Source organism: Polaribacter tangerinus (genome assembly GCF_038024095.1).
Taxonomy (GTDB): domain Bacteria; phylum Bacteroidota; class Bacteroidia; order Flavobacteriales; family Flavobacteriaceae; genus Polaribacter; species Polaribacter tangerinus.
Window position 1 is genome coordinate 1,153,430 of sequence record NZ_CP150668.1, and the last position, 230,686, is coordinate 1,384,115.

Here is a 230,686-nt window from a genome sequence, read left to right on the forward strand (position 1 = left end):
ACCAACACCATATTTTTTTGTTATAAACTCTTGTGAATTCTTTAAAATTTTAGGAGTTAACTTTACATTTCCAGGCTTGTAAACACCGTGAACATTACCGAAAGCAGCTGCAATTGTAAATTGTGGAGATACTTTTAATAATTCTTCATATGCGTAGGCTACTTCTTCTGGCTGGGTATATAATTTAGAAACATCTACATCAGAATTATCTACTCCATCCTCTTCACCACCGGTAATACCTAATTCTATTTCTAAAGTCATTCCCATTTTACTCATTCTAGATAAATAAGTTTTACAAATTTCGATGTTTTCTTCTAGAGGCTCTTCAGATAAATCTATCATATGAGAACTATACAAAGGCTTTCCTGTTTCTTTAAAATGCTTTTCAGAGGCATCTAACAAACCATCTATCCAAGGCAATAATTTTTTTGCACAATGGTCTGTATGTAAAATTACAGGCACCCCGTAAGCAAGAGCTAATTCATGCACATGCTTTGCTCCTGCAATACCACCAGCTATGGCTGCTTTTTCATTTTCGTTAGACAATCCTTTACCAGCGTTAAACTGAGCACCGCCATTAGAAAACTGAATAATTACTGGTGCATTTAAATCTCTTGCTGTTTCTAAAACACCATTTATTGTACTAGAACCAACAACATTTACAGCTGGCAGTGCAAATCCTTTTTCTTTTGCAAGTTTAAAAATTTCTTGAACTTCTTTTCCTGTTGCAACTCCAGGCTTTATATTGTGACTCATGTATTGTTTTTTAAAATAATTAATTTAACTGTTCAAATGTACTAAAATTAGCTGTTTTTTGTGTTGATGAAGCTTTAAAATAACGAAAACGTTATAGGTTTATACAACTATTAAAAAGGGTAGTTAATACCTATATTGTACACAGCACTTCCAAAATTATAATTTTTAAACCACTTATTTCTTGCTAAATAAGGTTCATAAGTTTTAAAACCAACATCTAAACGCAATACAAAAAAGCTTAAATCATAACGTACCCCAACGCCCGAGCCAATTGCAATATTTTCTAGTGAAGATATGTTACTGAAACGAGCATCTTTGTCTACAAATTCAGAACCAGAAATGTCCCAAATATTACCAGCATCTATAAAAAGTGCTCCTTTTAAACTTCCTGTTAAATCGAAACGATACTCTGCACTTGTTAAAAACTTTAAACTTCCAACATTAAATTCGAGACCGCTATTTCTACTTCCTGGACCTAATTGATAGGTTTGCCAAGCTCTAATATCATTAGATCCTCCTGCAAAATAACTTCGAGTAAAAGGAATATCTGAGCCATCGTAAGTTAAAATTGCTCCCAAAAAAGACCGAATACCAAAAACTGAGTTGTAGCCAATATTCCAAAATTTCTTGTATTCTACATCAGCCTTAAAGTATTGAGCCAATGGTATTTTAAACAAAGTTTTCTTATTATTTGTATTGTACTCTTTTGATAAAAGTCCTAGAATATTACCAGAATTTGCAAGACGCAGTTTAAAAAAAGAGAAATTATTATCTTTAAAATCTATCTGATTATTGTAGGTGTAAGAATAGGCTAGAATTGGTATTAAGAAATCTGAAGTTACAATATTATACCTGTTCAATATATTTAAAGCCGTATTGTATTCTGTAGGATTTGAACTTCTAAAATTAGTGTCTGCTGCTACTAAATCCATAAAACTTACAGCCTCATTTGGTAAGCTCAACGTTTTATTAACGTTGTTGTAATAGGTTTGTGCCACATTATTTAAATTGGCATATTCTGATCTATAAATGTTAAAAAACCTATTTACGTTTAAATTCTGAATGTATTGCGTATTAAAAAGCTCTAATTGAATTGTTTTTGTGGAATTATACTGCCATTTATAATCGGATTGAATAGTAAATGTTTGTCGGTCTAAACCTATATTTTTCTGAAAACTTGAACCTACAGAAAATAAGGTTCTTGGATTCATTCTTTTTGGTACTAATTTGCTGAGTCCAAAAGGAGCAACAAATCTAGGAATTTCTATGGAAGCATCTGCTCCTATTTCCCAACCCGGACCATTCTGAGCATTAAAATAAGAACCCGAAAAAGACAATTTTAATAGTTCTGCTCCTCGAAAAGCATTTCTATTAATAATAGAATATTTTGCAGCAATATCGCTACTTCTTATGTTAGATTGAGAAAACTCTAATTCTAAACCTGTTGTATATTTTTCTATCGGAGACAAAAATAAATTCATTTCTAAAGCATCATCAAAACCGGTAGTTGGTGAAAAAGTAATATTTGTTGTTTTAAAATTTTTAAGTGATTTTAAATGATTTCTAGTAAGATTTGTTAAAGTATCTTTGTAGATATCTCCTGATTTAAAAAATATAGATTGTGCTAAATATTTCGGATTGTACTTTAATTTTCCATGAGATAAAAAACGAATCCCTTTGTATAGAACTGTATCTGTTGGCTTTTTATCTTTTAAAGTAAACGTATAATCTGTGTGCACATTTATATTTCTTATTTTGTGAACTTTGTAATCTTTTTTAATGTAACTACCTCTTTCTTCTTTAAAACGATCTTTTGCAATTAAAAAAGTTACGTTGGTTTTATTATCTGCCCTCGTAGAATCTACATAAAAACCTAATGCTGCCTCAGAAAAATGATAAACTCCGTTGTTTTTAAATAACTTTACTACATTGTTAGCCTCATTTCTAAATGTTTTATCGTTGTACTGGTCTCCAGATTTTAATAATGAAACTGCTCCAGAATTTTTATAAATACTATCTAAAACAGGAGATTCAATTTTTATTTTTATAGTATCTAAAAGAGTAGGCTTTCCTCTATTTACATAATAATGTACCTGCGCTTTTTTACGTAATGTATCTTTTACAATTTCAGAATTTACAGTGGTTTTAAAGTACCCTTGTGTTTTGTAGTAAGCCCACAAATTATCTTCTGTTCTTTTAATTTTAGAAGGGCTTAACAAAACTGGTTTGTCATAATTTAAAAACCAATTATTTAGTTTAATAAATGAATTTGCATATGCGATACTTTGCTTTTCTGAAAAAATATTTTTAATAAATTGATATTTCTTTGGATGTTCTTGTGCCCATTCAAAAGGTGTTTTTGGCTTTTCATGGTTCCCTAAATTATGAAAAAACAATCCTATTGGCATGCCTAACAAACTTGCATTTGGTTTTTGTAATAAGTACTTTTGCAGGGTTATATCTTTGGTTTTTACACTGTCTAAAAATACCGTATTTTCTGAAAGCATAAACTGTTTTTTAGCTACATGCTTTGTTGCATTACATGCTGCTAAAAATAGTAGTAGTAAAAAGTAAAAAGAAAGTTTTTTCATTACTTTAGCCATAGAAATCAATTTCAAAAATACTATTTTTCAACGGTTTATTTTCAATTACAATCAATTAATGAGTATCACTAAAAGTCAACTTAAACTAATAACTAGTTTATCACAAAAAAAGTATCGCCAAAAGCATCAATTATTTATTGCCGAAGGCACAAAAGTGGTTAATGAATTGCTAGAATCATCGCTAGAATTAGAAATACTTTTTGCTACTGAAAATTTTGAAACAACCGTAAGAAAAGATAAAATTACCTTTATTAGTGAAACAGACTTAAAAAAAATAAGCAGCCTAAAAACACCCAATAAGGTATTAGGAATTTTTAAAATTCCTGAACAAAATAAAATAATAGATACGGGTTTAATTATTGCTTTAGATGCTATTAACGACCCGGGAAATTTAGGCACAATTATTCGTTTATGCGACTGGTTTGGTGTAAAACAACTTGTGTGTTCTAATGATACTGTAGATTGTTACAACCAAAAAGTAGTACAAGCCTCGATGGGTTCATTAACAAGAATATCGATCACTTACCTCGACATAGAAACCTATGTAAAAAACACCTCTTTACCTTCTTTTATAGCTGATATGGATGGAGAAAATGTATATAAAATATCTTTACCAAAAGAAGGGGTTTTAATAATGGGGAACGAAGCAAATGGAGTTTCTTCAAAAATAAAGAAAGTAGTTTCCAACACACTATCTATTCCTAGATTTGGTGAAAACAAAGTTACAGAAAGTTTAAATGTAGCTACAGCAACAGCTATATTATTAAGTGAATTTAACAGATAAAAAATCTGATTATTCGAAAGCAAAGTTTAAAAAAATACCACGAGTTCCCATAAAATTAACAGGCGCCGTCCATTGACTATTAGCATCATCGTCGTATTTAATTTCATTATTCAAAGCAAAAACACCGCGTATTGATGGAGAAAACTTAAAAAAATACAAGTAAAAATCTACTCCTATACCAACTTCATACATAAAATTGTGTGTTTTCATTCTAAACTGACCCGCAGAATTATCATCTTGATTAGATTCGTTGCTAGAAAAATTATAGTCGTAAGAGATTCCTCCTAAGATATAAGGCCTTATATTTTTATATCTGTCGGTACTAAATTTAAGAACCAACGGCAAATGTAAATATGTAGAACCAATCTCTCTAATACTATCTTGTGGCTTTCCTGTTGTGGTTAAATGGTTGAATAAAATTCTTTTCGAATTACTTACTAAACCGGGCTCTAACCGTAAATTTAAATTTTTATGTAATCGTAAATCGGCAATTAAACCTACATTAAAACCAGCAGTTGGCGCTACAGTAATATTTGCATTTGTTACTACGCTTTCTTTTAAATTTAACTTGAAATCGTTCTGATTTAAACCTAAATAAAAACCGTAATGCATCAATTTATTGTCGAACGTTGGTAAATATTCTACACGTTCGGTTTGTGAAAAAAAGGAAAGGGCAGACAGTAGAAAAAACCCTAAAATTAGGAATCTTTTATTCATATATTATTTTCGGGCTGTGTAAATTGTGGCAACACCAAAAGTTACGGGTTTATCATTTGTATAAGTAAACCCATTTTTTTGTAAAATATTGTTAAATGCCTCTCCAAAAGGAAAAGAATTTGCCGATTCCGATAAATAAGAATACGCTACTTTATCTTTAGAAAACAACTTACCAATTAAAGGCAAAATGTAATTAGTGTACAATTTATACCCTTGTTTAAAGGGAAATTTGGTTGGGTTTGAAGTTTCTAAAATTACTAATACTCCTGTTGGTTTTAGCACTCTAGCAATCTCTTTTATCCCTTTAGCTAAATTAGCAAAATTACGCACACCAAAAGAAACAGTAATTGCATCGAAGGTATTGTCTTTAAATGGCATTTCTTCGGAGTCTGCTACCATCATTTCTATTTTATTGGAAAGATTGGCTTTCGCAATTTTTTGTTTCCCAACTTCTAACATTCCTGCAGATATGTCTAACCCTACAATTCTATCTGGGTTTAAACTTGCCATCATTAGGGCTAAATCTCCTGTTCCAGTAGCAATATCTAAAATTTGTTTCGGATTATTCTCCCCCACAATTTGCACCACTTTCTTTCGCCATTTAACATCAATTCCTAAAGAAATTACTCTGTTTAATCCATCGTAATTTTTAGAAATATTATCAAACATCTGTGCAACTTGCTCTTTCTTGCCTAAACTAGAATCTTTATAAGGATTTATTTTTTCTGCTGACATAAATAAGCCCACCTTTTTCTTCTTATAAGGAAGAGAGTACAGGGTGGAAACTGCTTTTTTTATTTAAATACTATAGTAAAAGAGTCAAATTTAGAAATTAATTTTATCAAAATATATACCTAAATTTACCCCTTAATAGCTACCACTTCATTAATTTGATTTGGTAGCATTTCTTTTAATAAATTTTCTATTCCGTTTTTTAAAGTAGCAGTAGAAGAAGGGCATCCACTACAAGCACCTTGCAATACCACACTTACAACTTTATTTTGCTCGTCGTAAGAACGAAAGGCTATATTACCACCGTCTCCTGCAACAGCTGGTTTTATATATTCATCTAAAATATCTACTATTTGCCCGGCAACTCCTTCTAATTGAACTTCTGGCACCACTGCTTTTTCTCCTTCTTCACTAGCAATTGTTACCTTTGGTAATTCTTTAATAATAGTTTTACCGTCTGCCAAATACTCTCTAATAAAAGAGCGAAGTTCTCCGTACACATCATTCCATTCTACCATATCGTACTTGGTTACAGAAATATAATTATCTGAGATAAATACCTCTTTTACAAATGAAAACTGAAAAATAGCCACTGCTAGTGGAGACGATTTACTTGCTTCATCTATATTCTTAAACTCTACATCTACCTGAGTTAATGCCTTATTAGTTCCAAATTTCATTACCGATGGATTTGGTGTTGCCTCGGCATAAACTTCTATTGGCTCTTTTTTTGTAGATGATTTTTGCTCATTTACTACAACATTCCCGTCATTTAAATAAGCTTCTATCTGTTCTTTTACCTCTTCTTGAACATCTTGCCATTCTACAATATCGAAACGTTGTATAGCAATAAAACTTGCCGTTACAAAAACCTTTTTTACAAAAGGTAAATAAAATAATTGTTGCACAAGAGGCGCGTTTTTTGCCTCATCAACATTATTAAATTCATAACTCCCTCCGTTAATTAAAACACTTGTACTGTTAAATTTAAGAATGGTATTATTCGTAGTTTCTTGTATGGTAATTTTAATTTCTGACATGTTCTAAATATTGAATTGCAAAATTAAGGGAAAAAAGGCAAATAGTTTAATTTTAAGGGTACAAAAGCGAAAGCCCTAAAAAGAAAAAATTGATGATTTCTTTTTAGGGCTCAAATAACTTTTAAGTTTTAAACATCTACTACAAGTTTATAGTTGCTGTTGCAGTAAACACGCTATTATCTATTTGAAGTTCTGCAGCATTTATATTTGAAAACTCTGCATAAGCATTGTAAAACGATGTTCGGTTATTGTTACCGTATGAAAAATCAATTTTAAAGTTACCGAAATCGTAACCACCACCAAAAGAATATCCTTGTAGGTTGTCGGTAGAAATTGCCTCTTTTAAAGGAGCTTCTTCGTACATATAACCACCTCTTACACTAAATCTATTCAAACGCCATTCGGTACCTATATTTATAGCATTTGTATTTCTTAATTCATTCTGAAAAAAAGCATTTTCTTGCATAAAATCGGTGCTAGATAATTTCATATTTTGATAATTCTTTCGAGTATAATCTATACTCAACAATCCTTTTTTACCAAAAACAATAGCACCACTTGTTGTTAATTTACTGGGAGTTCTAAATTGATATATAAAACTTTCTGATGGAAAAACACCGCCAGTTGTATTGTCATATATTACAGGGTCGTTGCTAACAGCTATTTCAGTATCGCCAAAGAAACCTTCGTTATCTACAATGTTTGTATTTTCAATTACTTCGGTATACCAAGTTGGTGTTTGATAAGACATACCGAATCTAAACACTTTGTTCAATTTATAAATAAACCCTAAATTTAAAGAAACACCTGTTCCTGTGGTAAAGTTTTCTTGATAAAAATTAGCTTCTAAGGTATTACCAGCTCCATCATTATTAAACTCTTCTAAAGTAGCCATTTGGCTAAAATTTAAGTTATAAAAATTTAAAGATGCTCCCAAATGCAACTTATTTAAATGTACTGATGAAAAAGCCAAGTTAATTTCATTGATCTCTCCTGTATAATTATTCTGAAAACGTTGTTCTTCAGAAAAATCATAAGCAATTGCAGGATTATTTTGATCTAAAGGAAATTCTCTAAAGGTTGGAATATTACTATTACCAACAAAGCCAAAATTAGAATTAAAATCTTTTTGCTTACGATAATTAAATCCGATGGCAAGTTTACTCCAATCAGAAGAATGAGAAGTGTTAAATACTAACACGGCACCTGCTTGTGATAGGTTAAAGAATTGGTCTTGTGTATTTCTATCACTACCATAATAATTGGCGTTTATGTCGGTACTTCTCACATTAAAAGAACCTGCAAAAGCACTACTATTATATACCGAAATACCTGCCGGATTTATATTCATTGCAGAAACATCACCTCCTAATGCTCCGAAAGCTCCTGCCATTGCAGTAAAACGTGCTGTTCCGTTTTTATCGTTTTCAGAAAACAACAAGGCTAAATCTTGATACCCCAAAGACTGTGCACGCGCGGTAAAGCTTACTGCAAAAATTACTGCTACTATTATATATTTTTTCATGTGTGTTTTTTAACTTAATATCTCTCTTAATTTCCTCTTCTAGAAGATGAAGATCTACCAGAAGATCTACTAGAACCTGAACTTCTACTGCTACTTGCTCGAGAACTGCTACTACTGCTACTTCTTCTCATTGTAGATGACGACCCCGTACTTCTTGTACTAGAAGAACGTCTAACTGCACTATTAGAAGAACTTCTTCTTGCATTTGATGTACCAGAACTTCTATTAACAGTGCTGGTGTTTCTTCGAACACTAGAACGTCTACCTACACTTCTAGATGAATTATTATTTACAACACCTCTTCTAACAGTTGCAGCACTTCTTCTTGTTGATGTAGCACTTCTAGTTGTGGAATTTCTTCTTGTAGAATATGCTACAGAACTTCTATTGCTACCTCTTCTAGAGTTTACAGAAGTACCTCTAGAAGTTACAACTCCTCTTCTGCTTCTATCTGCAATTCTTCCATTATAACGAGAATTTCTGTAATACCTATTATTTGTAAACCTATTATTAAATCGGTTAGAAAAATATGGATTATGAAATGGGCCTAGATAATACGGGTGTCCCATAAAGCCGAATCTATTGAAACGATTGAAACCCCAACCCCAATTATTAAATCCGTTATTCCAACCCCAACGATTAAATCCGTTGTTCCAGCCCCAACGATTCCAGCCCCAGTTATTAAAACCCCAATTGTTGAAACCCCAGTTATTCCAGCCCCAATTATGAAAGCCATTATTCCAAAAAGGATCATTCATTAAATTTACATTCACAACAACATCGTTGTTTGGATTTCGGCCCCAAGAAGGATTGGTATTATAATTTAAGTCATCTTCTGCATACACATCATCACCAGAAACATAAGTATCTACATCAGTAAAAATTTCATTATCCCCTAAATTTTCTAAACGTTCTAACTCTTTAGTAAAATAGTTATTGTTGTAATCTTTATACTGAGTATCATCTGCAATAATAACTTTATTTTCAGGTTGCTTTATTTCATATTCATCGCCATAAATACCATCTGCAGTTCTATATACACTCTGATACGTACCACAAGAAATCAATAAAAAATTAACTGCAGCTACTATGAAGATGTTATTAAATACTTTATTTGAGAAGGACTGTTTCATAATACTTGTTTTAAGGATGAGTATTCTTTTGAATGAAAAATTGTTCGGCAAAAAGTAGAAAACTTTACTTGGTCTCTTAGCTTTTTATAGTAGTTTTGTATTGTTCTATAAAAAAACAAAATAACTTTAGAACTTATTTCACTTTAAAGGTAACAATTTTTGTGCCAAACTTTTGATTATGAGTAAACATTTAACAAAACGATCCGACGATTATTCTAAGTGGTATAACGAATTAGTTGTAAAAGCCGACTTGGCAGAAAACTCTGCCGTAAGAGGTTGTATGGTTATAAAACCCTACGGATATGCTATTTGGGAAAAAATGCAAGCAGAGTTAGATAGAATGTTTAAAGAAACCGGTCATGAAAATGCCTATTTTCCACTATTTGTGCCAAAAAGTTTATTTGAAGCTGAAGAAAAGAATGCAGAAGGTTTTGCAAAAGAATGTGCTGTGGTTACTCACTACAGACTTCAAAACGACCCTGATAAACCTGGTAAATTAAGAGTAGATCCTGCAGCGAAATTAGAAGAAGAATTAGTTGTAAGACCAACTTCTGAGGCCATTATATGGAACACTTACAAAGGATGGATACAGTCTTACAGAGACTTACCATTACTAATAAATCAATGGGCAAATGTTGTAAGATGGGAAATGCGAACAAGGCTATTTTTACGAACTGCAGAATTTTTATGGCAAGAAGGGCATACGGCACATGCAACAAAAGCAGAAGCTATTGCTGAGGCAAAACAAATGCAAAATGTATATGCCACTTTTGCAGAAGATTTTATGGCAATGCCAGTTGTAAAAGGTATAAAATCTGATAGTGAGCGTTTTGCTGGAGCAGAAGATACCTACACTATAGAGGCTTTGATGCAAGACGGAAAAGCACTTCAAGCAGGTACGAGCCACTTTCTTGGTCAGAATTTTGCTGAAGCTTTTGACGTAAAATTTACTTCAAAAGAAGGAAAACAAGAACATGTTTGGGCAACTTCTTGGGGAGTATCTACACGTTTAATTGGTGGATTAATAATGACTCACTCTGATGACAACGGACTTGTTCTACCTCCAAAGTTAGCTCCTATTCAGGTGGTAATTGTACCTATTTATAAAAACGAAGAACAACTTGCAGAGATATCTGAAAAAGTATCATCAATAGTAAAAGAATTAAGAGCTAAAAATATTTCTGTTAAATTTGATACTAGAGATACTTTTAGACCTGGAGCTAAATTTGCAGAATATGAGCTAAAGGGAGTTCCTTTAAGAATAGCAATGGGCAAAAGAGATTTAGAGAACGGAACTGTAGAAATTGCAAGAAGAGATAACTTCGAGAAACAAACAGTTTCTCAAGATGATGTTGTAGAGATGGTTACAAAACTTTTAAATGAAATACAGGAAAGTCTTTTTCAGAAAGCAAAAAATTATAGAGCAGCTCACACCACAGAAGTAGATAATTTTGAAGATTTTAAAAACACCATAAAAACCAAAGGAGGTTTTGTAGCTGCACATTGGGATGGAACCGAAGAAACAGAAAACAAAATTAAAGAAATTACCAAAGCAACAATAAGATGTATTCCCAATGATGCAATAGAAGAAAATGGAGTTTGTGTATTTAGTGGAAAACCATCAACCAAAAAAGTACTTTTTGCGAAAGCTTATTAAGTACTAATAATTGTGTAGTAAGGTTTTATATTGATAAAAAAACTAGTTAAGAATTCGTTATAAATAGTGACAAAACAACTCATTAATAGTGCTATTATTTTTTTTCGAAAAAAAAATAAACTTTTTTTAAAAAACTATTGCACAATTTAAAAAACGTTGTATATTTGCACCCGCAATTGAGATATAAATTGATTGTTATGGTCCGTTCGTCTAGGGGTTAGGACGCATGGTTTTCATCCATGTAACACGGGTTCGATTCCCGTACGGACTACAAAAGTTTTAATTAAAAAACGAATAAAGAAATTATGGCAAATCATAAGTCAGCATTAAAAAGAATTAGAAGCAACGAAGCTAAAAGATTGCGTAACAAATATCAGCACAAAACTACGCGTAATGCTGTTAGAGATTTACGTTCTATTGAAGACAAGAAAGACGCAGAAGCTAAATTAAATACTGTTATTTCTATGTTAGACAAGTTGGCAAAGAAAAATGTTATACACAAAAACAAAGCCGCTAACTTAAAATCTAAGTTAACTAAGCATGTAGCTTCTTTGTAAAAGTATTCTTTTAAAAAAAATTAAAAGCACTGAATTCTATTCAGTGCTTTTTTTGTTACACAATAAACTTTTCTTATTTACCAATCGTAATGTTTGTGTGCATCTAATCGTAAGAAAATAAATAGTAAAATAGTAAAACCCCACAAAGAAGAACCTCCATAACTAAAAAATGGAAGTGGGATTCCTACGGTTGGAAACAAACCAATTACCATCCCTATATTTACCGATACATGAAAAAATAAAATAGATGCCAATCCGTACCCATAAATTCTACCAAACTTATTGGTGTGAGTTTCCGATAAATAAATAATGCGAAACATCATTACAGAAAATAGTATAATTACGAGAGCGCTTCCTATAAAACCCCATTCTTCTCCAACAACACTAAAAATATAATCGGTATGCTGCTCTGGCACAAAATCGCCTTTCGTTAAATCGCCTTTTAAAAAACCTTTACCACTAAAACCACCAGATTTAATTGTTAGTTCAGATTGATGAGAATTATATCCAATTCCTTTATCATCTGTTTTTTTACCCAATAAAATCTCGAAACGATCTCTGTGATGTTGCTTAAAAACATTGTTGTAAGTATATCCAACGCCTAATATAAAAGCAGCAACTATAATGTAAACTCCTATTACTTTATACCAATTAAATCGTAAAAATCTTTTACCATCTCTGTAAGTAATGTATGCTGTAAAAAGGGTAATTAAAACAAAAAGACTACTTAAAACTACCGTTGCACCAAATAAAATGGTTAGTAAAAATAATGTTATAGCCAAGACTCCTAGTGTTATATAATGTAGGGTTAATCCTTCTCTATTTAATACAAAAAAGAAAGCGAGGTATATAAGAGCAGAACCGGCGTCTGGCTGAAAAAGAATTAAAAATGCAGGAATAAATATAATAATAAAGGCTTTTATTTGATTTTTTATCAACTTAAAATTATAGTGTCTATCACTTAACAACTTGGCTACTGCCAAAGCAGTAAAAGCCTTAACAAACTCGGAAGGCTGTAAGCCTAAAAAACCAAAATTAAACCAAGATTTAGCTCCATTAATTTCTTTTCCGAAAGGAAATAATAGTAGTAATGAGACTAATGAAATAAGATATAATATACTAGCAAAACGTTCATAGAATTTTGCATTAAAAAACAACACAACAATTATTAACGGAACAGAAAGCAAGATAAAAATAAGCTGTTTTCCGTATTTTGTAGAAAATGATAATAACTCTTGCGTATCGTCTGTTTTGGAAGCCGCATAAATATTTAACCAACCGAAAACTACCAAAATAGCGTACAAGAAGATTAGTAACCAATCTAAGTTTTCAAATATATTATTTCGTTCCTGACGCAACTTTTGGAATTTTTGGTATTAATTTATCATATTCTGATTGCAAACTTAAATTTAGCATTGCCTTTTCTCTATATTTTGTTTCTTTAGAAATGTGACCATTTAAATATTTTTCAATCAGCAAACTTGTAATTGGCGCTGCAATTGTAGAGCCGTAACCTCCATTTTCTACAAAAATTGCAATGGCTATTTTTGGGTTCTCTTTTGGCGCAAATGCAACCAAAATAGAGTGATCTTCTAGCTTTACTCTTTTACCATTTACAATTGCATAATTTTCTGATGTACCTGTTTTTCCACAAATATCTATACCTTTTACTTGACTGTATTTTCCTGTTCCAGTTTTAAAAACTTCGTGCATGGCTTCAATTACTGGAGTAAAATGTTTTGTGTCGATAGTGGTTTGCTTCTTTACAGTATAATTTACGTTTTTAATAGGACTTTTATCTACTTCTTTTAATATATGAGGTGTATAAAAAAAGCCTTTATTTGCAATAGCTGCAGTAAAATTAGCCAACTGAATTGGAGTGGTTAAAATTTCTCCCTGACCAATAGCGTTAGAAATATTTGTAGAAGCGTTCCAAGAATACGTATAGGCATTTTCGTAGTATGCACCAGTTGGTATTAAACCAGGACTTCCTTGTGGTAAATCATATCCTAAATAATTACCTAAACCGAAGCTTTTTACATGTGTACTCCAATTGTCTAAACCTTTAGAAGGGTTGTTATTTTTCTCGACAATTAACTTATAAGTATTTGAAAAATAACTGTTACAAGATTTAGCTATCGCTGTTTTTAAATGGATAGGTTTGCCATAAATGTTGCAATGGCAACCCATAAATTCGTTGGGTCTGTTTCCGTAACGATATCCACCATTACAATAAAAATAACTTTTTTCTGAAATAACACCTTCTTGTAACCCAATAAGTGCGTTCATCATTTTAAATGGAGAACCTGGCGGATAGGTGGCTTTTAACCCTCTGTCGTAAGTAGGTTTATCTGGATTATTCGGATTCATTAAAATTAATGAATTTTTAGATCTTTTTCTACCTACTAACATATTAGGGTCGTAGGAAGGAGCGGTAACTAGCGCTAAAATTTCTCCTGTAGACGGTTCTAAAGCCACAATACCACCTCTTTTTCCGGTCATTAGTTTTTGCGCATATTGCTGCAACTCAATATCTAAAGTTAACATTAAATCTTTACCATTTTCTGCTAAACTATCATTTGCTCCATTGTTATAAGAACCTGTAACTTTATTTAAACTATTTTTAGTTAAATATTTTACTCCTTTTCGACCTCTTAAGTACTCTTCGTACTGTTTTTCGATACCATCTTTCCCTATTAATTCTCCTGCTTGATAATAGTCACTCTCTCTTGCAAGAGATTCATTAACTTCACCAATGTATCCTAAAACATTGGCTGCAGCATTTATAGGATATTCTCTAATAACTCTCTTCTGAATAAAAAAACCTTGATATTTGTGTAACTTTTCTTGTAAAAAAGCAAAATCTTCTTTTGCCAACTGTTTTAAAAATACAGAAGGTAAATACGTTGCATATCTGGCGGCTCTGTTATAACGCTTTATAAAATCTTTTTTATCGATTTTTAATAGTTTACAAAATTCTAAGGTATCTAAGGGTTTTACTTTTTCAGGTTCAATCATTACGTCGTAAGATAGTTGGTTTGCCACAAGTAAAACGCCATTTCTATCATAAATATAGCCGCGCTCTGGGTAGTCAAACTCTACCTTAACAGCACCGTTGTTTGTTGGATTGTAGTTGTCTTCTTTTAAAACTTGAAGGTAAAACAAGCGCCCAATAAACAATGATCCAACAACAGTAATAAGAAAATACAGTAAAAAATTTCTTTGCATTATTGCTTTTTAGAAAATATATATGATCCTAAGAAATATAAAAGTAACGTAAAAGTACTTGAAAAAAGTGTATTCAAGAGTACTTTCCCTAAATTTTGAAAACTAAAGTTAATAAAAGAAAACAACATAAGATGATGCAAAAGTGTTAAAGTTACTGTGTAGTTAAAAATTTTACCAAATGGTTCTGAAGTAAGATTAAAAAAAGAATAATCTGCTTCATATTTTTTAAAAAACACTTTAACAAAAAACAACCTAAAATATGCTATAGTTAGGGTTGCAGAGGCATGTATTGCTCCTGAATCTGAGAAAAAATCTATTAATAAGCCAAGTATAAAACTTGATAATAAAAATAAAAAACGATCTTTTTTTAAAGGGTATAAAAAAACAAAAATGATGTACAAATAAGGATTTACATATCCTAAAAATAGCACATTATTAAGAACTAATACTTGTAAAAGCACTAAAAAAATAAACAATCCCAAAAAGTAAAGTGTCTTATTCATTTTCGGTATTTTCTAATGATTTAAGTTCTTGTTTGTGTAAATTTTTAATAACATAAACAGGTCCAATGTTACTCATATCATTAAATAATGCTATGTCTAAGGTATTTCCAACTGTGTTTTCTTTTCGTAAACGGATTACTTTCCCTATTAAAATTCCTTCTGGAAAAATAGTAGATTTTCCATCTGTTACAATTGTATCTCCAATTTTTACTGGTGCTTGTCTAGGAATATCTGTTAACTGAACTGTTTTATAACTATCTCCATTCCATATTAATGTACCAAAATATCTAGTATTTTTTAATCGTGCATTTATTTTACTATTTCTGTTTAAAACAGACTGAACTCTCGAGTACAAAGCTGTTGTATTGTCTGTAATTCCTACTATTCCTCGACCATTTATTACGGCCATTTCTTTTCTAATACCCTGGTTTTCCCCTTTATTGATTGTCAAAAAATTAAAAGGTTTTGTATAGTTATTATTTATAACTTTTGCATTGGTGTAGGTAAATTTTTGAAGATAATTAGTAGTATCTATCTGAACAGAATCTGTAGTAATATTGTTATATGTATTATTAGAAAGTAAATTTCTTAATCGGGTATTTTCTTCTACAAGTTGTTCGTTGTAAGTTTTTAGTTTAAAATAGGTTGATAAATTAGCCATTTTATCATAAAAACCTCCGGTAATCGTATTTGCAGAATTTACAAATTTACTTTTATGAAAGTTAAGATTATTAAATGTAATTACAAGCGCTATAAACTGCAACATCAGAAAGAAAAGTAAATATTTATTCTTTTGAAAAAAGTAAATAAGTTGTTGCATTATTTAAAAGCGTATCAAAAATTATTTCATTAATACATTCTTGTATTTATCTAACTCTTTTAAAGCAATTCCTGTTCCTCTCACTACTGCTCTTAAAGGGTCTTCTGCCACGTATACGGGCAAATCTGTTTTTCGAGACAATCTTTTGTCTAAGCCTCGTAACATAGAACCTCCACCGGCTAAATAAATACCAGTATTGTAAATGTCTGCGGCTAATTCTGGTGGTGTTTTAGATAACGTTTCCATTACAGCATCTTCAATTCTAAGAATAGATTTATCTAATGCTTTTGCTATTTCTCTGTATGAAACTTGCACTTGTTTAGGTTTTCCGCTTAGTAAATCTCTACCTTGTACCAACATATCATCTGGTGGTGTTTCTAAATCTTCGGTAGCAGCACCAATTTGAATTTTAATTTTTTCGGCTGTAGTTTCTCCAACGTGTAAATTATGCTGAGTTCTCATATAATACATAATATCATTGGTAAATAAATCTCCAGCAACTTTTACAGACTGGTCGCAAACAATACCTGCAAGTGCAATTACGGCAATTTCTGTTGTTCCACCACCAATATCTATAATCATGTTTCCTTTTGGTTCCATAATATCGATACCAACACCAATTGCAGCAGCCATTGGCTCATAAATTAAATAAATTTCTTTGGCATTCATGTGTTTTGCAGAATCTCTAACGGCTCGTTTTTCAACTTCTGTAATACCAGAAGGTATACAAATAACCATTCTTAATGCAGGTGGAAACAACTTTTTCTTGATAGAGGGAATCTGTTTTACAAACTCCTTAATCATTTCTTCGGATGCCTGAAAGTCTGCAATTACACCGTCTTTTAACGGTCGAATTGTTTTGATATTTTCATGGGTTTTTCCTTGCATTAAATTGGCTTCTTTACCAATAGCAATAATTTTACCCGAAATTCTATCTCTTGCAACAATAGAGGGACTGTCGATAACCACTTTTCCGTTGTGGATTATTAACGTATTTGCGGTTCCTAAATCAATCGCAATATCTTCGGTCATAAAATCAAAAAAACCCATAAAAAATCTTTTTATTATTAAATTCTTGTGCTTCTTACAAACTTACTAAATTTATAAGTGCAAATAACTATTATATTATTAATGTTTAAAATGCCTAGTTCCAGTCATAACCATTGCTAAATTATTTGCATTACAATAATCGATACTTAACTGATCTTTTATTGAACCTCCTGGTTGAATAACACTTTTTATACCTGCTTTACCCGCAATTTCTACACAGTCTGGAAATGGAAAAAAAGCATCACTCGCCATCACGCTTCCATGCAAATCAAAATTAAAAGACTTAGCTTTTTCAATTGCCTGATTTAAAGCATCTACTCTACTAGTTTGACCGGTTCCGCCAGCAAGAAGTTGCTTGTTTTTTACTAAAATAATTGTATTCGATTTGGTGTTTTTACACAACTTCGAAGCAAACAACAAGTCGTCTATCTCTGCTTGTGTAGGTTTAATGTTGGTTACATATTTTAAATCTTTTACAGTATCTGTAATATAGTCTTTATCTTGAACTAAGTTACCATTTAAACAGGTTCTAATAGTATTGGTTGGCAATGCAACTTCTTTTTTAACTAAAATAATTCTGTTTTTCTTTCCTTTTAAAATAGCTAAAGCTTCCTCAGAATAACTAGGAGCAATTACTACTTCGCAAAATAATGTATGAATTTCTGTAGCAGTAGCTTCATCTATTTTAGTATTTGCTATTAAAACACCACCAAATGCCGAAACTGGGTCTCCGGCTAAAGCATCTAAATATGCTTGCTTTAAAGTTTCCCTTTGCGCAAAACCACAAGCATTGTTATGCTTTAAAATTGCAAAAGTTGGGGCTTCTCCTTTAAATTCTTCCATTAAATTCACAGCAGCATCTACATCCAATAAATTGTTATAGCTTAATTCTTTACCATGTAATTTATCGAAAATAGCTTCTAAATCTCCATAAAAATAGCCTTTTTGATGTGGGTTTTCTCCATAACGCAAAACAGTAGCATTGGTTTCACTTATTTTTAAAGCTGGCTCTTGATCTGCATTAAAATAATTAAAAATTGCAGTATCGTAATGAGAAGATATATTAAAAGATTTTGCCGCAAAACTTTTACGTTGTGCAATGGTAGTTTCTCCATTATTTGTAGATAAAATATCTAAAAACTCATCGTATTGATCCATAGAGGAAACTATAAATGTGTCTTTAAAATTTTTTGCTGCTGCTCTTATTAGAGAAATACCACCAATATCAATTTTCTCGACAATGTCTTGCTCTGATGCACCAGAAGCTACCGTTTTTTCAAAAGGATATAAGTCTACAATAACCAAATCTATTTGTGGTATTTGAAACTCAGACATTTCGGCAACATCACTTTCATTGTCTTGTCTGTTTAAAATTCCACCGAAAATTTTGGGGTGTAATGTTTTTACTCTTCCTCCTAAAATAGAAGGATAAGATGTAACCTCATCTACAGGCACCACAGGAACACCAAGTTCTTTAATAAATTTTTCTGTTCCTCCTGTAGAATAGATAGTAACCTCTAACTCATGTAATTTTTTTACTATGGGACCTAAACCATCTTTGTGAAATACCGAAATTAATGCGGATTTAATTGTTTTTGAAGTGCTCATTTAGTTGTGTGTTGTTAAGCACACAAAATTAGTTAAATGAATTTTCTAAGACAATAAAAGATAGTAACAAAAAACAGAAGTAATTAACAAGCTATATTTAAAACAGTATGCTACCGTAAAAATATTATAAAATAGTAGCTACTTTTTTGCAAACATGCTCTAACAACAGCGTATCATTTTCTGTAAAAATATTTGCCGTGTGAGAATCGATGTCTATTTGTCCGATATTTTCTCCCTTCACAAAAATAGGAATTACAATTTCCGATTTTACCTTCCAACCACAAGAAATGTAATTATCTTGCTCAGAAACGTCTTGTACAACAAAATTCTGATTAGAAACTGCGACCTGACCACAAATACCTTTCCCGAAAGGAATAATAGTATGCTCCGTTTCTTCTCCAGTAAACTGTGCTAATTTCAATTCTTCTTTATCTCCGTTTTTAAAGTAAAACCCAACCCAATCGTAATAAGGAATTTCATTTTCTAAGAGGTCGCATATTGCTTGTAAAGTGAATTCTTTACTATTATTTTTATCTACCAAGGAGTCTATTTTACTTTTTAATAATTCTAATTCCATTTTTGTATCTTCGTTGGGTATTTAAAGTTGCAAAATTAAAGCAAATTCTACTGTGAAAAAAAATAAAAAAGTACTCATTTTCTTGGCAAAATTTTTTGTTAGTTATTTTGTCTTATTTTCTCTTTATTCCTGGTACTTACAGAATTCACAAAAAACCACACCTGCTTTTAAAACAGCTACTATTACTACAGAAGTTGCCAACCAAACGGTAAAAATTTTAGATTTTTTTGGTGTTACAGCAAAAGCAGAACAACACAACAAAGAATTGTCTGTAAAGTTACTAATCGACGGAAATTATACTGCCAGAGTTATAGAGGGGTGCAATGCAATTAGTTTAATTATTTTGTTTATTGCTTTTATTATTGCCTTTTCTGGCCCATTAAAAAAAACACTCTTGTACATCTTATTTGGCTCGTTGATAATTTATTTTATAAATTTACTTAGAATTGCTTTTTTATCGGTGATGATTTACAGATATCCCGAGCACCAAGAATTTTTACATAATTTAGTTTTTCCAGCCATTATTTACGGCACTATATTTTTGCTTTGGGTGCTATGGGTAAACAAGTTTTCGACTCTTAAAAAATGAAAAAAAACATAAGGATATTACTTATTATTGTTGCTTTTTGCCTCCTTTTTTTAATTAGAGCTTTTGCCAATAAGCTATTTTACGATCCTTTAATTACCTATTTTAAAAACGATTATTTGTATGCCAAGTTACCAACAATAGATTTTTGGCAACTTTTAAGAAATCTATTTTATAGATTTGTTTTAAACAGTTTTGTAACCCTACTTATTATTGGCTTACTTTTTCGAAAAAAAGAGCTTATAAAATTTACAGCATTATTTTTAGCAATAGCATTTGTAATACTTATAGTAGTTTTTGCCATTTTACTTAACAATAAATTTGAAAATGGTTATTTGTTACCTTTTTACATTAGAAGGTTTATTATACATCCTTTGTTTTTATTGATATTAATTCCTGCTTTTTATTTCCAACATAAAAATAACATAGAATTTAACAATTAATTTAAGAGAACAAATTGTAAATTTGCAATTGATAATGAAAAATGTAATTACCAAAATAACGTCTTTATTTTTAGCCCTATTAGTGCTAATTTCTACCTTTTCTTTTACGGTAGAAAGTCATTATTGTGGAGATTATTTAATTGATATTTCTTTTACTGGAGATGCAGAAGTTTGCAAAAATGATGTAAAAACTACGAGCTCTAAACAAATGAAAGATTGTTGTTCGGACGAAGTTTTAAAAATTGAAGGTCAGAAAGAATTACAAAAATTAAGTTTTTACGAATTAGATTTCTCGAAACAACAATTTGTTGTTGCTTTTACAATTAGTTACACATCTTTATTTGTTCCTAAAAGTGAAGGCGAAAAATTATATCAACATTTTTATCCACCCGATAATCAATCTGATTTTCAGGTATTATACCAATCTTTTTTAATTTGATTTTTTTAAGATAACTACAAGACTGTTTTTTACAAACAAGCAATCATCGTATTATTTTAAAATAAATCACAATTCATGAAAAAATATTTTTTTAGTAGTTTTTTACTACTATTTCCGCTTTTTGTTCTTGGTCAAACAAACCTAAAAGGTATGATTATGGACAAAGAAAATCCTAAAAATAATTTAGGGGTATCAGGTGCAACCGTAAATTGGTTGAACACAAATATTGGTGCTATAACCAATGAAAAGGGATGGTTTACAATTCCTTACAAAAAAGAGTATACTCAATTAGTAGTAAGTTATATTGGTTATAAAACAGATACTTTAACAATAACAAGTTTAAAACCAATTCATCATTTTATTACACCCGAAAAAGGTTTAGAAGAAATTACTATTACAAGTAAAAGAGATGCTGTACAAAAATCGTTATTTGCAACAGCAAATACTTTTACAGTAAATAATGACGAATTATTAAAGGCGGCTTGTTGTAACTTGGCAGAAAGTTTTGAAACAAACCCGTCTATAGACGTAAGTTTTTCAGACGCTTTAACAGGCACTAGACAAATACAAATGCTGGGCTTAAAGAGTCCGTACTTATTAATTACGCAAGAAAATGTTCCTTCTATAAGAGGTGCTGCTCAAGCTTTCGGGTTAACTTTTACGCCTGGTACTTGGGTAGAAAGTATACAAATTACCAAAGGTGCTGGTTCGGTAGTGAATGGTTTTGAAAGTATTTCTGGACAAATAAATGCAGAATTAGTAAAACCATTTTCCGACAATAAGTTCTTTTTTAATGCCTATAGTTCTTTAAATGGAAGGTTAGAGTTAAATACTCATTTTAATGAAAAAGTATCTGATAAATGGCAAACTGGTTTGTATATTCATGGAAACTATAGAGGTGAAAAATTTGATAATAATAACGATAACTTTTTAGACGCTCCGTTGGCAAATCAAATAAATGTTATGAACCGTTGGCAATATACCGATGCACAAAACGGGTGGATTGGTTTTTTAAATGCTCGCTTTTTAAATGACACCAAACAAACAGGAGAACTAAACTACAACCCAAAATTACACCAAGGAACTACGGCTTTTTGGGGAAGTGAAATAGACACCAAACGTTTTGAAACTTCTGGTAAACTAGGGTATGTTTTTCCAGAATTGCCATATCAAAGTTTCGGCCTTCAGATAGCCTATAGTAACCATCAACAAGATTCTTATTTCGGACTCAGAAACTATGCTATTACTCATAATAGTTTTTATTCTAATTTACTTTTTAATTCAATTATTGGCGATACTAGAAGCAAATTTAAAACCGGAATTAATTACAGTCACGATGCTTATAATGAACAAATAAACACTACAAATTATCAAAGAATAGAAAATTCTTTAGGTGCATTTTTTGAATATAGTTTCGATAATTTAGAAAACTTTAGTTTAACAGCTGGCATGCGATTAGATACGCATAATTTATTAGGTACTTTTTTAACTCCGAGATTACATGTAAGATATGCTCCGTGGGTAAAAAGTGCCTTTAGAGCATCAATTGGTCGTGGCAGGAGAAGTGCCAATATTTTTGCAGAAAATCAACAGTTATTTGCTAGTTCTAGACAAATTAATATTGATGATGTAGGAGGTAATATTTATGGTTTAAACCCAGAAATTGCATGGAATTATGGTGTTTCTTACTTACAAAAGTTTATGTTATTTAATAGAAAAGCAGATATTACTTTTGATTATTATAGAACCGATTTTACTAACCAAGTAGTAGTAGATTGGGAAAATCCTCAAGAAATTTCTTTCTATAATTTAAACGGTAAAAGTATAGCAGACAGTTTTCAGGTTGAAATAAATTATAATTTTGCCACGCATTTTAACCTAAGAACAGCTTACAAGTATTTTGATGTAAATACAGATTATAAAGTAGGTAATTTGCAAAAACCTATTCAGCCAAGAAATAGATTTTTTGCAAATGTTTCTTACGAAACGCTTGCTAAAGAAAATGGAAATCAATGGAAATTCGACCTCACTTTTAACAATATTGGCAAGCAGCGTTTGCCAAACACTAGCACAAATTCGGTTCAATACCAATTGCCAAAATATGCAAATCCTTTTCAACTTTTAAATAGTCAAATAACAAAAGTTTTCTCTAAAAAATTTGAGGTATATTTAGGTGGAGAAAATATTACAAATGTTCAGCAAGCAAATCCTATTTTAGCAAATGACAATCCGTTTGGTGCAAATTTTGATACTACAATAGTATATTCTCCTATTTTTGGACGCGCTTTTTATGCAGGATTACGATATAAAATAAAATAACTAATAATTTAAAAAACAATAAAAATGAAAAAAATAGTATTGGTAATGAGTATCCTTTTTTTAGGATTTTCTTTTCAAGCTCAAGAAGTTAAAAAAGATAAGAAGGAGCAAAAAGTTAAAAAGAATAAAAATGCCAAAGTTTCTTTTGAAGTAAATGGCATTTGCGGAATGTGTAAAAAACGTATAGAAACGGCAGCTCTTAAGACTAAAGGAGTAAAATTTGCTATTTGGGATGTAAAAACACACCAAATGAATCTTATAATGGATGAACGTAAAACAACATTAAACACTATAAAACAAAACATTGCAAATGTTGGACACGATATTGAGGGTTTTATTGCCAGTGATGAAGCCTACAATTCTGTACACGCTTGTTGTAAATATAGAGATAGTAAAATTGTGTTAGACCATGAAAGTGGTGCTATGAAAAAACAAAAAAACGAATAATATAATTGTTTTTTACAAGTTGGCTACTAATTCTAAACCTGCGTTAAGGATAGAAACGACATCCTTTTTTATTTTTTTTAAAAAAGATATAGTGTATAGCCTGTAAAAACACCCAAATTTAAATTAGGCGTATCATAAAAAAAATCCTTACAATTAAAATTGTAAGGATTTTTTGTGAGGTAGCATTTTAAAACACCCACAAATACACTATTTTAGTATCTGTAATACTCTGGTTTAAAAGGCCCTTGTTGTGCAACACCAATATATTCGGCTTGGTCTTGGCGTAATTCTGTTAGTTCTACACCGATTTTTTCTAGGTGTAATTTTGCTACTTTTTCATCTAAATGCTTTGGCAACATATACACTTCATTTTTATAAGCATCTTTGTTTGTCCAAAGTTCTATTTGTGCCAATGTTTGATTTGTAAATGAGTTAGACATTACAAAACTAGGGTGCCCTGTAGCACAACCTAAGTTTACCAAACGACCTTCTGCTAGTAAAATAATATCTTTTCCGTTAATATTGTATTTGTCTACTTGAGGCTTAATTTCTACTTTCTCGCTATTTTTATTAAGGTAAGGAACATCAATTTCATTGTCGAAATGACCTATGTTACAAACAATAACTTTGTCTTTCATTGCTTCGAAATGTTCTCCTCTAACAATATCTTTATTACCAGTAGTTGTAATTACAATATCGGCATTTGCTACTACTGTTTCTAAACGCTTTACCTCAAAACCGTCCATGGCAGCTTGCAAAGCACAAATTGGGTCTACCTCTGTTACTGTTACAATAGAACCGGCTCCTTTAAAAGAAGCTGCGGTACCTTTACCAACGTCTCCGTAACCACAAACAACCACTCTTTTACCTGCCAACATAATGTCGGTAGCTCTACGAACTGCATCTACTGCAGATTCTTTACAACCGTATTTATTGTCGAATTTCGATTTTGTTACCGAATCATTTACATTAATTGCTGGCATTGGTAAGGTACCATTTTTCATTCTTTCATACAATCTATGAACTCCTGTGGTTGTCTCTTCTGAAAGTCCGTTTATTCCAGCAGCTAATTCTGGGTAACGATCTAATACCATGTTCGTTAAATCTCCTCCATCATCTAAAATCATATTTAATGGCTTTTTATCTTCGCCAAAAAATAATGTTTGTTCTATACACCAATCAAATTCCTCTTCATTCATACCTTTCCAAGCGTATACAGGTATTCCTGCAGCAGCAATTGCAGCAGCAGCTTGATCTTGCGTAGAAAATATATTACAAGAGCTCCAAGTAACTTCGGCTCCTAAAGCCTTTAATGTTTCAATTAGAACAGCCGTTTGAATAGTCATGTGTAAACAACCTGCAATTCTTGCCCCTTTTAATGGCTGACTGTCTTTATACTCCTCTCTTAACGCCATTAAACCAGGCATTTCAGATTCTGCTAATTCTATTTCTTTTCTACCCCAATCTGCTAAAGAAATATCTTTAACTTTAAATGGAACGTATGCTGTGTTTGTGCTCATATTTTGTATATTTATATTCTATTTTTTTGCCTTTGCAAAGGTACAACATACATTTTAAAATACATGCCTCTTTATAAAACATTAACGGTAAACACAACGACTAAAGTACTGATTTGGAAGATTGAAGAATCGATAGAAATATTACAAAAAAATATACTTCTTTCTTACAATAGTAAAATGCGTTTAGAATCTATGAAGTCGGTTTTACATCAAAAAGGCTTCTTAAGTATACGACATTTACTAAAAGAAATTGGGTATACAGATGCAGATTTAATATACGATGAGTTTGGTAAACCTTACCTAAAAGACAACAAACAAATTTCTATTACACATTCTTTTAATTTTACCGCTATTATTATTTCTGATGATTTGGCTGTAGGAATAGATATTGAGAAACAACGAGATAAAATTTTAAAAATAGCTCATAAATTTACTCCAATACAAGAGTATAACACCATTGCAAATGATGCCGCATTAATAAGTAAACTTACTATTGTTTGGGGTGCAAAAGAAAGTTTGTATAAAATTTATGGAAAGAAAAAACTACTATTTTTACACCATATTTTTATTAATGATTTTAAGTTTTCTGATAAAAAAACTACTGGTGAAATTCGATATGATGGAAAAGTAAATAGATATACTATTAAATTTTTAGAGTTTGAAGGATTTACATGTGTATTTGCCTTTTAAAAAATATTGATTTTTTTTAGCGAAATTTTGTATAAATACATATATAAAATGTGCCTTTTAATGATGCATTTTCTAAAAAAGGACTAATTATTGACAATTAAATAAACTACTTGCTAGAAAACGAAAAAAGATTACTTTCGCAATTGTGAATATTTACAATAACATTTTAACAGCAAAAAAAGCAGGCAACAAACTGTTGGCCGTTTTAATAGATCCAGAAAAATTTGATCTCAAAAATAGTGCTCTTTTTTTCGAAAAAGTACATCTATCTATTGCTACACATATTTTTGTTGGTGGTAGCACAGATGCAAATAATCTAACAGAAAGTGTTGTAAACGCCATAAAAAGAGTAACTAAATTACCTATTATATTATTCCCAGGAGATGTTTCTCAGATTACAAATGGTGCAGATGGTATTTTGTTTTTAAGTTTATTATCTGGTAAAAACCCAGAGTATCTTATCAATCAGCAAATAAAAAGTGTTCCTTTATTAAAAAATAGCGGATTAGAAATTTTACCGACTGGTTACATTTTAGTTGATGGGCAAAAAGAAACAGCTACTCAAAAAGTAAGTAATACGAAACCTATTCCTCAAGAAAACACAAATTTAATTTTAGATACTGCTTTAGCAGGAGAATTTTTAGGTAAAAAGCTCATTTACCTAGAGGCTGGATCAGGTGCCAAAATACCTGTAAGCACAAAAATTATTAACCTTATTAAAAGCAATATTTCAGTTCCTTTGATTGTTGGAGGCGGAATTCGTTCAAAAAAAACAATAGAAAAAGTTTTTAATGCAGGTGCAGATATTGTCGTTATTGGTACTGCTTTCGAAAAAAATGATGATTTTTTTAACGATTTAAAAAAGTAAGACTCTTCATTTAGCTATTCCTAGATTCTAGATGACCTATAAAATTGGTAAATACACATCACTATCTAAGCAACAATTTAACTATTTTTACAACTTCAAATAAAGAAATGTCAGAAATTTTTAATTTTCTTTTCGAGCAATATAAAACCTATGAAACAATAGATATTACGCTAGAAATTACAGCTGTATTTTTTGGGTTTTTGTCTGTTTGGTACTCCAAGCAAAATAAAATTTGGGTATTTCCTACAGGAATGATAAGCACTGCCATATTTGTATATCTCCTTTTAAAATGGGAACTTTTGGGAGATATGATGATTAATGCCTATTATTTTATTATGAGTGTTTATGGCTGGTACTTGTGGTCTAGAACCAAAAATAATGAACCCATTGTAAAAATTTCTAAAATGACGTTTTTTGAAGTAAAAATGTCAATTGGCATTTTCTTATCAACCTTAATTGTTGTTTTTGTCATTTATAAAATATTTAATAAATGGACTTCTTGGATTGCTTATGCAGATACTTTTACTACCGCTGTTTTCTTTGTAGGAATGTGGCTAATGGCTAAAAGAAAAATAGAAAATTGGCTATTTTGGATTCTCGGTAATATCATTTCTGTACCTTTATACCTTTACAAAGGCTTTGCTTTTACAAGCTTTCAATACATAGGATTTACATTTATTGCCATTTTTGGCTATTTCGCATGGAAAAAGAACTTCAACAAAACTCAATTAACCTAGTAAAAGTAGTATTATTTGGGCCAGAGTCTACTGGTAAAACAACCCTATCTAGACAATTAGCTAGGCACTATAATACTGTTTGGGCACCAGAATTTGCTCGTGAATATTTACAAGATAAATGGAACAACGAACGTAAAACTTGCCAAAAAAAAGATTTACTACCCATTGCAATAGGACAAATGAAACTAGAAAATGAATTGTCTAAAAAAGCTGATAAACTTTTAATTTGCGACACCGATTTATTAGAAACCAAAGTCTATTCGGAAGAGTTTTACGGGGGTTTTGTAGATGAAAAACTAAACGAAGCTGCAAAAGTGAACACTTACGATTTATACTTATTAACCTACATAGATACCCCGTGGGAAGAGGACGACTTAAGAGACAGGCCCGAACAGCGTTTAGAAATGTTTATGGCTTTTGAGAAGGCACTAAAAAAATATCATAAAAATTATATTCTTTTAAAAGGAGATAAAGAAACTCGGCTTAAAATAGCCACTAATGCCATTGATAAAATTTTACAAGAAAAAGAAAATTTACATTCTTTTTCTGCTTCTCTTAAAAGTAAAAAAAATTACATGAAATAACCTTTCATAAAATGGATACCACACAACTTATAAAAGAATTGGAGTTTAAAGCTATTAGAAGTTCTGGTGCCGGAGGACAACATGTAAATAAAACATCATCTAAAATTGAACTGACTTTCGATTTAGAGAATTCTGAATCGCTTTCTGATAAAGAAAAAGAGCTTTTAAAAACAAAACTCTCTTCGAAATTAACGAAAGAAAATTTGCTTATTTTATTTTGTGAAGAAACCCGTTCTCAACATAAAAATAAAGAAATTGCTATTAAAAAACTTATTACAGTTCTCAAAAAGAATTTGATTATCCCTAAAAAAAGAAAAGCTACAAAACCGACAAAAGCATCTATTAAAAAAGGAATTGAAAAAAATAAAAGAACTTCTCTTAAAAAAGCCCTTAGAAAAAAACCGAGGTTAGATTAAAAACGCATGGTTGCACTTAACATTATATACCTTGGAATAATACGAGTTTTACTACTATAACTTTGAAAATCATTTATTTGTAAAATATCGAATGTACTTTGGTTGGCTAAATTTATAAATTGAAGTTTGTAATTGAACTTTCCTTTAACTGGGTTATAATTTAAACTTCCATTTATAAAGTTTTGAAAATTATTATTTAAATTAAAACTATTTGCTGTTGCAGACGCTAACCAATTTTCGTTGATTTTATATGTGGCGGTTATATTCGCAAAATAATTGTTTACAGAAGATTGTCTGTTTTGAAAAAATGTCCAATCTCGCTGGTATTTTAAATAAAATTGAAAATTAATTGGTTTTTTAAAATATGTTGTTCCAGAAATTCTAGAAACATAACTATAGCTTATCAATTTTTCTAATTTGCTATTATTAACAAGTAAAAAATTAGAAAAAGCTGTAAAGTTATTTTTTAGTTTTAAGCTTGTGTTAAGTTTTGTAAAATACTGTGTTGTTTCATTTTGTAAAAAAAATAAAGTTATTGATAGAGGAATTGGTATTAATTATAGAATTTGACCCTAAACTTTTATCAAATATTGAAAGAGAACTTATGGTAAATGTAAGAAAACCTTTATCTAATTTTTGAATGTTATGAGAAAAACCCAAAGTATTAATATTAGCAACTTCTAATTGCCTTATTTGCTCATTTAAAGTTCTATAATCTTTTAAAACGAAACCATTAAAAAAGTAATTTAGATTTAGTAAATCGTATTTATAATTATAACTAAAATTAAAGCTACCTAATTTACCTAATCTAAAATTATAATTTATTTTAACATTTGGAAACACATATCTATTAATTACAGTATCCGCATCATTAATAGTTTTATAAATAGTTGTAGCTTCTAACTTTATTTTTTTATAGTTGTTAAAATTATGCTCAAAATTAAGTTGTAATCCAATATTAAAAATATTCTGTTTTACATTATTTGTAATTAAGTTAGTATTATTTTGGGTGTTTTTAATATGGTTATTAAAAAAGTAATTTTCTTTTTCGATTAACGTATTTAAACTATATATTTGTTTACTTTTTTTAAAACTGACTTTACTTTTCCATCCTAAAAAGTTATTATTTTTATTTAAGGTTTGATGTATTGGCTGGCCATTATCAAAATTAAATCTAGATGCTGTTGTAAAGTATGTTTCATTTAAATTAGAAGTTGTTTGGTATAAATAGTTTTCTAAAATAAAATATTTTGATGGACGATATGTTGCTCTAAAATGATTGAAAACATATAGTTTTTCGTTGTTATTTTTATTTTTAAATAGTGTATTAAAATTATTATCTGTCGATAAATTTTCTAACCAATTATTTTTTTGTTTTTTAATTTCATTTTCAAAAGTTAGGTACCAATTTCCTTCATTATAAAACTTAACTTCCATATTAGTTGTAAAATCTTTTAATGTATTTGCACCTAATATATTTTCTTGAATTAAAACAGGGTTCTCTTTAATATTAAATAAACTACTACTATTTTTTTCAAAATCAATATCATCTTTATTATAAAATGTTAAAAACCTTAAAGTTGTTGATGGTGACAATTTTTTAGACAATGTTAAAGAGTTACTATTGGATTTGTTTAGTACAGCTTCCTCATCATTTAAAAAACCTTTTTTTGTAGAAAAATTTTTATTTGTTTCAATATTAATTAAAGGGCTTTTATTTTCATCTATATGCAATGAAATTTCATCACTAGTTACATTGGTGTTTGTTAAGTTACTTAAGTAACCATTGTTGTTTAACTTGCTCAGTTGTAAAAGTTTAATCTGCTTTTTTAAAAACCCAATATTTACAGTAGTGTTGTATCTTTTACTTGTTCCTGCACCAGCTTTTACAGTACCAAACAAGATGTTTTTTTTGTTGTCTTTTATGGATATATTTATTGCTATTTTTTCTGATTTAGTAAATTTTTTTTTAAGTGGATTATCATTATGATTTCTTAAAATCTGGACATTCTTAAGTAGATTTGCATCTAAATTTTTACTTAAAATCTTATAATTTTTAGAGACTAAATCTTCACCTTCAATTAGTATTTTTTCTATTGATTTACCATTAAAAGTTATAGTACCTTCATTAGAAACATCTAAACCTGGTAATTTTTTTATAACATCTTCTAATGATTCTTCGGTTTTATTAATAAAATTTGGTAAATTGTAAGTAATCGTATCTTTATCTACCTTAATTTTTCTTTTAGACTCAACTATTATTTCTTTTAATTTTTCTGTTTTTAAAGGCAATATAACATTTAGTTCAATTTCATTTTTTACAGCTATTTGTTTATAAAATTTTTGGTAACCTATACTTCTAATTTCAATGGAAATTGTATCATTTTTAGTTTTGAACTCAATGTTATACTTACCTAATTTATTGGTAATACCATAGCTATAATTACCATTATTATCTTTAATTAATATTGTAGCATTTAACAAAGGGTTTTGTAAACTATCTGTTACAAAACCCTCTATACTTTTTTTCTGACTAAACAAAGAAAAATTTATGAGTAGAAAAATGAAGAATACTCTTTTCATAAAACTTTAATCGACATATTCAATAAAACTCTTTTTTCTTAATTTTATAATAGCTGTTTCAGAACCTTTAGAATCTAAATGTTGCCCAATTGCTCTAGAATATTTTAAATTTCTTTGAATTTGATTTTCTTTCTCCTTTATAAACTCCTCATAATTATACCATTCTCTTTTTAAATTTGGGGTAATAAAAGTTTTTTTATAGGGATATTCAATTTTTTTAAATAAAAATAAGACTTCATTATTACTATCATAAGCTTCTATTATCAAACCTGGTAAACCGTTTAACTTCCATGGTCCTAAAGCTACCGGTATTTCTTTTGTAAACCAAGCTATATAATATCTTCCTCTAAAAAGTGCTTTGGCTTTTTGCACCTCAATACCCTCAATTTTTTTTATCTCATTTGTAATTTCCCAATCTATTTTGGGTACTACTTCTTTATACATAAACTTATTATTAAACCTAGCATTACTGTATAAAGTATCATTAGATCTATTAGTTATTTGATACAATCCATCTTTTGAACTAAAGTCTCTTATGCCAAATAATTTACCATTTTTATCTTTATAGGTTTTTGTAATTGTTTTTCCACCGTTTTCTAAAGAATCAATTTTAGTAACATATAAACCAAAATCATTACTAACAAAAAGTGAGGCATTGTATGTCTTTAAATTAACACTTGGTGCACCTAGACTTATAACTTCTGTATATTTTACTAATAAATTAGTTTGAGAGTTTATTATTGTAGAAAAAAATAAGATTTTTATTATAAATATCTTTTTTATCATTTTATTTTTTTTAAAACTTTCACTCAAATGTAGTTATTATTTATTTATTAAAATTCTATTGTGGGCAAGGAGCATTCATTATTGCAACTGCTATTTGTGGAGCATGTTCGGATCTAAAACATCTCTCACCAGTATAAGTAATACCATTAGGGCAAGTTACAGACCAATTTACTTCAGTGTAACCCTCTCCACAATTGAGAAGAATTGCTTTTTCTATTGTGGAATTATCTTTATATGTAAACGCACTTAAAGTGACTAAACTTATTGTTAAAACTGTTAAAATTTTTATTCTTTTAATCATAATTCTGTATTTTTAAATGTTAAAATGAGTGAAAGTTATTTAATTTATCAAAACTAAATTTAATTATTTATCACTACAATAGCTGTAAGCTATAATTTATAGCCAATCCCTAAAGAATAAAAAATGAAAGAAAAAATCAGAGAGAATCAGAGAGAATCAGAGAGAATCAGAGAGAAGAATATGCAAAATTAAAAATTACATAAGAGAATCTCGGTTAAAAAAAGGATATTCACAAGAAAACTTAGGAGAAATTTTAGGTATTTCTCAAAATTCTTATCAAAAATTAGAAACAGGCAAAACAAAATTAACTTTAGAACGTTTTTTCGAAATTAGTATTTGTTTAGACATTTCTATTTACCAATTACTAAGTACTGAGGAAAAAGAAAATTTATCAAAAAAAATAATGATGAAGATAATTAATTCTTAATATAACTGAAATATTTTTTTTCCAAATTCACTATAATAGTAAAACTTGTAATAAATTCTTCTAAATTAGAATTTAGCTTTTAACTCATTATTCTTACTGAACATGTTTCCTATACAAATATGTATTATTAATTTGTTTAAAAATAATGAGATAATTTTAAAAAAATATAGTTCAAATAGAAATAAAATCGAAAGCCTTATCAATCTTTTACTTTTATAAAATTGCTTTTTTCACAAATTATTAATAAATTGAGTTAAAAAAAGCCCTTAGAAAAAAACCGAAGTTAGATTAAAACTAAAAGTTAGCAAATACGTTTAGCCCTGATTGAAATGGTATCCTTTTTTTGTTTTTCTCAAAAAAAAGATTTAATGGAAAGCAGGAAATAGCTACTAAAAATAAATAAACTTTCTGTTTCACATTTAAATTTTACAACGTAAATTTGCATCGTTCTCATAAAGGGGTGCCTACATCGGCTGAGATCATACCCATTGAACCTAGAACAGGTAATGCTGTTTAGGAAAAAAGTATTTACAACAATAAAAAAAGATACAAATTGTGTAGCTTTTTAATTATTGATGTAACTACAAAAAATTATTATTCAATATTAATCACAAGAATAATTACCTCTTTTTATTCGTTTTAATTTTTATTTAAAATGAAAAAAATATCTATTTTTTTATTCTTGTTTGTAAGTACACTTGCAAACGCACAATCTTTTACAATTTCTGGAAAAATTGTAGATGAAAACAACAAACCTTTATCTGAAGCTACAATTTTAGTTAAAGAAATTAACAAAGGTGCCGTTTCCAATACGGCAGGAAACTATAGTATTTCACTAAAAAAAGGAAGCTATACACTAGCGTTTTCTTTTTTAGGATACAAAACGATTGTTCAAAAAGTAACGCTTTATAAAAATGAAATCCGTACTATTCAACTACAGCCAGATGCCAATGTTTTGGAAGAAGTTTTAGTAGCAGCCGTAAGGGCAAACACAAATATTCCGGTAACCTACTCTAACTTGTCAAAAAAAGAAATTGCTAAGCGTAATTTGGGTCAAGACATTCCAATTTTATTAAATTACATGCCTTCGGTGGTTTCTTCATCTGATGCAGGAGCAGGAATTGGGTACACATATATGAGTGTTCGAGGTTCTAACTCAGAGAGAATTAATGTTACCGTAAATGGAATTCCTTATAATGATGCAGAAAGTCATGGTACTTTTTGGGTAAATCTTGGTGACTTTGCCTCCTCTACAGAAAACCTTCAATTGCAGCGTGGTGTTGGTACTTCTACCAATGGTTCTGGGGCTTTTGGTGCAAGCATAAATATTTTAACAGACGCAATTTCTGAGGATGCCTTCGGAGAAATATCAAATTCTTTTGGTTCTTTTAACACCAAAAAACATACAGTTAAATTTAGTTCGGGTAAAATAAACAATCACATAGAAATTTCTGGTAGATTGTCTAATATTTCTTCCGACGGATATGTAGACAGAGCTTTTGCAGATTTAAAATCATATTTTTTACAAGGAAGTTACTCAGATGAAAATACCCTAATTAAAGCAATTACTTTTGGTGGTAAAGAAAAAACATACCAAGCTTGGTTTGGGTTAACTGCAGATGAATTGGCAGAGGATAGAAGGCAAAATCCGTATACCTACGATAATGAAATAGACAACTATCAACAAGATCATTATCAGTTGCATTGGAATGAAAAAATAAATGATAATTGGACAACAAACTTAGGACTAAACTACACCAAAGGTCGTGGATATTTTGAGCAGTTTAAAGAAGGTGAAAGCGCCACCGACTTTGCTAATCTTATTAAAGATGGTAGCGATTTAATAGTTAGACGCTGGTTAGATAACGATTTTTATGTAGTAAATTTTAACACAAATTACAAAACAGAAAAATTAAATTTTATTTCTGGAATTTCGTATTCAAATTATACCGGAGATCACTTTGGAGAGGTTATTTGGGGTTCTGATTTAGCTGATGACGTAAAAATTAGAGACCGTTATTATTTTTCTGATGCAAAAAAAACAGACTTTTCTGCATTTGCAAAAGCTACCTTTAAAATTGCCGACAAACTGTCTGGCTATATAGATTTGCAAGGTCGTTTTATTGGATACCAAACCGAGGGCATAACTAATGATATTGTGCCAATTGATGTACATAGAAATTTCAATTTTTTCAATCCGAAATTAGGTTTTACTTATAAAATTAATTCACAAAATAATTTGTATACCTCGTTTGCAGTTGCAAACAGAGAGCCAAATAGAAACGATTTTGAAAATGGTGTTTCTAGTCCAGAAAGTTTAAATGATTTCGAATTTGGTTGGAGATTAGATAAAGAATCAATTAAATTAAATACCAATATTTACTACATGGATTATAGAAATCAATTGGTGCTAACCGGTGCTTTAGATGATGTTGGTCAGCAAATTAGAGCAACCTCTGGCAGCAGTTACCGTTTGGGGTTAGAAATTGATGCAGATATCCGATTAAACAAACAGTTTTCTATACGACCAAATGCTGCATTTAGTAGCAATAAAAACAGAGATTTTTACATCACTAGAAACGGAAACACTACTCCTGAAGCTTTAGGAAACACCAATATTTCATTTTCTCCGAATATAATTTTAGGTAATTTATTTAGTTACATGCCTTCAGAAAATTTACAATTTACATTCTTATCTAAATATGTAGGAAAACAATTTATGAGTAATTTTAGTAGTGCAATTTCAACTAGTGATGTTTTAGACGACTTTTTTACAAGTGATATAAATATTGTTTACCACATAAAAACTACCAAAATTGCAGAATCCGTTACATTTACAGCTCTCATAAATAACGTATTTAACAAAGAATTTGTAGATAGAGGCTACTACTATACATTTGATGATACTTGGTCTACACCAGGGCAAACTACAACTTTAGATGGCGCTGGATATTATCCGCAAGCTACCAGAAACTTTTTACTAGGTGTAACTATTCGATTTTAGCTTTTTAAAATCATTTTGAAAAAAACTAAAAATTGTAAAAAACCGTATTTTTTAGTTAAAATTGTCTAAAAAACAAAAGAAATGCCTCATTTTTGATTAAAAATGAGGCATTTTTTCGTATATTGGAAAAACAATGAAATACGTTAAATTTTACATTCGGTTTGTTCAAATACACAACTATCGTATTTCAAATACCATTCGAAGTACTCTAAAAAGCAATAATTCTTTCGCTTTATAAAGTACTTTTTTATTGTGATTATCTCACATATCATTTTCAACTTATAACCTCCCATTAAATTTATATTTACACATGAGACAACTTAAAATTGTAAAACAAGTAACCAATCGTGATGCAAAATCACTAGAAAAATATTTTCAAGAAATTAGTAAAATAGGTCTTATTACAAGTGATGAAGAAGTCGAATTAGCCTTAAAAATTAAAAAAGGAGATAATAGGGCATTAGACCAATTGGTAAGTGCTAACTTAAGGTTTGTGGTTTCGGTTGCAAAACAATATCAAGGACAAGGTTTAAAACTATCCGACCTAATAAATGAAGGAAATTTAGGATTGGTTAAAGCAGCAAAACGTTTTGACGAAACGAGGGGTTTTAAATTTATTTCTTATGCCGTTTGGTGGATTCGCCAATCGATTATGCAAGCTTTGGCAGAACAGTCTCGAATTGTTAGACTTCCTTTAAACAAAATTGGAAGTATTAGTAAAATAAATAAAATATATGCTCGCTTAGAGCAAGACGGACAAAGAAGACCAACAAATAAAGAAATTTCAGAACAATTAGACATGTCTGAAAATGATGTAGAACAAGCCATGAAAAATTCAGGAAAACATGTTTCTATGGATGCTCCCTTTAGAGAAGGTGAGGATGCTAACTTGTATAATGTTCTTCGTTTTGATGAATCGCCAAAACCTGATAAAGAATTGATAGCCCAATCTTTAAAAATTGAAATAGACAGAGTACTAGACACACTTACGAGCAAAGAAGCAAAAGTTATTAAAATGTTTTATGGTATTGGTGATGAAACTCAAAGTAGCTTAACAGAAATTGGAGAAAAGTTCGACTTAACAAGAGAGCGTGTAAGGCAAGTAAAACAAAGAGCTCTTAAAAGGTTACAAACAAAATCTAAAACTCAAATGCTAAGAACATACTTAGGTTAAGTACAAAAAAAAACGAGCAAAAAGCTCGTTTTTTTTATTTAAGAATCAATTCTACCGACTGCACAACTTACAAAAGACTTTGCTTTGTGTACTATTGTATTTTTGTCTCCAACTTCTGGATATCCTAATGCAGAAAGTTTATCTTTTATTTGTTCTAAATTTGCATTTTCGTGAGAAACAATAACTGCAGAATTCTCTAAATCTACAGTTACATCAGTTATATTGTTTACACTTAAAACGCCTTTTTTTATAGTAGAAGCACATCCACCACATTTTAAATTTTCTATTTGTATCGTTGTTGTTTTCATATAATTAATTTTCTTTTTTCCATTGATTAAATCCGCCTACAACATTGTAGACATTATACCCTTTCTCTTTTAGAATTTTTGCAGATTTGCCACTTCTATTACCCGACCTACAAATTAAATAAACTGGGAACTCTTTTGATAGTTTTTTACTTGCTATTTCAGCAAAATTGTCATCAAAATAATTAGCAAAAATTGCAGTTTCTATATATCCTTCAGAAATTTCTTCGGGGGTTCTAACATCTAATAACTGAATTTTACCTTTTTCTAATAAAACCTTAAGCTCTTTAGTAGTTACTTGTTGTATTTCTTGTGAGTTGCTTTTATGGCAATTTACAAATAAAAATATACTACATAAAACTCCGAAAAAATATCTCATAAACTTATTTTAATGTTGATGGACAAACCGCTTCTGATAACGGTAAATTAGTGTTTTTTATAGCATCAAATCCGCCAGAAATATCAATAATTTTATGAAATCCTCTAGCTTTTAAAATTGATGCTGCTATCACAGAACGATAACCTCCGGCACAATGCACATAAAAAGGAGTATTTGTTGGAAACTCATCAATGTGATTGTTCAAAAAATCTAGGGGAGTATTTTTAGCAAAAACAATATGTTCGCTCAAAAACTCACCCGGTTTTCTAACATCAAAAATAAGTAAATTATCTTGATTGTTTTGCTCTAAAGTTTTAGGTAAAACGCTAACTATAGTATCAATTTCTTTAGAGGCTTCTCTCCAAGAATTAAAACCACCTTCTAAATACCCTAAAACATTATCAAAACCAACTCGAGACAAGCGAGTAATTGCAGTTTCTTCATCACCTATTTCTGTAACTAATAAAATGGGTTGTATAATGTCTTTTATCAATGCTCCAACCCAAGGAGCAAAAGTACCATTTAAACCAATAAAAATTGATTGCGGTATAAAACCTTTTATAAACTCATTCTGATGTCTAACGTCTAAAATTAAGGCTCCCGTTTTATTGGCTATATTTTCAAAATCATTAACAGACAAAGGTTTGGCACTTTTCTTAATAATATCGTCTACAGATTCATATCCTTCTTTATTCAATTTTACGTTTAAAGGAAAGTAAGCTGGTGGTGGCAATAAGCCATCGGTAACTTCGTGTATAAATTCTTCTTTGGTCATGTCTGGTCTTAAAGCATAATTAGTAGCTTTTTGCTGCCCTATAGTTCCTACCGTTTCTTTACTTAAATTTTTACCACAAGCAGAACCTGCACCGTGTGCAGGGTATACAATAACATCATCTGCAAGTGTCATTACTTTGTTTCTTAAACTATCAAACAAAAAACCTGCCAAATCTTTTTCTGTAATTGTTCCTTTTTGAGCTAAATCTGGTCTACCTACATCGCCTAAAAATAACGTATCTCCACTAAACAAAGCGTACTCTTTACCATTGGCATCTTTTAATAAATAACAAGTACTTTCCATGGTATGACCAGGTGTATGAAGTGCTGTAATGGTAATATCGCCAAGCGTAAATACTTGGTTATCTTTTGCTATTATTGCGTTAAAATTTGTCTCTGCCGAAGGGCCATACACAATTTTTGCTCCTGTTTTTTCTGCTAAAGTTACATGTCCGCTTACAAAATCTGCATGAAAATGGGTTTCAAAAATATACTTAATTTTTGCATTGTTTTTTTCTGCAGTATCTATATAATCTTGTACCTCTCTCAATGGGTCTATAATAGCTACTTCTCCATTACTCTCTATATAATAAGCTCCTTGAGCTAAACAACCTGTATAAATTTGATGTATAATCATAATAGTAACAATTTAATAATCTAACAATTAGTCATATGCCTGATGTATATATTTTGCATATTTTTTTTGTGCTGTTTTGTCTCCTGTTTTATAATATATTACCGCATCATTATCTCTCATAAAAAAGTGATTGATATCTATAATTTGTAATAAACCTCCTTTAAATAAAACATCTCTTACCGGACCTTTTACTCCTGCAAAATAAAAATTAATGTTTTTCTTTTTATAATAACTCACACGCTCCTTTAGCATTTCAACTCCTGTGCTGTCTATTCTGTTTATACTTTCTGCATCTAATACAATCAGTTTTAAATTGGCTCCTTTTTCTGTAACCATCTTCTCTAAACTGTCTCTAAAATAAGCTGCATTTGCATAAAATAATTGTGCATCAAATCTAAAAACCAATACATCTTCTTCTAACAAGACCTCTTTAAAACGGTCTTTATTTCTGTAAAAATCTGCATCCGGAACTTTCCCTAATTCTGCAGTGTAAGGTCTTGAAGTTCTATAAATTAAAACAACTATAGACAAGCCAACACCAACTGCAATTCCGTATTCAATTCCTAGTGATAACGTAGCTAAAAAAGTGGCAATCATTAACCAAAAATCTAAATTGTTAGCTTTCCATAAAAATTTTGCTTCTTTAATATTTATCAATCTAAAGACAGCTACTATAATAATTGCTGCTAAAACTGCTTTTGGCAAAAAATAAAATAAAGGCGTTAAAAACAAGAGTGTAATAACTACCATAATTACAGAAATTAGTGCCGACATACCCGTTTTTGCACCACTTTCTTGGTTTATTGCTGATCGTGAAAAACTAGATGTAGATGGATAGGCTTTGAACAAAGAACCAACCATATTGGCTATACCAAGCGCTATTAGTTCTTGATTTGGTCTTACTCTATACTCATTTTGTTTGGCTTCTAAAGATTTACCAATAGAAATTGTTTCTAAATAACCAACCATTACTAATGTAAAAGCAATTGGTAATAATTCTCTTAAGAGTTCAAAATCTAATGTTGGTAAACTAAAAGTAGGCAAACCAGATGGAATGTCTTTAACTATAGCTACTTCAGAAAAATACGGGCTCAAAAACTTCATAGTTACAATTCCTAAAACAACCACAATAAGTGCACTCGGAATTTTAGCATGAATTTTTCGTAAAAAAATAATAAGGGTTATTGCAGAGAGTCCAATAATTGTTGTTTGAATATCGAAACTTAAAAATTCTGTTATAATATCTTTTAATAAAATATGTATTTGATCACTCTGAACAAACGGAACACCTAATAAATTTCTAAACTGATTAAGACCAATAATAAGTGCTAATGCAGATGTAAACCCTGTGATAACAGGCTTTGATAAAAAATTTACTATAAAACCTAAGCTAAAAACTCCCATTAAAAATTGAATAGCGCCCACTAAGAGTGCTAGTAAAATAGCAATAGAAATATAACTTTCAGATCCTGCAAGTGCTAACATAGAAACTCCAGTAGCTACAATCAGTGAATCCATGGCAACAGGACCAATAGCTACTTGCCTCGAAGAACCAAAAATTGCATACATTACTTGTGGCATTAACGCACAATAGAGTCCGTAAATTGGTGGTAATCCTGCAATTAATGCATATGCTATTCCTTGAGGAATTAAAATAATACCAACAGTAATACCTGCAATTAAATCTCCTTTAAAATAAGAAGCATCATAATTTGGCAACCATTCTAAAATTGGTAGTAATTTTTTTAGCTTCATCTTGTTCTTATAAAAAGTAGTCTTTAAAAATCATATTTTTTAAAACAATTCTCCTTGAGTTGTACCTCTCTCTCTTCCTAAATGAGTATATGCTAATTCTGTAACTTCCCTACCACGAGGTGTTCGCATAATAAAACCTTGCTGTATTAAAAAAGGTTCATATACTTCTTCTATAGTTTCTGTATTTTCACTTACTGCAGTTGCAATTGTAGAGAGACCAACAGGCCCACCTTTAAACTTATCAATAATAGTTGCTAAAATTTTATTATCCATTTCATCCAATCCATGTGCATCTACATTTAAAGCAGATAAAGCATATTTAGCAATTTCTATAGTAATTGTTCCTGTTCCTTTTATTTGGGCAAAATCTCTAACACGCCTCAATAATGCATTTGCAATTCTAGGTGTTCCTCTACTTCTACCAGCTATTTCTATTGCCGCTTCCATAGCTATAGGAACTCCCAAAATATGTGCACTTCGCTGTATAATAGAAGTTAACAATTCTGTTTTGTAATAATGTAATCGACTGCTAATACCAAATCTTGCACGCATTGGTGCCGTTAATAAACCTGAACGTGTAGTTGCTCCTATTAGTGTAAAAGGTTCTAAATTAATCTGAACTGTTCTGGCATTTGGGCCAGATTCAATCATAATATCAATTTTATAATCTTCCATTGCAGAGTATAAATACTCTTCTACAATAGGACTAAGTCGATGTATTTCATCTATAAATAGTACATCTCGCTCATCTAAATTTGTAAGTAAGCCTGCCAAATCTCCTGGTTTATCTAGAACAGGCCCAGAAGTAACTTTAATTCCTACTTGCAATTCATTGGCTAATATATGCGCAAGTGTAGTTTTTCCCAAACCCGGAGGACCATGAAAAAGAGTATGGTCTAAAGCTTCGTTTCGTTGATTAGCAGCCTCAACAAAAACCTTTAAATTATCAATTGCTTGATCTTGACCCGTAAAATCATCAAAAGAAAGCGGACGAAGTTTTTTTTCTAAGTCTAGCTCTTCATTCGAAAAATTAGTGTTTTCTGGATTTAAGTTTTCGTTCATATAACAAAGATAATATTATTTAAAGTATCATTTTGTAAGTTTTGTTACAAAGCAAAAAACCTTTCCAAATTCGGAAAGGTTTTTATAATTGAAATATATAATATTTTATGATGGTTCTTCGCCTTCTAGTAATGGAGTTGTTTGTAAAACGAAATCTTCTCCATGTAAGTAATCACTGTCATCATCATTTGCATCTACACGTTTACTGTAATCATAAGCCCATCTGTGTACCTCTGGTAATTTACCTGGCCAATTACCATGAACATGCTCAACAGGGGTTGTCCATTCTAAAGTGTTAGACCTCCATGGGTTTTGTGTTGCTTTTTCCCCTCTATACATCGATATAAAGAAATTAGCAAAGAAAATTATTTGTGCGACTCCACCTACCAAAGCAAAAATTGTAATAACAACATTAATATCTGCTAAATCATCGAACATTGGAAAGTTTGTATTGGTATAATATCTTCTTGGTAAACCTGCTAATCCAATAAAATGCATTGGCCAAAATACACCGTATGCACAGATAATTGTAACCCAAAAATGCCAATATCCTAATGTTTTGTTCATCAACCTACCGTACATTTTTGGAAACCAGTGATAAACACCAGCATACATACCAAATATAGCCGAAACTCCCATTACTAAGTGAAAGTGTGCAACCACAAAATAAGTATCGTGAACATTAATGTCTAAGGCAGAATCTCCTAAAACCAATCCTGTTAAACCACCAGTAACAAAGGTAGATACTAAACCTATAGAAAATAACATAGCTGGGTTTAACTGTAAGTTCCCTTTCCATAAGGTAGTTACATAATTAAATGCTTTCACAGCAGAAGGAATTGCAATTAATAAGGTTGTAAAGGTAAATACAGAACCTAAAAAAGGATTCATCCCTGAAATGAACATATGGTGTCCCCAAACAATAGTTGATAAAAATGCAATTGCAATAATAGAACCGATCATGGCTCTGTAACCAAATATAGGTTTTCTAGAATTTGTAGATATAACTTCTGAGGTAATTCCTAGGGCAGGTAACAAAACAATATAAACCTCTGGGTGCCCTAAAAACCAAAATAAGTGTTCAAATAAAACCGGTGAACCACCTTGATAATGTAAAACTTCTCCAGAAATAAATATATCTGATAAAAAGAAAGAAGTTCCAAAACTTCTATCGAAAACCAATAATAGGGCAGCCGATAATAAAACAGGGAAAGATACTACCCCAATAATAGCTGTAATAAAGAAAGCCCAAATAGTTAGAGGCAATCTTGTCATTTTCATTCCTTTTGTTCTTAAATTTAAAACAGTAACTATATAATTTAGTGCACCGATTAAAGAAGAAGCAATAAAAATAGCCATAGAAACTAACCAAAGTGTCATACCTGCACCTGAACCTGGTATTGCTTGTGGCAATGCACTAAGTGGTGGATAAATTGTCCATCCTGCAGATGCTGGCCCCGCTTCTACGAAAAGAGAAATGACCATAATAATACTCGACAAGAAAAACAACCAATAAGATATCATGTTTAAAAATCCGGAAGCCATATCTCTGGCACCAATTTGCAATGGAATTAACAGGTTAGAAAAAGTTCCACTTAACCCTGCTGTTAGTACAAAAAACACCATTATTGTTCCGTGAATAGTAACTAGAGCCAAATATATATCCGGACTCATAATACCATCACTTTGGTGGTGACCTAAAAATGCTTCTATAATTGTAAACGATTTTTCTGGCCATGCCAATTGCAAACGAAACAACATAGACATCATAACTGCAATGATTCCCATAAACATCCCAGTTATTAAAAACTGCTTAGAAATCATTTTATGATCGTGTGAAAAAATGTATTTTGTTACAAATGTTTCTTTATGATGATGATCTGACATAATCTATTTATTTGTATAAAATTTATAATTACTTAATAACTTCTGTTAATGTTGGTTGTTCAGACAACCATTTTTCGTATTCATCTTGCTCTACAACAGTAATTTTCATTTGCATGTTGTAATGAGAAGCACCACAAATTTTGTTACATAATAGTAAATAATCGAACTGATAAGGTTCTTCTCCCTTAGCACGTCTAATCTTATTAATACCTATTACCTTTTCAATAACCTCTGGTTGTTGTCTCATTTCTTCGGTAGTGTACTTCGGTGTAAAGCCGAACTCTGTAACCATACCAGGTACACAATTCATTTGTGCTCTAAAATGAGGCATGTATGCCGAGTGTAAAACGTCTTGTGAGCGAAATTTAAAATGTACTTTCTTTCCTTTTGGTAAGTAAAGTTCTGTTACTTGTTTGTCATCAGCTGCATTTTTGTCAGACATATCAACACCCATTGTATTGATACCTTTAATGTAATTTACGTTTCCGTAACCTAATGTATTGTCTGCACCTGCATAACGAGCATCCCACCTAAACTGTTGAGAATATACCTCTATAACAATAGCATCTTCATCCGACAAATCCATTACATTGTTCCATTGCCATAAACCATAACCAATTAAACCTACCATTACAACGGCTGGAGTAATAGTCCATATAAACTCTAATTTGTGGCTATCCGCATAAAATTTAGCTTTTCTTGATTTATTCCCTTTGTATTTAAAAGTAAAATAAAAAATTAAAAACTGCATTATAAATTGAACAATACCAATTAGCCAAAATGTAATGTTAAAAAGATTATCGTCATGTTCTCCCTCTATTGATGCAGATTCTGGTAACAGAATTACATTCATAAATATTAAACAATAAATCATCATTGCATACAAAAAAGCTAAAAAAGCCATGGCGTATTTACCTTGTGCGGCATTATCATTATCATCAGCAATAGAACTTCTAAAGTTCATTATTCTTGTAATTTGCCAAAAACTTACACCGATTGCAACACCTATAAAAATATAAAATAGAGCTAGCATATTTATCTTGTCTTAATTTTTTAATTAATTATTTGTTAATGATGATCTGTTGATCCTTCTCCTGTATTTTCTACATTGAAATATTGGAAATGTTTACTTTCCTCTAAAAATGGATTTCCTTCAGGTATTGGGTTCGCTTTAGAAAAAGCATGTAAAGTTGTATATATTAACAATCCAATAAAGAAGAAAATTGCACTTAATTCCGGAATACCAAATGCCCACTGAGCACCTACTGTTCCTGGCATTATCATAATAAAAACATCTATATAATGACCCGCTAATATTACGAAACCACCAATAAAAACAAACCATGGCTTACTTTTAAAGTCGCTATTTATAAGAAGTAATACTGGAAAAACAAAGTTCATAACAATCATTGCTAAGAAAGGCGTTTTATAGTCTGTAAATCTAGCAACAAAATAAGTTGTTTCTTCTGGAATGTCTGCATACCAAATAAGCATAAACTGAGAAAACCATAAATATGACCAAAAAACAGAGAAACCAAACATAAATTTTGCTAAGTCATGAATATGACTCTCATTAACATTCGGTAAAACTCCCTTTCCTTTAAAATAAATAGTAAAAAAGGCGATAACAGTTAATGCAGTTACCAATAATGTAGACAATACATACCAACCAAATAATGTTGAAAACCAATGTGGGTCTAATCCCATAATCCAATCCCAAGACATCATTGTTTCGGTAATCATGAAAACAAATAAAAATATTACAGACGCATTATAATTTTTCTTGTAAGTTTTATTACCATCATTTGCTGTATCTTCTTTAATTGAGTTTTTCCTAATATAAAAACGATAAACATTCCATAAAAGTAAATACACTAAACTTCTAATTAAAAATCCAGTAGCATTAATCCACCAAGATTTTCCATCAACAATTGCATCATAATTCGGACTAGTAGGATCAAAAGTTCCTTCTTTCATCCAAGGAAATAAGTGATTTAAGTGCATTACTGAAGCTATAATTACCAATGCCATAATGATAGAAACAGGAAGTAAATTTGCTGTAATAGCCTCCATAACTCTTAAAATTACAACCGACCAACCAACTTGAGCAACTCTTTGAATTGCATAAAATGCCAATACTAATAGCGTTAATCCTAAAGAGAAAAATAAGGCTACATAAAATGCAGACCAAGGTCTGTTTTGCATTTGATGCAAAACATGTTCTTCATGAGCAGCATGTGTATCTAACTCATGTGCATCTGCAGAATGAGTTGTACTATTTTGATGTGTGCTTTCGGTTTGATGATGATTTTTTGTCTCATGAGAATCATCATGTGAACCTCCATGACCATCATTATTAGATGCTTCAATAGCATGTTTAGCGTCTGTTAAAGTCAGTTTAGAACCGCTGTAAAAACTGAATGCAGTTCCTATAACACCAAGAATAATTAGTGCTATTGAAAAAGTTTTTAATTTACCTGAGAATTGATACATATCTTTCCTATTCTATCTTTTAATAGTCTATTTTAACAAATCGTTACGCAATACTTCTACATATTGTACTATCTGCCAACGCTCTTTGTATGTTAATTGAGATGAGTGTGAACCCATTAAGCCTTTACCATGCATTAATACGTGGTATATAGAACCTTGAGTAATGTCTCTGTCTTTATAATTCGGGATTCCAGAAAATTTTTCAGTTTCTGATAAATATCCATTACCATCACCTTTTTTACCGTGACATGAAATACAATAAATGGTATACATTTTTTTTCCATTTTCTAAATTTTCCTCATCATTTTCTAATGGAGATACAAGATTAGCTTTTGCTAATTCATAACCTTCAATAGTATTTGGTATATCATAATTTGGTGTTCCTCCTCTAGCAATTGTTCCTGCAACAGGCTTACTATTTACAGGGTTTCCTTTAAGACCATTAGCTGCATCGGCATTATAAGGCACAGACTCATACATATCTGGCATATATTGCAGCTGTCTTTTTTTATTATCATTACAAGAAATAAAACTTGCAAAAACTACTAAGGCAATAATTAATTTAAAATTCTTCATTGTCTGATTATTAGTGCTTATCTACGATATTAATTTCTACAGCTCCTGTATTTGCAAGCAAAAAAGTAAGTTCTTCTTCATTGTTATTTACAGGTATTTCCATTAAAAAATGATCATCTGTAGTTCGTGGGTCAGGATTTTCTGCATCTTTAAATGGCCAAATTCTACTTCTCATATAAAAAGTGATAACCATTAAGTGAGCTGCAAAGAAAACTGTTAGTTCAAACATAATTGGAACAAAAGCTGGCATATTTTCCATCCAGGAAAAACTTGGTTTCCCTCCAATATCTTGTGGCCAATCTTCTATCATGATATAATTTGTTAGCCAGATAGCTACTGCTAAACCAGTAATACCGTACATAAATGCAGTAATTGCTAGTCTTGTTGGTGCTAAACCCATTGCTTTGTCTAATCCATGAACCGGAAAAGGACAAAAAACTTCTTCTACATGATGATGTGCTGCTTTAACAGTTTTAACTGCATCTAACAATACTTCGTCATCTGTGTAAAACGCGTGAATAACTTTTGATGCTTCCATAATTATTCGTTTATAGTGTTATCTGAATTTCCTTTTGCAGCTTTTGGCTTTGCAATAGCTGGCTTAGTAGGAATTCCTTGTTCGCTTCTTTTCTTATAAAATTCTCCAGAAGATTTTAATATCGTTTTAACCTCTGCTTGTGCTATTACAGGAAATGTTCTTGCGTATAATAAAAATAATACAAAGAAGAATCCGATAGTTCCAATAAAGATACCTACATCTACAAATGTTGGCTCAAAACGCCACCAAGTAGATGGTAAATGACCTTTACTTAATACAATTGCAATAATGTCGAAACGCTCGAACCACATACCAATATTGATAAAAATTGATATAATGAAAGTCCAAATAAAACTTCTTCTTATTTTTTTAAACCATAACAATTGTGGAGTTAAAATATTAAAGAATAATAACGAGTAAAATGCCCAAGCATAAGGACCTGTTGCAGCTCCTACAGATAAATAAGTGTAGTTTTCGTAAGGAGAACCAGTATACCATGCAATAAAAAATTCTGTTGCATAAGCTACTGCTACTATACCACCCGTTAAAATAATTACAATGTTCATATACTCGATGTGTAAACGTGTAATGTAATCTTCTAAATTGGTTACTTTTCTCATGATACCTAATAGTGTTTGTACCATGGCAAAACCAGAGAAAATTGCTCCTGCTACGAAATAAGGAGGAAAAATTGTAGAGTGCCAACCCGGATTTATAGAGGTAGCAAAGTCCATCGATACAATAGTATGTACAGAAAGTACTAATGGTGTTGCTAAACCAGCTAACACTAAAGACACTTCTTCAAAACGCTGCCAATCTTTTGCTCTACCAGACCATCCAAAAGATAGTAAAGCATATATTTTTTTCTGAAAAGGTTTTACTGCTCTGTCTCTAATCATGGCAAAATCTGGTAACAAACCGGTCCACCAAAAAACTAAAGATACCGATAAGTAGGTAGAAATTGCAAATACATCCCATAATAACGGAGAATTAAAGTTTACCCACAACGAACCAAATTGGTTAGGTATAGGTAATACCCAATATGCATTCCATGGACGTCCCATGTGAATAATTGGAAATAATCCTGCTTGGAAAACAGCAAAAATTGTCATGGCTTCTGCAGAACGGTTAATTGCCATTCTCCATTTTTGACGGAATAATAAAAGTACTGCAGAAATTAATGTTCCTGCATGACCAATACCAACCCACCAAACAAAGTTGGTAATATCCCAAGCCCAACCAATGTTCTTGTTTAATCCCCAAACTCCAATACCAGTTCCTACGGTATAAAAGATACATCCAAATCCCCATAACATTGCTGCTAAAGAAATATAAAATGCCATATACCAATTTTTATTTGCTTTACCTTCTATAGGTTTTGCAATATCTTCCGTAATATCATGATAACTTTTATCACCTAAAACTAGAGGTTCCCTTATGGGTGCTTCGTAATGAGACATATGCTAATATCTTAAATTTAATTACGCTTCGTTTGTATTTCTTACTTTTACTTGATATACTACATTTGGCTTCGTTTGAAGGTAATCTAGTACATTGTAAGCTCTTTTATCTTCGGCTAATGCAGCCACTTTGTCTTCTTTATTATTTACATCACCAAAAACTAGTGATCCGGTAGTACATGCAGATGAACAAGCTGTTTCGAACTCATCTACGGCAACTTTTCTACCTTCCTTTTTGGCTTTTAAAATTGTTGCTTGTGTCATTTGTATACACATAGAACATTTTTCCATAACTCCTCGAGAACGTACGGTAACATCTGGGTTTAATACCATTTTACCATATTCGTTGTTCATATTAAAATCAAACTCTTTATTGTTTGAATAATTGAACCAGTTAAACCTACGAACTCTGTAAGGACAGTTGTTTGCACAATATCTTGTTCCTACACATCGATTATATGCCATTTGATTTTGGCCTTGTCTACCGTGTGATGTTGCTGCAACAGGACAAACTGTTTCACATGGTGCGTGGTTACAGTGCTGACACATCATAGGTTGAAAAGTTACCTCTGGGTTTTCTGCTTCTTGCTCTAACCCTCTATATGTATTTCCTCTACTTAAACCTTGCGCCTTAGCATCTTCTCTTGTTTCAACTTCAGAAGAATAGTATCTATCTATACGCAACCAATGCATATCTCTACCAACTCTCACCTCGTTTTTACCTACCACAGGTACATTGTTTTCTGCATGACAAGCTACAACACAAGCCCCACAACCGGTACAAGAGGTTAAATCTATTGATAAATTAAAGTGATGACCAATTTCTCTATTGTGTTCATCCCATAAGTCGATAGTGTTAGCTTCTACTTCTTGGTGATCATAAGAAACATATGCTGGTTTATTCCAACCATTTTTATGATCTTTTGGGTCTACCGTTTTGTACTCTTTTAATGAAGCTACTTTTAAAATATCATGACGACCAGCAATCGTTTTTTGCACTTGTGTACAAGCAAATTTATGGGTGCCTGATACTTTTTCTATAGAAACATTGTACTGAATATTATTACCGTCTTTGTAAAACGGATACGCATTCACTCCAACTTTCATTTCTTCCTTAAAGCCAAATGTTCTACCATATCCTAAAGATAGTCCTAAAGAACCTTTTGCTTGTCCTGGCTGAATCATTACTGGAACAGTAACAGAAGTTCCATTTACAGTAACTTTTGCATAATCTCCATTAATGGCTCCATTGTCTTTTACTGGATTTGAAAAACCTAATTCTTTGGCATCTGCCATAGACATTGTTAGGTAGTTGTCCCATGAAGCTCTTGTTATAGGGTCTGGGAATTCTTGCAACCAAGGATTGTTTGCTTGTTTTCCGTCTCCTAAACCAGTTTTTGTATATAAATTAAGCTCTAAACTAGAAGCTTTAGTACTTTTCTTTAAAGCTGCGGCAACTTCATCTACAGCTATATCATTTGCAGATGTATTTACACTTGTGTTATTTGAACTGTAAAAACCATTATGCAACGCTTTGTTCCATGAACTTCCGTCTAAAATATTTTTTGACCAAAATTCTTTTAAAAAGTCATAATAAGAAACTGAACTACCCGACCATTTTAACAAATTATCTTGTAACTGACGGGTGTTAAATAATGGTTGAATGGTAGGTTGAATCAAACCAAAACTACCTTCTTTAAAATGAGTATCTCCCCAAGACTCTAAAAAGTGAGACGTTGGTAGGGCGAACTGCATGGCATTTACTGTTTCGTTATTCTCTACAGAAAAAGCAACTTTTAAATCAACCTTCTTTAAACCTTCAGAAAAATCATTTCCATTTGGCAAAGAATAAATAGGGTCTATATTATGAGTTAAAACACCGCCTATTTTACCAGCTTTCATGTCTGAGACTAATTGCTGTACTGCAGCAAAGTTACCTTGGCGAATATTTAAGGTGTTTTTTGTATCTAAAATTTCACTGTTTAAAGCCTTGTTAATTGCTAAAGAAATTAGTTGAGCGTTCACATCATTAACACCAGTCATCACCACACCCTTAGAACCAGATTTCTTTAAAACCTGTGCAATTTTCTTTATATCGGCATCTATCGGTGTTGCTTTTGAAGCAACATTTTTATTGGTAATTGCATTGTATAAATTTGTTAATGCAAAAACAACATCAGAAGGTTTAGCAACTACTCTTTTATCGGCATTAGCACCAGTTAAAGACATATTACTCTCTACCTGAATATGGTAAGACATTGCTCCTGTTTCTGGTTTTCTACCTGAAACGTATGCTTTTTCAAATCCTCCGTGAAAATCTCCTAAGAAATCTGCTCCGAAAGAAACTATGGTTTTCGCATTCTCTAATTGATAATTAGGTAAAGCTCTCTTACCATAAACTTTTTCAAAAGCATCTGCCGCAGCAGATTCTGAAACGGCATCATATACTACATGCGTAATATTTGGATATGCTTTTATAAATGAACCTATAATTTCTTCTGTTGATGGACTTGCTAGGGTACCTGTAACTAAAACAACTGGTTTATTAGCGTCCTTTAAGGCATTTAATTTTGCACCAATCTCGGCATCAGCAACAGACCATTCTATTGTTTCACCGTTTTTAGTTGGCTCTTTTAAACGTAATTTTTCGTCATATAAAGAAAGAACAGATGCCTGAACTCTTGCGCTTGTTGTTCCGTTTGCCTCTTTATTTGGCATTATCTGAATAGGTCTTCCTTCTCTTGTTTTTACTAAAACATTTGCAAAGTCAAAACCATCTGAAATAGACGTAGCATACCAATCTGCAACACCAGCAATAATATCGTCTGGTTTTACTACATATGGTATCGATTTAACAACCGGACCTTCACATGCAGCTAAAGAAGCTGCTGCAGTTGTAAAACCAACATATTTTAAGAAATCTCTACGAGATGTTGAAGAAGTTTCTAGTGTTTCTTTATCTCCTAAAAAATCATCTGTAGCAATATTTTCTACAAACTCATTTTTACTTAACGTTTCAACAACAGAACTTCCTTTAAGTTCTTCAACACTTTTCCAGTATTTTTTGTTTGAAGCCATTTATCTATAGTTATTAGTTTTTGATTCTCTACAAAGAATATCTTTCTCAAGAATCTATCTTTCTTCTTTGATTAATAATGACACTTACCACACTCTAAACCACCTAACTGAGAAATAGTAACTTTTTCTACTCCATACTTCTTAGCTAGTTGATCATGAATTTTATCGTAGTAATCATTTGACTTTAAGTCTACATTTGTCTCTCTATGACAATCGATACACCATCCCATGGTTAATGGAGAGTATTGATACATCTCATCCATTTCTTCTACCGGACCATGACATTTCTGACATTTAACACCCGCAACTGTTACGTGTTGCGCATGGTTGTAGTATGCAAAATCTGGTAAATTATGAATTCGAATCCACTCCACTGGTTTTTCTTCACCTGAATACACTAAGTTTTCAGGATCCCAACCTGCAGCATCGTAAATTTTCTGAATTTCTTTATCTAACTGCTCTTTTCCGTATGTCATACCATTCCATTGGATTTCTGTTTCTTCAGAAACTTCAGATATAGACATATGACAGTTCATACAAACATTTACAGATGGTATACCAGAATGTTTACTGTGTTTTGCTGAAGAGTGACAATACTGACAGTCTATTTTATTTTCTCCAGAGTGAACTTTATGTGAAAAAGCGATCGGCTGTATTGGTTGATACTTTTGATCTACTCCTACCTTAAACAAGGTTCCAAAAACAACATAAGCACCAATTAAAAGTAATAGTATAGTTGTTAAAGCCTTAAGAAAGGTATTGTTTTTAACACCGATCCACAACTCTTGTAAATCTCTTTTTAAATTAGACTCTACACCTTTTTTTGCACCGCCTTTTAATTCTGCTACTTGCTTTAACAAACTTGCTATCATTAAAAAAGCAACCACAATTGCAGCAGCCAATAAGTACACCAACCATTCTGGAGCTCCTTGAGGCGCGTAGGTTCTTTCTCCAGCAACCGCATTTGCTGGCGCAGCAGCAACCTTTTTTATTTCACCAACGGTGGTGTAATATAAAATATCATCTATATTTTTGTCAGTTAATTGAGGAAAAGCATTCATTGCTGTAGCACTGTACTGCGCAGCCTCTGCGGCTTCTGCATTTACTTTTTGAAACTCAGCATTGTTCTTAATCCAAGCTTTTAACCATGAATTTTCCCTTCTCTCCTCTACACCACCTAAAGCTGGCCCAACTAACTTCTTATCTAATTTATGACAAGAAGCACAAAGAGATTTATATAATTTTCTTCCTTCTTTGTGACGTGCCTCATCAATCTCTTGAGAGAAAGAGGATACACTGAAAGCAAAAAATAAAAATAATGTAAAACTTCTTAAGAATACCGAAGTTAGTCTACTGTGCGATGCTACACTTTTCATATTTATAAACTATAATTTTAGTACCGTGTCTAAATTCGTTCAAATATCATTTTTGAACAGTCATACAAAAGTACTACATATTGCTAAATTCTAAAAAAAGAATAGAAAGTTAAACAACAATTTATAACAGTTCTAAATAACCTATTTTGCCAATTTATTACTAAACAAGTTGTTATTTTTGTGGAAACTATTTTAAGAATGAAAAACACCTTAATTTTAACACTTTTTACACTTACTTTACTTGGTTCGTTTCAATCAATGAATGCCCAAAATGACACAGCCAGCGTAAAAAGTATAAAAAAACTAATAGCGAAGAAAAGAAGCTATAACAAGTTAAATGGATATGGATATACTGTTCAAATTTATAATGGTACGGAAACTGTTGCAAAAAACAAACTAGAAAACTTTAAATTACTATACCCAAATATACAATCTAAACTTGTTTACGACGATCCAGAATGGAAAGTTCAGGCAGGTAATTACAAAACAAAACTAGATGCAGACAGGGCCATTTTAATATTTAAAAAAGAATTTTCAAATATTATTGTTGTACCTCTAAAAAACTAAACAAATAGTTTATTCAAATGAAAAGCCGAAATTATTTCTAATTTCGGCTTTTTTTTATCAACTTAAAATAGCTTATTTCAATCTCTTTTTTACGGCTACTTCTTTGTATGCTTCTATTATATCTCCTTCAGCAATATCATTGTAATTTTTTATTTGTAAACCACAATCATATCCTTTTGCAACTTCTTTTACATCGTCTTTAAAACGTTTTAACGAAGTTAACAATCCATCATGAACCACAATTCCATCCCTAATTATTCTAACTTGAGAATCTCTAAATATTTTACCAGACATTACCATACATCCGGCAATATTACCAACTTTAGAAATTTTATAGACTTCTCTAATTTCTACGTTACCCGTAATTTCTTCCTTCATCTCTGGAGATAATAAACCTTCCATTGCATCTTTAAGATCGTTAATAGCGTCATAAATAATAGAATATGTTCTAATATCTACTTCTTCTCTATCTGCAACCATTCTGGCATTTCCTTGAGGTCTTACATTAAATCCAACAATAATTGCATCTGAAGCAGTGGCTAATAAAACATCACTCTCTGTAATGGCACCAACTCCTTTATGTAAAATATTTACTTGAATTTCTTCTGTTGATAATTTTTGGAACGAATCTGTCAAGGCTTCTACAGAACCATCTACATCTCCTTTTAGAATGATATTAAGCTCTTTAAAGTCTCCTAACGCAATTCTTCTTCCAATTTCATCTAAAGTTAAGGTTTTTTGAGTTCTAACAGATTGTTCTCTTTGTAGTTGAGATCGTTTAGAGGCTATTTGTTTTGCCTCTCTTTCATCATCAAAAACATTAAATTTATCTCCTGCCTGAGGTGCGCCATCTAAACCTAAAATGGATACTGGTGTAGAAGGACCTGCTTCTTTAAGATTATTTCCTTTATCATCGAACATTGCTCTTACTTTACCGCTATGTTTTCCGGCCAATAAATAATCTCCAATTTTTAATGTTCCTGCTTGTACTAAAATGGTAGAAACATAACCTCTTCCTTTATCTAATAAAGCTTCTACAACTGCTCCTACTGCATTTTTATTCGGATTTGATTTCAGTTCTAAAATCTCAGCTTCTAACAATACTTTTTCCAATAACTCTGGAATCCCTTCTCCTGTTTTGGCAGAAATATCTTGAGACTGAATAGTACCTCCCCATTCTTCAATTAGTAAATTCATTGAAGATAATTGGGTTTTTACATTATCTGGATTGGCATTTGGCTTGTCAATTTTATTAATGGCAAAAATAATTGGTACTCCTGCTGCTTGTGCGTGAGATATAGCTTCTTTAGTTTGCGGCATAACATCATCATCTGCAGCAACTACAATAATTACTAAATCTGTAACTTGGGCACCACGAGCTCTCATGGCAGTAAATGCTTCGTGACCTGGAGTATCTAAGAATGCTATTTTTTGATCTCCTACATTTACAGCATAAGCTCCGATGTGCTGGGTAATTCCACCACTTTCTCCTTCTATAACATTTGCTTTTCTTATATAATCCAGTAATGAAGTTTTACCATGATCTACATGTCCCATTACTGTAATAATTGGTGCACGTGTTATTAAGTCTTCTGGCTTATCTACAACTTCTTCAATAGATTCTTCTACTTCTGCACCAATAAACTCTACTTGATAATTAAATTCTTCTGCAACTATTACTAATGTTTCAGCATCTAAACGCTGGTTCATTGTAACCATCATTCCTAACATCATACATGAAGAAATAATATCTGTTACTGGAACATCCATCATTGTAGCTACCTCACTTACTGTAACAAATTCTGTTACTTTTAGAATTTTGTTATCTAATGCTTGTGCTTCTTGTTCTGCCTCAGATTGCTCTCTTCTGGCATCTCTCTTGTTTCTTCTATACTTAGCTCCTTTACCTTTCGATGATTTTCCTTGAAGTTTTTCTAAGGTTTCTCTTACTTGCTTCTGAATATCAGCTTCTGTAGGTTCCTCTTTCTTTACTGTAGACGGTCTTTGACCTCCTCTAGATTTAAAACCTCCTCTGTTTCCTGGACCTCTACTTCCTTGTCCTCTTCCACCACCTGGTATTGGTCTTCCTACACCAACAGAATTACTAGTAGGTTTAGAAATACGCTTACGTTTCTTCTTCGGATCTGAAGCTGCATCTTTTTTAACCTCTGGTTTTTTCTTTTTTGGCTTTTCAAATTGTTTTAAATCAATTTTCTTACCTGTAAAGTTCGGACCGTCTAGTTTTTTATATTGTGTTTTGATTGCTTCTGCATTTTCTGCAGTTACTTCTTCCGTTGATTTTTCTTGTACTGGAGTTTCTTTTTTTACCTCTACTTTCTTAGCTGTTTTAGAAGCTTCTTTTTCTACCTGAGAAACAGACTTGCTAACTGGAGGCACAACTTCTTTTACAGTGTTTTCTTCAGTTTTATTTTCCGTAGTGTCTTTTACCACTGCATCTGTAGTTGGCTTTTCTACTTTTGGCTCTTTAACAACTTCCTCTTCTTTTTTTTCTGAAGCAACTTCCTGAACAGCATCTTCCTTTTTTGAAGTAGGCTTTCCGGCATTATCAATATCAATCTTTCCTACAGTTTTAAAAGATAATTTCTCTGCTTTAGCTTTAAGAACTTCTTCTTTTTTGGCATCTTCTGCTCTTTTCTGTTCTTGTTTTGCTTCTAGTTCTGCTCGAATAGCTTCTTTTTCTTTTCGCTTTTCTTCTCCAACTTCCTTAGATGCTGCTTTTTTGCTTGCATCTGTTTGGAAACCATCTAGCAGTACTTGATAGACTTCACCAGATATTTTAGTGGTTGGTCTCGATTCTATTTCGTGACCTTTATCCGCTAAATATTCTACCGCTCTATCTAGAGAGATGTTTAATTCTCTTAAAACCTTGTTAAGTCTCGTTGTTTTGCCTTCAGACATATATTATTTTTTAGCCTTTAATTTTGTAAAAATATACATTTTTACGGTTACTCTTTCATTACAAACTATTTTCAATAGCCTATTCTTCGAATTCTTCTTTCAATATTCTATGAACATCTAAAATAGTTTCTTCTTCTAAATCGGTTCTTTTTACCAATTCTTCTACACTGCTTTCTAAGACACTTCTAGCGGTATCTAAACCAATGTTTTTAAATTCTTTTATTATCCAAGCTTCTATCTCGTCACTAAATTCTGTTAACTCTACGTCTTCTTCCTCTAAACCTTCTCTTTTAACATCTATTTCGTAACCGGTTAACTCACTTGCCAAACGGATATTTACACCACCTCTACCAATAGCTTTAGAAACTTCTTCTGGTCTTAAAAGAACATTTACACGTCCTTTTTTACCATTTTTCTCCTCTTCATACATTTCAATTTCCATTGAAGTTACTTTGGCAGGACTTAATGCTCTAGCTATAAATAGTTGCTCGTTTTTTGTGTAATTAATTACATCTATATTTTCGTTTCCTAACTCACGTACAATTCCGTGAATTCTAGATCCTTTTACACCAACACAAGCTCCTACAGGATCAATTCTATCATCATAAGAATCTACAGCTACTTTTGCTTTTTCTCCCGGAATTCTGGCAACTCCTTCTACAGTGATTAAACCATCGAATACTTCAGGAATTTCTTGCTCAAATAACTTATTTAAAAATGCAGGTGCTGTTCTAGAAAGAATAATAGCAGGCTTGTTTCCTCTTAACTCTACTGTTTTAATTACTCCTCTTACATTGTCTCCTTTTCTAAAAAAGTCTGATTTTATTTGTTCACTTTTTGGCAGTACAATTTCATTACCTTCATCATCTAATAAAATTATAGCATTATGTCGAATATGGTGAACCTCTGCACTATACAACTCGCCTTCTAATTCTTTAAATTGCTTAAATATATTTGTGCTATCGTGCTCATATATTTTAGAAATTAGATTTTGACGCAGTGCTAAAATTGCTCTTCTTCCTAAATCAATTAACTTCACCTCTTCAGATACATCTTCTCCAATTTCAAAATCTGGCTCAATTAACCTTGCTTCAGAAAGTTCAATCTCTTCATTATCATCTTCAGAAAACCCATCTGCTACTACCACTCTATTTCTCCAAATTTCTAAATCTCCTTTATCCGGATTTATAATAATATCAAAATTATCATCTGAACCAAACTTACGCTTCAATGCAGCTCTAAAAACCTCTTCTAAAATAGACATTAATGTTACTCTGTCTATACTTTTATTATCTTTAAATTCTGAAAACGAATCAATTAATGCTATATTTTCCATTACATTTTTGCTTAAAATACAATTTTAACTTTTGCTTCTTTAATATTATTATATGCTATTGTTGCTGTTTTTTCTACAGTAACTTTTCCTTTTCCAATAGGCTTTGGCTCTCGCGCTTTCCATTGTAAAATAATTTCATGATCATCTGCAGATGTTAAAGTACCTTCAAACTCATCTTCTGCAGTGGTCACTTTTAGTATTCTATTTAAATTTTTTCGATATTGACGCTTTACTTTTAATGGATGCGAAATATCTGGGGTGGTAACCTCAAGAGAAAAATCATACGTTTCTCTGTCTATATTACCATTAACATGCTTACTTATGCGTATACACTCGTTCAACGGAACGCCTTGATCTCCGTCTACAACAACTTGAATTTTCTCATTTGTAGAGACAGAAAAATCTATTAGAAACAGCGACTCATTCTCTGCTAAAGCTTCTTCTACTAAAGATTTTACCGTTGTGTGATTCATATAAACTTTTAAAATAAAGTATAAAAAGAGGGGACTTTTAAGTCCCCTTCTTTCTTCATTTACTATAAATTTCGATGCAAATATACAAATTGTTTATGATTTACCAAACCTACTGTAAATCAATATTTTTTCAAAATTATAAAAACTACCCTTTTTCATCTGTAAAAATGATTTTTAAAAGTGATTTTTCGAGGTAATAAGACTCAAAATAGTTCGCTATAAAGTAAAATCTGTACTCATAAAATTTGATGCTTTCGAAGTTGCCAGTTCTTGTAAAATAGTATAATTATGAGCTGTTTCTTTGGTTGCTACAAGGGTGGTAATAGAAAAAGAACGTAAAGCCTCAGTTACACTTAAAGTTGCAACTGCAGAATCTTTTCTACCTGTAAACGGAAAAAAGTCAGGACCACGTTGGGCAGCACTATTTATATTTACCCTGCATACTAAATTTACCAAACTATCTACTAAAGGAGCCAATGTGCTTACATCACTACCAAAAATACTTACCTGTTGCCCATAGTTTGATGCAGCCATATCGTTTAATGGTTCTTGAGAATCTTTAAATGATAAAATTGGGACTACAGGACCAAATTGCTCTTCCTTAAAAACCCTAGCATCTTTAGAAACAGGATATAATACTGCAGGAGTAATGTAATTTTCAGAAATAATACCTCCTTTTTTATTGATAATTTTAGCTCCTTTTATTATGGCATCATCTATAAGTTCTTTAATATAAATGGGTTTATTAGGCTCTGGTAGTGGTGTTAGAGACACATTACTTTCCCAAGGATTTCCAAACCTTAATTTAGCTACTTTTTCAGAAAAAAGCTTGTTAAATTGATGGATGATAGATTCATGAACATAAATAACTTTTAAAGCAGTACAACGCTGACCGTTAAAAGACAGTGCTCCAGATACACACTCTTTAACAGCTAACCCGATGTCTGCCTCTGGCAAAATAATTGCCGGATTTTTTGCCTCCAAACCAAGCACTAATCGCAACCGATTTTTGTAAGGATGATTTGCCGATATTGCATTTGCCGATTTACTGTTGCCTATAAACGCCAAAACTGTTACCAAACCCGTTTTCATAATAGGAGTTACTAAGGTTTTTCCGCTCCCATAAATAATATTTACAACTCCTGCTGGAAAACTTTTCTGAAAAGCTTCTAACAAAGGCGTAAATAACAGAACACCATGTTTTGCTGGTTTAAAAACAACGGTATTTCCCATAATTAATGCAGGTATTAATAGGGCAAATGTTTCATTTAGCGGAAAATTATATGGTCCTAAGCACAGCACAACTCCCAAAGGACCTCTTTTTATATGGGCGTATATGCCCTCTTCTTTTTTAAAATTTGATACCTCTTTATTTAATTGTTTACAAGATTCGATGGTGTCGTACACATACGCAATTGTTCTATCGAATTCTTTTTCAGACTCTTGTAGAGTTTTTCCTACTTCCCACATCAGTAACTTTACAACTTCTGCTCTCTTTATTTTAACCAAAGAAACAAATTTTTCTAGAGCTAAAATTCTATCTTCTAATGGTATTGTTGGCCACAAACCGCGACCGCTATCATAACTTTTTTCAGCTGATTTTAAAGCTTCTAAACCTTCAAAAGCAGTTAAATTAGGAATAGTTCCTAACAATGTAGGTTGGTATTTTTTTGTGGATGAGATAGAAGAATACACCGAGCTTACATCTCCTTTCCACTCTTTTAATTGACCGTTCACCAAATAAGTGTTCTGATGGATTAAAGAGGTTATCTGGTACTTTTTGGGCACTTCTTTAAAAGTGGTATTCATCTTACTAAATTGTTAGATTTTAATTGGATTTAAAAGCAATGTAATTTTTGTCAAAATTAATTAAAATTTCACTTACAAGTAAAGGTGAAAATTGTTAAAATAAAGTTGTCTTACTATCAAAAAAAAGAATACATAAAAAAGTAAATTTCTTATTGCAACTTCATTTTTAAACCAACTTAACTACTTTAACTTTATACCAAAAACTGAAACAAATCTGGTTTATCGTTTAAATATTCACCAAAAAAATTACGCGCTTTCATTCGTGAAATTAGAGGTTGTAGGTCTTCAGAATTTTTTAACTCTAACCCAACTACAGCGGCACCATTTTCTCTATTGGTTTTTTTAGTGTATTCAAAGTGAGTAATATCGTCATTCGGACCTAAAATATTTGCAACAAATTCTTTTAAAGCTCCGGCTCTTTGAGGAAACTTTACAATAAAATAATGCTTTAGATTCGCAAATAGCAATGCTCGTTCTTTAATTTCTGCTGTTCTTGTAATATCATTATTACTACCACTAACAATGCATACAATATTTTTACCAATTACATCTTCTTTAAAATAATCTAGCGCAGCAATACTTAGCGCACCTGCGGGTTCAACTACAATAGCATCTTTATTGTACAGGTCTAAAATAGTTTGGCAAACCTTGCCTTCTGGAACTGTAATTACTTGTGTTAAATTTTGTTGACAAATAGCAAAGTTTAAATCTCCAACTCTTTTAACAGCAGCACCATCTACAAAAGAATCAATGGTCTTTAAAGCGGTATTTTTTTTAAATTTAATAGATTTCTGCATAGACGGCGCACCGAGTGGTTCAACTCCTATAATTTTGGTTTTTGGAGATAAATATTTAAAAACACTCGATAATCCTGCAGATAAACCACCTCCACCAATTGCAACAAATACATAGTCAATGTCTTTTTTAGATTGATCTAAAATTTCTAGTCCTACCGTTGCTTGTCCTTCTATAACTTTCTCATCGTCGAATGGATGAATAAAGGTCTTGTTTTTTTGGTCACATTCTAATTTTGCCGCATTAGAGGCATCGTCAAAAGTATCGCCTTCAATAACAACATCAATATAATTTTCTCCAAACATTTTAACCTGACTTATTTTCTGATTTGGTGTAGGAGAAGGCATAAAAATAGTTCCTTTAATTTTTAATAATCTGCAAGACAACGCAACTCCTTGTGCATGATTTCCTGCAGACGCACAAACAATACCTCTTTGTTTCTCATCTATGGTTAAGGAAGACATTTTATTGTAAGCACCTCTAATTTTATAAGATCTCACTACTTGCAAGTCTTCTCTTTTAAAAAAAACATTTGCACTAAACTGCTTAGATAGAGTTTTATTTTGTTGCAATGGTGTTTTGTAAGCAACCGTTTCTAAATTTTTTGCAGCAACTTTTATGTCTTGTAATGTTGGGTAATATAGTTGATTATTTTGCATATGTAAACCTATAAAAAACCCTTCAGTTTTTTGTACTGAAGGGTTAAAAAAATGTATTAAACTCTATTTTTACGCCTCAGATTTTATCACTTTCATTGCAGTCATAGATGCCCTTAGTTTTGCACCTACTTTTTCTACTGGGTGATTTCTAATAATATTATTAATTCTAATCAACTCCTGATTATCAACTTCATTAGAATCTGAGAATTTTTTACCGATAACATTTGTAGAAACCGATTTCATAAAGTCTGCTAATAATGGTTTACAAGCGTGGTCAAACAAATAACATCCATATTCTGCAGTATCTGAAATTACACGGTTCATTTCAAATAGTTTTTTTCTTGCTATAGTATTGGCAATTAACGGCGTTTCATGCAAAGACTCATAATATGCAGATGCGTCTATTATACCCGACTCTGTCATTGCTTCGAAAGCCAGTTCTACACCAGCCCTAACAAAAGCAACTAGCAATGTACCATGGTCGAAATATTCTTGTTCTGAAATTTCTTTTTGTGTAATTTGTTGTTTCTCGAAGGCAGTTTCTCCTGTTTCGGCTCTCCATTTTAGTAAATTTACATCGTCATTTGCCCAATCTTCCATCATTGTTTTCGAGAAATGACCTGTCATAATATCATCCATATGTTTTTGAAACAACGGACGCATAATCTCTTTTAACTCCTCAGAAATTCTGAAAGCCTCTATTTTTGACGGATTAGAAAGTCGATCCATCATATTGGTAATTCCGCCATGTTTTAGAGCCTCTGTAACGGTTTCCCAACCATACTGAATTAATTTTGCAGCATAGCCAGCATCTATTCCCTCTGCTACCATTTTATCAAAAGATAAAATGGCCCCGGTTTGCAACAAACCACATAAAATAGTTTGCTCTCCCATTAAATCTGACTTTACTTCTGCTACAAAAGAAGACGCTAAAACTCCGGCTCTGTGACCACCTGTTCCTGCTGCATAAGCCTTTGCTTGCTCCCATCCTTTATTTTCTGGATCGTTTTCTGGATGCACAGCAATAAGAGTAGGCACCCCAAAACCTCTTTTATACTCCTCTCGAACCTCTGTACCTGGGCATTTTGGAGCAACCATAATTACAGTTAAATCCTTTCGAATTTTCATTCCCTCTTCAACAATATTAAAACCATGTGAATAAGACAATGTAGCCCCTTTTTTCATTAGAGGCATTACAGCATTTACTACGCTTGTATGCTGCTTATCTGGTGTTAAATTAATTACCAAATCTGCTGTTGGCAATAGCTCTTCATAAGCACCTACTTTAAAATTATTTGAAGTAGCGTTTAAATAAGATTGTCTTTGTTGATCTATTGCTTCTTGTCTTAAAGCATAAGAAATATCTAACCCAGAGTCTCTCATATTTAAACCCTGGTTTAATCCTTGTGCTCCACAGCCCACAATAACAATTTTCTTTCCTTTTAATGCGTTTACTCCTTCTTCAAACTCTGAAGAATCCATAAAACGGCATTTTCCTAATTGCTCTAATTTTTCCCTTAATGTTAATGTGTTAAAATAATTTGACATTGTATTTATTTTAGTTGTTGTATGTTTCTAATAATGTTGAAATTTTCATTTCGTCTTTGGTTACTGCAATTCTTCCCGAACGGGTGTATTGCATAATACCAAAAGGTTTTAGTTCTCTGTGTAATAAATCTATTTCTTCTTTTTTACCAGATTTCTCAAGTACAAAAAATTCTTTATTTACAGTAACTATTCTTGCACTACTCTCTTTAATAATATTTTGAATTTGGCGTTCTTCAAATAATAAATCTGACTTAATTTTAAACAACCCAGAAATTTGATAAATTGTTTCATCATCGTCATGATAATACGCCTTTATAACTTCTACTTGTTTTTCTATCTGACCAATAATTTTTTTAATATTTTCTTCCTCTACATTTACAACAATAGTAAATCTAGAAACCCCCTCTATTTCTGAAGATGAAATATTTAAACTTTCTATGTTAATGCCTCTTCTTTGAAAAATTGCAGACACTCTATTTAATAATCCAATATTATTTTCGGTGTACACAGACACGGTAAATAATTGCTTTTCTGTATTCATTTATTATAATTTTTAAAAGCCATAAATGATGGTAGCTCTTTTGTAAAGAATACCAATCGTTACTTTACTTTCATTTTTTTTCATCTACTGATATAATTCTTAGGCCAATCTAACTTCAGAAACACTTGCTCCTGATGGAACCATTGGAAAAACATTGTCTTCCTTTTCTACACAAACCTCTAAAAAATAAGCTTCTTTACTTTCCATCATTTCTTTTACGGCAGCTGCCAATTCTTCTCTTTTAGTTACTTTTCTAGCTTTTAAATAATACCCTTCTGCAATAGCTACAAAATTAGGATTGGTCATTTCTGTGGAAGCATATCTTTTATCAAAAAACAATTGTTGCCATTGTCTTACCATTCCTAAAAATTCATTATTTAAAACCACAATTTTTACTGCTGCTTTTTGCTGAAAAATGGTTCCTAATTCTTGAATTGTCATTTGATAGCCTCCATCACCAGAAATAGAAACTACTTCTCTTTCTGGCGCTGCCATTTTAGCACCAATGGCTGCTGGCAACCCAAAACCCATAGTTCCTAAACCACCTGAAGTAATGTTACTTTTTGTTTTATTAAAATCGGCGTATCTACATGCAATCATTTGATGCTGCCCTACATCTGTAACAATGGCTGCTTCTCCTTTACTTTGAACATTTATTTCATTTATAACTTCTCCCATTGTTAATCCTTGTTTTGTGGGATGTAAGTCGTTTTTAATTACTTTTTCGTATTCGATAGCATATAAATCTTTAAACTTCTGATGCCATTCAGTGTGAGCGTTTTTTTGTATGAGTGGTAAAATTAGAGACAAGGTGTCTTTAGCATCTCCTAAAACCGCAATGTCTGCTTTTACATTTTTGTTTATCTCTGCCGGATCAATCTCAAAATGAATTACTTTTGCTTGTTTTGCATACTTACTTAAATCTCCAGTAACCCTATCATCGAAACGCATTCCTATTGCAATTAAAACATCACACTCATTCGTAAGTTTATTAGGTGCATAATTTCCATGCATTCCTAACATACCTACATTTAAAGGGTGAGAAGTTGGTAGTGCAGACGCGCCTAAAATGGTCCATGCTGCAGGGATACCTGCCTTTTCTACTAAAGCTTTAAACTGTTCTTCTGCTTCACTTAAAATTACTCCTTGCCCCCAAACAATAAAGGGTTTTTTAGCACTGTTAATTAATGTTGCTGCTGCTTCTAGGCTACCTTCAACAGTTTTTGGAACTGGTACATAGCTTCTAACTTTTAAACATTTTTCGTAAGAAAAATCAAACTCTTCAAATTGAGCATCTTTTGTAATATCTACTAATACTGGCCCTGGTCTTCCACTTCTTGCTATATAAAAAGCTTTTGCTAGAGCAGCAGGAATATCTGCCGCTTTTGTTACTTGACAGTTCCATTTAGTAACAGGTGTAGAAATACCCACAATATCTGTCTCTTGAAAAGCATCGCTACCCAACAAATGTGAAGGAACTTGCCCAGTAATGCATACCATTGGTGTAGAATCTATTTGTGCATCTGCAATACCAGTTATTAAGTTTGTAGCTCCTGGTCCTGAAGTAGCAATTGCTACACCTACTTTTCCTGAAATTCTAGCAAAACCCTGTGCAGCATGAGTTGCCCCTTGCTCATGACGTGTTAACACATGGTGTATTTTATCTTGATATTTATACAACTCATCATAAACTGGCATGATAGCACCACCAGGATATCCGTAAATAATGTTAACATCTTCTGCAATTAATGATCTAACAATTGCCTCACTACCAGAAATTCTTTCTGTAATTTTTGGTGTAGTTTGTTTACTTTTTATGGTTTCTGTTGCCATATGTTATTTATTTGATAAAGAAGAAAAAAGGGAATTATAGATCATTTCTAAAAACTGCTTATTTCCTTTCTACTGTTTTGGTGATTTTTTACTTGATATTTATTTTAAACTGAAAACATTACGCATCTGTAACACACCCTTTAGATGCTGATGCTACAATTTTCGAATATTTATATAAAATTCCTTTTTTGTGCTTTAAAGTTGGTGCAACCCAATTAGCGCGTCTTGCTGCCAATTCTTCATCAGAAATTAAAACATTTATAGAGTTATCTATGGCGCTAATTCTTATTTTATCTCCTGTTTGCAACAAAGCAATTGCGCCTCCAGATTGCGCCTCTGGTGTAATATGACCTACTACAAAACCGTGTGTTCCACCAGAAAAACGACCATCAGTAATTAATGCTACAGATTTACCAAGCCCTGCTCCCATAATTAAAGAAGTAGGCTTTAACATTTCTGGCATTCCTGGACCTCCTTTCGGCCCTACATATCTTATAACAACAACATCTCCTTTAGAAACCTCTCCATTAGAAATTCCGTTATTAGCAGCTTGTTCACCATCATAAACCACTGCTTTTCCTTCGAATAACAAGCCTTCATTTCCCGAAATTTTTGCTACAGCTCCTTCCGTTGCTAAGTTTCCGTAAATAATTTGAATATTTCCAGATGATTTTAGCGCTTTGCTTTTAGGGAAAATCACATCTTGTTTTTCAAACTCCATTGCTTCTACATCGGCTAAATTCTCTGCCAATGTTTTTCCGGTTACAGTAAGACAATCGCCATGTAAAAACCCATTTTCTAATAAATACTTCATGATGGCTGGCGTACCACCAACACTATGAACATCTTCCATTAAATATTTTCCAGAAGGTTTTAAATCTGCAATTAACGGAGTTCTGTCTGAAACTCTCTGAAAATCTTCTAAAGTAAAGTCGATGCCTGCTGCATGTGCTATTGCCAAAAAGTGTAAAACTGCATTGGTAGAACCACCCAAAGCATTAACCAAAGCAACAGCATTTTCTAACGATTTTTTAGAAATAATATCTAACGGTTTTAAATCTAACTCTAATAAATTTTTTAAAGCTCTTGCTGTTCTCTCAGATTCTGATAATTTATTAGGATTTTCAGCAGGAATTGAGGAGTTAAAAGGGAGTGCAAATCCCATACATTCAATTGCTGAAGCCATAGTATTTGCAGTATACATACCACCACAAGCACCTGCGCCAGGTATGGCTCTTTTTATAATTTCTTTATATTCTTGTTCATCTATTTCACCTGCAACTTTCTGCCCAAGGGCTTCAAAAGCAGATACAATATTTAATTTTCTCCCCTTATAATTTCCAGAAGCTATCGAGCCACCATACATCATAATAGAAGGTCTATTTAAACGTAACATAGCAATTACCGCACCTGGCATATTTTTATCGCAACCAACAATTGCTACTACACCATCATAACTTTGAGCATTTACAACAGTTTCAATAGAATCTGCAATAATATCTCTAGAAACCAACGAATAATTCATTCCAGAAGTTCCCATAGAAATACCATCGGAAACTCCAATAGTATTAAAACCCAAACCTACCATTCCTGCAATATTACATTCTACTTTAACCTCGTCTTTTAAACGATTTAAATGCATATTACAAGGATTTCCATCGTACCCAGTACTAGCAATTCCTATTTGGGCCTTGCTCATATCTTCATCTGTTAAACCAACAGCATACAACATTGCTTGTGAGGCTGGCTGAGACTCGTCTTGTGTTAATCTTTTACTATGCTTATTTAATTCCATTTACTTATTACTTCAATTTAATGACTAAATTATACTATTTCACTTTTTTTATTACATATTTCGCAATACAAATAGTTACACTCAGGTATTTAAAAAAACACATAAAACGCTTATTATCAATTTTTTAACACTTATTTATTATGATACTCAATCATTGAAATAAATTCAAAAAAAAACCTTCCAAAATATCTGGAAGGTCTGTTATTATGTATATAAATATCACTTCCTTATCATGTCGTAATAAATACGATGATAATAATAGAAATGATATTTACTATTTGTTTGTGCATTTGAGTTACAAATGTAAGAAAACTGAAATTAATAAAACACATAAAATGTAGATTTATTTAAATTATTGTGCTTTGCCCAGCATGAATATTCATAAAATTCATATTACTATCTTCTTGATTAATTATATAATCTGCAATAAAATCTCCAACTTTAGAGGTTTCTGTAAAAAAATCTTTTTTGCCTTTTATATCTTCTGTGGTAATTCCTAGAACTAATGATTTTTCTACAGCTCTTTCTATTGCTTCTGCCTCATCGTGTAAGCCCAAATGTTCTAATAATAGTGCTGCTGATAAAATAGAAGCTAATGGATTTGCGGTGTCTTTGCCTTTTGCTTGCGGAAAAGACCCATGAATTGGCTCGAATAAAGCATTCTTTTCTCCAACAGAACTAGAGGCTAACAACCCTATTGAACCACCAATTACACTTGCTTCGTCTGAAATAATATCTCCGAAAAGATTTTCTGTTAAAATAACATCAAATTGTTTTGGATTTAAAATTAGTTGCATTGCAGCATTATCTACAAAAAGAAAATCTAAAGTTACATCTTTGTATTGTTTTGCAATTTCAGAAACAGTTTTTCGCCATAAACGCGATGTTTCTAAAACATTTGCTTTGTCTACCAATGTTACTTTTTTCCTTCTGTTTTGCGCTGCTTTAAAAGCTAAATGTGTAATTCTAGAAATTTCGTCTACCGAATACAAGCATGCGTCATAGGCAGATAAACCATCTTTACTTACCTCTTTTTTACCGAAGTAAATACCGCCAGTTAGTTCTCTATAAATTACAATATCAGTTCCTTGAATAACTTCTTTTTTAAGCGGTGAATTTTCAATTAATTGATTGTAGGCTTTTATAGGGCGAACATTACAAAAAAGTCCTAATTCTTTTCTTAGCTTAAGCAATCCTTGTTCTGGCCTTACTTTTGCTTCTGGATTATTGTCATATTTTAAATCGCCAATAGCACCAAATAAAATAGCATCTGCTGCTTTACAAATATCAATTGTCTTGTCTGGTAAAGGGTTTCCAGTAGCTTCTATGGCACAAGCACCCATTTGTGCTTCTTTATATAAAAACACGTGGTTGTAAGCGTAAGCAACAGCATCTAATGCTTTTTTTGCTTGATTGGTAACCTCTGGGCCAATACCATCTCCAGGAATTACTGCAATTGTATATTTCATCTTTATTACTGTATGTTAGTTGTTAACAAAGGTAGCTGCATTTCTAATAATAAAAATTATTAAAGTGATACAGCCACCATTGAAGACAAATTTTTAATGGTTTACACCATTGCTATTTTAGAAATTTTATTTACTTGTTTCATTATTTGATGAATATCGTCATCTTTTACTTCTTTTTGAACATCGGCCGTTTTTAAGAAAGATGTATATGCACTGTCTAATTGTACTTTGGTTAATTCGTAGCCAATTTTTTTGGCTCTGTATGCCAATGCAGCTCTACCACTTCTGGCTGTTAAAACTATAGCACTTTCTGTAACACCAACATCTTCGGGATTCATAATTTCATAGGTTTCACGGTTTTTTATAACTCCGTCTTGATGTATTCCAGAACTATGTGCAAAAGCGTTGGCACCTACAATAGCTTTATTTGGTTGTACTGGCATTCCCATACTTTCCCTAACCAAAATACTAGTATCGTATAATAATTTTGTATTGATAGAAGTTTCTAAATTTAAGTAAGGGTGTTGCTTAAGCACCATTACAACTTCTTCTAAAGCGGTGTTTCCTGCACGCTCACCAATACCGTTTATTGTGCACTCAATTTGACGTGCACCATTAATAACTCCTGAAATTGAATTGGCAGTTGCTAAACCTAAATCGTTATGACAATGACACGATAAAATGACATTATCTACCCCTTTAACATGCTCTTTTAAATACTTAATTTTTGCGCCATACTCTTCTGGCAAACAATAACCTGTAGTATCTGGTATATTTAAAACAGTTGCACCAGCTTTAATAACTTCTTCGCATACTTTTGCTAGAAACTCATTATCGGTTCTACCTGCATCTTCTGCATAAAACTCTACATCTTCTACAAAAGATTTGGCATATTTTACTGCCCTTACAGCCCGTTCTATCACCTTATCTCTTGTAGAGTTAAATTTAAATTTTATATGAGAATCACTAGTACCAATACCAGTGTGTATTCTTGGGTATTTTGCATAATTAAGTGCTTCTGCTGCTACTTTAATATCATTTTCTACCGCGCGTGTTAATCCACAAACTGTAGCATTTTTTACAATTTTAGCAATTTCAGAAACAGAAGTAAAATCTCCAGGACTAGATACTGGGAAACCAGCTTCAATTACATTTACCCCTAATAAATCTAATCTTTCTGCAATTACCAATTTTTGTTTAGTGTCTAATTTACATCCCGGAACTTGTTCTCCATCTCTTAATGTAGTATCGAAAATTTGTACTTGATTGTCTTGCATAATTTTTTAAAGATTATCTTTATAGTTAAATCAAATGTATATCTTGTGCACTAAATTTGTGCAAAAAAAAAGGAAGTATATACGATTTCTAGCACGACTAAATAAATGATAAAAAACTAATAAACAATTACTTATGAGCAAAATCATTACATCCGCCAATCAGCAAAATGATGCTCTTTTTGTATTAATAAAGTCTTTAACTAAGTCAGAAAAAAGACAATTTAATTTATATGTTGGTCGACTTGGTGGTAATATTGATGCAAAATTTTTCTCTTTATTTAAGTTTTTAGAAAAGCTAAAAGTGTATGATGAAAAGGTAATTATTGGTAGTGGCATTGTTTCTAAACAACAACTTTCTAATTTAAAAGCACATTTATACAAACAAATTTTAATTAGTTTACGTTTAAACCCAGCGCATAAAAATATTAGAATTCAAATTAGAGAGCAATTAGATTTTGCTACCGTATTGTACCAAAAAGGGCTTTACAAACAGAGCTTAAAACTTTTAGACAAAGCGAAGAATTTAGCACTAGAAAATGAAGAAAAAAATATTGCTTATGAAATTGTAGAATTAGAAAAAGTTATAGAAACTCAATACATTACTCGAAGTTTAAGCAACCGTGCAGACCAACTTTCTATACAGGCAAAAGAACTGAGTCAGCACAACGTAATTGCAAGTAAATTATCTAATTTATCTTTACAATTATACAGCTATTTATTGCAAAGTGGTTATGTAAAAAATGAAAAGGAACTTGCGTTTGTAAATACTTATTTTGAAGAAAGATTACCAAAATACAAGTATAAAAACCTAGGTTTTAGAGAAAAATTATGGTTATATAAAGCACATTTATGGCATAGTTTTTTAACACAAGATTTTTTGCAAAGCTATAAGTATGCTAGCAAATGGGTAAGCTTGTTTCGAAAAAACACCAAACTTATAAACCTGCATCCTGTTTTTTATTTAAAAGGTATTAACTATTTATTAGAAGCATGTTTCTTTGTGAAAAAAACATCTACTTTTAAAGAGGAATTGGCATTGTTTGAAAAAGATATTGCTTCGAAAAACATTCCACTAAACACAAATACCGAACTACTTATTTTCGAATATTTATATGCCAATAAACTCCATTTACATTTTTTAGAAGGCACTTTTTCTGAAGGGGAATATTTGGTAGCTAACATCAACGAAAAAATTGAGACATATAAAAACAGATTGGACAATCATTATGTGGTGATGCTTTATTATAAAATTGCTTGTTTGTATTTTGGAATGGGAAAAAATGAGCTTTGCATTACTTATTTACAAAAAATTATTAGCTCTAAAGATATCGGCTCTGCAGAAGACTTACAGTGTTTTGCCAGAATTTTAAACCTTATTGCTCATTATGAGTGTGGCTTAGATTATGACTTAGAAAGGCAGTTTTTAGATACTTATAAATTTCTATTAAAAATGGAAAATTTACAAGAAGTACAAAAAGTATTTCTTACTTCTATAAGAGATTTAAGTGATGTTTTTCCGCATGAAATAAAAAATGAATTCAAGAAAATTTATTCAAAACTTAAAAAATTTGAGAATCATCCCTACGAAAAAAGAGCCTTTTTATACTTAGATATTTTGTCGTGGTTAGAAAGTAAAATTGAAAACAAACCAATAGCAGTTATCATTAAAGAAAAATCAAAATTAATTACTAAATAATAGTAAATTCGTTTTTTACGAGTAGTTATTTTTACAAAACAACATAAATTAAGGAGTTTTTAAAAAAAATTACTAATTGCTGTTGCTAAATTAAATAATTACAATACTTTTGCTTTGTGAGTATAAATAAGCAACATACAAATTTCTTCAAAACCATCTCTTTGGTTGGTATGTCTATGCAAACAACTACTCGCACTACTACAACAATTACCCTTTAGGGGTTGTTTATTTGCATATAAAATTTAGGGTACACATATTTTCGAATTCATCGAATACAAAAATTATATATTAATTTTCATTAAAATAAAAAAATGAAAGTATTAAAGTTTGGAGGCTCTTCTGTAGCCAACTCAGAAAACATCAAAAAAGTTTTACACATTGTTAAAGAAGCATCAGAAAAAGAAAAAATTGTAGTAGTGGTTTCTGCCTTTGGCAAAACCACCGATGCTCTTTTAGAGGCTTCTAAGGATGCATTAACAAACCTAGAGGCAGCAAAAAAAAGAGTATCGGCTATAAAAGTTCATCATTTTGAAATTATCGATACATTATTATCAACCAATAAAAAAGAAGTTCAAGATCATATAACTGCTTTATTTGATAGACTTTATGCAATTTATGATGGTATTTTTTTATTGCAAGAATTATCTGACAAAACAACTGCCAAAGTAGTTAGTTTTGGTGAGCGTTTATCTTCATTAATTATTGCCAATGCCGCAAATGAGATAATGAATGCATCGCACAAAAAAAGTACTGAACTGATATACACAAATAATGATTATTTAAATGCTCAAGTAAACTTTAAAAAAACCAATGAAAAAATACGCGACTACTTAAGCAAAAACTCTTTTCAGGTTACAATTTTAGGTGGTTTTATTGCAACCAATAACGCGCATGAAATTACCACACTTGGTAGAGGTGGTTCAGATTATACTGCAGCTATTTATGCTGCCGCGCTAGCTGCTAGTGAGCTTCAAATATGGACAGACGTTTCGGGAATGTATACTGCAAACCCTCGTATTGTTAAACAAGCGTATCCTATTTCAGAAATTTCGTACGAGGAAGCTATGGAGTTATCTCATTTTGGTGCTAAAGTTCTTTATCCGCCAACAATACAACCAGCCTTAAGAAAAGAAATTCCTATTCGAATAAAAAACACCTTTAAACCCGAAAAAAAAGGGACACTAATTCGTAAGAATTTACAGACAAAAAATGGCGTTAAAGGCATTTCTTACATAGAAAACATTTGCCTAATTACCTTAGAAGGAGGAGGTATGGTAGGTGTGCCTGGCTTTTCTAAACGCTTGTTCGAAACACTTTCTGGAGCTGCCATAAACGTTGCTTTTATAACTCAAGCATCTTCTGAACACTCTATATGCGTTGGTATTTACGAACAAGACGCTCATAAAGCAAAACAACTTTTAGACGATACTTTTTCAATTGAAATAACACGAAAAAAAATTAAACCGATCATCATAGAAAAAGAGTTGGCTATTATAGCAGTGGTAGGAGAAAGTATGAAAAATCATCAAGGCTTAAGCGGACAAATGTTTAGTGCCTTAGGAAGAAATAACGTAAATATTAGGGCGATAGCTCAAGGATCATCAGAAAAAAATATTTCTGCGGTGATACATAAAAATAATGCCAAGAAAGCATTAAACACGTTACACGAGCAGTTTTTTGAAGAAAAAACAAAACAACTTAATCTTTTTATTACCGGTGTAGGAAATGTTGGCGAAAAATTTTTAGCCCAAATTGCTCAACAAAAAAAATATTTAAAAGAAAATTTAAAACTTAATATTCGAGTGATTGGCTTGTCTAATTCTAAAAAAATGGTTTTTGATGATGACGGAATTTCACTAAAAAACTGGAAAGAAGTATTAAATAATGGAACCAAAGCTAGCTTAGATGACTTTTTTAATCAAGTAAAAAAAAGGAACCATCGAAATAGTGTTTTTGTAGACAATACTGCAAATAAACAAGTTTCGGAAATTTACCATAAATACCTTAAAGAAAGTATCTCTGTGGTTACTTGCAACAAAATTGCATGTGCATCGGAATACAATAACTATAAAAATTTAAAGGAAATTTCTAGAAAATACAATGCCTCTTTTTTGTTTGAAACTAATGTAGGAGCAGGTTTACCTATTATAGATACCTTAAAAAACCTTATAAATTCTGGAGATAGAATACATAAAATTCAAGCGGTACTGTCGGGTAGTTTAAATTTTGTATTTAACCACTTTGAGGAAACTACTACTTTTAGCAAAATAGTGGCAGAGGCTCAAAAAGAAGGGTATACAGAACCTGATCCTAAAATTGATTTAAGTGGAATTGATGTTGCCAGAAAAATATTAATTTTAGCAAGAGAAAGTGGCTATCAATTAGAATTAGAAGAAATAGAAAACAATTCTTTTTTACCCAATGAAAGTCTAAAAACTAGCTCTAACGATGCGTTTTATAAATCTTTAGAGAAGCATGAAAATCATTTTCAACAATTATTTGCTAATGCTAAAAAAGAAAATTCTCGACTAAAATATGTGGCAGAATTTTCTAATGGAAAAGCAAAAGTTGGCTTGCAACATATTTCGGTAACGCATCCTTTTTATAATTTAGAGGGAAGTGATAATATTGTTCTTTTTTATACGGATAGGTATCCTAAAAACCCTTTAATAATAAAAGGTGCTGGTGCTGGTGCAGAAGTTACAGCTTCTGGTATTTTTGCAGATGTTATAAGAATTGGAAACGATTAATTTTTGCCAATTATAAGAGGTACTAAAAATAAAAAAATGAATTATTTAAAAATATTTTCTCCTGCTACTGTGGCAAATGTTTCCTGCGGATTCGACTCTATGGGCTTTGCATTAGATACTATTGGAGACGAAATGACATTTACAAAAACCCAAAAAAAAGGAGTTACAATAACGCAAATTTCTGGAGCAAAATTACCCTATAATGTTCAAGAAAATGCTGCTGGTGCAGTGGTACAAAAAATGCTGCAAGAAACAAAAGCTCCTTTTGGTATAGCACTTACCATTCATAAAGGTTTTACACCTGGTAGTGGTTTAGGAAGCTCTGCGGCAAGTGCTGCAGGCGCAGCCTTCGGAACTAATCAATTTTTACAAAAAAAATATACTAATTTAGAACTTACCAAATTGGCAATGTTTGGCGAAAAAGTTGCATGCGGAACTGAAATAGCAGACAATGTTGCCGCAGCTATTTTTGGTGGTTTTGTATTGGTTAGGAGCTATCATCCATTAGAAATTATAAAATTACCTGTTCCTAAAAAACTTCGTGTTGTTGCCATACACCCACAAATAGAAATAAAAACACAGGATGCTAGAGAGGTTTTGCCAAAAAATATTGCGTTAAAAGACGGAATTACACAGTGGGCAAATGTGGGCGGTTTGGTAAGCGGACTCTATACAGACAATTACCAACTAATTAGCAATTCTTTGGTTGATGTGGTTGCCGAACCAGCAAGAAAAGCTTTAATTCCTTTTTTTGATTCGGTTAAGAAAAACGCTTTAAAAGCAGGTGCCCTAGGTGCGGGAATTAGTGGTTCTGGCCCTACAATTTTTGCCTTGTGCGAAGGTGATGAAATAGCATCTAAGGTCCAAAAAGTAATTACCGAAACGTATTCGAAAACTAAAATCGATTTTCGTGTTTTTAATTCAAAAATAAATGCTGCCGGAATTAAAATAATCGAATAACTAATAGCGCTTTAAAACATATCAACCAGAAAAAATAAAAAAATGAACTACTATAGTTTGCATCATAAATCGCCAAAAACTAACTTTAAAAATGCCGTAATTGAAGGGCTGGCAAAAGACAGAGGTATTTATTTTCCTGAAAAAATTACCCCTTTGCCTAAAAATTTTATCGATAATATTACCAATTATTCCAATCATGAAATTGCTTTTGAAGTAATTAAACAGTTTGTAGGAGACGAAATTCCGCCTACGGCTTTAAAAGAGATAATTTCTAAAACCCTCTCTTTTGATTTTCCGATAGTAGAAATAGAAAACAACATCGCCTCTTTAGAACTTTTTCATGGCCCTACCATGGCTTTTAAAGATGTAGGAGCTAAATTTATGGCAGAATGTTTGGCATATTTTAACAACGATAAGGAAACGGAAATAACTGTGCTTGTGGCAACATCTGGTGATACCGGTGGTGCAGTTGCTAATGGGTTTTTAGAAGCAAAAGGCATTAAAGTAGTTATTCTTTATCCCTCGGGAAAAGTAAGTAATATTCAAGAAAAACAACTGACTACTTTGGGTAAAAACATTACCGCAATTGAAGTAAATGGAGTTTTTGATGATTGCCAAGAAATGGTAAAAACTGCCTTTTTAGATGAGGACATTTCCAGAAAATTAACTTCTGCAAACTCCATAAATATTGCGCGTTGGCTGCCACAAATGTTCTACTTTTTCTTTGCTTATAAAACACTAAAGAAAAAAAATAAAGAACTCGTATTTTCTGTTCCTAGTGGTAATTTTGGAAATATATGTGCGGGAGTGCTTGCCCAAAAATTAGGGCTACCAATTAAACATTTTATTGCAGCTACAAATATAAATGACACCGTACCGAACTACTTGCAGAAAGGGCAATACCAACCCAAACCATCTAAAGCAACCATTTCTAATGCTATGGATGTTGGAAATCCAAGTAATTTTATTAGAATTGAAGAATTGTTTCAAAATAATATAGAAACACTTAAAAAAGTTTTTTCTTCTTTTAGTTTCTCGGATGAAGAGACAACTAAAACCATGGAAACTGTTTATAAAAAAACAGGTTATATTGCAGAACCTCATGGTGCTGTTGGCTATTTAGGTTTAAAGAAACACCAATTAAAGGACACTGAATTTGGTGTATTTCTAGAGACTGCACATCCAGTAAAATTTTTAGATATTGTAGAGAAAACACTTCCCATAAAAGTGCCTATTCCGCCTCAAATAAAAAAAATACTACACAAAGAAAAAGTAGCTATTCAAATAAATGAATACAAAGAGCTAAAAGCTTACTTGCAAAATAATCAACCTTAAAAATACGTTTTTTAAATAAAATAATTTCTTAATCCTAACATCTATGAGAAAATATACATTAACGATACGTTTATTAGCTTTAAATGTCATTTTTATAGCTTGTGCTAAAACTACTATTCAAAAAACAAGTATACCAAAAGTTATTATAGATAGTTACGAAAATATGCGAAACTACAGAACTGGCAAGTTTATCTATTTTGCAGATGCGGCTGTTTTTGAAGACTGTGAAACTGGCGTAAAACATGCTGTAAAACCAAAAGAAGGAACTTATGAAAATACGGAAGGCTATTTAGCATTAGAAAAGTATTACAGTACCAACGTAAAAGAACCCGGAACACCAATTTATATAGAGTTAGAAGGTTATAATGTTTCTAAAAACCCCGAAGTAGAGGGCTGGAAAAACACCATTATTCCCACCGTTTTTAAAGTTATAAAAAAAGAAGAAAGTGGCTGTAAGTAGTTTTTGCTGATAAAAAACAGAAGCTCTTTGACACATCAAAGAGCTTCTTATTTACAGATAACATTCCACAGTATTATCTAACTTAAAATATTTGTAGAATTACAAACCCACATCATAAAAATGAATTGAGTTTAACAGATGTTTAATGCTTTTTTTTAAACCTTATTTCGTTTTAGGTAATGAATCCAAAAGCCAAACATATCTCTAGTTCAATTCTACTACTTCTTCTTTTTCAGTTGTTTATTTATATGTATATCTGTACCTGATTGAGTTTGCTTAATACATCAAATTTATTATTTTTAAACTTATAAATATGTTCATTAAATGTTCATTTGTTTTTATTAAATTTACGTATGATTTATCTTTTAGGTAGCGTATTATTATTTTCTTTAAACAACCTACTTTGGTCGAACTATGTAAAAAAAGAAAGTCTTTTTAAATTGATTCGTAAAAGAGCTTTTTTTACCACTACTTTTACGGGGATCATTTTGGTGTATGTATTTTTTAATACTGATTTTGAGCTTCAAAAAAACCTTTTAAATCTATTGCCAATTAGTATTCTTGGTTTTATAGGTTTGGTTTGTTTGGTAAAGGGTTTCAAAAACGGAAGTATTATAGAGTTTTCTGTATATAGCCTGCTTCTAGTATTAATAATTGGAATTATTGGAGAGAAAACAAATACTTTAGTTGTTTTGTCTAGGCCATGGCCAATTATATTGGTTTTTTTTGGGTATTTCTATTTCATTTACAAAAAATTCAAAATCAAAAAAAATAAAAACATTTTTGTTGCTCATATTTATTTTTTAATAGCTCATATTTGCTTTGGTTGTTTGTTGTATTTACAATGGCTATTATTAGAAAATACACCCAATGTAGTAATTGCATTTTCTCAAGAGTTAACAGTGTTAATTTTAGCTAGCACTATTCATTTATATAAACCCAATAAAAAAAAACGACCTAATTATATAAAAAAATGGGAGTACGCCCTTTTTGCTTTACCAATAAGTTTAGCTGTTATATTAGGTTTAGAGGGTTTAAAATCTACACACCCTTTTCATTACACCTTAATAGGTTTACTAACACCCGTAATAACAGTATTATTGGATGTTATAATTAATAAAGAAACACTTAAAGCAGATGCTGTAATAGGAATCTTAACCATGCTTAGTGGTTTAATATGGTTTTACTTTTAACTATAATACCATAATAGTATGAAACAATTTGAAGAACTATTACGAAACGACATTGAAAAAACTATTGGGTTTAGAATAGTATCAACTACAGAAGCTAGAGCACTTTTAAGTTTGCTATTAGAAACTGATATTACAACTGTAAGTTTAAGCACTATAAGAAGATTCTGGGGACTTATACCAAAAAGAAAAGCTAGTAAAAATACCGTTAACACACTCTCTATTTTTCTAGGCTATAAATCTTTTTATGATTATATAAAACATAAAAATAGATTTGACCATTTGTATACAGATATTAAAATTCAACAATTAAAGCATAAAGACTCTTTGAGTGCTAATGATTTTAAATTTATAGAATCTTTATACTATAAATATGGGCAAATCAACTTTATCATGTCATTATTTGAACATGCTATTCTATTAGAAAAGTGGAATTATATTGAACAGTTATTTGATGATTCTCAAAATAAATTATTGCAACTTAAAGACCATCGAAATACTTTTATAGTAGGTTTTGCTTATCAAGTTTCCATCTATTTAAATTCGATACCTACTCCTCTGTTTGAAAAAATTATTACGAAACTGTTAAAAATTAAAAACTTTAAAATTAACGCTATATACATTTATATAGATATTATAAATATTAACTATAGGTATGGTAAAATTTTAGAGATTATTAAATCGCACACAAATGAAACTCAAGAAAAACTTTTCTTACGATTAATACTCAATTTAAGAACTTTTTTAAACGGGAATAAACCAGAAATATTTGAAATTCCAGATACACAACTAAGTTGCATGCCAGATGTTCTTAAAGGGCGTTATTATGGTTTCCAGATTTTATGTTCTCAAGAACATAATGATAAAAAAAGAGCTGCTCATTATCTAAAATTGTTTAAAAGTAAAATTACTCCACAAACCTACATTCGTAATTATTTACATGAATTTATTCATCATTTATTGTTAGCTAAAAGATTTGATATGTTAGATGAAATTATAAAAGAATTTTACGACATAATAACAGATGAATACTATACACATTCTAATTTAGATCTTTTTATTATAAATATCAATGAAATAATTTACAACTTAAAAAGTGATAATTATAGAATAGCAAAACGCCTATTTATAAACCTTAACAAAGAAAAAATTAGTTTTGGCTCTCATTGGGATTATTACCTTGTTTTCTATCACATTATGGGTTATCATATTTCTAAAGAAAGTGAAGATAAAAAGCAACACCAGTTAGCATATTGTAACTTTGCTAAAACTTCTAAATTCAAGCGTTTTGATAAACAATATTTAATCAACTATTTAGATTAGTTTTTTACCGAGAATTTAATAAGCACAAATAATGTATGAATTAAAGAATGATACAAATCAAAAAAAAACCTTCAATATTTGTTGAAGGCTCTTCTTTTTGTGAAAAATTACTTTTTTATTATTCTTTTTACTAAATGTTTATCTTTAGTTGTTACTTTAAAGAAGTAATGCCCTGCAGATAATGTAGTAGTATTAATCTTATTTGTGCCTATATCTATTTTCTTTTTCATAATCATTTTCCCATACATATCAAAAACTTCTAGAAGAAGTTCTTCATTAAAATTGATGTAATAAAAGTGTTCTACTGGATTTGGATACATGGTTAAATTAGGTAGAGTATTATCTGTAGAACTTAAGGTATTTGTTGTTCCTAACAATGTAATATTTTCATTTTCAATTAAATAATATAAGGTTTCAGGCGCTCCTTTATTTCCATTAGGATCGGTAATGGATAAGTTAAATTTGTATACTCCATTCGATAAAGAAGAAATATCCAAATCAGTTAACCTAGTCTCTTCAGCATTTAAATTTCCTGTAAAACTTAAGGTAGTTATATTGCTAGTTTTAGAGGACACCCCATCTAAATTAATATTTAAATTATAAGAACCCCCAACATCTTGAGTCTCAATAACAACATCTACCGTAAACTCATCTAAAGAGCTTGTGCCATCGTTTTGCAGGTTTGTTCTGGTATAATAAGCAGAAGGATATACTACATCTTTAGTGTATGCAGTTGTTTTTGTTGCAATTAATTTATCTTCAGAATCAGTAAGCTGAACCGTAAGATTTACTTCACCGTCTAGAATACCTGTTGTGTTTAAATTTTCTATAATTTGTTCATCAGCACTTAATGTGCCTTCACTTCTTACAACAGCTCCACCACCAAATCTAGAATAAATAGTAGCTACATAATTTAAACCTGTACAGGGTTTACAAGACATTTTTGCTTTAATAGCATTTACATTACCTGCGTTAATTACCTTATCAGTTATTTCAATTTCTAAGGCTTCCTCTAATTGAATATCAGATTCTATAATATCGAAACGAACATATTCTTCAAAATTATAACTTCTCGTATTTCCAACTTTATCTAATATTACAATGTCTGAAATACCCCAAACACCTGGTGCGGAACCTTGTGGTAGTACTAAGTCAAATCTATAATTACGCCATTTATTATCTAAAACAGGCTCAGTATCTGCCAAATCTAAGTCTGGATGATTCATAGTGGTATTACCTGTTTGGAAACCATACTTTTTCCCTTGAGGGTCTCTAAGTAGTAAAGAAACTGAATAAACACCCGCTTCATATCCGGGAAAATCAGATAAATCTCTAGCGTTAAAATTAATATCTACTCTGGTTTCACCGTTTGGAGCTTGAGGATTGGTAGGTTCTGCAACAACAGTTATATTGTTTAAATCTATCTCTGGCTTTACAATATCTGGATATTTTGTCTCGACATAAACAGAGTCTTTAACAGCACCAAAATTATTAAAATTATTAATCCAACCATTGTTATCTGGATTATTAGAAAATTGAACCCAACTATTATTACCTGCTGGGTCTGCAGTTATAAGTGCCGTTGTTGCATAATATCCTGAAGGGTAATATTCTGGGATATACATATAACCCACATTCACTTTAATAGTGTCTTGAGGGTTAATAGTTTGAGAATTAACTTCCTTGTAATAAGTTTCTGCTTGGTCTGGGTTTGGGAAATCTATCCTTGAATAATCTCCATTATACTTAAGTGGAGTGTTTATTTCCTCCCATTTTGATACAATTTTTATAGCTTGCCCTGGCTCTCCATTCGGATCTATCTCTCCATTCGCATTAAAAGTACTATCTATAACTGATAGATTGTAGTCCAAAAATTTAGGAGGAATAAGATCTTCTAATGGGCTTGAGATAAATAGTTTTGCTCCTACTGTAGAAGTGTTTTCGTATCTGGCATTTCGAACTTGATCATAAATTTTTGCAGAACTCAGGTTCCAATAACCATTTTTTGCATATTTACTCAACGTAGCTGAACCAACAAGTACAGAGTCTAGATACCCATTTTTTGGTGTTAATCGTATATCAAATATAGTTCCTATAGAAGAAGAAAATCTTGTATACACCTCTGTAGCACCATCTATTGCAGGATTTTCTGAAGCTAAACGAACTTCCATAGTTATTGTTTTATCTTCTTCTGGTGCTCCTTCTACTTTTAAATCTAGCTCTACAATTTTACCCGGAAAAGTATAGTCAGGGTATAAATTATACACTGTAAAGGTTAAGTCTTCTCTTATGATAGATACATAACGTGTACCATGCATAATACGGTCTCTTATAAACTCATACTTTTTTTGAGATACATTTATTAAACGATCTGGATTGGTTAAATAAATAGCAATCGACTCTGCCATATCCTCATTCGGATTTTTTAAGTGCGCATAGGCTGATACAAATTCTGTAGTGTTATAAGTAGACCAACCACTAGCAGAAGTTGGATCTTCAAACCAACCACCAAGCTCAGTCCAATCTTTTTTAGTGGTATCATCAAAAGTATATTCCCATAAAAAATGTGCTTTTTCATGTAAAATTAAACGTCTTACATCACTTAAATTACTCCCAATAAAAGCTTTAGACATAAATTCTATAGTTTTTAAACCCGTCCAAGCTATTGCGGCTGCTTGCTTGTATGCAGGATCTGGATGATCTTGTCCGTCTATTCTACGAACTATATATTTTAATCCTTCTTGTTTATGAAAACCTTCGGGTAATTCTTCGAACATACTTAATATTTCTAATTTTTCTGTTTTATAAAAATCTTGAAAATTAGAATTATCATCTCCCATATAAGTGCCATTATCTTCTTTAAAAACTTGAGCAAATTGACTAGGTTTTACAAATTGTATTCCAAAACTTTCTTCTGCTAACCAATTTAAAACCTCCTCTTTGTTCCCAAAATCTGTAATAAAATTAACAACTGTGTGGTATAATCTTTTTGAATAAAATTTACCACGTATACCATCTAATTTTACAATTTGAGGATTTGCATAAGTAAAAGCACTTTGGCTTACAGTAGCATAAGGAACTTCTCCATCATTATTTATAGTAATATCATCAGGAAGTTCGTTATCAGTTAACATAAATACACCTCTAACGTTTTCTCCAGAACTAAAATCTATAGTACTTCCTTCTCCAAACGGATTATAAGGTAAATTTGAAAACATTTTGTACAAGCGATAACTGTCTTCTTTACTCCAAGGTTTAATAGAGTCTGACAATACTACTCCGTATGCTGTTCTTAACTTTATAGAGGAAAAATCTGAAGGTACACTTACTGTATCGTTAAGAACTACAATTTCACTTGGTTCTGCAACGTAAGATTGTGTGGAATGCCCTGCTGCTGAACCATCATCTACCCAGTTATAAGTAAAATCTCCTTCTGTAGCTTCAGTTAAAGTAAACAAAACAGAACTTACAGTGGGAATTTTAACAACTTTTTGAGAAGGATAGGTGTACCCTGTTGCATCAAGTTTCACTGCCCATTCACCACTATCTAAAGTAAAGTCAACCGAAGCTGTATTACCATCATTGTATTTTGCATATTTTTTTATGAGTTGTTCAGCCCCTTTTTGAACAATAACTGTTATAGAATCATTCTCTTTAATACCATCAACTCTTACAGTGAATTGGGCATTCACTAAAAAAGAAAAAAATAAGAGAGAAATACAAAGGTTATTTTTTAGCATACTTAAATTTTAACACTAATTATTTTCTAAAAGTAACACAAAATTATAGAATTTTCCTTTGAAAATTAAAAAATTCTAACAATTTGAGAATTGAAGAAGCACTTACATCTAATGATATACAAATTTTAAATATAATAGAATCCAATTATTCTAACCTACCTCAGTGATGCAAATCTAATGAGAAATAATAACTGAAAATGGGAGGTATTATTACAACAGAATACTCTTTTTGTCGAACCTCAAATTTGAAACCAATATTTAGATTAATCCGTTAATTTACATGTATTAAGGATGATTCCAATAAAAAACGGACTAGTAAAAATACTAGTCCGTCTTGTTTAGTAGATAACACATTCGAAATATCGAACATTAGTTTTACAACAAGAGATTTAATTGATACTCATAATTTGATGACTCTTGTTATGAAAGGTTCAGGTGTTTGAATTTTAACTCCTCTTCACCCAAGATAAAATTACTTTGAAACTTTCATGGTTACTTTTGAAGAGTTAAAATCGGTTTCATCGATATGACCTAACACTTCAAGATCATCGGAAATAAAGTGTGCATGAAAGAAACTGTCGTGGTGCGTAAAAACGGCCTTATGATTTCGAGAAAAAAAGCCTATCAAAGATCCACTAATATTTTTGAAATCATATTGAGTCAATCCTTGGTGCGCTTCATCTGGGGATGATACTTTCTTACCCTCAGGTAGATTCACACTGTGAACTTTTATGTTATCAAATAAACCATCGATACGTATTAATATTGGTTGGTCATAATCTTTGTACACTGAATTAATATATTCCTCAAGCTCCTTTAACGTAAAATTTTCACGATTGAATTCAACAACTTTTAAATCACTATTTGTGCTGTATACAAAAAAGGGAGCCCTGACTGAAGGGATTTTAGTTACCTGATGAGAAATACTATCAATAACCTTCGAGACAAATGTTTGTCCATCAAACACTACTATTTCTCCTTTTAAAAACTCAATAGGTCCTAATCCATAGGTTTCTTTGTTATTTAATGAATCTGTTGCAATCTTACCTTTCAAATCTCCTTTCCACATCACATCTCTCATTTCACCAACAACCTTAATAGAAGAAGTGTTTGTTGATTTGGTACATGAGGCAAACAGAAGCGCGGAAAAGATGTAAATAATATTTTTTAACATGCTGTAAAAATAAAAAAACGGCTACACTTTATAAAAGTATAACCGTTTTATTGTTATAGTACGGGAACTGGACTCGAACCAGTGACCTTCGGGTTATGAGCTCTGCGCCTATCAAATTCTAAACGCATTTACTTGGCTCACACCCCCTCAAAATATAAAATCGTATGCAAAAACGTATGCAGATTTTAGTTTTCTGATTATTATAATATTAAGTGCAAGATACTCAAAAAATGATGAATTTCATTACTGTAATTATTACTTGAAAATTAAGCCAAAAGACAAATACTCAATTCTAATTTATTACACCTTGTAGTTAATTCCAGAACACACTATACAATACCACTAAGATTAGCATTACTGCAAACGAACCAATATTAAATAACGGACTCGTTTTAAACATTGCTTTAGAAATATCAATTCCTTTTTCATCATCAGCACCTTTGTGTTGCACGTAACTATAAATTGCTATCACAATCATTGTTAACACAACAGTATAGCCCATTTGATCCATAAATGGTACATCTACAAAGAATGAACTTGTAGACCATCCCTTTGGTCCTACTTTAAAGTACATCGCAATAGGTATTGATACTAACGCACCAACAATTGCTCCTTTGTTGGTGGTTTTTTTCCAGAATAACCCTAACATAAATACGGCTAAAATTCCTGGACTTACTACTCCTGTATATTCTTGGATAAATTGAAAAGCTTGATCTAAATTCCCTAACAAAGGCGCCATAATACAAGCGATTACTAAGGCAACTGCCGCAGAAATTCTACCCATATTTACGGTTGCTTTATCAGATGCATTTTTATTGATGTATTGTTTGTAGATATCCATCGTAAAAATAGTAGAGGTTGAGTTTAACATCGAGGCTAATGAGGAAACAATAGCTGCTGCTAACGCTGCAAACGCCACACCTTTTAAGCCTGTTGGTAAAAACTGTAACAACCAAGGATAGGCCTTATCTGCTTGTTCGGCAGTTGGTAAATTTTCTAATCCGGCTGCTCCTAATCTTGCCATAATTTCAGGATCATTGACCATTACATAGGCTGCAATTCCAGGAATTACCACAATTAACGGAATCACTAATTTTAAACCAGCTGCAAATAAAATCCCTTTTTGTGCTTCTTTTAAAGATTTAGCAGCCAAGGTTCTTTGGATGATGTATTGATTAAATCCCCAGTAATACAAATTCGCAACCCACATTCCACCCACAAGAACTGCAATACCAGGTAAGTTTTTATATTCAGGATTCGATTCATCTAAAATCATCGCAAAACGTTCAGGAACCGCTTCGTATATGGTAGTTAAGCCTGCAAACATCCCTTGTCCGTCTGAAACCGTATTTAAAGCCAAATAAGTGGTAACCAAACCACCAATTACTAGAAATACAACTTGAATTACATCGGTCCAAGCCACTGCAGAAAGTCCTCCATATAAAGAATAGGCTGCTGCAAAAAGCGCTAAACCAGCAACCCCATACATCATAGGAATTCCCATAATCGTTTCTAAGGCTAGAGAACCTAAATACAAGACAGTAGTCAAGTTTACAAACACGTATAAAGCAATCCAAAATACCGCTAAAATGGTTTTTAAATTGGTAGAGTATCGTTTTTCAACAAATTCAGGAATGGTGTACAAGCCTTTTTCAATAAAGATCGGTAAGAAATACTTTCCTACAATGATTAAAGTGATGGCTGCCATCCACTCGTAAGAAGCAATAGCTAATCCCGAAGCAAAACCAGAACCAGACATCCCAATAAATTGTTCCGCAGAAATGTTTGCGGCAATTAAAGAAGCACCAATTGCCCACCAAGGCAAAGATTTACTGGCTAAAAAGTAATCTTCTGCATTTTTTTGATGTCCTTTTTTGTCTCTAGAAACCCATAATCCGACTCCTAAAATTAGAATCGCATAGGCGATAAATATGATGTAATCTAAAATTTCAAAACTTGATGTCATAATTTATAAAAATATATAGTATTGGTTATTAATTTTATTAGTTGTTAAAGAAAGATGAAAATCTTATTTCAAACTCATTCCTGAATATTTTTCAACATTCATTTCTTTCTCCCATTTTATCAATTTATCCTTCAGTTTATCAACAATATCAGGCATTTTAGTATTTAAATCATATTCCTCTTTAACATCTTTAGAAATGTTAAAGAGCTCAGTTTTTCCACTTCTGTAGGTTAATAGTTTCCAATCTCCATCTCTTACTGATGCGTATAAGTCTTCATAAGCTCTATATCCAAAGAGCGTTCTTTCTTTTAATAGCTTATTTTCTTTGATGGTCGAAAGCAATGAAACCCCATCTAAATTCTGATATATAGAAGTATCTCCACCTGCTATTTCTACTAAAGTTGGAAATAAATCTGTAGATTGAACTGGTGTGTCATTTTTACTATTAGGACTTGTAACACCATCCCAATAAAAGAAAAAAGGTATGCGAGCACCTCCTTCAAAAAGGGTCTCGGTCATTTTACCTCCTCTAAAAGGTGCATTTTCAAAATAGCCTCCTTGGTCAGATAAAAAAATAAAAATGGTTTCCTTTTCTTTACCAGCATCTTTAATGGCTTGCATAACTCTTCCTACTGATTCATCAGTAGCTTTCACCATTGCAGCATAATGAGCAAATTTACCTTTCAATCCTTTTGCTTCAAAATACGCTACTAAATCTTTACGGCCTTCATGTGGTGAGTGCGCAGAATAATAGGAAAATGTGAGCAAAAAAGGATTTTCTTTTTTATAATTACGAATAAAACAAACTGCTTCATTAGTCAATTTATCTGTTAAATAGGTGTTTTTTGTATCCTCAAAAATACTGTCTTGCCTAAAATAAGGTGGGTAATATGATTTTGGATGTCCGAAATTTGAAGTACCAATTTGTTTATCAAAACCTTGTTTATTTGGGTGATATGATTCATGACCTAAATGCCATTTTCCTAAAAACATATTATAATATCCTTGGGTTTTTAAAGCCTCTGCATAGGTTTTATGTTCTAAAGGCAACCAATTCCTTGATGGAAATTGTGCTGGATCTCTTGGTAATAAATGATATTCTATAGAACCTCTGCCAAACTGATCAAAACCATTTTTTTTACCTCCAGGAATATGACGAACCATCTCTAAACGCACAGGATGCTTACCCGTTAATAATGTTGCTCGACTTGGGCTACAAGTTGGTGTAGGGATATAGGCTTGTTCAAAACTTAGTCCAGATTTTGCCAAACTATTAATATTCGGAGACTCGAAAATAGGATTACGAAAACCAAGATCTGACCAGCCTAAATCATCTACAAAGAATAAAACGATATTCGGCTTATTTTTTGTTTGCTTAGGATTACTTTTTGATTCACAACCAACCAAACTGGTAATTACTAACAATCCTATAGATACTATTTTAGTATAGTTTAACCTCATACTAAAAATAGTTTTTATTTGAAAACATTATATTCTGGATTAATTTTAGCAGATTTAAAAAGTGGTCTGTCCTTCCACAAGTCATAAGTTGCCTTTAATTGTTTTACATCTTCGGGTTTTTGACCTTGATCACTGGTTTCTTTAATCCAGTTTTCTAAAACATTTCTGTGCTCTTTTAGAATAGTTTGATAACTTTTATTATTTGCCAAGTTATTCATTTGATGAGGGTCTTCCTCAAGATTATACAATTCTTCAACAGGTCTTACTCCAAACCAATGTTCTTCTTGATAGGGTGTTAATTTACCTTCTTTATATAACCTTTTAAAATCTTTAACCACAGGCGAACGGTCTCTATAACCAGCCTGTAACATGGGTCTGTTTGGAAAATAATTTTTAATATATCTAAATTTTTCTGAGACAACGGTTCTAATTTTATCTATTGTAAAATCGCATCGATCTCTTGCTCCTATTACATAATTTTGTTTTTGATACTGATCAGAAAAAAGATTTTGACCATCTAAATAATTAGGTAGTTTTGCATTTGCTAAAGCTAAAGTAGTTGCTGAAATATCTAATAAAGAAACCAAATCATCTCTAACCTGTCCTTTTTTAAATCTGATATTATCTCCTTTAATAATTAAAGGCACTAGCATTCCACCTTCATAACAAAACTGTTTATGACGATAAGATGTATTACTTCCATGGTCTGAAAAAAAGAAAATAATGGTGTTTTCTAATTCATTATCTGCCTCTAATTGGTTTAAAATATCCTCGATGTTAGCATCTGCACCTCGATTTGCATTGTAATGAACTGTCCAAGCATTTTGAAATGACGCTACTCCTGGATAGTAAGGGGGTAATGGCACTTCGTTATCGTTTAGTTTTTCTCCCTTTCTAACAAATTTTGATTTTGCTTTTCCTCCATCAATTTGAATTTGTCCAAACCAAGGCTGACTTTTATTAGGTCTTGCATTCCAAGCATCTTTAGTTATAGATGACATATGTTTTGCTTTATTTCCTTGCCAGCCATTCATTCCAGGTTTATAGTCTTCTTTAGTACTTACATCGTATAAATCTAGTCGATTGTAATGAAAATTATAATCGTCTTTGCCATTATTAAATGTAAAATATCCTGCATCTTTCATCAATTCAGGAATCGTTTTCATTTCTTTTGGTAAATAAATTCTAAGTTCTTCAGGAACTATTTCGCCGTCTGTAAATCTACTAGATCTATGTTGATGTGTTCCTGTAGTTGTTTGCATTACCCCTGTAATTAATGCAGATCTACTAGCAGAACAAACAGGTGCTGTTGTATAGGCTCTTTTAAACAAAACGCCTTCTGAAGCCATTTTGTCAATAACAAGAGTATGATTTTTATTGATGGTATCTCCATAAGCTTCCATAAAAGGAGATAAATCTTCGGCAACTATCCATAAAATGTTAGGCTTTTTATCTTCTTTATTTTGAGCATTACAAGAATATAAAAACCCAATACCTAAAAGAATAAGCGCATACTTAATTTGTATTTTTGTGATTTTTTTATACGTCATTTTAAAAATTCAATTACACTTGAAATCTTCTCAAATAAAAACATCTTATGAAATGTTTATTAGGATTAAAAAATTAATACTTTATTCAAAAACCACCTCTTTTACTCCTTTTCGGTGATTTTCTCCCCTTAAATTGATAAAGGTTTGTTTCATTTCTACCAGCTTTTGAGTATCGGTTTCGGCTAAATTTTTTTGTTGTGCTTTATCTTCTTTTAAATTATATAATTGCTCGTATGGAAAGTTACCTACTTCTATACCAACTGCTTTTCTAAAATTCTTACCACTGTAAGTAGGTATATACAACCAATCTCCACTTCTTAAAGCAGTTTTTCCTGTAGCTTCTATAATTAAGTGCTCTCTGCCTTTATCAGCGTTTCCTAAAAATGTATTGCGTAAATTTTTACTATCTGTGGATGTTTCTTTAGCACCAACTAAATCAGCAATTGATGCCAATAAGTCCATTTGACAAACAATAGCATCTGAAACTTTGGGTTGAATTTTTCCTTTCCAATACGTAATAAACGGAACTCTAGTACCTGCTTCAAAAATGCTGTATTTACCCCCTCTTAAACCTCCTTTTGGATCGTGGTTCCCTGCTTTTTCAACTGCACCATCGTAATAACCATCATTTAAAACAGGACCATTATCACTTGAAAAAACAATTAATGTATTTTCTAAAATTCCCTCTTCTTTTAGGGTTTTCATAAATTCGCCAATTGCCCAATCTGCTTCTAAAATGACATCACCTCTTGGTCCCATTCGTGATTTTCCTACAAATCTTGGGTGTGGTGTTCTTGGCACATGTGGCTGTTGCATTGCATAATATAAAAAGAACGGTTTCTCTTTGTGCGTTTTTATATAATTCTGGGCTTTAGCTAAAAAATGATCAGCCATATCTGTATCTGTCCATTTTGCATCCTCTCCTCCTTTCATATAACCAATTCTAGGAATTCCGTTTACAATACTACTATTGTGTCCATGATGCCATTTCATGGTTAACATTTCTGGATTTGAAATTGCGGTAGGTTCGCCTTCAAAATTTTCTTTATAATTTACTTCAATTGGATCATTTTTATCTAAACCAACCACATTACCATCTTTAATATAAACCGTTGGCACTCTATCTTGGGTAGCTGCTAAAATATAAGATTCGTCAAAACCAACTTCATTAGGCCCTGGAGTTACTTTATCATTCCAGTTTACAATACCCGTTCCTAAACCTAAATGCCACTTACCAACAATCGCAGTTTGATAGCCTTGCTTTTTTAGCATTTTTGGTAAAGTTTGCTGTGTTGTACTAATTAACAACGGTGCAGTTCCTGGCAAAATTTTAGCATCTTTATTTCGCCAAGGGTACATACCTGTTAATAGTGCATATCTACTTGGTGTACAAGTAGCTGATGATGCATAACCATTAGTAAACTTAATACCTTCGTTTGCTAAAGCATCTATATTTGGTGTTTGCAATGCTGTTGCTCCGTAAGAACTTAAATCTCCATACCCTAAATCATCTAAATAGATGATCACAATGTTTGGTTTTTCTTGAACTTTACTATTATCGATAGCAGTTTTTTTTGGAGTTGGATTACAAGCAACAAATGATAGAAATAAAAGACTTATAAAATATTTTTTCATTTTAATTGATTTTTTCTAGTTATTTAACTCTTTTGTTTTTTGTGGTTTTTGTTCTATATATTTGCTAGGTGTCATTCCTTTTTCTTTCTTAAATAGACTGATAAAATGTGCATAGCTATTAATACCAACAGCATCCATAGCTTCTTGTACCCGATCGCAACCTTCATCAAACATACTAATTGCCTTTTCAATACGAATAGAATTTATAAAAGCAGTGGTACTTACACCATTTAAGGCTTTTAATTTTCTATGCAATTGCATTCTACTTAACCCAAGTTCTTGAGATAATTCTTTAGCAGAAAAACCAGGTTCAGACATTTTTAATTTTATGATTTCAATCGCATTTTTTACAAATTGTTGATCGTAAGAAACGTAGTGATTTTCAATTTCTTTTGATGGTCCTGAGGCTATAAATTGCCTGAAATTATTTCTAGTTTTTACAATATTATTAACTTTTTGCAGTAATTGGGCGCTATTAAATGGTTTTGCTATATAATCCCAAGCACCAACTTTTAGTCCTTTATTATAAAATTCATCACCCGTTTTTGCGGTTAGCATTAACACAGGAATATGAGAAACTAAAATATTTTTTTTGATTTGTTCACACATTTCGATTCCATCTAACTCTGGCATCATCACATCAGTTATAATTATGTCAGGTATTTCTTTTAACGTAATTTGAAATCCTTCATTACCATTGTTTGCTTCGAGAACGATATACTTTGTAATTAAAATGTTTTTAAGGTATTTTCTTAAATCATAATCATCCTCAACAATTAATATTTTTTCTCTTTCTTCGTCAAAATCTTCTTCCGCTTTTTCAATAATATCTCCAGAAACATAATCTGGAGGTAAATTTATAGGAATATCATCTTTCGTCAAATATTCTTCTTCTGTAAATGCTTTAGATGAAACAGGCAGCGTAATCATAAACTCTGTACCACCCAAAGCGCTATTAAGTACATTAATTTCTCCTTTATGAGCTTCTATTAACGTTGCTGTTAAATGCAGCCCAATACCAGATGAAGATCTGTCTTTACCGTGAAAATGTCTTTGAAATATTTTCTTTTTATCTTGTTGTGCAATGCCTTTACCACTATCTTTTATTAAGATTACAAAATATTCTAATTCTTGTTTCCAAGTAGGTTTAATTTCTATTTCTATGATGCCTTTATTTGGGGTATATTTAAAGGCATTTGACAATAAATTGTAAATTACTTTTTCCACAATATCTTTATCAAAATGACAAAAATAACTTTCTGGTGATACTATTTTTAATTCTATTTCTCGAGCTTTTGCTTGCCACAAAAAAGACTTGGCAATTTCTTTTACAAACGAACACATATCTTTTCTAGAAACTTTTAAAATGTTTAACCCAGAATTTACTTTCCTAAAATCTAATAGCTGATTTACAAGGTTCATCATTCTATTCGTATTTCTAGAGACAATGTTATAACAGAACTCCTTATGCTCTTTAGAAATGTTTCCTTTTATTAAATCGTTTAAAGGGCCGATAATTAGTGATAATGGTGTTTTAAACTCGTGAGCAACATCAGTAAAAAAGGTTAATTTCATTTCGTTTACCTTTTTTTCTTGTTCATTTTTAAATTTTGAAAGCTCTATTTGATTTCTTAGCTTTTCTTTATTTTGCCAAAAGTAAATTAATACAAATAAAACTGATAAAATTACAGCTACATACAGTACATAAGCCCACCAAGTATTCCAAGGAGCTGGTTGTATATTTATTGAGATACTTCTGGTTATATTAGACCAATTGCCATCTGGATTTGTGGCCTCTACAATAAGTTTATAATTTCCACTAGCTATGTTAGAGTAGCTTGCAAAACGCTTTTTATTATCTACAACCTTCCATTTTTCATCATAGTTTTCTAACTTGTATCTGTATTTATTTACTTTAACATTTGCATAATTGGTACTCGTAAATTCTAGCGAAAAATCATTTTGTTGATGATTAAACACTAAGTTATTAGAATTATTAAGTGTTTTACTGAGTATTGTAGAACCTAATATTTCTTGATCTACTGCAACTTTATTATTGTTTACCCAAAGATTCGTGAAGGATATTTTTGAGGGAAACGGATTGTTATAAAGTTCTCCAGATTTAAAATAATTGATTCCAGAAATGTTTCCAAAGAAAAGTTCTCCTTTATTATTTTTGGAAATAGCTTCTGTAAAGGTATTTGTTAACAAGCCATCAAAATAATTAAACGTGTTGGTTGATTTTGTTGTTAAATTGTACTTAATAATACCTTGAGAATTGTTTAACCATAAATTAGAAAACTCATCGCTAATAATTCCCATTATTTTTTTATTCAAGATATCTTCGGCTTCTACTGTATAAAACTGGCTTTCATTTGCCTTTTTATGTAAAAGCCCTGTGTCTGTGCCAACATATAGGGAGTTATCTTTATCTTGATAAAAACACCAGATAGAATTGTTGGGTATTTTGTAAGAACCGGTCATTTGTTCACTGTAGCTTTCTGCAGATAAAATGTTACCCGATTTGTCTAAATTTATCTTAAACAAACCTTTAGAAACGGTTCCTACCCAAATACAGTTTTTTGAATAATCCATTTTTAAAGAAAAGATTCTTACGTTTCTTAAATAATCTAAATTCTTAAACTTTTGGTGTACCCAGATTGTTTTGTTTTTTGTTTTTAACAACAGTCCTCGAAAGGTTCCAAAATATTGATTTCCAAAACCATCTTTGCAAAAACTTGTAACTAATAAATTGTTTTTTTCAGGTGAATCTTCAAAAACTGAAACCAGTTTAAATTTATCTTCTTTAGATGAAACCTCTCTAAATAAACCATTTGTCGTGGCTAAATGAATTTTACCATTTAAGGTGTCAACTCTAAAAGCTATCGCATTTTCAGGGATATCAATGGCCTCATTTAAATTTGTCTTTAAGGAGTACACATAAAATCTACCTGCTTGTAATCCGTAGTAAATTTTGTCGCCTTTAGAAAATAACGTCCTTACATTTCCCTTTTTTTTAAGAGGAACACTTTTAAATTTTCTACTATCTAAATTTGTATATACTGTGCCATTATTATTTGCAATCCACAAGGTGTTTGTGGCGTCTTTAAAAATATATTTTAGTTGGTTGTTTTCTAAATAAGAATCAATTGAATTATTTACAGAGGCCACTGTATAAACATCTAAAGTATTTAAAGAAAAATGCAATAACCCATTTTTGAAAGTGGTAATCCATAAATCATTATTTATTCCTTCAACCATAGATAAAACATCATTATTTACTTTATCTTTCCTAGAAATTAGGCTATTATCAACAACTTGATATAAACCACTTTTACCTCCAACCCATATTTCATGATTGGCAGATTCTACAATTGTATTGAATGCTATATAATTAGAATTTTTAATTAACGTGTATTTATCATTTTTATACAACCAAAGTCCTCTACCTGTTGCAAAAAGTATGTGACCGTTCTGTAATATTTTAATTTTTTTTATATCAAACCCAGTAATTGGTGTTTGTAATATTTCGACTAAAAAATCGGTATTATTTTCGGTGATTTTAAGTAAGCCTTGAGTTGTTGCGGCTAAGATATCTCCATCAGAATTTTGCGAAATATCATTTATAATCTCATAGTTATCAGGTACAGTTACTCTTGTTATATTTCCTTTTTCTAACGAATAGTAGTTTAACCCATATCCATCAGTGCCTATCCAAATCTGTTTGTTATCATCTTCAAATAAGCAACGGATTCTGTTACTTGATAAACTAGAAATGTCGTTATTATCGTGCAGATAATTTTCTATTTGATAACCATCAAATTTATTAAGGCCATCATATGTAGCTAACCAAATAAAACCCTCTGAATCTTGTATAATACTACTTACATCGTGTTGAGATAAGCCATCTTTTACAGTTAAAGAGTTTAATTGTAATCTTTGGGCACTAGCAGCGCCAAAAAAACAAAAAGTTAAAAATAAATATACAAAATACCTATTCATTTATATAAATTGAATATTTGTTAATATTTATCAAAGAAAATAAATAAAAATTAAAATAAACCATCAAAATACTATTAAATATTCATTTTGTTACAATAGCAAAAACGATTGTTACATAACAAAACATTAAAAATTAGTCCTTTTTCTACATTTGAATCGTAAGAATGTAACCATTTCTAAAAAACATAATATTAGATGAAAAATTCAAAAAATTTTAAACTTAAAAACCAAACAGCATGAAACAAAAAAACTTTTTAGCAACTTTATTTTGCTTCTTTTTTACTTTTAGCATTTTAGGACAAACAACTTATTATGTTGCCTCTGACGGCGTAAACAATGATGCTGACCGAGATGGTCAATCTTTAGGTGAGGCTTGGGCCTCATTAGGGTATACTATTTCTCGAGCTAGTAATAATGATACTATAATAATAGATGGTTCTGTTAATCAAACCGCACAAACGTTTATCAATGATGCAAACTCCAAAAGTTTGACAATTAGAGGACAAAACAACGCCACTATTACTGGTGATGGCTCTAATCGATTAATAGCAGTAACTCAAACTAACACTCAAACTTGGTCTTTTGAGGATATCACATTCCAAAATATTAGTTCTGGTGCCCAAGGTTCAGTTTTTAACGCCTTTAATGCTAATCTAACTGTTTCATTCACAGGCTGTAATTTTTTGAATAACAGTACATCTGCTTCAGCAGGAGGAGGTGCCGTTTATGTTCAAAATGCAACTGCGACGTTTACTAATTGTAACTTTTATAAAAATTCTAATACAAATGCATCCGCTCAGGGTGGGGCTCTGCATAATCAAGGAAGCGCTACAGTAACAGTTACAAATAGTACTTTTTATCAAAATTCAGTTGCTGCATCAGGAAATTTTAATGGTGCGGCAATCAGAGTCAGTAATACAAGCGTTAATTTAACAATCAATAATAGTTTGTTTTATGATAATACCTCGGGAAATGGATCTAATTCAGATATAAATTCTCTACCAGGTTCAACAATAGATATTAACAACTCGTTGGCTCAATATACAAGTAATGTTGGTACCCATTTAAGTTCAGATTTAAGCGCAGATTTTTCTAACACTACCTTTACTTTTACCAGTCCAAACTTAACATACGGGGCTCCATCTTCTATTAATGACGATACTCCAATAGATTTTGGTTCAGACAAAAGCGATGTAGGTGCTTGGGATTCAAAAATCAATTTATTTAAAGCAGGTTCAGATTGGGCAACAGGTACAAACTGGTCATCAACTGCTGCTCCTACTTCTTTAGAAAATGTAACCTTGTTATCAGATTCGCCAGCATTGGTAATAGGTGGCTCTACAAATGCAACAATTAACAATTTATCTATAGATGGATCAAGTTCATTGACTATTAACTCAGGAGGTAGTTTAATTGTAAATGGCACATCAACAGGAAATGTAACCTACAACAGAAACCTTGCAACAACAAACTGGTATTTGGTTTCTTCACCATTTGCAGGAGAAACTATGACATCTATCAGAGCAAATAACACACTTGCTGATGGATCTGGAGACGGAAGAATTGGTTTTGCTCCTTATGATGATTCTCAAGCTTTGGGTTCTAAATGGACATATTTTACAAATACCTCAAATGATGCATTAGCTAACGGAAAAGGTTATTCTGCAAAATTAGCATCTGCTGGCGATATTTCATTCACAGGAACAATCAATACTACTGATGTTTCAGTAGCTGTTTCCAATGCAGGAACAGGTTTTAACTTGATTGGAAATCCATATACTTCACACTTAACAAGTGCTACTTTTTTAACAGATAATTCTGCGAATTTAGTTTCACAAACGCTTTGGGTTTGGAATGGAAGTATTTATGAGACAAAAGTAACTGGAGACTCATTTGTGTTGGCACCAGCTCAAGGATTTTTTGTAAGATCATCAAACGGAACAAACATCAACATTGCAGAATCTTATCAAGCTTCAACAGGTGGAACTTTCCAAAAATCATCAAAAACAGAAGTGAAATTGATAATGAACGATGGCTCAAATAATAGATTTGTGAAAATGTATTATTTAGACAATGCAACCAAAGGTTTTGACAATGGTTTTGACGGTGAAACTTTTGGCGGGATTGAAAATACCGTAGATGTATTTACTAATTTAATTGAAAATAATGATGGTAAAAAATTCCAAGTTCAATCATTACCAATTGCTGAAATGGAGACCATAATTGTTCCTGTAGGTGTTAAAGCTGATGCTGGAAAAGAAATCACCTTTACTGCTGAAGCGATGAATTTACCTAGAGATACTAAAGTTTTTTTAGAAGACAGATTTACAAATACTATTACTCGTTTAGACGAAGCAAATACATCATATAAAGTAACTTTAAATGATGCTTTAAACGGAACAGGACGTTTCTTTTTACACACAAAAGCATCTGGAGTATTAAGTACTGATGAAGTTCTTTTACAAAACACCAATGTATATGCAACTAGCAACAATACCTTAAGAATTGTAGGCTTACCTTCAGGAAATGCAGACTTAAAAATGTACAATATTTTAGGCAAACAAGTTTTAAATACATCATTTAAGGCTAATGGAGCAAAAGAAATTACTTTACCAAGATTAGCAAGTGGCGTTTATATTGTTCAGTTATTAACTGAATCGAGTAAACTAAACAAGAAAATTATATTAGAATAAATCTATCAACCTAAGACATTTAAGATAATGGAATCAAAAGAAAATAAAACTCAAGATATTACTCGTAAAGAAGCAATTAAAAAAATAGGTAACTATGGAAAATATGCAGCACTCACTGCTTTAGGAACCTATATGATTTTAAACCCACAAAAAGCTCAGGCAAGTTCAGTTCCTTCTAATCCAGGTGTAGGTTTTTAAGCGTAAACAGTAACAATTTTGTGCTATCTATGCTAACACAAATAGCATAGGTAGAACTTTTAATAACCTAAATATAAAATCCGCATATGAAGATAATTAAAGATATTTTAAAAAAGAATTTAGCATTTTTTGTGGCGCTAATTGTTTTAACTAGCTATGGTCAAAAAGTTTTAAATCTATCAGAATATAATATTCAAGCAGCTGAAGATGCTACACCTATTATAGTAAAAGCATTAAAGAAATGCAAAGAAGAAGGGTTTAGCAAGTTAATTTTCCCAAAAGGAACCTATCACTTTTATCCAACTTTTGCACCAGAAAGGTATTGTGAAATTACCAATAACGATAATGGTTTGAAAAGAACTGCGTTCCCATTAATTGATTTTCACAATTTCGTGGTAGATGGAGGAGATTCTGATTTTATCTTTCATGGCAAAATGATTCCTTTTATTATTGAAGAAAGTTCTAATATTAAAATTACAAATTTAAGTATAGACTGGGAAGTTCCTTTCGCTTTAGAAGGTTTAGTTGTCGCCAACAATACTGAAACCAAAACTTTTGATATTGAAGTTAACTCACCTTACGAAGTTCAGTTTGGGCGTTTATACTTAAAATTAGAAAGACCAGATACACCTTATGAAAGAAAATATGGAAAAAGATTTGCCTATTGGGAACATGACAACCTAGAAGTAGGTCAAAATATTTTTTGGGACCCTAAAACAATGGCACCTTTATATAATACAAAACTCTATAATATGCCTGAAAAAGGAATTCATGCAGTTGAGTTAAAAAAAGGATTAATAAGAATATCAACAGAAATGACAAAGCTTCCGCCAATTGGTTCTGTTATGGTTTCTAAAGGCGAGTATTTAGAAAATAGAACTAGCCCTGCTTTTAGAGTATTTAAGTCTAAAGATTTAGAATTTAAAAATGTAAATGTATACCATGCAGGTGCTATGGGATTAATTGCTGAAAGATCAGAAAATATTACACTAGATAGTTTTAATGTAGTATTACGAGAAGGTTCTGGCAGAATGGTAACAACAACGGCAGATGCTACACATTTTTGTAATGTAAAAGGAATGGTAACCATTAAAAACTGTACGTTTGAAAACATGTTAGATGATGCTACCAATATTCATGGCACCTATGTAAGGGTTAATAAAATTATTGATGACTACACTCTGGCAGTAGAAACCTATCATCCTCATCAAAACGGATATTTATTTGGCGAAGAAGGAGATGAAGTTCAAATCATCGATCAAGTAAATCTTCAGCCTACAACAGTGCCAATGGTTTTAAAAAAAGTAGAAAGAGTTAATGAAAAAATATCTTACATCACTTTTAATAAACCGATAACCAATAAAGTACAAATTTATGATGGCGTAGAAAATATTTCATGGCATGCTTCGGCTGTTTTAGAAAATAATGTAGTCAGAAATAATAGGGCTCGTAGTTTTTTAATTTCAACTCCAAGAAAAGTTGTGGTTAGAAATAATCACTTATCTTCTCAAATGGCAAGTTTTCGATTAACAGGCGATTTAGGTTTATGGAATGAGTCTGGTCCTAATGATGGACTTTTAATTGAAAACAATGTTATTGAAAATGCAGTTTATGGCGGTAATGGACCACAATCTATCTTTTTAATTGATCCTCAGTATGTTGATAAAAATAACTTTAAAGGAATGTACAGCAGAGATATTACAATTAGAAACAATACCATAAAAACGTTTGACAACTCTATTTTAGTAGCCATGTCTGTCGATGGTTTAGTCTTTGAAAATAATACAATTATTCAGACAGATAAATACAAACCGATATTTCCAGATGTAGATAATATTCAAATTATAAATTGTAATGATGTTACAATAAAGGGAAATACTTACAAGAGATTAGATGGTAAAAAAGGAACTTTAAGTATCGATAAAAAATCAACAAATATAAAGGTATCCAAAAAAGAGTCATTTAAATCAAGTACAAAATAAAAATCATAAAGATGAAAAAACAATTAATACTTACTTTAATTTGTCTATGTTTCTTTCAATTTTCATTTGCTCAAAAAAGTGTAACCGGAAAAGTTACAGATTCCAATGGAGATGTTCTTCCTGGAGTAACGATTCAAATTAAGGGCACAAATTCAGGGGAAGTAACAGATTTCGACGGAAAATATACACTAAAAATCACTAAAAATGATATTACACTAGTCTTTAGTTATTTAGGAATGAAAACCAAAGAAATTATCTATACAGGCCAAACTGTTCTTAATGTTATGTTAGAAGATGAAGCTAATAGACTTAATGAAATTGTAGTTATTGGTTATGGAGCTGTAAAAAAAGGAGATCTAACGGGTACCATAAGTTCTGTAAAAGACAGCCTTATTGAAGTTTCTAAATCTCCTAACCTATTTGATGCTATTCAAGGTAGAATAGCAGGTGTTAATATTACTTCAAGTTCAGGTGAGCCAGGAGCCGCTGTTAATTTTAATATACGAGGATCAAACTCTGTTTATGGTTCTGGATCTCCATTATTTGTAATTGACGGCGTTCAAATAGATATAGATCCTAGTGAAGTTGCTAATTCTGGTGTTGGCTCGGTTGCAAATTTAGATCCCTTAGCAACGATTAATCCTTTAGACATTGAATCGATTGAAGTGCTTAAAGATGCTTCTGCAACCGCTATTTATGGTTCGAGAGGAGCTAATGGAGTTGTTATAATTACCACAAAAGGCGGTAAAAATGGAGATGTTTCTTTTAACTACACGAGTTCCATTGGTTTTCAGACCGCAGCAAATAGAATTGACGTAATCACTCCAGAAGAGTACTTGCTTTATCGAGAAGTTAGGGATCCAGGAAATGGATTCACTAATGTAAATGGTGGCCCAAGAGATTTTTCGAACATTCCAAGTCAAAACTGGCAAGATCAAGTTTTGAGAACAGCAGAAGTTCAAAACCATTTTATTTCTGCTTCTGGTGGTTCTGAGAATACAAAATATTCAGCAAGTGCTGGCTTTTTAGACCAACAGGGGCTTGTAATTGAAAATGAATACAGCAAGTACAATTTTCGAATCAATGCAACCCACAAGCAAAGTGACAAACTAGAGTTTGGATTTAATTTAAATACATCTTTTACCGAAACTTCTGGTGTTGCCAATCAAGGTAGTGGTGGTGATGAGTTTAATGGGGTTGTACAATTAATGGTAATCGCTAATCCTTGGGAACTGCTTGATTTAACCCAACAAGAAGAAGCCTCTCAAGATTTCTTATCTCCTCTTTCTTTAATTGAAGAAGGTGAAAAAATTCTTAGGTTTTCTAGAACCATTGGGAGTTTTTATGCACAATATAAATTAACAGATCATCTTACTTGGCGATCCCACATAGGAGCTAACTTTTCAGGATCAAAAATGCAGGAGTTTCACAGTTCAAACAGTCTTTTTGGTTGGAGATGGAATGGTAGAGCTGTCATCAGGCAAACAGAAACATCTTCCTATAATTTTTACAGTACGTTAAGGTATATGAAAACCTTTAAAGGCGGTCACTGGTTAAATGTTTTAGGCGGAATTGAACGCTTTAGATATAGCAGAGAGAGCTTTTTTAATGATATTATTGGATTCGAGAACCAAGAGTTAGGGTTTAACAATATTGCCATCGGACAAACATTTAGAGAGTATAGTTCTGATCGATTAATCTCAAAAAGAATGTCTTATTTTTCAAGAATTAATTATACTTATAAAGGAAAATACCTATTTACTTTTAATGCACGTGCAGATGGGTCTGATAAATTTGGCCCAAATAATCGATGGGGATACTTTACAGGAGGAGCCTTTGCTTGGAGAGTGAATCGAGAAAACTTCATGAAAGACATTAAAGAAATAAATGACTTAAAATTTCGAGTTAGTTATGGGCAAACGGGTAATGAAAGAATTCCTCCTTTTACCTATTTAGCAAGGGTAGATAATACTTGGTATTCAAGTAATGATGCCTTGAATTTTGGCCTATCACCAGGTACCTTCGGTAATCCAGATTTAAAATGGGAAACAACTACACAATTTAACATTGGCTTTGATATGGGGCTTTTTAAAGATCGTATAAACCTTACGTTTGATTATTATAACAAACTAACAACAGACATGTTAATCGATGCTCCTGTGCCAGGGCAGTCAGGCTTTAATTCTCAGTGGGGAAATTTAGGATCCGTACAGAATAGAGGATATGAGTTCAGTTTAAGTACAGTTAATATCAATACACCAAACTTTAAATGGAGTTCAGATTTTAATATCAGTACCAACCTTAATGAAATAAAAGATTTAGGAGATATTGAGTTTATTCCTACACTCGTTCCAGGAGGTTGGATTACAAATCCAGGTAGAGTTATGGTAGGGAAACCAATTGGTGTAATGTATGGGTATGTTTTTGATGGAATTCATCAGGAAGGAAACCCTGAAGGAGCAGTTCCTGGAAGCATGAAATATAGAGATTTGAATGGAGACGGAATTATAGATGACGCCAATGATCGAACTGTTATAGGCGATTCTAACCCAAAACATATTGGTGGTCTAAACAATACATTTAGCTACAAAAATTTTACATTATCAATGTTTTGGCAATGGAGTTACGGAAACGATGTTTTTAACGCAGCCAGGCTAAGGTCTAATGGTTTTCAACCTTTTATGAACATCACAAGAGATTATTATGAAAGTGCATGGACACCAGAAAATATGTCAAACGTAGCCCCTGCATTTGGCAAAATAGAACCAGTGGCATCAAGTTATTATGTCGAAGACGCTTCGTTTTTAAGATTAAAAACAATTAATCTTTCTTATGATTTACCTAGAAAACTGTTCGCAAATAGTCAGATAAAAAGTTTACGCCTTTTTGTTTCTGCCAATAACCTGCTAACCTTTACCAAATACTCTGGTTTTGACCCAGAGGTAAGTCATTGGAACCCGCTTATTCGTGGCTTTGAACGATTCTCTTATCCAAGAGCAAGAAGTATAATAATAGGATTAAATTTAAATTTTTAATATAATGAAGAAGTTAAAATTTTTAATACTTAGTTTGTTGGTTATTGCATCATCTTGCAGTGATGATTACCTGAATACAGAACCACTTTCATTCTTAACAACAGATACTTATTACCAAACGCCAGATCAAATCGAGATTGCGCTAGCTGGTGTATACAATGTTTTATCTGCAAGTCAAGTTCAGAATTTCGGAAATAATTCCACCTTCTCAAGAAACATGATGGTAATGCTTAATGGTGCAACAGACGAAGCCGTAGTAAGAGATTTAAACATCAATCCTAACTATGTAGATTGGGGTGATGCAAGTTTTACGGCTCAAAGCAATTTTGTAAATGAATCTTGGGTATTCCTATATGCTGGAATCAATAGAGCAAATACGTTAATAGAAAGAATTCAACTTGTAGATGGTTTCGAAGCAAATAGAAAAGAAGAAATTATTGCGGAAGCCAGATTATTAAGAGGCTTTTACCATATGATGCTTTCCATGATGCATGGTGGCATACCCGTTTATGCATCTACTACAGAAGATCCACTAAAAGCAAGAAATAGCATTCAAGAGGTCTATGATTTGGTGATTGATGATTATGAGTTTGCCTACCAAACCTTAGGCAATAGAGCAGAAACTTTGGGAAGAGTAAACAAGTGGTCTGCAGCCGGTTTATTAGCAAAAGTACATACCTACCTTGCAAGTGCTAAAAACTCAGGATTAAATGGATTTATTTCAATTAATGATTTTAGTTGGGTAGATAGCAATCAGCATTACATTTCTGCCCTTACCTACACGCAAGATATCATTGCCAATAGTGGCTATCAATTGGCATCTAACTACGATTATTTATTTAGAGAAACCACCAAACAACAACAATATTCCGAAAATCTTTTTGCTGTAGAGGCAAGTAACGATCCTTCTACAAATGTTGTAAATATTGTGGTAAACGCTTTTGTTCCACAAGGAAACGCTAACAGAGTGGGCGGAGGTTATGGTTGGTTTAGACCTATGAGTGAATTATATAATAAATACATCGAAGGAGATTTTAGGAGAGACCACAATGTTACCGGAAACCTAAACTCGGTAAATAGATTTGAATTCATTGAAGGAGTTAAATATTTTGTACCAAGAGATATCCCAAGCCTCAATAACGGTTTCTTGTGTATTGGAAAATACAGAATGGTTGACCCAGCATTAAAATCCATTCCAAACTGGGCATCAAATATCAATTTGCCCCTCTTAAGGTATGCAGATATTTTGTTGCTTCATGCAGAAGCCTTGTATTTCACAGGTGATGAGCCTTCCGCAAGAAACTTCTTATCAACAGTAAGACAGCGTTCGGTAACCAATGGTTTTTTGTTAGCAGACTTAAACAATGCCTATCGAAAAGCAGATTTTGTTGAAGAGCTATTGGATGAGCGTTCAAGAGAATTGTGCTTTGAAAATTGGAGACGAATAGACTTAGCCAGATTTAATAAATATACAGAAACTATCAATAATCTTTCAACGACAGATGGTTTTTACAATATACGGGTTGCTCCTATTGTTCAAAACAACTGGAAACCCGAACGCGTATGGTTTCCCATACCAACCATTCAAATAGACTTAAACAAAAACTTAATTCAAAATCAAGGATTTTAACTTAAAAACAATTAATCATGAAGAAAATTTACATTTTTATTACCTTTTTATTTCTAACCACTTTAATGGTTGGACAAAATAAAGATTTTGTACCTACAAATGGCGTGATTTGGTCAGATGCTAACAATTGGACTCCTTCTGGAGTGCCAGATATTACTAATAACGTGAGACTTGCAGGAACAATTGAGTCTGACCTTGATATCAATCTTACATTAAGCCGAGTGCAAACTGTATTTGGTACAGGTACTGCAGGTGGCACAGAAACAACAATTGGAGGAGCTGGTATTTTAACCATAGACACACAACTTCAGGCTAATGTAAATAAGGGAATTGCCAACGTATCCGGAAATGGTATAAATTTAATATTTAAAGGAGGCGTTGTTATTAATAATACAGCTGGTGGCTTTGGGAACACTTTAATGACCTTTGGTAATAGTGACTTAAATGAATTTACATTTGCTGATGGATCTACTTTAACCATCAATACTCCTCTCGAAGCTAGATCAGGAGGAGGAAGTAGTATTTATAGTTTTAATGGTGTTATAGCTGGTGCTGGTGCATTAAGATTTAGTGCTGATACTAATATAACATTTGGAAGCACCTCTGATAACTCAGGTAGAACAGGAGATTTTGTTTGGGTTGGAGCAAATTCCATAGTTACTGTAAACACAGCAGATAATGGCGTATTTATACCTAGTGGCCAAAAAATTCAAAGTAATGCAGATAACTGTAGTATTGTAATTAATGGAGCTAATGTGTATCAAGGTAGCATTGGCGTGGATGGAAGTCGAATACTCACTTTCGATGTAAATGCCAACCAAAACAGTATGGAGAATATTCAATTCACTGGTGCAGGTGCTGGAACACTAAATATTGATGTAGATGACAGCGTAACCGAGCTTTTCTTCGGAGATAATTCAGAAGGAGATTGGAAAACAGGAACCGTAAACATTACAGGCTATAAAGAAGGCGTTATCCGTTTTGGAACGGACAATAACGGATTAACAGCAGCTCAATTAGCACAAATAACTGTTGATGGAAATGGAGGCGAAGTTGCCTTAAACAGTACAGGGTATTTGGTAAATGCAACCTCATTGTCTATTGATAGCGAAGCGTTAGATCAATTAAAACCAATAGCGTACCCAACATTAGCCTCAACTACAATCTATTTTACAAAACCACAATCTAATGTAAAAGTGTTTGATTTAAATGGTAGAATGGTCCTGAAAAATCAAGCAGAAAATCAATCGGATATTACGATTAACTCATTAAATAATGGTATATATTTCATTGTTTTTGACAATAAGAAAATTGAAAAAATTATAAAACAATAACACTAAAATACAGATGAGGCGCAGTTGTAGATATTTTTTGTTTTTACTTTTTATAAGTTCAATGGCGTACTCACAATTTGATCCTGTACCCTCTTTTTTTAGAACTCAAAGAGAAGTTCCTCTTATTGAATTAAACACAACTCAAACCATATTAGTTTCAGATTATGGAGCTAATGTGAATGATGGAACTAACGACATACCTGGAATTACAGCAGCTATTACTGCTGCTGTAAATCTTTCTACTCTAGAAAATCCAGTGCGTTTAGTTTTTGAGAGCGGTACCTACGATTTAATGCCAACAAGTGGCTCTCACGCAATCAGTATGGCAAATGCAAAAGGAGTCTTATGGGATGGTCAAAATGCAGAATTTATTGTTCACAATCCCACAATAGGCTTTCTAAGTTTATTCCGTTGTACAAATACAATTTTAAAAGATTTCTCTGTAGATTATGCAACGCTACCTTTTACGCAAGGTAAAATTACAAAGGTTGATGTGGCAAATGGAAACTTCCAATTCAAGCTAGACGATGGTTATCCTTTACCCATAGAAAGCCATTTTGTAAATGCACCGCAAAGATGGGGTATGATAAAAAATAGTAAAGGTGGTATCAAAGAGGGCACTCCTAATTTAATTTCTCACAATCGTTACTTTGAATCTGTTGGAACACGAACTTATTTGTATGGCAATCAAAATGCCAATAATCTTACAAATATAGAAGTTGGAGATTACTTTGTTCATATTGCCAGATATAATGGTGCAACCATTATTAGAAATACGGCTGGAAAAAATCTAACCTATTTAAATATAACTGGGTATACAAGTCCTGCAGGTGGATTTAACGCCAGAGATAGCGAAGAATGGAATGTTATTAATTGCCAACTAAAACTCAAAGACAATCGGGTTCATACTACCAATGCAGATGCAATGCATGTTAATGGTGGCAAAATTGGTCCTTGGGTAGAAAACAGTCTTTTCGAGGGTTTCTCTGATGATTTTATGAACATTAAGTATACAAGAAGAGGTATAAAGAATATACATAGCTCCACAGAAATTACCGTTGAATTTGAAGTCGCAGTCGGAGAAAACATAGAGTTCTACAATCCAAGAGAAGGAGAATTTTTAGGTGCTGCTGTAATTAATAATGTTCAAAATCTAGGTAGTAACTTATACAAGATTACACTGTCTAACGCCATCAATATTACTACCATCAATAATGATGATAATCAATTGGCAGATAAAGCATATATAGAAAGTAGATCTAACGAATCTATGATTTTCAGAAATAATGTAGTTCGTAACTCCAGGAGATATGGAATTTTGATTCAAAGTAAATATGCCTTAATAGAAAATAACACTTTCCAAAATTTAAGTGGGGCCGCCATAAGAATTGAAAATGGAGTAGATTGGGGTGAGGGTTTTAGAGCCGATCATATCGAAATTAGAAATAACAGAATTGAAAACTGTGGTTACGATAAAACCTATATCGAGGAACCTAATTCTGCAGCGATCTCAGTAGATTTTTCAAAAGTAAAAACACCCTGCTCATCTAGTGGAGGATTTTGTGGCACTGAAACTTCTGCATTTAGAGCACACAGTAATATTCGTATTATAGACAATACCATACTTTACAATAAAAGAGGGCTGTACCTTAAAAACATTCAAGGATTAACTTTAGCAAACAATTTCCTTTGCCACAGAGATGAAGATATTACACTTATCAACAATCAAAACCCGGTTGAACAGGTAATTTTTAATACTGGTGGTCAAAATATTACGAATTATAATTATGATACTCCAGACGCTGATTTGCAATTTTTATTAAACGAAAGTTCTAATACAGCTCAAATTACTAATACTGGTGTTAATCAAGGCATAGAACTTATAAAACAATCTAATGGCGGTGCAATTACACAAGGATTTTTCGATAATGAAGTAGGATATACAATCAAATTTGATACAGAAGGTAATGGTAATTTAATGTTAATCAATGCAAGCGATGCCAACTCATTTCCTGGTGCTTCTGGCGGTGCTGCTAGAAGCTACGCTTTTTGGGTGAAGCCTGAAAAATCAATTTTTCAAACCATATTGTATAGTGGTGGACCAGCTGATGGTGAAGTTTTTGCAATTCAAATGGAGGCTAACGGAATGCTCAGAGTTACCGACAATAATGGTAATTTTATTTGGATGCAAGACATGCTTCTCGATATTGGCCAATGGAACCACATTGCAGTAACAGTGCCCGAAAACAATTCATTATTTAGCATTCAATTATATAAAAACGGAATTCCATCAAATGAAACTAAGATGGGAAATAATGCCCTTATAAATACCGCGAGTAATATGGTGCAATTCTTTCCTCGATTTAAAGGTATAGCTAGTGATATTCGTTATGTAGATTACAAATTATGCGGCTCAGAAGTAGAGCGTATTTATAATGACCGACAAGTTACTTTATCAAATGATGATTTAACTAGTGGACTCAACGAATTAAAAGTCTATCCAACTATTGTCTCTGATTTTGTTCATTTCAGCAAATCTATTACATCGATACAAGTAATTAATGTATTAGGAAAAACATTGATTTCTAAAAAAAGATCTCGTTTATCAAAATTGAATTTAGCTCGCTTAACCTCTGGTTTGTATATTTTAAGAATAAATAATACAAAAACTATAAAAATTTATAAAAATTAAATTATGAGAATATTCAAACTCTTTTTAATGCTAGTTTTTATGGCATGTTCTACCATTTATGGTCAGTATGATTTTACACTTCCTGAGTATTTTAGAACCAAAAGAAACTTGCCACTTTTGGATTTTCCAACATCTATAGAAGTTAAAATCACAGATTTTGGTGCTCTTCCTAATGATGGCAAAGATGATGGACCTGCCTTCAGAAAAGCCTTAGAGTTTTGTAAAAAATGGGCGAAAACTGGAGTTGGTGTTAAGCTTACATTTTTTAAAGGACAATATGATTTGTTTGAAGGAAAAAACAAGTTTCATTTAATTGAACTGAAAGAAGGTAACAACATTATTATTGATGGCAATGATTCTGAAATTATTATTCATGATCCTTTAAAGGGTTTTTTATCAATTTGGAAAAGTAATAATGTTATTGTTAAAAACTTAACGATCGATTATGATCCTCTACCCTTTACTCAGGGAAAAATAGTAGGGGTAGATCTTAAAAACAGTACTTTTGATTTTAAAATTGATGCAGGTTTTCCGAGTCTTAATATGGCCATGTTTCAAGATGCTAGCAGAGTATGGGGAATGTTAATGGATCCTGAAATTCCTGGAAAGTTAAAAGATGGTGCTCCTAATTATTATGCCTCTAAAAATTTTAAAGAAGTAGAACCTGGTACTTTCCGAGTAAAAATGCCTGGCCCTAGAATGTTAGAATTTATGCAAGTAGGAGATTTGTATGTTCACGTAGCAAGAACCAATGGCAGTTCTATATTTAAAACAAACTTGAGCAAAAATATCACTTATTTAAATAACACCAATTTTTCTAGTCCTGCTGGTAGCTATGCCGCTATCAATATGGAAGAGTGGAATATTTTAGGCTGTAAGGTTAAACTTAAAGAAGATAGAATTCACAGTGCCAATGCCGATTGTATGCATGTAAATGGCGGAAAATTTGGTCCTTGGATAGAAAATTCTCTTTTTGAAGGATATAGTGATGACGCTGTTAATCTAAAAGCTACAATGCGTCATATTCTTAAACAGATTTCACCAACAGAGTTAATCATGAAATATCAAGTGGTAAAAGGAGACATACTACGAATTTACAATCCAAGAGAGGGTAAATTAATAGGAACTTTTAATGTAATTGAAAACAAGTTTTTAGGAGACGGAGAAATGCGAATTACGTTAGATAAACCTGTGCCATTAGAATTAAATGTGGGCGACACCAAGAAGAACGATATTGCCTACTTAGACAATCAATCTAATGAATCTTTTGTAATTAGAAACAATACCTTTCGAAATGCAAGGAGGTATGGAATTTTAATACAAGCCTCTAATGGTTTAATTGAAAGAAATTACTTCGAGAATTTGTCTCAAAGCGCTATTACTCTTATTAATGGTGTTGACTGGGGAGAAGGGTTCATAGCGCACAACATAAAAATAAATCAGAATATTTTTAAAAATTGTGGCTATGATGAAACCTACTTAAATGAAAAAGACTTTGCCACCATTCAAATGAGGGTAGTTAAACTAAAAAACCTGAATGCTAAAACCAAATGGAATGGTGTTGCAACGACTGATTGGCAGGGTTTAGAACATATTAAAATAACGAATAATATATTTTCTTATAACAAAAGAGCCTTATCAATAGAATGCTCAAACAAAACTATCATTAAGGGGAATAAGTTTATGAGAAGTACTAATGATCTCTCAAAAGAACACGAACTTATTTTTAAAAATAACAATAGCAATTTAGTCTTTGAAAAATAATACGGTACTAAACCATAGAGCATTTAACTAAAAATATTCTTCTCTAAATTATTTTGTTTGCTTATAAAATATCCGCTGGAATCCACTTTTAAACAGTTCGCTTATAGGGGAAGCTTACACTCTTTTTTGGTTACATTTTATCATAAAAAACTGTGTGTTTACGCTTTAAGTTTGACCAATGATCGTGATTTGGCAGAAGATATTGTTCAGAATGTTTTTATCAGCGTTTGGAAAAATCGATTTAAGCTTAAAGAAAATTTTGTCGTTAAAAGCTATTTATACAAGTCGGTTTACAACGAATTTATAGATCAATATCGAAAACAAAAAAAAGTACTAACTCTAGAAAAAAAATATATTGATGCTTTAACGTATATTTTAGAAGATGATGACGAAAAATCTTTAGATCGATTATTGAAAATTGTAAAAAAAGAAATAGAGAAATTACCGCCAAAATGCAAACAAACGTTTTTACTAAGCAAAGAAGAAGGTCTTACCAATATTGAAATTGCTGAATATTTAAATGTTTCAATAAAATCCGTTGAGGCCCATATTACAAAAGCTTATGGTATTTTAAGAAAATCTATTGGAAATAAAGTTGAAGGTATCTTGTTTGTACTGTTTGGTAGAAATAAAGATTTTAAAACTTCTTAATTTTATAGAAAATTAATAAAAATCATTTTTTCAATATAACAAGCACTAATCAATTTACTACGGCTATTAGGTAAGGATATTTCCATCAAATATTATATTCTTTTGTCAGAGGTAATAAACAAATTAGGCATCAATTTAGGAGACAATAAAGTACACTACACATTCAGAGAGAACAAAAAACGCTTTGGCCTAACTTTCGGTCAAAAGTATGGTGTTATGATCGAGATTAAAAAAAGGCAGCTTTCTTTTGGTCATTTCGATACTATAAATCCATCAGATAACTGGTGGATAGAAGTTAATTCTATTCAAGATCTTTTAGATGCAAAATCCATAATTATAGATTCTGCAATTGAAGAATATTCCAAAACATCAAAATCTGGTTACAAAAAACACTCATCTAAGGTGTTGGAGCGTTCTATTTTAGACCCAAACTATAGAGACGAACTATTTACTAAGGCATTCAATACAAAGACAAATCAATCAAACATGAATACACAAGACTCTATTGATTTAAATCAAATATTTTTTGGCCCACCCGGGACTGGAAAAACTTTTCACACCATAAACGAAGCTATTAAAATAGTCGATCCAAAATTTTATGAAATTAATAAAAACGACAGAGAGCAATTAAAAGCTCGTTTTAAGTTGTTATCGCTCAACAACGATAACGAATCTGTAGGTCAAATAGGTTTTACTACATTCCATCAATCGTTTAGTTATGAGGATTTTATTGAAGGGATTAAACCCAATGAACCAAAAGAAGGTGATGCGTTCTTGAAATACGAAATTCAAGAGGGTGTATTTAAAAAGATCTGTCGTTTGGCTGCCGATAGTTTAAATGCAGTTGCAGTTGATACAGAGTCTTTAATTTCACTTTCTACAGAAGAGTATGAAAAAGCTCATTTTTATAAAATGTCATTGGGTAACACACAGGATGAAAGTGACAATGAGATTTACGAGTATTGTATAGAAAATAATTGTATCTCCATAGGTTTCGGAAATCAACTTGATTTTACAGGAAAAGATGAAAAGGAACTTAGGTCTTTTGGGAATGATAATGATTTAGATTCTTTTTCAATTCAAGCAATGAATCTCTTTGGTAACTATCTAAAAATTGGGAACTATGTTGATGAGGGCGCAAGAGTCATAAGGATTTCAGATTTTGATGAACTTGGATTTAAAAATCATAAAGTTGTTAGACATAATTATACTGATGATTTGTTACCATATGTTTTAGAGGACAGGAACATTTTAATTGCTATGACTGGCGAAACTGTTGGTAAAAGCCTTTTTGTGAATCATGTTAATGAAACAATGGTTGTGAATCAACGTGTTGCTACCATTAAAATTATTCAACCAATTTTTGAAGCTTATGTGAATTGTGTTATACCTACTAAGCTTATACAAGATGTAATTGAGGAAGCTAAAAACTCTACTAATGACAATATTTCAATGTCTGATATTAAAGGGTTTAATATCCCTATTCCCCCTCTAGAAGAACAAAAAGTAATAGTGGAAGTTGTCAATGCTTTATTTAAAGAAGTAGAAGCTTTAGAAAATCTCACCAAAGACCTTATTTCCCTTAAAGAAGACTTTGTTACTTCTGCATTAAGAAGGCTAACAGAAACAGACAATACCAAACAAGAGTGGAATTATCTGCAACAACACTTTTCAAGTTTTTTTACAGAAAAGAAAAACATTAAAAGTTTAAGGGAAACAATATTGCAGTTAGCCGTTCAAGGAAAACTCACTGCTCAATGGAGAGCAGACAACCCCAACACAGAACCAGCTTCAGAGCTCCTAAAACGTATTGAAGCAGAAAAGCAACAGCTTATTGCAGAGAAGAAGATAAAAGCTGAAAAATGATTACCCCATTTGAGGATAAAGAAATTCCTTTCAATTTACCCTCTACTTGGACATGGTGTAGGATGCAAGATGTTTGCCCAAATATAACTTCAGGCTCAACACCACCTAAACCATTTTTTAAAGAAGAAGGAATACCTTATTTAAAAGTTTATAATATTAGGAATCAGAAAATTGATTTCTCTTATAAAGAGCAGTTCATAGATAACGACTACCATTCTACAAAATTAAAAAGATCTATTCTTAAGCCAGGAGATGTAATTATGAATATTGTTGGCCCACCTCTTGGTAAGGTTGCTATCATTCCTGATAATTACAAAGAGTGGAATTGCAACCAAGCTATATCCCTTTTTAGACCTCTAGATAGAGCCCTAAGTACTTGGCTTTACACTTTCTTATGTTCAGGTTCATTTTTGCAACACATTGAACTAATAGGAACTGCTGGTCAGGATAATATATCAGTTACCAAAAGCAAGACTATAATGCTTCCTCTTCCTCCTATAAAAGAACAACAAGCCATAGTAGAAAAAGTAAACTCCCTCATGTCTTTATGTGATGAGCTAGACCAACAAGTAGACAATAGTCAATCCCAAATAGAACAACTTATGCAAAGTTGTTTAAAAGAAGTGTTTGAGGAGGATTCAAATTAATTGATAAATAAAATGTGGCAAATGTGTGGCAATTCTTTGCCAAAATCATAAAGTAATTTAAAATAAAACCTTTAATCATCAATTATTTTAGAATGTGTTTTTATATAGTAACAAAGCTCTAATGTAATCAATTTATTGTAAAGTTTTAAGACCTATTAGACCACAATAAAATAGAAATCACTGCCAGTTTTACTGCCAGTTTACTGCCAGTTTTTAAGATTTTACTGCCAGTTTTATGTATATTTGAGACTTAACCTTGGTAGTAATTATTGTAAATAATTAACTATTTATAGTGCTTTTAATGTTGTTAAGTTTGCCTTAAACCCTCTGTACACTTGAGTTTAAAGCAAAAAAAACCCTCTCATTTCTGAAAGGGTTACTAGTAGATAACTCACTCGAAATATCGAACATAAGTCTAGCTCCAAAAGACTTAATCGACACTCATCACATAATGACTCTTATTATGAGAAGTTGAACTAATATGATATTGATTTCCCTTCACCCTATTAATTCAAAGCTGCTGCAAAACTGAAGAGATTGTTTACTTAACTACCTGCAAAAGGAGTTCCAAAAAGACCTACTGCCAACTCTGCCCATATTAACATAAATATTATAACCAATATTCCAATGTATAGGACTCGATTTTTTAAATTCTTTGCACGATTACTCACAAAATTAATTCCTATACTAAAGAAGATTAGTAGAGATCCCATAATAATGAAATCAAATGGACTCCAGTTAATTTCATCAGTGATAGTCATCCCAATTAAAGGAATTAATAACAAAAAAAGAGGATAAAAAATTCTTTTTGACATGGTCAAATATAAAAAAACGGCTACACTTTATAAAAGTATAACCGTTTTATTGTTTTAGTAGCGGGAACTGGACTCGAACCAGTGACCTTCGGGTTATGAGCCCGACGAGCTACCTACTGCTCTATCCCGCGTTGTATGCGCCAATTATTACTCTTTTGCTTTTAACAACGCGATTCATAATGTCGCCGAATAATTGGAATGCAAATATACGATAGTTTTTAACTTTTGCAAGTATTATTGTAATATTATTTTAAAAAATAGTGCTATTTTTTCATTTCTATTCTTAGCGTTTTATAAAGCGTTGCATCATTATGTTTCCTTGTGCATTCTCTATTTTTATCAAATAAGTTCCTTTACTTAAACTACTCACTTCTAAACGTTTATTCACTTGATATTGCTTTACTGTTTTTACTTTACGTCCAGTTACATCATAAATAACTACTTGTAACTCTGAGTATTTGGTTGAGGCTATTGTTAGGTAATCTTTAGCAGGATTTGGATATATTTTAATCACTGCCTCTAAATCTTCATTTTCTATACCTAATGTTGTAATTACAACAGGTTGTACTACTGCAACTGCTGCATTGTAGTTTTCATTACCTTGCTGACTAGCAGTAATTGTAGCAGTACCTATACCCATTAAAGTAGCAGTGGTGTCTGAAATTGTAACTACCGATGTGTTGGAACTTTGGTAACTAACAGGCAAACCAGAACTTGCAGTTGCTAGTAATGTAAAGGTATCGGAATTTGTAGGCAAAGAAATTGAGTTAAAAGTAATGGTTTGGTTTGCTTTTGCAATGTTTAAATTTACTATTTTTTCTGCTGCCTTATAATTTGTATCCGCTGCAACAGAGGCTTTTATTTGCACTGTTCCTGCTTTTACTATTGATACCGTATTGCCAGTTAAAGTTACTTCTCCTGTTCCGCCAGAAACAATACTGTATGTTATTTCGGAACTAGAATTAGTTGTTGCAGTTAAGTTAAAATCTGCATCTCCAAAAGTTTTAGAAATAGTATCGAAAGTAAGCGTTGGTGCTTCTTTTACTACTACAGAAACTGCTACTCTATTAGAAATATCTGTGTAAGAAAAGGTTCGTATTTTACCATCATCTATTATATAATGTTTATTGAAAGAATTTTGAGTGATTTTTGTGGCTGCATCAAAACCTGCTAAAACACCAAATCCGTTCGAAGCAAATAAACCTTCATTTCCTGCTAATGTGGTTACCGCATTTGTTCCTACATCAACTTTTCTTATTTTATTGTCATCTAGTACCAACAGATTTCCAGAGGGATCAAAAGAGATACTTTTTATTTTTTTGAAACTTGCATTTTCACCAATTCCGTCTGCAGCTATTGTTTTTGAAAAATTACCGGCAACTATATTAAAATTACCAGACGGACTTATTTTATAAATGGCACTTCCATCAATATCTAAATATATAAACCCTTCATCATCGATAACTATAGAAGTTTCTGCTGGTATGTTTGGAACTATTGATTTAAAAAGAGTAGAAACTTGGCCCTCTGGTGTTATTTTTCGTAACACATCATTATTTAAATCTGTTACATACAAATTATTCGAGCTATCTATTGAGAGTCCGCTAGGAAAATCGAAACTAGCTAAAACACCGTTTCCATCTTGAGCTCCGTTAGTTTCACTACCTGCAAATACAGATACTACTCCTTCGGGAGTAACCTTTCTTATTCTATTTGCACCGCTCTCCAATAAAAATAAATTTCCTAAACTATCTATAACCATATCAGAAACTTGGTTAAAATTTTGTGAGTTTGAATGTTCATTTACAAAACTTCCCGTTCCTAGTCCAACTAAAAGTGAACCAATACCAGTGGAAGATACTTTTACAATAACAAACTCATCTGCCTCTAAAAATTTTCCTGCCACATACAAATAACCTTGCGCATCTACTGCAATTGCACTCGCGTATAAAGTAGCATTTTGATACAAGTCTGACTTATTTTTAATTTCAAAACTTCCTACAAATGGTATTGTAAATGGATTTCTCTTCTCTTGCGCCACATAATAAGTACCAGTATTAATAGGCTCTGTGGATGCTATTACTTGATTGGTTGTTGCATTTTCGAACCATTTTGCATTATAACCTGTCCTTGGTGTACTTATTAAATTTGCCACGGTTGTTGTGGTTGGCGAGCTAAATACTTGTGTGGCTTCACTTATTTTTTTTACCGAAACAGCAAAACGATTACTACTCTCTACATTATTAATAGTTTGACTAGCGTAATAAACAGTTTCATCTTCTAAAAGTGTTGTTGGTGGTAACTTTGTTGTAGCTGTTTCGCTTGCGTACCATTGTATTGAATTTCCTTGAACAAACAAGGTAGAGATATCTTTATCACCTGCATACACTTGTAACGGTTGCCCTGTTGGTTGTGGAACTACAAAATTAACTGTAATTCCCACACGGTTTGAGGTTTCATCAGCAATATTTACCTTTCTAATATGATTTTCATCAATAAGATACATATGCATAAAACCATTGTAAATAAGCGTTCCTAAATTTTTAAAACTAGCAGCCGTTCCTACTCCATCGGTACTTTCTTCAGAATCATTCCCTAGAACTGTAGTAACCATTTGGTTTGTATCAATTTTACGAACACGAAAGTTTCCTTCGTCTGATACATATATATTGTTTTCTGCATCGATACTAATACTTGTAGGCTTATTAAAACTTGCCGTATTTACGTTGCCATCGTCTACACCAATTTCTCCGTTTCCAGCAAGGGTTGTAACAACACCTGTTTTAGAAACTTTGCGAATTGCATGGTTATCTGTATCTGCAACTAACAAATTCCCTTGGCTGTCAAAAATCATTCCGCTTGGATGATTAAAGCTTGCAGAAACTCCTACTCCGTCTGTAAAAGCATTAGAGCCAGATCCTGCAAAAGTAGTAACAACAGCTTCTGGTGTAATTTTTCGAATTAAATTATCTCTACTACTTACATACAAATTGTCTTTATCATCTACAGCAATTCCTTCTATATAATCAAAAGAGGCACCTGTACCTGAACCATTTGTACTAGCGGGAGTTCCTGAACCTGCAAAAGTAGTTACTTCTCCTTCTGGTGTAATTTTTCGAATTAAATAATTACCTGCATCTGCTATAAAAATATTTCCAGCAGAATCAATTACCAATCCGTTGGGTCTATTAAAACTGGCATCTGTACCATTTCCGTCTACATTTCCTTCCGATCCTGAACCTGCAAAAGTTGTTACTTCGCCTGAAAGTAATATTTTTCTAATCAAATGATTTCCGGCATCGGCAATAAACATATTACCAAATTTATCAAACACCATATCTTTAGGAGTATCAAAAGTAGCATTTAGTTTGGTATCGTTCTCTGAACCTGCCATTAACATTCCTGCAAACGGAATTGTCGTAAACTCATGTATAGATTGATCTACATAATAAGTACTACCATTTGTAAGGTTAGTATCGGTTTCTAATACAGTATTAGTTGTTGAATTCTCATACCATTTAAGGGTATATCCAGTAGTTGACTGTGCTTGAATAGCGGCAATTGTTGCACTCTTTTTTATATTAATATTTTGTGTTTCTTCACTAATTTTTTGAACCATAACAGGTAATCTCTGCAAACTTTCTACTCCATTTATCGTTTGACTGGCAAAATACACAGTACCACTTTCTAAAACTGTACTTAATGGCAATACTTCTCCTTCTGCAGATTGACGATACCATTTTATATCTTGACCTGTTACTGTTAAACTTTCAAGTGTTTTTTCTCCAATAAAAATTTGAGCTGACAATCCTTTTGGTGGTTCTGTGGCTTCTATTACTGTAACTGCAACTCTGTTAGAACTTTTTCTACCGCCCATTTGGAAGATAAAATCACCATCTAAAATATAATAGTTACCAGAAGTACTTCTTGCAATTTTTGAGGGTCTATTAAATAATGAGAGTACACCTGGAGCAGGTGGATCTGAAAGAGTGGAAACTGTATTGGTTTTTAAATTTAATTTCCGGATGGCGCTATTTTGGTTATCTACAATAATAATATTCTGTTCATTGTCTAGGTAAATATCTCCAATACCTCCAAAAAGAGCCTCTGATGCAGGACCATCTTTATAACCTAAACTCTCAGGATTTCCTATAAGCATTCCTCCTTCTCCTTGAGGATTTATTTCTAAAATTGATATTCCAAAAATATCAACAAATAAAGTACCATCATTAGCTACATCAATGGCACCTCCGCTCGGAAAATTTGTACCAAAATCTGATGCAAAGGTACTTACTACTCTATTGGGTGTGATTTTTCTTATTTGTTCTTTATCAGAATCAACTAAAAATAAATTATCTGAGGCATCTATGGTAAGACCCACAGGAAAATCAAAACTTGCAGCATTTCCTTCACCATCTGTATTTCCTTTTTTAGTCTCGTCTCCCACAAAAACACTTACCACTCCAGAAGGAGTTAGCTTACTAATTATACTTTTATATGGTTCTGCAATAAACAAGTTGCCTTTGGTATCTATAACAATATCAGAAATAATATGTAAACTTCTATCGATGGTAGTGCCCTGTTCGTTTACAAAAGTGCCTTTACCACCTCCTATTATGTATTCTATTTCTTTATTTTCAGATATTTTTAGTATTACAGACAGCTCACTATTTCCCATAGAAACTGCCACGTACAAGCCACCATTTTCATCATTTGTTATAGCAGTAATAGTAAAGTCTGTTTCTTGTAAAAAATTACTGATATCAGCTTTATCAATAAAAATGGAAAAATCGGGTTTTGTTGGAATTTCCAAGATACTCTGTGCTACATAATAAGTTCCATTGGTTACTCTATCAGAGGGTAGCATAGGTACTTTTGCATCTATGGTAGCAAACCATTCTGCAAAATAACCTTCGCTTGGTGTGGTGTTTAAATTGGCAACAATAGCGTTTTTTGAGTTTAACGTTTGTGTAGCTTCACTAATTTTTTTGACTTTTACTGAAAGTCTATTGGAACTTTCAATATTATTTTTTGTTTGTGATGCATAGTATGTTTCACCATCTACCAAAGTTGTATTTATATCTAGTACAGTACCATTTACATCGGTGGCGTACCATAAAATGTTTTCTCCGGATACTTGTAATGCCTCTAGTGTTTTTTCTCCTGCGTAAACTTGAGTTTGCAAGCCTATGGGTGCAGAAGTTAAACGAACATCTACTGGCACTCTGTTTGATTTTTCTAGCAACTCTAAAACCCTAATGGTTTTATTATCTTTCATTAAAAAAGTAGAAGCATTAATTGATGTAAGATTATTTAAATTTGTAAAACTTGCCTCTGCACCCTTTCCGTCTACTATTTCAAAATTACCATTTCCGGCAATCGTAGTTACTCCTAATGTGGTTAAATTTACATTTCTTATTTTATTGTTATTGTCATCTAATACAATTAAGTTATCTAATCCGTCGAATTCAATATCTGAAATTTGATTAAAATGTGCTTCATTTCCAGTACCATAATTATCGTCATTATCTATATTACCAGCAATTGCTGTTATAAGTCCTGAAGGTGCTATCTTAAAAATTGTATTGCTATTACTCACATATAAATTACCTGAAAAATCAGTTGTAATTGCATACGCTGTAATCACGGTAAAAGACGGCCATACTGCATTATAAAAAGAAAGGGTACTCACCTCTTTTTCAGGTGTTACTTTACGAATAAATCTACTACCTGTATCTATTACATATATATTATTTTGCTTATCGATTGTCATCTTGTTAGGACCAGCAAAACCTGCTTCTAGACCAATACCATCTTCACTTTCATATGTTGAACTTCCTACAAAAGGACGCACCTCCCCAGTTGGGGAAACTTTATAAATTAAATTATTACCATCATCTGACACAAAAAGATTCCCATCAGAATCCAACACCATATCTGAAATGTTTTCTATAGATTTCTGTTCAACTTGAGAATTTGGATCAAAACTCCCATTTCCATTTCCAAATAAGTAAGATATATTTCCAGAACTTGAAATATTTAATATAACAAACTCTTCCGAATCTTCTAAAAATAGCGCTACAAAAACTCCTCTTGATCTATCAGAAGCTATAGCTTTTACTCTATAAGTTTCACCATTTAAAAAAGTACGTAAAGTTTCTTCTGAAAAAAGCGTCGTTACAGACGGTTCTAATTCTGAGCTGTTTGTTAAATATTGCTCTACATAATACGTTTTATTTTTAAGCACTTCTGAAGTATCTAACTCCAATAAACTTGTTGCAGAACCATACCATTTTGTTTGGTAGCCAGGTGTTGGCGTAGTTACTAAGTCTGCTATTGTTGTTTGTAAACTTTCAGAAAAAAATTGTTCATCGTCGCTTACTTGTTGTACAGTAATTGCTACTCTTTCGGAACTTTCTAGACCATTTACAGTTTGAGATGCATAGTACGTTTCTCCACTAATTAAAGGCGTTTTTGGGTGTAATTTAATAGTGCTATTTTCTGTTGCATACCATGCTACAGCTGAGCCTTCAACTAGAAGGTTTAAAAGTGTTTTATTTCCTGTATAAATTTGTAAAGGATACTTTGTAGTTGGCGGTGGCGTGGAAAATAATGAATTAAAAACAATGTTTTTGGAAATTGTAGTAATTGCATTTGAAGTTACAATACTGTTGGTAAATAAAACCAATAAAACGAACGCTATTTTTTGGGGGAAAAATTTCATAAATTAAAATTTTAAAAAATTTGTTTAAAACTTAAAAGTTTTAATACAATGTTACTGACAATTAAAAAAAGACAAACATTTTTTGGGCTTATTCAACTATCAAAAAGAGTTTTTGGGATAGAATTTAACACTTTTTAATATAAAAAATAGAAGTAGGAAGCTGTTAAAATAGCAGTAACAAAGATTGTACTTTTATAGACTGTAGTATTTTTTACTCCTAAAAAACAAACTATCTTTGTAGCATGACACATAAAGCAGGTTTTGTAAATATTATTGGAAATCCGAATGTAGGAAAATCTACATTAATGAATGCTTTGGTAGGTGAAAAATTGTCTATCATTACCGCAAAGGCACAAACTACAAGGCATCGTATTTTAGGAATTGTAAATGAAGACAATTACCAAGTTGTTTTCTCAGACACTCCAGGAATTATAAAACCAGCCTATGAGTTGCAATCTTCTATGATGGATTTTGTAAAATCGGCCTTTGAAGATGCCGATATTTTAATTTACATGGTAGAAATTGGCGAAAAAGAGTTAAAAAATGAAGCCTTTTTCAACCGAATAATTCATAGTGAAATTCCCATTATTCTCCTTTTAAATAAAATTGATACTTCTTCACAAGAAGAGGTAGAAGAAAAAATAAGTTATTGGAAAAACAAAGTTCCTAATGCAGAAGTTTTTGTAATTTCTGCTCTAGAAGGATTTAATGTTTCTGCAGTTTTCGAAAAAATAAAAGAACTACTTCCAGAAGGTCCTGCTTTTTATCCTAAAGATCAATTAACCGATAAACCAGAGCGCTTTTTTGTAAATGAAAAAATTAGAGAGAAAATTCTAATTCACTACAAAAAAGAAATTCCGTATGCTGTAGAGGTAGCAACAGAAGAATTTATAGAAGAAGAAAATATAGTTCGAATTCGTGCCATAATTATGGTAGAAAGGGAAACACAAAAAGGAATTATTATTGGTCATAAAGGAAGTGCCTTAAAAAGAGTTGGTGCAGAGGCAAGAAAAGATTTAGAAAAATTTTTCGAAAAGAAAGTTTTTTTAGAACTGTATGTAAAAGTGAATAAAAATTGGCGAAGCGATAAAAACCAATTAAAAAGATTTGGTTACAATCAAAAATAACAAAACCTACTTTTATTAAAAAAGCACCTATAAAATCTATAGGTGCTTTTTTAATAGATTCTTACTAATTTACATTCCGTAAAAACGACTATTATTTCCTCTTTTATTTCTACTATCTGGATTAAAATCGAATGTGATAAAAAACTCTAAACTATTAAAAGAGTCTCCCACAGGTTTGTTTGCACTCATTTCAAAAGAATAGTTTAAACCTACTTCTATTTGCTCTACAAAAAGACTAAATGAGGTTCCGAATTGAGAAATAGAAAAACCTTCAAACTGATTAAAGTTTTGGTTAAATCCGACAGAAACGTTTCCAAGAATAAGTTCTTGATATAGGTCTAAACGAGATTTTGGCCCTTGTTTTGTAAATGAATTGTATAAATAAACATACGAAAAAGTTGGTAATATTCCTTGATCGTATGGATTGATATCAAACTCATAACCTACTTGTGCAGAGTACAATAAATCTATTTTTGTTTCGGTAACGTTGGTAAATGAATTTTTTGGAGTATTTAAATGTTTTGCATTTAGTCCGAAGAATAAATTTTCGTTGTTATGAATGGTAAAACCAGCTCCGAAATCGACATAATTAATTCGGTTAGTAACATTTATAGGATCTATGCTTATTGCAGCAATATTTCCTGTAAGCACATTTATTTGATCTTCGAAAACAAGTGAATTATAATTTAAATTACTATTCACATACCCAACAGAAATAGAAGGGTTAAACGTCCATCGGTAACTTAATCTTGTTCTGTATATGTAGTGAGCATTTGCTTTTGAAATAGTATAGCCTAAGCTGTTTATTTCGGTGGTTCTTAAATCAAAAGCTAATGAAAAATTATTATTCTCGAAAAAATGATTTGCAAAAGCAAATTTTGTTTCAATCTTATTTGCGTTTCCAAAACCTTGAGAACCATATAAAACTCCTGCTTTTGTGGTTTCTCCAAATCCGAAAAAACTCGGATTTTGGATTCCCATAACTTTATGCTGATTTTTTATGAGATTGTCTTGTGCAAAACCTGTTTTATAAACAAGAATTGCAATACATAATATATAGAGTGCTTTAATTTTCATGTTGCCTTTAATTTATCAGTAACAATTGTCCTGTTTTTTCTAATTTTTCTCCTCTAATAGAAGTTGCTTTTATAAAATACCTATAGGTGCCTTTTACAGGAACATCTTGTCCTTTCTGTATTCCGTTCCAACCCCAATCTTCTGGTAAACTTTCTACTTCCGAAGAAACCTCATATACTACATTCCCCCAATTGTCATATATGTACATAGAAACTGTAGAAACTCCTACTAAAAGTGGTCTAAACACATCATTAATTCTATCGTTATTAGGAGAAAAAGCATTTGGTGGCATAATACTTGCACCACGCCCAACACTTATAAGTTCAGAAACAGTTTTAGAACAACCTGCGCTATTATAAACAGTTAAACTAACATTGTAAATTCCGTCTATTTTATAAGTATGAAAAACAGTTTTAAAACTATTTCCTTGAGAATTCGGAATCAAATCTTCTGGATTAAAAAAGACTTTAAATGGTGTATTATCTCCAAAATCCCAAACTATATATTTATAGTCTCTTGGTATATCTTCTAAATCTACACCGTTGGTAAATGTTACTGTTTCGTTTACATCAACAGAACCATAGCTTTCTAAACCTAAAGAGGTGTATTCAAATGTTGGGTCTGTAATTGTGGTATTTATCGTTTCTGTAACCCAACAATCTTGATCATTTTTCACCTTTAATTCTGCCGTTGGTGATGTAGGATTGTTAATAGATAATTTATAGGTTTTATTGCCTATAAATTCTGATACTACCAGAACATCATTGTAGTAAAAAGATAAACTTGGGTCTAAACTCGCTACTTGAACTCTTATATTTCCTGGGTTTCCAGCACATAAATCTTCATCTAAATCTACCGAACTAATACTTAAAGAACTAAAATCGTTAATTGTAAAAGAAAAAGGTTCTGAAGAACAGCCTTTGCTATCTGTAGCTGTCATGTAATAAGCACCTGCTTTTAGGTTACAAACATTGAAATAATTATTATTTGCCACCGAAACATTTTCTAAATTCTCTGTAACCGGATTTAAAAATTGAAGTTTAAAACCTTCATATATTCCTGAACCTCCACTAAAATCGAAATTAGCACATCCCAAAGTTCCATTACAGCTTTGATTGGTCGATGAAAGTAAACTTACTTTTACAGGACTTACTTCTTCTATAACATAGGTTTTTATAGGTATTTCACAACCAATAGCATCTGTTCCAGAAAGTGTATAAGTACCTGGCAACAGTCCAGAAATAGTTGTTTTATTTTCCATAAAACCATTAGGACCCGACCATTTTATAGCATACAAACCACTGTCGGATTGAACACCACCATTTAGAGTTACAGAAATTGCACCGTCGTTTGAATTAAAACAAGAAAGTTGTGTTACTTGCTCATTGGTTACAGAAATTGGTGTTCCTATTTTAAGTATTCCCGTTTTTATTACGCTACATGGCGAAGTAGAAATTGCATAATTAAAAATACCAGAACTAGTTGGAATTCCAGAAATTGTTAGTTCTCCTGAACTGGCATCAAAAACAGAACTTATGCCTGCTGGTAAATCTGAAACTTGAACATCTGTTGCACCAACAACATTATAAACTATTGGGGTAATTGGTACATTAAAATTCGTTTGACATAATTGTTGATTATCTGTTTCAGGTGCAGATGTTAAATCTATAGAAACATTAGAATTGATATTTGTTACCGCAAATAATTGTGTTACTGCGCAACCAGTAGTTGTAACTGAAAAATTAAAAGTACCAAAACCAATTGGTGCTCCTTCTATGGTATAAACTCCTGTTGCTGAATCTAATGTTACCGTTAAATTGTCAGGTAAATTTAACACTTCAATACCGGTAGCACTTCCACCAATTGTAAATTTAATTGGTGTAATTTCTGTTGACTGACAAATAGATTGCTCTATCGTTTCTGCATCACTTAAAACGGTAATGGTAGCCTCTTTTCTAACTTCTAATTTAAAGTTTTCTACAACTGATGTTCCACAAGTTCCGACGGTGGTTATGGTATAGTTTTGCGGAATACTTGTTGCAGATGTTGGTGTACCTGAAATTGTTAAAATTCCAGCATTTAAAGTATAATCTATCCCTTCTGGCAACGAAGGTACAATCGAAACATCTGTAACACTGTTACTAGCTGCATAGGATATTGCATCTAAAGGTGAGTTTAAACAAGATATCTGATCGAGATTTCCAGAAATGTAGGTTAATTCTTGAGCAGAATTTACCGTTACTGTTCCAGACAACGCATTGCTACAGCCAGAACTAGTGGTAACTGTATAATTATAAACACCTGCTTCGGTTGGTGTACCAGATAAAATACCAGTGGTTGGATTAAAAGTAATTCCGTTTGGTGTGCTCGGAGATATTACCAGTGTATCTGTGCTAGAAGATGTTTCAAATTTTATTGGCGTTGCTATAGCGCTGCCTTCACAAACTTCTATATTCGCATTTGCAGTTGCTAAACTAACTTCAGATGTTTTACTAATTTTTAGAGTTCCCTCTACAGAGGTACCCTCACAAATTCCATATGAATTAACAGTATAATTAAAAGTACCTTCATCACAAGAACTTCCAGAAATAGTTAAAATATTAGAATCTATAGACCAAACAATTCCCGATGGTATATTCGAAGTAAATGTTACATCTCCACCAGTGGCTCCACCCCCTAAATTGAATGAAATTGGTGTTATCGTTTCACAAGCGCATAAGTCTTGGTTGATTACTTCTGGTGTTAATTCGGTTATAACGTCATCAGATTTTACCTCTATACTTCCTTCAAACGTAGAATCACATCCATTTATAGAACCTGCAGTATGTACTGTATAATTAAATACACCTGTACTTCTAGGTTGACCACTAATAGTGAGTGTTTTTGAAGCATCGTTATAGTTTGCTGTAATTCCGGAAGGGAGTCCCGTTACAAAGGCACTTTTTGCTGCACCTTCTATAGAAAAAACAATAGGATTTAATGGTGTTTGCTCACATAAAATCTGATTTATTGTGCTAGCATCTTGTGGTAAAATTGCTCCTTTCTGTTCTATTTCTACAAAAGCCTTATTTGGCAATGTAATATTGGTAGAACTGCAAGCTGTATTACTTGCATCTTTTACTGTTAATAATGTAATTTCTTTTGTTCCAAAATTTGCTGTAGGTATAACAACAGTGGCAAAATTTGAAGTCCCAATAGAAGATACTTGTTGAATAGCACCTCCGTTAATTTGATATTCAAATGTATACGGTGCAACTCCGTCTGAGCCTAAAAAGGTAATTACTGGCGCAGTTTCGTTCTGACAAACCGAATAATTATTTAATCCAGTAACTGTAGCTGAAGGGCTAGAGTTTACTGTAATTTTAAAGCTCTTAGCAGTTGAACACACTTTTCCTGAGTTCTCGTACAACGCTGTAACCTTAATAGTAGCTATTTCTGGTGTTACCCCATTATTAATTGCAGTAAAAGATGGTAAATTTCCAGAATCGCTTACAGCTAAACCAATAGAAGGGTTGTCGTTTTCCCAAACATAAGTTACCAAACCACCAGAATTGTTAGAATTAAAACTTACACTCGAAACTACTTGACCATTACAAACTGCTAAATCTGCAGGTTGTACTATATCGGCACTTGGATTTACAGTGATGGTAAAATCTTCTGAAGTTCCTACACACGTTACTCCGTTATACGTAAAAGTTGGAGTAACAGTAATTGTTGCTGTAATAGGAGATAAACCATTATTTACCGCTGTAAATGCCGGTATATTTCCTATACCATTTGCCCCTAAACCAATAGAGGTATTGTTATTTGTCCAGCTATAAGAAGTGGTTCCTAACGTATTTGGCGAGTTAAAAATAATTTTACTAACCTCTTCGTTATTACATACCGCTTTTGATGCTGGTGGTATTACTTTTGCTGATGGATTTACAGTAAGTGTAAACGTTTTTACCAAACCACTGCAAGTAACACCATTACTAGTATATGTTGGCGTTACTTCTATAGTTGCTATTTGTGGCGTTGCTGTGTTATTTATAGCAGTAAATGATGAAATATTTCCAATACCCGAACTTGGTAAGCCAATAGATATATTACTATTAGTCCAAGTATATGTTGTATTTCCTCCTAAATTATCTGTAGTAAATGTTGTAAAATTAAAAGGTTCTCCATTGCATACAGTTTGAGAAACTGGCTGATTTAAAGATGCTGATGGATTTACTGTTATGGTAAATTCTTTACTTGGTCCCTCACAACTTGCACCGCCATTATTATAAAATGGGGTTACGCGAATAGTTGCCGTTTTTGGACTATTTGTAGTGTTTGTTGCTAAAAACGGATTGATATTTCCTACTCCAGATGTTGGTAAACCTATGGAAGAATCGCTATTTATCCATTTATAAGTTGTAGCTCCAGCATTATTTGTTGAAGTAAAAACAATAGGAGCTGTAAAACTATTTGAGCATACTACTTTATCTGATGGGTTGTTAACATCTGCCGATGGATTTACTGTTATAGTAAATACCTCTTGATTACCAACACAACTTACGCCTCCGTTTGAATAAGTAGGCGTAACTTTTATTTCTGCCGTTATTGGGAATAATGAATTATTTACTGCGGCAAACTCAAGTTTACTTTGAGTTCCTGAAGAATTTAAACCAATAGCTGTATTGTTATTTTCCCATGTATAAGTAACCGTTCCTGTTGAAATCGGACTCGAGAATGTATATTCGAAATTAGCACCGTTACAGGTTACTAAACTTCCTGGATTCGTTACTTTAGCTTCAGGATTTACAGTAATCGTAAATGTTTTGTCTTCTCCTGCACATAAAATACCATTATCATCAAAATAAGGAGTAACAATTATAGTCGCTACCTCTTTTGTGGTTCCATTATTAAGTGCCGTAAAAGCAGGAATATTCCCTTCTCCACTAGCACTTAAACCAATGCTAGTATTTGAATTTTGCCATTTATAAGTAGTGTTCGAACCTAAACCTGAAGTGGTAAAATCTATTGGCGATGTTACATCACCATCACAAACAATCTGAGAAATTATTGGTGCTACTTGTCCTTTCGGGTTTACAGTAATTGTAAATGATTCTTTTAAACCTTCACAGCTTACACCTCCATTTTCAAAAATTGGTGTTACTTCTATAGTGGCAACCTGACTATTATTTGTTGAGTTTGATGCGATAAAAGATAAGTTAGTACTTATTCCATTAGCAGCTAAACCAATAGTTGTATTGTTATTTGTCCATCTATATTTTAAATTTCCTCCTAAATTAGGAGATGAAAAACTTACATTTACATTTTCTCCAGCACAATAGTTCTGAGAAACTACAGGAGTAACTTTTGGTGTAGGGTTTACAATTACATCAAAAGAAATAGGATTTCCTGAGCATCCATTACTATTTTTCGGAAGTGTTAAACTATAAGTAACAATAACAGGACTGTTAGTAGTATTTGTTAAAGTCTCTTTTATCAGGTTTGTTCCAGATGAACCTGCCTCATCAATACCTGCAACACTTGCTCTACTCCAATTTATAACTCCTGTTTCGCTTGCTGTAGGATCATATATAAATTCATCTCCAGAACATATTGCTACACTTGAATTGGCAGAAGTTAAACGTGGCACAGCATACACATTTACTGTAACTATTTCTGTACTCTCACATCCGCTTGGCGAAGTGGTAGTAATTTCATATTGTACCGGAATAGTTGAGCTACTTATATTGGTTAATACTTCATCAATTATACCAACTCCCGAACTAGCTGCATTTGCAATTCCAGTTATTGCTGCCCTTTTCCATGAAAAACTACTACCTAAAATAGTTGCAGTTGGAGAGTACGTAAAAGTTTCATCACCACAAATTGCAGTTGGTGTTTTTGTACTTGTTAAAATAGAAGGAGATGAAACATTAATTGCTAATGGTGGCGAAGTTACTCCTAGTCCACAAGAATTTCTTCCTGTTACTGTAATGTTTCCAGAAACGGCACTAGTAGAAAATAGATAAGATAATGTATTTGTTGTCGTTTCTGTTGTAGAACCATCTGGCAAAGTCCATTTGTATGAAATAGCATTGTCTATTGTAGATGCTGTATATGTTTCTGTAGTTCCTACACATACCTTTTGAGCTCCAGAAACTACGGCTGCTGTAGGTACATCATTTACGGTAACTACCAAACTTTCTGTAGCACTACTTCCGCAACCACTAACACCATTTACAGAAACAGTACCAGATATGGCAGCGTTTCCATAATTAACAGTTATAGCATTGGTTCCCTCTCCTGAAACAATTGTTGCTCCTGTTGGCACTTGCCAATTATAAGTATTTACATTCGGATTAAAAGGCACGGAATAAGAAACTCCTGAAGTTTCTTGACAAACAGTAGCATCTCCAGTAATACTTCCTAAAGTTGGAACAGCACAATTAACTGTAAAAATAACTGAGTCTGAAACTGTTTCTGCACTACAAGCACCCTCTCCTGTTGCGGTTAAGGTTAAAACTTCTTTTACACATTCATCACTGTAAGATTCGTAAACTACCGTACTTCCCGTAGTAAAATTACCCGAATCTGCTCCGTTTGTAGACCAATTAAAAGCACTTGCGTTCAATACTTTAGTATTAGATATTGTAAAAGGTGCTATTGACTGACCTGGTATATAACAAGCAGCACCATCATCACCTGCATCTACAGTTGGTAATGGTTGAATATTTACACTTATTTCCTGAACAGCATTTGTTCCACAATCACTTAAAGGCGTGGCTACTAATCGTAATCTTGCTATTTGATTTGTGGTAATATCTGAGGTCAAATCTGAATAATATTTCCCTGCAATAATTTTACCAGGACCACTTACAATACTCCAAGACAAATTTTTATAATTAGTACCTGAACCATTTAGGGCGATTCCAGTAGTATTTATAACACACATCTCTATATCACTAGCGGTTACTGTTGGGTTTTTTATGATGGTAAGTTTTAACGTATGTGTTTTAGTTGAACAAGTTGTGGCACCTGTTCCTTTAATAGTTAAATACACAAAACCTCTGGCTATATCATCTATACTTGGTGTATACTTCGGATTGATACTTGTTTCATTTGAAAAAGTTCCGGGTTGATAAGTAGACAAAGACACGCCATTACTATTCTGTGCTGCAGACCAAATTACATCTGTGGTATTTGATGTTGCTCCATCTAGTTTGTAGGATTCATTTTCACAAATAGCTGAATTTGCTCCAGCAAAAACACCTACTCCTTCAGAAATAGTTACTTTTAATACTTCGGAAACTGTTGTTCCACAGGCTGAATTAGAGGCAATTACATTTAAATATACATACCCCAAATCTATATCATCTTGAGAAGGTGTATAGGTTGGATTGATGGTGTTAGGATCATTAAAACTACCTGATACATAGGAAGCGGCTGAAGTGCCATCGTTATTTTGGGAACTAGACCAAGAAATAACATCTACATTGGTTGCTTCCGCATTTAAAATATTGATAGTAGTTCCTTCACAAGTAGAAAAATCTGGTCCAAGAGTTATGGTTGGTTGTGGCTTAATAGTAATTTCTACATTGTCTGAAACGGAGCCTAAACAAGGAGATTCGTTGTTTGCTGTTAAAGTAAATTCTATAGTTCCTGATTCATTTGAACTCGGAATATACCTAGGATTTAAAGAATTAATTGTTGATGGATCTATTTTTCCTTTTCCGTTGTGAGACCACCTGTAAACTGAACTATGTAACACAGAGGCATTATTATTGTTTATTATAATTTCCTCTCCTGCGCAAAAACTTAGGTCGTCTCCTGCTTCAACATCAGCCTTTGGCTGTAAAATAACTTTTACAGTTTCAGAAACTATATTACTACATCCATCTTCTGGTTGCGTAGTTACTTTTAACAAAACAAATCCGTTGGCAATTTCAGCAGCCGATGGTGTAAATGTTGGAGTTTCTGTTGTTGCATTGGTTAGAGCACCAATAGCTCCTGAAGCTCCAGTAACGTTAGTCCATAATATACTTTTAGCATTATTTAGCGTAATCAAATCTGGTAACGTAAATGTTTCTCCACACATCGTTACTTCACTAGTATCTAGGGTAAGTGAGCTGTTCTGATTGAGGTTAATAACCATCGAATCTGAAACTGGTGTTTGCGTGCAATTAGTATTTGGTAAAGCCGATAAAGTTAATGTAACTGATGTAGTATCATCAGAACCCAATATGTATGTAGGATTTATAGTACTACTCGAATAATCAAACGTTCCATTACCACTAGTTGACCATGAAATTGAACTGTAGTTACTAGCAACTGCATTGCTTAATACTATACTTGTTTGCTCGCAAATATCAAAAATATCGTTTCCTGCATTTACAATTGGTTTGGCAATTGCAGTTACAACAACATTGTCTGTAGCATCGGTACAACCATTGTTAGAAATTGCCGTTAATGTAAAAGTAATTTCCTTGCTACCAGAAGCCGAATTAAAATCTGTTGATACTGGAATATATATTGGCTTTAACGGATTAGAGGTGGTTTGTAATGTTCCATTTCCATTGGTAGACCAAGAATATGTAGTAGAAGAATCTCCTTGAATACTAGTTCCTTCTAGTTGATAAGAAGCAGTTCCTTCACATAAAATTGCGTCTAAACCAGCATCTACTTGTGGAGCTGGGTTGATAGCTATGTTAAAAGAATCTGAAACGGTAAGTCCACATGGTGAATTTCCAAAGGCCGTTAATGTAACAATAGCTGTGCCTGTAGCTCCTGCATCAGAAGCAATAACTGGTGTTAAAGAATTGGCTCCTGAAATAATTTTTGCTGGTCCGCTTATACTCCAAGTATAATTTGAATAATTGGCTAATGAAGCATCAGAAACTGTAAAAGTATCTGTAACACAAATTGTACCTCCAGTTCCTGCATTTACAGTAGGTTTAGGAACTATATTTAGTTGCATTGCTTTAGAAACCGTTGCACAAACACCGTTTCCTTCATTTACCTTTATAATTAAATCTACCAAACCAGTTTGCCCTTCATCAGGAGTATAAATTGTAGCCGCAGTGTTACTTGGCGTAAATGTTCCTAAGCCATTTGATGAGCTCCATAAAATATTAGCTGCATTAGAAACAGAGACCTCTGAATTTGATAAGGTTAAAGATTCTCCTTCACAAATAGTTTTTGTAACTGGAATTGCTACAACCGGACTTGCTGCTACCTTTATTTCTTTAGTGTCTGTAACAACAGTATTACAAGAACTGAAACCATTTACTTGTAACGTTAATAGCAATATTCCTGAAGAATTTGCATTTGGTACTACAATAGGATTTAACGTATTTTCTGTGCCTGCTTTTATTGTTGCATTTCCAATTATAGTCCAATTAATTGCATTTGCGTCTGAAACATCATAATTAGAGGCAGATGCATCATTTACTTGGTATTCTGGTGTGTTTTCACAAATAGTTACAGGCGCACCCGCATTTGCAATAGGTTGTTTTTCTATAAGAACCTCTACAGAACTAGTTGCTACCGGACAGTTAGTGTTAGAAATTCCGGTAAGAGTAAGTGTTACTTTTCCTAAGCTGATATCTAATGCAGAAGGTGTGTAGGTACTGTTTAAATCGGTAGGCTTAGAAAAACCAATAGTTGCAGTAGTACTACTCGAAGACCAAGAAATACTTGAAGAATTTGGTGCCAACCCAACAAGAGAAATACTATCGTTTTCACAAATAGAGCTAGGCGCTGTAAAACTTACTTCATGTGCTGGGTCAAAATTTAGTGTAATAGTATCCGAAACATCAAAAGATGAGCCACAAGTAGGTACTGCATTTGCTGTAACTCTAAGCACTACCTGACCTGCTGTAAGTTGAGCAGGTGTTGGAGTAAAAGTTGGATTTTCTTCTGTTGGATTACTAAAACCATCACTACTTCCAGAACCATCTACCGTCCATATAATACTCGCAGCATTATTTACAGTAACTCCACTAATAGTAAAAGTTTCGGTACTGCAGTTTTGTTGTGAATTATTTTGTATAGTAATAGTCGGTTTTGGAACTACTTGAACAATTATTGTTTCAACTTTAGTAGCACAATTATTTGTTGAAGTACTCGTTAATTGAATTTCAAAATTTTCTTTGTTTCCAGATAATTGATTAAAAGTAGCTGTATCTGAGCTACCTGATACAAAAGATCCATGATTTCCGTTTACTTCAGTCCAAGATATTATATTGCCATCAGGGTTAGAAACAGTAGCTATATATGGTTCTCCTTCACAAACAATTGCAGGTGATGTAATTGTTGCTGTTGGTGCTTTGTCTATAGTAATTTTTATTTCTTCATAATCTGTCTTTTCACATGGAGCAGCGCTTGTAGCTGTAAGTCTTAATATTACAAAACCATTAGATATATCTGCTGCGCTAAATGTGTAAGAAGGATTTAGTACTCTAGGATCTGAAAAATTACCCGTTTCTACAGGACTTACTTTAGTCCAAAGTACAGTATCTAATGGATTAACTGTAGAATTTCCTGTTAAGTTATACGTTGCTTGTGTGCTGCAAACAGTAGTCTCAGTAGTACTCATAGTAACTACAGGAGTTTTTACTGTAGCCATCGTAAATTCTTTTTCGATAACCTCATTACAAACACCATTGCCTTGAACACTTATTTTTAATGTAACCGTTTCGCTATCTGCTGCTGGTGTATAAACAGCAGTTTCTGTGTTGGCTCCAGAAAGAGTTCCTGTTCCACTTACTATAGACCATCTTATGGTACTTGCATCATGATTTTGAAATTCAGCAGAAAGTGTTTTTGGTGTTCCTTCGCAGAAAAAACCATCATCTGTAAATGAAATTGTTGCTTTTGGGGCTATATTTAATTTGAGAGTTTTTACAAGTTGATTCGAACAAGGAGATTTCGGGTTCACCGTAAGTGTTAAGTTTACAAAGCCCGCAGCTATATCTGCCAATGTTGGTGCATACGTTGGTGTTAAAGTATTGGCTCCTGTTAAGTTCGCCACATTTCCAGAAGTAGACCAACTGTAAGTGGCCACAGAACTTAAATTTGTAACAGTTACAAAACTTGCGGGTACTGTAAAACTTGGTTCTGAAGCACAGATTGTTTGTTCATTTTCTGTAAAAGTTACTATCGGATTTTTTGTGATACTATGGTTTACCGATTTACTAATAGTACCTACACAAGGAGAAACTGCATCTGCAGTTAATACTAGTTCTACAATTCCGTTGGCAATTTCTGTTGGTCCAGGCTGGTATTCTGCCACAGGATTTGTAATTGATGTGGTAAACTTACCATCACCTCCATTATTAGACCAAACCAAATTAGTAACATTACTAGCTGTAGCATCTGAAGTAACAATAACAGCTCCTTCACAAATTTCTTGAGAAGCACCTGGGTCTATAACTGGTGATTTCTGAATCGGAATTCTTACCGTTTCTGTAACATCTTTTCCACAAGGAGAATTTGGAGTAGCGGTAAGTGTTAGCTCCACAAATCCGTTAGAAATATCTGCTGCACTTGGGGTAATTAACGGACTTAATGTTGTTGGATTTCCAATACTTGTTCCGGTATTAGAAGTCCAAAGTAAACTCTTTTCATCAGTAACACTAGTTCCTAATATTGTAACATTAACATCATTCTCGCAAATGATATTCTGAGGAGTAACCACTGTAACTTTTGGAGATGATACAAAAGTAATTGTAGTTTTTGAAATCATATTTTCAGTACAACTTCCTTTGGCATATCCTGTTAAAGTTAACTCTACAAAACCAGCTGCTAAATCTGCACTACCTGGTGTATAAATTGGATCTATTATATTATCAGCATCAAATGTTCCATCGCTGGTTCCGTTGGTCCATTCAATTCTATCTACTGTAGTATTGGTAAAGCTAGCAGTTGTAATTTGAAATGGAACGTCACACTCGGTTAATGAAATTCCGGCGTTTACAATTGGTTTTGGAGTAATATTTAAAACAAAACTTTCGGTAACAGTTGTAGCACATGGTACTAGAGGATCTACCGAAATCGATAGGGTAACATTTCCAGCAGCGATATCTGCTGATGAAGGATTGTAAATAGGATTTAGAGCATCTCCTGAAGGACTGAAAGTACCTGTTCCTGAAGTTTCCCATTTTACTGATGTTGCATCAAAAGCAGTCGCCGGAGAAATAGAAACACCTCCAATAGCGTATGAATTTTCAGTTGCACATACTTCTGCAGCAGTTGGAACCGTAATAACTGGCATTTTTTGTAAATCTAATCGAATTACATCTGTTACAATATCTGTACATGGTGCCATTGCTTTACCCTGTAACGTAAGATTTACAAAACCTCTATCGAAATCGGCTGACGATGGAGTGTACGTTTCATCTAAACTATTAGGTGTTGGAGAAGACCAGGTTCCTGTACCATCTGATGACCAAGAAAGCACCGCAGTATTACTTTCTGATGCTAATGCTTTTGTGTTGTATGAAAATCCTTCACAAACCTCTGCCGAAATTGGTCCAGCATCTACAATAGGTTTTTCTTTAAAATTTAAAACTATCGTTGCAGATGCAGAAGTATTACAATTTAATGGGTTTCTAGAAGCTGTAAGAGTTAACGTTACAGCACCTTGTTCATAATCTGCAGGAGTTGGATAGTAAATAGGTTTAGGTGTTGCTTCTAAACCACCAAAATTTCCGGTTCCTGATGTTTCCCAAAGTAGTGTATCGTAATGATCTATAACTATATCTGCTATTTGAAAAGTTGCTGTATCAACACATAAATCTACGTTTGGTGTAATTACGTTAATCGTAGGAATTTTATTAATAGTAAGTTCCATGGCATCTTTTGCATCCATATTACAAGGCGCATTTTTAATACCCGTCATGGTTAAAATTACTTTTCCAACATTTTTATCATTAGTACCCGGAATGTAGGTAGGCGTTAACGTAGTATCTGAACCTGTCTGAAAAGTTCCATCACCATCCGAAGACCATTGTATTCCACTAGTGTTTAAGCTATTTGCGGAACTCACAGTAAATGAGTCATTTTCACAAATAGTGGCGTCTGTACCAGCATTAACAGAAGGTTCTGCGGTAATAAAAATACTCATTTGCGAGTCTACAAAACTTCCACAAGGAGATTTAGCATTGGCTCTAAGTGTTAAAATTACTTTACCAGATTCTGTTGGAGAGGAAATATATGTTGGTGTTAGTGTTTCATCATCTACCAAGCTTCCTAAACCACTATGACTCCATTTGTAAGAACTTGCATTAGAAACAGTTCCATTAATCGAAACCGATTCTCCTTGACAAATTTGTTTATCCATACCTGCGTTTGCAGTCGGACTCTTTTGGATGGTTAAAACAGTTACATCAGAAACATCAGCACAACCATCATTACTTACAGTAACCTTAAAAGTTACAGAACCTTGCGCGATATCTCCAAGACTTGGCGTATATATTGGTTCATTAACACTATTATTGTCGAAAGTTCCTGTTCCGTTTGAAGTTGTCCATAAAATTTCTGAACTATTAGTTACAGTAGCTTTTAATTGATAATTAGTAGTAGTTTCACAAATAGTAGCATTTCCAATCGCATCTACAGTTGGTGCTGCATTTATAGTATATAAAACGGTATCGGTTACCTTTGCTAATGAACATCCACTTGTAGGTGTTACTTCAACCGTAAAAGTTAGTGTGCTATTTAAATCGGTTGTAGAAGGAATATATCTTGGATTTTCTAAAGTAGCATCTTCAAAAAAACCACTACCACTAGATTTCCATAAAATATTTCCTGCATTTTGTATGGATGCACCAGAAACTATTATGGCTCCAGAATTACATACTAAATTATCAGGTCCTGCGTTAACAACTGGCTTTTTTTCTATATTTAAGATTAAGCTATCATTTCCTGGAATTGAACAAGGGCTGTTGCCAGAGGCACTTAATGTTAAAGTTACAGTACCATTTGCAATATCATTAGGGCCAGGAATATATGTAGGCACTAGTGTTGATGTATCTGTAAATTTTCCATCTCCAGTGCCTTTACTCCAAGAATAAGTTGTATTGTTTGTATTATTTACTGTAATATCTGTTGAAGAAAAAATATAATTTTCTGTTTCACAAATGGTGGCCGTATTTGGTGCAATTTCTACTACCGGTGGCGGCGTAATTATAACCTCTACATTTGCTGTATCTGTACTACAAGAATTACCAGAAATAGCATTTAATTTAAAAGTTAAAGTACCCCCGATTGCTACGTCTGTAGCACTTGGTGTAAATACTGGTTTGTAAGGATCTGTAGTGTCTAAAGTACCTGTAACACCAAAAGGTTTTTCCCACACCAAACTTGTAGCATTTAGTGTAGCAGTTGCATCTAAAACTACTGAGTTAGTACCACAAGTAGTTACTGTTGAACCCGCATTTGCAATAGGAGCTTTATCTATTGTAATAAGAACTTCTTCTGAATATTTTTGAGAACAATCTCCACTACCTGTTACACTAAGTTGAACTATTACAAAACCTCTATTGATATCGTTTGCACTCGGACGGTATGTTGGGTTTTTAGCATTTACATCATCAAAAGCACCCTCTCCAGTAATGTTAGACCATTCGTAAGAATTTGCAGTATAATTAGAAACAGTAGCTTGTAATTGAATATCTGTATCCTTCTCGCACATAGTAACTTCTGGTGCTCCTAAAATAGAAATTACAGGCTTTGGTTGAACTGTTATGGTAACTTCGTTTGTAGTTGAACAACCATTTGGTGTAGTTTCAACTAATGTGTAAGTAGTAGTTACTAATGGAGTAACTGTAGGATTTGATACTGTTGATGTAAATCCTGCAGGAACACTAGACCACAAATAAGAATTTCCTAAAACTGAAGATTTACCTATAGCAATAGATTCGCCCTCGCAAATTTCGCTATCTGCAATTACTTTTGCTTCAGGGAGTGGTTTTGTAACTACCGTAAATGAATCTTCTACAAAACAACCAGTAGCGTCGTTAGTAATTCTGTAAGTAATTGTTTGTGTGGTAACTGTATTGAATGTAAAAACTTCTTTACTCGAAACCCTACCTGAAATTGCTAAAGTAGGATCTGCTTCCAGATTAGAATACCAAGAGTAAGAATGACCTGCCACAGGATCTTGCCCTAAGGTTAGCGAATCTCCTAAACAAACAATTGTATTTGGAATATCGGTTATAGAAGGCGTATTATTTACCGTAATTGTTACCGGATTTGACGTATCTATTGCACAACTTCCGTTTTGAACAACTGCTCTATAACTTGTTGTTAGAGAAAGATTTGGTAGTGTAAGTGTTGTATTTGTGTTAGAAACATCTGTCCAATTAACACCGCTATCTTCACTCTTTTGCCACTTTAGTACATTTCCTACTTCATTAGATAAAGTTAGTATTCCACCCAATTCATTTTTACAGATGCTTGAGACAGTTGGTGTTATTTCACCACCTTTTGAAAGAGGGACAACAGCTACAAAAGCTGATGAAGAAAACTTACCAGGTGCCGAACCACTTTTTACAAATGCTCTGTAATATAAAGACGTTTTAGCTTCTGAAACTGTTAACGTATTTGAAGAGTTTGCAATAACCGTATTTCCTGTAGCAAAATCTGCTACTGGAGAGGATTCCCAATAATTAATTGCTCCAGTAAATGAACTTAGTGTTAAGGTATATGCTGAATCAAAACAAACTGTACCACCACCAGTTAACACTCCACCAGCTGAAATAGGAGATATAGTAACTGATACCGGAGTTCGGTTAATACTTTCTACACCATTTACAACTTGAGCAGCATAATAAGTAGTTCCATCAACCAATGGTTGTGATGCGCTGTAAGATGTTCCACCAGAACTAAAATTATACCAAACTGGTGTACCAGATCCAGCAATTGTTAAGTCTGCAACTGTAGGGTTTTGGGTAATTATAAAATTTTGATTTGTAGCTGCAATAGGTGCATCTGGTGTAGGAATAGGTGCATCAATTACAATATTTAAAGAAGGATTTGATATACAACCTTCTGCACTTGTAACGGTATAATTATAAGTTCCTTCAGATAAATTATTTATGGTGAAGTTACCACCAGAATTAGTAATTGTACTTCCGTTTGCTGTATTGGTTAATGTCCAGCTGCCTGATGTCGGCAAACCAGAAAGTTTTACAGATCCTGTAGTTGTAGTGCCAGCCGGCTGCACGATGGCTCCTATAATTGGTGCCGATTGTGTTGGGATGTTATTTATGGTTATTGGAGTAGTAAGTTCAGAATCGCAAATAGCATTTGATACTTTAAAACTATAAGATCCTGGTAATAATCCATTTATTGTAAAAGTAGTACCACTGTTTGAATACTTGTTATTATTAGCAAGGTTTGTTAGCGTCCAATTACCAGATGGCAAGTTGTTCAAAGTTACACTACCAGTAGCTAAAGTACAAGTAGGTTGTGTAACACTAAATACCGAAGGTGTATTTGGAATGTCATTAACATTTACTGTAATTTTAGAACGCGCACTTTCGCAGCCAAAATTACTAGTTTCACTTACATAATAATAAGTTGTACCAATAACATTTGTATTTACTATTGGTGGCGTTGTAGATGCTGTTCCTCCAGTTGGTGTTGCATACCATTTTAAGGTTCCAGATACAGCAGTTACTGCAGAAAGTGGATCTGGAGTATCTCCCTTACAATAAAAAATATTAGCAATAACTGATGGCGCTGCAGGAATTGATTTTACAGTAACTGTTACTTGTGCTCTCGGGCCTTCACAACCATTTATAGTTTCGCTAACATAAAAATTAAATGTACCTATAGATGAAGTTTCCGGCACATAAAAAGTACCTAAAAAATTTCCACCCGTTAAAGCATCATAAATTTTTGGGTTGTTCAACGATGGAAATGAAAGTGGTGTAGGAGCGTCAAATTGACAATAATTTAGTATATTGTTTGATACAACTGGAGCAGATGGTGCTGAATTAACAATAACCACTATTTCGGAAAGCTCACTCTCGCATCCGTTGGCACTAACCTGACTAACAAAATAAGAAAAGGTGCCAGATACAGAAGTATTTGGTGTTGGTGCACTTGGCAATAATGCTTTTGTTTCATTATACCACTTTAAGCTATTACCTGTATCTAAGCCTGCAGTTAGTGTACTTGAATTATCATTTAAGCAATATATGAGTGGTGTAGTAACTTCTGGTGCATTCGGAGCAGCTTTTACTTGAGCCGTTACAGTAGTTGCAACCTCTAGATTGTTACAAACAGTATTGTTTACAGAAACTAACGAAACGATAACATTTGTTGTGGCATTAGAAACCACTATGCTTGCCTTACCTGTATTGTCTAATGTTTTATTTTTTAAAGCTCCACTATTAATTGTATAACCAACATTTGCCTCTGGAGTTCCAGAAAGAGAAAAAGTAACTGTATTACCTGAACAAGTTACTGCTGAGGGTGCTGATATTGTTACCGTTGGCTTGTCTACAACATTTACAGTGAAACTAGTAGTTTTTTCGCAACCATCTGCTCCTTTACCTGTAACTGAGTAGGTTGTAGTAGCATTTGGAGAGACTATTTTGGAGTTTGTTGTAACAAAACCCTCTCCCCAATTGTAAAAATCTGCCCCGCTTGCAGTAAGTGTAGTTTCTTCTCCTTTACATATAGTTAAATCTCCAGTAATAGTTACATTTGGTAGTTGGCTTGTTATTACCTCAATTGCTGACCTTTCGCTTTCACAACCATCTATCGTTTGAGTAACGTAATAAAAATTAGTCCCTGCAAAATCAGTCGATGGAACAGGTGCAACTTCACTAAAAGTACCACCAGCAGCTGCTGTATACCATTTTAAATTTGTCCCTGAAGCTTCAAGTGCTATTGGGGTTTCGTTTAAACAATAGTTAACCGGTGAAGTAACATTTGGCTTTGATGCAGGTTCAGTAACTACTACTTCAATTTCTGAGGTGGTTACTGTACCGTCTGCATCAGTAATTTGGCATGTATATTTACCAGCATCCGAGGTAGTTGAACTAGTTATTTGTAATTTATTTGATGAAGATCCTTTTATTCTTACACCATCTGATACATCAATATTATCTTTTTTCCATAAATACGTTACAGTACCATTACCAGTTACTTCAACTTCTAAAACTATTGGGTTTCCTAAACACACATTGGTGTTTGGAGATAAACGTGTAATATTTGGATTGGGAATTTCTTCTACAAAATCAATTAATGGTTGTGTAGAATTTACTAATACAGGTACGGTATTCGCACTAGTTTTAGCTACTAATAGCAGTATAAGGCTTGTAAAAACAAACCTCATCAGGGGGGATCTATTCATTATTTCTTAGCTAAAGATTAATCAATACTAATTGTTAACAAATATATAAAAATTGTTAACAACACAATAAACTAAGTGCTAAATTTTTTTGAATTAACCTATTACAACTAAACTTTAATTGATTGGATTAAAATTGATTAATTTAGCAAAGTTTTATGTAATCTATTCAATAAGAAACATCTGGCGATATGACTAAATTTTTCCTCCTTATCTTTATATTCCTTTCTTTAAATTTTGGATACAGTCAAAAAAAGATACCTAAAACACAATCTGAAATTAGCTTTCAGTCAGATAATTTTAAGAACAAAAAAGTATATTTGGTAAGTTATTATGGGAATTATAAGATGTTGCAAGACTCTGCAATAGCGAATAATAACGGTGAATTATCATTCAAAAAAAATAAAAAATATACAGAAGGACTTTACCTATTGGTAAATACTAACCGAGAGATTGAACTCGAATTTTTAATGGATTATGAACAACGCTTTCGTATAAAGGTAGATAAACAAAAAGGGGAAGCCCAACAAATTTTAAATTCTCCTCTAAATACAGATTTTCAAAATTTAAACATATTTTCTTTAGAGAAAAATAACAAAATTAATCTCTTAAAAAAGAAAATACTCACTACTCAAAAATTTGCAGATCGTAAAAACATTTATGAAAGTATTGATATACTGAATCATGAAATTAATGAGTACAAAAACAACTACATAAATAATAATAACAACACACTTTCTCTCTTTTTAAAACTAAGTGCTCCTATTGATGATTTTTCTTCTAAACCCGCAAACAGGGTTTTAAAATCTAAGAAAGATTCTTTATTATATTTAAAAGAAAACTGCTTTAAAGGAATCGATTTTAGTGATGAAAGAATACTTGTAAATCCATTTTTAGAGAAAAAAATTACAGGGTATTTAGATTATTTAATTGCAAAAAACCCTAAAAGTATTACAAAAGAAGCAATATCAATATTAGAAAAATCTAGGCAAAAAGACCCTGAAAATAGCAACGTTTTTAAATACTTAAGTCTATATATTTTAAACAAGTATATAACACCAAAACAAATGGGAAACGACCAGGTTTTTGTAACTCTTTACGAAAAGTATTTTAAAGACAAAAGCCACAATTGGTTGCAAAACTCTCAGAAAGAACTCTTTAAAAAAAATTATTATTTTTTAAAGAACAACCAAATTGGTAAAAAAGGTCGAAATTTATATATGAGTACAAAAAATAAAGAACCAATAAACTTATATGACATAAAAGCTACTTTTACAATTCTTGTTTTTTGGGACCCTAATTGCGAGTATTGTAAAGTAGAACTTCCTAAATTGAATACACTTTACAAGAAAAATTGGTCTAAAAATGATGTTAAAATATTTGCCATAAATTTAAAAGAAAAAGAATACAGTGCATGGCAAAAATTTATTAAAGAAAATAATTTAAATAACTGGACAAATGTTTTTGTGCCAAGTAATGTATCTACCAAATACTCGAAAGAAGAATTAAATTTCCAACAACATTATAATGTAACTAAAACTCCTATTTTTTATTTATTAGATCGAAATAAAAACATAATTGCTAAAGATATAGATCCTAAGAACTACAGTCAAATAATGGCAAATTATATGCAAATGAACTAACAGTTGCGCACAACAAAATCGTGTAAAATTTTCATTTGATCTTTTCCTGTTTCCTTGCCAATCTTTCCTAAAAAATAGAGAAAAATCCAAAGAAGTGGTAAAAAAAGTAACATTACAATAGGTAACACAATACTTTCATCAAGTGAAATTCTAGTAAATAATAATACTAAAAAACCTAAAAAAGAAATACCAACAATAAAATGAACAAACATAAAAAGTGTCCAAACTTGAGGTTTAGGTCCAAAAAGACCCTTTATAGTCGTTTTGTTATCTGAGGTTTCCAATAGTTCTAATTGCAATTGTGGCGACCAAAAATGTTCTTCTTTTTTAGGAACACTTATAAAAATATGATCGTCTACAAAAGTACCTCTAAGTTTTGTTGTATTTAAATTTAATGCCTCTTTAAATTGAGTTAGTACATGCTCTTTTCGACGTTCTAGCTGAATAGAAAATCGAGGTCTTAAAAAAATTTCACTATTTCTCTGTTCTTTAATTGCTGACATTTATTTAGACTTATAATCTAGTTTCATGGTTATAGAGGCTGTTTTCTCTTTCGAGGAGGTATTAAAAGTACCTCCCCAAGAGTAGTCTTCTTTAGAGTTTTGCCCAGTAATTTGAAAAATACCCATTTTAGCAGAAATTAAATGCCCTAATTTTCCACCAGAATTCTCAGCTATTTTCTCGGCTCTTGCTTTTGCATCTGCTGTTGCTTTAGAAATCATTTCTATTTTTAAATCGGCCAACTTAGTATAATAATACCTTGGTGGCTGTGAGTAAAATTGAATTCCCTTGTTTAACAACTCCGTAATTTGTCTAGAAATTTTAGCTACCTCTTCTACATTTTTAGAGTCGATTTGTAAATATTGTGTAAGAACATAGCCTAAAAATTGCTCCCCAGCATACTTTCCGTTTTTATACAACGCTTTTTGGTTTTTTCTGCTTTTTACAGCCTTAAAAACAATTTCACTCTCTTTTAATCCTTTAGACAACAAATAAGAATGTATTATTTTTTTATCTCTTTCTAAGTTATTGTAAGCAGTTTTTAAATTGAGACTTTCACTAGAAAAAGAACCTTCCCATACAATTAAGTCTGAAGTAAAATCTGCATTTCCTAGACCTGTTACAGAAATTGTTCCTTGGCCACTGTTTCTATTTATAATTGCGTTACCAAGTAAATACGCCGCTAGAATTATTGCCAATGAAAAAACAATGGCATTTAAATTATTTTTCATGATAGTTCGTTTAAGTACCCAATAAAGTTATAACAAATAATCGTATGTTAAATTGTATCTTTGCAAAAAATTTATCAAAGATGAATAGCATAGTTGCCATTGTTGGAAGACCAAATGTAGGAAAATCGACACTTTTTAATAGACTAGTACAGCGTAGAGAAGCTATTGTAGATTCTGTGAGTGGTGTTACAAGAGACAGACATTATGGAAAATCTGATTGGAATGGAAAAGATTTTTCTGTAATTGATACTGGTGGATATAGTATTGGTTCTGATGATATTTTTGAAGAAGAAATAAGAAAGCAGGTAAATTTAGCAATTGAAGAGGCAGATATTATTGTTTTTGTGGTCGATGTAGAAGAAGGTATTACGCCAATGGATGCCGAAGTTGCTAAAATTCTTAGAAAAGTAAAAAAACCAATTTTTGTTACTGTTAATAAAGTAGACAATGCAATGCGTGCTGCAAATGCTGTAGAATTTTATAATTTAGGTTTGGGAGATTACCATACTATTTCTTCTATTAATGGTAGTGGAACTGGAGATTTATTAGATGCGATTTCAGAGAAAATGCCAGCTCCTGAAGAGGTAGATTTAACAGCTGAAGAATTGCCAAGGTTTGCCGTTGTTGGAAGACCAAATGCAGGAAAATCTTCATTTATTAATGCATTAATAGGAGAAGATAGAAATATTGTTACAGATATTGCTGGAACCACAAGAGACTCTATAGATACAAAATACAATCGTTTTGGTTTTGATTTTAATTTGGTAGATACTGCTGGTATCCGAAAAAAGTCGAAAGTTAAAGAAGATTTAGAGTTTTACTCGGTTATGCGTGCAGTAAGAACTATTGAATACTCTGATGTAATAATTTTGGTTGTAGATGCAACAAGAGGCTTCGAAGGACAAGATCAAAATATATTTTGGCTTGCAGAAAAAAATAGAAAAGGCGTAGTAATTCTTATTAATAAATGGGATTTAGTTGAAAAAGAAACCAACACAATGAGAGATTACGAGGCAAAAGTAAAAGAACAAATTGCTCCTTTTACAGATGTGCCAATTGTATTTATTTCTGCTTTAACAAAACAACGATTGTTTAAAGCAATTGAAACAGCTGTAGCCGTATTTGAAAACAGAAAAACTAAAATTGCTACAAGTAAGTTTAATGATACGATGCTAGAAATTGTTAAAAACTATCCGCCACCGGCCATAAAAGGAAAGTTTGTAAAAATTAAATACTGTATGCAATTACCTACGCAAACACCACAATTTGCTTTTTTCTGTAACTTACCACAATACGTTAGAGACCCTTATAAAAGATATGTAGAAAATAAACTACGTGAAATTTATAACTTCTCAGGGGTACCTATTACCATTTATTTTAGACAAAAATAATATCCTCTTACAATAAATTAACAACAGTCAACTAAATTTAGTTGACTGTTGTTTTTTTAAAAAGGTTGAAATTAATAATCGTATTTCATATATTTTTTAATCCTACAAATAAGTTGTATTTTTAAAATCGTCTAAGAAATAACTTGGTTAAAAACACCTATTTCTTTCACCGATAAATTCCTTATGAAATTAAATATAAAAAATACATTTACAACAGAACTTCCAGCAGATAAAAATACAGAAAACACAAGGCGACAAGTAAAAAATGCTGTGTTTTCTTATGTACAACCAAAAAAAACATCAAAGCCAACCTTACTTCATGTTTCCGATGAAATGGCTAATAGTCTTGGTATTTCAAGAGAAGACACAAAAACCGATTTTTTTAAAAATATAGTTACTGGAAATTTAATATATCCTAAAACAACACCATATGCAATGTGTTATGCAGGGCATCAATTTGGCAATTGGGCAGGACAATTAGGAGACGGAAGAGCTATCAATTTATTTGAAGTTGAGCACAAAAAATCTCTATGGAAAGTTCAATTAAAAGGAGCTGGAGAAACACCGTATTCTAGAAATGCCGATGGACTGGCGGTATTACGCTCATCTATAAGAGAGTATTTATGTAGCGAAGCAATGCATTATTTAGGCATACCAACCACGCGCGCATTATCTTTAAGCTTAACAGGTGATAAAGTACTTCGAGATGTGCTGTATAATGGAAATCCGGCATACGAAAAAGGAGCAATTGTAGCCAGAGTGTCTCCTTCTTTTTTGCGTTTTGGAAACTTCGAAATTTTTGCAGCTAGAAACGATATTAAAAACTTAAAAATACTTACCGATTATACCATTAAACATCACTTTAGTTATTTAGGGAAACCATCTAAAGAGACTTATATAAAATTCTTTAAAGAAGTCACCAACAAAACACTTTCTATGATAGTTAATTGGCAACGTGTTGGCTTTGTTCATGGTGTTATGAATACAGATAATATGTCCGTTTTAGGGTATACTATAGATTATGGCCCTTACGGATGGTTAGAAGGTTTTGATTTCGGATGGACACCCAATACAACAGATCGTCAAAATAAAAGATATCGCTTTGGAAATCAACCAAATATTGGGCTTTGGAACTTGTATCAACTAGCAAATGCTTTGTATCCTTTGGTGGAAGATGCAAAACCGTTTGAGGAAATTTTAGCACATTATAGAATCGATTTTGAACAACAATCTTTTAAAATGATGAAAGCAAAAATAGGCTTGTTTACCGAAGGTATTAATGACATACAATTGATTCGAGAATTAGAAGATTGCTTACAATTAATTGAAACAGACATGACAATTTTCTTTAGAAACCTAAGCGATTTTGAGGAAGTGTTTACTGCAATTGAACTCCTTGAAGAGGCTATTTATTTTCCTAATGAGTTAAAAAAAGAATACAGAGAAAAATGGCAATCTTGGTTCGAACTATATGCTAAAAGGCTTTTAAAAGAAAAGGCATCTGATAAGGAAAGAAAAGAAAAAATGGACTCTGTAAATCCGAAATATGTACTTCGAAACTATATGGCACAACTAGCCATAGAAGCTGCTAATAAAGAAGATTACAGTTTAATAGATACACTATTTGAACTATTGAAAAAACCCTATGAAAATCAGCCTGAAAATGAAAAATGGTTTGCAAAAAGACCTGAATGGGCTAGAAATAAAATAGGTTGCTCAATGCTATCTTGTAGTTCTTAAAAAATAAAATAAATGATAGAATTAGGCTTAGGAACTGCAGCAATTGGCAGGCCACAATACATAAATATTAAAACAGAAAACAATATTCCTTTAAGTTTAAATGCTTTTAAAGAACAAGGTTTTGCTGTATTAGAAAATGCCTATAAGTTAGGTATTCGATATTTTGATACCGCACCGGGCTACGGACTAGCAGAAGAATTAGTATTAGAATGGGTGCAAACTAAAAATGATAAAAACATAGAAATTGGAACAAAATGGGGTTATACCTATACTGCAAAGTTTAATTCAACTGCCAAAATTCATGAAGTTAAAGAGCATAGTTTACAAAAACTGAAAGCGCAATGGGCTATTTCTAAAAAAATGCTTCCCTACTTAAAAGTGTATCAAATACACTCCGCTACATTAGAAACTAAAGTTTTAGAAAATACAGAAATCTTAAATTATTTAGCAAATTTAAAAGAAAAATATCAACTTCAAATAGGAATTACCACCACTGGAAAAAATCAAATAGAAGTACTAAAAAAAGCCTTAGATATAAAAGTTAATAATATCTATTTATTTGATGTTTTTCAAATTACTTATAATTTACTAGAGCAAAGTTTGTCTGAAATTTCTGAGGAATTATTACGACAAAACAAACAAATTATAATAAAAGAAGCGCTAGCAAACGGACGCATTTTTAGAAATGAAAACTACCAGCACTACAAAGAAATGTATGATTATTTAGAAAAAGTAGCACAAAAATATAAGGTTGGGGTTGATGCCATTGCACTAAAGTATTGCTCACAAACAATACCTAATAGTACAGTTTTAAGTGGTGCTAGTACCGAAAACCAACTTAAAGAAAACAAAAAATTATTAAATATCTCGTTAACTAAAGATGAAATAAATTGCTTGAACAAGTTTAAAGTAACTGCTGACTTTTATTGGAATGAAAGAAAAAAACTAATATGGAATTAAAAAAAATTGCTTTTGGTGGTGGTTGTCATTGGTGTACAGAAGCTGTTTTTCAATCTTTAAAAGGGGTAGAAGATGTAAAACAAGGGTTTATAGCATCTGAAGGAAAAAACAATACTTTTTCTGAAGCTGTAATAGTAAGCTTTACCTCTGAAATAGAACTTGAAGTATTGGTAGAAATACATCTAAGAACCCATAAAAGTACCAGTAAACACACTATGCGTAAAAAATATAGATCGGCAGTTTATTATTTTACAGCAGCACAAAAAGAACAATGTTTACATGTTTTACAAGAATTACAAAATAAATTCGATGCTAAAATAATTACAGAAATATTAGCTTTTAAAGAATTTAAACCCTCTAACGAAGCTTTTCAGAACTATTATTTAAAAAATCCTAAAAAACCATTTTGTGAAACGTACATCAATCCGAAGTTAAAGTTACTACTCAATACATTTTCTAACCACGTAAATGTGTCAAAAATATCAAACACAATTTAATTAACTAAAATCAACTAAAACTCTCTTATGAATACCCTAAAACTAGAAATAAAAAATAAAAAAGGATTAAAGCTTCAAGCATATTTAGAATTACCAGCAAATCGAAAACCCAATAACTTTGCAATTTTTGCACATTGCTTTTCGTGTAATAGCAATTTTACTGCAGTAAAAAATATTACTCGGTCATTAGCCAAACACGGTTTTGGTGTTTTACGATTCGACTTTACTGGTCTTGGAAAAAGTGAAGGTGAATTTGCAGAAAGTCATTTTTCGGCAAATGTAGAAGATTTACTAGCAGTAAACGAATACCTAACAAAACAATACCAAGCACCAACATTACTTATTGGTCATTCACTTGGTGGTGCTGCTGTAATTGTAGCTGCCTCAAAATTAAAAAATATAAAAGCTGTGGCCACTATTGGTGCTCCAGCAACCGTAAACCATGTTACACATTTATTTTCTCATGCCATAGAGGAAGTTGCAGAAAAAGGAGAGGTTGAAGTTCGAATTGGTGGAAGACCTTTTAAAATTAATAATGATTTTGTGGCAGATTTTAGTAAAACAGATTTACCTAGCATTACCAAAAAATTAAGAAAACCTCTGCTAGTTATGCACGCTCCTTTTGATAAAATTGTAGGTATAGAAAACGCTCATGAAATTTACCATAACGCCATACACCCAAAAAGTTTTATTAGTTTAGACGATGCAGACCATTTACTTTCTAGTTCGTCAGATAGCTTATACGTTGGAAATATGATTGGTGCATGGGTAGAAAAATACTTCGATAAACAAGAAAATAAAATGTTGCAAACAGAAGGAGAACAATTAGTAGCACATTTAAATATACTCGAAGACAATTTTACAACTTCTATACAAACCAAAAAACACTCATTCATTGCAGATGAACCTGGCTCTGTTGGTGGAGATGATTTTGGCCCCTCACCATACGAATACTTAAATGCTGGTTTAGCAGCCTGTACTGCAATGACCTTAAAACTCTATGCCCAAAGAAAAAAATGGGACTTGCAAGAAGTTTTTGTATACATTAGTCATTCAAAAAAACATAGTGATGATTTAAATATTGAAGTAGAATCGCCAAAATATTTAGATTTAATTGATAAAAAATTATCATTTATTGGTAATTTAGACGCCAAACAAAAACAACGATTAAAAGAAATTGCCTCTCGATGCCCAGTTCACAGAACACTGCAAAATGATGTAATTATAGAAACAGCAATTATTAAATAACTAAAAATTAACTAACATGAGTCTTATTAAAAACATTAAAAATTATTTTAACGCAAAAGCTAATGGCGAAAAAAACCAGAAAGCTCCTGAAGGAATATGCCCTAACTGTTGGGGAAAACAAGAATGGGATGGTGAGTTTTACAAACTTAATAAAGGAAATAAACTAGTAGGTAACGACCAAACGTATAGTACATTTATTAAAAAAGTTGTAGAAAGTAATGTGGTTGGTATTCAGGTAAAAGAAGATACCTATGAATGTGAAACTTGTAATATGAGCTACAAATAACACAGAACCCCATAAAATAGATGCTACACGAACTGAAAGAAATAGTAAATCATGCAATTGTTAACCAACACAAAAACATTAAAAATGTGTTGGTTACCGTTGTAGATTTAGAAGGTTCGTCTTACAGAAAACCCGGAGTTAGAATGCTTATTTCAGAAAACAACTCTATGATTGGTGCTGTAAGTGGTGGTTGTGTAGAAAAAGAAATTGCCCGAAGAAGTCAGTCTGTTTTTAAAAATAATATTGCCAAAGTTATTACCTATAATGGTAAATACCGAATTGGCTGCGAAGGAATTTTATACATTCTTATAGAACCTTTTTTTATTTCTGATGAATTTTTAACCGAATTCTCTAAAGCCATTCAGGAAAGAACTTCTTTAAAAATAACTAGCTATTATAAAAAGGAAGATGAAATTTATGGTAATTTTGGAAGCATTATTAATTGTAATGATAGATACTTCAATTTTTCTGACACTTTTTCTAATACTACTTCAGATGATTTAGCAATATTTTCTCAAGTACTAAAACCTATTTTTAGACTTATAATAATTGGCGGCGAACACGATGCTGTAAAACTATGCAAAGTTGCTGCTACATTGGGTTGGGAAGTAACAGTACTAACCAATGTAAAAGACAGTAAAAATAGTAGTGATTTTCCTGGTGCTAAATCAGTTATTGGAAGCACTCCCGAAACTGTAACTTTTAACAACATTCACCACAATACAGCTATTGTAGTTATGAACCATAGCTTTGTAAAAGATTTACAATATCTTTTAAAACTCTCTAAACATAAACCAGCCTACATTGGTGTTTTGGGTGCTCCGAAGAGAAGAGAAAAACTGTTTAACGCACTATTAGAATACAATACCGATATAGATGATACGTTTCTTGAAGCAATTTTTACACCCGCAGGATTAAACATTGGTGCAGAAACTCCAGAAGAAATTGCCTTTTCTATTATCTCAGAAATTTTGGCAGTTACTAGGAAAAAAGAAGTCCGCTCGCTAAGAGAACATTCTTAAAAGTTTAAAAATGAAAATAGCAATTTTAATTTTAGCTGCAGGTAGTTCTTCTAGAATGAAAACCCCAAAACAGTTGGTAAAAATTAATAATAGATACCTTTTAGATATCGTTTTAGAAAAAACAAAAAAAATACAAGAAAATGATGTTTATTGTGTTTTGGGAGCAAATGCCTCGTTAATTAAAAGTAAAATTGTAACATCAGCAGTAACTTTAATTTACAATGAAAATTACAAAATAGGTTTAAGTAGTAGTATTAAAAAAGGTATTGAATATATAGAAAATCAACATAAATCTTACAATGGTATTCTGATTGTTTTGGGAGATCAACCGTTAATTTCTGAAAAGTATATGCTACATATGATTAAAATTTTTTCTGAAAATTCATCTAAAATAATTGGCTCTAATTATGGAAATAAAATTGGTGTTCCTGCAATTTTTCCAGTAGCTTGTTTTAAATTACTTAAAGAAATTAAAGGAGATGAAGGTGCCGGGAAAATACTACAAAATTTAACGAACATACTACTCCCAAAAGAAACTGTTAACTTGTTAGATATTGATACCCCTGAAGATTTAAAAAAAATAAATTAATATTGATACATTAAATACTATTATGGCATTAATTTTTGGAGCGTTATTTGGATTATTATCCATTATTTTCGGAGCTTTCGGAGCTCACTTACTAAAAAATAAAAGAACAAATGAACTTTTACAAAGTTTCGAAACTGGAGTAAGATATCAAATGTTTCATGCTATCGTTTTGTTAATAATTGGCTATCATATTCAATTTAATAATACAATTATACAAACGCTTATAACATATAGTTTTATAGTTGGTGTATTATTATTTTCTTTTTCAATTTACGCATTGGTTTTAATAGCTCCAAAACACAAGTATCGAAAATTTTTAGGACCTATTACTCCTTTAGGAGGTTTATTTTTAGCTATTGGTTGGACTTTATTACTGTACAAATTTATATTTAATTAACACTACCATCCTCCAGAGGCACCACCACCACCAAAACTACCACTTCCTCTACCAGAATTACTTAAAATAATACTAGTAAATATAGTATCTGCCAAAGAACCAGTTCGTCTACCACCACCTCTATTGTTTTTATTTCCTCTAAAAATTATAATAAATAATATAATAATTATAATCATAAAAAACACAAAACCCGGGTCTGTACTGTTGTTGCTTTTAAATGAACGTGTTTCTTTAAATTCTCCTTTTAATGTTCTAAAAATCGCATGAACACCTTTTTCTAAACCGACATAAAAATCACCTTTTTTAAACTCCGGAATTATAATTCTTTCAATAATTCTTTTCGACATAAAATCAGTCAAAAATGGTTCTGCTCCTCTACCAACCTGTATGGTAATCTTTTTGTCGTTCTTAGCTAATAATATAAAAACTCCGTTGTCTTTACCTTTTTGGCCAATTTGCCATTTTTCTCCCCATTGCGCAGCCAAATATTTTATTTCTTCTCCTTCTGTAGATGCAATAATGGCCACTACAATTTGAGTAGAAGTAGAGTCTGAATAACGAATTAAATTTTGTTCTAATGTACTCTTTTGACTAGAGGAGAGTAAGTTTTCGTAGTCGTAGACGCTTGTTTGAATTTTTGGAGTTTCGGGTATTATAAATCCCTGAGAAAAAATCGAAAACCCGAATAAAAAGAAGCATATAGAAAGTAAGATTTTTCTTACAAAAAAGCTATTTAATACTTTAATCATCCTTTAGATATCTCATTTGAAAGTTCATCTTTATCATCTACTTGCCAAGGAAAATGAGCTTTTAATTCACTACCTGCTTTTAAAATGCCTTCAACTAATCCTTGTTTAAATTGCCCTTTTTTAAAATGGTTTTGTATGACATTTTTTGTGGTATTCCAAAAATCTTTTGCCACTAGGTCGTTTATTCCTTTATCGCCACAAATAACAAACTTATGGTCTTTTACAGCTACATAAATTAGCACTCCGTTAGCTTGTGCTGTTTTATGCATTTGTAAGAGATAAAATACTTCTAGCGCACGTTCATAGTGATCCTTTTCAGAAGAATCCTCTAGATGAACTCGAATTTCACCAGAAGTATTTTTCTCTGCAATTCTGATAGCAGAAATAATTTCTTGTTCTTCTTCGTGAGTTAGAAATTCTTCTACTTTAGACATTTATTGCTTTTTATTAAAGTTAAAATTTACATCAGGTGCATTCTCTGAACCAGCATCTGCCTTATAGCGATTCATCTCATCAAAATTTAAAATTCCCGCCAATAAAGAACCCGGAAACACCTTAATGTGTTTGTTATAAGTATTAACACCTGCATTAAAACGATCTCTTGCAACATTAATTCTATTTTCTGTACCTTCTAATTGACTTTGTAACTCAAGAAAATTCTGATTTGCTTTTAAGTCAGGATATCTCTCTACAACTAGTAATAACTTAGACAATGCTCCGCTTAAACCAGACTGTGCTTGTTGAAATTGAGCCATTTTTTCTGGAGATAAATCTCCTGCATTTATTGTTGTAGAAGTTGCTTTTGCTCGCGCCTCTATTACTTGAGTTAAGGTTTCTTTCTCGAAATCTGCAGCTCCTTGTACCGTTTTTACCAAGTTTCCTATTAAATCGTTTCTTCTTTGGTAAGCACTTTCTACATTAGACCAAGTTGTTTTTGCATCTTCTTGTAGCACTACAGCTTGGTTATTAAAGCCTTTTACCCAATTATATAGGCCAAATACAATTACCAAAACTACTATTAAAGGAATAAACCATTTTTTCATAATTATCTATTTTAAGTTTAGTTGATTTTAAAAATTTTATGTTTCTAATTTGATTAGACACAAAAAAACAACATTTGTTACAATTGATTTTTAATAGCCACCAAAGCTGCTTTCACTGTTTCTAATCTATTAATAATTTCTTGATGCTCTACTGTTTTTTGTGGATTCTTTTTTAGCTTCTGCTTAGCGCCTTCTAACGTAAATCCTCGTTCTTTAACAAGGCTATATATTAATTTAAAATTAGTAATATCGTCGGGAGTAAAAAGACGATTTCCCTTCGCATTTTTTTTTGGTTTTATAATATCAAATTCTTTTTCCCAAAAACGAATTAAAGAAGTGTTTACATGAAAAGCTTTGGCTACCTCGCCAATTTTATAATATCGCTTTTCTGGTAAATCTACATGCATACTATTAGTTAAATAATACAATTTAGGGTTTTATTTTTGCTTAAAAACAGTTTAATCGTATGACTGTCCTTCTTCTTCCGCAGATTTTTGCATGGCAATAAATTCTTCAGGAGTTAAATCACCATAATAAAAATTGATAGGATTTAAAGCTCTATCGTTCTTATGAATTTCGTAGTGTAAATGCGGAGCTGCAGACAAACCAGTATTTCCGACATAACCAATTAAATCGCCACGCTTAACTTTATCTCTCCTTCTTTTTACCATTTTACTCATGTGTGCATAAATGGTTTTATAGCCATAACCATGGTCTATGTAAATTACGTTTCCAAAGGTGGCACTTCGTTGAGCTCTAATTACAGTTCCGTTTCCGGTTGCATAAATTGGTGTTCCTGTGGGAGCTGTAAAATCCATTCCTTTATGAAACTTTCGATATTTTAAAATTGGATGCATTCTCATACCATAACCCGAAGCCATTCTCTTTAAATCTTCGTTTTTTACAGGCTGAATAGCAGGAATAGCCGCTAACATTTTTTCTTTTTCTTTAGCTAAACTTACTATTTCATCTAAAGATTTAGATTGAACAACCAATTGTTTTGATAAAATATCTACTTGTTTTGTTAGGTTTTTAATCATCTTAGAATTATCGTAGCCTTCTAAACTTTTGTATCTATTAACTCCACCAAAACCGGCTTTTCTTTGCTCATCTGGTATTGGGTTTGCTTCAAAATACATTCTATAGATGTTGTTATCTCTTTCTTGTAATTGTGCTAAAATTTCTGAACTTTCTTGCATTCTCTTTGCTAAAAGCTCATAGTTTAACTTTAAATTTTCATTCTCTCTGTTTAAAGCCCTCTCATTGGGCGACATAATAATTTGGCTAAAAGCTATAAAACCAATAAAAGCAACTAATAAAACTGCGGTTATAACAAAAAGAGTTCTTTTGTAGTAATCGCTTTTCTTAGTCTTAATTTTTCGATAAGAAAGCGTATCTGCATCGTAATAATATTTTACTTTTGCCATAATGGTAAATGTACTATTTTTGTTTTTTTAAAATCGATTTTTTATCAATTCTCGTTTTTAATAACTCACAAATTTACAAAATGTTTTACAACTGCTATTTTATGCAGTTTATTTTAAAAATATATTAACAAAATAGCCTCTCTATTCGAGACAAAATTCTTCTATGAAATCTCAAGATATCCGTGCCACCTTTTTAAATTTTTTTAAAGAAAAAGCTCATTTAGTAGTGCCTTCAGCACCAATGGTTACTAAAGACGACCCTACTTTAATGTTTGTAAATTCTGGAATGGCACCTTTTAAAGAGTATTTTTTAGGGAATGCAAATCCGAAAAAAAATAGAATTACAGATTCACAAAAATGTTTGCGCGTTTCTGGCAAGCATAACGACTTAGAGGAAGTTGGTTACGATACCTACCACCACACTTTATTTGAAATGTTAGGCAACTGGTCTTTTGGAGATTATTTTAAAAAAGAAGCAATTGCTTGGGCTTGGGAGCTTTTAACAGAAGTGTATAAAATTGATAAAGATATTTTATATGTAACTGTTTTTGAAGGCTCTACTGATGATGACAACCTAAAAATGGATACTGAAGCCTTTGATATTTGGAAACAGTATATAGATGAAGACAGAATTTTAACAGGAAATAAAAAAGATAACTTTTGGGAAATGGGAGAACAAGGACCGTGCGGGCCTTGCTCAGAAATTCATGTTGATATTCGTTCTGCAGAAGAAAAAGCAAAAATAGATGGTAAAACTCTAATAAATAAAGACCACCCACAAGTGGTAGAAATTTGGAACTTAGTTTTTATGCAATTCAACAGAAAAGCAAATGGAAAACTAGAAGATTTACCCAACAAACATATAGATACCGGAATGGGTTTTGAACGTTTGTGTATGGTTTTACAAAATGTACAATCTAATTATGATACCGACGTTTTTATACCTATGATTGAAAAAATATCTAAAATAACTAATGTAAAATACGGATTAGATAAACAACAAGATATTGCCATCCGTGTAATATCAGACCACGTAAGAGCTGTTGCCTTTTCTATTGCCGATGGGCAATTACCAAGCAATAATGGTGCAGGCTACGTAATTAGAAGAATTTTACGACGAGCAATTCGTTACGGTTTTACCTTTTTAAATACCAAAGAAGCTTTTATTTACAAACTGGTAAGTACATTAAGTGAACAAATGGGAAGTGCTTTTCCAGAATTGAAAGCACAACAATCATTTATAGAAAATGTAATTCGAGAAGAAGAAAATTCGTTTTTAAGAACACTAGATAAAGGGTTGCTTTTATTAGATAAAATAATTGAGGAAAGTGCCACCAAAGAAATTTCTGGAAATAGCGCTTTTGAGTTATATGATACTTTCGGATTTCCGGTAGACTTAACCGCATTAATTTTATCTGAAAAAGGATTTACCCTAGATGAAAAAGGATTTAATGAAGAACTACAAAAGCAAAAAAATAGATCGCGAGCAGCCAGTGAAACTTCTACAGAAGATTGGACTGTTTTATTGGATGATTCTTTAGAGGAATTTGTAGGATACGATGAACTAGAAGCAACTGTAAAAATCACAAGGTACAGAAAAGTAACTTCTAAAAAAGAAGGCGAAATGTATCAACTAGTCTTTAACTTAACTCCTTTTTATGCAGAAGGTGGCGGTCAAGTAGGAGACAAAGGTATATTGGAAAATAGTCAAGGAGAAATAGTACAAATTTTAGATACCAAGAAAGAAAATAATGTTATAATTCATTTTTCTAAAGAACTTCCAACTCATTTAAACAACTCATTTAAAGCTATTGTAAACAAAAAACACCGTCAAAAAGTTACATGCAACCATACTGCAACACACCTTTTACATGAGGCACTAAGAAGTGTTTTAGGAACTCATGTTACACAAAAAGGTTCTGCTGTTTCTGCTAAAAGTTTACGTTTTGACTTTTCACATTTTTCAAAATTAACAACAGAAGAGATTGTAGCAGTTGAAGATTTTGTAAACAAACGTATCGAAGCTCAAATTCCGCTAGAAGAAAACAGAAATATACCTATGGAAAAAGCTATTGAAAATGGCGCTATGGCTTTGTTTGGAGAAAAGTATGGAGATACTGTTAGAACCATAAAATTCGGCAAATCTATTGAATTATGCGGTGGTACACACGTACAAAACACGGGTAACATTTGGCAGTTTAAAATAAATTCTGAAAGTGCAGTTGCTGCCGGAATTAGAAGAATTGAAGCAATTACAAACAACGCTGTTAAAGAAGTTTTTACAAAAAACGAACACACATTAGTTGCTATAAAAAACCTTTTAAACAACTCTAAAGAGCCTTTAAAAGCAGTACTTAAATTGCAAGAAGAAAATGCTAATCTGCAGAATCAAATTACTATTTTGTTAAAAGAAAAAGCCCAAAACCTTTCTGGTGAAATTAACAAACAACTTCAAGAAATTAATGGTGTTAAATTCATAGCTAAAAAAGTAGATTTAGATGCTAACGGAATAAAAAATCTAGCTTTTGAAATTGGAAAAGAACATAATAATGCATTTCTTTTATTTGCTTCCTCACCTGCAAAAGACAAAGCAATACTTACCTGTTACATTTCTAAAGAGTTGGCCAATAACCGTGGCTATGATGCAGGTAAAGTTGTTAGAGAATTGGGTAAATTTATACATGGTGGTGGCGGTGGACAAAACTTTTTTGCAACAGCAGGTGGTAAAAATCCAGATGGCATTGCCAAAGTTTTAGAAAAAGCAAAAGACTATTTAATGTAATTAGCTTTAAACATAAAAAAGTAGCAGGCTTATATCTAAACTGCTACTTTTATTAATGCTGTTACCCAACTATTTTTTTCTTTTGAAGTTTGATTTTAGGCATTAGCTTTTCCGAAATACTTTTTCCGCAACCAAAAAGATACGCGAACAAGAAGAATCAGTGCAGGAACTTCTACCAACGGACCAATAACTCCTGCAAATGCTTGACCTGAATTCAATCCGAAAACAGCAATAGCAACAGCAATCGCTAATTCAAAATTATTTCCTGCTGCTGTAAATGCTACTGAAGTTGTTTTGTCATATTCTGCTCCTGTTGCTTTGGTAAAGAAAAATCCAATGATAAACATGAGTGTAAAATAAATAAGTAATGGAATTGCAATAATTATAACGTCCATTGGAATTTCAACAATCAATTCTCCTTTCAGTGAGAACATTACTACAATTGTAAATAACAATGCAATTAAGGTCATTGGTGAAATGGCTGGAATGAACTTTTTTGTGTACCACTCCTCGCCTTTTATTTTTACGAATATCCATCTGCTCAAAATTCCCATTACAAACGGAATCCCTAAATAGATGGCTACACTTTCTGCAATGGTAGAAATTGAAATATCTACAATTGCTCCTTCAAACCCAAAATATGGTGGAAGAATAGTGATAAAAATCCATGCATAAAAACTGTAGGCAAACACTTGAAAAATACTATTTAATGCCACTAAACCTGCACCATATTCGGCACTTCCCTCTGCTAGATCATTCCAGACCAACACCATTGCAATACAACGAGCCAAACCTATAAGAATGAGCCCAACCATGTATTCTGGGTAATCTCGTAAAAATGTAATCGCCAAAACAAACATTAAAACTGGGCCAATTATCCAATTGAGAAGAAGTGAAATAGAAAGGATTTTTGTATTTCTAAATACTTTTGGTAATAGTGCATAATTAACTTTTGCTAAAGGTGGATACATCATCAAAATCAAACCGATTGCAATCGGAATATTGGTTGTTCCACTACTAAATGAATTTATAATGTTTGGAAAAGTTGGAATAAAATATCCAATTCCAACACCAGTAACCATTGCAACAAATATCCAAAGTGTTAGGTTTCTGTCAAGAAAACTTAATTTTTTTGAAGCCATTTTTTTAAGAATTTATTTGAGAAAAAACGTAAAACAGTTCAGTAGCAATTTGTAGACTTCTTTCCTTGTATTTTTCTGCTTGTTGTGGTGTATTATCAAATGCTTTTGGGTCTTCAAAGGTTATTGGAATACGTTTTTCTGCACCTGCAATGATAGGACAACCACCATCAGCCTGTGTGCAAGTCATAATTGCTGCAAATTCCGATTTTGGGTTGAACTCATCATCCAACTTTTTAGAAAATCCAATAATTGGATGCTCGTTCTGAGTATATTTAATGCTGTAAATTGGGTTTTCGTTTTTTGAAATGGTGCTTATTTGAAAACCCGAATTTTGCAATGTTTCTGCAACCACAGGAAAAAGTGCTGTTGCCTCTGTTCCTCCTGAATAACAAAACACGTTTTTAATATTAAAATAGTTTGCCATTGTTTGAGCCCAAACTTGCGATAAATGACTTCTTCTCGAATTGTGCGTGCAAATGAAATTGATACGAATTTCTTTGTTTTCAGAAACTTTAGACTGAATAAAATCTACTAGCGGTTGTAAAACTTTTGTACGATCGTCTGTAATAGTTTTAGGGTTTAATTCTTTGATAATATTGACTATTTGTGGAAATAAAGTTGATTGAATTGTTGTCATTTGTTTTTAAATTTTTGAATTGTTATTTAGCAACAGTTTCCATCTGGTGAACAACAAGGCTCATCATTTAGTGTTGATAATTGCACTTTAGTTTTTTCAGTAGGAATACCGCAATTGTCTTTTGCCAAACAGTCGGTTTGTTTGTTGGTTAACAAGAAATTATGTCCGTCAAACCCTAGCCCATATTTTCCAATGGTATCTGCTTGATATTCTACTTCAATTTCTACATCTTTTATATTTAAAACCTTTTCCGAAAGTTCAATGATATTCAAAAGTTTTTCAGGATGCAATCTATGGTCGTAGTCGTTGGCATTCCAAAGTTGAAAGTTTACCACTTCTTCGTTTCTTATAGTTCCACCACAATCGATAAAATTTTTGGTGATTTTACCCACTTCTGTTACGTGAAAGTGGCTTGGAACTAATTGTCCATTGGGCAATTGAAAACCTATCGTTTCTAATTCTTTTAACACTGATTTTACTTCTGATAACTTCATAACTATATTGATTTATTGCGATTTTACGATAAAATGATTCAAATTTTTTAGCAGCAATCTTGTTGTTCGGTTAAGTCTTGATTTAAAAATTCAGTCATTACAGTTTTCATTGCTTTCCAATTTTCTGTATGAATACAGTAACAAACACTGGTTCCTTCTACAGTTCCTTTGATTAAACCTAATTGTTTTAGTTCTTTTAAATGTTGTGATATAGTGGGCTGTGCTAGTCCAATTTCATTTACTAGCTCTCCGCAAACACAAGAATTAAGTTTAAACAAATATTGTAAAATAGCTACTCTTGCAGGATGTCCGAATGCTTTTGCAAAAAGAGAAATTTCGTTTTGGTGGTCGGTAAAAATTTCGGTTTTTGTTGTTCCCATGGCTATAATTTATCGTTTTATTGCAATATTACAATTAATTTATTATTAATCAAAATACCTATAAAAAAATTTTTCAAAACATGTAATAGAAAAAATGATTGACTTTGTGGTTGATTTTGCTTTTGGGTAACACATCATTAAATAAAATCAACAATTACAGGTAGTCTAATAACCGTATAATAAAAAGTTTGATAAATGGATTAATTATGTTAAATTTGAATTTACCAATTAGTTTTTATCAATTAAAAAGCTAACACTTTATGGCATATTTAGATAAATTTAATGGCTTTTTTTCAGAAAAAGAAGCAAGACATTTATTAAACAGAACTTCTTATGGAGCTTCACAAAATTTGGTTAAAAATGCAGTTTCATTAGGTCTAAATGCTACTATTAATAAACTTTTTGAAAACATACCTTTACCTGAACCTCCATTAAAATATGAACCAGACGGAACTGCTAATGGAGAAATAAATGACCCACATGTAAAACAAGGCGAAACTTGGGTTACAGCACCAGTACACCCAAATCTTCAAGATTCTAGAGATAATAATCGTGTTCTCAGAGCACGAAACCGTTCTTTGTATGCATGGTCATTTTTACAATTTCAAGATTCTAATTTTTCTGTAAGAGAAAAGTTAACGCTTTTTTGGCACAATCATTTTGTAACTGAAAATTCAAATCCTCATAGAGAATTTTACTATGCCAATATTTTACGTAAAAATGCCCTAGGAAACTTCAAAGAAATAACCAAACAGATTACTATAAACCCTAATATGCTAATTTATTTAAGTGGTAATCAAAACACAAATACGGCTCCAAACGAAAATTACGCAAGAGAACTATTAGAACTGTTTACCATTGGAAAAGGCGATGCTATTGGTAATGGAGACTACACCAACTTTACTGAAGAAGATGTTGTACAAATAGCCAAAGTATTAACCGGTTGGAGAGTTAGAGGTATTAAAAATAGTGATACACTAAATGCTTATTTTACCAATAACAGGCATACAAAAGGAGACAAAATATTATCGCATAGATTTGACAATGCTGTTATCTCTGAAAATGGAGAAAATGAATATAAAGATGTAATAGATGTAATTTTTAAACAAGAAGAATGTGCTAAGTTTATAACAAGGCAACTATACAAATGGTTTATAAATGCAGAAATAACCTCAGAAATAGAAACACATATAATTTCTCCTTTGGCAAAAATTATACGAGACCACGAGTACGAAATTACTCCTGCTTTAAAAGTGTTATTTAGTTCAGAACATTTTTTTGAGAGTACTTTTTGTATGATTAAAAGTCCTATTGATTTAATATTTTCTACAACAAAATCTTTATTATTAACAGCTCCAAAAACGTCTGTAAAAGACCAATATGATTTTGCCTATGTATTATATTTAATGGCAACAGATTTAGAACAATCTATATTTCATCATCCAGATGTTGCAGGCTGGAAAGCCTTTTACCAAGAACCCTTATTTTACAAAACGTGGGTAAATAGCTATTTATTACCCAAACGATTAGAATACTGTAAAACCTTGGTAACTGGTGGAAAAGTTACTATAGACGAAAAAAGATATACCATTCCTCCTTTAGTGCCTGTCTTACAAATTGTAGCAGATATTTCTGGTGCAAAAAACCCAAACACTCTTATTACAACGTTAGCAAGTCAGTTATTTAATTATAGGATTTCTCAAGAGCAGTTAGTAGCTTTAAAAGATATTTTAATACCTGGATTACCAGATTTTGAATGGACAGTAGAATATAAAAACTACCTAGCAGACCCCACTAATATTGCTTTAAGAACCTCTGTAGATAAAAAGCTGAGAGATTTAATTGGTACTATGGTACAAATGTCTGAATTTCAAATTATGTAATAATGAAGGCAAAAAATTTAAACAGAAGAGATTTTATAAAATTAACTAGTGTTGCTGCAGCCTCTTTGCCAATTGGCTTTAATGGTTTTTCGTTATTTGCTAATGAAAAACCAAAAGAATATAATTTTATAGAAGATAACGAAAATATTCTTGTTTTAATTCAATTGCAAGGAGGAAATGACGGTTTAAATACCATTTTTGATAAAAACCAGTACAGAAATTTACACAGCGTACGTTCTAATATTATTATACCAGAAAACGAGCTAATTTCAGTTAATGATGCAACTTGTTTTCATCCTTCGATATTGGGTTTAAAAAATTTATATGAAGAAGAAAATTTGGCTATTATCCAAAATGTAGGATATCCTAACCAAAATAGAAGTCATTTTAGATCAACAGATATTTGGAATTCGGCATCATCATCTGAAGAATATGTTTCTACAGGTTGGCTAGGACGTTTTTTCAACCAAAATCACTCTGAATTTCCAGAAAATTATCCTAATCCAGCAAATAAAGACCCTTTTGCAATTACTGTAGGTAAAATTGTTTCTGAAACTTGCCAAGGTCCAAATTCTAATTTTTCTATGGCTATAGCAGATCCAAATAATCCTGGAACTGCCTTTGCGGCTAATACAGGTAACATACCAAATAATTGTTATGGAGATGCTTTAAGTTTTGTAAACAACACCGTTAAACAAACGAATGCCTATGCCGATGTTGTAAAAAAAGCAGCTGAATTAGGAAAAAATTTATCAGAAAAATATACGACCAACAACAATAATAAATTAGCCGGTAAGCTAAAAAATGTAGCTAAATTAATTTCTGGAGGATTAAAAACAAAGGTATATGTTGTACAATTAGGTGGCTTTGATACTCATGATAATCAAATTATTGATGGAGATAAAAAAACAGGAAGACATGCTAGTTTGTTAGAGGAATTGTCTGAGGCTATTACTGCATTTCAAGACGATTTAAAATTATTAGGAATCGATAAAAAGGTGATGGGAATGACCTATTCTGAGTTTGGTAGAAGAATTAAATCAAATGGTGGTTTAGGAACAGATCATGGCACAGCTGCACCTTTATTTTTATTTGGGTCGTGTGTTAAAAACCAAATTTTAGGAGATTCTCCGGAAATTGACACGCAAATAGATGAAAAAGAGGGTGTTCAAATGCAATACGATTTTAGAAATATTTACAGTACCATTTTAACAGATTGGTTAGGCGGTTCTAAAACTGATACAAATGCTGCTCTCTTTTCAGATTTTGACACTTTGCCTCTTTTTAAAACTAATTGTTCTGCATCACTTTCTGTAGCTAATATTTTAACAGACACTTTAGATATTGCAGTGTATCCAAACCCTACTGTTAATTTTATTAATATAAAATTTTTTGGTAATAACGAGAATACTAAAATAACTTTATACAACACTATGGGGGCAGTTGTAAAAAATATTACGAATAAAAAATATAGCTCCATACAACATATTATTCGTGTAGATTTACAAAGTTTACCAAATGGAAACTATTTTATACATTGCCAAGCTAAAGGATTTTCTAAAACCAAAAAAATTGTAAAACTTTAGTTTTATATCTAACAGAAACTAGAAAACACTAATAAACTGTTTGAAATTAAACAAATGGCTAAAAGTTAAAAATACAATTAACACTTAAAGGTTAGGTGTAATTTTTTTGGTAAATAATGACAAGTAAATATGTAATAAAGCATGAACCTACAAACTAAAATTTCTTTAAAAAAAGAAACTAAAAATTTAATAGATTACAATGCTAAAATAATTCTTTTAGGTTCTTGCTTTTCAAACAATATTGGCACAAAGTTAGCCTACTACAAATTTCAGGTTACGCAAAATCCTTTTGGTATTTTATTTCATCCAAAAGCTATAGAAAACCTTTTAGATAGAGCAATAAACAAAAATCAATATACAGAAAACGACCTTGTTTTTAGTAATGGTAGCTGGCATTGTTTAGATGCACACTCTTCAATTAGCAGCACCAACAAAAAAGAAGTTCTAAAAAATTTAAATACCGCTTTAGAACATACTAAATTAAAGGTTGAAAATGCAAGTCATATTATTATTACTTTAGGAACAGCATGGGTATATCGTTATATAGAAAATGATAAAATAGTAGCCAATTGTCATAAAATACCTCAACATAAATTCTCTAAAGAGCTTCTTTCTATAAATGAAATTTCAGAAAGTCTATTGGCAATTTTAAATAGTATTCGTTCAATTAACTCAAAGGTAAAAGTACTTTTTACTGTTTCTCCGGTTCGCCATTTAAAAGATGGTTTTATAGAAAACACAAGAAGCAAAGCACATTTAATTAGTGCCACTCATTACATTATAGATAGTAAAAAAAGTTTTTACTTTCCTAGTTATGAAATTATGATGGATGAATTGAGAGATTATAGATTTTATAATGAAGATATGATTCATCCTTCTGAAACTGCTATAAATTATATTTGGTTAAAATTTATAGCTACTTGGTTTAGCGAGCGCTCAATAAAAACAATGGATGAAGTTTTAAAAGTACAAAAAGCGATGGCTCACAAACCGTTTTTTGAGGATTCGGAGGAGCATCAACTATTTTTAAAAAAAATAGCTCAAAAAAAAGATGCTTTAAAATTAAAGCATCCTTTTATTAGTTTTTAAAAAACTTATACTATTTAGAAAACCATTATTCTAAGTGCTTAGCAACATTTTGCCAAGGACCGCCATTGATCACATCAACACCGTGTTGTTGTAAAAATTGTGCAGCTTGGCCACTTCTACCACCGCTTCTACAAACTGCAATTATTGGCTTATTCCAAGACTTAATTTTTTCAACTTCTAGAGGTATTACTGTTAAAACTATATGTTTAGAATTTGGTATATGACCTTCGTTCCACTCTTCTAAAGTTCTTACATCTAGCACTACAGCATCTTTTGCTAAGTATTCTTTTATTTCTACACTCATATTTTTTTTCTTAAACAGGTCTAAAAATCCCATGTTATCATATTTAATGTTGACACAAATTTAAACCATTTTCTATTAATTTTGTGTAGCTTTTGTTACATTTTAATGTTTCTAATGAGGCTAAAATAGTAGTTTGTAAAGAATAATTTTCTTTTAAGGCTAATTCATAAAGTTCTAATCGAAGTAACCAATCTAAGGGGAACTTATCTTCTAATATGGTAAAAATAGTTAAAATATCTGCTTCGGAATAAGAAGTACTTTCTCTCATTTTTCTAACCTCCTTGTACAAGCTATATAATTCTAAATCCTTAGCTGCATAAGTAATTTTATGTGTTTTTGTTTTAGAAATGGCAGAAGAATCCTCAAATGATAAAACATCTGCTGCACCAGCATAAGCAGATACTATGTCTTTACCAACAGCCATATCGTAAATGCCCCAGCTAGGCTCGAAAAGTACTTTGTCTTTGTATGTTACAGTGCAATTTTCGAAAGAAATAAGTAAAATTTTTCCCCTCAAATCTCGTGTACCAGTAATTGCTTTCCCTTTCACAACCACACCACTCTCAAATTCTAGTGTCATAAACTCCCCTTCGTATATTCCGTATGCTTTTAAGTCTCTTGGACTCATGTCTTCTATTGGTAAGTTAATCCCTTTTAATTTACCAACCGGGCTTCCAAATCCGTTTTTATGAGTTGCTATTCCATGACCTATCAACTCTTTGTCTCTATTTGCTAAAGCTGTTGTACCGTTGGTTTGAAAGTAAGCTACCTTATTATTTTTATATTGAATTACATTGGTAAAAATTCCAGATACTTGTAAACCTGTAGAAAGTTCTATGGTTCCTAGATTTTCGGAATTTATCAACTTTTGAACCCCTTTTAAACCACCAGTTCTAAGGGCCATTGTATTGGCAAATTCATCTAAAACTAAACTTAAATAAGCAAAGTCTGGAGTAACAAATAGTTGAGGTTGTGGTTTGGTAATATCGAAATTTACAGTTGCTGCATCTAAAGAATATGGTACTTTTTTAACTTCCTCTTGCATACACCACGCACTTTCTCCAATAGAAGAAAGTAAACCTGCTCCATAAATTTTTGGTTGATGTAAAGTGCCAATTAAACCATACTCTACAGTCCACCAATGTAAATTTCTTATCATTGCCATTTCAGACAATTCTCCCATAGTATCTTGTAATCTTTCAACTTCTTTTTGAGCCTCTTCAATTTCATTTTGAGTAGCATTTGGGTTTTCTTTTAAGATGGATAAAAGACGAATTGCTTCGTACATTTCAAAATCTTTCGCAGAAGAAATTGCCTTACTACCAATTTCACCAAAACGTCTTAAATACTCTGCATATTCAGGATTTGCAATAATTGGCGCATGTCCTGCTGCCTCATGTATAATATCTGGCGCAGGCGTATACTCTATGTGATTAATAGTTCTCATATCTGACGCAATAACCAACACATTGTATGCTTGAAATTCCATAAAAGCATTGGGTGGTATAAAGCCATCTACAGAAACAGCCGCCCATCCTATTTCTTTTAAAATTCTGTTCATTCCTTCCATATGAGGAATTTTTTCAACAGAAATACCCGTTTTTTTAAGTCCGTCTATATATGAATTATGGGCAACCTCACTTAAATAATCGACATTCATTCTCATAACATATCTCCATACTGCCTGATTTTGAGCTGTATACTCTTCATAAGGTTGTTTAACTACAAATTTATGTAGATGTTTTGGAAGCTTTTTTGTAACATCATTTAATTCGAAGTGCATAATTATATAAATATTGAATTATTCTTACAAAATTACATATTAAATCATTAATTTAATAATATCTACGCGTTAAAATTCTTTCAACAAAAGCCTCTTTTTATCTCATAAAAAAGGTTACGGCATCGGTTTCGTAAAATAGTGAGTAAAAGCAAAAAAAACTTTTGTAATTTTACTTTTCAATATCACAAAATGAACAAGAAAGTTATCTTAATGATTTTAGATGGATGGGGAATTACACAAGACCCAAAAGTATCTGCAATCTACAACGCAAAAACACCCTACATAAATAGTTTATACGATACATATCCGCATGCCGAATTAAGAACCGACGGATTACATGTAGGTTTACCTGAGGGACAAATGGGCAACTCAGAAGTAGGCCATATGAACTTAGGAGCCGGTAGAATTGTGTATCAAAATTTAGCAAGAATAAACAAGGCTGTACAAGAAAAAACTTTGGGTCAAGAAAAAGTATTACTCGATACTTTTAACTACGCCAAAGAACATAAAAAAGATGTTCATTTATTGGGATTAGTTTCCAACGGCGGTATACACGCTCATATAGATCATTTAAAAGGTATTTTAGATGTTGCTAATGAAAACAATGTAAACAATGTTTTCCTACATGCTTTTACAGATGGTAGAGATTGTGATCCTAAATCGGGTACTTTTTTTCTGAAGGATATTCAGAACTATATGAAACAAACTACCGGAGAATTAGCCTCTGTTACAGGAAGGTATTATGCAATGGATAGAGACAATAGATGGGAGCGAATAAAACTTGCTTATGATGGTTTGGTAAATGGAATTGGTGTAAAAACAACTGATGTTATATCGGAAATGAATGCTAATTACAAAGCTGGTATTACAGATGAGTTTCATAAAGCAATTATTAATACAAATTCTAATGGAACCCCAAAAACCACAATAAAAGAAGGAGATGTTGTACTTTTCTTTAATTATAGAACAGACCGTGGTCGGGAGTTAACGAATGCACTTTCTCAAAATAATTTTCCAGAATTTGGCATGAAAAAATTAGATTTATATTTTACAACTATTACACTTTATGACGATAGTTTTAAAGGAATAAATGTAATTTATAACAACGATAATATTAAAAACACACTTGGAGAAGTACTTTCTAATGCAGGCAAAAAACAAATAAGAATTGCCGAAACAGAAAAATATCCGCATGTAACATTTTTCTTCTCTGGCGGACAAGAAGCGCCTTTTAAAGGAGAGTCTAGAATTTTAAGAAATTCTCCGAAAGTTGCCACTTATGATTTAAAACCAGAAATGAGTGCTTACAAACTTACAGATGCACTTTGTGAAGACTTAGAAAAAGGAGAAGCAGATTTTGTATGTTTAAACTTTGCAAACGGAGATATGGTAGGACATACAGGTGTAATGGAAGCCGCTATTAAAGCTTGTGAAACAGTAGATTTATGTGCAAAAACAGTAATCGAAAAAGGTTTAAAAAATGGATATACAACTCTTGTAATTGCAGATCACGGAAATTGTGAAACTATGATGAATCCTGATGGTTCCCCTCATACAGCACACACAACTAATCCGGTACCTTTTATACTAGTAGACCCAGAAATTAAATCTGTAAAAAGTGGAATTTTAGGAGATATTGCTCCTACTATATTAGCACTTATGGGTGTAGATAAACCCGATGAAATGACTCAAAATTCTTTATTATAAACTTAAAATTTACACCATGAAACATTTTTTTTTATTATTAATTACCATCTCATTAATTAACTGCACAAGTGCTCAGCAAGAAATTACAGCAACCAAAAATAAAACTGGAGATTTAGTTGGTCATGCCAATAAAGCCTCTTTCAATCAAACTCCATACAATAGTTGGTTTACAAGAAACTACAATAACTACTCACCAAATACTGCAACTACAGCAGCTATAAAAAAAGAATTAAAAGGAGTAACTATTAAAGGTTTTATGGGAACATGGTGTGGAGATAGTAAAAGAGAAACACCACATTTATATAAAGTGCTAGAAATGGCAGATTTTAACTTTAAAAACCTAGACTTAGTTACTGTTAATCGTTCTAAAAGAACACCAGATAATTTACAAGAAGGACTAAATATTATTAAGGTTCCAACCTTTATCTTCTACAAAAAAGGAAAAGAAATTGGGAGATACGTTGAATATGCTAGAGAAAGTTTAGAGCAAGATATTTTAAAAATTGTGTCTGGAAAACCTTACAAACACTCTTACGACAATAGCAAATAAATGAACACCAACAACTTAATTATTGCGGTTGATTTTGATGGTACAATTGTAGAAGATGCCTATCCGAAAATAGGAGCCCCAAAATTATTTGCATTTCAAACGCTAAAAAAACTTCAAGAAGAAGGATATCGACTTATACTTTGGACCTACAGGTCGGGCAAACCTTTGCAAGAGGCTGTTTCTTTTTGCAAAGAAAATGGTATTGAGTTTTACGCTGTAAATAAAAGTTATCCCGAAGAAATTTTTGAAGAAAAATACAGTCGAAAAATTAATGCAGATATTTTTATCGACGATAGAAACATTGGCGGTTTTATTGGTTGGACAGCTGTACATGAAAAAATTCTTAATCATACGCCAACTCCAGAAAAAAAGAAAGGACTTTTCTCTTTTCTAAAATAAAAGTAACTTTCTTAATGTTCATAAAAAGGTTTCCTACAATTGTAAGAAACCTTTTTATGTTTACACGTCTAAAAAAACAACTAAATGCTAACAAAACACTGAATTTATACTAACTTTGTTGCTCAATTTTTTTACTATGATTAAAATCAAAACTAAAGAAGAAATAGAAATAATGCGCGAAAGCGCGTTGGTAGTATCCAGAACATTGGGCATGCTTGCAAAAGAAGTAAAACCTGGTGTTAGCACTTTATATTTAGATAAACTTGCAGAAGAATTTATTAGAGCAGAAGGTGCAATTCCTGGATTTTTAGGATTGTATGATTTTCCGAATACACTTTGTATGAGTCCGAATACACAAGTAGTTCACGGTATCCCTAATAAAGAACCTTTACAAGAAGGAGATATTATTTCTATAGATTGTGGCGCTAAAAAAAATGGTTTTTACGGAGATCATGCCTACACATTTGCCGTTGGTGAAATTGCAGCAGAAACAAAAAAACTCTTAGAGGTAACAAGAGAAAGTTTATATGTTGGTATTCGAGAGTTTAAAGTAGGAAATAGGGTTGGCGATGTGGGTTATGCTATTCAAAAGTTTACAGAAGATCATGGCTATGGTGTAGTAAGAGAACTTGTAGGTCATGGATTAGGTAGAGAAATGCACGAAGACCCAGAAATGCCAAACTACGGAAAAAGAGGACGCGGTAAAAAATTTGTAGAAGGAATGGTAGTGGCAATAGAACCAATGACCAATTTAGGAACACACAAAATAAAACAACATTCGGATGGGTGGACAATTACCACTTTAGACAATAAACCCTCGGCACATTTTGAGCACGATGTTGCTATTGTAAACGGAAAACCAGAACTTTTATCTACCTTTAAATATGTGCATGAAGCCTTAGGAATTGAAACCAATGAAGAAGATGAATTCAGACAATCGTTGTAATATAATGCCATGTTATTTTTTAAAAAAATTTTAAATACTATACCCAGACCGTTTCTAATAAAAGCTAGCTATTGGGTACGACCAATATTAGCATGGTATTTAAAAGGAAGTAACTTTATAGACCCGATAAGCAACAAGAGTTTTAGAAGGTTTTTACCCTATGGCTATAAAAATCAACGAGAAAATGCACTTTCCCCTTCTACACTATCCTTAGAGAGGCATCGTTTAATGTGGTTATTTTTAAAAGATGAAACAGATTTTTTTTCTTCAAAAGAAAAATTAAAAGTTCTTCATATAGCCCCAGAACAGTGCTTTTTAGATCGTTTTAAAAAGCAAAAAAATATCACTTACATCACTTCAGACATAGAATCTCCGATAGCAGATGTAAAAGCAGACATCTGTAATTTGCCCTTTTTAGAGAACGAATTTGATGTAGTATTTTGTAATCATGTGCTAGAACATATTACAAATGATACAAAAGCAATGCAAGAATTGTACAGAGTTTTAAAACCTGGTGGATTCGGAATTTTTCAGGTCCCACAAGAATTAAATAGAGCAACAACTTTCGAAGACGACTCCATTACAGATAAAAAAGAACGTGCAAAGATTTTTGGCCAATACGACCATGTAAGAATCTATGGCGCAGATTACTTTAACAAACTTAGAAATGTTGGGTTTAAAGTAGAGGAAGTAGATTATGCAAAAAAATTGACTCCAAATCAAATAGAAAAATATGCACTCATGAAAGGCGAAATCTTACCTGTTTGCTACAAATAATTCATAAAAAAATCCTAACAAATATTTGTTAGGATTTTTTGTTGGCCTACAAGGACTCGAACCTTGAATGACGGTACCAAAAACCGGAGTGTTGCCAATTACACCATAGGCCAATGCTTTATTGCGGGTGCAAATTTAATGTATTCTTTTAATTGTACAAACTTTTTTAAATAAAATTTTTCTTTAACAAATTTTTGTGACGTTTCATCATTGCTTTAAAAACTATAAAAAGTCATATGTTCATAATTATTATTAAATTCGCCCTAAAGAACACAATTAGCTTCTATGACTACACAAAATTTTAAAAAATGGAATCTCATTTTAGGGTGGGGTACATTTGTTATCGCACTTATAACCTACTCCTTAACTATAGAGCCAACAGTAGCTTCTTGGGATGTTGGAGAATATATTGCTACTGCAGTAAAACTAGAAGTTGGTCATCCGCCGGGTGCTCCTTTATTTCAAATGCTAGGGGCATTTTTTGCTATGTTTACTTCAGACGTATCGGAAATTGCCAAAATGGTTAATTTTATGTCTGCTTTTGTAAGTGCATTAACAATTTTGTTTGTGTTTTGGACAATTACCAATTTAGCTGAAAAGCTAGCTTTAAAAACTGGTAAAATTACCGAAGGTTCATACATTGCAATTTTGGGGAGTAGTGTTGTCGGATCACTAGCATATACTTTTTCAGATAGTTTTTGGTTTAGTGCTGTAGAAGGTGAAGTGTATGCAATGTCTTCTTTTTTAATGGCTATATTATTCTGGTTAGGATTAAAATGGGAAAAAGAAATACACACAGAAAGAGGTAATAAATGGTTGCTTATTATATGCTTTACAGTAGGTTTATCTTTTGGAGTTCATATATTATCTTTATTAGTAATACCAGCAATTGTAATGCTTTACTTCTTTAAGACTTACAATAAAATTAACCTAAAAACTACAGCCATTGCAAGTTTTTTAGCGGTGTTGGTATTGGCTTTTGTATTCAAATTTTTATTTCCATTTACGCTAAGATTCTTTAGCGCATCTGAATTATTTTTTATCAATACTATAGGTTTACCATACAACTCTGGTAGTATTATTGCAGCAATTATTCTTATTCTGGGCTTTTTCTTTGGATTAAAATATACTCGTAAAAAAAACTTAGTACACGCTAATACTTTAATTTTATCAGTATTGTTTATCATGATAGGTTTTTCTTCGTGGATGATGTTACCTATTAGAGCCAATGCAAACACCACTATAAACGAGAATAACCCTTCTAGTGCTAGAGAATTGTTGGCATACTATGAAAGAGAACAATATGGCGATGCCAATGTTTTTTATGATACTTACTACTCAAATGCATATAGTAGAGAACAAGATGCAAATAAGCCTACCAGAGACGATAAACCTAAATATGAGAAAAAAAATGGCAAATACATAATTGTTAATAAATATAAAAATGTAATTCCTAATTACTCGGATAAACACAAAGGGTTTATTCCAAGAATGGTAGATCCAGCAGCAGCTGATTATTACAGAAAAATTGCTGGAATTCCTGAAAACAGTAAAAGAAGACCCACTTTTGGAGAAAATTTAAAGTTTATGTTTAGCTATCAATTTGGCTATATGTACGGACGATACTTTATGTGGAATTTTGTTGGAAGACAAAATGATATTCAAGGAAGATTAGATATTTTGAATGGAAATTGGCTAAGTGGAATAGACGTTATTGACGAGGCTAGATTGGGTTCTCAGCAAAAATTACCAAGTCAGGTTTTAGAAAACAAAGGGAGAAATACCTACTATTTCTTACCATTAATATTAGGGTTAATAGGACTATTTTTTCAAATTAAATGGGACAAGCAAAACTTTTATACGCTATTCTTATTCTTCGCTTTTACAGGTTTTGCAATTATATTTTACACAAACCCAAAACCTTTTGAACCTAGAGAGAGAGATTATGCAGTAGTTGGCTCTTTTTACATTTTTGCAATTTGGATTGGCTTTGGTGTATTGGCACTTTATGAGTATTTAAAAACATATGCCAATAAAAAAGTAATTGCCATAACAGTTTCTGTAATTTCGTTATTAGCAGTTCCTACATTAATGGCTTCAGAAAATTGGGACGATCATGACAGATCTGGAAGATATACTACCAGGTTAAATGCTCAAGCATACTTAGAAAGTTGCGACCAAAATGCTATTATGTTTACCATCGGAGACAACGATACTTTTCCGCTATGGTATATGCAAGAAGTAGAAGGAATTAGAACCGATTTAAAACTTGTAAACACCAGTTTATTTGCAACAGATTGGTACATAGACCAAATGAAACGAGCTACCTATAACGCTCCACCAATACCCTCTCAATTGGTACATGAACAATACCAATATGGTAGTTTAGACCTTGCTTATCACATAGAGCATCCAAGGTTTAAAGACTCCATTATTGGAATTAAAGATTTTATGCGTTGGATTTCTTCTAGTAGTGATGCTACCTATTATATCGATGAAGAAAACGGAATCAAAGAAAAATTTTATCCAACCAATAGAATTCGAATTCCTGTTCACAAAGAAAATGTACTAAAAAGCGGTATTGTTGCAGCAAAAGATGCAGACAAAATTGTAGATTATATAGACATTACTATTGATGATAGAGGAATTACCAAAAATAGAATTTTAATGTTAGATATTATTGCAAATAATAACTGGGAAAGACCTATTTATTTTACGGGTGGTGCAAATGCCGATGAAGAGTATATTTGGATGAAAGACTACCTACAATTAGATGGCTTAGCATTTAAACTTGTCCCTATAAAAACACCTGCAAAATATATTGATGAAAGTGGTAGAAAAAGAGAAGTAAGCTTATTTGATATTGGCAGAATTGATACCCAAAAGATGTATGCTAACATACAGAAGCTAGAATGGAAAAATATAAATAGTGGCGAAATTTACTTAGATGAGCAAACCAAGAGAAATGCTATATCTTTAAGAAATAGCTTAATGAGACTTTCGGATGCATTTGCAAAAGAAGGTGACACTATAAAAGCGGTAGAAGTATTAGATCTTTCTATAAATAAATTACCAATAGAAAAATTCGACCATTATAGCTTATCTCTGGGATATCCTGAGATGTATTACAATTTAAACGAACTAGAAAAAGCTAGTAAAACTGCAGATACATTAATTCGTTTGATGTCAGAAAAATTAGTTTGGTTAAGTACCTTTAGTTCAGAAGATACGCCATTAATATTTGATGAAATTGACAATACACTATACATGTATAGAAATATATTAGAACAAATAGAAAACGGGAGTAATAATAAAGAATATATTACAAAAGTACAGAACGATTTTATGAATACCGTTAAGTTATTTGATCATCTTATTCCGGAAGAATAAAAGGAAAACTATGAAAACCTATTTAATTAAAACGCCAAGTATTATTTCGAGGATTTACTCTAAATATATTTGGCGTTTTTCTACTAATAAAAAAGACGTTTACCTAACTTTCGATGACGGCCCAACACCAGAAATCACTCCTTTTGTTTTAGATATTTTAAAAAAGTATAATGCAAAGGCAACTTTTTTTTGTATTGGAAAAAACATAGAAAAGCACCCAAACTTATTCAAAAGAATAGTTGATGAAGGTCATAGCGTTGGTAATCACACACAACATCATAAAAATGGCTGGAAAACCTCAGTTAAAAGTTATATAAGAGAGGTAGAAATGTGTGATACCATTATACATAAATTTACAGTATCAGATAAGAAATTATTTAGACCTCCCTATGGAAAAATAACTAATAAAAAGGCTAAAGAAATTATAAAAAGAGGGTATAAAATTGTTATGTGGACTGTTCTTTCGGCAGATTTTGACAGTAAAGTTTCTAAAGAAAATTGTTTACAAAACGTTTTAAAAAACACCAAAAAAGGAAACATTATAGTTTTTCACGACAGTTTAAAAGCCTCAGAAAAACTAAAATATGTTCTACCCCAAATAATGAAAGATTTTACATTACAAAAACTAACTTTTAAGGCAATAAAATAATATTCTCATTTGTTTATTTTAATGAGTTTGTTATTATTTTTAAAACCTAACAAAAGGAAGCTGCTTTTAGTATATTAAAATTATGAGTGTAAAGAAACACTTGTAATAACTTTAATAAAAAAAACAATAAATACTACAAATATTGTTGTACTAAATCTATTAAATCGTTAGTTTCTAGAGAGCCAGAGTGGCGCCATTTCATTTGCCCTTCTTTATAAATCATAAAAGTAGGGTTTTCTTTTACCTCTAAAGCATCTGCAAGTAGTTCGTTTTTAACAACGTCTATTTTAATAATTTTTGCCTTCTCACCAAAAACGGCAGAAACGCTTCTTAAAGATTTTGTAGTTTCCTTTGTTCCCTCTAAATCTGAATAAAAATCGATTAAAACAGGTTTTTGTGCACTGATTAAGTCACCAAATTTTGTCATAATTATAAGTTTTTTAGGGGGAAAAACATATATGAAATATTATGTCGTTCTACAAAGATAAATAAAAAAAATGTAAGTTGGTTGATTATCAGGCTTTTTTAAGTTCAATAACCGAAATTTCTGGCCAAATACCAACTCGCCCAGGAAAGGCATGATATCCAAAACCTCTATTAACATTAATAAATCTGTCAAATTCTTGGTATAATCCTGCCCATTGTTTATATACAAATTTAGATGGACTCCACTTAAACCATCCAGGTATTTCAATACCCATTTGTAAACCGTGTGTATGGCCGCTTAGGGTTAATTGATAGTTAAAATCATCTTTTTTAACTTTAACATCCCAATGACTTGGGTCGTGAGACATTAGTACTTTAAAATCTGCTTTGTTCACATTTTTAGAAGCTGCTTGCAAATCTCCTTTTTTTTGAAAACCTCCTTTGCCCCAATTTTCTACTCCGACTAACGCTATTCTTTGTCCGTTTTTCTCTAAATAACGATGTTCATTTAACAATAAATCGAAACCAATTTTTTGGTGAATTTCTTTTACTTTTTCGAAATTATCTAATTTATCTTGAGGCTTTTTCCAAGACATATAATCTCCATAATCATGATTTCCCAATACAGAAAACTTACCTGCTTTGGCATGTAACTTATCAAAAACATCAATCCAGTTATCCATTTCTGATGCTTTGTTATTTACAATATCTCCAGTAAACAAAATAACATCAGATTGTTGGTTGTTTATTAAATCTACACCATACTGTATTTTTTCTTTGTTAGTAAAACTACCAGAATGAATATCTGAAATATGAGTAATCTTAAAACCATCAAAAGCTGCGGGTAAATCTTTAAAAGAAAGTTGGTATTTAATTACCTTATAATTGTATTTTCCTTGAATTATTCCATATATAAAAGACACAAAAGGAATGGCTGCTAAACCAAGTGCTATTTGAGAAATAAACTTTCTTCTACCAACCAAAGGTTGGATGTCTGTAGCAGAAAAATAAGAAATTATTTTTAAGAAAACTCTGTAAATATCTTCACCAAAAACAAAAAATAAAAGCACTAATTTTGGTATGGTTACAGTTAGTAAAATACCCATTGCCATTTGAAATTGTGGCGTTTGACCCTGGCTTTTGTCATAGGTTAAGGCTACATATAAAATATTTAAATATACTGCTGCGGTAACTACCCACCAAAAGTATCTGAAAAATTTACTTTTTGTAATTGTTTTTATCGCTTGAAAAGCATACACCTCTAACAAAACAATAATAACAATAAATACCAAAAGTCTTACAGCAATTTTCATGGTGTTATTTTCAATTAAAATTTCATCAAAGATAGTTTTTATAATACCGATTGAATTTTAATAGGATGTTAAAGTTTTGTAGCTTTACTGCGTTTATAAAAAACACGATTACAAAACCGTTTTTTATTATATAAACAACTTATTTAAAAACAAATTACTACTATGTCACATCAAAAAAGAGTTTTTTTAGTAGATGCTTATGCATTAATTTTTAGAGGATATTATGCATTTATAAAAAACCCTAGAATAAATTCTAAAGGACTCGACACCTCTGCTATTATGGGGTTTATGAACTCGCTGCTAGATGTTATAAAAAGAGAAAGACCAGACAAATTGGCTGTTTGTTTCGATAAAGGAGGAAGCACCGACAGAGTAGAAATGTTTGAAGCTTATAAAGCAAATAGAGATGAAACTCCTGAAGCTATAAAACTGGCCGTACCTTACATTATGGAAATTTTAAAGGCCATGCACATTCCTATTATGGTTAAAGAAGGTTTTGAGGCAGATGATGTTATTGGAACCCTTTCTAAACAAGCAGAAAAAGAAGGTTACAAAACTTTTATGGTAACACCAGACAAAGATTTTGCGCAGTTAGTATCTGAAAACATTTTTATGTACAAACCTCGTTTTGGAGGTGGTTATGATATTTGGGGCGTGCCCGAAGTAAAAGAAAAATTTGAGGTAGAAAGACCAGAACAAGTTATTGATTTTCTTGGAATGATGGGAGATTCTGCCGATAATATTCCGGGGTTACCAGGTGTTGGAGAAAAAACAGCTAAAAAATTCCTGGCACAATTCGGTTCTATGGAAAACCTTTTAGCAAATACCGATCAACTAAAAGGTAAAATGAAAGAAAAAGTAGAAGCAGCAAAAGAACTAGGTCTTCTTTCTAAAAAATTAGCTACCATAATGTTAGATGTTCCTGTAACTTTTAATGCTGAAGATTTTGAACTAGAGCAACCAGATATAGAAAAAGTAACGTCCCTTTTTAACGAATTAGAATTTAGAAACTTACTCACCAACTTTACCCGAACTTTTGCATCAGAAAATACAGAAAAAACAGTTGTAGAGGCTGTACCAAAAGACAATACTACATCTCCCAAAAAAGAAATAGAAGGTCAGTTCGATTTATTTGCTGCACCCGGCGCTGGTAATGTTTCTGAAACAGATATCGCCGCTGGCTTCAAAACTATTGCCAATACTACCCACTTTTATCAACTTATAGATACAGAACTCTCTAGAAAATTGTTAATTCGTAAACTAATGAGTCAAAAATCTGTTTGTTTCGATACAGAAACTACCGGTTTAAAAGCTCTAGAAGTATCTCTTGTGGGTATTGCATTTTGTTTTGAAAAAGGAAAAGGGTATTATGTTTCTTTTCCGGAAAACGAAGAAGAAACAACTACCATTTTAGAGGAATTTAGACCTTTTTTTGAGAGTGATATCGAAAAAATTGGTCATAATTTAAAATATGATTTAAAAGTATTATCTAATTACAATATCTCTGTAAAAGGTAAACTTTTTGATACTATGATTGCACATTACCTCATAAACCCAGATATGCGTCATAATATGGATATTTTAGCAGAAACATATTTAAATTACCAACCTGTATCCATTACAGAGTTGATTGGTAAAAAAGGTAAAAACCAGCTTTCTATGAGAGCTATTCCATTAGACCAACAAACTGAGTATGCGGTAGAAGATGCAGACATTACTTTTCAGCTTAAACAATTGTTTACAAAAGAGTTAGAAAGTGGTAATGTAATGGAACTATTTAATAATATAGAATTGCCTCTTGTTGCTGTACTAACTGCCATGGAAGTGGAAGGTATAAATATAGATATCAATTTTTTAAAAGGACTTTCCAGTGCATTAACCGAAGACATTAATCGTTTGGAAAAAAGTATTTATGAAGAAGCTGGAGAAGAGTTTAATATTGCCTCTCCGAAACAACTTGGTATTATTTTATTCGAAAAACTAGCGTTGGTAAAAAAACCTAAAAAAACCAAAACTGGTCAATACGCTACGGGAGAGGATATATTATCTTTCCTAGCAAAAGAACATCAAATTATTAGAAATATACAAGAATACCGTCAGTATAAAAAATTACTTAGCACCTATGTAGATGCTTTACCGAATGAAGTAAATAAAAAAACAAATAGAATTCATACCGAATATATGCAAGCTGTTGCCGCTACTGGCCGATTAAGCTCTAACAACCCAAATTTACAAAATATACCAATTAGAACAACACGTGGTAGAGAGGTTAGAAAAGCGTTTGTACCGAGAAATGACAATTATGTTTTACTTGCTGCCGATTACTCTCAAATAGAGTTAAGAATAATTGCCGCATTAAGTGAAGAAGAAAACATGATAAATGCCTTTAAAAATGGAGAAGATATTCATGCATCTACTGCAGCAAAAGTTTTTAATGTGCCTTTAGAAGAGGTTACGAGAGAGCAACGTAGCAATGCTAAAACAGTAAATTTTGGAATAATTTATGGAGTTTCTGCATTCGGATTAAGCAACCAAACAAACCTATCTAGAAGCGAAGCTAAAGAACTAATAGATACCTACTATGAAACCTATCCGAAGTTAAAAGCCTACATGACTTCTCAAGTAGATTTTGCTAGAGAAAAAGGGTATGTAGAAACTGTTTTAAAAAGGCGTAGATATTTAAAAGACATTAATTCTAGAAATGCCATGGTAAGAAGTGGTGCCGAAAGAAATGCTGTAAATGCCCCAATACAAGGCTCTGCTGCTGATATTATTAAGTTAGCAATGATTCATATTCACCAACGTTTTGAAAAGGAAAATTTTAAATCTAAAATGCTTTTACAAGTTCATGATGAACTAGTTTTTGATGCTCATAAAGACGAATTAGAAACGATAAAACCAATTATAAAATACGAAATGGAAAACGCTTTTAAAATGAGTGTTCCTTTAGATGTTGAGATAGATATGGGACAAAACTGGCTAGAAGCACATTAATAAAAAAGTGTATTAAAAATTCATTCTCAGGAAAACAAAATACCTATTTTAAAAAACAATGCAATTAGATTATTTAGACAATTACAACGGACTTAATGAAAACATTGTTAGACTATTTGATTTTGACAAAGCAGAGGCAATAAAGTTTAGAAATCTATTGCAAGAAACCGTTATAAACAAAAAGCAAAAGTTAGATTTGTCTCTCATAGATTTTGTAAATACAGAAAATTACAATCTTATATTTGGGCTTTTTAAAACTGATGAAGGAATATTAACTAAAGACAACCAAACATTTTTTTGTATTTTAACACTAGATGGTTTTATAAAAATGATTTCTTTATTAGATCCTTTTTGTAAAAAAGAATCGAAAGGTTATCAATATTTATATGACATCGATACACCAACAGATTTATTGTTTGCGCCTCATGCAAATTAATAATGTACTTTTCATACAACTATAAGTGTTAGAAATTCATTTTATATGTAATTTTGCAAAACAATGGAAACAATAATTTCTAAAGACATACAAAAAGCAGTAAGCCTTTTAACCAATAACGAATTGGTAGCAATTCCAACAGAAACTGTTTATGGGTTGGCAGGTAATATTTTTAGTGAAAAAGCTATAAAAAAAATATTTTCTACCAAACAAAGGCCTTTTTTTAACCCGCTAATTGTTCATATATCTTCGATTGAAAAACTAGAAAGTATAGCAAGTTATGTACCCGAAAAAGCAAAAATATTAGCAAGTGCTTTTTGGCCTGGCTCTTTAACTTTGGTATTAAAAAAAAATAACGCAGTACCCGATTTAATTACCGCAGGAAAAGATACTGTAGCAGTTCGCATACCAAATCACCCAATAACATTACAACTTTTAAACCTGTTACCTTTTCCTTTAGCAGCACCAAGTGCAAATCCCTTTGGAAGTATTAGCCCTACAAAACCAACACATGTAGCACACTATTTTAAAAATAACATTCAACAAGTTTTAGACGGTGGCTCATGTAAAAACGGTATCGAATCTACTATTATTGGTTTCGAAGATGAAACTCCTGTAGTGTATAGGTTGGGAGCTTTATCAATAGAAAAAATTGAAGCTGTTATTGGTAAAGTTAGCGTAAAAAATAATAAAGAAAATAAACCAGATGCTCCTGGAATGCTAGCAAGACATTATGCGCCAAAAACGACTACACTTCTCGTTAATGATGTACGTGCTGAAATACAAAAACATTCCTCAAAAAAAATTGGAGTTTTAACCTTTAAAGATTCTTTAAATGATGATACAATAACTGAAATAGTGTTATCCAAAAATGGTTTTTTTGAAGAAGCAGCCGCAAAATTATATGCAGCAATGCATCAATTAGATGCAAAAAATTTAGATATCATAATAGCAGAACGTTTTCCAGAAAATGATTTAGGAAAATCTATTAATGATAGGTTACAGCGAGCTACTTTTAAATAAATTATCTTACAAAACGATAGGTAGCTTTAATTAAAAAAGTATCATTTGCAGGGGTATCAAAAACCTGTGTTCTAATACTCTGACCAAGTGAATCATTAAAGTCTTGAGAACCTACAGAACCTCTTGCCCATACAAAAAACAACTCTGAACCCGGAATGTATTCCCATCGAACAACCAAATTTGTTTGTAATTGAACAAAAGAGAAATCTGGTTTTGCAAAAGAATAGTCTGTACTAGAATTTAAATTTTCATCAATTAAAAAAGTTTCATTCCCATTGGCATCAATCTGAGAAGTTATTTGACTATCTTCATATAAGTTTACACGATTTTTAAATGAACTAGCTACCGGGTTATTTACATAATTAAAATCGGAATACCTTCCCCGAGATATAAATGGTTGACCATAAAATTGAATAGAAAAATCTGGATTAATACTATAATTCAACCGCAAAGTTGTAGTCCAAGAATCGTTTTTAATAGTTCCTAAAATATATCTTTTATCGGTTCCGAAGTTTGTAGTAGAAACATACTGTGTTTTGTCTATTGTTTGCTCTAACTCGTTGTTTAAAGACATGCTAAAAGCATCGAAAGGCTGGTAATTCATTCTAAAAACATACCTATTTCTAGTAAATACATCTTCTTCACTTCTAATAGCAACATACCCAACTGTAAAACTAAATTTTTTACTTCTATCGGAATTTACAAAACCATACATAAAATGATCATCTGCCGCTCGCCATCTTGGACCTCCTCTTAAAAAAGCATTTCTGTGAATTTGACTGCTTGCGCCAACACCAATTTCTGTACCCCAATTATTTTTCCAGTTGGCATTTCCCTGAAGCTCATATCTAAATCTGTTTAAATTTCCGCCAAAATCATAAGTAGAAGACTGTTCTAAACTAACCGTAATATCTCTGTAAATGCCTTTGGGGACAAACCATAAATAACGCCCTTGAGCATACTGAATCATTTCGTCTGTTTGCCTTAAAAAACCAACATCATTCAGTTCTAGCTCTGGAGATCTCCATACAAAACCACCACCATATCGCCAATGGCCACCTCCTTGTTTTCCTGCTTCAATTCTACCTCCAGTACCAGTTAAAGAAGTTCTTGTAACATCTAGATTTACATGCGATGCACCTGGTCTTTGAAAAAGTCTAGCCATCGATTTTTGTGTATTTTCTATCGCTTCTTCGCTTCCTAAAACATGACTTATAATAGTATTTCCCTCTACATAAAAATCTCTTTTTCGCCACACATGTCTAAAATCGATACCTCCTGTGTATGCAGCCTTATGCAGCTCAGAAAAATTACCCGCCAAATTTCTATTTGTTGCGGTAAAAATACCTCCTAAAAAAGAATTCCTTTCATTAAAATCTTTTTGTGCACGAGCCACAAAAAAGTTAGTTAAAGGCTCTACAATCTCCTCTCTTGTGCTGCCATCTGTTTCTCTAACCTCTGCATATTCATTTGCAGTTACACTTTCTAAAACACCAATAGACCAGCCATTTTGTGTTTTTCCAGAAAACTTAGCAGCTCCTAAAATTGTGGAGTTTTGAGGAACATCTGCAAATTCTCCGTTACTTAAATTCGGACTCCTATGTGGGTTTCTACCTACTCTACGACTATAAAAAAGATTGTCTCTGCCATTGGCAAATTCAAAATCAAATATATTTTTATTTTCCACAAAAAAAGGTCTTTGCTCTCTAAAAAATATTTGAAACCCATCTAATGCAATGGCACCAGGATCTGCTTCTACTTGACCAAAATCTGGATTTATAGTTAAATCTAACGTTAAATCGTTAGTAATACCAATTTTGGCATCCAAACCACCGTTAATATTAAAATCATTACCGGTTCTGTATGGATTGCCAGCTTCTGCTGGATATGAATCGTACTGCAATACTGTAAAAGGTTGAATTTCTAATTGCTTTTGAGATTTTAAATTAATTAAACCATGTAACTCACCAGCTTCACTAATAAAACCCGCTTGCTCGTTGGGTATTCTTTGCCATAACGACCTTTCATTGGCTCGAAAAAGAGTTCTATTTACGTTAAAACCCCAAATTTGTTCTTTGGCATCTCCGAATCGAAGTTGACTTAAAGGAATTTTCATTTCTGCAGTCCAACCTTTATCATCTAAATTGGCATCGGTAAACCAAACAGGATTCCAACTTTCATCCCAATTATCTCCATTTTGAGTAACAATTTCCTCACCTTTTACACCTGCAGCAGTTGTTGTAAAAACAAACGCTGTTCTTTTGTCGTGATAACTATCTATAATAACATTCACCCTATCTCCTGCAAAACCATCTCGCCTACTTAAACGCTGTTGTATTAAGTTAGGAGCATCATCAAAAGCTCTCACAGCAATGTACAAATATTTTGCATCGTACATTACCTTAAACTTAGTTTGAAAAGTTGGTGCCACACCTTCGTTAGGTGTTTTCTGAACAAAATCAGTAGACCAAGGAACAATATTCCAAGCGTCTTCTGTAATTAACCCATCTATAACTGGAGTTTTTACTAGTTTTTTTGTGGTGTATATTCTTTTAGGGACTTTGTTTACAGCAATTTCTTGAGCATTAAAATGAAATGTAAAAAGGATACCAAAACCGAGTATTAGTTTAGAGAATCTCATTAATTTTTTTGATTGTTTTTGGTTGAATAACATCATTTTAACAAAAAAACGATGGTACAAAAGTAGGTTTCTACTTTCTTAAATATATCTTAAGATTCTGTTAATTTTAAAAAAAAGTATTGGAGAGTAAATCGTATCAAAAAATATTATAAAAGTCTATTTGTCAATTAAATAAATAGCCTTACATTTGCACTCCTTTTTTAAGGGAAAAAATGAATATAAATCATCTATTTGCTGTTTATAAACACAGTAAATAGTAACAAAAACTAATCGTGTAATTATGAACACATTAAGTTACAAAACAGTATCAGCAAACAGCGCTACCGTAAACAAGGAGTGGGTTTTAGTTGATGCGGACGGGCAAACGTTGGGTCGTCTAGCTTCTAAAGTAGCAAAGCTAATTAGAGGTAAATACAAGCCAAATTATACTCCTCACGTAGATTGTGGAGACAACGTGGTTATTATCAACGCAGAAAAAATTGTTTTAACTGGAAACAAGTGGAAAGACAAATCTTACATTCGTCATACAGGATATCCAGGAGGACAAAGATCATTAACTGCAACAGAAATGTTTGAGAAAGATCCAACAAGATTAATCGAAAAAGCAGTAAAAGGAATGTTACCTAAAAATATTTTAGGAGCAGCTTTGTACAGAAACTTGTATGTATATGCAGGTACAGAACACAAACAAGCGGGTCAAGAACCGAAAGCTATTAACCTTAACGATCTTAAATAATGGAAACAGTTCACAAAATAGGTAGAAGAAAAACAGCTGTTGCTCGTATTTATCTTACAGAAGGAAAAGGAAACATTACTGTAAACAAAAAAGACTTTAAAAGTTACTTTACTACAGGAACCTTACAATATAAAGTACAACAACCACTTATGCTAACAGAAAACTTAACGTCTTATGACATTAAAGTAAATGTTTATGGTGGTGGTGTAACTGGGCAAGCAGAAGCAATTCGTTTGGCAATTACAAGAGCTTTAGTTGCAATAGATGCAGACCATAGAGCTATTTTAAAACCAGAAGGATTATTAACGAGAGACCCAAGAATGGTTGAACGTAAGAAATTTGGTCAGAAAAAAGCACGTAAGAAATTCCAATTCTCGAAACGTTAATATTCGAAATTTTTCGAAATTATGTTTTTGGGAACTGTTACTATTACAAACAATTAATATAAACAGTTTAGTATCTAAATATATAGGACCTCTTTTAAGAAAGCGCTACTTATATATTGATTTCAAAACAGAAAGTAAACACATTTAAAAAATGGCAAACGTAAACATTCAAGAATTATTAGACAATGGTGTACATTTCGGACACCTTACTAGAAAATGGAACCCAAACATGGCTCCATACATTTATACAGAAAGAAATGGAGTTCACATTATCGACTTGTATAAAACAGCAGCTAAAATAGAAGAAACTTCAGAAGCTTTAAAAAAGATTGCAAATTCTGGACGTAAAATTTTATTTGTAGCTACAAAAAAACAAGCAAAAGATATTGTTGCAGAAAAATCGAAAGCAGTAAGCATGCCTTACATTACCGAAAGATGGCCTGGAGGAATGTTAACCAACTTTGTTACTATTAGAAAAGCTGTTAAAAAAATGGCTCAAATTGATAGAATGAAAACAGATGGTTCTTTTGATGCATTGTCTAAGAGAGAAAAGTTACAAATTAATCGTCAGAGAGAAAAATTAGAAAAGAATTTAGGTTCTATTTCAGATATGACTCGTTTACCTGGTGCATTATTTGTAGTAGATATTAAAAAAGAACACATTGCAGTAGCTGAGGCTCAAAAATTGAACATTCCAATTTTTGCAATGGTAGATACCAATTCAGATCCAAGACAAGTAGATTATGTAATTCCAGCTAACGACGATGCTTCTAAGTCTATAGACAAAGTTTTATCTTTTGTTACTGATGCAATTGCAGAAGGTTTGTCTGAAAGAAAATCTGATAAAGAAAAAGTAAAAGAAACGAAAGAAACTGCTGCTCCAAAAGCTGCAGAAGCTAAAGTTGAAGTTGCTAAAGAATCTACAGAAGAAAATAAATAATTTAATAACGACTAAGAAATTTTGTATTTCTTATTAAAAAATAAAGTGACATGGTAAAAATAAGTGCTGCTGATGTTAAAAAATTAAGAGAAGCAACCGGAGCTGGAATGATGGACTGTAAAAAGGCATTAGTAGAAGCAGAAGGAAACTTTGACGAAGCAATAAATATTTTACGTAAAAAAGGTCAGAAAATTGCTGCAAAAAGAGCCGATAGAGAATCTACAGAAGGTGTTGCCGTAACAAAAATTAACGATGCTAAAACTGCTGGTGTTGCCATTGTATTAGCTTGTGAAACAGATTTTGTTGGTAAAAACGAATCTTTCGTAGCTTTAGGAAATCAATTTGCAGACATCGCGTTAAACTACAACAGTAAAGAAGAATTCTTAGCTGCAGATTTTGATGGTATGACAGTAGCTGATAAATTAGTGGAACAAACTGGTGTTATTGGAGAAAAATTAGATATCACAGCTTTTGAAAAAGTAGAAGCTGCTTATGTTGGTGCTTACACTCACATTGGTAAGATTGCTGCTTTAGTAGGTTTATCTGCAGTAGTAGATAACGCAGAAACATTAGCTAAAGATATTGCAATGCAAGTTGCTTCTATGGGTGCAACAACCTTATCTTACAAAGATTTTGATCCTGCTTATGTAGCCGCAGAAACAGAAGCTAGAATAGCAGTTATAGAAAAGGACAATATTGAATTAGGGAGATTAGGTAAGACATTAAAAAATGTTCCTCAATTTATTTCTAGATCTCAATTAACGGACGAAGTTTTAGCAAAAGCTGAAGAAGCTGCAAAGGCAGAATTAAAAGCTGAAGGAAAACCAGAACAAATTTGGGACAGAATTTTACCTGGTAAAATGGAAAGATTTATTTCAGACAATACCACTCTAGATATGGAGCAATGTCTTTTAGATCAAGCTTTTATTAAAGACGAAAAGAAAAATGTTGCCGAATATGTAAAGTCATATGGTAATGTTGAAGTTTCTTCTTTTAAAAGAGTTACATTAGGATAATATTTTACTGAAACTAGTTCAGTTTACTTATTATATTGTAAACCTCATTTTCAATTTATTTTTGAAAATGAGGTTTTTTTGTGCATTTACCTTACTAAAAAGAACCTCTAAAAACTTGAAAGTAAAAGTAGAAATCAAAAAAAAGAAAATCAAAAAAAAAACGTAATTTTGCGCAACCAGATTTTTCATTTAAAAGCACAAAAAAGAAACGCTATATGCAATACAAAAGAATTCTCCTAAAATTAAGTGGAGAAGCATTAATGGGAGAAAGACAATACGGTATCGACCCGAAAAGACTTTCTGAATATGCAAAAGAAATAAAAGAAATTGTAGCTACTGGTGTAGAAGTTGCCATAGTTATTGGCGGTGGAAACATTTTTAGAGGTGTAGCAGGAGCTGCAAACGGTATGGATAGAGTTCAAGGAGACCATATGGGAATGCTAGCAACTTGTATAAATGGTCTTGCATTACAAAGTGCTTTAGAAGATGAAAATGTAAAAACAAGATTACAAACAGCATTAGAAATAAAAGAAGTTGCAGAACCTTACATTAAAAGAAAAGCAATTCGTCATTTAGAAAAAGGACGCGTAGTTATTTTTGGAGCTGGCACAGGAAACCCTTATTTTACTACAGATACGGCAGCTGTTTTAAGAGCTATAGAAATAGATGCAGACGCTATTTTAAAAGGAACTAGAGTAGATGGTATTTATGATGTAGACCCAGAAAAAAATATAAATGCGGTAAAATTCGAAACAATTACTTTTAAAGAAGTGATCGATAAAGGATTAAAAGTAATGGATATGACTGCTTTTACATTAAGTGAAGAAAATAATTTACCAATTATAGTTTTTGACATGAATACAAATGGCAATTTATTAAAGCTCGTATCTGGAGAAAAAATTGGTACTATTGTTGATAATTAATTTTTAATCCGAAAAAATAAAATCTTTAAAACACACTGAAGATGAACGAAGAAATTGAATTTATTTTAGATACCGCTAAAGAAGCAATGAATAGCGCAGTAGATCACTTAATAAAAGAACTACGTTCTATAAGAGCAGGAAAAGCAACACCTGCAATGCTAGGAACAGTAATGGTAGATTATTATGGTGCACAAACCCCTTTAGGGCAAGTAGCTAATATAAATACCCCAGATCCTAGAACTATTTCTGTACAACCTTGGGAAAAAAACATGCTGCAACCCATAGAAAAAGCAATTCAAATTGCAAACCTTGGTTTTAATCCTATGAATAATGGCGACATTATTATGATAAATGTTCCTCCGCTTACTGAAGAAAGAAGGATTGAGCTAGCAAAACAAGCAAAAGCAGAGGCAGAACATGCTAAAGTTGGTATAAGAAATGCCAGAAAAGAGGCAAATAATGAAATAAAAAAGTTAGATATATCAGACGATATGAAGAAAATATCTGAAGATGATGTTCAAAAATTAACAGATACATTTGTAAAAAATATAGACGAAAAATTCTCTGTAAAAGAAAAAGAAATTATGACTGTTTAAGTTAAAGCTTAAGATTTATAATTTTTAAAAAACAAGATATATACCTGAATAACAGATTAAGAAGAGTGTTTAAAAACACTCTTCTTATATTTTATAGCCATTTCTATTTTGGCTACCTTTGCATAAAAATCATTTAAATGAATTTCTGGACAAAAGTTGCAAGCATTATTTTGAGAAACCGCTTTTTGGTACTGCTTATAATTGCTATAATTACAGGCTTACTAGCTTCACAAATGCAGTATATGAAGTTTTCTTATACAGAAGCAAATTTATTACCAGAAGATCATGAGACGAATGTAGAGTATAATAAATTTCTAGAAATTTTTGGAGAGGAAGGTAATTTAGTAATCCTAGGCATAAAAGACAGTGCCGTATTTACTCCAAAAAAATTTAATGCTTGGAATAAGCTGGTAGAACAATTTGATGAAAGAGAAGAAATAGACTTTACCATTTCTATTGCAGATGTTCAAAAATTAAAAGCAGACAGAAAAAAAAGAAAGTTTGTTTTAGAACCACTTTATGAAAAAAACCCAAGTACAAAAGAAGAAGTTAATTCGATAAAAAAACAGCTCTTTGAGAAACTTCCATTTTACGACAACTTACTTTACAATAAAAATACTGGTACACTACAAACAGCTATTTATATAAAAAAGAATATTATAAATACACCCATCCGTAGAGATTTTATTTTTAATGTATTAATCCCTGCAATAAAAAAGTTTGAAAAAGAAAACAACCTTAATGTTCGAGTATCTGGTATGCCCTATATCCGAACGTTAAACGCACAGAATATACAAGATGAAATTGTGCTTTTTGTAGGAGGTGCATTGGCTATTACAGCGCTTATTTTCTTCTTCTTTTTTAGATCATTTAGAGCAACACTCATAACACTCTTAGTGGTAATAATTGGTGTTATTTGGGCCTTCGGATTTATTGGTTGGTTTGGTTATGAAATTACAGTTTTAACAGCCCTAATTCCTCCACTAATTATTGTTATTGGAGTCCCAAATGCGGTATTCTTAATTAACAAATATCAGCAAGAAATAAAAAAACATGGTCAGCAAGCAAAAGCTTTACAAAGAGTAATTACCAAAATTGGAAACGCTACTTTAATGACTAATATTACTACCGCTTCTGGTTTTGCCACTTTTGTATTTGTAAAAAGTAACCTATTAAGAGAATTCGGAATTTTAGCCTCCGTTAACATTATTAGTATATTTATTTTGGCCTTACTTATTGTGCCAATTATATACAGTTTTATGCCATTACCAAAGAAAAAACATTTAAGTCACTTAGAAACAAAGTGGATAGAAAATGTAGTAAATTGGATGGAGAAGATGGTAAAAAATCAACGAATTACCATTTATTTTGCGACCGTTATCGTTATCATATTGAGTATTATTGGGGTGTATAAAATAAGAGTTTCTGGAAGCCTTATCGAAGACATGCCTAAAAAAATGGAGTTCTATAAAGATATTAAATTTTTTGAGAAAGAATTTGGTGGTATAATGCCTCTAGAAATTTTGATAGATACAAAAAGAGATAAGGGAGTAATGAAATTATCTACCCTAAAAAAGATGGAAGAATTAAATGAAGCCATCGAAAGTTTTCCTGAACTCTCTAAACCTATTTCTGTAGTAAACCTAGTTAAATATTCTAAACAAGCATATTATAAAGGAAATCCAAAATACTACCAACTCCCTACAAATCAAGAACAAAGCTATATTTTTTCCTATACAAAAAATTCTAATAGCGATGCCGGGATGTTAAAAACATTTGTAGACTCTACAGGGCGTTATGCAAGAATTACAACTTTTATGAAAGATATTGGCACCGATAAAATGGATGTTATTCAAGAGCGATTAAAAGTTGTAATTGCAAAAGAGTTTCCAGCAGAAAAATATAGCGTATCTCTTACTGGTAAAGCGCTGGTATTTATAAAAGGTACTAATTATCTTATTAAAAATCTCGTTATCTCTTTATCTTTAGCAATTTTACTTATTGCTATTTTTATGGCTTGGATGTTTCGTTCACCACAAATGATTTTAATTTCCTTGATTCCAAATATGCTTCCATTATTAATTACGGCAGGCTTAATGGGCTTTTTAAACATTCCTATTAAACCATCTACTATTTTGGTTTTTAGTATTGCTTTTGGAATTTCAGTAGATGATACCATTCACTTTTTGGCAAAATACAGACAAGAATTAATTGGTAATAAATGGAAAATTAAACCTTCTGTTTATGCAGCATTGAGAGAAACAGGTGTAAGTATGTTTTATACTTCTATAGTGTTGTTTTTTGGTTTCTTAGTATTTACATTGTCTAGTTTTGGCGGTACTATTGCTTTAGGTGGTTTGGTTTCTGTAACACTATTGCTTGCAATGGTTTCTAACTTATTATTACTACCTTCTCTTTTGTTAACTTTCGAAAAGAAAATTGCCAATAAAAAGGTATTTAAAGAGCCTAAACTAGTTATTTTTCCGAAAGAAGATGAAAAAAGTGAGGATTTAGAAAACTAAAAACCTTTATTAGATTTCTCTAATAAAGGTTTAAATTCCATAGTTAAACGAAATTTCAATTTCCCTTATCTATTTCATAACAACAATTCAAATAATATCTTTTTCATAGCAAAATTTTGAATTCTCTTTTTCAATAGATACTTCAAATATATGGTAGATTTATGTTGTTATCAACTGTGTTATTACACAGTTTTTGTTATTTTTGTTTCATGAACAGAGATTACGACACATTTACTAAAATAATGGTATCAGACATTCCGTATGATATTAAAGACCCTGTTTACGAAGAATACAAAGAAAAAATACCTCAATTTATTGGTCAGGCAGTGTATATTTATTCATTTGAAAAAAAAAGAATGTTATTTGCTGATGGTTGGGAAAGATTACTCGGATATAAAGATGATGAAATAAGTCTTCAAAAAATTATTAGCAGTACCTCAGAAAGACACTTAAAATTTACTGCCGAAATTAATAACAAATCACTAGAATTTTTAAGTACTGTAAAAAAGGATTTAGAACAATATAGTTTTACTATAGAAGTAGAAAAACTTCACAAAGATGGTAGCATAGTTCCTGTATTATCTCGAGTAGGAATATACAAATCTAAAAATGGTAAATTTACCGAAGCCATTGGTATTTCAGAAAAAATACACTCTAGAAAGCTTGGTAATATAATGCAGTATGCTGCTTATGGCCCTAAATCTTCTGGTTTCGAAGAATCTTTGAATAAAGAATTATTTAACGAGTTGGGTATTTCTAGAAAAGAAATAGAAGCCTTAGAATTGGCCGCAAAAGGATATGCGTTTAAAGAAATTGCAACAAAACTGAATGTGAGCCAGTCTGCTATAGAAAAAAGAATTTTTCCGCTATATAAAAGATTTAATGTTAAAAGTTTGCCGCACCTAATTAGCTTTGCATACAACAACCACATTTTATAAGCTTACAGAACTAATATTTTGGTTATCTATACCAATAGCTATTAACATGTTTTTCCATTTATTTTTATCGGACAGCATGTTTTCTTGAGAATTTCCAAGTACCCAAATAACATTTTTCCCTTTTAATAAAGCTCTGTTTTTGGTATTAATAGCTGTAAAAGTATCTATAAAACTCATTAATTTTTCTGGAGAAATGAGCTCATCATGAATTGGCTCACTGGGGTTGATATCATCTATCATTAAAAAATTGGTGGTTTTCCAATTCCAAATTTCATGACTCTCTAGTAGTTCTTCCTCTTCATTAAAAAAATGATTATACATTTTAATAGCATTTACATACAAACAAGAATTGTGCTTTATGCTTAACTCATTTAAAATACCAATTCCTAAACTTGTTTTTCCGGTGCTAATATTTCCAGAAATCAATAAATGTTTACCAGACGATACATTTAAATTTAAAAAATCATCTACTATATCTTTATGAGTTTTATGTATGGGAAAATCCCACTGGCTTAATCTAAATTGAAAAGGAAAACGTGCATAAAACTGATACATTTTTGTAATGTACCAGTATCTAATGGCAAAAAACAAAAAAGCACATAAAATTATGATAATATAAGTAATAGTGGTACTATTTACCCTGTCTACCAATAAGCCAAATACAAAAGCACCAAGTGCAAAAAAGCAAATATCTGTAAAAGTATCAAAAGCTAAATTATGCCATTTTGGTGCAAAAGTATAGGTGTTTTTTTTGGGAATAAAAATGGTATTATTCCTAGAATTTCTTTTACTTAAAAGGGGTCCTAAAAAATTATATGCTTCAAAAACAGCCCAAAAAACAACTACATAAAAGGCTGCCCAAAAACCATTTAAATTAGTAAAATGATGTAGTAAGAATGCGGGAATAAAACCTAGTGAAAAATGCCCAAACTGATTTGCTAACCAAGCATAGGTTAACGTAATTCCTCTGTGTGCATCTTTGCCAATAAGGTCATCTTTTAACTGTTTTAAAACTCTAGAAAAAGGGATGTTGTATTTCATAACCTAAATGTTTTTTTTGATTAAGATACTATTTTTTATACAAAGATTACGCATTAAAAATAGTATTCATATTTCCTACAAAAAAAGTATCTTTACACTTTAAATATCGCTTTTAAAACACTACAAATAAAAGAAAATAATGACACAGATAAACGTAGCAGAGATACTAGCTAAAGGGAAAGTTTTACAAGAAATAACAATAAATGGATGGGTAAGAACCTTTAGAAGCAACCGTTTTATAGCATTAAATGACGGCTCTACTATTCACAACATACAATGCGTAATCGATTTTGAAAATACCCCAGAAGAAATATTAAAAAGAATAACTACTGGAGCAGCCATTTGTGTAAAAGGAATTTTAGCAGAAAGCCAAGGGAAAGGGCAATCCGTAGAAATACAAGTTGCAGAAATCGAAATTTTAGGAGATTCTAATGCAGATGAATATCCTATTCAACCCAAAAAACATAGCTTCGAATTTTTGAGAGAAAATGCTCATTTACGTGTTCGAACTAATACATTTAGTGCAGTTATGAGAGTTCGTTCTAAACTGTCTTTTGCTGTTCATAAATACTTTCAAGAAAATGGGTTTAACTACGTAAATACCCCAATAGTTACGGGTTCTGATGCAGAAGGAGCAGGAGAAATGTTTCGTGTAACTTCTTTTGAAGACAATAAAGCACCGGTTACAGAAGAGGGTAAAATAGACTACTCTAAAGATTTTTTTGGTAAAGAAACAAACTTAACCGTTTCTGGTCAATTAGAAGCCGAAACGTATGCCATGGGATTGGGTAAAGTATATACATTTGGGCCAACATTTAGAGCAGAAAACTCAAATACTACAAGGCATTTAGCAGAATTTTGGATGATTGAACCTGAAGTTGCTTTTATGGATTTAGATGGAAACATGGATTTAGCAGAAGATTTTATAAAAAATGTTTTAGGTGATGTTTTAGAAAATTGTAAAGACGATTTAGAGTTTTTAGACCAAAGGCTTTCACAAGAAGAAAAAAGCAAACCACAAGCAGAAAGGAGTGAAATGGGGCTAATTGAAAAGCTTAAATTTGTTACCGAAAACAACTTTAAAAGAGTTTCATATACAGAAGCTATAGATATTCTAAGAAATAGTAAACCAAATAAAAAGAAAAAATTTCAGTATTTAATAAATGAATGGGGTGCAGATTTACAATCTGAGCATGAACGTTACTTAGTAGAAAAACATTTTAAATGCCCGGTTATTTTATTTGACTATCCAGCAAACATAAAAGCATTTTATATGCGTTTAAATGAAGACGGAAAAACGGTAAGAGCAATGGATGTTCTATTTCCTGGAATAGGTGAAATGGTAGGTGGTGCCCAACGTGAAGAACGTTACGATGTATTACTAGAAAAAATGAAAGCCATGAATATTGATGAAAAAGAACTTTGGTGGTATTTAGATTTGCGTAAATTTGGTACTGCTGTTCATGCTGGTTTTGGCTTAGGTTTTGAAAGATTAGTTCAATTTACTACAGGTATGGCAAATATTAGAGATGTAATACCATTTCCAAGAACACCACAAAATGCAGAGTTCTAACCAATAAATACGTACACAAAATGAAATCCCTAAAATACTATCTTCTTATTATTGTGCTATTAAAATCTAATATTTTTATAGCGCAACAAGTGGTAGAAGCAATAGAAACTGTAGCACCAGCTACTACTGAAACTATAATTTCCGAAAACAATACAAATGTTCCTAAAATTTATAAGAATGGAGAGCACATTTTGGTAGGAAATATAGAAAATGAGCTGTATGTTATAAAAAACGTAAATACCAATTTACAAGGGATACAAGATAAAAACGGAACACTGTTTTTCACAACAAAAAAAATGCTCATAGAAAACTCTAAATACCCTATAACTATAAGCAAAAATACGGGTTCGATTTCTCATCAAAATAAAACATATTTCTACTCTTCAGGTAAATTAAAAGAAGAATAAATGCTGAAACAAAGTTTACAATATAAGCTATTACAAAAATTATCTCCACAGCAAATTCAGCTGATGAAGTTAATTCAATTGCCTACACAAGCATTTGAAGAACGTTTAAAACAAGAAATAGAAGAAAATCCTGCACTAGATACTGGTAAAGAAGCTACAGATTCTTTAGACGATGATTTGTCGAATGAATATGATGACACTGGTACAGAAAAAATAGATGCTGATGATATAAATATTGATGAATATTTAAGCGATGATGAAATTCCAAACTACAAAATACATGCTAATAACTATTCTTCAGATGACGAAGAAAAAAATGTTCCGTATGCAGCAGGCACTAGTTTTCATCAATCTTTAAAAAATCAGTTAAGTACTTTTAGTTTAGATGAGGAAGAGGCTGCTATCGCAGAATTTTTAGTAGGAAGTATAGATGATAGTGGCTATATCAGAAGAGATATTATAGATTTGGTAGATGACTTGGCATTTACTGCAAACGTGTTTACTACCGAAGAAAAGGTAGTAACTATTTTAAAAAAAGTAGTTCATTCTTTAGACCCTTTGGGTGTAGGAGCTAGAGATTTAAAAGAATGTTTAATTATTCAACTAAAGGCAAAAGAAAAGACAAGAACGAGAAGTTTAGCTATTGAAATTCTAGAAAATGCTTTTGATCATTTTGTAAAAAAGCACTACAAAAAATTACAAGAAAAGTTTTCAATAACTGAAGAAGAACTGAAAGAGGTTAATAAAGAAATTGCAAAACTAAACCCAAAGCCAGGCAGTTCTTATGCTGGTAACAACAAAATGGCAGAGCAAATAGTTCCCGATTTTTCTATAAAAATTATAGATGGTGAACTAGATTTAACATTAAACGCCAGAAATGCACCTGAATTGCATATCTCTCGAGAATATAATAACATGTTAAAGGGATATCAAGAATCGACGTTAAAAACCAAATCTCAGAAAGACGCAGTGTTCTTTATAAAACAAAAGTTAGATGCAGCACAATGGTTTATAGACGCAATTAAACAACGTCAGCAAACACTATTGGTTACCATGAATACCATTATGCATTATCAATACGACTATTTTTTAACTGGCGATGAAAGAAAGCTAAAACCAATGATTCTGAAAGACATTGCCGACAAAATTCAAATGGATATTTCTACCGTTTCTAGAGTAGCCAATAGCAAATACGTATCTACACCCTACGGAACGAAATTAATTAAAGAGTTTTTCTCAGAATCTATGAAAAACGACCAAGGTGAAGATGTTTCTACAAGAGAAATAAAGAAAATACTTGAAACTGTTATTGCAGAAGAAAATAAAAAAAAGCCATTAACAGATGAAAAATTGGCGTCTATCTTAAAAGAAAAAGGATATCCAATTGCAAGAAGAACTGTAGCTAAATACCGAGAGCAATTAGATATTTCTGTAGCTAGGTTGCGTAAAGAAATGTAGTGGAAAAATTATATAAAATACTTGCTGTAATCTTTCATCCGGTGGTCATACCAACGGTAGGTATTCTTACCTATTTTCTAAGCATACCCAACAGCTTTAACAACAATCAAAAGCTAGCATTAATTGGTGTAATATTTACAACTACTTACATTATTCCGGTATTAATTTTATTGCTTTTAAAGGAAGTTAAAATTATAAATAGCTACCATGTAAGCACTATAAAAGAGCGAAAAATTCCTGTAGCCATTATGGTTCTACTTTTCTATCTACTAGGAAATTATTTTTACAACGGCTATGTAACTAGAGATATTGGCTTATTATTTTATGCTACAACTTATGCCCTTATTATTTGCTACCTTCTTTTTGCTTTTAAAATAAAAGCGAGTATACATCTACTTTCTCTAGGTATAACTATTAGTTTTTTTATTTTAATGAGTAAAATTTACAATCTACAAATAGCGCTTATTATTATATTTTTTATACTAATAAGTGGTTTAGTAGGAAATGCTAGATTGTATTTGAAGGCACATACCGCTAGTGAAGTTTACATCGGTTTCTTTATAGGAGTAATAACTCCGTTTGCAGTTTTTTATCTGCTATAAAAAGTAAAAAACGAGTCCGAATTTTAATATTGAAGTCTCTATAGATTGACTTTGCAAAGTAGCCTCTTTAAAAATAGGACTTAAACCATAGAACACATGAATATTAAACTCGTCATAACCCGCAGACAATGTTAAACCATATTGCCATTTATTAAATGCATTAATATTGGTAAAACGGAAATTAGCATTGTTAGCATCGGTATAACTAAAGGTGTTTGAAAAGTTGTATAAGAATTTAATACCAGTATAAACACGCCAAAAACTGTATTTATTAGCGGTAGATGTTCGCCAACGAATTTCTAAAGGAAGCTCTAAATTATGACTCGTAAAAATATTATTTGAAATGGTATTATCTGAAGAGAACACCGTTGTTGCATTAGGTAGATTCTCTACTTTTAGTTTATGATTAAAAAAATCATACCCATATCCTACTCCAGCAGCAACAGAAATTGTACCACTAGTATTTAGTATAAAGTCTTTAATAAAACCTGCAGACAATGAATAAGAAAAGTTACTTTTAGAAATACCTTTAGGCTGATTACTTAACTGGCTATAAGTAATTGATGCGTATAATTGGTCATCTGCATAATAATCTCCAAGCTTTAAAGAATCTTTTTGAGAAAAGATTTGTAGAGAAAATAACAGCAAAAAAAGTAAACAAAAAAATTTCATAAAATAACTCATAAAATATAAAGATACATATTTTCGAGTAGTAGCATCACATAAAAAATATCAAAAAAAAAAGGATAATTCTTAAGAATTATCCTTTTTGTATAAAAATATTGTAAGTTACTCGTTTCCTTTCGATGCTGAATAACTAATTTTTAGAGCGTTTACGTCTCTTAACTTTAATCTAATATCGATAATAGTACCTACGTTAGATTTCTTATCAGCTTTAATAGAAGTTGTCATAAACGGAACCTCCGCTTCAGATACTTTAGATCTTTCATTAATAATAAAAGCTGGTACATCATCTGCCGTCGCAATTTTATCATTTAATTGAATTCTATTGTAACTATCTCCATATTTAGCCTCCTTAGCCTTACCAACATATATAGTACTTACCAAACTTTTGTGCTCTAGTTTTTTTACTTCAGTAGCATTTGGTAGCCTAGGGTTTTCTAATCTTAAATCTGTTTCTCTCATGGTTGTAGTTACCATAAAGAAAAACAATAACATAAAAACGATGTCTGGTAAAGCCGCAGTATTTACTGCTGGCATTCCTTTTTTCTTTTTTCCAAATTTAGACATATTCTTGTGTTTTTAAAATTAATTTGAAGATGTTGGTTCTGCATCAGAAATAATTTCTGGATAGCTTTTCTTAATATCTTCTACTTTCTTCTTTAGTTCTGTGTTTGTTCTATCGTCTTTATAAGACTCTTCTAACTCAGCAAAAGGGATTCCGTAACGTTCTTTAGAAAGTCTGTTACGCAATTCAGAATATGCTTTTATCAATTCGTTTTGCACTCTTAAATAAGTGTCATATTCTGTTCCTCGGTCGCTCTGAACCGAAATAACTGCTTTGTTTGGGTGATCTGAAGACGTAGGACTTTTTTCACCTTTACAATAGTCACATGGGCCAGTAGACACACCATCTTCTACTTTACCTTCTCCACCGCCATTGTCTATAAAAGCAATAGCAGCATCTTTAATATCTTTAATTTCCATACGTTCTCCTTCTACAAGAAGTTCGTTATTTCTGTTAATATTTACCTCAAAGATATTTTTCTCCTTAATAATAGGAGGTACATAGTCTGGTGGTGGTTTTTCTGATAGCTTTTTAGAAACCCCAGAATCTACATTCATGGTGGTGGTTACTAAAAAGAAAATTAATAGCAAGAAGGCAATATCTGCCATAGAACCTGCATTAATTTCTGGATTCTCTCTTCTTGCCATACTTTTATGATTTTATAAGTCCTTTTACTAAATCGAACACGAAAAATAAAGAAGCTATTCCTCCTAAAATTACGCTGTACCATATACCGGTTCCAACCCATTTGTTAACAGATGAACCTGCTTCTCCTCCTTCACTAATCTTTCCTGCTGCGTTATAAACTGCCTCAGAATCTGACATGAAGTGAGCAACTAGTAATAAAACGCCTAGCGCTGCAAGACCTAATAATGTTTTCTTTAAATTCTCTGGATTTCTAATAAGACTCCACAAAGAAAGTACTACTGCAATTACTATAGCTGCAATTAGTAACGCTGTCGAATAATAAATTATTGGACTAATTACCGAATTTTGTAGTGCTACATCAGTTTCTATTGCTTCTGCATCTTCCATAAATATTTTTATGAAAAGAAAAGCGCCAACTAATGCAACAATAGCTATAATAATATTTAATATTTTATTGCTTTTCATTGAACTAGTTTTTTATTTTTTATATTTTACTAATAAGTCTACTAATTGAATAGACGCATCTTCCATGTTGTTTACAATTCCATCAATTTTAGAAACAATGTAGTTGTAAAAAATTTGAAGAATAATCGCTACAATTAAACCAAATACTGTAGTTAATAAGGCTACTTTAATACCACCTGCTACTACGGCAGGAGAAATATCGTTTGCTACAGCAATATCGTTAAATGCTCCAATCATACCAATTACAGTACCCATGAAACCTAACATTGGTGCTAGTGCGATAAACAAAGAAATCCAAGATACGTTCTTTTCTAAAAGTCCCATTTGAACTCCACCGTAAGATACAACTGCTTTTTCAGCGGCATCTACACCTTCATCTACTCTGTCTAAACCTTGGTAAAAAATAGATGCAACTGGTCCTTTTGTATTTCTACAAACTTCTTTTGCTGCTTCTACGCCTCCTGAGCTTAATGCTTCATCTACACTTGCAACTAATTTCTTAGTATTGGTAGTGGCTAAGTTTAAATAAATAATTCTTTCTATTGCAATCGCTAAACCTAAAATTAAGGCTACTAATACAATTCCCATAAATCCTGGGCCACCATCAATAAAATTCTCTTTTAAGATTTGGTGAAAAGTTTTTGCTTCTGCTGCTGCCTCTTGTGCAAACGTTGATTGAATAGCTCCAAAAAACATGAATCCTGTTACAGATAGGACATTTACTACTTTTTTCATCTTTGTTGTAATTAATTTTTAATAGTTATGGGTTAAAGATATAAATTTTCATTTCAAATAAACAACACATTTTTTTTATTTTAATTACCAAAGTATAAAAATACAAAACTGCTATTTATGTGATTTAAGATGGCAAGTAACAAAAAATAGTTGAACATTAAAAAAAAAATTTCATCTAATTTTATGAAAAATGGCTATTTATTTTTATTACCTCCTCATTTATAACACAATAAATTATCTATTGGTAAGCTCGCCTCGCATCGATTTATTAAAGTAACTCGAAAACTCGTCATCCGATAAATTTTCGCTTAAAAGATACATTAATTTAGCAATGGCAGTCTCTGTTGTAATGTCTAAACCACCAATTACCCCAATTTCTTTTAACCCCACACTTGTATCGTAATGACCTAAAATAACGCTACCGCCAGAACATTGTGTTACATTTATAATTTTTATTCCTTTTTTAATAGCGTTTTTTAAAAGTGTTAAAAACCATTGTTCATTTGGTGCGTTTCCAGCGCCATAGGTTTCTAAAACAACGCCTTTTAAATTTTTTATTGATAATATTGATGCAACAACTGCCTGGGTAATTCCAGGAAACAGTTTTAAAATTACAACATTGGTTTCTAGTTTTTTTCTAACAATTAGTTTTTTTTGATAATTTTTAGGAACATACAAATGGTGTTCATTAAAATTTAAGTGCACACCACTTTCTGCCAATGGCGGATAATTCATAGAGGCAAAAGCTTCGAAATGTTCTGCACTTATTTTTGTGGTTCTGTTGCCACGATACAATTTATATTCGAAATACAAACACACTTCGCAAATGATTGGTTGGCCGTTTTTACGAGCAGCTGCAATTTCTATAGAAGTAATTAAATTCTCTTTTGCATCGGTTCTTAAATCGCCAATAGGCAATTGAGAGCCTGTAAAAATAATAGGTTTTGTTAAGTTTTCTAGCATAAAACTTAGCGCAGAGGCTATGTAAGACATGGTATCGGAACCTGTTAAAACCACAAAACCATCAAACGTATCGTAATTATTTTCTATCATTTCGGCAATAGCCACGTAATAAGACGTATTCATATTAGAAGAATCTATAGGCTCTTTAAAAGAAATGCTTTTAATGGTACAATTTAATTGTTGTAACTCTGGTATTTTTTGTACAATCTGACTAAAATCAAATGCTTTTAAAGCATTTGTAGAATAATCTTTTATCATACCAATAGTACCGCCTGTGTATATAATAAGAATAGTAGGTTTGTTTGTCATTTTGTCATTAAATTCTCTGAAACGAAATCATTTTCTTTTTAAAAAATCTGACAATCCTCAAATTTTTCATCAAAAAAATACATTGGAATAATTTATGTTGTAAATTTATCAAACAAAAACGACATACAATTTTAAAACTTTATAAATTATGATGGGATTTTATATTTTAATTGGGGTAATTTCTTTAGTAAGTTGGTTGGTAAGCAATAAGCTAAAGAGTAAATTTAAAAAATATTCTCAAGTGCATTTAAAAAATGGATTGAGTGGTGCAGAAATTGCCGAAAAAATGCTGGCAGACAATGGTATTTATGATGTAAAGGTAATTTCTACTCCGGGCATGCTTACCGATCATTATAATCCGCAGAACAAAACCGTAAACCTAAGTGAGGGAGTTTACAACCAAAGAAATGCGGCTGCGGCTGCAGTTGCTGCACATGAGTGTGGCCACGCAGTACAACATGCTACTGCTTACAACTACCTTACAATGCGTTCTCAATTGGTGCCAATTGTAAGCATTTCTTCTAAGTTTTCGCAATGGTTGGTAATTGGCGGTTTAATTTTAGGTGCTGCCTCTAACGCTACAAGCATAGGTTTTTATATAGCCGTAGCTGGTTTAATTTTAATGGGTTTTGCCACTTTATTTAGCTTTATAACACTTCCGGTAGAGTATGATGCTAGTAACCGAGCATTGGCTTGGCTAAAAAACAAAAATATGCTTACTAGAGAGGAGTTTGCAGGCTCTAAAGATGCACTTACATGGGCCGCTAGAACTTACTTGGTAGCTGCGCTTGGGTCTTTAGCAATGCTTTTGTATTGGGGGCTTCAGGTACTAGGAAATAGAGATTAGCATTGTAGATGTTTTTGATATTTTACCAATGGTTTTATAAAATTATTCGTGTAATTACATAACTTCAGACCTTTTAAGTTTTAAAACTTAAAAGGTCTTTTTATATAAGTAAATACTTCGATTATTTCGATGTCCCTTTTTATTACAGAAAACTTTTTGGCCTTTAAAAGCGTCTTCTTTTTTAACAAGACAAAATAATCGGTTTATCAGAAAATTAACCCAATTACACTGCTAAAATCTACAAATTGTTAAGGCTTAATAGTATGATTGGCATTAATTAAAAGTGGAATGCCCTTAGGGTAATTAGTGCCAGTAAAGCTACCTCCGTTTTCTCTCCAACGCTCGAATATCCATTCTTTGGATGCCGACCAAGAAAATTGGTATAGTATCCTAGTAAAAATAGTGCTCTCTGTATCTGATACTATATCAGACACCCAAATATCTACGCTAGCTGTTGCCACAGGTTCATCTTCAGAGCTTCCTATGATTACTACGCTATAAGATGCTGGTGCAATTTTTAAATTAGTTTCAACTTCACGAAACTCTTTTGAATTATCAGGCGATTTAAGGGCTACATCATCGGTAAAAATAGAATTTCCATCAGAATCTAAAATATCGTAATCATATACTTGCTCTGGTGGAGAGGCGCCTCCCGAATAACTACTCGGACCTGTAGTGGCTGTAACAAAAGCTAAACTTAGTCTTTCGGTAGAATTTGGATGTTTCGGTATAAACGCTTGGGTAAGGTGTACTTGTGCTGTTGGACCTTCTGGACCTTCCTCTCCTTGAGGTCCTTTTAAAGAATTTATAAAATCGATTTCAGTACCGGTATTTCCTAAATTTAACCATATTTGGTAGGCACTAAGTCCGTTTTCTCCATCTTTACCATTTATACCGTCTAAACCAGGAGCACCTTTTTCTCCTTCAGGCCCAGGTAATTGACTTCCGCTCGTTTTAGCATACAACGCAAAAGGCACACTTAGCAATTGACTAGTACCTGTTATGGTGTAATTGCTGCCTCCTGCCAAATCGGTCTCTGTTTTTATAAAATACGGACCTTGGCTCCAATCTATACTTGCAAAATTATCGGTAGTAGTTCCGTTACCAATAGCAATGCTTAACAAACCATTGGTATTGGTAGTTGCTGCGTGGGTTTCTGTGTATACACTATTACCAGTAGCCGTACTTTGTAAAATACTTATTTGTACACCAACAGTAGTTTCTGCAACCAACTCTTGGTTGGCATTGCGTATTACAGCTTGGTAACTGATGCTTTCGGGAGCTTGGGTAAAACCAAATTGACTACATAAAGCTAACGCGATACATAAAATAATTTTTTTCATAGGTATGGGGTTGTTAATTTTTAGCAACAACCTTATAGACTATTAATCTATAAGGTTGTTTATAATTTTTACCGAAAGAAATTAAAACTTTCTTACTGCTCTAATACGGTAACTATTACTTTTAGAAAGTTTTTCAAACTTTCCAGTAGTTGGGTTTGATGCCCATGCTAAATCATTTGAAACCGTTGTAACAGACCAATAAAACTCATTTGAAAACGTAAGTTTATCTTTAACTCTACCATCTCTAAATGAGCTAAGCAAGTCTTTAGATGGTAATAACCAATCTGAATACCCGTTAAACGTCCAATCTGCACAAATTTTAGCTGCAATACCACTTGTTGTACATCCTGCAAGTAGAGCCGTATTTTGTGATTTAGTGCTACTATGAGTACCACCAGTAATCATATTCGAGATACTTGTACCTGCACATCCCCATGGTGCAGAAACCCCAATATCTTCGGTAGCAGCAACATAGCCATGAAATTGATTTTCTATATAGTCATCATTATAAGGCTGTGCTATGTATGTAATAATACCTCCTGCGTGGGTATCTCCAATTCCTAAAGAGTAAGTTTTCTCAGATATAATATCTGCATTAGGAGAAATAAATTTATCATTTATGATCAAACGAAAATAATAACGGGTATCGCTTTTTAAATTCGTTAGATTTAATTGAAAACTATTATAATTGTTAAATTCATCGAGATTTAAATTTGAAACCTCAGAATTAGATGGAATTGGGTTTGAACTGGTAGAATACAATAATGCTAACGAAGTAACATTGGGGTCTAATTGATAATCAAAGCTTTTTGTTTTAACTTCAATTTCTAGTTCATTTTTATAAATCTGTTGCATTTCTAATGATAACTCATTATAAACACTTTAATAACCGTATGCTACCAAATTATTAAGAGAATTACCGCTATTAGACCAACTAGGCACGCCTTCACTAACAGAAAGTGTGCTCGAATTATCTCCAACGGGCAACAACTCCCAAGCACTGCCATTCCAAGTTAGCAAATCGCCTTTTTTGGTACCAGCTGGTATTTGCACCATATTGTTTATGGTAGCTTGTAGGTTGGTAATAGTTGTATTTAGTGTAGAAATCTCTGCTTTTACTGTTGTAATTTCGGTATTCGCTTCAGTAATTTTGGTGCTGTTAGCTGAAATACTATTCGTATTAACAAGAATTGCAGCTGCGTTTGTAGCAATCCCAGAAATATCTTGATCGCCAGTATTTGTGCCCGATAAATTGCTAAGGTTTACTTCATCTTGTGTACTTACAGAGGCTACCGTTTTAGCATACAACGCAAAAGGCACACTTAGCAATTGACTAGTACCTGTTATGGTGTAATTGCTGCCTCCTGCCAAATCGGTCTCCGTTTTTATAAAATACGGACCTTGGCTCCAATCTATGCTTGCAAAATTATCGGTAGTAGTTCCGTTACCAATAGCAATGCTTAACAAACCATTGGTATTGGTAGTCGCTGCGTGGGTTTCTGTGTATACACTATTACCAGTAGCCGTACTTTGTAAAATACTTATTTGTACACCAACAGTAGTTTCTGCAACCAACTCTTGGTTGGCATTGCGTATTACAGCTTGGTAACTGATGCTTTCTGGAGCTTGGGTAAAACCAAATTGACTACATAAAGCTAACGCTATACATAAAATAATTTTTTTCATAGGTATGTGGTTGTTAATTTTTAATAATTTTAAATGCTTTTACGATGTTATTTTTGTGTATTATTTTAATAAAATATACAGATGGGGAAAGCTTAAAAAAAGGGATAGTTGTTTTTAAACTAGTTATATTTTCTTTAAAAATTCGCTTACCTTGAATATCATAAACCTGATACTTTAAATCGTTTATTTTTCCATCGTTTACAGACAAAGTGATATTATTAGTAGTAGGATTTGGAAAAACAGCCATAGAAACGCTTGGCAATACATGTTCTGTACTTAGTGTTTTTATCATATAGCTCTGCTGCACACCTTGTGTAATAGCCCCTAAACTACTAGTAATTGAAGAATACACGGGTATACCTACTGAGTAGGTAATTGTACCACCACTTCCGGTAGCAATACCGCCAGAGTTAACGGTGGCTTGTTGAGCTTGTACTGTAAAACATACAGTGACAAATAATAAGGATAGGGCGCTTGTTATTAATTTCATTCCTTTTTTATATTAATTTTTTACTTCTCTATTGTATAAAGAATCCGGTTAGTTTTATTAAACAATAAACTAGCGTATTATAATATTAGGGAATGAAACTTACTTCATTAGTTTGTAAAAGCTACCGATTGAAAAAAATAACTTGTAAAACTAATCTGTAAATTAATCTTACCACAAAGATAGGTAAATAGTTGTTATACAAACAAAAACGTGTTAGCATTTTGTTAGCATTTTGTTAGCATAGCTGAAAAAAGAACTTCGAAAACTTTCGAGGAAAAGTAGCGGGAAAAATAATGTTTTACAAAAATTTTCTAACAATATCGTGAAGTGCTTCGGCACTATTACAGCCTACTTTTTTGATAAACCTATTTTTTGCAACCCTAAAAGAACCACTAGTCATCGTAAGTACTTCGGCACTTTCTTTTGTAGATAATCCTAAAATGATACAGTAAATAATTTGTATTTCTCTATGAGATAAATCTTTCTGCCATTGATGGATATTATATTTTAAATTCGGAAAATCTTTGTCTAATTCTTGAAATAATTTTAATGAAATTTCTGGTTTAGCATTGGTTTGAAGAATATAATTCGATTTTATAAATTTATTTTTTACTGATTTTAATTTTTGTTGTTGTATTTCTAATTTCTTTTGAACCTCATAGAGCTGTTTATAGTAATTTTTTGCCATTTTATCTTTTTTTAATAGATAAAACAACAATAAAATAAGTAGTATCGAGGCTACTATAATCGTGTATAAAAGGTTGGTTTTTAATTGCGTGTTTTTTTCTGTAACACTCGTTTTCTCGAGCATAATTTTACCTAATTGAGACATCATTTTTCGATACAAATCATTATGAAAATATTTTGTACTGTCTCTTACTTTTTCAGAATCGCTTACTACCTTTTTTATCTCTTCCATAGTCATATAATTGCTATAGTTTTTTAATACGTTTTCGTATAAATTTAAGGCATAGGAATAGTTTTTATTATCCGAATATAATTTTGCTGCAGTAAGATAGTGGGCTACAACCACTTCTGGTTGTTCATTTGTATTGTCTTTTACAAAACCTAAAACCTTATTATAGTCTGCCGTAGTCCAATTGTACAAACTATCCTTAAAATAATGTAACTGGGGTAGTAAGGCTATTGCTTTGGGCAAGTTATTTGCTTTGGCGTATGCCATTGCAGCATTTGCACTGCTTTGTACCAAATCTACTGGTCTAAAACCGGAACAGTTTTCGGTAACTACTTTAAATTCTTCGTATGCTTGTATGGCTTCTTTATACGACTTGTTATAAAGGCTTATAGCGATATAATTATTAATAATACCAATTTTTAGAGCTATATGATCTGAAAAACAAAGGTCTTTAAAAATAATTTTTTTGTAATTATTGTAATACTTAAAAGACACCTCTTTGGCTTTGCCAATACCCGCAACTGTAATGAGTTTTTTTAATGAAAACAATAACAACGAATCTTTCTTCGGATATGAAGCGGATAGTTGGGCTGTTATTTCTACTGCTTTTTGGTATGAAACAATACTCTCTGCGTAATTACCTGCTTTATAACTTGTATTTCCATCTTTTAATTGCTGTGTAACAGTGGTAATTTGAGCACTTAAAAGTACAGAGTTTAAACATAATAATAGTCCAAAAATAGGGGATAGCAATTTAATTCTTTTCATTTATGAGTATTTATAAATAAGTATACTTCTTTTCTTTTTTAACAAAAATATTGATTTTTTTTACATTGGCATGAAAAACAATTATTTGTGGCAACTTTTTAAAAAAAATACACCTTTTCGAGAGTACGAAAAGGTGTATTTCAAAAAAATTAAAAAATTTCTTACTTAGAGTATGTATTGCTAGTCGTTTAATTTTAAAACAGCCATAAATGCTTCTTGCGGAATTTCTACATTACCAACCTGGCGCATTCTCTTTTTTCCTTTTTTCTGTTTTTCTAATAATTTACGTTTTCTAGAAATATCTCCACCATAACATTTTGCAGTTACGTCTTTACGCAACGCTTTGGTAGTTTCTCTTGCTATAATTTTAGCACCAATTGCTGCTTGTATAGGAATATCGAACTGTTGTCTTGGTAGTAATTCTTTTAATTTTGCTACAATCTTCTTCCCAATTGCGTAAGCATTGTCTGCATGTAATAAAGCGGAAAGTGCATCTACAGAAGAGCCGTTTAATAAAATATCTACACGAACTAACTTCGATTCTCGCATACCAATTGGCGAATAATCAAAAGAGGCATATCCTTTAGATACTGTTTTTAGGCGATCGTAAAAATCGAATACAATTTCTGCCAAAGGCATATCAAAAGTTAGCTCTACTCGTTCGGTAGTTAGGTAGGTTTGATTGGTAATTTCTCCTCGCTTTTCTATACACAAGCTCATTACCTGCCCAACATAATCTGCCTTTGTAATAATACTAGCTTTAATAAATGGCTCTTCTACCCTATCTAATTTAGACGGTTCTGGTAAATCTGTTGGGTTGTTAAGCATTACTATTTCTGTAGGATTCTTTTTAGTAAACGCATGGTAAGATACGTTTGGAACGGTGGTAATAACCGTCATATTAAACTCACGCTCTAAACGTTCTTGAATAATTTCCATGTGCAGCATGCCTAAAAAACCACATCGAAAACCAAAACCTAAAGCAGCAGAACTTTCTGGTATAAAAACCAACGAGGCATCATTTAACTGAAGTTTTTCCATGGAATAACGCAGTTCTTCGTAATCTTCGGTATCTACAGGATAAATACCAGCAAATACCATTGGCTTTACATCTTCAAAACCGTCTATTATTTCTTGAGTTGGGTTTACAGCATCTGTTATGGTATCTCCAACTTTTACCTCTTTAGCAGTTTTTATTCCAGTAATTAAGTAACCAACATCGCCAGTTTTAACTTCTTTTTTTACAACCTGTTCTAACTTTAAAGTACCTACTTCATCGGCAAAATACTCTTTGTTAGTAGCCATAAATTTTATACGCTGCCCTTTTTTAATAGAACCGTTTAATACCCTAAAATAAGTTTCTATTCCTCGGTAAGAATTGTAAACAGAATCGAAAATTAATGCTTGTAAAGGAGCTTCTGGATTTCCTTTTGGCGCAGGAATCCTTTCGATAATAGCTTTTAAAATAAGATCAACCCCAAAGCCTGTTTTTCCACTAGCGTGAATTACCTCTTCTGGATCACAACCTAATAAATCTACAATATCGTCGGTTACTTCCTCTGGATTTGCAGAGGGTAAATCTACCTTATTTAAAACAGGAATAATCTCTAAATCATTTTCTAGAGCCAAATATAGGTTAGAAATTGTCTGGGCTTGTATACTTTGCGCAGCGTCTACAATTAACAAAGCACCTTCACAGGCTGCAATAGAACGAGACACTTCGTACGAAAAATCTACGTGACCAGGTGTATCAATTAAATTCAAAATAAAAGGTTCTCCGTTGTAAACATAGTCCATTTGAATTGCATGAGACTTAATGGTAATTCCACGTTCTCGTTCTAAATCCATATTATCTAATAACTGATCTTTTTTTTCTCGATCGGTTACAGAACCTGTATAATCTAACAATCTATCTGCTAAAGTACTTTTTCCATGATCGATATGTGCGATAATGCAAAAATTTCTAATGTTCTTCATACGTCGTTTTCTAACTACTTTCAATTAGCAAAGATACGTTATTTACTTACTACTGCAAGCTACTTTTTTTGCATCTAAATGGTAATTATTTATTGATTTTTAGTTAAATATTACTCTTAAATACAATCCGTAGATATTTTAAATCAAAAAGACTTTACAAATTCTGTAAAGTCTTTTTTTATAAAGTATTCTAACCTGTTAGTCCTGCCATTCTGCAATAAACAGGTTGGTATCTCTTGGTTGTTATTTCAGATTGCCTGGCCTGTTAGTCCTGCCATTCTGCAATAAACAAGTTGGTATCTCTTGGTTGTTATTTCAGATTGCCTGGCCTGTTAGTCCTGCCATTCTGCAATAAACAAGTTGGTATCTCTTGGTTGTTATTTCAGATTGCCTGGCCTGTTAGTCCTGCCATTCTGCAATAAACAAGTTGGTATCTCTTGGTTGTTATTTCAGATTGCCTGGCCTGTTAGTCCTGCCATTCTGCAATAAACAAGTTGGTATCTCTTGGTTGTTATTTCAGATTGCCTGGCCTGTTAGTCCTGCCATTCTGCAATAAACAAGTTGGTATCTCTTGGTTGTTATTTCAGATTGCCTGGCCTGTTAGTCCTGCCATTCTGCAATAAACAAGTTGGTATCTCTTGGTTGTTATTTCAGATTGCCTGGCCTGTTAGTCCTGCCATTCTGCAATAAACAAGTTGGTATCTCTACCACCTCCGTTATTTCTATTTGAGGAGAATACAAGTTTTTTACCATCATTAGAAAATACCGGAAAAGCATCGAACGTTTCTCCGTGTGTAACTCTCTTTAAATTTTTACCATCAATATCTATCATATATAAATTAAAAGGGAAGCCTCTTTCGGCCTCAAAATTTGAAGAAAATAGTACTTTTTTTCCTGATGGATGAAAAAACGGACTCCAATTGGCATTTCCTAAATCTGTTAATTGTCGCAATTCCGAACCATCAGCATTACAAATATACAGCTCCATTTCTGTTGGCTCTACTAAACCTTCTGCCAATAAATCTTTGTATGCTTTTATTTCTTCTGGAGTTTTTGGTCTTGAGGAACGAAAAATAATTTTAGAGCCATCTGGCGAGAAAAATGCTCCTCCGTCATAACCCAATTCATTGGTTATTTGTTGTACATCTGTCCCATCAATATTCATTGTGTACAATTCTAAATCGCCACTTCTTGTAGATGTAAACACAATTTTATCGCCTTTAGGAGAAACCGTAGGTTCTGCATCATATCCTTTTTCATGAGTTAATTGCTTTACAATATTGCCCTGCAAATCTGCTACAAAAATGTCGAAACTGTCATAAACTGGCCATATATATTTACCATTTTTACGCAAAGGAACTTCGGGGCAGTTTTCATCTACTAAATGTGTAGAGGCATAAATAATGTGTTTGTTATCTGGTAAAAAATAAGCACATGTGGTTCTTCCTTTACCAGTAGAAATCATAGGAGGTACGCTGTTTTTAAAATCTTCATTGGCATTCATTAAAAACATCTGATCACAACCAACATTCCATTTTTTGTAGTTAGATTGAAATACCAGTTGCTTATCATCAAAACTCCAATATGCCTCTGCATTATCTCCGCCGAAAGTTATCTGTTTGAGACTTTTAAAATGAACTTCCTCTGGGTATATCAATCCATTTTTAGTACTCTTTTTTTCTTCTGATGTCGTATTAGATGTTTTCTTATCATTTTTACAAGCAGTAAAAAAAACTGCAAACACCAATAAATAAACAATTCTCATTTTTCTATTTTATTAATTAACTTCGCAAAAATAATATTTATCATCATGAGAAACCTTGTATTTGTAATCTTTTTATCTTTTCTAGTATCGTGTACATCAGAAAAAAAACCTAAAAATCAAATTAAAGCTGATGTTTCCTTTTTGGCTTCTGACGAATTAGAAGGAAGACAAACAGGTACTGATGGCGAAAAAAAAGCCGCAGAATATATTGCAAAACGTTATAAGAAAATAGGCTTGCAGCCAAAAGGGACCTCAAAATACTTACAGGCGTTTAGTTTTAAACCTAAAACAAATCCGCATGACGAAGTGCAATTTGATGTAAATGGAGATGGAACTATTACCGGAAATAATGTAGTTGGTTTTTTAAACAATAATGCTAAAAATACTATTGTAATTGGCGCTCACTTCGATCATTTAGGCTATGGTGGCGAAGGTTCTTTATATAGAGATACCATTAAAGCGGTTCATAATGGTGCAGATGATAACGCATCTGGTGTAGCGGTAATGTTAAATTTAGCCGAAAAATTGAAAGAAAAAAACACGAATAATAATTATTTATTTATTGCTTTTTCTGGAGAAGAAATGGGTTTGTTGGGATCTAATTATTTTGTTAAAAACCCAACTATAAACACAAAGAATATTTCTTATATGATAAATATGGATATGGTTGGTAGGTTAAAAAAAGATAGTACACTTGCTGTTTATGGTACTGGAACTTCACCAATTTTTAAACAGGTTTTAAAATCTCACAACGAAAAATTTAAGTTAATTGAGCAAGAATCTGGAGTTGGTCCAAGCGACCATACCAGCTTTTATTTAGCAGATATACCTGTTTTACATTTTTTTACTGGGCAGCATGAAGACTACCATAAACCTACAGACGATTCTGAAAAATTAAATTATAAAGGCATGGAAACCATTAGTAATTATATTTATAATATTATTACAGACTTAGATGATAATGGCAAATTGGCTTTTAGAAAAACTAAAAATGAAAGCGAAGAATCTCCACGTTTTAAGGTAGGTTTGGGAGTGATTCCAGATTATATGTTTGATGGAAAAGGAATGCGCATAGATGGGATTTCTGAAGATAAGCCTGCACAAAAAGCAGGTCTTAAAAAAGGAGATATTGTACTTCAATTAGGCGATAGTTTAGTTACAGATATGATGAGTTACATGCGTGCATTATCGGTTTTTGAAAAGGGAAACACTACAAAAGCTGTTGTAAAAAGAGGAAATGAAGAAATTGAAAAAATAATTCAATTTTAAAAAAAACATTATCTTTGATAGAAAACTTAATCATGAAACTATCATTAATTAAACTATTCACAATCAGTTTTATTTCAATATTCATTATTAATTGTACGACTTCAGAAAGCCCTTTAGAGGAACCCGTTAATCCAATTTCAACTTTGGTTACATACAACAAAAATGTAAAAACAATTATTGATAATAATTGTATATCATGTCATATTTCTGGTGGTCAAGCTGGTTTTCTTCCTCTTATAAATTATACCCAAGTAAAAAATTCTGCTGAAAGAGGGAGTTTAATTTCAAGAATGAACAGTATAACTGCTCCAATGCCAAAAAGTGGTCTTTTACCAGCCCAAACAAGGGCTGTAATAGATAAATGGAAAGAAGACGGATTCTTAGAAAAGTAGTCTACTATGAAAAAAGTGATTTTAATATCATTCCTACTTATAAATTTTTCAGTAATCTCACAAACATATTTTACAAGAACAGGTGAAACTAATTTCTCTGCATCAGTAAAAGCTTTTGTACCTGTAGAAGCGATAAATAATAGTACAACTGTATTATTAAAATCATCTTCTGGAGAAATTGCTGCTCAACTTTTTATAACTGCATTTGATTTCAAAATTGCTTTAATGCAAGAGCATTTCAATGAAAATTATATGGATGCAAATAAATATCCTAAATCATTTTTTAAAGGAAAATTAAAAGATTTTAATTTTCCAGAAATCAATAAAAAAACTAGTTACCAACTTTTGGGAACTCTTACAATTAAAGGCATAGAAAAAGATATTTCTACTGTAGCTGATGTTTTTTTCTACAATGGGAAAATCTCACTCACTTCAGAATTTACAATATTACCAAAAGATTTTGAAATTGCAATTCCCAGTATCGTGAGAAAAAAAATAGCCGAAAAAATAAATGTTTCCTTAAATTATGAATTGGTCGAAAAAAAATAAAATAGCTACACTCATATTTATTGTAATTCTAATAACCGGATATTCTTCATATAATTACATTATGAAATCGACAAAAACCACAGAAAATAGCGAAACAGATTTTAGTGGAAATGCTAATGAATTTATAAATAAAGTAAAGGAAAATCCACTTTTATGGACAAATAAAATTATTGTAGTGGAAGGAAATGTAACCCATGCAAACAATAAAAGCTTAACACTTAATAATCTAATTTTCTGTCAATATGAAAAATCAGAAAAAACTGTTCCTCTTAATAAGATAATAAAAATTAAAGGTCGTTTTATTGGTTACGACGACTTAATGGCAGAAGTAAAGTTGGATAAATGTATTTTTCAAAATTAAAATTATGAACAAAAAGAATCTTTTTCTCACAATAGCTGTTTTTTCTGTTTTTATATTAAAAGCACAAGACAAATTATTGGACGAATTAAATGAATTTTCTAATAAAGAAGTAGTCTTTGAACTTCCAGCATTTAAAGCAATGAAAATTGGAAATTTACAATCAACTAAAATTGCCGAAAAAGGAGACCTTTATTTATATGTTTCACACAGATTTGGCTCTGTTAAAGATGGTTTTGAAACACTTTTTGGTTTAGACAATGCAAATACAAATATTCAACTACTTTATAGTTTTTGGGATGGTGTTCAATTTAGTGTAAGTAGAGAATCATTAAGACAAACTTATGCCTCAGCTGTTAAAATTCGACTAATAAAACAGTCAACCAAATTTCCTGTTAATTTAGCTTTTTATGGAACTGCAAATATAAATGCAGAATTAAATGAAGACATATTTCCAAATTTGAAATTTGGTGATAGAATGAGTTATGCTGCACAAATTTTGGCGTCAAAAAGGGTTACTGATAATTTGTCTTTATTAATAGCACCTAGCTATATCAGGCAAAATTTACAAGACTTAAACCTTGTTGGTGCTAGAAATCATAATCAATTTGCAATGGGTTTAGGTGGTCGATATAAGTTGAGTAAGCGTGTGAGTATGAATATGGATTATGCATATAATTTCAATAGAGATGAAAACTCAATTTATAAAAATCCTTTAACAATTGGAATGGATTTAGAAACTGGTGGACATGTTTTTCAGTTACTTTTTTCAAATGCTCAATCTACCAATGAACCTGGATTTTTGAGCCAAGCAGAAGGCGATTGGAATAACGGTGTAATATTCTTTGGATTTAATATTGTAAGAGTTTTTTAAATCTTAATTTCATAAAAATAACTCACTAACATTTATAAAAACTTGCTAAATTGTTTCAATAGGAATTGTTGTACCCGTTTCTTTTGTTTATGGATTTAATCCTTCTTTAAACTTTAACATTCAGCTTCAAACAACAGACGAACATAATTTTTTTAAAGCAATTATGGGTTTATACATAGGATTTTCGATACAATGGACGCTCGGAATTTTCAAGAATAACTATTTAAAATCGGCATTGATTTCCCATATTATTTTTATGTTTGGCCTAGGTTTGGGAAGGGTTTTAAGTTACTTTCTAGATGGCACACCAACTTTCGGATATCAATTTGGCACTTTTGCAGAGTTATTTTTAGGTTTTTACGGACTTTGGGTTTTAAAAAATAAAAACACTAATTTTGCAGAAAAATAAACAATTTTGGTAAAAATAGGCCCTATAGAACTTCCAGATTTTCCGCTATTACTAGCTCCTATGGAAGATGTTTCCGACCCACCTTTTAGAGCATTATGCAAGGAAAACGGTGCGGATGTTGTTTACACCGAATTTATTTCTTCTGAAGGGTTAATTCGTGATGCTGCAAAAAGTGTTATGAAGTTAGATATTTATGAAAAAGAAAGACCTGTGGGCATTCAAATTTTTGGTGCAAATTTAGAGTCTATGCTACAAACAGTAGATATTGTAGAAAAATCAAACCCTGATATTATAGATATTAATTTTGGCTGTCCGGTAAAAAAAGTTGTTTCTAAAGGAGCAGGTGCAGGAATTTTAAAAGATATCGATTTAATGGTTTCTTTAACAGAAGCCATGGTAAAAAGAACAAACTTACCAATAACCGTTAAAACTCGTTTAGGTTGGGATCATGATTCTATAAAAATTGTAGAAGTTGCAGAACGTTTGCAGGATGTTGGTTGTAAAGCCATTTCTATTCATGGTAGAACAAGAGCACAAATGTATAAAGGTGAAGCCGATTGGCACCCAATTGCAGCAGTAAAAAATAACCAAAGAATGCATATTCCTGTCTTCGGAAATGGGGATATTACAACTCCTGAAAAAGCCATGAAAATGAGAGATGAATTTGGTTTAGATGGCGCTATGATTGGTAGAGCTGCTATTGGTTATCCTTGGTTTTTTAATGAAGTAAAGCATTATTTTAAAACTGGCAAACATTTAGATAAACCAACAATTGCAGAGAGAACAGCAGTAGCTAGAAGGCACTTACAAATGGCAATAGATTGGAAAGGAGAACGTTTGGGGGTTGTAGAAACAAGAAGGCATTATACCAATTATTTTAAAGGAATTCCGCATTTTAAAGAATACAGAACTAAAATGGTAACTTCAGACGACCCAAAAGATGTTTTTGATACATTTAATGAAGTTGTAAATACTTTTGGAAATATGATTATTCCTCAAATTTAATTTTTCCCACTATAATGGTATTTATACTAGCTAGCGTATAGTTGCTATTTTTCTATAAATTCTTTTGTAATTCGACTGCTGGCAATTTTTGCTGCTATAAAGCCCAATATTGTAAGCGTAAAAATAACAACTACAAAATTTATAAAACGGAATTCTACTGGATATGCCAATTCTGGAACAATCATAAAAAATGCAAACTGTTGTTGAAGGAAAACTAATAATACACCCAAAAATACGCCTACACACATTCCAAAAAATGTAAGTAAAAATCCCTGAAAAACAAATATTTTTTTCAGCTCTGTAACAGTAAGTCCTAAATTATAAAGTGTCTTTAAGTTATCTTTTTTGTCTATTATCATCATAATAATAGCTCCTATTACATTAAATAAAGCGATAATTACAATGAGTGTAAAAATTAAATAAGAAACAACGTTTTCTGTATTTATAACTTTGTAGAAAACCTCATTTAGCTGCTCTTTTGTTTGTATCTTAAAGTTAATACCCAACTTTTCGGTTAGTTTATTTACCACGGTTGGTGCCTCTAAATAATTATGCACACTTATTTCGATGCCCGTTACTTCATTCTCTTTGTAATCTAATAATTTTCTGGCATCTTGTATCTCTGTAAAAACAAATTTACTTGCAAATTCTTCTGTACCAGAATATACTCCTACTATTTGAACTTCTATTTTTCGAAAGGGATTTCTAGGGTTTATAAAACCTTTTCCTGCCTTAGGAACCATAATTTTTAAAGGGGTTCCAAAATTTAAAGTTCCTAATGATAATTTATTAGATATTTGACCACCAATAACTGCTGTATTTTTAAAATCTGTTTGCAACCAACTGCCTTGCTCTAAAGAACTGTCTATTGCTGTAATAAGTGGATAATTATTTTGAACTCCTTTTATGTAACTAATTTCATTTTTAGAATTGTATTCTAAAAAAACTCGTTCTTCAATTACATGTGAAGCTGCTTTAATTTCTGGTAAGCTTAAAATTAATTGCTGAATACTATCGGTTACAAGAAAAGATTTTCCTTTAACTGCTGTTATTTTCACATCAGGGTCGGAGACTTCTAACAAACTGTAACTAAAAGTTCGCAAACCAGAAAAACCAGAGAGAATAATAAATAAAGCTAATGAACTAACTATTACGCCAAAAGAGGCTATCATAGTAATAATATTAACAGCATTATTACTGGTTTTTGTAAATAAGTATCTTTTGGCTATGTAAAAAGGAAAACTCAAATGCTTATTTTTTGACTCACATTAAAAATACTATTATCGTTTTACTTAAAATTGGTATATTATTATTTTTTTTGCCTTTTTGGTAATACTTCTGGGTTTTTTATAGGATTTGCATCTTCTCCTTTTAAAGATTTGTCAATTTCTTCTATATAATCTAAAGTATCATCACCAAAAAACAATAATTCTGGCATTCTTCTTAGCTGATTACGCGTTCTTTTTGCCATTTCATGTCTAATTAACGGCGTATTAGAAACTACTCCTTTTATAATTTCTTCTCTTTTTTCTGATGGAAAAATACTCAAATAAACTTTTGCAACGCCCAAATCTGCAGTAACATGAACCTTAGAAACAGAGATAATTACTCCTTTCATACCGTCTTGTGCAGCTTTTTGCAAAACATCTACCAAATCTTTTTGTAAAACACCTGCTATTTTACGCTGTCTGTTTGTTTCTTCCATAATGCAAATTTACACATTTTTTATGGAGTATAAATCTTATTTTTTATCGCATACATTACCATACCAACCCGGTTTTTTACATTCAACTTTGTAAACAAAACATCTCGATATCCATCAATAGTTTTCGGACTTAAACACATTTTATCGGCAATTTCTTTGTAGGTTAATTCAGAACATGACAAACGCATAAATTTTATTTCTCTGTCTTTAAAAACAATTTCATTATTGTTTTCTCCTGAAACAGATTTCATAAGTAAGTTTGTTACATTTTTAGTATGATAAAAACCATTTTCTACAATTTCTGTTAATGCTTTTTCTAATACATGCTTTTCTGTATCTTTTAAAAGGTATCCGATAGCACCCACTTTTAGCATTTTTAAAATGGTAGTATCTTCATCTTCTACAGAAAGTGCCATTACATTTACAGTTTCATGGTTCTCGGTAATCCAACTAGTTGTTTCAATACCGTTCATTATAGGCATATTGATATCCATCAGTACCAAATCTGGAACATTTTTAGGAGATGCCGAAAACTTATCTATCACTTCTTGACCGTTTTTACAAGTATATAAAACTTTAAATTTCGGAAAAGTGTTTACCATACCTGCTATTGCTTGAGATAATAAGGTATGATCGTCTACAATTACTACAGAATATTTAATCATAATTTGTATGTTATATTTAGCGAGGTTCCTTGGTTTAATTCCGACTTAAAAATAGCCTTTGCACCAATTAACTTTGCTCTCGTTTTAATGTTTTCTATTCCAATACCAGAATTCTTATTATTTACAGGGATAAAGCCGATACCATCATCTGAAACAGTTATGTCTAATACATTTTTATCAAATAATACTTTTATATCGAGCTTTTTAGCTTTGGAATGTTTTATTGTATTCGAAAAAAATTCTTGCAAAATTCTAAAAATAATAATGCTAGATTTTTTATTAATCTTTTGTTTTTCACCAGAAACTTGCAATGAAGCTTTTAAAAAATTCATTCTATTAAAGCGGTCAATTTCTAACTCAATGGCTTCCATTAAATCGATGTTTTTTATTGCCTCTGGGTTTATTAATTTAGATAAAGAACGAACTTCTGTAAGACCTTTTGTAATAGTTTCTGATACTTCATGTAGGTTGTTTGGCGTAGCATTTTGTAACTGAATTTTTGCCAATGTTAAAAGCTGCCCAATATTATCGTGTAATTCCCAACTAATGTTTCTTAATGTTTCTTCTCTAATTTCTATTTGAGTTTCTGCAATTTCTTTTTCAAATTTTTTCTTATCCTCTTTTTTTTGTTGAAGTAAGAGGTTTTTTCTTTTTTGAAAAACACTAAATAAAATGATTAGAGCTATAGTAATAAAAATTATGATTAATGTTGCTGATAAAGCAACTAATGCCTCTGTTTTGTACTCCATAATAAACCGCTAATAAAACAAATTTGAACTAAAATTAAAATTACATCGTGTAAGATTATCAAAGATTCACTCTCTGACCGTGAGGCAATTGTAATAATAAAAAACACCGTGTAGTAAGGTATTGTGGTTAAATAATACATTAAAAAACTGACGGTAATCCAGAATGGTAACTCTTTGTTAAAACGAATTATTTTTTCTGATTTTAAAAGTTCTGTCAAAAATAAAATCATAAATGAACTTACTACCACTGCACCAATTAACACCGTATAATTTTGAAGCTCTGTATAAAAAAAACTAGTAATATAGATACTGTTAAAAACTACTAATAGTGTTTTAATCCAAGAATGAGAAAAAGACTCTCTAGTTAATTTATAATAAATAAGCCCTACAATATTGTACTCAAAAAATGTATAAATATTGTAAGCTTCGGTAGAAGAAAATCTATAAATTTTTGCAATCTCACCGAAGCTTTCAATTATGAGCGCTACAAAAAGATAGGCTATAAAATAACGATAATATGATGCTTTAAACTTCTTATAATATATAATTGCTACTACAAAAGCTATAAATTCTAAAACATAACTAAGGTTATTTAAATGCACCATAATTATTCGTATTAAAACGGAGGTCTCATTTGTGCTCTATTAGCACCTGAACTTTCTAAGTCGTCTTGCATATTAAAAAGAGGTAAAAAAGAAGCTCTATTTACCATTTTAGAGTTTTTACTACTAAATTTGTCTAAAAATTTAGTAAATGGTATGGGCTGTTTTACACCAGAATATAACGGTTCATAAGCAACATTTAAAGAGTCTCCAATATTTGTTGTAGGCATTAAAATTAATGTTTGTCTTCCATTGGTTTCTTTATCTGAATAGTCTTTCGGGTAAGCAGCAGAAAAAATACGTATTCCTGTAAGTGGAATTTGCTTATCTTCAGATAATTTCTCTAGGTATGCAATGTATTGCTTTAACTGTGCTAAATCGAAAAAATTAGAAACTGTTTCGATGTCGTCTTCAATACCACTAAAATTTTTACGGTAAGCGTCTAAAACAGGCTTTTGACCAACATCATATTGATGAAACATAGCTGCCATCTCTTTGTATGTTATGGCAATTGCTGGTCTTGTATTGTTTTCTTTTAATACAACAGAGGTTGATTTTTCTTGAGTAGTTTCAGTTTTACAACTAAAACATAAAATAAGAGATACTATACATAAAATTATGTAATTGCTTGTTACTTTCATAAAAAACATATTAGGGTTAATAAACAACAAATTACAATTTTTTACAATATAGTTGTATAATAAGCAAAAAATATTTAAAATATATTGATTATCAGAAAGTTACTATAAATCAATTTATTAAAATACAGGATTTTTCCTGAATTAAAGAGAGTAAAACACTTGCAAATTATTGTACATAAATTTACAATTTTGTACAAAGAAAAAGTTACTGGGAAAATTGTTTTAAGAAATAAAAAAAACCTCAAAACTTGATTGTTTTGAGGTTTTAAAATTTATTTTACATACTAGATTAATCTGCTAAAATAATGGCTTTATTATCATTCAACTCTAAAGTTCCGGAATTAATGGCCAATGTTAACACTTTGTCATCATCTGCATGTGCAGTCAGTTTTCCGTGCAAATCATCTAAAACTAAATGATCTTGGGTGTGAATATGTATTTTTATTTCACCTTCTTTAAGAATAGAAACTATAGGAGCGTGATTGTTTAATATTTGAAACTCTCCGTCTGTTCCAGGTGCCGAAAATAAATCAACTTCCGAGGAAAATAAAATAGCTTCTGGTGTTACAATTTCTAAATACATCTATAATTATTTTTGTAGCTTTTACACTTAATTAGTTTTGCTGTATTTGTTAAACAACAAATAAGCGGTTTATGCTTCAGACAACATTTTCTCTCCTGCGTCTATAGCGTCTTGAATAGAACCTCTTAAGTTAAAAGCAGCTTCTGGATACTTATCTAACTCTCCATCCATAATCATATTAAATCCTTTAATAGTGTCTTTAATATCTACTAAAACTCCTGGAATACCCGTAAATTGTTCTGCAACGTGAAACGGTTGAGATAAGAAACGTTGTACACGTCTAGCTCTATGTACTACTAATTTATCTTCTTCAGATAATTCTTCCATTCCTAAAATGGCAATAATATCTTGTAACTCTTTATATCTCTGTAAAATTTCTTTTACTCTTTGTGCACAATTATAATGCTCGTCTCCTAAAATATCTGCTGTTAAAATTCTTGAAGTAGAATCTAATGGATCTACTGCTGGATAAATACCTAATTCTGCAATTTTACGAGATAATACGGTAGTAGCATCTAGGTGAGCAAAGGTAGTTGCTGGTGCTGGATCTGTTAAATCATCTGCAGGTACATAAACGGCCTGAACCGATGTAATAGAACCTTTTTTAGTAGAGGTAATACGCTCTTGCATAGCCCCCATTTCGGTAGCTAAAGTAGGTTGATAACCTACTGCAGATGGCATACGTCCTAAAAGTGCAGATACCTCAGAACCGGCTTGTGTAAAACGGAATATGTTGTCTACAAAGAAAAGTACATCTTTTCCTTGACCATCTCCAGCGCCATCTCTAAAATATTCTGCTATTGTTAAACCAGATAAAGCAACTCGAGCACGTGCTCCTGGTGGCTCATTCATTTGACCGAAAACAAAAGTTGCCTTAGAATCTCTCATACCAGGTTTATCTACTTTAGATAAATCCCATCCTCCTTCTTCCATAGAATGCATAAAATCGTCTCCGTATTTTATAATTCCAGATTCTAACATTTCTCTAAGCAAATCGTTTCCTTCACGAGTTCTTTCACCTACTCCTGCAAATACAGATAAACCTCCGTGACCTTTCGCAATATTGTTAATTAATTCCTGAATTAATACCGTTTTACCTACTCCAGCTCCACCGAACAAACCAATTTTACCTCCTTTTGCATACGGTTCAATTAAATCGATTACTTTAATACCTGTAAATAAAACTTCGGTAGAAACAGATAAATCTTCAAATTTAGGTGCAGCACGATGAATTGACAATCCGTCTTTTCCTTCTTTTGGCAAATTACCTAAACCATCAATAGCTTCTCCTGTTACGTTAAATAAACGTCCGTAAATATCATTTCCAATTGGCATTTGAATAGGATTTCCGGTTGCGGTTACCTCTACGCCTCTGCTTAAACCATCAGTTGCATCCATAGAAATGGTTCTAACGGTATCTTCTCCAATATGTTGTTGAACCTCTAATACTAAAATTGATCCATCTGCTTTTTTAATTTCTAATGAATCATAAATTTTAGGTAACTCACTATTTTCAGTATTGAATTCAACGTCAATAACTGGGCCAATAATTTGAGAAACTTTTCCTTTGGTTGTAGACATCTGTATCTAATTATAATTTAAATTTATATGTAAGAGACGTTACATCTCATTTTCAGGGTGCAAAGATAATTCTTTTGATTGAAAATAAAAAAGTTTTTTAAACTAAAACGAAACTGTTTAAAATAGAGAAGCCTCACCAAAAATGGTGAGGCTTCAAAAGTTATAGTTTAAAAGTTATTAGTTTGTAACTTTAACTTCTACTCTTCTGTTTTGTGCTCTTCCTGCTCTAGTTTTGTTAGAAGCAACTGGGCTTTCTATTCCATAACCCTTTGCAGTTAATCTAGAAGCATCGATTCCGTTTTTAATTAAGTAATCTCTAACAGCATTTGCTCTCTTGTCAGATAATCTTAAGTTTAACGCCTTGCTACCAGTGTTATCAGTGTAACCTCTAATTGCAAACTCAGCTCTTGGATATTCTTTCATTAAAGAAATCATTCCATCTAATTGCTTAGTAATTCCTGCTTTGAAAGAAGCTCTACCAGTGTTAAATAAGATTGCTTTTGCAAAAGTATCTATACCTATTTTAGCTTTCATAGAAATTACTTCTGGACAACCATTTTCAGATGCAACACCAGCTACATTAACACACTTGTCATCTTTGTCTAAGATTCCATCTCCATCGGTATCTGGCCAAGGACATCCTCCGTTAGCAACAGCACCTGCTTCAGTAGGACACTTGTCGTTTTTGTTTACAACTCCATCTCCGTCTGTATCAGGACATCCTTTATTTGCTTTAGTTCCTTTTTCAGAAGGACACATATCATCTTTGTCAGCTACACCATCTCCGTCAGAATCAGGACAACCGTTCATTGCTGCTAAACCTGGAGTGTTTACACATGCATCGTCAGAATCTTTTACACCATCTCCGTCTGCATCAGGACAACCGTTAAAGTCTTTTAAACCTGCAACTTCTGGACAAGCATCATCTTTGTCATACACACCGTCTCCGTCTGTGTCTTTTCCTCCAAATCTAATTACTAAACCTAAGGTAGTTTGGTAGTGAGATCTTACCTCATCAGCAAAACCTTTTTTTGTTCCTGTTTGAAAGTTTAAACCTAGGTTTTCGTTAAACCAAGTGTTGAAACCAACACCACCATTTAACATTCCTTCTCCTTGAGAATCAATAGAAGTGTAACCACCTCCTAAATATACATAAGGATCAAACCAACCAGTCTCACCTATTAAAGTATTTAAGTCATACTTTACAATAGCGTCTACAGACCAGTATAGCAAATCTGAATCGTCTTCTGTTACTAAAGTTTGGATCTTATTTAAAGCTCCAGCTACTTGTAAAGAAAAACCTTTGTTTAAGTATTTTTCTCCTGTAATTCTAGAAATAGAAGGTAAAGCGTTCCAATCAGAATTACCTAACAAGTCTTTCACTTGCGTTCCAAAATCATTACTGCCGTAGATATCTACAACATTTGCCCCAAAACCGATAGCCCAAGGGTTGTTTTCATCTTGTGCATTTACGGTACCAATTGTTGCCAACGTAAACAAAGCTATCACAGCTAATTTTAAATGTTTCATTATCAAATTTTTAAATTAAAAGTTCGTTATTATAATACGCAAAAGTAAGTTCTTAAAACGTATCTACAAAGACAAATCTACAAAATATTAACAAATTTACAAGTTTTTATCAATTCTAAATTACATTTAATGCCTTTCCTACCTTTATAAATGCGGCAACAGCCTTGTCTATATGCTCTTTTGTATGGGCTGCAGACAACTGTACTCTTATTCTGGCTTTTTCTTTAGGAACCACAGGGAAAAAGAACCCTATTACATAAATTCCTTCTATTAAAAGCATTTCTGCCATTGTTTGCGATAGCTTTGCATCGTATAACATAACGGGAACTATAGCTGCATCTGCACCAACCAAATCAAAACCTGCTTTTTCCATTTCTGTTCTAAAATAATTGGTATTCCACTCTAATTGATCTCTTAGCGAAGTATCTGAAGAAATAATATCAAAAACTTTTAATGCTCCTCCCACTAAGGATGGTGCCAAAGAATTCGAAAATAAATAAGGACGTGAACGTTGACGTAAAATTTCAATAATTTCTTTCTTACCAGTAGTATAACCTCCCATAGCGCCTCCTAGAGCTTTCCCTAAAGTTCCGGTAACAATATCTACTCTATTCATTACATTTTTTAGCTCTACAGTTCCTCTTCCTGTCTTACCAATAAAACCCGTTGCATGACACTCATCTACCATTACTAGCGCATCATATTTATCTGCTAAATCGCAGATTTCATCTAGTTTGGCTACAATACCATCCATAGAAAAAACACCATCTGTTACAATAATTTTAAATCGGTGGTTGTGTTTGTTTGCCTCTATTAATTGTTCTTCTAAAGAACTCATATCGTTGTTGTTATAACGATAGCGTGCCGACTTACATAAGCGAACTCCGTCTATAATCGAAGCATGGTTTAAACTATCTGAAATTATAGCATCTTCTTTTGTTAGTAGTGGTTCAAAAACACCACCATTGGCATCGAAACAAGCGGCATACAATATAGTATCGTCAGTAGTATAAAATGAAGCAATTTTTTGTTCTAATTGTTTGTGAATGTCTTGGGTTCCGCAAATAAAACGAACCGAAGACATGCCAAATCCATGAGAGTCTAAAGCCTCTTTTGCAGCCTTAATAACCTCGGAGTTATTGGAAAGACCTAAGTAGTTATTTGAACAAAAATTAATTACTTCCTGACCACTCGCTATTTTAATAACAGCATCTTGTGAAGAAGTAATAATACGTTCCGTTTTATACAAACCTGCTTCTTTAATTTCTTCTATTTCTTTTTTTAAAGTATCTTTAATTTTTCCGTACATATTTTGTAAATATTATAAATACAAAGTTACAAAGTTTATTCTTTTTATTTATACCTCAACTACGTCTATTTTATGGTTACAATAAACGAGTAGTTTCTTTTTTACAGTGAACTGCATCGACTCTAAAACCGCCGAATAGTTGTGTAATTGTGAAACATGCAACTCAGAGGGGTTTCCTGTTTTGTAATCTATAATAACTACTTCGTTATGCTTATTAAAAACGAGTCTGTCTGGAATAATTATTTGATGGTTTTCGGTAACTATTTCTCGTTCATTAAAAACTGTAACATCCTCAGAAAAATAGGGCTGTAACTTTGGGTGGGCAACAATTGCATTTACAATTGTAGTGATAGATTCCAATTGATTTTTATCCATAAAACCTTGTTCATAAAAATGTAAAAGCACAGAAGAAGCATCTTTATAACTTACAATTTTTGAAAAAATTTGATGTATTAAATTACCGTAATTTATTGCATCACCTTGTGCGGTATCCCAAAGTTTAGAAGAGTTTGCTAAAAGCACAATATTATGGTCTTGCCATGGGTTTCCAATAAATTTCTGATGGTGTTCGGTTGCTGATTTTACCTTTACAAATTCGCTTACTCTTTTCTTGTCTCCAAAACTATACTGAAATGTGTCTTTTTTCCAAATTTCTTTATTTTTGAGATAATTGATAAATACGCCCGAAAACATATTTTTATTTTCGCTACCGGCTTTATTTACAGAATTCTCTGTAATAATATACAAACGCTCAACGGCTCTTGTTAACGCCACGTACAATAGGTTAAAGTTATCTAACTCTAAGGCTTCTCTTCTAAAATCATACAAGGCTTTACCTCGTTTACTTATAAAACCAACATCTTTGCTATAATCTACTAACAGTTCTTTAAAATTTAAATCTTTTGGCAAATCATCTAACCAAACTTTTGGTTTAATTTGCTGATAAATATCTACATCGCAAGGAAAAATAACCACAGGAAACTCTAAACCTTTAGATTTGTGAATGGTCATTATTTGAACAGCATCTGAACTTTCTGGTGCAACAATACTTAATGATTCTTTTTTAAGATCCCAGAAATGTAGGAAGTCTTGAATATCTGTTCCTTTTCTTTGCTGCTCTAAAACAATATCTAAAAAAAACTGAATATAGGCATCTGAAGAATCAATCAATTGAAAACCTCTAATTATTTCTTCTATTTTTTCATAAAATGGTTTTTGATGAAATATGGAAGTCTGAAATTCAATTCCGTATTGTTTTAAATCTTGAAAAAGCAACTCATTATTCTTTGCCAAATATTCTTCTAAAAATTGATTTTTTTCTAATGAAATATGCAAATGTTCATGTAAAAAATATAAGAACTCAAACCTTGATTCTTGATTATTAGGATGTTGAATAATTTCTAAAACAGTAATTATAAACTTAATTTTAGCATTATTGTTTAATAGTAACGTTTCATTTGAAACTATATCTATGTTGTTTTCCGAAAGATAATCTGCAACTGCTATTCCGTCTTTTTTAGACCTTGTTAAAACACAAATTTCACTCAAAGAAAAAGATTCTTTCAGTTCTATAATTTTTTCTAATACTTTTTTAGGATACCTCAGCTTATTTTCTTCTTTATCCTCTTCCTTCAACAAAAAATCTAAAGAAACATAACCTCCTTTTTTGGCATTTTCGAGCTGCTTGTTTCCTTCTATAAAAATGTTTTTGTAAGCTTCATTTTTAAAAAAATTTGCTACATGTTGAAAAAACTGATTGTTAAAATTAATAATTTCAGAATAGCTCCTATAATTTGTATCTAACTCTTGTATTTTTTTAGAAACTTGAAAAGGATTTTGCCCACCTTCTCCATCAATTCCTAAAGAAATAAATTGTTCTGCTTTACCTCCTCGCCATCTATAAATAGCTTGTTTACCATCTCCAACCAACAACAAATTACTACTTTCTTGAGCGAGTGCATTGTCTATTAAAGGAATTAAATTTTCCCACTGAAGTAGTGAGGTATCTTGCATTTCATCTATAAAAAAATGAGAAAATCGATGTCCTATTCTTTCATATATAAAGGGTGCTGGTTGATCTTTTATATTTTGGGCAATTAATTGATTAAATTCTGCTATTAATCGAATATTATTGTCTTCTTTAATAGCTTCTAACGCTGCATTTATATTGTTTAAAACCGCTAGTTGTGTAATACTTTTTAATAGAACTCTGTTAAAAGCATATTTACGAAAAGAAGTTTCAAAAAGTTTTTGTGAGGTATAAAAATAAGCATGCAGCTGAGTTGCTATACCATCAATAATATCTTTATTTGCTACAGGTATACTTGCTGAATATAAGTTCTCTTTTGCGGCAATTTTTTTATATAAACGCCCTTCAAAATTAAAATCTTCACTTTTTAAAGCGGCAATATTTTTTATTTTTTTAAAGTGATTTGGGTAATCTTTATAGCTAAAGTCGGTTTCTGATAGTTCGTTATTACTAATAAAGTTTAGAACTGTAGTTGCCAATTCTTCAAAAACTTGTTCAATTTCTTTGTTTTCCTTTTGAAGTTTTTCTTTTAGAGAGGTGAAATCTTCAAATTTTTTGGTCGCTAACTTCTGAAAGTGCTTTTGGTCATCTTCATTAAGGAGTATTTTTGCAAATTCTGCTAGGTCTCTAGAGATATCCCAAGATTTATCGTCATCTGTTTTTTCTAGAGAATAATCAATTAATAATTTTGTAAGTTTAGCATCGACTCCAATATTTGAAATAATTACCTCTACTGCTTGATTTAATAATGAAACAGCATCCATTTCAACCTCAAAATTTTGAGAAAGCCCTAAATCATGGGCAAAACTTTTAATTATTTTATGAGTAAAACTATCAATAGTAGTAATATTAAAAGCTGCATAATTTTGTAAAATTGCCTCTAATATTTTTTTACTCCTTTCTTTAATTTTATCTTTTTCTACCTTAGTTTCATCAACAACTTTTAGAAACAAATCATTTTCTATGCCATTTGCAAATTCTTCTAAGTTTACTAAAACTCGCTCTTTCATTTCTCCTGCGGCTTTGTTCGTAAAAGTAATTGCCAAAATTTTCTGAAACGTAAATATATCATCGGCGGTAAGAATTACTTTTAAATATTCTTTTACCAGTGTAAATGTTTTACCACTTCCGGCAGAGGCGTTATAAACTTGAAAAGTTGCAGATTTTTGCACGAGAATTTTTTTTAGAAACGAATTCTACGAATTTAAGAAAAAAGACCTCATTTACAGAAAAATCACTAAGAAAAAATAGCCAAAAAAAATGCTCAATTTCGAAATTTCAAAATTGAGCACTCTACCATTAAATAAGTTAAAATTATGGAACTTTTGTTGCTATAAAAGTTTTTGGCGAACTCGTGTTCCAAGTAAAAGTTCCAGACATGGTATTGTTATTAGTTACAGTACCTGTAAAAACATAGCTAGTTGCTGTAGAGTTACCTGTTAAATTATAGGTAACTATATTTTCGTTTACAGACCAAAAGCCAACTGATGTAAACTGCCCAGGATATGCGGGCTCTTCCCAACGTGCAGTACCATCTGCATAAAAATCTACTTGACCAGGATAATTAGTGTTTGAGGGGTCATAGTTTAATGAGAAATCCCAAAGCGTATTATCTAAATTCCAAGTATCAAATGAAACCTCATTTCCGTAGGCTGTTCCCGAGCTATTGGTGGCAAAAGCTCTTACATAATAAGTTCCGCCGTGTTGCCCCAAACCGATAATGTCAGACACAAAAGTATCTGTAGTAGCAGCAACAACGTTATCGTTTATGGTAGGATTTGGTGAGGTACTCCAACAAATACCTTGT

Annotated in this window: 176 protein-coding genes and 3 tRNA genes (2 of these 179 cut by a window edge); 81 read left to right on the plus strand and 98 right to left on the minus strand. The window is 32.0% G+C overall.

The window, feature by feature from the left end; genetic code table 11:
* Nucleotides 1–756, minus strand: the 5' portion of a protein-coding gene (gene fbaA / locus WHD54_RS05085) for a class II fructose-bisphosphate aldolase (protein ID WP_088324061.1). It extends 312 nt beyond the left edge of the window; the window shows 756 of its 1,068 coding nt (coding positions 1–756); the start codon lies at nucleotides 754–756; its stop codon lies beyond the left edge, outside the window.
* A gap of 110 nt (nucleotides 757–866) precedes the next feature.
* On the minus strand, nucleotides 867–3,359 hold the full coding sequence (locus WHD54_RS05090) for a BamA/TamA family outer membrane protein (protein WP_233130999.1): 2,493 nt from the start codon (nucleotides 3,357–3,359) through the stop codon (nucleotides 867–869).
* 58 nt (nucleotides 3,360–3,417) lie between these two features.
* On the opposite strand from WHD54_RS05090, the gene WHD54_RS05095 reads away from it, so the two are divergent.
* Nucleotides 3,418–4,143 carry an RNA methyltransferase gene (locus tag WHD54_RS05095; protein WP_088324060.1) on the plus strand — a complete coding sequence of 242 codons (726 nt, stop codon included), beginning with the start codon at nucleotides 3,418–3,420 and terminating at the stop codon, nucleotides 4,141–4,143.
* Between the two features lie 9 nt (nucleotides 4,144–4,152).
* Here WHD54_RS05095 and WHD54_RS05100 read toward each other — a convergent pair whose 3' ends face one another.
* From WHD54_RS05100 to WHD54_RS05120, 5 genes are all read right to left on the minus strand, one after another.
* The gene (locus WHD54_RS05100) at nucleotides 4,153–4,860 is read right to left on the minus strand and encodes a porin family protein (RefSeq protein WP_088324059.1); all 708 of its coding nucleotides are present in this window, start codon (nucleotides 4,858–4,860) and stop codon (nucleotides 4,153–4,155) included.
* Nucleotides 4,861–4,863: 3 nt separating this feature from the next.
* Nucleotides 4,864–5,595 carry a bifunctional demethylmenaquinone methyltransferase/2-methoxy-6-polyprenyl-1,4-benzoquinol methylase UbiE gene (ubiE, locus tag WHD54_RS05105; RefSeq protein WP_088324058.1) on the minus strand — a complete coding sequence of 244 codons (732 nt, stop codon included), beginning with the start codon at nucleotides 5,593–5,595 and terminating at the stop codon, nucleotides 4,864–4,866.
* A gap of 125 nt (nucleotides 5,596–5,720) precedes the next feature.
* Nucleotides 5,721–6,632, minus strand: coding sequence for a NifU family protein (locus tag WHD54_RS05110; RefSeq protein ID WP_088324057.1), 912 nt, complete (start codon nucleotides 6,630–6,632; stop codon nucleotides 5,721–5,723).
* A gap of 139 nt (nucleotides 6,633–6,771) precedes the next feature.
* Nucleotides 6,772–8,157 carry an OmpP1/FadL family transporter gene (locus WHD54_RS05115; protein ID WP_088324056.1) on the minus strand — a complete coding sequence of 462 codons (1,386 nt, stop codon included), beginning with the start codon at nucleotides 8,155–8,157 and terminating at the stop codon, nucleotides 6,772–6,774.
* 26 nt (nucleotides 8,158–8,183) lie between these two features.
* The gene (locus tag WHD54_RS05120; protein ID WP_088324055.1) at nucleotides 8,184–9,290 is read right to left on the minus strand and encodes a hypothetical protein; all 1,107 of its coding nucleotides are present in this window, start codon (nucleotides 9,288–9,290) and stop codon (nucleotides 8,184–8,186) included.
* A gap of 178 nt (nucleotides 9,291–9,468) precedes the next feature.
* Here WHD54_RS05120 and proS point away from each other — a divergent pair, with 178 nt between their 5' ends.
* The 3 genes from proS to rpsT all read left to right on the plus strand — a co-directional run bounded on the left by proS (nucleotide 9,469) and on the right by rpsT (nucleotide 11,504).
* Complete coding sequence (proS, locus tag WHD54_RS05125) at nucleotides 9,469–10,947, plus strand: proline--tRNA ligase (RefSeq protein ID WP_088324054.1); 1,479 nt, start codon at nucleotides 9,469–9,471, stop codon at nucleotides 10,945–10,947.
* Nucleotides 10,948–11,146: 199 nt separating this feature from the next.
* Nucleotides 11,147–11,218 (plus strand) — tRNA-Glu (locus WHD54_RS05130).
* A 34-nt stretch (nucleotides 11,219–11,252) separates the two neighbouring features.
* Nucleotides 11,253–11,504, plus strand: coding sequence for a 30S ribosomal protein S20 (rpsT, locus tag WHD54_RS05135; protein ID WP_088324053.1), 252 nt, complete (start codon nucleotides 11,253–11,255; stop codon nucleotides 11,502–11,504).
* A gap of 77 nt (nucleotides 11,505–11,581) precedes the next feature.
* Here rpsT and rodA read toward each other — a convergent pair whose 3' ends face one another.
* The 7 genes from rodA to WHD54_RS05170 form a co-directional block, all read right to left on the minus strand.
* On the minus strand, nucleotides 11,582–12,862 hold the full coding sequence (gene rodA / locus WHD54_RS05140) for a rod shape-determining protein RodA (RefSeq protein WP_088324052.1): 1,281 nt from the start codon (nucleotides 12,860–12,862) through the stop codon (nucleotides 11,582–11,584).
* A complete protein-coding gene (gene mrdA, locus WHD54_RS05145; protein WP_088324051.1) occupies nucleotides 12,843–14,732 on the minus strand; it encodes a penicillin-binding protein 2 in 1,890 nt (629 codons plus the stop codon). Before mrdA ends, rodA begins: the two co-directional genes overlap by 20 nt.
* Nucleotides 14,732–15,235, minus strand: a complete 504-nt coding sequence (locus tag WHD54_RS05150; RefSeq protein WP_088324050.1) for a hypothetical protein — start codon at nucleotides 15,233–15,235, stop codon at nucleotides 14,732–14,734. Before WHD54_RS05150 ends, mrdA begins: the two co-directional genes overlap by 1 nt.
* Entirely contained in the window at nucleotides 15,228–16,055 is an 828-nt protein-coding gene (mreC, locus tag WHD54_RS05155) for a rod shape-determining protein MreC (RefSeq protein ID WP_088324049.1), read from the minus strand. Before mreC ends, WHD54_RS05150 begins: the two co-directional genes overlap by 8 nt.
* Before the next feature lie 21 nt (nucleotides 16,056–16,076).
* On the minus strand, nucleotides 16,077–17,105 hold the full coding sequence (locus WHD54_RS05160; protein ID WP_088324048.1) for a rod shape-determining protein: 1,029 nt from the start codon (nucleotides 17,103–17,105) through the stop codon (nucleotides 16,077–16,079).
* Between the two features lie 78 nt (nucleotides 17,106–17,183).
* Nucleotides 17,184–18,713, minus strand: coding sequence for a bifunctional phosphoribosylaminoimidazolecarboxamide formyltransferase/IMP cyclohydrolase (gene purH, locus WHD54_RS05165; RefSeq protein ID WP_088324047.1), 1,530 nt, complete (start codon nucleotides 18,711–18,713; stop codon nucleotides 17,184–17,186).
* 124 nt (nucleotides 18,714–18,837) lie between these two features.
* Nucleotides 18,838–19,290, minus strand: coding sequence for a GAF domain-containing protein (locus WHD54_RS05170; RefSeq protein ID WP_088324046.1), 453 nt, complete (start codon nucleotides 19,288–19,290; stop codon nucleotides 18,838–18,840).
* Nucleotides 19,291–19,342: 52 nt separating this feature from the next.
* On the opposite strand from WHD54_RS05170, the gene xrtF reads away from it, so the two are divergent.
* The 5 genes from xrtF (at nucleotide 19,343) to WHD54_RS05195 (ending at nucleotide 23,524) form a co-directional block, all read left to right on the plus strand.
* Nucleotides 19,343–19,879, plus strand: a complete 537-nt coding sequence (gene xrtF, locus WHD54_RS05175; protein WP_088324045.1) for an exosortase family protein XrtF — start codon at nucleotides 19,343–19,345, stop codon at nucleotides 19,877–19,879.
* Nucleotides 19,876–20,319, plus strand: coding sequence for an exosortase F system-associated membrane protein (locus WHD54_RS05180; protein WP_088324044.1), 444 nt, complete (start codon nucleotides 19,876–19,878; stop codon nucleotides 20,317–20,319). Before xrtF ends, WHD54_RS05180 begins: the two co-directional genes overlap by 4 nt.
* Nucleotides 20,320–20,353: 34 nt before the next feature.
* The gene (locus WHD54_RS05185; protein ID WP_088324043.1) at nucleotides 20,354–20,758 is read left to right on the plus strand and encodes an HYC_CC_PP family protein; all 405 of its coding nucleotides are present in this window, start codon (nucleotides 20,354–20,356) and stop codon (nucleotides 20,756–20,758) included.
* 75 nt (nucleotides 20,759–20,833) lie between these two features.
* Nucleotides 20,834–23,077: a TonB-dependent receptor gene (locus tag WHD54_RS05190; RefSeq protein ID WP_088324042.1), complete on the plus strand. Its 2,244-nt coding sequence runs from the start codon at nucleotides 20,834–20,836 to the stop codon at nucleotides 23,075–23,077.
* A 24-nt stretch (nucleotides 23,078–23,101) separates the two neighbouring features.
* A complete protein-coding gene (locus WHD54_RS05195; RefSeq protein ID WP_088324041.1) occupies nucleotides 23,102–23,524 on the plus strand; it encodes a heavy-metal-associated domain-containing protein in 423 nt (140 codons plus the stop codon).
* A 212-nt stretch (nucleotides 23,525–23,736) separates the two neighbouring features.
* Here the strand turns inward: WHD54_RS05195 and ahcY are convergent, their stop codons facing one another.
* Complete coding sequence (ahcY, locus tag WHD54_RS05200; RefSeq protein WP_088324040.1) at nucleotides 23,737–25,044, minus strand: adenosylhomocysteinase; 1,308 nt, start codon at nucleotides 25,042–25,044, stop codon at nucleotides 23,737–23,739.
* Nucleotides 25,045–25,107: 63 nt separating this feature from the next.
* Here ahcY and WHD54_RS05205 point away from each other — a divergent pair, with 63 nt between their 5' ends.
* From WHD54_RS05205 to arfB, 5 genes are all read left to right on the plus strand, one after another.
* Entirely contained in the window at nucleotides 25,108–25,734 is a 627-nt protein-coding gene (locus WHD54_RS05205) for a 4'-phosphopantetheinyl transferase family protein (RefSeq protein WP_088324039.1), read from the plus strand.
* Nucleotides 25,735–25,879: 145 nt separating this feature from the next.
* Complete coding sequence (locus WHD54_RS05210) at nucleotides 25,880–26,602, plus strand: geranylgeranylglyceryl/heptaprenylglyceryl phosphate synthase (protein WP_394364889.1); 723 nt, start codon at nucleotides 25,880–25,882, stop codon at nucleotides 26,600–26,602.
* Nucleotides 26,603–26,709: 107 nt separating this feature from the next.
* Nucleotides 26,710–27,339 carry a nicotinamide riboside transporter PnuC gene (pnuC, locus tag WHD54_RS05215; RefSeq protein ID WP_088324037.1) on the plus strand — a complete coding sequence of 210 codons (630 nt, stop codon included), beginning with the start codon at nucleotides 26,710–26,712 and terminating at the stop codon, nucleotides 27,337–27,339.
* Nucleotides 27,303–27,923 carry an AAA family ATPase gene (locus WHD54_RS05220; protein ID WP_088324036.1) on the plus strand — a complete coding sequence of 207 codons (621 nt, stop codon included), beginning with the start codon at nucleotides 27,303–27,305 and terminating at the stop codon, nucleotides 27,921–27,923. The genes pnuC and WHD54_RS05220 overlap by 37 nt, the downstream gene beginning before the upstream one ends.
* A gap of 11 nt (nucleotides 27,924–27,934) precedes the next feature.
* A complete protein-coding gene (arfB, locus tag WHD54_RS05225) occupies nucleotides 27,935–28,339 on the plus strand; it encodes an alternative ribosome rescue aminoacyl-tRNA hydrolase ArfB (RefSeq protein WP_088324035.1) in 405 nt (134 codons plus the stop codon).
* On the opposite strand, the gene WHD54_RS05230 is transcribed toward arfB, so the two are convergent.
* The 4 genes from WHD54_RS05230 to WHD54_RS05245 form a co-directional block, all read right to left on the minus strand.
* Nucleotides 28,336–28,746: a hypothetical protein gene (locus WHD54_RS05230; RefSeq protein WP_088324034.1), complete on the minus strand. Its 411-nt coding sequence runs from the start codon at nucleotides 28,744–28,746 to the stop codon at nucleotides 28,336–28,338. The genes arfB and WHD54_RS05230 overlap by 4 nt on opposite strands.
* A gap of 103 nt (nucleotides 28,747–28,849) precedes the next feature.
* Entirely contained in the window at nucleotides 28,850–30,922 is a 2,073-nt protein-coding gene (locus WHD54_RS05235) for a carboxypeptidase-like regulatory domain-containing protein (RefSeq protein WP_088324033.1), read from the minus strand.
* 6 nt (nucleotides 30,923–30,928) lie between these two features.
* The gene (locus tag WHD54_RS05240) at nucleotides 30,929–31,708 is read right to left on the minus strand and encodes a GLPGLI family protein (RefSeq protein ID WP_088324032.1); all 780 of its coding nucleotides are present in this window, start codon (nucleotides 31,706–31,708) and stop codon (nucleotides 30,929–30,931) included.
* Between the two features lie 55 nt (nucleotides 31,709–31,763).
* Nucleotides 31,764–32,009 (minus strand): hypothetical protein, encoded by a 246-nt coding sequence (locus WHD54_RS05245; protein ID WP_088324031.1) that lies wholly within the window; start codon nucleotides 32,007–32,009, stop codon nucleotides 31,764–31,766.
* Nucleotides 32,010–32,208: 199 nt separating this feature from the next.
* Here WHD54_RS05245 and WHD54_RS11860 point away from each other — a divergent pair, with 199 nt between their 5' ends.
* The 3 genes from WHD54_RS11860 to WHD54_RS05255 all read left to right on the plus strand — a co-directional run bounded on the left by WHD54_RS11860 (nucleotide 32,209) and on the right by WHD54_RS05255 (nucleotide 36,614).
* Complete coding sequence (locus tag WHD54_RS11860; protein ID WP_422894407.1) at nucleotides 32,209–32,436, plus strand: helix-turn-helix domain-containing protein; 228 nt, start codon at nucleotides 32,209–32,211, stop codon at nucleotides 32,434–32,436.
* Between the two features lie 655 nt (nucleotides 32,437–33,091).
* Nucleotides 33,092–35,440, plus strand: a complete 2,349-nt coding sequence (locus WHD54_RS05250) for a TonB-dependent receptor (protein WP_088324030.1) — start codon at nucleotides 33,092–33,094, stop codon at nucleotides 35,438–35,440.
* Between the two features lie 310 nt (nucleotides 35,441–35,750).
* Nucleotides 35,751–36,614 carry a sigma-70 family RNA polymerase sigma factor gene (locus tag WHD54_RS05255; RefSeq protein WP_088324029.1) on the plus strand — a complete coding sequence of 288 codons (864 nt, stop codon included), beginning with the start codon at nucleotides 35,751–35,753 and terminating at the stop codon, nucleotides 36,612–36,614.
* A gap of 38 nt (nucleotides 36,615–36,652) precedes the next feature.
* Here the strand turns inward: WHD54_RS05255 and WHD54_RS05260 are convergent, their stop codons facing one another.
* From WHD54_RS05260 to WHD54_RS05320, 13 genes are all read right to left on the minus strand, one after another.
* On the minus strand, nucleotides 36,653–36,922 hold the full coding sequence (locus WHD54_RS05260) for a heavy-metal-associated domain-containing protein (RefSeq protein WP_088324028.1): 270 nt from the start codon (nucleotides 36,920–36,922) through the stop codon (nucleotides 36,653–36,655).
* 4 nt (nucleotides 36,923–36,926) lie between these two features.
* The gene (locus WHD54_RS05265) at nucleotides 36,927–37,298 is read right to left on the minus strand and encodes a rhodanese-like domain-containing protein (RefSeq protein ID WP_088324027.1); all 372 of its coding nucleotides are present in this window, start codon (nucleotides 37,296–37,298) and stop codon (nucleotides 36,927–36,929) included.
* Between the two features lie 4 nt (nucleotides 37,299–37,302).
* Nucleotides 37,303–38,709, minus strand: coding sequence for an MBL fold metallo-hydrolase (locus tag WHD54_RS05270; protein WP_088324026.1), 1,407 nt, complete (start codon nucleotides 38,707–38,709; stop codon nucleotides 37,303–37,305).
* Between the two features lie 27 nt (nucleotides 38,710–38,736).
* Nucleotides 38,737–40,464 carry a SulP family inorganic anion transporter gene (locus WHD54_RS05275; RefSeq protein WP_088324025.1) on the minus strand — a complete coding sequence of 576 codons (1,728 nt, stop codon included), beginning with the start codon at nucleotides 40,462–40,464 and terminating at the stop codon, nucleotides 38,737–38,739.
* Nucleotides 40,465–40,503: 39 nt separating this feature from the next.
* Nucleotides 40,504–41,526 carry a Holliday junction branch migration DNA helicase RuvB gene (ruvB, locus tag WHD54_RS05280; RefSeq protein WP_088324024.1) on the minus strand — a complete coding sequence of 341 codons (1,023 nt, stop codon included), beginning with the start codon at nucleotides 41,524–41,526 and terminating at the stop codon, nucleotides 40,504–40,506.
* 105 nt (nucleotides 41,527–41,631) lie between these two features.
* Complete coding sequence (locus WHD54_RS05285) at nucleotides 41,632–43,413, minus strand: cytochrome c oxidase subunit I (RefSeq protein ID WP_088324023.1); 1,782 nt, start codon at nucleotides 43,411–43,413, stop codon at nucleotides 41,632–41,634.
* A gap of 28 nt (nucleotides 43,414–43,441) precedes the next feature.
* Nucleotides 43,442–44,446, minus strand: coding sequence for a cytochrome c oxidase subunit II (locus WHD54_RS05290; protein ID WP_088324022.1), 1,005 nt, complete (start codon nucleotides 44,444–44,446; stop codon nucleotides 43,442–43,444).
* Between the two features lie 35 nt (nucleotides 44,447–44,481).
* Nucleotides 44,482–45,906: a quinol:cytochrome C oxidoreductase gene (locus WHD54_RS05295; protein WP_088324021.1), complete on the minus strand. Its 1,425-nt coding sequence runs from the start codon at nucleotides 45,904–45,906 to the stop codon at nucleotides 44,482–44,484.
* Between the two features lie 27 nt (nucleotides 45,907–45,933).
* On the minus strand, nucleotides 45,934–46,482 hold the full coding sequence (locus WHD54_RS05300; protein ID WP_233130996.1) for a c-type cytochrome: 549 nt from the start codon (nucleotides 46,480–46,482) through the stop codon (nucleotides 45,934–45,936).
* 10 nt (nucleotides 46,483–46,492) lie between these two features.
* The gene (locus WHD54_RS05305; protein ID WP_088324020.1) at nucleotides 46,493–47,020 is read right to left on the minus strand and encodes a DUF3341 domain-containing protein; all 528 of its coding nucleotides are present in this window, start codon (nucleotides 47,018–47,020) and stop codon (nucleotides 46,493–46,495) included.
* Between the two features lie 2 nt (nucleotides 47,021–47,022).
* Complete coding sequence (gene nrfD / locus WHD54_RS05310; RefSeq protein ID WP_088324019.1) at nucleotides 47,023–48,480, minus strand: NrfD/PsrC family molybdoenzyme membrane anchor subunit; 1,458 nt, start codon at nucleotides 48,478–48,480, stop codon at nucleotides 47,023–47,025.
* A gap of 21 nt (nucleotides 48,481–48,501) precedes the next feature.
* Complete coding sequence (locus WHD54_RS05315; protein ID WP_088324018.1) at nucleotides 48,502–51,558, minus strand: TAT-variant-translocated molybdopterin oxidoreductase; 3,057 nt, start codon at nucleotides 51,556–51,558, stop codon at nucleotides 48,502–48,504.
* A 71-nt stretch (nucleotides 51,559–51,629) separates the two neighbouring features.
* Entirely contained in the window at nucleotides 51,630–52,934 is a 1,305-nt protein-coding gene (locus WHD54_RS05320; RefSeq protein ID WP_088324017.1) for a c-type cytochrome, read from the minus strand.
* 198 nt (nucleotides 52,935–53,132) lie between these two features.
* On the opposite strand from WHD54_RS05320, the gene WHD54_RS05325 reads away from it, so the two are divergent.
* On the plus strand, nucleotides 53,133–53,501 hold the full coding sequence (locus WHD54_RS05325; RefSeq protein ID WP_088324016.1) for a hypothetical protein: 369 nt from the start codon (nucleotides 53,133–53,135) through the stop codon (nucleotides 53,499–53,501).
* A 72-nt stretch (nucleotides 53,502–53,573) separates the two neighbouring features.
* Here the strand turns inward: WHD54_RS05325 and infB are convergent, their stop codons facing one another.
* From infB to WHD54_RS05380, 11 genes are all read right to left on the minus strand, one after another.
* Complete coding sequence (gene infB, locus WHD54_RS05330) at nucleotides 53,574–56,420, minus strand: translation initiation factor IF-2 (protein WP_088324015.1); 2,847 nt, start codon at nucleotides 56,418–56,420, stop codon at nucleotides 53,574–53,576.
* Between the two features lie 79 nt (nucleotides 56,421–56,499).
* Nucleotides 56,500–57,756 carry a transcription termination factor NusA gene (gene nusA / locus WHD54_RS05335; protein WP_088324014.1) on the minus strand — a complete coding sequence of 419 codons (1,257 nt, stop codon included), beginning with the start codon at nucleotides 57,754–57,756 and terminating at the stop codon, nucleotides 56,500–56,502.
* Nucleotides 57,757–57,767: 11 nt separating this feature from the next.
* A complete protein-coding gene (gene rimP, locus WHD54_RS05340) occupies nucleotides 57,768–58,229 on the minus strand; it encodes a ribosome assembly cofactor RimP (protein ID WP_088324013.1) in 462 nt (153 codons plus the stop codon).
* A 216-nt stretch (nucleotides 58,230–58,445) separates the two neighbouring features.
* Nucleotides 58,446–60,038: an NADP-dependent glyceraldehyde-3-phosphate dehydrogenase gene (locus WHD54_RS05345; protein ID WP_088324012.1), complete on the minus strand. Its 1,593-nt coding sequence runs from the start codon at nucleotides 60,036–60,038 to the stop codon at nucleotides 58,446–58,448.
* Between the two features lie 191 nt (nucleotides 60,039–60,229).
* Nucleotides 60,230–61,492 carry a threonine ammonia-lyase IlvA gene (gene ilvA, locus WHD54_RS05350; RefSeq protein WP_088324011.1) on the minus strand — a complete coding sequence of 421 codons (1,263 nt, stop codon included), beginning with the start codon at nucleotides 61,490–61,492 and terminating at the stop codon, nucleotides 60,230–60,232.
* 69 nt (nucleotides 61,493–61,561) lie between these two features.
* Nucleotides 61,562–63,040 (minus strand): ketol-acid reductoisomerase, encoded by a 1,479-nt coding sequence (gene ilvC / locus WHD54_RS05355; protein ID WP_088324010.1) that lies wholly within the window; start codon nucleotides 63,038–63,040, stop codon nucleotides 61,562–61,564.
* A 10-nt stretch (nucleotides 63,041–63,050) separates the two neighbouring features.
* Entirely contained in the window at nucleotides 63,051–63,581 is a 531-nt protein-coding gene (ilvN, locus tag WHD54_RS05360) for an acetolactate synthase small subunit (RefSeq protein ID WP_088324009.1), read from the minus strand.
* Between the two features lie 99 nt (nucleotides 63,582–63,680).
* Nucleotides 63,681–65,414 (minus strand): biosynthetic-type acetolactate synthase large subunit, encoded by a 1,734-nt coding sequence (ilvB, locus tag WHD54_RS05365; protein ID WP_088324008.1) that lies wholly within the window; start codon nucleotides 65,412–65,414, stop codon nucleotides 63,681–63,683.
* A 118-nt stretch (nucleotides 65,415–65,532) separates the two neighbouring features.
* The gene (gene ilvD / locus WHD54_RS05370) at nucleotides 65,533–67,209 is read right to left on the minus strand and encodes a dihydroxy-acid dehydratase (RefSeq protein WP_088324007.1); all 1,677 of its coding nucleotides are present in this window, start codon (nucleotides 67,207–67,209) and stop codon (nucleotides 65,533–65,535) included.
* 347 nt (nucleotides 67,210–67,556) lie between these two features.
* The gene (gene leuB, locus WHD54_RS05375; protein WP_088324006.1) at nucleotides 67,557–68,678 is read right to left on the minus strand and encodes a 3-isopropylmalate dehydrogenase; all 1,122 of its coding nucleotides are present in this window, start codon (nucleotides 68,676–68,678) and stop codon (nucleotides 67,557–67,559) included.
* Between the two features lie 101 nt (nucleotides 68,679–68,779).
* On the minus strand, nucleotides 68,780–69,955 hold the full coding sequence (locus WHD54_RS05380) for a 2-isopropylmalate synthase (protein WP_088324005.1): 1,176 nt from the start codon (nucleotides 69,953–69,955) through the stop codon (nucleotides 68,780–68,782).
* A gap of 133 nt (nucleotides 69,956–70,088) precedes the next feature.
* On the opposite strand from WHD54_RS05380, the gene WHD54_RS05385 reads away from it, so the two are divergent.
* The 7 genes from WHD54_RS05385 to WHD54_RS05415 all read left to right on the plus strand — a co-directional run bounded on the left by WHD54_RS05385 (nucleotide 70,089) and on the right by WHD54_RS05415 (nucleotide 79,669).
* Nucleotides 70,089–71,651: a hypothetical protein gene (locus WHD54_RS05385; protein ID WP_088324004.1), complete on the plus strand. Its 1,563-nt coding sequence runs from the start codon at nucleotides 70,089–70,091 to the stop codon at nucleotides 71,649–71,651.
* 311 nt (nucleotides 71,652–71,962) lie between these two features.
* Complete coding sequence (gene thrA, locus WHD54_RS05390; protein WP_088324003.1) at nucleotides 71,963–74,401, plus strand: bifunctional aspartate kinase/homoserine dehydrogenase I; 2,439 nt, start codon at nucleotides 71,963–71,965, stop codon at nucleotides 74,399–74,401.
* Between the two features lie 36 nt (nucleotides 74,402–74,437).
* Nucleotides 74,438–75,361, plus strand: coding sequence for a homoserine kinase (locus tag WHD54_RS05395; protein WP_088324139.1), 924 nt, complete (start codon nucleotides 74,438–74,440; stop codon nucleotides 75,359–75,361).
* Between the two features lie 42 nt (nucleotides 75,362–75,403).
* Nucleotides 75,404–76,696 (plus strand): threonine synthase, encoded by a 1,293-nt coding sequence (gene thrC / locus WHD54_RS05400; RefSeq protein WP_088324002.1) that lies wholly within the window; start codon nucleotides 75,404–75,406, stop codon nucleotides 76,694–76,696.
* Between the two features lie 43 nt (nucleotides 76,697–76,739).
* Nucleotides 76,740–77,156 (plus strand): hypothetical protein, encoded by a 417-nt coding sequence (locus WHD54_RS05405; protein ID WP_088324001.1) that lies wholly within the window; start codon nucleotides 76,740–76,742, stop codon nucleotides 77,154–77,156.
* 353 nt (nucleotides 77,157–77,509) lie between these two features.
* Nucleotides 77,510–78,349 (plus strand): EamA family transporter, encoded by an 840-nt coding sequence (locus WHD54_RS05410; RefSeq protein ID WP_088324000.1) that lies wholly within the window; start codon nucleotides 77,510–77,512, stop codon nucleotides 78,347–78,349.
* Nucleotides 78,350–78,367: 18 nt separating this feature from the next.
* Complete coding sequence (locus tag WHD54_RS05415; RefSeq protein WP_088323999.1) at nucleotides 78,368–79,669, plus strand: hypothetical protein; 1,302 nt, start codon at nucleotides 78,368–78,370, stop codon at nucleotides 79,667–79,669.
* A 107-nt stretch (nucleotides 79,670–79,776) separates the two neighbouring features.
* Here WHD54_RS05415 and WHD54_RS05420 read toward each other — a convergent pair whose 3' ends face one another.
* The 7 genes from WHD54_RS05420 to WHD54_RS05450 all read right to left on the minus strand — a co-directional run bounded on the left by WHD54_RS05420 (nucleotide 79,777) and on the right by WHD54_RS05450 (nucleotide 95,197).
* Nucleotides 79,777–83,409 carry a T9SS type A sorting domain-containing protein gene (locus WHD54_RS05420; protein ID WP_088323998.1) on the minus strand — a complete coding sequence of 1,211 codons (3,633 nt, stop codon included), beginning with the start codon at nucleotides 83,407–83,409 and terminating at the stop codon, nucleotides 79,777–79,779.
* A gap of 472 nt (nucleotides 83,410–83,881) precedes the next feature.
* Entirely contained in the window at nucleotides 83,882–84,583 is a 702-nt protein-coding gene (locus WHD54_RS05425) for an acetolactate decarboxylase (protein WP_088323997.1), read from the minus strand.
* Nucleotides 84,584–84,896: 313 nt separating this feature from the next.
* A complete protein-coding gene (locus tag WHD54_RS05430; RefSeq protein ID WP_088323996.1) occupies nucleotides 84,897–86,549 on the minus strand; it encodes a sodium/sugar symporter in 1,653 nt (550 codons plus the stop codon).
* Between the two features lie 63 nt (nucleotides 86,550–86,612).
* Nucleotides 86,613–88,010: a sulfatase gene (locus tag WHD54_RS05435; protein WP_088323995.1), complete on the minus strand. Its 1,398-nt coding sequence runs from the start codon at nucleotides 88,008–88,010 to the stop codon at nucleotides 86,613–86,615.
* A gap of 14 nt (nucleotides 88,011–88,024) precedes the next feature.
* Nucleotides 88,025–89,560 (minus strand): sulfatase family protein, encoded by a 1,536-nt coding sequence (locus tag WHD54_RS05440; protein WP_088323994.1) that lies wholly within the window; start codon nucleotides 89,558–89,560, stop codon nucleotides 88,025–88,027.
* 81 nt (nucleotides 89,561–89,641) lie between these two features.
* Entirely contained in the window at nucleotides 89,642–91,195 is a 1,554-nt protein-coding gene (locus WHD54_RS05445; RefSeq protein WP_088323993.1) for a sulfatase family protein, read from the minus strand.
* Nucleotides 91,196–91,210: 15 nt separating this feature from the next.
* The gene (locus WHD54_RS05450) at nucleotides 91,211–95,197 is read right to left on the minus strand and encodes a hybrid sensor histidine kinase/response regulator transcription factor (RefSeq protein WP_088323992.1); all 3,987 of its coding nucleotides are present in this window, start codon (nucleotides 95,195–95,197) and stop codon (nucleotides 91,211–91,213) included.
* Nucleotides 95,198–95,433: 236 nt separating this feature from the next.
* Between WHD54_RS05450 and WHD54_RS05455 the strand changes: the two genes are divergently transcribed.
* The 11 genes from WHD54_RS05455 (at nucleotide 95,434) to WHD54_RS05505 (ending at nucleotide 113,689) form a co-directional block, all read left to right on the plus strand.
* Entirely contained in the window at nucleotides 95,434–97,890 is a 2,457-nt protein-coding gene (locus tag WHD54_RS05455; protein ID WP_088323991.1) for a T9SS type A sorting domain-containing protein, read from the plus strand.
* A 27-nt stretch (nucleotides 97,891–97,917) separates the two neighbouring features.
* Entirely contained in the window at nucleotides 97,918–98,088 is a 171-nt protein-coding gene (locus WHD54_RS05460; protein WP_198943155.1) for a hypothetical protein, read from the plus strand.
* Between the two features lie 86 nt (nucleotides 98,089–98,174).
* On the plus strand, nucleotides 98,175–100,070 hold the full coding sequence (locus tag WHD54_RS05465) for an alpha-1,3-galactosidase-related protein (RefSeq protein ID WP_088323990.1): 1,896 nt from the start codon (nucleotides 98,175–98,177) through the stop codon (nucleotides 100,068–100,070).
* A gap of 11 nt (nucleotides 100,071–100,081) precedes the next feature.
* Nucleotides 100,082–103,105, plus strand: coding sequence for a SusC/RagA family TonB-linked outer membrane protein (locus WHD54_RS05470; RefSeq protein ID WP_088323989.1), 3,024 nt, complete (start codon nucleotides 100,082–100,084; stop codon nucleotides 103,103–103,105).
* 4 nt (nucleotides 103,106–103,109) lie between these two features.
* On the plus strand, nucleotides 103,110–104,735 hold the full coding sequence (locus WHD54_RS05475) for a RagB/SusD family nutrient uptake outer membrane protein (RefSeq protein WP_088323988.1): 1,626 nt from the start codon (nucleotides 103,110–103,112) through the stop codon (nucleotides 104,733–104,735).
* 17 nt (nucleotides 104,736–104,752) lie between these two features.
* Complete coding sequence (locus tag WHD54_RS05480; RefSeq protein WP_088323987.1) at nucleotides 104,753–106,069, plus strand: T9SS type A sorting domain-containing protein; 1,317 nt, start codon at nucleotides 104,753–104,755, stop codon at nucleotides 106,067–106,069.
* A gap of 61 nt (nucleotides 106,070–106,130) precedes the next feature.
* Nucleotides 106,131–108,761 carry a LamG-like jellyroll fold domain-containing protein gene (locus WHD54_RS05485; RefSeq protein WP_158211819.1) on the plus strand — a complete coding sequence of 877 codons (2,631 nt, stop codon included), beginning with the start codon at nucleotides 106,131–106,133 and terminating at the stop codon, nucleotides 108,759–108,761.
* Between the two features lie 3 nt (nucleotides 108,762–108,764).
* Entirely contained in the window at nucleotides 108,765–110,525 is a 1,761-nt protein-coding gene (locus WHD54_RS05490) for a right-handed parallel beta-helix repeat-containing protein (protein ID WP_143744259.1), read from the plus strand.
* A gap of 57 nt (nucleotides 110,526–110,582) precedes the next feature.
* Nucleotides 110,583–111,176, plus strand: a complete 594-nt coding sequence (locus tag WHD54_RS05495) for an RNA polymerase sigma-70 factor (RefSeq protein WP_088323984.1) — start codon at nucleotides 110,583–110,585, stop codon at nucleotides 111,174–111,176.
* Nucleotides 111,177–111,392: 216 nt separating this feature from the next.
* Nucleotides 111,393–113,042: a restriction endonuclease subunit S gene (locus tag WHD54_RS05500; RefSeq protein ID WP_143744258.1), complete on the plus strand. Its 1,650-nt coding sequence runs from the start codon at nucleotides 111,393–111,395 to the stop codon at nucleotides 113,040–113,042.
* Complete coding sequence (locus WHD54_RS05505) at nucleotides 113,039–113,689, plus strand: restriction endonuclease subunit S (protein ID WP_088323982.1); 651 nt, start codon at nucleotides 113,039–113,041, stop codon at nucleotides 113,687–113,689. Before WHD54_RS05500 ends, WHD54_RS05505 begins: the two co-directional genes overlap by 4 nt.
* Nucleotides 113,690–114,234: 545 nt before the next feature.
* On the opposite strand, the gene WHD54_RS05510 is transcribed toward WHD54_RS05505, so the two are convergent.
* The 3 genes from WHD54_RS05510 to WHD54_RS05520 form a co-directional block, all read right to left on the minus strand.
* On the minus strand, nucleotides 114,235–114,450 hold the full coding sequence (locus WHD54_RS05510) for a hypothetical protein (RefSeq protein ID WP_233130995.1): 216 nt from the start codon (nucleotides 114,448–114,450) through the stop codon (nucleotides 114,235–114,237).
* 112 nt (nucleotides 114,451–114,562) lie between these two features.
* A tRNA-Met gene (locus tag WHD54_RS05515) sits at nucleotides 114,563–114,635 on the minus strand.
* Between the two features lie 152 nt (nucleotides 114,636–114,787).
* Entirely contained in the window at nucleotides 114,788–121,228 is a 6,441-nt protein-coding gene (locus tag WHD54_RS05520; RefSeq protein ID WP_088323980.1) for a T9SS type A sorting domain-containing protein, read from the minus strand.
* A gap of 242 nt (nucleotides 121,229–121,470) precedes the next feature.
* Here WHD54_RS05520 and era point away from each other — a divergent pair, with 242 nt between their 5' ends.
* A complete protein-coding gene (gene era, locus WHD54_RS05525; RefSeq protein WP_088323979.1) occupies nucleotides 121,471–122,355 on the plus strand; it encodes a GTPase Era in 885 nt (294 codons plus the stop codon).
* Nucleotides 122,356–122,424: 69 nt separating this feature from the next.
* Here the strand turns inward: era and WHD54_RS05530 are convergent, their stop codons facing one another.
* Together WHD54_RS05530 and WHD54_RS05535 are read right to left on the minus strand one after the other, a co-directional pair.
* Nucleotides 122,425–123,432: a PorP/SprF family type IX secretion system membrane protein gene (locus WHD54_RS05530; RefSeq protein WP_088323978.1), complete on the minus strand. Its 1,008-nt coding sequence runs from the start codon at nucleotides 123,430–123,432 to the stop codon at nucleotides 122,425–122,427.
* 7 nt (nucleotides 123,433–123,439) lie between these two features.
* Complete coding sequence (locus WHD54_RS05535; protein ID WP_088323977.1) at nucleotides 123,440–141,778, minus strand: gliding motility-associated C-terminal domain-containing protein; 18,339 nt, start codon at nucleotides 141,776–141,778, stop codon at nucleotides 123,440–123,442.
* A 188-nt stretch (nucleotides 141,779–141,966) separates the two neighbouring features.
* On the opposite strand from WHD54_RS05535, the gene WHD54_RS05540 reads away from it, so the two are divergent.
* Nucleotides 141,967–143,418 carry a thioredoxin-like domain-containing protein gene (locus WHD54_RS05540; protein WP_088323976.1) on the plus strand — a complete coding sequence of 484 codons (1,452 nt, stop codon included), beginning with the start codon at nucleotides 141,967–141,969 and terminating at the stop codon, nucleotides 143,416–143,418.
* Here WHD54_RS05540 and WHD54_RS05545 read toward each other — a convergent pair.
* The gene (locus WHD54_RS05545) at nucleotides 143,415–143,921 is read right to left on the minus strand and encodes a GTP-binding protein (protein ID WP_088323975.1); all 507 of its coding nucleotides are present in this window, start codon (nucleotides 143,919–143,921) and stop codon (nucleotides 143,415–143,417) included. The genes WHD54_RS05540 and WHD54_RS05545 overlap by 4 nt on opposite strands.
* Nucleotides 143,922–144,650, minus strand: coding sequence for an SIMPL domain-containing protein (locus WHD54_RS05550; protein WP_088323974.1), 729 nt, complete (start codon nucleotides 144,648–144,650; stop codon nucleotides 143,922–143,924).
* A gap of 80 nt (nucleotides 144,651–144,730) precedes the next feature.
* On the opposite strand from WHD54_RS05550, the gene der reads away from it, so the two are divergent.
* From der to WHD54_RS05595, 9 genes are all read left to right on the plus strand, one after another.
* On the plus strand, nucleotides 144,731–146,041 hold the full coding sequence (gene der / locus WHD54_RS05555; protein ID WP_088323973.1) for a ribosome biogenesis GTPase Der: 1,311 nt from the start codon (nucleotides 144,731–144,733) through the stop codon (nucleotides 146,039–146,041).
* 183 nt (nucleotides 146,042–146,224) lie between these two features.
* Nucleotides 146,225–147,781, plus strand: coding sequence for a protein adenylyltransferase SelO (locus WHD54_RS05560; protein WP_088323972.1), 1,557 nt, complete (start codon nucleotides 146,225–146,227; stop codon nucleotides 147,779–147,781).
* Between the two features lie 12 nt (nucleotides 147,782–147,793).
* Complete coding sequence (locus WHD54_RS05565; RefSeq protein ID WP_317043153.1) at nucleotides 147,794–148,741, plus strand: aldo/keto reductase; 948 nt, start codon at nucleotides 147,794–147,796, stop codon at nucleotides 148,739–148,741.
* Nucleotides 148,732–149,238 carry a peptide-methionine (S)-S-oxide reductase gene (locus WHD54_RS05570; protein WP_088323971.1) on the plus strand — a complete coding sequence of 169 codons (507 nt, stop codon included), beginning with the start codon at nucleotides 148,732–148,734 and terminating at the stop codon, nucleotides 149,236–149,238. Before WHD54_RS05565 ends, WHD54_RS05570 begins: the two co-directional genes overlap by 10 nt.
* A 27-nt stretch (nucleotides 149,239–149,265) precedes the next feature.
* The gene (locus WHD54_RS05575; protein WP_088323970.1) at nucleotides 149,266–150,486 is read left to right on the plus strand and encodes a bifunctional alpha/beta hydrolase/OsmC family protein; all 1,221 of its coding nucleotides are present in this window, start codon (nucleotides 149,266–149,268) and stop codon (nucleotides 150,484–150,486) included.
* Nucleotides 150,487–150,502: 16 nt separating this feature from the next.
* Nucleotides 150,503–150,772 (plus strand): hypothetical protein, encoded by a 270-nt coding sequence (locus tag WHD54_RS05580; protein ID WP_088323969.1) that lies wholly within the window; start codon nucleotides 150,503–150,505, stop codon nucleotides 150,770–150,772.
* 20 nt (nucleotides 150,773–150,792) lie between these two features.
* Nucleotides 150,793–151,794: an XdhC family protein gene (locus WHD54_RS05585; RefSeq protein ID WP_088323968.1), complete on the plus strand. Its 1,002-nt coding sequence runs from the start codon at nucleotides 150,793–150,795 to the stop codon at nucleotides 151,792–151,794.
* Nucleotides 151,795–151,804: 10 nt separating this feature from the next.
* Nucleotides 151,805–152,383 carry a nucleotidyltransferase family protein gene (locus tag WHD54_RS05590; RefSeq protein ID WP_088323967.1) on the plus strand — a complete coding sequence of 193 codons (579 nt, stop codon included), beginning with the start codon at nucleotides 151,805–151,807 and terminating at the stop codon, nucleotides 152,381–152,383.
* A gap of 22 nt (nucleotides 152,384–152,405) precedes the next feature.
* The gene (locus WHD54_RS05595) at nucleotides 152,406–152,780 is read left to right on the plus strand and encodes a DUF423 domain-containing protein (protein ID WP_088323966.1); all 375 of its coding nucleotides are present in this window, start codon (nucleotides 152,406–152,408) and stop codon (nucleotides 152,778–152,780) included.
* 2 nt (nucleotides 152,781–152,782) lie between these two features.
* On the opposite strand, the gene WHD54_RS05600 is transcribed toward WHD54_RS05595, so the two are convergent.
* The 5 genes from WHD54_RS05600 to WHD54_RS05620 all read right to left on the minus strand — a co-directional run bounded on the left by WHD54_RS05600 (nucleotide 152,783) and on the right by WHD54_RS05620 (nucleotide 155,999).
* Nucleotides 152,783–153,529, minus strand: coding sequence for a TPM domain-containing protein (locus WHD54_RS05600; RefSeq protein WP_088323965.1), 747 nt, complete (start codon nucleotides 153,527–153,529; stop codon nucleotides 152,783–152,785).
* Nucleotides 153,526–153,963, minus strand: coding sequence for a TPM domain-containing protein (locus tag WHD54_RS05605; RefSeq protein WP_088323964.1), 438 nt, complete (start codon nucleotides 153,961–153,963; stop codon nucleotides 153,526–153,528). Before WHD54_RS05605 ends, WHD54_RS05600 begins: the two co-directional genes overlap by 4 nt.
* Complete coding sequence (locus WHD54_RS05610) at nucleotides 153,964–154,572, minus strand: LemA family protein (protein WP_088323963.1); 609 nt, start codon at nucleotides 154,570–154,572, stop codon at nucleotides 153,964–153,966.
* Between the two features lie 77 nt (nucleotides 154,573–154,649).
* Nucleotides 154,650–154,979, minus strand: a complete 330-nt coding sequence (locus tag WHD54_RS05615; protein WP_088323962.1) for a MerR family transcriptional regulator — start codon at nucleotides 154,977–154,979, stop codon at nucleotides 154,650–154,652.
* Between the two features lie 51 nt (nucleotides 154,980–155,030).
* The gene (locus WHD54_RS05620; RefSeq protein WP_088323961.1) at nucleotides 155,031–155,999 is read right to left on the minus strand and encodes a M23 family metallopeptidase; all 969 of its coding nucleotides are present in this window, start codon (nucleotides 155,997–155,999) and stop codon (nucleotides 155,031–155,033) included.
* A gap of 163 nt (nucleotides 156,000–156,162) precedes the next feature.
* Between WHD54_RS05620 and alaS the strand changes: the two genes are divergently transcribed.
* Nucleotides 156,163–158,781, plus strand: coding sequence for an alanine--tRNA ligase (gene alaS, locus WHD54_RS05625; protein ID WP_088323960.1), 2,619 nt, complete (start codon nucleotides 156,163–156,165; stop codon nucleotides 158,779–158,781).
* A gap of 95 nt (nucleotides 158,782–158,876) precedes the next feature.
* Here alaS and arsB read toward each other — a convergent pair whose 3' ends face one another.
* From arsB to WHD54_RS05645, 4 genes are read right to left on the minus strand one after another with little or no spacing between them, the layout of a single operon-like run.
* Nucleotides 158,877–159,923: an ACR3 family arsenite efflux transporter gene (gene arsB / locus WHD54_RS05630; protein ID WP_088323959.1), complete on the minus strand. Its 1,047-nt coding sequence runs from the start codon at nucleotides 159,921–159,923 to the stop codon at nucleotides 158,877–158,879.
* A gap of 4 nt (nucleotides 159,924–159,927) precedes the next feature.
* Nucleotides 159,928–160,560, minus strand: coding sequence for a low molecular weight phosphatase family protein (locus WHD54_RS05635; RefSeq protein WP_088323958.1), 633 nt, complete (start codon nucleotides 160,558–160,560; stop codon nucleotides 159,928–159,930).
* Between the two features lie 26 nt (nucleotides 160,561–160,586).
* Nucleotides 160,587–161,054, minus strand: a complete 468-nt coding sequence (locus WHD54_RS05640) for a DUF6428 family protein (RefSeq protein WP_088323957.1) — start codon at nucleotides 161,052–161,054, stop codon at nucleotides 160,587–160,589.
* Between the two features lie 47 nt (nucleotides 161,055–161,101).
* Nucleotides 161,102–161,434: an ArsR/SmtB family transcription factor gene (locus WHD54_RS05645; protein WP_088323956.1), complete on the minus strand. Its 333-nt coding sequence runs from the start codon at nucleotides 161,432–161,434 to the stop codon at nucleotides 161,102–161,104.
* A gap of 260 nt (nucleotides 161,435–161,694) precedes the next feature.
* Here WHD54_RS05645 and WHD54_RS05650 point away from each other — a divergent pair, with 260 nt between their 5' ends.
* The 3 genes from WHD54_RS05650 to WHD54_RS05660 all read left to right on the plus strand — a co-directional run bounded on the left by WHD54_RS05650 (nucleotide 161,695) and on the right by WHD54_RS05660 (nucleotide 165,992).
* Nucleotides 161,695–163,317, plus strand: a complete 1,623-nt coding sequence (locus tag WHD54_RS05650; RefSeq protein WP_088323955.1) for a DUF1800 domain-containing protein — start codon at nucleotides 161,695–161,697, stop codon at nucleotides 163,315–163,317.
* 2 nt (nucleotides 163,318–163,319) lie between these two features.
* The gene (locus tag WHD54_RS05655; protein ID WP_088323954.1) at nucleotides 163,320–164,903 is read left to right on the plus strand and encodes a DUF1501 domain-containing protein; all 1,584 of its coding nucleotides are present in this window, start codon (nucleotides 163,320–163,322) and stop codon (nucleotides 164,901–164,903) included.
* Between the two features lie 141 nt (nucleotides 164,904–165,044).
* Nucleotides 165,045–165,992, plus strand: coding sequence for a GSCFA domain-containing protein (locus WHD54_RS05660; RefSeq protein WP_088323953.1), 948 nt, complete (start codon nucleotides 165,045–165,047; stop codon nucleotides 165,990–165,992).
* Between the two features lie 25 nt (nucleotides 165,993–166,017).
* Here WHD54_RS05660 and WHD54_RS05665 read toward each other — a convergent pair whose 3' ends face one another.
* Both WHD54_RS05665 and WHD54_RS05670 read right to left on the minus strand, forming a co-directional pair.
* Entirely contained in the window at nucleotides 166,018–166,296 is a 279-nt protein-coding gene (locus WHD54_RS05665) for a rhodanese-like domain-containing protein (protein WP_088324137.1), read from the minus strand.
* A 43-nt stretch (nucleotides 166,297–166,339) separates the two neighbouring features.
* Nucleotides 166,340–168,079, minus strand: a complete 1,740-nt coding sequence (locus WHD54_RS05670; RefSeq protein WP_088323952.1) for an aromatic amino acid hydroxylase — start codon at nucleotides 168,077–168,079, stop codon at nucleotides 166,340–166,342.
* Nucleotides 168,080–168,268: 189 nt separating this feature from the next.
* On the opposite strand from WHD54_RS05670, the gene gpmI reads away from it, so the two are divergent.
* The 5 genes from gpmI (at nucleotide 168,269) to WHD54_RS05695 (ending at nucleotide 172,458) form a co-directional block, all read left to right on the plus strand.
* Complete coding sequence (gene gpmI / locus WHD54_RS05675) at nucleotides 168,269–169,786, plus strand: 2,3-bisphosphoglycerate-independent phosphoglycerate mutase (protein ID WP_088323951.1); 1,518 nt, start codon at nucleotides 168,269–168,271, stop codon at nucleotides 169,784–169,786.
* 16 nt (nucleotides 169,787–169,802) lie between these two features.
* On the plus strand, nucleotides 169,803–170,336 hold the full coding sequence (locus WHD54_RS05680; RefSeq protein WP_198943154.1) for a thioredoxin family protein: 534 nt from the start codon (nucleotides 169,803–169,805) through the stop codon (nucleotides 170,334–170,336).
* A complete protein-coding gene (locus WHD54_RS05685; RefSeq protein WP_088323949.1) occupies nucleotides 170,337–170,735 on the plus strand; it encodes a BT0820 family HAD-type phosphatase in 399 nt (132 codons plus the stop codon).
* A gap of 136 nt (nucleotides 170,736–170,871) precedes the next feature.
* Nucleotides 170,872–171,681: a type I methionyl aminopeptidase gene (gene map, locus WHD54_RS05690; protein WP_088323948.1), complete on the plus strand. Its 810-nt coding sequence runs from the start codon at nucleotides 170,872–170,874 to the stop codon at nucleotides 171,679–171,681.
* 9 nt (nucleotides 171,682–171,690) lie between these two features.
* Nucleotides 171,691–172,458 (plus strand): class I SAM-dependent methyltransferase, encoded by a 768-nt coding sequence (locus WHD54_RS05695; RefSeq protein WP_088323947.1) that lies wholly within the window; start codon nucleotides 171,691–171,693, stop codon nucleotides 172,456–172,458.
* Between the two features lie 41 nt (nucleotides 172,459–172,499).
* Here WHD54_RS05695 and WHD54_RS05700 read toward each other — a convergent pair.
* Nucleotides 172,500–172,571: transfer RNA gene (locus WHD54_RS05700), tRNA-Gln, on the minus strand.
* A gap of 172 nt (nucleotides 172,572–172,743) precedes the next feature.
* On the opposite strand from WHD54_RS05700, the gene WHD54_RS05705 reads away from it, so the two are divergent.
* Both WHD54_RS05705 and WHD54_RS05710 read left to right on the plus strand, forming a co-directional pair.
* Nucleotides 172,744–175,848 (plus strand): DUF2723 domain-containing protein, encoded by a 3,105-nt coding sequence (locus tag WHD54_RS05705; RefSeq protein WP_088323946.1) that lies wholly within the window; start codon nucleotides 172,744–172,746, stop codon nucleotides 175,846–175,848.
* A 10-nt stretch (nucleotides 175,849–175,858) separates the two neighbouring features.
* On the plus strand, nucleotides 175,859–176,497 hold the full coding sequence (locus WHD54_RS05710; protein ID WP_088323945.1) for a polysaccharide deacetylase family protein: 639 nt from the start codon (nucleotides 175,859–175,861) through the stop codon (nucleotides 176,495–176,497).
* Between the two features lie 133 nt (nucleotides 176,498–176,630).
* Here the strand turns inward: WHD54_RS05710 and WHD54_RS05715 are convergent, their stop codons facing one another.
* Entirely contained in the window at nucleotides 176,631–176,924 is a 294-nt protein-coding gene (locus tag WHD54_RS05715) for a thioredoxin family protein (RefSeq protein ID WP_088323944.1), read from the minus strand.
* Between the two features lie 88 nt (nucleotides 176,925–177,012).
* Nucleotides 177,013–178,236, minus strand: a complete 1,224-nt coding sequence (locus tag WHD54_RS05720) for a metallophosphoesterase (RefSeq protein WP_088323943.1) — start codon at nucleotides 178,234–178,236, stop codon at nucleotides 177,013–177,015.
* A gap of 162 nt (nucleotides 178,237–178,398) precedes the next feature.
* Here WHD54_RS05720 and polA point away from each other — a divergent pair, with 162 nt between their 5' ends.
* The 3 genes from polA to WHD54_RS05735 all read left to right on the plus strand — a co-directional run bounded on the left by polA (nucleotide 178,399) and on the right by WHD54_RS05735 (nucleotide 182,689).
* On the plus strand, nucleotides 178,399–181,230 hold the full coding sequence (polA, locus tag WHD54_RS05725; protein ID WP_088323942.1) for a DNA polymerase I: 2,832 nt from the start codon (nucleotides 178,399–178,401) through the stop codon (nucleotides 181,228–181,230).
* Nucleotides 181,231–181,288: 58 nt separating this feature from the next.
* Entirely contained in the window at nucleotides 181,289–181,666 is a 378-nt protein-coding gene (locus WHD54_RS05730; RefSeq protein ID WP_088323941.1) for a hypothetical protein, read from the plus strand.
* Between the two features lie 63 nt (nucleotides 181,667–181,729).
* The gene (locus WHD54_RS05735) at nucleotides 181,730–182,689 is read left to right on the plus strand and encodes an L-threonylcarbamoyladenylate synthase (protein ID WP_088323940.1); all 960 of its coding nucleotides are present in this window, start codon (nucleotides 181,730–181,732) and stop codon (nucleotides 182,687–182,689) included.
* 1 nt (nucleotide 182,690) lies between these two features.
* On the opposite strand, the gene WHD54_RS05740 is transcribed toward WHD54_RS05735, so the two are convergent.
* The gene (locus tag WHD54_RS05740; RefSeq protein WP_088324136.1) at nucleotides 182,691–185,330 is read right to left on the minus strand and encodes a DUF5916 domain-containing protein; all 2,640 of its coding nucleotides are present in this window, start codon (nucleotides 185,328–185,330) and stop codon (nucleotides 182,691–182,693) included.
* Between the two features lie 280 nt (nucleotides 185,331–185,610).
* Between WHD54_RS05740 and rplM the strand changes: the two genes are divergently transcribed.
* The 8 genes from rplM to WHD54_RS05780 all read left to right on the plus strand — a co-directional run bounded on the left by rplM (nucleotide 185,611) and on the right by WHD54_RS05780 (nucleotide 193,387).
* Nucleotides 185,611–186,066, plus strand: a complete 456-nt coding sequence (gene rplM, locus WHD54_RS05745) for a 50S ribosomal protein L13 (protein ID WP_088323939.1) — start codon at nucleotides 185,611–185,613, stop codon at nucleotides 186,064–186,066.
* The gene (rpsI, locus tag WHD54_RS05750) at nucleotides 186,066–186,452 is read left to right on the plus strand and encodes a 30S ribosomal protein S9 (RefSeq protein WP_088323938.1); all 387 of its coding nucleotides are present in this window, start codon (nucleotides 186,066–186,068) and stop codon (nucleotides 186,450–186,452) included. Before rplM ends, rpsI begins: the two co-directional genes overlap by 1 nt.
* Nucleotides 186,453–186,603: 151 nt before the next feature.
* A complete protein-coding gene (gene rpsB / locus WHD54_RS05755) occupies nucleotides 186,604–187,392 on the plus strand; it encodes a 30S ribosomal protein S2 (protein ID WP_088323937.1) in 789 nt (262 codons plus the stop codon).
* Between the two features lie 50 nt (nucleotides 187,393–187,442).
* A complete protein-coding gene (gene tsf / locus WHD54_RS05760; protein ID WP_088323936.1) occupies nucleotides 187,443–188,408 on the plus strand; it encodes a translation elongation factor Ts in 966 nt (321 codons plus the stop codon).
* A 215-nt stretch (nucleotides 188,409–188,623) separates the two neighbouring features.
* Complete coding sequence (pyrH, locus tag WHD54_RS05765; RefSeq protein WP_088323935.1) at nucleotides 188,624–189,331, plus strand: UMP kinase; 708 nt, start codon at nucleotides 188,624–188,626, stop codon at nucleotides 189,329–189,331.
* Nucleotides 189,332–189,372: 41 nt separating this feature from the next.
* Nucleotides 189,373–189,927 (plus strand): ribosome recycling factor, encoded by a 555-nt coding sequence (gene frr / locus WHD54_RS05770; RefSeq protein WP_088323934.1) that lies wholly within the window; start codon nucleotides 189,373–189,375, stop codon nucleotides 189,925–189,927.
* A gap of 137 nt (nucleotides 189,928–190,064) precedes the next feature.
* Nucleotides 190,065–192,449, plus strand: a complete 2,385-nt coding sequence (locus WHD54_RS05775; RefSeq protein ID WP_088323933.1) for an efflux RND transporter permease subunit — start codon at nucleotides 190,065–190,067, stop codon at nucleotides 192,447–192,449.
* Nucleotides 192,450–192,658: 209 nt separating this feature from the next.
* Nucleotides 192,659–193,387, plus strand: a complete 729-nt coding sequence (locus WHD54_RS05780; RefSeq protein WP_088323932.1) for a LuxR C-terminal-related transcriptional regulator — start codon at nucleotides 192,659–192,661, stop codon at nucleotides 193,385–193,387.
* Here the strand turns inward: WHD54_RS05780 and WHD54_RS05785 are convergent.
* Nucleotides 193,382–194,428: an ATP-binding protein gene (locus WHD54_RS05785; protein ID WP_088323931.1), complete on the minus strand. Its 1,047-nt coding sequence runs from the start codon at nucleotides 194,426–194,428 to the stop codon at nucleotides 193,382–193,384. The two genes, WHD54_RS05780 and WHD54_RS05785, sit on opposite strands and share 6 nt — an antisense overlap.
* A gap of 139 nt (nucleotides 194,429–194,567) precedes the next feature.
* On the opposite strand from WHD54_RS05785, the gene asnS reads away from it, so the two are divergent.
* Genes asnS through WHD54_RS05805 form a run of 4 tightly spaced genes read left to right on the plus strand, consistent with a single transcriptional unit; the run spans nucleotide 194,568 to nucleotide 198,468 of the window.
* A complete protein-coding gene (gene asnS / locus WHD54_RS05790; RefSeq protein WP_088323930.1) occupies nucleotides 194,568–196,001 on the plus strand; it encodes an asparagine--tRNA ligase in 1,434 nt (477 codons plus the stop codon).
* A gap of 20 nt (nucleotides 196,002–196,021) precedes the next feature.
* A complete protein-coding gene (locus tag WHD54_RS05795) occupies nucleotides 196,022–196,408 on the plus strand; it encodes a hypothetical protein (RefSeq protein ID WP_143744257.1) in 387 nt (128 codons plus the stop codon).
* Complete coding sequence (gene rpoN / locus WHD54_RS05800) at nucleotides 196,409–197,866, plus strand: RNA polymerase factor sigma-54 (protein WP_088323928.1); 1,458 nt, start codon at nucleotides 196,409–196,411, stop codon at nucleotides 197,864–197,866.
* Entirely contained in the window at nucleotides 197,866–198,468 is a 603-nt protein-coding gene (locus tag WHD54_RS05805) for a hypothetical protein (RefSeq protein WP_233130993.1), read from the plus strand. Before rpoN ends, WHD54_RS05805 begins: the two co-directional genes overlap by 1 nt.
* Here WHD54_RS05805 and WHD54_RS05810 read toward each other — a convergent pair.
* The 6 genes from WHD54_RS05810 to WHD54_RS05835 all read right to left on the minus strand — a co-directional run bounded on the left by WHD54_RS05810 (nucleotide 198,463) and on the right by WHD54_RS05835 (nucleotide 202,837).
* Nucleotides 198,463–199,140, minus strand: coding sequence for a porin family protein (locus WHD54_RS05810; RefSeq protein ID WP_088323927.1), 678 nt, complete (start codon nucleotides 199,138–199,140; stop codon nucleotides 198,463–198,465). The two genes, WHD54_RS05805 and WHD54_RS05810, sit on opposite strands and share 6 nt — an antisense overlap.
* A 117-nt stretch (nucleotides 199,141–199,257) precedes the next feature.
* Nucleotides 199,258–199,719 (minus strand): ExbD/TolR family protein, encoded by a 462-nt coding sequence (locus tag WHD54_RS05815; protein WP_088323926.1) that lies wholly within the window; start codon nucleotides 199,717–199,719, stop codon nucleotides 199,258–199,260.
* Nucleotides 199,720–199,737: 18 nt separating this feature from the next.
* Nucleotides 199,738–200,364 (minus strand): ExbD/TolR family protein, encoded by a 627-nt coding sequence (locus WHD54_RS05820; protein ID WP_088323925.1) that lies wholly within the window; start codon nucleotides 200,362–200,364, stop codon nucleotides 199,738–199,740.
* Nucleotides 200,365–200,368: 4 nt separating this feature from the next.
* Nucleotides 200,369–200,830, minus strand: coding sequence for a hypothetical protein (locus WHD54_RS05825; RefSeq protein ID WP_088323924.1), 462 nt, complete (start codon nucleotides 200,828–200,830; stop codon nucleotides 200,369–200,371).
* Nucleotides 200,831–200,842: 12 nt separating this feature from the next.
* Nucleotides 200,843–201,565 (minus strand): MotA/TolQ/ExbB proton channel family protein, encoded by a 723-nt coding sequence (locus WHD54_RS05830; protein WP_088323923.1) that lies wholly within the window; start codon nucleotides 201,563–201,565, stop codon nucleotides 200,843–200,845.
* Between the two features lie 234 nt (nucleotides 201,566–201,799).
* On the minus strand, nucleotides 201,800–202,837 hold the full coding sequence (locus WHD54_RS05835; protein WP_088323922.1) for an asparaginase: 1,038 nt from the start codon (nucleotides 202,835–202,837) through the stop codon (nucleotides 201,800–201,802).
* A 148-nt stretch (nucleotides 202,838–202,985) separates the two neighbouring features.
* Between WHD54_RS05835 and WHD54_RS05840 the strand changes: the two genes are divergently transcribed.
* Entirely contained in the window at nucleotides 202,986–203,684 is a 699-nt protein-coding gene (locus tag WHD54_RS05840; protein ID WP_088323921.1) for a zinc metallopeptidase, read from the plus strand.
* 248 nt (nucleotides 203,685–203,932) lie between these two features.
* On the opposite strand, the gene WHD54_RS05845 is transcribed toward WHD54_RS05840, so the two are convergent.
* From WHD54_RS05845 to WHD54_RS05875, 7 genes are all read right to left on the minus strand, one after another.
* Nucleotides 203,933–205,027, minus strand: a complete 1,095-nt coding sequence (locus WHD54_RS05845; RefSeq protein WP_088323920.1) for a collagen-like protein — start codon at nucleotides 205,025–205,027, stop codon at nucleotides 203,933–203,935.
* An 81-nt stretch (nucleotides 205,028–205,108) separates the two neighbouring features.
* Nucleotides 205,109–205,882, minus strand: a complete 774-nt coding sequence (locus WHD54_RS05850; RefSeq protein ID WP_088323919.1) for a DUF1566 domain-containing protein — start codon at nucleotides 205,880–205,882, stop codon at nucleotides 205,109–205,111.
* Nucleotides 205,883–205,909: 27 nt separating this feature from the next.
* Nucleotides 205,910–206,713 (minus strand): hypothetical protein, encoded by an 804-nt coding sequence (locus WHD54_RS05855; RefSeq protein ID WP_088323918.1) that lies wholly within the window; start codon nucleotides 206,711–206,713, stop codon nucleotides 205,910–205,912.
* 13 nt (nucleotides 206,714–206,726) lie between these two features.
* On the minus strand, nucleotides 206,727–207,203 hold the full coding sequence (locus WHD54_RS05860; protein ID WP_088323917.1) for a T9SS type A sorting domain-containing protein: 477 nt from the start codon (nucleotides 207,201–207,203) through the stop codon (nucleotides 206,727–206,729).
* Nucleotides 207,204–207,501: 298 nt separating this feature from the next.
* Nucleotides 207,502–208,887, minus strand: a complete 1,386-nt coding sequence (locus tag WHD54_RS05865) for a helix-turn-helix transcriptional regulator (RefSeq protein WP_088323916.1) — start codon at nucleotides 208,885–208,887, stop codon at nucleotides 207,502–207,504.
* A 180-nt stretch (nucleotides 208,888–209,067) separates the two neighbouring features.
* Nucleotides 209,068–210,864, minus strand: a complete 1,797-nt coding sequence (gene lepA / locus WHD54_RS05870) for a translation elongation factor 4 (protein ID WP_088323915.1) — start codon at nucleotides 210,862–210,864, stop codon at nucleotides 209,068–209,070.
* Between the two features lie 667 nt (nucleotides 210,865–211,531).
* On the minus strand, nucleotides 211,532–212,629 hold the full coding sequence (locus WHD54_RS05875) for a TolB family protein (RefSeq protein WP_088324336.1): 1,098 nt from the start codon (nucleotides 212,627–212,629) through the stop codon (nucleotides 211,532–211,534).
* A gap of 45 nt (nucleotides 212,630–212,674) precedes the next feature.
* On the opposite strand from WHD54_RS05875, the gene WHD54_RS05880 reads away from it, so the two are divergent.
* The 7 genes from WHD54_RS05880 to dusB all read left to right on the plus strand — a co-directional run bounded on the left by WHD54_RS05880 (nucleotide 212,675) and on the right by dusB (nucleotide 217,485).
* Complete coding sequence (locus WHD54_RS05880; protein ID WP_088324335.1) at nucleotides 212,675–213,898, plus strand: M20/M25/M40 family metallo-hydrolase; 1,224 nt, start codon at nucleotides 212,675–212,677, stop codon at nucleotides 213,896–213,898.
* Between the two features lie 32 nt (nucleotides 213,899–213,930).
* Nucleotides 213,931–214,290: a hypothetical protein gene (locus WHD54_RS05885; protein ID WP_088324334.1), complete on the plus strand. Its 360-nt coding sequence runs from the start codon at nucleotides 213,931–213,933 to the stop codon at nucleotides 214,288–214,290.
* Between the two features lie 6 nt (nucleotides 214,291–214,296).
* Nucleotides 214,297–214,839: a YceI family protein gene (locus tag WHD54_RS05890; protein ID WP_088324333.1), complete on the plus strand. Its 543-nt coding sequence runs from the start codon at nucleotides 214,297–214,299 to the stop codon at nucleotides 214,837–214,839.
* Between the two features lie 61 nt (nucleotides 214,840–214,900).
* Nucleotides 214,901–215,200: a hypothetical protein gene (locus tag WHD54_RS05895; protein ID WP_340766446.1), complete on the plus strand. Its 300-nt coding sequence runs from the start codon at nucleotides 214,901–214,903 to the stop codon at nucleotides 215,198–215,200.
* A gap of 4 nt (nucleotides 215,201–215,204) precedes the next feature.
* Nucleotides 215,205–216,071, plus strand: a complete 867-nt coding sequence (locus WHD54_RS05900; RefSeq protein WP_088324331.1) for a DUF5777 family beta-barrel protein — start codon at nucleotides 215,205–215,207, stop codon at nucleotides 216,069–216,071.
* Between the two features lie 64 nt (nucleotides 216,072–216,135).
* Nucleotides 216,136–216,480, plus strand: coding sequence for a DUF4345 domain-containing protein (locus tag WHD54_RS05905; protein WP_262502731.1), 345 nt, complete (start codon nucleotides 216,136–216,138; stop codon nucleotides 216,478–216,480).
* 6 nt (nucleotides 216,481–216,486) lie between these two features.
* The gene (gene dusB / locus WHD54_RS05910) at nucleotides 216,487–217,485 is read left to right on the plus strand and encodes a tRNA dihydrouridine synthase DusB (RefSeq protein ID WP_088324329.1); all 999 of its coding nucleotides are present in this window, start codon (nucleotides 216,487–216,489) and stop codon (nucleotides 217,483–217,485) included.
* 44 nt (nucleotides 217,486–217,529) lie between these two features.
* On the opposite strand, the gene WHD54_RS05915 is transcribed toward dusB, so the two are convergent.
* The 12 genes from WHD54_RS05915 to WHD54_RS05970 all read right to left on the minus strand — a co-directional run.
* Nucleotides 217,530–218,732 (minus strand): ABC transporter permease, encoded by a 1,203-nt coding sequence (locus WHD54_RS05915; RefSeq protein WP_088324328.1) that lies wholly within the window; start codon nucleotides 218,730–218,732, stop codon nucleotides 217,530–217,532.
* 62 nt (nucleotides 218,733–218,794) lie between these two features.
* Nucleotides 218,795–219,190: a 30S ribosome-binding factor RbfA gene (rbfA, locus tag WHD54_RS05920; RefSeq protein ID WP_088324327.1), complete on the minus strand. Its 396-nt coding sequence runs from the start codon at nucleotides 219,188–219,190 to the stop codon at nucleotides 218,795–218,797.
* Nucleotides 219,191–219,210: 20 nt separating this feature from the next.
* Nucleotides 219,211–219,855, minus strand: a complete 645-nt coding sequence (locus WHD54_RS05925; protein ID WP_088324326.1) for a response regulator transcription factor — start codon at nucleotides 219,853–219,855, stop codon at nucleotides 219,211–219,213.
* The gene (locus WHD54_RS05930) at nucleotides 219,852–220,604 is read right to left on the minus strand and encodes a sensor histidine kinase (protein WP_088324325.1); all 753 of its coding nucleotides are present in this window, start codon (nucleotides 220,602–220,604) and stop codon (nucleotides 219,852–219,854) included. Before WHD54_RS05930 ends, WHD54_RS05925 begins: the two co-directional genes overlap by 4 nt.
* The gene (locus tag WHD54_RS05935) at nucleotides 220,580–221,209 is read right to left on the minus strand and encodes a hypothetical protein (protein WP_088324324.1); all 630 of its coding nucleotides are present in this window, start codon (nucleotides 221,207–221,209) and stop codon (nucleotides 220,580–220,582) included. Before WHD54_RS05935 ends, WHD54_RS05930 begins: the two co-directional genes overlap by 25 nt.
* Before the next feature lie 11 nt (nucleotides 221,210–221,220).
* Entirely contained in the window at nucleotides 221,221–221,847 is a 627-nt protein-coding gene (locus tag WHD54_RS05940; RefSeq protein ID WP_143744265.1) for a hypothetical protein, read from the minus strand.
* Between the two features lie 289 nt (nucleotides 221,848–222,136).
* Nucleotides 222,137–222,430: a F0F1 ATP synthase subunit epsilon gene (locus WHD54_RS05945; RefSeq protein WP_088324322.1), complete on the minus strand. Its 294-nt coding sequence runs from the start codon at nucleotides 222,428–222,430 to the stop codon at nucleotides 222,137–222,139.
* A gap of 69 nt (nucleotides 222,431–222,499) precedes the next feature.
* Nucleotides 222,500–224,011 carry a F0F1 ATP synthase subunit beta gene (atpD, locus tag WHD54_RS05950; RefSeq protein WP_088324321.1) on the minus strand — a complete coding sequence of 504 codons (1,512 nt, stop codon included), beginning with the start codon at nucleotides 224,009–224,011 and terminating at the stop codon, nucleotides 222,500–222,502.
* A 177-nt stretch (nucleotides 224,012–224,188) separates the two neighbouring features.
* A complete protein-coding gene (locus tag WHD54_RS05955; protein WP_088324320.1) occupies nucleotides 224,189–225,541 on the minus strand; it encodes an OmpA family protein in 1,353 nt (450 codons plus the stop codon).
* Nucleotides 225,542–225,656: 115 nt separating this feature from the next.
* Entirely contained in the window at nucleotides 225,657–226,850 is a 1,194-nt protein-coding gene (gene kbl, locus WHD54_RS05960) for a glycine C-acetyltransferase (RefSeq protein ID WP_088324319.1), read from the minus strand.
* Between the two features lie 48 nt (nucleotides 226,851–226,898).
* Entirely contained in the window at nucleotides 226,899–230,051 is a 3,153-nt protein-coding gene (locus WHD54_RS05965; protein WP_088324318.1) for a UvrD-helicase domain-containing protein, read from the minus strand.
* Nucleotides 230,052–230,193: 142 nt separating this feature from the next.
* Nucleotides 230,194–230,686: the 3' portion of a hypothetical protein gene (locus tag WHD54_RS05970; protein WP_088324317.1), read on the minus strand. It continues 182 nt past the right edge of the window; only the last 493 of its 675 coding nucleotides appear in the window; its start codon lies beyond the right edge, outside the window; the stop codon is at nucleotides 230,194–230,196.

Bases quoted from the DNA above. Each gene is read 5' to 3' on its own strand.
- WHD54_RS05545 (WP_088323975.1), bottom strand. From the start codon at position 143,921: ATGTCAGCAATTAAAGAACAGAGAAATAGTGAAATTTTTTTAAGACCT.
- WHD54_RS05955 (WP_088324320.1), bottom strand. From the start codon at position 225,541: ATGAAACATTTAAAATTAGCTGTGATAGCTTTGTTTACGTTGGCAACA.
- arfB (WP_088324035.1), top strand. From the start codon at position 27,935: ATGGATACCACACAACTTATAAAAGAATTGGAGTTTAAAGCTATTAGA.
- WHD54_RS05520 (WP_088323980.1), bottom strand. From the start codon at position 121,228: ATGAAATTTTTCCCCCAAAAAATAGCGTTCGTTTTATTGGTTTTATTT.
- ahcY (WP_088324040.1), bottom strand. From the start codon at position 25,044: ATGAGCACAAACACAGCATACGTTCCATTTAAAGTTAAAGATATTTCT.
- WHD54_RS05740 (WP_088324136.1), bottom strand. From the start codon at position 185,330: ATGAGATTCTCTAAACTAATACTCGGTTTTGGTATCCTTTTTACATTT.
- WHD54_RS05395 (WP_088324139.1), top strand. From the start codon at position 74,438: ATGAATTATTTAAAAATATTTTCTCCTGCTACTGTGGCAAATGTTTCC.
- WHD54_RS05450 (WP_088323992.1), bottom strand. From the start codon at position 95,197: ATGAATAGGTATTTTGTATATTTATTTTTAACTTTTTGTTTTTTTGGC.
- WHD54_RS05695 (WP_088323947.1), top strand. From the start codon at position 171,691: ATGTTATTTTTTAAAAAAATTTTAAATACTATACCCAGACCGTTTCTA.
- WHD54_RS05170 (WP_088324046.1), bottom strand. From the start codon at position 19,290: ATGGAATTAGAATTATTAAAAAGTAAAATAGACTCCTTGGTAGATAAA.
- WHD54_RS05460 (WP_198943155.1), top strand. From the start codon at position 97,918: ATGGAATCAAAAGAAAATAAAACTCAAGATATTACTCGTAAAGAAGCA.
- rbfA (WP_088324327.1), bottom strand. From the start codon at position 219,190: ATGGAAGAAACAAACAGACAGCGTAAAATAGCAGGTGTTTTACAAAAA.
- WHD54_RS05435 (WP_088323995.1), bottom strand. From the start codon at position 88,010: ATGAGGTTAAACTATACTAAAATAGTATCTATAGGATTGTTAGTAATT.
- WHD54_RS05655 (WP_088323954.1), top strand. From the start codon at position 163,320: ATGAAGGCAAAAAATTTAAACAGAAGAGATTTTATAAAATTAACTAGT.
- WHD54_RS05865 (WP_088323916.1), bottom strand. From the start codon at position 208,887: ATGAAAAGAATTAAATTGCTATCCCCTATTTTTGGACTATTATTATGT.
- proS (WP_088324054.1), top strand. From the start codon at position 9,469: ATGAGTAAACATTTAACAAAACGATCCGACGATTATTCTAAGTGGTAT.
- alaS (WP_088323960.1), top strand. From the start codon at position 156,163: ATGAAATCTCAAGATATCCGTGCCACCTTTTTAAATTTTTTTAAAGAA.
- tsf (WP_088323936.1), top strand. From the start codon at position 187,443: ATGGTAAAAATAAGTGCTGCTGATGTTAAAAAATTAAGAGAAGCAACC.
- WHD54_RS05840 (WP_088323921.1), top strand. From the start codon at position 202,986: ATGATGGGATTTTATATTTTAATTGGGGTAATTTCTTTAGTAAGTTGG.
- WHD54_RS05205 (WP_088324039.1), top strand. From the start codon at position 25,108: ATGCCTCTTTATAAAACATTAACGGTAAACACAACGACTAAAGTACTG.
- WHD54_RS05900 (WP_088324331.1), top strand. From the start codon at position 215,205: ATGAACAAAAAGAATCTTTTTCTCACAATAGCTGTTTTTTCTGTTTTT.
- WHD54_RS05530 (WP_088323978.1), bottom strand. From the start codon at position 123,432: ATGAAAATTAAAGCACTCTATATATTATGTATTGCAATTCTTGTTTAT.
- WHD54_RS05345 (WP_088324012.1), bottom strand. From the start codon at position 60,038: ATGAATACCACTTTTAAAGAAGTGCCCAAAAAGTACCAGATAACCTCT.
- WHD54_RS05535 (WP_088323977.1), bottom strand. From the start codon at position 141,778: ATGAATAGATCCCCCCTGATGAGGTTTGTTTTTACAAGCCTTATACTG.
- WHD54_RS05600 (WP_088323965.1), bottom strand. From the start codon at position 153,529: ATGATTAAAGTATTAAATAGCTTTTTTGTAAGAAAAATCTTACTTTCT.
- rplM (WP_088323939.1), top strand. From the start codon at position 185,611: ATGAACACATTAAGTTACAAAACAGTATCAGCAAACAGCGCTACCGTA.
- WHD54_RS05885 (WP_088324334.1), top strand. From the start codon at position 213,931: ATGAAACTATCATTAATTAAACTATTCACAATCAGTTTTATTTCAATA.
- WHD54_RS05825 (WP_088323924.1), bottom strand. From the start codon at position 200,830: ATGAAAAGCAATAAAATATTAAATATTATTATAGCTATTGTTGCATTA.
- WHD54_RS05420 (WP_088323998.1), bottom strand. From the start codon at position 83,409: ATGCTAAAAAATAACCTTTGTATTTCTCTCTTATTTTTTTCTTTTTTA.
- WHD54_RS05570 (WP_088323971.1), top strand. From the start codon at position 148,732: ATGGAATTAAAAAAAATTGCTTTTGGTGGTGGTTGTCATTGGTGTACA.
- WHD54_RS05160 (WP_088324048.1), bottom strand. From the start codon at position 17,105: ATGGGTTTTTTTGATTTTATGACCGAAGATATTGCGATTGATTTAGGA.
- WHD54_RS05185 (WP_088324043.1), top strand. From the start codon at position 20,354: ATGAAAAATGTAATTACCAAAATAACGTCTTTATTTTTAGCCCTATTA.
- WHD54_RS05250 (WP_088324030.1), top strand. From the start codon at position 33,092: ATGAAAAAAATATCTATTTTTTTATTCTTGTTTGTAAGTACACTTGCA.
- WHD54_RS05665 (WP_088324137.1), bottom strand. From the start codon at position 166,296: ATGAGTGTAGAAATAAAAGAATACTTAGCAAAAGATGCTGTAGTGCTA.
- WHD54_RS05385 (WP_088324004.1), top strand. From the start codon at position 70,089: ATGAGCAAAATCATTACATCCGCCAATCAGCAAAATGATGCTCTTTTT.
- atpD (WP_088324321.1), bottom strand. From the start codon at position 224,011: ATGTCTACAACCAAAGGAAAAGTTTCTCAAATTATTGGCCCAGTTATT.
- WHD54_RS05890 (WP_088324333.1), top strand. From the start codon at position 214,297: ATGAAAAAAGTGATTTTAATATCATTCCTACTTATAAATTTTTCAGTA.
- WHD54_RS05585 (WP_088323968.1), top strand. From the start codon at position 150,793: ATGCTACACGAACTGAAAGAAATAGTAAATCATGCAATTGTTAACCAA.
- WHD54_RS05835 (WP_088323922.1), bottom strand. From the start codon at position 202,837: ATGACAAACAAACCTACTATTCTTATTATATACACAGGCGGTACTATT.
- rpsB (WP_088323937.1), top strand. From the start codon at position 186,604: ATGGCAAACGTAAACATTCAAGAATTATTAGACAATGGTGTACATTTC.
- WHD54_RS05925 (WP_088324326.1), bottom strand. From the start codon at position 219,855: ATGATTAAATATTCTGTAGTAATTGTAGACGATCATACCTTATTATCT.
- ruvB (WP_088324024.1), bottom strand. From the start codon at position 41,526: ATGAACGAAAACTTAAATCCAGAAAACACTAATTTTTCGAATGAAGAG.
- WHD54_RS05245 (WP_088324031.1), bottom strand. From the start codon at position 32,009: ATGATTAAAAGAATAAAAATTTTAACAGTTTTAACAATAAGTTTAGTC.
- WHD54_RS05620 (WP_088323961.1), bottom strand. From the start codon at position 155,999: ATGGCAAAAGTAAAATATTATTACGATGCAGATACGCTTTCTTATCGA.
- WHD54_RS05855 (WP_088323918.1), bottom strand. From the start codon at position 206,713: ATGAAAAAAATTATTTTATGTATAGCGTTAGCTTTATGTAGTCAATTT.
- WHD54_RS05260 (WP_088324028.1), bottom strand. From the start codon at position 36,922: ATGAAAACAACAACGATACAAATAGAAAATTTAAAATGTGGTGGATGT.
- WHD54_RS05660 (WP_088323953.1), top strand. From the start codon at position 165,045: ATGAACCTACAAACTAAAATTTCTTTAAAAAAAGAAACTAAAAATTTA.
- thrC (WP_088324002.1), top strand. From the start codon at position 75,404: ATGAACTACTATAGTTTGCATCATAAATCGCCAAAAACTAACTTTAAA.
- WHD54_RS05820 (WP_088323925.1), bottom strand. From the start codon at position 200,364: ATGGCAAGAAGAGAGAATCCAGAAATTAATGCAGGTTCTATGGCAGAT.
- WHD54_RS05100 (WP_088324059.1), bottom strand. From the start codon at position 4,860: ATGAATAAAAGATTCCTAATTTTAGGGTTTTTTCTACTGTCTGCCCTT.
- frr (WP_088323934.1), top strand. From the start codon at position 189,373: ATGAACGAAGAAATTGAATTTATTTTAGATACCGCTAAAGAAGCAATG.
- WHD54_RS05295 (WP_088324021.1), bottom strand. From the start codon at position 45,906: ATGTATCAATTCTCAGGTAAATTAAAAACTTTTTCAATAGCACTAATT.
- WHD54_RS05305 (WP_088324020.1), bottom strand. From the start codon at position 47,020: ATGGAAGCATCAAAAGTTATTCACGCGTTTTACACAGATGACGAAGTA.
- WHD54_RS05550 (WP_088323974.1), bottom strand. From the start codon at position 144,650: ATGAAAAATAATTTAAATGCCATTGTTTTTTCATTGGCAATAATTCTA.
- ilvD (WP_088324007.1), bottom strand. From the start codon at position 67,209: ATGGAATTAAATAAGCATAGTAAAAGATTAACACAAGACGAGTCTCAG.
- WHD54_RS05895 (WP_340766446.1), top strand. From the start codon at position 214,901: ATGAAATCGACAAAAACCACAGAAAATAGCGAAACAGATTTTAGTGGA.
- WHD54_RS05500 (WP_143744258.1), top strand. From the start codon at position 111,393: ATGATCGAGATTAAAAAAAGGCAGCTTTCTTTTGGTCATTTCGATACT.
- WHD54_RS05680 (WP_198943154.1), top strand. From the start codon at position 169,803: ATGAAACATTTTTTTTTATTATTAATTACCATCTCATTAATTAACTGC.
- kbl (WP_088324319.1), bottom strand. From the start codon at position 226,850: ATGTACGGAAAAATTAAAGATACTTTAAAAAAAGAAATAGAAGAAATT.
- WHD54_RS05315 (WP_088324018.1), bottom strand. From the start codon at position 51,558: ATGGCTTCAAACAAAAAATACTGGAAAAGTGTTGAAGAACTTAAAGGA.
- nrfD (WP_088324019.1), bottom strand. From the start codon at position 48,480: ATGTCTCATTACGAAGCACCCATAAGGGAACCTCTAGTTTTAGGTGAT.
- WHD54_RS05240 (WP_088324032.1), bottom strand. From the start codon at position 31,708: ATGATAAAAAAGATATTTATAATAAAAATCTTATTTTTTTCTACAATA.
- WHD54_RS05880 (WP_088324335.1), top strand. From the start codon at position 212,675: ATGAGAAACCTTGTATTTGTAATCTTTTTATCTTTTCTAGTATCGTGT.
- WHD54_RS05795 (WP_143744257.1), top strand. From the start codon at position 196,022: ATGAAATCCCTAAAATACTATCTTCTTATTATTGTGCTATTAAAATCT.
- WHD54_RS05720 (WP_088323943.1), bottom strand. From the start codon at position 178,236: ATGAAAATTGCTGTAAGACTTTTGGTATTTATTGTTATTATTGTTTTG.
- WHD54_RS05275 (WP_088324025.1), bottom strand. From the start codon at position 40,464: ATGAAGCTAAAAAAATTACTACCAATTTTAGAATGGTTGCCAAATTAT.
- WHD54_RS05195 (WP_088324041.1), top strand. From the start codon at position 23,102: ATGAAAAAAATAGTATTGGTAATGAGTATCCTTTTTTTAGGATTTTCT.
- WHD54_RS05120 (WP_088324055.1), bottom strand. From the start codon at position 9,290: ATGAAACAGTCCTTCTCAAATAAAGTATTTAATAACATCTTCATAGTA.
- WHD54_RS05615 (WP_088323962.1), bottom strand. From the start codon at position 154,979: ATGCATGTAGATTTACCAGAAAAGCGATATTATAAAATTGGCGAGGTA.
- WHD54_RS05190 (WP_088324042.1), top strand. From the start codon at position 20,834: ATGAAAAAATATTTTTTTAGTAGTTTTTTACTACTATTTCCGCTTTTT.
- der (WP_088323973.1), top strand. From the start codon at position 144,731: ATGAATAGCATAGTTGCCATTGTTGGAAGACCAAATGTAGGAAAATCG.
- WHD54_RS05410 (WP_088324000.1), top strand. From the start codon at position 77,510: ATGATTTATCTTTTAGGTAGCGTATTATTATTTTCTTTAAACAACCTA.
- WHD54_RS05465 (WP_088323990.1), top strand. From the start codon at position 98,175: ATGAAGATAATTAAAGATATTTTAAAAAAGAATTTAGCATTTTTTGTG.
- WHD54_RS05610 (WP_088323963.1), bottom strand. From the start codon at position 154,572: ATGAAAAAATGGTTTATTCCTTTAATAGTAGTTTTGGTAATTGTATTT.
- WHD54_RS05425 (WP_088323997.1), bottom strand. From the start codon at position 84,583: ATGTTAAAAAATATTATTTACATCTTTTCCGCGCTTCTGTTTGCCTCA.
- WHD54_RS05220 (WP_088324036.1), top strand. From the start codon at position 27,303: ATGGAAAAAGAACTTCAACAAAACTCAATTAACCTAGTAAAAGTAGTA.
- WHD54_RS05635 (WP_088323958.1), bottom strand. From the start codon at position 160,560: ATGACAACAATTCAATCAACTTTATTTCCACAAATAGTCAATATTATC.
- WHD54_RS05930 (WP_088324325.1), bottom strand. From the start codon at position 220,604: ATGGAGTACAAAACAGAGGCATTAGTTGCTTTATCAGCAACATTAATC.
- WHD54_RS05255 (WP_088324029.1), top strand. From the start codon at position 35,751: ATGAGACAACTTAAAATTGTAAAACAAGTAACCAATCGTGATGCAAAA.
- WHD54_RS05940 (WP_143744265.1), bottom strand. From the start codon at position 221,847: ATGAAAGTAACAAGCAATTACATAATTTTATGTATAGTATCTCTTATT.
- asnS (WP_088323930.1), top strand. From the start codon at position 194,568: ATGACACAGATAAACGTAGCAGAGATACTAGCTAAAGGGAAAGTTTTA.
- WHD54_RS05815 (WP_088323926.1), bottom strand. From the start codon at position 199,719: ATGTCTAAATTTGGAAAAAAGAAAAAAGGAATGCCAGCAGTAAATACT.
- mrdA (WP_088324051.1), bottom strand. From the start codon at position 14,732: ATGCAAAGAAATTTTTTACTGTATTTTCTTATTACTGTTGTTGGATCA.
- arsB (WP_088323959.1), bottom strand. From the start codon at position 159,923: ATGGCTTCAAAAAAATTAAGTTTTCTTGACAGAAACCTAACACTTTGG.
- WHD54_RS05505 (WP_088323982.1), top strand. From the start codon at position 113,039: ATGATTACCCCATTTGAGGATAAAGAAATTCCTTTCAATTTACCCTCT.
- WHD54_RS05470 (WP_088323989.1), top strand. From the start codon at position 100,082: ATGAAAAAACAATTAATACTTACTTTAATTTGTCTATGTTTCTTTCAA.
- WHD54_RS05845 (WP_088323920.1), bottom strand. From the start codon at position 205,027: ATGAAAAAAATTATTTTATGTATCGCGTTAGCTTTATGTAGTCAATTT.
- WHD54_RS05510 (WP_233130995.1), bottom strand. From the start codon at position 114,450: ATGACTATCACTGATGAAATTAACTGGAGTCCATTTGATTTCATTATT.
- rpoN (WP_088323928.1), top strand. From the start codon at position 196,409: ATGCTGAAACAAAGTTTACAATATAAGCTATTACAAAAATTATCTCCA.
- WHD54_RS05565 (WP_317043153.1), top strand. From the start codon at position 147,794: ATGATAGAATTAGGCTTAGGAACTGCAGCAATTGGCAGGCCACAATAC.
- WHD54_RS05645 (WP_088323956.1), bottom strand. From the start codon at position 161,434: ATGGGAACAACAAAAACCGAAATTTTTACCGACCACCAAAACGAAATT.
- WHD54_RS05590 (WP_088323967.1), top strand. From the start codon at position 151,805: ATGAAAATAGCAATTTTAATTTTAGCTGCAGGTAGTTCTTCTAGAATG.
- nusA (WP_088324014.1), bottom strand. From the start codon at position 57,756: ATGGAAAATATAGCATTAATTGATTCGTTTTCAGAATTTAAAGATAAT.
- WHD54_RS05430 (WP_088323996.1), bottom strand. From the start codon at position 86,549: ATGACATCAAGTTTTGAAATTTTAGATTACATCATATTTATCGCCTAT.
- WHD54_RS05115 (WP_088324056.1), bottom strand. From the start codon at position 8,157: ATGAAAAAATATATAATAGTAGCAGTAATTTTTGCAGTAAGCTTTACC.
- WHD54_RS05090 (WP_233130999.1), bottom strand. From the start codon at position 3,359: ATGGCTAAAGTAATGAAAAAACTTTCTTTTTACTTTTTACTACTACTA.
- infB (WP_088324015.1), bottom strand. From the start codon at position 56,420: ATGTCTGAAGGCAAAACAACGAGACTTAACAAGGTTTTAAGAGAATTA.
- rpsI (WP_088323938.1), top strand. From the start codon at position 186,066: ATGGAAACAGTTCACAAAATAGGTAGAAGAAAAACAGCTGTTGCTCGT.
- WHD54_RS05945 (WP_088324322.1), bottom strand. From the start codon at position 222,430: ATGTATTTAGAAATTGTAACACCAGAAGCTATTTTATTTTCCTCGGAA.
- WHD54_RS05290 (WP_088324022.1), bottom strand. From the start codon at position 44,446: ATGCTAGCTCTATTTTATATTTTTATAGGTGTTGCAATCGGTGTAAGT.
- thrA (WP_088324003.1), top strand. From the start codon at position 71,963: ATGAAAGTATTAAAGTTTGGAGGCTCTTCTGTAGCCAACTCAGAAAAC.
- rpsT (WP_088324053.1), top strand. From the start codon at position 11,253: ATGGCAAATCATAAGTCAGCATTAAAAAGAATTAGAAGCAACGAAGCT.
- WHD54_RS05595 (WP_088323966.1), top strand. From the start codon at position 152,406: ATGGCATTAATTTTTGGAGCGTTATTTGGATTATTATCCATTATTTTC.
- WHD54_RS05445 (WP_088323993.1), bottom strand. From the start codon at position 91,195: ATGAAAAAATATTTTATAAGTCTTTTATTTCTATCATTTGTTGCTTGT.
- ilvN (WP_088324009.1), bottom strand. From the start codon at position 63,581: ATGAATACAGAAAAGCAATTATTTACCGTGTCTGTGTACACCGAAAAT.
- WHD54_RS05095 (WP_088324060.1), top strand. From the start codon at position 3,418: ATGAGTATCACTAAAAGTCAACTTAAACTAATAACTAGTTTATCACAA.
- WHD54_RS05780 (WP_088323932.1), top strand. From the start codon at position 192,659: ATGAACAGAGATTACGACACATTTACTAAAATAATGGTATCAGACATT.
- lepA (WP_088323915.1), bottom strand. From the start codon at position 210,864: ATGAAGAACATTAGAAATTTTTGCATTATCGCACATATCGATCATGGA.
- era (WP_088323979.1), top strand. From the start codon at position 121,471: ATGACACATAAAGCAGGTTTTGTAAATATTATTGGAAATCCGAATGTA.
- WHD54_RS05110 (WP_088324057.1), bottom strand. From the start codon at position 6,632: ATGTCAGAAATTAAAATTACCATACAAGAAACTACGAATAATACCATT.
- ilvB (WP_088324008.1), bottom strand. From the start codon at position 65,414: ATGGCAACAGAAACCATAAAAAGTAAACAAACTACACCAAAAATTACA.
- WHD54_RS05830 (WP_088323923.1), bottom strand. From the start codon at position 201,565: ATGAAAAAAGTAGTAAATGTCCTATCTGTAACAGGATTCATGTTTTTT.
- pyrH (WP_088323935.1), top strand. From the start codon at position 188,624: ATGCAATACAAAAGAATTCTCCTAAAATTAAGTGGAGAAGCATTAATG.
- WHD54_RS05875 (WP_088324336.1), bottom strand. From the start codon at position 212,629: ATGAGAATTGTTTATTTATTGGTGTTTGCAGTTTTTTTTACTGCTTGT.
- WHD54_RS05735 (WP_088323940.1), top strand. From the start codon at position 181,730: ATGGAAACAATAATTTCTAAAGACATACAAAAAGCAGTAAGCCTTTTA.
- WHD54_RS05860 (WP_088323917.1), bottom strand. From the start codon at position 207,203: ATGAAATTAATAACAAGCGCCCTATCCTTATTATTTGTCACTGTATGT.
- WHD54_RS05560 (WP_088323972.1), top strand. From the start codon at position 146,225: ATGAAATTAAATATAAAAAATACATTTACAACAGAACTTCCAGCAGAT.
- ubiE (WP_088324058.1), bottom strand. From the start codon at position 5,595: ATGTCAGCAGAAAAAATAAATCCTTATAAAGATTCTAGTTTAGGCAAG.
- WHD54_RS05490 (WP_143744259.1), top strand. From the start codon at position 108,765: ATGAGAATATTCAAACTCTTTTTAATGCTAGTTTTTATGGCATGTTCT.
- WHD54_RS05935 (WP_088324324.1), bottom strand. From the start codon at position 221,209: ATGGTGCATTTAAATAACCTTAGTTATGTTTTAGAATTTATAGCTTTT.
- map (WP_088323948.1), top strand. From the start codon at position 170,872: ATGATTAAAATCAAAACTAAAGAAGAAATAGAAATAATGCGCGAAAGC.
- WHD54_RS05715 (WP_088323944.1), bottom strand. From the start codon at position 176,924: ATGACAAAATTTGGTGACTTAATCAGTGCACAAAAACCTGTTTTAATC.
- WHD54_RS05640 (WP_088323957.1), bottom strand. From the start codon at position 161,054: ATGAAGTTATCAGAAGTAAAATCAGTGTTAAAAGAATTAGAAACGATA.
- rimP (WP_088324013.1), bottom strand. From the start codon at position 58,229: ATGAATCACACAACGGTAAAATCTTTAGTAGAAGAAGCTTTAGCAGAG.
- WHD54_RS05235 (WP_088324033.1), bottom strand. From the start codon at position 30,922: ATGAAAAGAGTATTCTTCATTTTTCTACTCATAAATTTTTCTTTGTTT.
- WHD54_RS05285 (WP_088324023.1), bottom strand. From the start codon at position 43,413: ATGTCAGATCATCATCATAAAGAAACATTTGTAACAAAATACATTTTT.
- WHD54_RS05850 (WP_088323919.1), bottom strand. From the start codon at position 205,882: ATGCAACAGATTTATAAAAATGAACTAGAAATTGAAGTTAAAACAAAA.
- WHD54_RS05485 (WP_158211819.1), top strand. From the start codon at position 106,131: ATGGCGTACTCACAATTTGATCCTGTACCCTCTTTTTTTAGAACTCAA.
- WHD54_RS05265 (WP_088324027.1), bottom strand. From the start codon at position 37,298: ATGAGATATTTTTTCGGAGTTTTATGTAGTATATTTTTATTTGTAAAT.
- pnuC (WP_088324037.1), top strand. From the start codon at position 26,710: ATGTCAGAAATTTTTAATTTTCTTTTCGAGCAATATAAAACCTATGAA.
- WHD54_RS05575 (WP_088323970.1), top strand. From the start codon at position 149,266: ATGAATACCCTAAAACTAGAAATAAAAAATAAAAAAGGATTAAAGCTT.
- WHD54_RS05580 (WP_088323969.1), top strand. From the start codon at position 150,503: ATGAGTCTTATTAAAAACATTAAAAATTATTTTAACGCAAAAGCTAAT.
- polA (WP_088323942.1), top strand. From the start codon at position 178,399: ATGTCACATCAAAAAAGAGTTTTTTTAGTAGATGCTTATGCATTAATT.
- WHD54_RS05270 (WP_088324026.1), bottom strand. From the start codon at position 38,709: ATGATTATACATCAAATTTATACAGGTTGTTTAGCTCAAGGAGCTTAT.
- WHD54_RS05775 (WP_088323933.1), top strand. From the start codon at position 190,065: ATGAATTTCTGGACAAAAGTTGCAAGCATTATTTTGAGAAACCGCTTT.
- WHD54_RS05685 (WP_088323949.1), top strand. From the start codon at position 170,337: ATGAACACCAACAACTTAATTATTGCGGTTGATTTTGATGGTACAATT.
- WHD54_RS05605 (WP_088323964.1), bottom strand. From the start codon at position 153,963: ATGTCTAAAGTAGAAGAATTTCTAACTCACGAAGAAGAACAAGAAATT.
- WHD54_RS05730 (WP_088323941.1), top strand. From the start codon at position 181,289: ATGCAATTAGATTATTTAGACAATTACAACGGACTTAATGAAAACATT.
- leuB (WP_088324006.1), bottom strand. From the start codon at position 68,678: ATGAAATATACAATTGCAGTAATTCCTGGAGATGGTATTGGCCCAGAG.
- WHD54_RS05810 (WP_088323927.1), bottom strand. From the start codon at position 199,140: ATGAAATTTTTTTGTTTACTTTTTTTGCTGTTATTTTCTCTACAAATC.
- WHD54_RS05150 (WP_088324050.1), bottom strand. From the start codon at position 15,235: ATGAATAAGACACTTTACTTTTTGGGATTGTTTATTTTTTTAGTGCTT.
- WHD54_RS05325 (WP_088324016.1), top strand. From the start codon at position 53,133: ATGAAAAACACCTTAATTTTAACACTTTTTACACTTACTTTACTTGGT.
- WHD54_RS05415 (WP_088323999.1), top strand. From the start codon at position 78,368: ATGAAACAATTTGAAGAACTATTACGAAACGACATTGAAAAAACTATT.
- WHD54_RS05320 (WP_088324017.1), bottom strand. From the start codon at position 52,934: ATGAAAAGTGTAGCATCGCACAGTAGACTAACTTCGGTATTCTTAAGA.
- WHD54_RS05710 (WP_088323945.1), top strand. From the start codon at position 175,859: ATGAAAACCTATTTAATTAAAACGCCAAGTATTATTTCGAGGATTTAC.
- WHD54_RS05705 (WP_088323946.1), top strand. From the start codon at position 172,744: ATGACTACACAAAATTTTAAAAAATGGAATCTCATTTTAGGGTGGGGT.
- WHD54_RS05475 (WP_088323988.1), top strand. From the start codon at position 103,110: ATGAAGAAGTTAAAATTTTTAATACTTAGTTTGTTGGTTATTGCATCA.
- WHD54_RS05670 (WP_088323952.1), bottom strand. From the start codon at position 168,079: ATGCACTTCGAATTAAATGATGTTACAAAAAAGCTTCCAAAACATCTA.
- WHD54_RS05650 (WP_088323955.1), top strand. From the start codon at position 161,695: ATGGCATATTTAGATAAATTTAATGGCTTTTTTTCAGAAAAAGAAGCA.
- purH (WP_088324047.1), bottom strand. From the start codon at position 18,713: ATGAGCACTTCAAAAACAATTAAATCCGCATTAATTTCGGTATTTCAC.
- WHD54_RS05405 (WP_088324001.1), top strand. From the start codon at position 76,740: ATGAGAAAATATACATTAACGATACGTTTATTAGCTTTAAATGTCATT.
- mreC (WP_088324049.1), bottom strand. From the start codon at position 16,055: ATGCAACAACTTATTTACTTTTTTCAAAAGAATAAATATTTACTTTTC.
- WHD54_RS05540 (WP_088323976.1), top strand. From the start codon at position 141,967: ATGACTAAATTTTTCCTCCTTATCTTTATATTCCTTTCTTTAAATTTT.
- WHD54_RS05455 (WP_088323991.1), top strand. From the start codon at position 95,434: ATGAAACAAAAAAACTTTTTAGCAACTTTATTTTGCTTCTTTTTTACT.
- WHD54_RS05480 (WP_088323987.1), top strand. From the start codon at position 104,753: ATGAAGAAAATTTACATTTTTATTACCTTTTTATTTCTAACCACTTTA.
- ilvC (WP_088324010.1), bottom strand. From the start codon at position 63,040: ATGTCAAATTATTTTAACACATTAACATTAAGGGAAAAATTAGAGCAA.
- WHD54_RS05300 (WP_233130996.1), bottom strand. From the start codon at position 46,482: ATGAAGAATTTTAAATTAATTATTGCCTTAGTAGTTTTTGCAAGTTTT.
- WHD54_RS05180 (WP_088324044.1), top strand. From the start codon at position 19,876: ATGAAAAAAAACATAAGGATATTACTTATTATTGTTGCTTTTTGCCTC.
- WHD54_RS05440 (WP_088323994.1), bottom strand. From the start codon at position 89,560: ATGACGTATAAAAAAATCACAAAAATACAAATTAAGTATGCGCTTATT.
- ilvA (WP_088324011.1), bottom strand. From the start codon at position 61,492: ATGCAAAATAATCAACTATATTACCCAACATTACAAGACATAAAAGTT.
- gpmI (WP_088323951.1), top strand. From the start codon at position 168,269: ATGAACAAGAAAGTTATCTTAATGATTTTAGATGGATGGGGAATTACA.
- WHD54_RS05785 (WP_088323931.1), bottom strand. From the start codon at position 194,428: ATGAAATACAACATCCCTTTTTCTAGAGTTTTAAAACAGTTAAAAGAT.
- WHD54_RS05380 (WP_088324005.1), bottom strand. From the start codon at position 69,955: ATGCAAGACAATCAAGTACAAATTTTCGATACTACATTAAGAGATGGA.